General features: G+C 60.1%; 171 protein-coding genes and 1 tRNA gene. 93 read left to right on the forward strand and 79 right to left on the reverse strand.

Annotated features, from left to right (window positions below; translation table 11 throughout):
• Positions 1 to 373 precede the first annotated feature (373 nt).
• The 3 genes from HP556_RS09925 to HP556_RS09935 all read right to left on the reverse strand — a co-directional run bounded on the left by HP556_RS09925 (position 374) and on the right by HP556_RS09935 (position 3,936).
• Positions 374 to 1,960 carry an MFS transporter gene (locus HP556_RS09925; protein ID WP_089268035.1) on the reverse strand — a complete coding sequence of 529 codons (1,587 nt, stop codon included), beginning with the start codon at positions 1,958 to 1,960 and terminating at the stop codon, positions 374 to 376.
• Positions 1,947 to 3,128 carry an HlyD family secretion protein gene (locus HP556_RS09930; protein WP_089268096.1) on the reverse strand — a complete coding sequence of 394 codons (1,182 nt, stop codon included), beginning with the start codon at positions 3,126 to 3,128 and terminating at the stop codon, positions 1,947 to 1,949. Before HP556_RS09930 ends, HP556_RS09925 begins: the two co-directional genes overlap by 14 nt.
• A gap of 127 nt (positions 3,129 to 3,255) precedes the next feature.
• Positions 3,256 to 3,936, reverse strand: a complete 681-nt coding sequence (locus HP556_RS09935; protein WP_175366867.1) for a MarR family winged helix-turn-helix transcriptional regulator — start codon at positions 3,934 to 3,936, stop codon at positions 3,256 to 3,258.
• Positions 3,937 to 4,079: 143 nt separating this feature from the next.
• On the opposite strand from HP556_RS09935, the gene HP556_RS09940 reads away from it, so the two are divergent.
• Positions 4,080 to 4,661 carry an amino acid synthesis family protein gene (locus HP556_RS09940; protein WP_175366868.1) on the forward strand — a complete coding sequence of 194 codons (582 nt, stop codon included), beginning with the start codon at positions 4,080 to 4,082 and terminating at the stop codon, positions 4,659 to 4,661.
• A 49-nt stretch (positions 4,662 to 4,710) separates the two neighbouring features.
• Positions 4,711 to 5,910 carry an amidohydrolase family protein gene (locus HP556_RS09945; RefSeq protein ID WP_175366869.1) on the forward strand — a complete coding sequence of 400 codons (1,200 nt, stop codon included), beginning with the start codon at positions 4,711 to 4,713 and terminating at the stop codon, positions 5,908 to 5,910.
• 240 nt (positions 5,911 to 6,150) lie between these two features.
• Here HP556_RS09945 and HP556_RS09950 read toward each other — a convergent pair whose 3' ends face one another.
• Positions 6,151 to 7,659: a 4-hydroxyphenylacetate 3-hydroxylase family protein gene (locus HP556_RS09950; protein WP_175366870.1), complete on the reverse strand. Its 1,509-nt coding sequence runs from the start codon at positions 7,657 to 7,659 to the stop codon at positions 6,151 to 6,153.
• A 187-nt stretch (positions 7,660 to 7,846) separates the two neighbouring features.
• Here HP556_RS09950 and HP556_RS09955 point away from each other — a divergent pair, with 187 nt between their 5' ends.
• From HP556_RS09955 to HP556_RS09980, 6 genes are all read left to right on the forward strand, one after another.
• Positions 7,847 to 8,518: a MarR family transcriptional regulator gene (locus HP556_RS09955; protein WP_175366871.1), complete on the forward strand. Its 672-nt coding sequence runs from the start codon at positions 7,847 to 7,849 to the stop codon at positions 8,516 to 8,518.
• A 448-nt stretch (positions 8,519 to 8,966) separates the two neighbouring features.
• A complete protein-coding gene (locus tag HP556_RS09960; protein WP_175366872.1) occupies positions 8,967 to 10,193 on the forward strand; it encodes an ABC transporter substrate-binding protein in 1,227 nt (408 codons plus the stop codon).
• Positions 10,194 to 10,282: 89 nt separating this feature from the next.
• A complete protein-coding gene (locus tag HP556_RS09965) occupies positions 10,283 to 11,161 on the forward strand; it encodes a branched-chain amino acid ABC transporter permease (protein WP_175366873.1) in 879 nt (292 codons plus the stop codon).
• Entirely contained in the window at positions 11,161 to 11,997 is an 837-nt protein-coding gene (locus HP556_RS09970) for a branched-chain amino acid ABC transporter permease (protein ID WP_175366874.1), read from the forward strand. Before HP556_RS09965 ends, HP556_RS09970 begins: the two co-directional genes overlap by 1 nt.
• On the forward strand, positions 11,994 to 12,746 hold the full coding sequence (locus HP556_RS09975) for an ABC transporter ATP-binding protein (RefSeq protein ID WP_175366875.1): 753 nt from the start codon (positions 11,994 to 11,996) through the stop codon (positions 12,744 to 12,746). Before HP556_RS09970 ends, HP556_RS09975 begins: the two co-directional genes overlap by 4 nt.
• Entirely contained in the window at positions 12,746 to 13,453 is a 708-nt protein-coding gene (locus tag HP556_RS09980) for an ABC transporter ATP-binding protein (RefSeq protein ID WP_175366876.1), read from the forward strand. Before HP556_RS09975 ends, HP556_RS09980 begins: the two co-directional genes overlap by 1 nt.
• A 154-nt stretch (positions 13,454 to 13,607) precedes the next feature.
• On the opposite strand, the gene HP556_RS09985 is transcribed toward HP556_RS09980, so the two are convergent.
• On the reverse strand, positions 13,608 to 14,723 hold the full coding sequence (locus HP556_RS09985) for a DSD1 family PLP-dependent enzyme (RefSeq protein WP_210269143.1): 1,116 nt from the start codon (positions 14,721 to 14,723) through the stop codon (positions 13,608 to 13,610).
• Complete coding sequence (hydA, locus tag HP556_RS09990; protein ID WP_175366878.1) at positions 14,723 to 16,189, reverse strand: dihydropyrimidinase; 1,467 nt, start codon at positions 16,187 to 16,189, stop codon at positions 14,723 to 14,725. The genes HP556_RS09985 and hydA overlap by 1 nt, the downstream gene beginning before the upstream one ends.
• 99 nt (positions 16,190 to 16,288) lie before the next feature.
• Between hydA and HP556_RS09995 the strand changes: the two genes are divergently transcribed.
• Positions 16,289 to 16,948, forward strand: coding sequence for an aspartate/glutamate racemase family protein (locus HP556_RS09995; protein WP_170849729.1), 660 nt, complete (start codon positions 16,289 to 16,291; stop codon positions 16,946 to 16,948).
• A 247-nt stretch (positions 16,949 to 17,195) separates the two neighbouring features.
• Here HP556_RS09995 and HP556_RS10000 read toward each other — a convergent pair whose 3' ends face one another.
• Positions 17,196 to 18,125: an N-carbamoyl-D-amino-acid hydrolase gene (locus tag HP556_RS10000; protein WP_175366879.1), complete on the reverse strand. Its 930-nt coding sequence runs from the start codon at positions 18,123 to 18,125 to the stop codon at positions 17,196 to 17,198.
• Positions 18,126 to 18,335: 210 nt separating this feature from the next.
• Between HP556_RS10000 and HP556_RS10005 the strand changes: the two genes are divergently transcribed.
• From HP556_RS10005 to HP556_RS10030, 6 genes are all read left to right on the forward strand, one after another.
• Positions 18,336 to 18,878: a DUF4142 domain-containing protein gene (locus tag HP556_RS10005; protein WP_175366880.1), complete on the forward strand. Its 543-nt coding sequence runs from the start codon at positions 18,336 to 18,338 to the stop codon at positions 18,876 to 18,878.
• A gap of 80 nt (positions 18,879 to 18,958) precedes the next feature.
• Complete coding sequence (gene katE / locus HP556_RS10010) at positions 18,959 to 21,076, forward strand: catalase (protein ID WP_175366881.1); 2,118 nt, start codon at positions 18,959 to 18,961, stop codon at positions 21,074 to 21,076.
• Positions 21,077 to 21,302: 226 nt separating this feature from the next.
• Positions 21,303 to 22,916, forward strand: a complete 1,614-nt coding sequence (locus HP556_RS10015) for an ABC transporter substrate-binding protein (RefSeq protein ID WP_175366882.1) — start codon at positions 21,303 to 21,305, stop codon at positions 22,914 to 22,916.
• Positions 22,917 to 22,940: 24 nt separating this feature from the next.
• Positions 22,941 to 23,918 carry an ABC transporter permease gene (locus HP556_RS10020; protein WP_175366883.1) on the forward strand — a complete coding sequence of 326 codons (978 nt, stop codon included), beginning with the start codon at positions 22,941 to 22,943 and terminating at the stop codon, positions 23,916 to 23,918.
• A gap of 4 nt (positions 23,919 to 23,922) precedes the next feature.
• Positions 23,923 to 24,753 carry an ABC transporter permease gene (locus tag HP556_RS10025; RefSeq protein ID WP_175366988.1) on the forward strand — a complete coding sequence of 277 codons (831 nt, stop codon included), beginning with the start codon at positions 23,923 to 23,925 and terminating at the stop codon, positions 24,751 to 24,753.
• On the forward strand, positions 24,750 to 26,384 hold the full coding sequence (locus tag HP556_RS10030) for an ABC transporter ATP-binding protein (protein WP_175366884.1): 1,635 nt from the start codon (positions 24,750 to 24,752) through the stop codon (positions 26,382 to 26,384). The genes HP556_RS10025 and HP556_RS10030 overlap by 4 nt, the downstream gene beginning before the upstream one ends.
• A 135-nt stretch (positions 26,385 to 26,519) precedes the next feature.
• Here the strand turns inward: HP556_RS10030 and HP556_RS10035 are convergent, their stop codons facing one another.
• Positions 26,520 to 27,824 (reverse strand): NAD(P)/FAD-dependent oxidoreductase, encoded by a 1,305-nt coding sequence (locus HP556_RS10035; protein ID WP_175366885.1) that lies wholly within the window; start codon positions 27,822 to 27,824, stop codon positions 26,520 to 26,522.
• A 124-nt stretch (positions 27,825 to 27,948) separates the two neighbouring features.
• Here HP556_RS10035 and HP556_RS10040 point away from each other — a divergent pair, with 124 nt between their 5' ends.
• Positions 27,949 to 28,806, forward strand: a complete 858-nt coding sequence (locus HP556_RS10040; RefSeq protein ID WP_175366886.1) for a VOC family protein — start codon at positions 27,949 to 27,951, stop codon at positions 28,804 to 28,806.
• A 153-nt stretch (positions 28,807 to 28,959) separates the two neighbouring features.
• Here HP556_RS10040 and HP556_RS10045 read toward each other — a convergent pair whose 3' ends face one another.
• From HP556_RS10045 to HP556_RS10070, 6 genes are all read right to left on the reverse strand, one after another.
• Positions 28,960 to 30,342 (reverse strand): M20 family metallopeptidase, encoded by a 1,383-nt coding sequence (locus tag HP556_RS10045; RefSeq protein WP_175366887.1) that lies wholly within the window; start codon positions 30,340 to 30,342, stop codon positions 28,960 to 28,962.
• Position 30,343: 1 nt separating this feature from the next.
• Positions 30,344 to 31,687, reverse strand: coding sequence for an aspartate aminotransferase family protein (locus HP556_RS10050; RefSeq protein ID WP_420878659.1), 1,344 nt, complete (start codon positions 31,685 to 31,687; stop codon positions 30,344 to 30,346).
• Between the two features lie 41 nt (positions 31,688 to 31,728).
• Entirely contained in the window at positions 31,729 to 32,727 is a 999-nt protein-coding gene (locus tag HP556_RS10055; protein ID WP_210269145.1) for a phosphotransferase, read from the reverse strand.
• A gap of 345 nt (positions 32,728 to 33,072) precedes the next feature.
• On the reverse strand, positions 33,073 to 33,309 hold the full coding sequence (locus tag HP556_RS10060) for a DUF6719 family protein (RefSeq protein WP_175366888.1): 237 nt from the start codon (positions 33,307 to 33,309) through the stop codon (positions 33,073 to 33,075).
• Positions 33,310 to 33,314: 5 nt separating this feature from the next.
• Entirely contained in the window at positions 33,315 to 33,455 is a 141-nt protein-coding gene (locus HP556_RS10065; RefSeq protein WP_175366889.1) for a hypothetical protein, read from the reverse strand.
• 161 nt (positions 33,456 to 33,616) lie between these two features.
• The gene (locus HP556_RS10070; RefSeq protein ID WP_141137206.1) at positions 33,617 to 33,877 is read right to left on the reverse strand and encodes a hypothetical protein; all 261 of its coding nucleotides are present in this window, start codon (positions 33,875 to 33,877) and stop codon (positions 33,617 to 33,619) included.
• 463 nt (positions 33,878 to 34,340) lie between these two features.
• On the opposite strand from HP556_RS10070, the gene HP556_RS10075 reads away from it, so the two are divergent.
• On the forward strand, positions 34,341 to 34,595 hold the full coding sequence (locus tag HP556_RS10075; protein ID WP_139285856.1) for a hypothetical protein: 255 nt from the start codon (positions 34,341 to 34,343) through the stop codon (positions 34,593 to 34,595).
• A 39-nt stretch (positions 34,596 to 34,634) separates the two neighbouring features.
• Here the strand turns inward: HP556_RS10075 and HP556_RS10080 are convergent, their stop codons facing one another.
• The 3 genes from HP556_RS10080 to HP556_RS10090 all read right to left on the reverse strand — a co-directional run bounded on the left by HP556_RS10080 (position 34,635) and on the right by HP556_RS10090 (position 37,711).
• Positions 34,635 to 35,954, reverse strand: a complete 1,320-nt coding sequence (locus tag HP556_RS10080; RefSeq protein WP_093759182.1) for a UDP-glucose dehydrogenase family protein — start codon at positions 35,952 to 35,954, stop codon at positions 34,635 to 34,637.
• 71 nt (positions 35,955 to 36,025) lie between these two features.
• Entirely contained in the window at positions 36,026 to 36,817 is a 792-nt protein-coding gene (locus HP556_RS10085) for an FkbM family methyltransferase (RefSeq protein WP_175366890.1), read from the reverse strand.
• A gap of 126 nt (positions 36,818 to 36,943) precedes the next feature.
• Positions 36,944 to 37,711, reverse strand: coding sequence for a sugar transferase (locus HP556_RS10090; protein ID WP_120288785.1), 768 nt, complete (start codon positions 37,709 to 37,711; stop codon positions 36,944 to 36,946).
• 814 nt (positions 37,712 to 38,525) lie between these two features.
• On the opposite strand from HP556_RS10090, the gene HP556_RS10095 reads away from it, so the two are divergent.
• From HP556_RS10095 to HP556_RS10135, 9 genes are all read left to right on the forward strand, one after another.
• Positions 38,526 to 39,254 carry a metallophosphoesterase gene (locus HP556_RS10095; protein WP_175366991.1) on the forward strand — a complete coding sequence of 243 codons (729 nt, stop codon included), beginning with the start codon at positions 38,526 to 38,528 and terminating at the stop codon, positions 39,252 to 39,254.
• Between the two features lie 116 nt (positions 39,255 to 39,370).
• Positions 39,371 to 39,985, forward strand: coding sequence for a polysaccharide biosynthesis/export family protein (locus HP556_RS10100; protein WP_244528336.1), 615 nt, complete (start codon positions 39,371 to 39,373; stop codon positions 39,983 to 39,985).
• Between the two features lie 309 nt (positions 39,986 to 40,294).
• The gene (locus tag HP556_RS10105) at positions 40,295 to 41,719 is read left to right on the forward strand and encodes an outer membrane beta-barrel protein (RefSeq protein ID WP_175366891.1); all 1,425 of its coding nucleotides are present in this window, start codon (positions 40,295 to 40,297) and stop codon (positions 41,717 to 41,719) included.
• On the forward strand, positions 41,700 to 44,012 hold the full coding sequence (locus HP556_RS10110) for a GumC family protein (RefSeq protein WP_120288781.1): 2,313 nt from the start codon (positions 41,700 to 41,702) through the stop codon (positions 44,010 to 44,012). The genes HP556_RS10105 and HP556_RS10110 overlap by 20 nt, the downstream gene beginning before the upstream one ends.
• Positions 44,009 to 45,430, forward strand: a complete 1,422-nt coding sequence (locus HP556_RS10115) for a VpsF family polysaccharide biosynthesis protein (protein WP_175366892.1) — start codon at positions 44,009 to 44,011, stop codon at positions 45,428 to 45,430. Before HP556_RS10110 ends, HP556_RS10115 begins: the two co-directional genes overlap by 4 nt.
• The gene (locus HP556_RS10120) at positions 45,427 to 46,509 is read left to right on the forward strand and encodes a glycosyltransferase family 4 protein (protein ID WP_175366893.1); all 1,083 of its coding nucleotides are present in this window, start codon (positions 45,427 to 45,429) and stop codon (positions 46,507 to 46,509) included. The genes HP556_RS10115 and HP556_RS10120 overlap by 4 nt, the downstream gene beginning before the upstream one ends.
• A 67-nt stretch (positions 46,510 to 46,576) precedes the next feature.
• Positions 46,577 to 47,683, forward strand: coding sequence for an acyltransferase family protein (locus HP556_RS10125; protein ID WP_175366894.1), 1,107 nt, complete (start codon positions 46,577 to 46,579; stop codon positions 47,681 to 47,683).
• Between the two features lie 76 nt (positions 47,684 to 47,759).
• On the forward strand, positions 47,760 to 48,740 hold the full coding sequence (locus HP556_RS10130) for an acyltransferase family protein (protein WP_338117555.1): 981 nt from the start codon (positions 47,760 to 47,762) through the stop codon (positions 48,738 to 48,740).
• A 2-nt stretch (positions 48,741 to 48,742) separates the two neighbouring features.
• Complete coding sequence (locus tag HP556_RS10135; RefSeq protein WP_175366895.1) at positions 48,743 to 50,182, forward strand: oligosaccharide flippase family protein; 1,440 nt, start codon at positions 48,743 to 48,745, stop codon at positions 50,180 to 50,182.
• A 13-nt stretch (positions 50,183 to 50,195) separates the two neighbouring features.
• Here HP556_RS10135 and HP556_RS10140 read toward each other — a convergent pair whose 3' ends face one another.
• On the reverse strand, positions 50,196 to 51,392 hold the full coding sequence (locus tag HP556_RS10140; protein WP_246297606.1) for an endo-1,4-beta-xylanase: 1,197 nt from the start codon (positions 51,390 to 51,392) through the stop codon (positions 50,196 to 50,198).
• 108 nt (positions 51,393 to 51,500) lie between these two features.
• On the opposite strand from HP556_RS10140, the gene HP556_RS10145 reads away from it, so the two are divergent.
• The 13 genes from HP556_RS10145 (at position 51,501) to HP556_RS10205 (ending at position 64,421) form a co-directional block, all read left to right on the forward strand.
• A complete protein-coding gene (locus HP556_RS10145) occupies positions 51,501 to 52,295 on the forward strand; it encodes a WecB/TagA/CpsF family glycosyltransferase (RefSeq protein WP_175366896.1) in 795 nt (264 codons plus the stop codon).
• On the forward strand, positions 52,292 to 53,572 hold the full coding sequence (locus tag HP556_RS10150) for a glycosyltransferase (protein ID WP_175366897.1): 1,281 nt from the start codon (positions 52,292 to 52,294) through the stop codon (positions 53,570 to 53,572). The genes HP556_RS10145 and HP556_RS10150 overlap by 4 nt, the downstream gene beginning before the upstream one ends.
• Before the next feature lie 8 nt (positions 53,573 to 53,580).
• Entirely contained in the window at positions 53,581 to 54,771 is a 1,191-nt protein-coding gene (locus HP556_RS10155; protein WP_175366898.1) for a glycosyltransferase family 4 protein, read from the forward strand.
• On the forward strand, positions 54,768 to 55,175 hold the full coding sequence (locus HP556_RS10160) for a hypothetical protein (RefSeq protein ID WP_175366899.1): 408 nt from the start codon (positions 54,768 to 54,770) through the stop codon (positions 55,173 to 55,175). The genes HP556_RS10155 and HP556_RS10160 overlap by 4 nt, the downstream gene beginning before the upstream one ends.
• A gap of 19 nt (positions 55,176 to 55,194) precedes the next feature.
• Positions 55,195 to 55,590: a hypothetical protein gene (locus tag HP556_RS10165; RefSeq protein ID WP_175366900.1), complete on the forward strand. Its 396-nt coding sequence runs from the start codon at positions 55,195 to 55,197 to the stop codon at positions 55,588 to 55,590.
• Between the two features lie 251 nt (positions 55,591 to 55,841).
• The gene (locus tag HP556_RS10170; RefSeq protein ID WP_175366901.1) at positions 55,842 to 57,002 is read left to right on the forward strand and encodes an acyl-CoA dehydrogenase family protein; all 1,161 of its coding nucleotides are present in this window, start codon (positions 55,842 to 55,844) and stop codon (positions 57,000 to 57,002) included.
• Positions 57,003 to 57,365: 363 nt separating this feature from the next.
• The gene (locus HP556_RS10175) at positions 57,366 to 58,373 is read left to right on the forward strand and encodes an ABC transporter substrate-binding protein (RefSeq protein WP_246297590.1); all 1,008 of its coding nucleotides are present in this window, start codon (positions 57,366 to 57,368) and stop codon (positions 58,371 to 58,373) included.
• A gap of 1 nt (position 58,374) precedes the next feature.
• Complete coding sequence (locus HP556_RS10180) at positions 58,375 to 59,190, forward strand: ABC transporter ATP-binding protein (RefSeq protein ID WP_175366902.1); 816 nt, start codon at positions 58,375 to 58,377, stop codon at positions 59,188 to 59,190.
• Positions 59,183 to 60,007: an ABC transporter permease gene (locus HP556_RS10185; RefSeq protein WP_175366903.1), complete on the forward strand. Its 825-nt coding sequence runs from the start codon at positions 59,183 to 59,185 to the stop codon at positions 60,005 to 60,007. Before HP556_RS10180 ends, HP556_RS10185 begins: the two co-directional genes overlap by 8 nt.
• 174 nt (positions 60,008 to 60,181) lie before the next feature.
• Positions 60,182 to 61,153, forward strand: coding sequence for a sulfonate ABC transporter substrate-binding protein (locus HP556_RS10190; protein WP_175366904.1), 972 nt, complete (start codon positions 60,182 to 60,184; stop codon positions 61,151 to 61,153).
• A complete protein-coding gene (ssuD, locus tag HP556_RS10195) occupies positions 61,150 to 62,310 on the forward strand; it encodes an FMNH2-dependent alkanesulfonate monooxygenase (protein WP_175366905.1) in 1,161 nt (386 codons plus the stop codon). The genes HP556_RS10190 and ssuD overlap by 4 nt, the downstream gene beginning before the upstream one ends.
• 59 nt (positions 62,311 to 62,369) lie before the next feature.
• Complete coding sequence (locus tag HP556_RS10200; RefSeq protein WP_175366906.1) at positions 62,370 to 63,761, forward strand: LLM class flavin-dependent oxidoreductase; 1,392 nt, start codon at positions 62,370 to 62,372, stop codon at positions 63,759 to 63,761.
• A gap of 57 nt (positions 63,762 to 63,818) precedes the next feature.
• Entirely contained in the window at positions 63,819 to 64,421 is a 603-nt protein-coding gene (locus HP556_RS10205; protein ID WP_175366907.1) for an RBBP9/YdeN family alpha/beta hydrolase, read from the forward strand.
• A gap of 27 nt (positions 64,422 to 64,448) precedes the next feature.
• Here the strand turns inward: HP556_RS10205 and HP556_RS10210 are convergent, their stop codons facing one another.
• The 4 genes from HP556_RS10210 to HP556_RS10225 are packed head-to-tail and all read right to left on the reverse strand — an operon-like array spanning position 64,449 to position 69,671.
• Positions 64,449 to 66,218 (reverse strand): dipeptide ABC transporter ATP-binding protein, encoded by a 1,770-nt coding sequence (locus HP556_RS10210; RefSeq protein WP_175366908.1) that lies wholly within the window; start codon positions 66,216 to 66,218, stop codon positions 64,449 to 64,451.
• Positions 66,215 to 67,129, reverse strand: coding sequence for an ABC transporter permease (locus tag HP556_RS10215; RefSeq protein WP_175366909.1), 915 nt, complete (start codon positions 67,127 to 67,129; stop codon positions 66,215 to 66,217). The genes HP556_RS10210 and HP556_RS10215 overlap by 4 nt, the downstream gene beginning before the upstream one ends.
• A complete protein-coding gene (locus tag HP556_RS10220; RefSeq protein WP_175366910.1) occupies positions 67,126 to 68,043 on the reverse strand; it encodes an ABC transporter permease in 918 nt (305 codons plus the stop codon). The genes HP556_RS10215 and HP556_RS10220 overlap by 4 nt, the downstream gene beginning before the upstream one ends.
• A gap of 8 nt (positions 68,044 to 68,051) precedes the next feature.
• Complete coding sequence (locus tag HP556_RS10225) at positions 68,052 to 69,671, reverse strand: ABC transporter substrate-binding protein (protein WP_175366911.1); 1,620 nt, start codon at positions 69,669 to 69,671, stop codon at positions 68,052 to 68,054.
• Between the two features lie 296 nt (positions 69,672 to 69,967).
• On the opposite strand from HP556_RS10225, the gene HP556_RS10230 reads away from it, so the two are divergent.
• On the forward strand, positions 69,968 to 71,305 hold the full coding sequence (locus HP556_RS10230) for an LLM class flavin-dependent oxidoreductase (protein WP_175366912.1): 1,338 nt from the start codon (positions 69,968 to 69,970) through the stop codon (positions 71,303 to 71,305).
• 64 nt (positions 71,306 to 71,369) lie between these two features.
• On the opposite strand, the gene HP556_RS10235 is transcribed toward HP556_RS10230, so the two are convergent.
• A complete protein-coding gene (locus HP556_RS10235) occupies positions 71,370 to 72,212 on the reverse strand; it encodes a CmcJ/NvfI family oxidoreductase (RefSeq protein WP_175366913.1) in 843 nt (280 codons plus the stop codon).
• Between the two features lie 368 nt (positions 72,213 to 72,580).
• Between HP556_RS10235 and HP556_RS10240 the strand changes: the two genes are divergently transcribed.
• Positions 72,581 to 72,784, forward strand: a complete 204-nt coding sequence (locus HP556_RS10240; RefSeq protein WP_175366914.1) for a hypothetical protein — start codon at positions 72,581 to 72,583, stop codon at positions 72,782 to 72,784.
• Between the two features lie 141 nt (positions 72,785 to 72,925).
• On the opposite strand, the gene HP556_RS10245 is transcribed toward HP556_RS10240, so the two are convergent.
• Entirely contained in the window at positions 72,926 to 73,999 is a 1,074-nt protein-coding gene (locus HP556_RS10245; RefSeq protein WP_175366915.1) for an LLM class flavin-dependent oxidoreductase, read from the reverse strand.
• 450 nt (positions 74,000 to 74,449) lie between these two features.
• Between HP556_RS10245 and HP556_RS10250 the strand changes: the two genes are divergently transcribed.
• The 5 genes from HP556_RS10250 (at position 74,450) to HP556_RS10270 (ending at position 79,132) form a co-directional block, all read left to right on the forward strand.
• Positions 74,450 to 75,238, forward strand: coding sequence for an ABC transporter permease subunit (locus HP556_RS10250; RefSeq protein ID WP_338117559.1), 789 nt, complete (start codon positions 74,450 to 74,452; stop codon positions 75,236 to 75,238).
• On the forward strand, positions 75,235 to 75,948 hold the full coding sequence (locus HP556_RS10255) for an ABC transporter ATP-binding protein (protein ID WP_175366917.1): 714 nt from the start codon (positions 75,235 to 75,237) through the stop codon (positions 75,946 to 75,948). The genes HP556_RS10250 and HP556_RS10255 overlap by 4 nt, the downstream gene beginning before the upstream one ends.
• Before the next feature lie 24 nt (positions 75,949 to 75,972).
• On the forward strand, positions 75,973 to 76,983 hold the full coding sequence (locus HP556_RS10260; protein ID WP_175366918.1) for an NrtA/SsuA/CpmA family ABC transporter substrate-binding protein: 1,011 nt from the start codon (positions 75,973 to 75,975) through the stop codon (positions 76,981 to 76,983).
• Positions 76,984 to 77,033: 50 nt separating this feature from the next.
• A complete protein-coding gene (locus tag HP556_RS10265) occupies positions 77,034 to 78,254 on the forward strand; it encodes an acyl-CoA dehydrogenase family protein (protein ID WP_175366919.1) in 1,221 nt (406 codons plus the stop codon).
• Between the two features lie 68 nt (positions 78,255 to 78,322).
• A complete protein-coding gene (locus tag HP556_RS10270; protein WP_175366920.1) occupies positions 78,323 to 79,132 on the forward strand; it encodes a MetQ/NlpA family ABC transporter substrate-binding protein in 810 nt (269 codons plus the stop codon).
• Between the two features lie 105 nt (positions 79,133 to 79,237).
• Here HP556_RS10270 and epsC read toward each other — a convergent pair whose 3' ends face one another.
• Positions 79,238 to 80,182 (reverse strand): serine O-acetyltransferase EpsC, encoded by a 945-nt coding sequence (gene epsC / locus HP556_RS10275; RefSeq protein ID WP_175366921.1) that lies wholly within the window; start codon positions 80,180 to 80,182, stop codon positions 79,238 to 79,240.
• A 559-nt stretch (positions 80,183 to 80,741) separates the two neighbouring features.
• On the opposite strand from epsC, the gene HP556_RS10280 reads away from it, so the two are divergent.
• The 4 genes from HP556_RS10280 to HP556_RS10295 all read left to right on the forward strand — a co-directional run bounded on the left by HP556_RS10280 (position 80,742) and on the right by HP556_RS10295 (position 84,769).
• A complete protein-coding gene (locus tag HP556_RS10280) occupies positions 80,742 to 80,957 on the forward strand; it encodes a hypothetical protein (protein ID WP_093759209.1) in 216 nt (71 codons plus the stop codon).
• 107 nt (positions 80,958 to 81,064) lie between these two features.
• Positions 81,065 to 81,304 carry a hypothetical protein gene (locus HP556_RS10285; protein ID WP_175366866.1) on the forward strand — a complete coding sequence of 80 codons (240 nt, stop codon included), beginning with the start codon at positions 81,065 to 81,067 and terminating at the stop codon, positions 81,302 to 81,304.
• Positions 81,305 to 81,362: 58 nt separating this feature from the next.
• Positions 81,363 to 82,433, forward strand: coding sequence for an LLM class flavin-dependent oxidoreductase (locus HP556_RS10290; protein WP_175366922.1), 1,071 nt, complete (start codon positions 81,363 to 81,365; stop codon positions 82,431 to 82,433).
• Between the two features lie 746 nt (positions 82,434 to 83,179).
• Complete coding sequence (locus tag HP556_RS10295; protein WP_175366923.1) at positions 83,180 to 84,769, forward strand: CYTH and CHAD domain-containing protein; 1,590 nt, start codon at positions 83,180 to 83,182, stop codon at positions 84,767 to 84,769.
• A gap of 730 nt (positions 84,770 to 85,499) precedes the next feature.
• Here the strand turns inward: HP556_RS10295 and HP556_RS10300 are convergent.
• Positions 85,500 to 85,913, reverse strand: a complete 414-nt coding sequence (locus HP556_RS10300; protein WP_120288753.1) for a hypothetical protein — start codon at positions 85,911 to 85,913, stop codon at positions 85,500 to 85,502.
• A gap of 272 nt (positions 85,914 to 86,185) precedes the next feature.
• Between HP556_RS10300 and HP556_RS10305 the strand changes: the two genes are divergently transcribed.
• The gene (locus HP556_RS10305; protein WP_139285903.1) at positions 86,186 to 86,413 is read left to right on the forward strand and encodes a hypothetical protein; all 228 of its coding nucleotides are present in this window, start codon (positions 86,186 to 86,188) and stop codon (positions 86,411 to 86,413) included.
• Positions 86,414 to 86,580: 167 nt separating this feature from the next.
• On the opposite strand, the gene HP556_RS10310 is transcribed toward HP556_RS10305, so the two are convergent.
• Positions 86,581 to 87,882, reverse strand: coding sequence for an acyltransferase family protein (locus tag HP556_RS10310; RefSeq protein ID WP_175366924.1), 1,302 nt, complete (start codon positions 87,880 to 87,882; stop codon positions 86,581 to 86,583).
• Between the two features lie 340 nt (positions 87,883 to 88,222).
• On the opposite strand from HP556_RS10310, the gene HP556_RS10315 reads away from it, so the two are divergent.
• From HP556_RS10315 to HP556_RS10330, 4 genes are all read left to right on the forward strand, one after another.
• Positions 88,223 to 89,725 (forward strand): GumC domain-containing protein, encoded by a 1,503-nt coding sequence (locus HP556_RS10315; RefSeq protein ID WP_175366925.1) that lies wholly within the window; start codon positions 88,223 to 88,225, stop codon positions 89,723 to 89,725.
• A 62-nt stretch (positions 89,726 to 89,787) separates the two neighbouring features.
• Positions 89,788 to 90,858: a glycosyltransferase family 2 protein gene (locus HP556_RS10320; protein WP_246297593.1), complete on the forward strand. Its 1,071-nt coding sequence runs from the start codon at positions 89,788 to 89,790 to the stop codon at positions 90,856 to 90,858.
• Positions 90,859 to 91,316: 458 nt separating this feature from the next.
• Positions 91,317 to 91,955 (forward strand): hypothetical protein, encoded by a 639-nt coding sequence (locus HP556_RS10325; protein ID WP_175366926.1) that lies wholly within the window; start codon positions 91,317 to 91,319, stop codon positions 91,953 to 91,955.
• Between the two features lie 497 nt (positions 91,956 to 92,452).
• Positions 92,453 to 94,420, forward strand: coding sequence for an Ig-like domain-containing protein (locus HP556_RS10330; RefSeq protein WP_175366927.1), 1,968 nt, complete (start codon positions 92,453 to 92,455; stop codon positions 94,418 to 94,420).
• Positions 94,421 to 94,482: 62 nt separating this feature from the next.
• Here the strand turns inward: HP556_RS10330 and HP556_RS10335 are convergent, their stop codons facing one another.
• The 6 genes from HP556_RS10335 to HP556_RS10360 form a co-directional block, all read right to left on the reverse strand.
• The gene (locus tag HP556_RS10335) at positions 94,483 to 95,229 is read right to left on the reverse strand and encodes a hypothetical protein (RefSeq protein WP_175366928.1); all 747 of its coding nucleotides are present in this window, start codon (positions 95,227 to 95,229) and stop codon (positions 94,483 to 94,485) included.
• Positions 95,230 to 95,422: 193 nt separating this feature from the next.
• Positions 95,423 to 96,406: a UDP-glucose 4-epimerase GalE gene (galE, locus tag HP556_RS10340; RefSeq protein ID WP_175366929.1), complete on the reverse strand. Its 984-nt coding sequence runs from the start codon at positions 96,404 to 96,406 to the stop codon at positions 95,423 to 95,425.
• Between the two features lie 87 nt (positions 96,407 to 96,493).
• Positions 96,494 to 97,765 carry an O-antigen ligase family protein gene (locus HP556_RS10345; RefSeq protein ID WP_175366930.1) on the reverse strand — a complete coding sequence of 424 codons (1,272 nt, stop codon included), beginning with the start codon at positions 97,763 to 97,765 and terminating at the stop codon, positions 96,494 to 96,496.
• Positions 97,762 to 99,048, reverse strand: coding sequence for a glycosyltransferase family 4 protein (locus HP556_RS10350; protein WP_120288744.1), 1,287 nt, complete (start codon positions 99,046 to 99,048; stop codon positions 97,762 to 97,764). Before HP556_RS10350 ends, HP556_RS10345 begins: the two co-directional genes overlap by 4 nt.
• A 17-nt stretch (positions 99,049 to 99,065) precedes the next feature.
• On the reverse strand, positions 99,066 to 100,199 hold the full coding sequence (locus HP556_RS10355; protein WP_093760290.1) for a radical SAM protein: 1,134 nt from the start codon (positions 100,197 to 100,199) through the stop codon (positions 99,066 to 99,068).
• 1 nt (position 100,200) lies between these two features.
• Complete coding sequence (locus HP556_RS10360; protein ID WP_175366931.1) at positions 100,201 to 101,556, reverse strand: glycosyltransferase family 4 protein; 1,356 nt, start codon at positions 101,554 to 101,556, stop codon at positions 100,201 to 100,203.
• 256 nt (positions 101,557 to 101,812) lie between these two features.
• Here HP556_RS10360 and HP556_RS10365 point away from each other — a divergent pair, with 256 nt between their 5' ends.
• Together HP556_RS10365 and HP556_RS10370 are read left to right on the forward strand one after the other, a co-directional pair.
• Positions 101,813 to 103,957 (forward strand): type I secretion system permease/ATPase, encoded by a 2,145-nt coding sequence (locus tag HP556_RS10365; protein ID WP_175366996.1) that lies wholly within the window; start codon positions 101,813 to 101,815, stop codon positions 103,955 to 103,957.
• Between the two features lie 72 nt (positions 103,958 to 104,029).
• Positions 104,030 to 106,009 (forward strand): HlyD family type I secretion periplasmic adaptor subunit, encoded by a 1,980-nt coding sequence (locus HP556_RS10370; RefSeq protein ID WP_175366932.1) that lies wholly within the window; start codon positions 104,030 to 104,032, stop codon positions 106,007 to 106,009.
• Between the two features lie 94 nt (positions 106,010 to 106,103).
• On the opposite strand, the gene HP556_RS10375 is transcribed toward HP556_RS10370, so the two are convergent.
• The 3 genes from HP556_RS10375 to HP556_RS10385 form a co-directional block, all read right to left on the reverse strand.
• The gene (locus HP556_RS10375) at positions 106,104 to 107,441 is read right to left on the reverse strand and encodes a DUF4910 domain-containing protein (RefSeq protein ID WP_210269146.1); all 1,338 of its coding nucleotides are present in this window, start codon (positions 107,439 to 107,441) and stop codon (positions 106,104 to 106,106) included.
• A 41-nt stretch (positions 107,442 to 107,482) separates the two neighbouring features.
• Complete coding sequence (locus HP556_RS10380) at positions 107,483 to 108,781, reverse strand: class I SAM-dependent methyltransferase (RefSeq protein WP_175366933.1); 1,299 nt, start codon at positions 108,779 to 108,781, stop codon at positions 107,483 to 107,485.
• Between the two features lie 156 nt (positions 108,782 to 108,937).
• Positions 108,938 to 109,543, reverse strand: coding sequence for a dTDP-4-dehydrorhamnose 3,5-epimerase family protein (locus HP556_RS10385; protein ID WP_175366934.1), 606 nt, complete (start codon positions 109,541 to 109,543; stop codon positions 108,938 to 108,940).
• 614 nt (positions 109,544 to 110,157) lie between these two features.
• On the opposite strand from HP556_RS10385, the gene HP556_RS10390 reads away from it, so the two are divergent.
• Positions 110,158 to 111,642 carry a glutamate-1-semialdehyde 2,1-aminomutase gene (locus HP556_RS10390; protein ID WP_175366998.1) on the forward strand — a complete coding sequence of 495 codons (1,485 nt, stop codon included), beginning with the start codon at positions 110,158 to 110,160 and terminating at the stop codon, positions 111,640 to 111,642.
• Positions 111,643 to 112,359: 717 nt separating this feature from the next.
• On the opposite strand, the gene HP556_RS10395 is transcribed toward HP556_RS10390, so the two are convergent.
• Positions 112,360 to 113,826, reverse strand: coding sequence for an undecaprenyl-phosphate glucose phosphotransferase (locus tag HP556_RS10395; protein WP_175366935.1), 1,467 nt, complete (start codon positions 113,824 to 113,826; stop codon positions 112,360 to 112,362).
• 45 nt (positions 113,827 to 113,871) lie between these two features.
• A complete protein-coding gene (locus HP556_RS10400) occupies positions 113,872 to 114,468 on the reverse strand; it encodes a Crp/Fnr family transcriptional regulator (protein ID WP_158596788.1) in 597 nt (198 codons plus the stop codon).
• Between the two features lie 514 nt (positions 114,469 to 114,982).
• Here HP556_RS10400 and HP556_RS10405 point away from each other — a divergent pair.
• Entirely contained in the window at positions 114,983 to 116,248 is a 1,266-nt protein-coding gene (locus HP556_RS10405; protein WP_175366936.1) for a lipopolysaccharide biosynthesis protein, read from the forward strand.
• A 33-nt stretch (positions 116,249 to 116,281) separates the two neighbouring features.
• Here the strand turns inward: HP556_RS10405 and HP556_RS30475 are convergent, their stop codons facing one another.
• The 3 genes from HP556_RS30475 to rfbF form a co-directional block, all read right to left on the reverse strand.
• On the reverse strand, positions 116,282 to 117,004 hold the full coding sequence (locus HP556_RS30475) for a LuxR C-terminal-related transcriptional regulator (RefSeq protein ID WP_175366937.1): 723 nt from the start codon (positions 117,002 to 117,004) through the stop codon (positions 116,282 to 116,284).
• 303 nt (positions 117,005 to 117,307) lie between these two features.
• Complete coding sequence (locus tag HP556_RS10415; RefSeq protein ID WP_175366938.1) at positions 117,308 to 118,366, reverse strand: NAD-dependent epimerase/dehydratase family protein; 1,059 nt, start codon at positions 118,364 to 118,366, stop codon at positions 117,308 to 117,310.
• Between the two features lie 10 nt (positions 118,367 to 118,376).
• On the reverse strand, positions 118,377 to 119,225 hold the full coding sequence (gene rfbF / locus HP556_RS10420; RefSeq protein ID WP_175366939.1) for a glucose-1-phosphate cytidylyltransferase: 849 nt from the start codon (positions 119,223 to 119,225) through the stop codon (positions 118,377 to 118,379).
• A gap of 1,968 nt (positions 119,226 to 121,193) precedes the next feature.
• Between rfbF and HP556_RS10425 the strand changes: the two genes are divergently transcribed.
• The 9 genes from HP556_RS10425 (at position 121,194) to HP556_RS10465 (ending at position 128,312) form a co-directional block, all read left to right on the forward strand.
• Complete coding sequence (locus HP556_RS10425; RefSeq protein ID WP_175366940.1) at positions 121,194 to 121,814, forward strand: GntR family transcriptional regulator; 621 nt, start codon at positions 121,194 to 121,196, stop codon at positions 121,812 to 121,814.
• A gap of 199 nt (positions 121,815 to 122,013) precedes the next feature.
• Positions 122,014 to 122,523, forward strand: a complete 510-nt coding sequence (locus tag HP556_RS10430) for an ureidoglycolate lyase (protein WP_093757249.1) — start codon at positions 122,014 to 122,016, stop codon at positions 122,521 to 122,523.
• Positions 122,524 to 122,534: 11 nt separating this feature from the next.
• On the forward strand, positions 122,535 to 123,446 hold the full coding sequence (locus HP556_RS10435; RefSeq protein WP_175366941.1) for an allantoinase PuuE: 912 nt from the start codon (positions 122,535 to 122,537) through the stop codon (positions 123,444 to 123,446).
• Positions 123,447 to 123,480: 34 nt separating this feature from the next.
• Positions 123,481 to 124,344, forward strand: coding sequence for a substrate-binding periplasmic protein (locus HP556_RS10440; RefSeq protein WP_175366942.1), 864 nt, complete (start codon positions 123,481 to 123,483; stop codon positions 124,342 to 124,344).
• A 75-nt stretch (positions 124,345 to 124,419) separates the two neighbouring features.
• Positions 124,420 to 125,091: an amino acid ABC transporter permease gene (locus HP556_RS10445; protein ID WP_175366943.1), complete on the forward strand. Its 672-nt coding sequence runs from the start codon at positions 124,420 to 124,422 to the stop codon at positions 125,089 to 125,091.
• Between the two features lie 9 nt (positions 125,092 to 125,100).
• Complete coding sequence (locus tag HP556_RS10450; protein ID WP_175366944.1) at positions 125,101 to 125,772, forward strand: amino acid ABC transporter permease; 672 nt, start codon at positions 125,101 to 125,103, stop codon at positions 125,770 to 125,772.
• 1 nt (position 125,773) lies between these two features.
• Positions 125,774 to 126,757 (forward strand): NAD-dependent epimerase/dehydratase family protein, encoded by a 984-nt coding sequence (locus HP556_RS10455; protein WP_175366945.1) that lies wholly within the window; start codon positions 125,774 to 125,776, stop codon positions 126,755 to 126,757.
• Positions 126,754 to 127,530 (forward strand): SDR family NAD(P)-dependent oxidoreductase, encoded by a 777-nt coding sequence (locus HP556_RS10460; RefSeq protein WP_175366946.1) that lies wholly within the window; start codon positions 126,754 to 126,756, stop codon positions 127,528 to 127,530. Before HP556_RS10455 ends, HP556_RS10460 begins: the two co-directional genes overlap by 4 nt.
• The gene (locus HP556_RS10465; protein WP_276509733.1) at positions 127,527 to 128,312 is read left to right on the forward strand and encodes an amino acid ABC transporter ATP-binding protein; all 786 of its coding nucleotides are present in this window, start codon (positions 127,527 to 127,529) and stop codon (positions 128,310 to 128,312) included. The genes HP556_RS10460 and HP556_RS10465 overlap by 4 nt, the downstream gene beginning before the upstream one ends.
• A 100-nt stretch (positions 128,313 to 128,412) precedes the next feature.
• On the opposite strand, the gene HP556_RS10470 is transcribed toward HP556_RS10465, so the two are convergent.
• Both HP556_RS10470 and HP556_RS10475 read right to left on the reverse strand, forming a co-directional pair.
• On the reverse strand, positions 128,413 to 129,786 hold the full coding sequence (locus HP556_RS10470; protein WP_175366947.1) for an NAD(P)/FAD-dependent oxidoreductase: 1,374 nt from the start codon (positions 129,784 to 129,786) through the stop codon (positions 128,413 to 128,415).
• Between the two features lie 25 nt (positions 129,787 to 129,811).
• Positions 129,812 to 130,210 carry a nuclear transport factor 2 family protein gene (locus HP556_RS10475; protein WP_175366948.1) on the reverse strand — a complete coding sequence of 133 codons (399 nt, stop codon included), beginning with the start codon at positions 130,208 to 130,210 and terminating at the stop codon, positions 129,812 to 129,814.
• 230 nt (positions 130,211 to 130,440) lie between these two features.
• Here HP556_RS10475 and HP556_RS10480 point away from each other — a divergent pair, with 230 nt between their 5' ends.
• Positions 130,441 to 131,223, forward strand: coding sequence for a sulfite exporter TauE/SafE family protein (locus tag HP556_RS10480; RefSeq protein WP_175366949.1), 783 nt, complete (start codon positions 130,441 to 130,443; stop codon positions 131,221 to 131,223).
• A gap of 6 nt (positions 131,224 to 131,229) precedes the next feature.
• Here HP556_RS10480 and pdxR read toward each other — a convergent pair whose 3' ends face one another.
• Positions 131,230 to 132,774, reverse strand: a complete 1,545-nt coding sequence (pdxR, locus tag HP556_RS10485) for a MocR-like pyridoxine biosynthesis transcription factor PdxR (protein ID WP_120288722.1) — start codon at positions 132,772 to 132,774, stop codon at positions 131,230 to 131,232.
• 235 nt (positions 132,775 to 133,009) lie between these two features.
• Here pdxR and HP556_RS10490 point away from each other — a divergent pair, with 235 nt between their 5' ends.
• The 8 genes from HP556_RS10490 (at position 133,010) to HP556_RS10525 (ending at position 144,635) form a co-directional block, all read left to right on the forward strand.
• Complete coding sequence (locus HP556_RS10490; protein ID WP_420878660.1) at positions 133,010 to 134,611, forward strand: amidohydrolase; 1,602 nt, start codon at positions 133,010 to 133,012, stop codon at positions 134,609 to 134,611.
• Positions 134,608 to 135,609, forward strand: a complete 1,002-nt coding sequence (locus HP556_RS10495) for a CobW family GTP-binding protein (protein ID WP_175366951.1) — start codon at positions 134,608 to 134,610, stop codon at positions 135,607 to 135,609. Before HP556_RS10490 ends, HP556_RS10495 begins: the two co-directional genes overlap by 4 nt.
• Before the next feature lie 16 nt (positions 135,610 to 135,625).
• Positions 135,626 to 137,254, forward strand: coding sequence for an ABC transporter substrate-binding protein (locus HP556_RS10500; protein WP_175366952.1), 1,629 nt, complete (start codon positions 135,626 to 135,628; stop codon positions 137,252 to 137,254).
• Positions 137,255 to 137,286: 32 nt separating this feature from the next.
• Positions 137,287 to 138,267, forward strand: coding sequence for an ABC transporter permease (locus HP556_RS10505; protein WP_175366953.1), 981 nt, complete (start codon positions 137,287 to 137,289; stop codon positions 138,265 to 138,267).
• The gene (locus HP556_RS10510) at positions 138,264 to 139,166 is read left to right on the forward strand and encodes an ABC transporter permease (protein WP_175366954.1); all 903 of its coding nucleotides are present in this window, start codon (positions 138,264 to 138,266) and stop codon (positions 139,164 to 139,166) included. Before HP556_RS10505 ends, HP556_RS10510 begins: the two co-directional genes overlap by 4 nt.
• A 3-nt stretch (positions 139,167 to 139,169) precedes the next feature.
• Positions 139,170 to 140,165: an ABC transporter ATP-binding protein gene (locus HP556_RS10515; RefSeq protein ID WP_175366955.1), complete on the forward strand. Its 996-nt coding sequence runs from the start codon at positions 139,170 to 139,172 to the stop codon at positions 140,163 to 140,165.
• Complete coding sequence (locus tag HP556_RS10520; RefSeq protein ID WP_338117556.1) at positions 140,162 to 141,193, forward strand: ABC transporter ATP-binding protein; 1,032 nt, start codon at positions 140,162 to 140,164, stop codon at positions 141,191 to 141,193. The genes HP556_RS10515 and HP556_RS10520 overlap by 4 nt, the downstream gene beginning before the upstream one ends.
• 247 nt (positions 141,194 to 141,440) lie before the next feature.
• Positions 141,441 to 144,635, forward strand: coding sequence for an ATP-binding protein (locus HP556_RS10525; RefSeq protein ID WP_338117557.1), 3,195 nt, complete (start codon positions 141,441 to 141,443; stop codon positions 144,633 to 144,635).
• A 20-nt stretch (positions 144,636 to 144,655) separates the two neighbouring features.
• Here the strand turns inward: HP556_RS10525 and HP556_RS10530 are convergent, their stop codons facing one another.
• From HP556_RS10530 to HP556_RS10540, 3 genes are read right to left on the reverse strand one after another with little or no spacing between them, the layout of a single operon-like run.
• Positions 144,656 to 146,239 (reverse strand): Dyp-type peroxidase, encoded by a 1,584-nt coding sequence (locus HP556_RS10530; RefSeq protein ID WP_175366956.1) that lies wholly within the window; start codon positions 146,237 to 146,239, stop codon positions 144,656 to 144,658.
• A gap of 6 nt (positions 146,240 to 146,245) precedes the next feature.
• A complete protein-coding gene (locus HP556_RS10535) occupies positions 146,246 to 148,312 on the reverse strand; it encodes a hypothetical protein (protein ID WP_175366957.1) in 2,067 nt (688 codons plus the stop codon).
• Entirely contained in the window at positions 148,309 to 149,586 is a 1,278-nt protein-coding gene (locus tag HP556_RS10540; RefSeq protein WP_175366958.1) for a cytochrome P450, read from the reverse strand. Before HP556_RS10540 ends, HP556_RS10535 begins: the two co-directional genes overlap by 4 nt.
• Before the next feature lie 18 nt (positions 149,587 to 149,604).
• Here HP556_RS10540 and HP556_RS10545 point away from each other — a divergent pair, with 18 nt between their 5' ends.
• A complete protein-coding gene (locus tag HP556_RS10545; protein WP_175366959.1) occupies positions 149,605 to 149,781 on the forward strand; it encodes a hypothetical protein in 177 nt (58 codons plus the stop codon).
• Between the two features lie 320 nt (positions 149,782 to 150,101).
• Complete coding sequence (locus HP556_RS10550) at positions 150,102 to 150,374, forward strand: hypothetical protein (protein WP_147421613.1); 273 nt, start codon at positions 150,102 to 150,104, stop codon at positions 150,372 to 150,374.
• Positions 150,375 to 150,483: 109 nt separating this feature from the next.
• Here HP556_RS10550 and HP556_RS10555 read toward each other — a convergent pair whose 3' ends face one another.
• Both HP556_RS10555 and HP556_RS10560 read right to left on the reverse strand, forming a co-directional pair.
• Positions 150,484 to 150,675, reverse strand: a complete 192-nt coding sequence (locus HP556_RS10555) for a hypothetical protein (RefSeq protein WP_175366960.1) — start codon at positions 150,673 to 150,675, stop codon at positions 150,484 to 150,486.
• Positions 150,676 to 150,685: 10 nt separating this feature from the next.
• Entirely contained in the window at positions 150,686 to 151,426 is a 741-nt protein-coding gene (locus HP556_RS10560) for a Crp/Fnr family transcriptional regulator (protein ID WP_175366961.1), read from the reverse strand.
• Between the two features lie 2,199 nt (positions 151,427 to 153,625).
• Between HP556_RS10560 and HP556_RS10565 the strand changes: the two genes are divergently transcribed.
• From HP556_RS10565 to HP556_RS10575, 3 genes are all read left to right on the forward strand, one after another.
• Positions 153,626 to 153,862: a hypothetical protein gene (locus HP556_RS10565; RefSeq protein WP_175366962.1), complete on the forward strand. Its 237-nt coding sequence runs from the start codon at positions 153,626 to 153,628 to the stop codon at positions 153,860 to 153,862.
• Positions 153,863 to 153,912: 50 nt separating this feature from the next.
• Complete coding sequence (locus tag HP556_RS10570; protein ID WP_175366963.1) at positions 153,913 to 154,830, forward strand: hypothetical protein; 918 nt, start codon at positions 153,913 to 153,915, stop codon at positions 154,828 to 154,830.
• Positions 154,831 to 155,045: 215 nt separating this feature from the next.
• The gene (locus HP556_RS10575) at positions 155,046 to 156,806 is read left to right on the forward strand and encodes an AIPR family protein (protein ID WP_175366964.1); all 1,761 of its coding nucleotides are present in this window, start codon (positions 155,046 to 155,048) and stop codon (positions 156,804 to 156,806) included.
• Positions 156,807 to 157,236: 430 nt separating this feature from the next.
• Here HP556_RS10575 and HP556_RS10580 read toward each other — a convergent pair whose 3' ends face one another.
• The 4 genes from HP556_RS10580 to HP556_RS10595 all read right to left on the reverse strand — a co-directional run bounded on the left by HP556_RS10580 (position 157,237) and on the right by HP556_RS10595 (position 163,753).
• Complete coding sequence (locus tag HP556_RS10580) at positions 157,237 to 157,941, reverse strand: hypothetical protein (protein WP_175366965.1); 705 nt, start codon at positions 157,939 to 157,941, stop codon at positions 157,237 to 157,239.
• A complete protein-coding gene (locus HP556_RS10585) occupies positions 157,942 to 158,808 on the reverse strand; it encodes a hypothetical protein (RefSeq protein WP_175366966.1) in 867 nt (288 codons plus the stop codon).
• Positions 158,809 to 158,877: 69 nt separating this feature from the next.
• Entirely contained in the window at positions 158,878 to 161,868 is a 2,991-nt protein-coding gene (locus HP556_RS10590; protein WP_175366967.1) for a patatin-like phospholipase family protein, read from the reverse strand.
• Positions 161,869 to 161,932: 64 nt separating this feature from the next.
• Positions 161,933 to 163,753, reverse strand: a complete 1,821-nt coding sequence (locus HP556_RS10595; protein WP_175366968.1) for a hypothetical protein — start codon at positions 163,751 to 163,753, stop codon at positions 161,933 to 161,935.
• A gap of 145 nt (positions 163,754 to 163,898) precedes the next feature.
• Between HP556_RS10595 and HP556_RS10600 the strand changes: the two genes are divergently transcribed.
• Genes HP556_RS10600 through HP556_RS10610 form a run of 3 tightly spaced genes read left to right on the forward strand, consistent with a single transcriptional unit; the run spans position 163,899 to position 185,007 of the window.
• Complete coding sequence (locus tag HP556_RS10600; protein WP_175366969.1) at positions 163,899 to 176,180, forward strand: hypothetical protein; 12,282 nt, start codon at positions 163,899 to 163,901, stop codon at positions 176,178 to 176,180.
• A gap of 15 nt (positions 176,181 to 176,195) precedes the next feature.
• On the forward strand, positions 176,196 to 184,355 hold the full coding sequence (locus HP556_RS10605; protein WP_246297595.1) for a hypothetical protein: 8,160 nt from the start codon (positions 176,196 to 176,198) through the stop codon (positions 184,353 to 184,355).
• 40 nt (positions 184,356 to 184,395) lie between these two features.
• The gene (locus tag HP556_RS10610) at positions 184,396 to 185,007 is read left to right on the forward strand and encodes an amidase domain-containing protein (protein WP_175366971.1); all 612 of its coding nucleotides are present in this window, start codon (positions 184,396 to 184,398) and stop codon (positions 185,005 to 185,007) included.
• Between the two features lie 386 nt (positions 185,008 to 185,393).
• Here HP556_RS10610 and HP556_RS10615 read toward each other — a convergent pair whose 3' ends face one another.
• The 6 genes from HP556_RS10615 to HP556_RS10640 all read right to left on the reverse strand — a co-directional run bounded on the left by HP556_RS10615 (position 185,394) and on the right by HP556_RS10640 (position 196,960).
• Complete coding sequence (locus tag HP556_RS10615; protein WP_175366972.1) at positions 185,394 to 187,910, reverse strand: AAA family ATPase; 2,517 nt, start codon at positions 187,908 to 187,910, stop codon at positions 185,394 to 185,396.
• Positions 187,897 to 188,094: a hypothetical protein gene (locus HP556_RS10620; RefSeq protein WP_175366973.1), complete on the reverse strand. Its 198-nt coding sequence runs from the start codon at positions 188,092 to 188,094 to the stop codon at positions 187,897 to 187,899. The genes HP556_RS10615 and HP556_RS10620 overlap by 14 nt, the downstream gene beginning before the upstream one ends.
• A gap of 536 nt (positions 188,095 to 188,630) precedes the next feature.
• The gene (locus tag HP556_RS10625; RefSeq protein ID WP_175366974.1) at positions 188,631 to 191,579 is read right to left on the reverse strand and encodes a type III restriction-modification system endonuclease; all 2,949 of its coding nucleotides are present in this window, start codon (positions 191,577 to 191,579) and stop codon (positions 188,631 to 188,633) included.
• Entirely contained in the window at positions 191,576 to 192,193 is a 618-nt protein-coding gene (locus HP556_RS10630; RefSeq protein ID WP_175366975.1) for a hypothetical protein, read from the reverse strand. The genes HP556_RS10625 and HP556_RS10630 overlap by 4 nt, the downstream gene beginning before the upstream one ends.
• Positions 192,194 to 192,203: 10 nt before the next feature.
• Positions 192,204 to 194,099: a site-specific DNA-methyltransferase gene (locus HP556_RS10635; RefSeq protein WP_175366976.1), complete on the reverse strand. Its 1,896-nt coding sequence runs from the start codon at positions 194,097 to 194,099 to the stop codon at positions 192,204 to 192,206.
• A gap of 11 nt (positions 194,100 to 194,110) precedes the next feature.
• On the reverse strand, positions 194,111 to 196,960 hold the full coding sequence (locus HP556_RS10640; RefSeq protein WP_175366977.1) for an SNF2-related protein: 2,850 nt from the start codon (positions 196,958 to 196,960) through the stop codon (positions 194,111 to 194,113).
• Positions 196,961 to 197,619: 659 nt separating this feature from the next.
• Between HP556_RS10640 and HP556_RS10645 the strand changes: the two genes are divergently transcribed.
• Both HP556_RS10645 and HP556_RS10650 read left to right on the forward strand, forming a co-directional pair.
• Positions 197,620 to 198,354, forward strand: a complete 735-nt coding sequence (locus HP556_RS10645; protein ID WP_175366978.1) for a hypothetical protein — start codon at positions 197,620 to 197,622, stop codon at positions 198,352 to 198,354.
• 388 nt (positions 198,355 to 198,742) lie between these two features.
• Positions 198,743 to 199,789 carry a tyrosine-type recombinase/integrase gene (locus HP556_RS10650; protein ID WP_338117558.1) on the forward strand — a complete coding sequence of 349 codons (1,047 nt, stop codon included), beginning with the start codon at positions 198,743 to 198,745 and terminating at the stop codon, positions 199,787 to 199,789.
• A 27-nt stretch (positions 199,790 to 199,816) separates the two neighbouring features.
• On the opposite strand, the gene HP556_RS10655 is transcribed toward HP556_RS10650, so the two are convergent.
• Positions 199,817 to 199,891 (reverse strand) — tRNA-Glu (locus HP556_RS10655).
• Positions 199,892 to 200,003: 112 nt separating this feature from the next.
• On the reverse strand, positions 200,004 to 200,345 hold the full coding sequence (locus HP556_RS10660; RefSeq protein ID WP_093759212.1) for a hypothetical protein: 342 nt from the start codon (positions 200,343 to 200,345) through the stop codon (positions 200,004 to 200,006).
• 67 nt (positions 200,346 to 200,412) lie between these two features.
• On the opposite strand from HP556_RS10660, the gene HP556_RS10665 reads away from it, so the two are divergent.
• Both HP556_RS10665 and rpoH read left to right on the forward strand, forming a co-directional pair.
• Positions 200,413 to 201,423 (forward strand): RluA family pseudouridine synthase, encoded by a 1,011-nt coding sequence (locus tag HP556_RS10665; protein WP_175366979.1) that lies wholly within the window; start codon positions 200,413 to 200,415, stop codon positions 201,421 to 201,423.
• Between the two features lie 213 nt (positions 201,424 to 201,636).
• Complete coding sequence (rpoH, locus tag HP556_RS10670; RefSeq protein ID WP_089261507.1) at positions 201,637 to 202,536, forward strand: RNA polymerase sigma factor RpoH; 900 nt, start codon at positions 201,637 to 201,639, stop codon at positions 202,534 to 202,536.
• Between the two features lie 64 nt (positions 202,537 to 202,600).
• Here the strand turns inward: rpoH and HP556_RS10675 are convergent, their stop codons facing one another.
• From HP556_RS10675 to HP556_RS10705, 7 genes are all read right to left on the reverse strand, one after another.
• Positions 202,601 to 204,250 carry a CHASE domain-containing protein gene (locus HP556_RS10675; protein ID WP_089261509.1) on the reverse strand — a complete coding sequence of 550 codons (1,650 nt, stop codon included), beginning with the start codon at positions 204,248 to 204,250 and terminating at the stop codon, positions 202,601 to 202,603.
• 258 nt (positions 204,251 to 204,508) lie between these two features.
• Entirely contained in the window at positions 204,509 to 205,138 is a 630-nt protein-coding gene (ureG, locus tag HP556_RS10680; RefSeq protein ID WP_068733948.1) for an urease accessory protein UreG, read from the reverse strand.
• Positions 205,139 to 205,327: 189 nt separating this feature from the next.
• Positions 205,328 to 206,068, reverse strand: coding sequence for an urease accessory protein UreF (locus HP556_RS10685; protein ID WP_246297619.1), 741 nt, complete (start codon positions 206,066 to 206,068; stop codon positions 205,328 to 205,330).
• Positions 206,055 to 206,720 carry an urease accessory protein UreE gene (locus tag HP556_RS10690; protein WP_175366980.1) on the reverse strand — a complete coding sequence of 222 codons (666 nt, stop codon included), beginning with the start codon at positions 206,718 to 206,720 and terminating at the stop codon, positions 206,055 to 206,057. The genes HP556_RS10685 and HP556_RS10690 overlap by 14 nt, the downstream gene beginning before the upstream one ends.
• 17 nt (positions 206,721 to 206,737) lie before the next feature.
• A complete protein-coding gene (locus tag HP556_RS10695; RefSeq protein ID WP_068733944.1) occupies positions 206,738 to 207,037 on the reverse strand; it encodes a putative quinol monooxygenase in 300 nt (99 codons plus the stop codon).
• Positions 207,038 to 207,312: 275 nt separating this feature from the next.
• Positions 207,313 to 209,025 (reverse strand): urease subunit alpha, encoded by a 1,713-nt coding sequence (ureC, locus tag HP556_RS10700; RefSeq protein WP_068733942.1) that lies wholly within the window; start codon positions 209,023 to 209,025, stop codon positions 207,313 to 207,315.
• Positions 209,016 to 209,471 carry an endonuclease domain-containing protein gene (locus HP556_RS10705; protein WP_175366981.1) on the reverse strand — a complete coding sequence of 152 codons (456 nt, stop codon included), beginning with the start codon at positions 209,469 to 209,471 and terminating at the stop codon, positions 209,016 to 209,018. The genes ureC and HP556_RS10705 overlap by 10 nt, the downstream gene beginning before the upstream one ends.
• A 214-nt stretch (positions 209,472 to 209,685) precedes the next feature.
• Here HP556_RS10705 and HP556_RS10710 point away from each other — a divergent pair, with 214 nt between their 5' ends.
• Positions 209,686 to 210,015, forward strand: coding sequence for a hypothetical protein (locus HP556_RS10710; protein ID WP_175366982.1), 330 nt, complete (start codon positions 209,686 to 209,688; stop codon positions 210,013 to 210,015).
• Positions 210,016 to 210,019: 4 nt separating this feature from the next.
• Here HP556_RS10710 and HP556_RS10715 read toward each other — a convergent pair whose 3' ends face one another.
• The 8 genes from HP556_RS10715 to urtA all read right to left on the reverse strand — a co-directional run bounded on the left by HP556_RS10715 (position 210,020) and on the right by urtA (position 217,725).
• Positions 210,020 to 210,325 (reverse strand): urease subunit beta, encoded by a 306-nt coding sequence (locus tag HP556_RS10715; protein WP_175366983.1) that lies wholly within the window; start codon positions 210,323 to 210,325, stop codon positions 210,020 to 210,022.
• 109 nt (positions 210,326 to 210,434) lie between these two features.
• Positions 210,435 to 210,737: an urease subunit gamma gene (locus HP556_RS10720; RefSeq protein WP_068733936.1), complete on the reverse strand. Its 303-nt coding sequence runs from the start codon at positions 210,735 to 210,737 to the stop codon at positions 210,435 to 210,437.
• A 19-nt stretch (positions 210,738 to 210,756) separates the two neighbouring features.
• Positions 210,757 to 211,611, reverse strand: a complete 855-nt coding sequence (locus HP556_RS10725; RefSeq protein ID WP_175366984.1) for an urease accessory protein UreD — start codon at positions 211,609 to 211,611, stop codon at positions 210,757 to 210,759.
• A 24-nt stretch (positions 211,612 to 211,635) separates the two neighbouring features.
• On the reverse strand, positions 211,636 to 212,331 hold the full coding sequence (gene urtE / locus HP556_RS10730) for an urea ABC transporter ATP-binding subunit UrtE (protein ID WP_068733931.1): 696 nt from the start codon (positions 212,329 to 212,331) through the stop codon (positions 211,636 to 211,638).
• Positions 212,332 to 212,393: 62 nt separating this feature from the next.
• Positions 212,394 to 213,242 (reverse strand): urea ABC transporter ATP-binding protein UrtD, encoded by an 849-nt coding sequence (gene urtD, locus HP556_RS10735; RefSeq protein WP_246297597.1) that lies wholly within the window; start codon positions 213,240 to 213,242, stop codon positions 212,394 to 212,396.
• The gene (gene urtC / locus HP556_RS10740) at positions 213,242 to 214,414 is read right to left on the reverse strand and encodes an urea ABC transporter permease subunit UrtC (protein WP_175366985.1); all 1,173 of its coding nucleotides are present in this window, start codon (positions 214,412 to 214,414) and stop codon (positions 213,242 to 213,244) included. Before urtC ends, urtD begins: the two co-directional genes overlap by 1 nt.
• Before the next feature lie 226 nt (positions 214,415 to 214,640).
• Positions 214,641 to 216,251 (reverse strand): urea ABC transporter permease subunit UrtB, encoded by a 1,611-nt coding sequence (gene urtB / locus HP556_RS10745; RefSeq protein ID WP_175366986.1) that lies wholly within the window; start codon positions 216,249 to 216,251, stop codon positions 214,641 to 214,643.
• 151 nt (positions 216,252 to 216,402) lie between these two features.
• Positions 216,403 to 217,725, reverse strand: coding sequence for an urea ABC transporter substrate-binding protein (gene urtA, locus HP556_RS10750; RefSeq protein ID WP_068733926.1), 1,323 nt, complete (start codon positions 217,723 to 217,725; stop codon positions 216,403 to 216,405).
• A 490-nt stretch (positions 217,726 to 218,215) separates the two neighbouring features.
• On the opposite strand from urtA, the gene HP556_RS10755 reads away from it, so the two are divergent.
• From HP556_RS10755 to HP556_RS10765, 3 genes are all read left to right on the forward strand, one after another.
• On the forward strand, positions 218,216 to 219,733 hold the full coding sequence (locus HP556_RS10755; protein ID WP_089261529.1) for a DEAD/DEAH box helicase: 1,518 nt from the start codon (positions 218,216 to 218,218) through the stop codon (positions 219,731 to 219,733).
• A 24-nt stretch (positions 219,734 to 219,757) separates the two neighbouring features.
• A complete protein-coding gene (infA, locus tag HP556_RS10760) occupies positions 219,758 to 220,036 on the forward strand; it encodes a translation initiation factor IF-1 (RefSeq protein ID WP_068733922.1) in 279 nt (92 codons plus the stop codon).
• A gap of 306 nt (positions 220,037 to 220,342) precedes the next feature.
• Positions 220,343 to 220,555, forward strand: coding sequence for a cold-shock protein (locus HP556_RS10765; RefSeq protein WP_011474122.1), 213 nt, complete (start codon positions 220,343 to 220,345; stop codon positions 220,553 to 220,555).
• 152 nt (positions 220,556 to 220,707) lie between these two features.
• Here the strand turns inward: HP556_RS10765 and HP556_RS10770 are convergent, their stop codons facing one another.
• The 3 genes from HP556_RS10770 to HP556_RS10780 form a co-directional block, all read right to left on the reverse strand.
• Positions 220,708 to 221,301: a TadE/TadG family type IV pilus assembly protein gene (locus tag HP556_RS10770; RefSeq protein WP_175366987.1), complete on the reverse strand. Its 594-nt coding sequence runs from the start codon at positions 221,299 to 221,301 to the stop codon at positions 220,708 to 220,710.
• A gap of 17 nt (positions 221,302 to 221,318) precedes the next feature.
• On the reverse strand, positions 221,319 to 221,867 hold the full coding sequence (locus tag HP556_RS10775) for a TadE/TadG family type IV pilus assembly protein (protein ID WP_120288699.1): 549 nt from the start codon (positions 221,865 to 221,867) through the stop codon (positions 221,319 to 221,321).
• Positions 221,868 to 222,045: 178 nt separating this feature from the next.
• Positions 222,046 to 222,543, reverse strand: coding sequence for a pilus assembly protein N-terminal domain-containing protein (locus HP556_RS10780; protein WP_120289175.1), 498 nt, complete (start codon positions 222,541 to 222,543; stop codon positions 222,046 to 222,048).
• Positions 222,544 to 223,092: the final 549 nt, after the last annotated feature.

Consider the following 223,092-nt stretch of genomic DNA (forward strand, 5'->3'; position numbering starts at 1 on the left):
CAGTGGCAGTGCTGGCGCAGATCCGTCCTGCCCGAAGACAGACGTTCCCCCATGAACCGCGTGACGCCGCATCTCCGGCGTCCACCGCATCCCACCCCGCGAACGTGACGATCGCGATCGCCCCTCTCGGTGGGGCAGGACAGAGGGGAATATAAGCCTGATAGGGATGCTGTCAATGAGAGATAGGAAAAAATGTTTGGGTGCTGTCTTGCCGCCCCACACTGTCATTCCGGGGCGCGGGCGCACCTTTGCGCACGCGAACCCAGAATCCCAGCATGTTCAGCGCAAAACAGTCCGAGATTCCGGGTTCGTGCTCTGCCGGCTTCGCCGGCGACGCACGCCCCGGAATGACGAGTGAGGTCGCCTCGTCCTCTCACCCCCGCGGCTTCGGCGTGAACGGTCCCTTCGGCGCGTTGCCGATCAACGACACGACGATCAGCGCTGCCATCGCGAACCAGAAGGTGAGCCAGAAGCCGTCGATATAGGCCAGGGTATTGGCCTCGCGCTGCACGAGACTTGCCAGCGTGCCGATGCCGCGCGCTTGTGCGAGACCCTCACCATGGCTGGCGAAACGCCCGGTGAGTTTGGCAAGAATGCCGACGACATCGGCATCGCCGCTGGCGACATGCTGGCCGAGCAGATTCGAATGGATCTGCTCGCGCACGCGCAGCCAGGTGCCCATCAGCGCGATGCCGATCTCGGCACCGCCGAGTCGGAAGACCTGGATATAGGCCGCAAAGGCGGTGGCGCGCGACGGATCGGAATTCGACAGCGCGATGATCACGATGGGCAGCAGCGTGAAGCTCTGCCCAAGCGACTGCAACATCACCATCGGGATGAAATCGCCAAGCGCCCATTCATGGGTGAGCTGCGTGCCCAGGAGGGCGGCGGCGGCGAATGCCGCAAGGCCAATGATCAGCGTCAGCTTCACGTCGTAGTAGCGAATGAGCCAGATCGACAGCGGCACCAGCACGATCATCGGCACGACGGCATAGAGCAGAAACAACATGCCGGACTGCTCCGGCCGCAACAGCGCGATGTTGGTGAGAAAATTCGGCGCCAACGATGAATTGGACAGGCTGGTCATGGTGTAGAGAATGATCGTCAGCAGCGCGAGACCGATATTGCGCGACAGCAGCACCTCGGCATGCGCCCATGGCCGTTTGACCACCGACTCATTGATGAAGAAGCCGACGGTCAGGACCGTGCCGCCGCCAAGCAGCGCCACCACCGTACCCGAACCCAGCCAGTCCAGCCGGTTGCCCTGATCGAGCCCCGCATAGATCATCGCCATGCCGGTGCCGAGCAAGAGCATGCCGCCCCAATCCGCCTCGCACAGCACGAAGCGGTTGATCGGCTCGCGCGGTGTGCCGAGCCAGACGAACAGCGCCAGCAGCGGCGCGATGATGACATCCTGCCAGAACATCCATTGCCAGCCGATGTGGCTGACATAGAAGCCGACCAGTGCAGTGCCGGAATTGAGCGAGAAGCCGACGCGAATGGAATAGATCGCAATGGCCGGTAGCCACCACTTCATCGGCAGATTGCGAAAGATGATCAGCAGCGTTGCCGGCACGAAGGTGCCAAGCAGCATGCCGTGCACGATGTTCAGCACCAGCAGCAGATTGTAGTCGCGCACCAGCGGGATCACCAGCGAGATCGCCGCATAGACCAGGGCAGGAATGCCGAGCACGCGGCGCAGCCCGAACACGGTGGCCATCCAGGCCACCGCCGGCGCGATGAAGATCTGCGACGCGGTGCCGGCGGTGGAGAGCCACGCGCCTTCGTCGAAACTCAGCCCCAGCGCCCCGCGCAGATCGGCGAGACCGATGGAGAAGATTCGCGTATCGAAATTGGCCAGGAACGCGCCGAGCAGCACTGCCCCGACCGCAAAGATCGGATGGTGCGAAACGCCCCCGGTCGAGACCGGGCCGCTTTCGATGACCTTACTTTCCGCCATTGCCGGCCGCCGGCGCGTCGGTGTTGATGCTGGCGGTTACCGACATGCCCGGCAGCAACCGGTCGAGCAGCGGCTGCCCCTTGTCGAGCGTGATGCGGACCGGCACGCGCTGCACGACCTTGGTGAAATTGCCGGTGGCGTTATCCGGCGGCAGCAAGGCGAATTGCGATCCCGATGCCGGCGAGACGCGCTCGACACGGCCACGCAGGGTCTCCGCCGAGAACGTATCGACGACGATGTCGACGGGCTGGCCGGGCTTCACGCGGGTAAGCTGCGTTTCCTTGAAATTGGCGATCACATAGACGTCGGGCAGCGGCACGATGCTGATCAGGCTGGAGCCGATATTGACGTAGTCGCCCGGCTGCACCTGACGCTCGCTGACCACGCCATCGAATGGCGCGACGATCTTCGTATAACCGAGGCGTAGTCTGGCGGCATCGAGGGTCGCCTTGGCGCCGAGCAGATCGGCGGCGCGCTGCTTGCGCGTGCCGGCGAGCACTTCGAGCTGATGTTTCTGGGCGGCGATCACCGCGCCACTCGCCTTTACATCGGCCTGTGCCTTGGCATAGGCGGCGGTCGCCTGCTCGAAGCGCTGCCGCGTGCCGGCTTCGGTCTGCGTCAGCGAAGCCTGACGTTCCCGCTCCTGTTGCGCCTGCACTTCCATCGCCTGCGCCGACACGCGCTGCGCCTCGGCCTGCGCGATGGTGGCGTATTGCAGCTCGACCTGGTTGGCGAGATTGTCCAGCGCCGCCTGCGCACCGGCGACGCCGGCTTCGGCTTGCGCTACCTGCGCCTCGTAATCCGCGGGATCGATCTGGATCAGCAGATCGCCGGCTTTGACGTGCTGGAAGTCGTTCACCGGCACGGCTTTCACGGCACCGGCCACGCGGCTCGACAGCCGCGTTGTCTGCGCGCGGATATAGGCATCGTTGGTGGTTTGCACCGCGCGGTTGCCCATCCAGATGTCCCAGCGGGTGGTGGCCAGAACGATGAAGACAACCGCGGCAGCAACGGCCAGCAGCGGAATCGCAAGACGACGCCACGCCTGCTGTGCTGGCGTCAACGCCGCAGGCTGTGCGGGCGGTTGCGCAGCCGGTTGTGCCGGTGTCGGCGCAACAGGTTGTGACGGCGCCGGTTGCGGCGTTGGGGATGCATCAAGCTGGGACATGTCTTCCTCGCAGCGACCTGAGTGACATTATGTCTCATGTCGTCGCACCCGATTCAATCGCCCGATATCGGCAATCCATACCGGTGCCGCAGCATTCGGGTTCGATTCGTACCAAAGACCGCAGATTTTATATCTTTTTGCGGCGTGCCGGTTTGTCGCCGCCATCAGATGGCGCCGGAGTATCCGGACCGCGCGGCTGCAGATAGCGTTGCAGCGCAATGGCGCGCTCGCTGGATTCGACGAGTCGCTCGACGCTCCCTAGCAATTGATGAAATTCGTCCGCGTTGAGACAATCGAACTGTACGTCATTGACCTGACGCTGCGTGGGATTGAGGCTTGCCAGCAGCGCATCGCCGGCCTGCGTCACCATGAGACGCAGGCGCCTGCGATCGGCGGGATCGACGAGCTTGTCGAGCAATCCCATCTGCTGCAGCTTGTTGGACACCGTGGTGACGAAAGCGCCGCTGAGATGCAGATGCGCCGCGAGTTCGCGCACGCTGACATCGCCTTCAGCGGCCAGATATTTGACCGAGATCAGCACAGTGTATTCGATCCCGGCCAGGCGGATCGCGGCGGCATGCCCCTCACGCACGGTCTCGTGACGCGCGAGGAACGCCAGCAATGTGTGCACGAGTTGCCGGAATGCATGATCGGAACCATCGACCAGCAGCGCCTTGCGCGACGTGGTCAGCGCCGGAGCCGGAAGTTTGGCCTTGAGCGCGGTTTTGGCTCCCGTCTTCACCGCGGGCTTTTCGGATTTACGCAGTGCCGTCGTCTTGGAGAGCGGCGTAACCTTGGAACGAGACATACCGCTTCCCAGTGAACGATCCGCGACAGGATTGGCTGGCGCCCCCTGCTTCGTCAAGCGATTCTGCATACCTTCTTAACGAAGCTATTGATCAAATGCATTTACTGGGTCAGGATCGGCGTCAAATCTGACGGGAGAACATCATGAAACTCGATATCAGGCGCCTGCTCTGCTTCACCGACCACAAGGAGGTCGAGGCCGGCCACCGGCACGACCAACCGCTGCGCCGCGTCACCGCCGTGGCCATCGTCGCCAATCCCTATGCCGGACGCTATGTCGAGGACCTCTCCGAGGCAATTGCCGCCAGCGTCGAAGTCGGCGCCGTGCTGGCGAAGCTCGCCGTCGAGGCGATGGGATCGTACAAGGTGGAAAGCTACGGCAAGGGCGGCGTCGTTGGCCTCGGCGGCGAACTCGAACATGCCAATGCGATGCTGACCACGACTTTCGCCACGCCGCTGCGCGAGGCCGTCGGCGGCGCCGAAGCGTGGATCCCCTCTTTCACCAAGCTCGCTGCCCCCGGCTGCCTGATCGACGTTCCCCTGGCGCACAAGGACGCGCTCTATGTCCGCTCGCATTACGACGGCGTCTCGGTGACGCTGCCACCCGATGCGCCTGCCACTGATGAAGTTGCGCTGATCGTCTGCCTCGCCAATCGCGGGCGGCTCAATGCACGGGTCGGCGGGTTGAATGCGAGGGATATCGGCGGCAAGGACGGCTTGCGCTAGGCTGCGGCTTTGTGCGGCCTTGGACGGCCTTGAAATTGCGGAGACGGGTATGAAAACGGCCATCGTCAATATCGGCACCATCGTCACCGGTGATCTCAAGGCGCCGTTCACCGACGGCGACGGCATCCTGATGCAGGACGGCCGCATCAGCGCGATCGGCACGCTGTCATCGGACCAGGTGTCATCGGCCGATGTGGTGATCGACGCCGCCGGCACCACGGCGATCCCCGGCCTGATCGACAGCCACGTGCATATCACCTTCGGCGATTACACGCCGCGGCAGCGCGTGGTCGGTTATCTCGAAAGCTACGTGCATGGCGGCACGACGACGTCGATCACGGCATCGGAAGTGCACGTCCCCGGACGCCCCAAGGATCCCGCCGGCGTGAAGGCACTGGCGCTGGCCGCCCGCGCCTGTTTCCTCGACTATCGCCCCGGCGGCATGCGCGTCCATGCCGGCTCGATCATCCTCGAGCCGGGACTGACAGAGGCCGATCTGGAAGAACTGGTGAAGGCCGGCTTGTGGCTTGCCAAGGCCGGCTTCGGCGCATTCGAGACACCATTCGACTATGCGCCCTTGATGCTCGCCGCACGCAAGCTCGGCATGGTCACCACCATGCATACCGGCGGCTCATCGATCCCCGGCTCGTCCGGCATCTGGGCCGAACATGTGCTGAAATCGAATCCGAGCGTGTCGTTTCACGTCAATGGCGGACCGGTGGCGATGCCGGAAGCCGGCTTTGCGCGGCTGGTGAATGAAAGCGACATCGCGCTGCAGCTCTGCACCGCCGGCAATCTGCGCACCGCGCTGCTGACGGCGAAGCTGCTCGACGACGCCAAACAGCCGGAGCGGCTGCTGATCGCGACGGATACGCCGACCGGCAGCGGGATCATGCCGCTCGGCATGTTCTACACCATCAGCCATCTCGCCAGCCTAGGCCACATGCCGCCCGAACAGGCAATCGCGGCGGCGACGGGGAACAACGCAACGGTCTATCGGCTCAACAACGGATTTCTGAAGCCCGGCAAGGATGCCGACGTGGTGCTGATCGACGCCTGTGCCGGCGGCTCGCAGGACAATGCGCTGTCGGCGCTTGTGAATGGCGACGTGCCGGCGGTGAGCGCCGTGATCACCGACGGCGTGCCGCGCTTTGTCGGCCGCAGCCGCAACACGCCAGCGGGTATGCGTAATGTGCGCGTGGCGGAAACGAGATTGCCGCGGGATTTCTCGGGCGCGGCGGCGCATTGATCGGGATTGCAGAGAAGCAGCGGCACGCACGGTAGGCTCCCTCTCCCCGCATCTTGCACGGGGAGAGGGGTGGCGTGAGGGGCGAGGCACAAGACCCGCCGCATTTGATCCCTCACACATCGGCACGAACTGCACATACCGCGCTTGCGTTGAACTCCGAGAATGGCCCCTCACCCGCCGCGAAGACGCGGCGACCTCTCCCCGCGCAGTGCGGGGAGAGGTTAAGCAAACCGCGACGCCTTATTTCGCCCCACCGAACTCCGGCAGATCATACTTCGCCGTCATCTTCTCCGCCATGCCCGCCGCGCGCTCCCAGTCATAGGTGCGGTAGCTATGGCCGCGGGTGACAAACTGGGCGCCGGCATAGAACATCTCATATTGCAGATGGCGCGAGGCGAATTCGGAGCCGACCGCATCCCAGGTCAGCTTCAACAGCTTGACGCGGTCCTGGCCCGACATCGCCGGCGAGATCTGCGTCAGTCCGATAATGTCCGCGATTTCCGGATTGCTGAAATCATCCACCGAGGACGGCAGCATCAAGAGCGCACCACCGGCAAGTTCGCGGATGGCGCTGATGATCTGCGGATACATCTCCTGCGACTGCACCTGCGCTGCATAGAGCAGATGCTTGTTGGGCAGATAGTAATCGCCGCGCATCGCGCCGCCGGCTTCCATGCCGAGCACCATGCCCTCGATCAGCGCCGCCTGCGAGGCGAGCTTGCCGAGCACATCCACCACGGGCGGGAAATTGATCGTGCCGATGGTCTTGGCGATGCCGCGCGCGAGGCCGACCAGGAAGCGCAGCTTTACCGACAGGCGGATCTGCGCCTGATAGTTCTGATACACATGCGCCGGTGTGTCGTGGAGCTGGGCGCGGCACATGTCGGTGTTGCGGAGCAGGAACACGCGCTCCCACGGCACTTTCACGTCGTCGAAGAACACCAGCGCGTCGTTCTCGTCATAGCGATAGGCCAGCGGATTGTCATATTCGTTTGGCGCATGGGCCTCGAAGCTCTTGCGCGACAGCATCTTGAGGCCCCTGGTCCCCATCGGCAGCGCGCAGGAGAAGGCCAGATGCTCCTCGCCCGGCCGCAGCGGCTGGCCGGAGCCGACGAAGATCTCGTTGGCCATGATGGCTGACGTGGCGAACAGTTTGGCGCCGCGGATGGTGATGCCCGACGCATCCTCGTCGACGATGCGCGCCACCATGTCCTGCGCATTCTTGCCCTGATCGCCGAACGCCTTGGAGCGATCGCCCTGCACGTTGTTGATCACATAGGTCAGAAACAGGTCGCTCTTGCGGGCGTAGTCGTACCAGTCGCGGAACGCCTGCGCGCGTTTCGGATCGTAGTTATCGAACACCTCGATGCCCATCATCATGCCGGACATGGACGAGGCCACGTGATCGGGCGAGCGGCCGAGGAAGCCGCCGGACAGTTCGGCCCATTCCACCAGCGCCTTACGACGCTCGACCAGTTCCGCGTAGCTGGTCGGCAATTGCCAGGCGCGATTGACGCGGCGGCCACCACCGACATCGAAGGTCATGCGTTCGATATTGGCGGGGTCGGCCTGATAGTCATACAGCGCGCCAGCCGAGGCGACCGCATGGCGATAGGCCGGATGGGTCGAGACGTCATCGACCTTCTTGCCGTCGAGATAGACCGCACGACCGTCGCGCACAGCGGCGACATGCTGGGCGCCAGTCTTGACGCCGGCAACTGCCGCCCCGGATCCAAATGCCTTGTTCATCACTTTTCTCCGTCACCTGCTGCCGGCCGCGTGCCGGTCATCACTATTAATAGCTATCATCCGAAGCTATTTTGAAACCGTTGTCAAGCGGACCTGTGGCATTCGGGGTCGTGCGTCATTTGTCGTGATTGCAATTGCGCTGCGAAGCCGCCAAGCTCTGGCAAGTTTTGATACATGGGATCATCACGTGGCCAAATCCGCAGCGCGCTCCACTTCGATCGGCAAATCAGTTGGCAAGGAGATCAGCAAGAAGCCTGCCACAGGCCGGCCGGCGTCCCGCGCTGCATTGACGGTCTCCCGTCCGGAGCTGCTGGTGGACGGTTCGGACGCCCAGTTCCGCCGCCTCGTCCACAGCCTGTTCGGCTTTCTGGTCCGCCACCAGACCTTGCGCGAAGGCCACGCCGCCGTCATCGGCCTCGCCGGCATCGAATACACGACCCTGATTTCGATCCGGCATCTGTCGGCGCAAGGCGACGTCCATGTGCGCGCCGTCGCCGATCACCTGCATCTGAGCGGCGCCTTCGTCACCACCGTGACCAACAAGCTCGAAACCAAAGGGCTGATCACCAAGACCTCGCACACCGGCGACCGCCGCCGCATCAGCCTCGTGGTGACACCGCATGGCGCCGAATTGCTGGAGCGGCTCGCGCCGACTCAGGCCCAGGTGAACGACGTGCAGTTCGGTTGCCTCGGCACCCGGGAATTCCACCAGTTGCTGCACATGGTGCAGCGGCTCGTCGATTCCAGCGACCGCGCCATTGCGTTACAGCGTTATCTGGCCGACACCAATGTGAAGCAGCTCTCGCCCGAGGCCCAATCGATCGCCGTCGCCAAGCGCGGCAAGCCGCGCAAGAGCTGAATCTGGCCTGCAATCCGACCCGCGTCAGGACCGGCGGTTGCACCCGGCCAAGGCGCCGGGGATAGCCACTGCCCGCGCCGCCATTGCTGCGACAAAACGGCACCGGGGGAGCGCAGCCCCCGCCCGCCCAAGGGCGACGCGGGAATCAGCCGCGACGCGCCCGCAACACCAAACACCCGTGAAACAGGCAATTGCGCGCATTCCCGCCAGCTTCGAATTGCTGCATTTCCGGGCCGCACTGCCGCATAAATTAGCTTCTTAAGAGAACTATTTTATAAAGATACTCAGAATGACGATTGTCAAAGCCTGAAATTTATTGGACGATCCAACCAACGCTGTCATTCCGCTGTCACAGCTGGCGATGGCACATGGCGTGCATAGAAATCTTTATCTGGATTATGCTGCGGATCACTGCAGCAAAAGCATCAGCAGAAGAGGACGATCGTCGATGTCACGGATCAAATCGAATTTGCCGCGCGTATTGGGCACAGTTGCCGCCGTCACGCTCTCCGCCATGGTTGGCGGTCAGGCATGGGCGCAGGAAATCGCCATCGGCGCGGTGGTGCCGAGCTCCGGTCCATTCGCCGAGTGGGGCCGCAGCAACACCGTGACGCTGAAGATGCTGGAACAGCAGACCAACGATGCCGGCGGCATCAATGGCGCGAAGCTGAAGATCACCATTCTCGACGACGCCGCCAAGCCGGCGCAGGCCGCAAGCTCGCTGCGCAAACTGGCCGGCGACGAGAAGGTTCTTGCCGTGGCCGGCCCGCTGACCTCAAGCGCCGCCGAAGTGACCTTCCCCGTCGCCAATGAAATGAAGGTGGTCTCCACCTCGCAAGCCTCCTCGAAGCCGGGCGTGGCGAAGCTCAATCGTCCGTGGGCTTTCCGCAACACCATCGACGAAGGCGTGCTCGCCAAGACCACCGTGCCTTTCTACAAGAAGGCCTTCAACATCAAGACAGTCGCCGTGATCTTCGACGCCAAGGACGCCACGGCTTCCACCGTCGGCAAGGTGATCATGCCGGCCGTGCTGAAGGCCAATGACATCACCGTCGCCAACGAGAACGATCTGCTGTCGTTCAACACCGGCGACCTCGACGTCTCCGCACAGGTCACCAAGCTGAAGGCCCTGAATCCCGACGGCGTCGTTGTCAGCGCCGATTACAGCCAGGCCATCACCGTGCTGCGCGAAATGAAGCGCCAGGGTCTGATCAAGCCGGTCGTCGGCGCCACCCAGTTGATCTCTTCGGCGATTCTCAAGGCTGCGCCGGAAATCCCGGTGATCGCGCCCGCAACCTTCTACGCCACCATGACAGGCCCGGCACCCGAGAAATTCACGGCCACCCTGACGCCGCTGCTCCGCAAGGAATCGGGCCTGCCAAAGGACATCGAGCCCTCGATGTATGACGCCAACATCTACGAGATCGTCTCGATGTATATCGACGCGATCAAGAAGACTGGCGTCACCGGCAAGCCGGCCGATCTTGAAGCCGACCGCACCAAGATCCGCGATCACCTTGCCAAGCTCGAAGGCTTCGCCGGTCTCGGCGGCCCGATCGGCTTCAATGACGACGGCGACGCGATCAAGGCCTTCTACGTGCTGCAGGGCCAGAACGGCGCCTGGGACACCAAGGTCAAGGGCTGCAGCTCGGCGCCCGGCCACCCGGCCTGCTGATCTCTCACATGATCCACGCCGCTGCGGCCGGGAAGTCCTCCCGGCCGCAGTCATGATGACGACCACCTGATTTAACGATTGCGATTCCCATGCTGATACAGCAACTCGTCAACGGCCTGACGCTCGGAGCGGTCTATACGCTGCTGGCGCTGTCGTTCTCGCTCGTGATGGGCATTCTCGGCATTCTCAATCTCGCGATTGCCGAACTCTTCATGATCGGCGGCTATCTCGGCTTCACGCTGATCACCGCAGGCTTCCCGCTTCCGGTCGCCGTGCTGGGCGGCATGCTCGGCGCAGCCGTGATCGCCATCGCCATCGAGAAGATCGGCTACCAGCCGCTGCGCGACGCGCCCCTGGTGACGCCGATGCTGTCGACGCTGGGTTTCTCGATCATCCTGCAGAACGTCGCCACCAACATCTGGGGCTCGGATCCTGCCCAGCTCCCCGACGAGTATTTCGGCAAGCAATATGCGTTCGGCCCGGTCAATATCGGCGAGATGCAGCTCATCGTGCTCGTCGCCACCGTCGTGCTGGTCGCGCTGGTTGCCTATATCGTGCAGAAGACTCCGATGGGCCGCGCGCTGCGCGCCGTCGCCGAGAACCGCGAAGTCGCAAGAATCCTGGGCGTCTCCGCTGACCGCCTGACCATGCTGGCCTTCATCCTGTCGGGCTCGCTCGCCGGCGTCGCCGGCGTGTTGATCGCGCTGCATTACGGCACCATCACGCCCTATCTCGGCGTCGAGATCGGCCTCAAAGCCATCGCCGTGATGGTGATCGGCGGCACGCGCCAGATCTGGGGCGCGCTGGTCGCGGGTCCACTGATCGGCATCGCCGAAGTGCTGACCGTCGCTTACGGCGGCTCGCAGGTGCGCGACTTCGTCGTTTACGGCTTCATGATTTTGATTTTGTTGCTGCGTCCGCAGGGCCTGCTCGGCGGCGCGCGATCCGATCAGGGGCAGCGCGTCTGATGTCGACCTATTACGCAAGCCTGCTCGCCGAGTCCGGCATCCTTCTGCTGGGCGCACTCAGCGTCTATATCATCCTCGCCACCGGCCAACTCTCGCTCGGCAATGGCGCCTTCATGGGAATCGGCGCTTACCTGTCGTCCTACCTCACCGTCGCGCTGAACGTACCGCTGACGCTTGCACTTGTGATCTCGGCCATCGCCGCCGGCATCATCGGCGCCATCGTCGCCTTCCCCGCGCTGCGCCTCAAAGGCATCTATCTCGCCATGGCCACCGTCGGCTTCGGCGAAATGGTGCGCAGCTTCTTCCTCAATTTCGACGCCATGGGCGGCTCCGGCGGCTATCGCGGCATGCAGCACATCTCGGTCGGCTATGTCTGGCTGTGGGCCGGCGGCATCCTGATCGCCGTGATGCTGCTGGAGCGCTCGCGCGTCTGGCTGGAAATGCAGGCGGTGCATGACGACGAGACCGCCGCGGGCCTGATCGGCCTCAACACCACCGTGACCAAGATCGGCGCCTTCGGTGTCGGCGCCGCCGTCGCCGCCATCTCCGGCGGATTGTTCGCGCATCACAATGTCTATATCGAGCCGGCCAATTTCGGCTTCGATCGCTCGATCGAATTCGTGCTGGCCGTGATCCTCGGCGGCTCCACCGTCGGACCGGGCTCGCTGGTCGGCTCTCTCCTTTTGGTGTTCCTCCCCGAATTCCTGCGTCCGATCGCCGACTGGCGCCTCGCCGCCTTCGGCACGCTGCTGATCGTCGTGCTGCTGGTACGGCGTCAGGGCATTCTCGATCGTTCGCTGATCCGAACGCTCACCTTCCGGAGGGCTGCGGCATGAGCAATGCGCTGCTTCAACTCACCGGCGTCACCAAGACGTTCGGCGGCATCCATGCGCTGTCCGGCATGGTCTGCGAAGTGCCGGAAGGCAAGATCGTCGGCGTGATCGGCCCGAACGGCGCCGGCAAGACGACGCTGTTCAACACGATCACCGGCGCCTATCGCGCCGATGCCGGCGAAGTGAAACTCAAGGGCGTCGATGTCACGCAGTGGCCGTCCTATCGCATCGTGCGCGAGGGCATTGCGCGCACGTTCCAGAACATCCGTCTGTTCGGCAGCATGACGGTCTGGGAACATCTGCTGGTGGCGCAGCCGCATAGCGAAAGCGCGTGGCGGCGTCTGCTGCCGATCGCCTGGGCCAATCCGGCGGCGCAGGAACGCGCCGAGGAAGTGATGGCGTTCTTCGGCCTCACCGAACTGCGCGACCGCCCAGCGAAATCCCTGCCCTACGGCATCCAGCGCAAGGTGGAGATGGCGCGCGCCGTCACCGCCAGGCCGAAGCTGCTGCTGCTGGATGAACCCGTCGCCGGCATGAACCACGACGAGGCCGAGGAAATCCGCGCGCTGATGATCCGCTTGCGCGACACCGGCCTCACCATTCTCCTGATCGAACACGACATGAATTTCGTGATGCGGCTCTGCGACTATCTCTATGTGCTCGATTTCGGCGTGCTGATCGCCGAAGGCAGACCGGAAGAAGTGCGCGCCAATCCCGTCGTCCTCGACGCCTATCTCGGAAAGGACTCGTGATGCTCACCATCCGGGGCTTGCAGGTCCGCTACGGCGCCATCACCGCCGTGCGCGGCGTCGATCTCGACATCAAGCAGGGTGAGATCGTGGCTTTGCTCGGCGCAAACGGCGCCGGCAAGAGCACCATCGCGCGCGCCATCGCCGGGCTTCTCCCGTTCCAGGGCGATATCACCTATCAGGGCGAGAAACTCGCGCAGAATGCGGCCGAAAAGAATCTCCGCCGCGGCATCGCGCTGGTGCCGGAAGGCCGCGGCATTCTCGCGCGCATGACGGTCTATGAAAATCTGCTGATGGGCATCTACACCCGCCCGGACAAGGCCGAGGCGATGGCCGATGTCGGCCGGATGCTCGAGCGCTTCCCGATCCTCGGCAAGCGCCGCGACGGTCTCGCTAGTCTGTTGTCGGGCGGCGAACAGCAGATGCTGGCGATCGGGCGTGCACTGCTGTCGAAGCCGAAGCTGCTGCTGCTCGACGAGCCCTCGCTCGGCCTCGCGCCTCTGATGACCGCGAGCCTGTTCAGCATGATCGCGCAATTCCGCGATGAAGGCCTGACGGTGTTGCTGGTGGAGCAGAAGGCACGCCAGACGCTGAAGATCGTGGACCGGGCCTATCTGCTTGAGACCGGCCGCGTGGTGACATCAGGTTCGGCGGAAGCGCTGATCAACGATCCGACATTGTCGGAAGCGTTTCTGGGTGGGGCGCACTGAGCTGATCCCCACACTCGTCATTCCGGGGCGCGTGCGGCGACAGCCGCGCGCGAACCCGGAATCTTGAGATAGCTGAAACGCTGGAGAGCCAAGCCACTCCGGGATTCCGGGTTCGCGAACTTCGTTCGCGCCCCGGAATGACGAGCGTGGGGCGCTACGCCCCATACCGCGCCAGCACCGGCCAGGTCTCCACGCCATTATTATGCCCGACCACCTGATAGCTCGCATGCAAATTCACCGTGGGATCGCAATGCGTCGTCAGCAGCAACACGCGACTGCCGAGCTTCGGCGCCTCGGCCCCCGCCGGCATCGTGATCATGCCGTGCTCATCACCGCCGAAGCGATAGGTTGAACCTTCCGGGGCGCCGATCATCAGCGACGGCACCGGCCCATTGAAGGCCATCGCCTTGACGCCGGCATCCACGGTGAATTCGCCGGCACGATTCACCGAGGTGACCGTGGCGAGAATGAACAGACTTGGATCGTAAGGCAGCGCGCCACCCTCGTGCTCCAACTTGCCGTAGTCAGAATCCATGAACACGTAGGAACCGACCTGCAGCTCCGTATAGGTGCCCGTGACATCATAGGCGCAGGCGCCCGTGCCACTGCCGGTGACGATCTCCGCCTTGATGCCGGCTTCCGTCAGTACATGCAGATGCTCGTCGAGCATCGCGCGCACGCGCGCAGCACCTGCCCTGCGCTCCTGCGAGTCGATCATGTGCTGCACATGACCGGCGAAACCCTGGATGCCACTGAAATTCATGCCCGGCGTGGCTTCGATCAGTTGCGCGAGCGCGAGCGTCGATGCGGTATCGACCACACCGGTACGGCGCTGACCGACATCGATATCGATCAGCACCTGCAGCTGACGGCTGCCGGCATCGAGCAATTCATGCAGCACGTGAATCTGGTCGGCGTGATCGACGACGATGCTGATATCGGATTGGTCGGCGACAGCGGCCAGACGCGCGAGCTTCGGTCGGTCGGCGACAGGTGTCGTCAGCAGCAGCCCTGTGATGCCAGCCTGCGCAAAGGCCTCGATCTCGGCGACCGTCGCGCAGGAAATGCCGACAGCGCCAGCCTCGATCTGCATCTGCGCGATACGCGTCGATTTGTGAGTCTTGGCATGTGGGCGAAGCGCAACGCCGTTCGCTTTGGCGAACTCGGCCATGGCCGTGATGTTGCGCTGAAGAGCAGACGCATCCAGCACCAGCGCAGGCGTCTGGATATCCGCAAAAGCTGGCAGATTGGGATCGAGCATCTTTGGCATCACAGCAGCTTTGCGCCAAAGTTCTTCGCCAGGTCCATTTCCGCAGCGAGCTTGCCTGACGGCGTCGCGGCCCTGCCGCCCTCGCGCAGCATCAGGCGTCCCTCGCCCGGCTTGCTGGTGAACGTATCGCCATCGACCAGCACGCGGCCGCGCAACAACACCTTCTCGGGCCAGCCGATGACGGTGCGGCCGGAGAACGGCGAGAAGCCGGTGAGATCGTGCATCATCTCGTCCGTCAGCGTCACCTTGCGCGCGGGATCCCAGATCGCGATGTCGGCATCGTTGCCGATGGCGATCGAGCCCTTCTTCGGCAGATTGTAGATCTGCGCCGGTGCGGTCGATGTCAGCTCGACGAATTTCGAGAGACCAAGACGCCCCTTCGACACCATCGCGTCGAACAGCAGTGGCAGGCGCACTTCGAGGCCCGGCAGACCGTTGGCGACCTGCTTGAATGTCGGGTTCGGCCCGGCGCGCAGCTTGCCAGTCTCGTCATAGCGATAGGGCGCGTGATCCGACGAGATCAGTTGCAGATCGCCGAGCGACAATGCCTGCCACAGCGCTTCCTGATCGTCCGTGGTGCGCGCCGGCGGGCTGCACATCCACTTCGCGCCTTCAGTGCCCGGCTTGTCGAGATCCTCCGCGGTGAGGAACAGATATTGCGGGCAGGTCTCGGCGAAAATCTTGACGCCGCGGCCGCGCGCTTCGCGGATCACCGCGGCGCCTTCGCGCGTCGAGACGTGGAAGATCATCACCGGCTGGTCGAGCAATTCGCTGAACGCGATCAGCCGCGTGAAGGCTTCGGACTCCGAGACGCGCGCATGGCTGACGGCGTGATATTTCGGCGCGGTGTAGCCCTTGTCGATCAGGCGCTTCACCATCCAGGCGATGACGCCGTGGTTCTCCGCGTGAACGCAGACCAGCGCTTTGGCTTCGCGCGCTGCGGCGAGAATATCCAGCAACTTCTCGTCATCGACCTTGAGCCGGTCATAGGTCATGAAGATCTTGATCGAGGAATGGCCTTCCCTGACCAGCGCCGGAATATCCTCGGCGATGACCTTGTCGGTGACGTCGGAGACGATGATGTGGAAGGCGTAGTCGATCATTGCGCCCTTCTTCGCCAGCGCCGTGTAATCGGTGACGACCTCGCGCACATCCATGCCGACATGCTGGGCGGCGAAAGAAATCACGCTGGTGGTGCCGCCAAAGGCCGCGGACCGCGTCGCGCTCTCGAAGGTGTCGGCATTCATGATGCCGGCGGCGGAGAGTTGTTCGATATGGGCATGGGCATCGACGCCGCCTGGCAATACCAGCTTGCCTGTTGCATCGATCTCCGTCTTGCCGGCTGCAAGCCCGCTGCCCAGTGCCACGACGGTCTCGCCGGTAATACCGACATCGGCGGCAAATACATCGCTCGATGTGGCGACGGTGCCACCGCGGATTACGAGGTCGTAGACGGGATCGGACAAGGGCAGAACTCCAGGGATGAGATCAGATATGCGAACATTTTACAGGCTTTGACGGTCGGCACTTTCCGGTAATACTGCTGTCCTGACAAGGAGCCGAATATGCAGCCCCGCAAGAAGATTCTGGTGGTCAATCCGAACAGCAACCCGCAGGTGACGCGCAACCTCGCGGAGGCGTTGCAACCGGTGATGTTCGAGGCCGGGCCCGAGATCGAATGCGTCACGCTGGCGGAAGGACCATTGGGCGTGCAGACGCAGGCCGATCTCGAAAGCGTCACCATACCGCTGAGCCGGCTGGTGGCCGCCGACAATTCGGCCGATGCCTTCGTCATCGCCTGCTATTCCGATCCCGGCCTGCACGTTTGCCGCGAGGCGACGCAGCGTCCGGTATTCGGGATCGCCGAATCCGGCGTGCTGACGGCACTGTCGCGCGGCGACCGCTTCGGCGTCATCGCGGTGGCGCAGGGCTCGATCGGCCGGCACATGCGTTATCTGCGCCAGATGTGCCTGATGGATCGCTTCGCCGGCGAACGTCCGCTCAACATGAGTGTGGCGGAAGCGGCTTCAGGCGACGACACGCTGGCGCGCATGATCAAGGTCGGCCGCCAGTTGAAGGACGAGGACGGCGCCAACGCCGTGGTGATGGGCTGCGCCGGCATGTCGCGTCATCGCAGCGCGCTCGAGGATGCGCTCGGCATTCCGGTGATCGATCCGACCCAGGCTGCGGTGAGCATGGCCATCGGCACGGTGATGTTTCAGTAAGTTTGAGCTCCGGCAGTGAGCTCCCTCTCCCCGCTCTTGCGCGGGGAGAGGGGTGGGGTGAGGGGCGTGGCACGAACCTCGGCCGAAACTCGGCAGCAATGCACTGCTCAGTGAGCGACACGAGAATCCGACATTAACGCGACTGCGGTGAACCGCCCCTCACCCGCCGCGAAGACGCGGCGACCTCTCCCCGCGCAAAGCGGGGAGAGGTTAGGTCAGTGCTTCTCGTCGATTTAAGAGCGTCGCCTTACTCCGGCGGCAGAACCACGCCCGTCTGGCTGGTGATCCGGCCATAGTGCTCGATGCGGCGGTGACGCTTGAAGTCGAAGATCGTGTCCTTGCCGAACTTCGTGTCATCGAGATCGACGGTGCAGACCAGCAGCTCATCGCCTTCGGTCTTGGCTTCGGCGAGAATGACGCCGTTGGGATCGACGATCAGTGAGCCGCCGATCAGGGGATGACCGTCTTCATCTCCGGCCTTGGCGACGGCGACCACGAAGGTCGAGTTCTGATAGGCGCCGGCCTGCACCGACAGGCGGTTGTGGAACAGGCGCTGCTCCGGGCCCTCGACCGACTTCTGCGAATTCACCGACGGCGTGTTGTAGCCGAGCACGATCATCTCGACGCCCTGCAAGCCCATCACGCGATAGGATTCCGGCCAGCGGCGGTCGTTACACACCATCATGCCGAAGATGCCGCCCAGCGCGCGGAAGACGGGAAAGCCGAGGTCGCCCGGTTCGAAATAACGCTTTTCCAGATGCTGGAAGGCACGCTCGGTATCGAATTCGACATGGCCGGGCAGATGCACCTTGCGATATTTGCCGACGATCTTGCCGGTCTTGTCGGTGAGGATCTGGGTGTTGAAGTGATGGCCGTCGGGGGTCAGTTCGGCATAGCCGATCGAGAGTGCGATACCGGCCTTGGCGGCGGCGTCGAATAGCGGCTGGGTCGCGGCGTTCGGCATCTCCGACTCGAACCAGGTGTCGACCTCCTTCTGGTCGGTCATGTACCAGCGCGGGAAAAATGTCGTCAGCGCCAGTTCCGGATAGACGACGAGATCAGCGCCCTTCACCCTGGCGTCGTCCAGCAGCGCCAGCATGCGCTTGACCACGGCCTCGCGGCTTTCGGCTTTCTGAATTGGGCCCAGTTGGGCAGCGGCGACGGTAAGCTTACGCATAAAATTATCCGGGTTCGGGTTGCGTGCGGTTTGTACCAGAACCGAAAGCAATGATCGAGCCAACACGAGGCCCTTCCGGCCCGCTGGGACCGGGCGGCCCAGACAGGCCTGATCCGGGCCTTCGCCCCCTGCCTCATTTGGTCCGGAACACAACACGATTGATCCGGTTGTGCTGACACCTGATGCCCTCGTCCAAACATTGGAAAAATCATGAAACGCCGCACCCTTATTGCCGCGAGCCTGTTGCTCGTGTCCTCCGCCCTCGCCCCAGCCGTTTACGCGCAGTCCGTCGGCGAAAAGACGGGAGTCAATTCCGTTCTCGGTGTCAGCCCGAGCACCCCTGATTTCGTCAAGCAGGTCGCGATCAGCGACATGTTCGAGATCCAGTCCAACACGCTGGCGGAAAGCAAGGGAAATGCCGCCGAGAAATCCTTTGCAGCTATGATGGTGAAAGATCACACCAAGACCAGCACCGAGCTGAAGGCGATGGTCAGCAGCGGCAAGGTTAAGGCCGAACTTCCGCCAGCGCTCGACAGCGCGCATCAGAGTAAGCTCGACAAGTTGAAGGAACAAAGCGGAGCTGACTTCAGCAAGAACTTCAATTCGGTCCAGGTCGACGCCCACAAGGACGCGGTTGACTTGTTCGAGCGCTACGCCAAAAGCGGCGACAATGCCGAATTGAAGGAATGGGCCGGAAAGACGCTGCCGGCGCTGAAGCATCACCTCGAAATGGCGCAGAACCTCAGCAAGTAGCGCCTGCCCAACGCCGAACTCCCTGAGGCCCGCGAACGCAATCGCGGGCCCTTCTCCCGGTAACTTCTGCGAGACATCCCATGGCCAAATCATCGATGCCCAAAAGCGGCACCACCAATGCAACGATTCACGATCAGACGCTCATTCGCGGTGAAGGCGGCGAACTCCATCAGATAGCCGGACCAGAGGACGCGTTGCTGACGACCGCCCAGGGCGGCCCGGTTTTCGACGATCAAAACTCGCTCAAGGCCGGATCGCGCGGACCGACATTGCTCGAGGACTTTCACTTTCGTGAAAAGATCTTCCATTTCGATCACGAGCGGATTCCCGAGCGCGTGGTGCATGCACGCGGTTACGCGGCGCACGGCTTCTTCGAAAATTACGGTTCACTGGCCAAGCATACCCGCGCAGATCTGTTTCAGCGCGCAGGCGAGCGAACCCCCGCCTTCGTTCGATTCTCGACGGTCGCGGGCAGCAAGGGCTCGTTCGACCTCGCACGCGACGTGCGCGGCTTTGCCGTCAAAATCTATACCCAAGAGGGCAACTGGGACCTGGTCGGCAACAACATCCCGGTGTTCTTCATCCAGGATGCAATCAAGTTTCCCGATCTGGTCCATGCCGTGAAGGAAGAGCCCGACAGCGCCTTCCCTCAGGCGCAGTCGGCGCATGACAACTTCTGGGATTTCATTTCGCTGACGCCCGAAAGCATGCACATGGTCATGTGGCAGATGTCGGACCGAACGATTCCCCGCTCTTTCCGCTTTATGGAGGGGTTCGGCGTCCATACGTTCCGCTTCGTAAACGCCAAGGACGAATCGACCTTCGTCAAATTCCACTGGAAGCCGAAGCTCGGTCTGCAATCGGTGCTGTGGAACGAGGCCGTCAAGATCAACGGCGCCGATCCGGATTTTCATCGCCGCGACTTGTGGAGCGCTATCCAGTCCGGCGACTATCCCGAATGGGAGCTGCGGGTGCAGCTGTTCAACAACGAGTTTGCTGACAAATTCGATTTCGACGTGCTCGACCCCACCAAGATCATCCCCGAAGAACTCGTGCCCCCGATCGCTATCGGCCGTCTGGTGCTGGACCGCATGCCGGACAATTTCTTTGCTGAGACCGAGCAGGTTGCGTTCATGACGCAGAATGTTCCGCCCGGCATCGACTTCACCAATGACCCGCTGCTGCAAGGCCGCAACTTCTCCTATCTGGACACCCAACTGAAGCGGCTCGGCAGTCCGAACTTCACCCATATCCCGATCAATGCTCCGAAATGTCCGTTCGGACATTTCCAGCAGGACGGGCACATGGCCATGCGCAACCCGGTCGGTCGCGTCAACTACCAGCCAAATTCGTTCGGCGTAGGCCCGCGCGAGTCAACCGCCAAAGGCTTCAAGACATTTGCTGACATAGGGCAAGGCGCGAAGCGTCGGCTGCGCGCGGAGAGCTTTGCGGATCACTACAGCCAGGCACGGCAGTTCTTCATCAGCCAAACCAGGGGCGAGCAACACCATATTGCCGCTGCGCTGACTTTCGAATTGAGCAAAGTGAAGACACCGGTGATCCGCGAGCGCATGGTCGCGCATCTCCTGAACATCGATGAAGGACTGGCCAACAGGGTCGGCACCATGCTGGGTCTTCCGACGATGCCGAAGCCTGCTGACGCGGCGATGCCCACGCGGCAGGATCTGACGGAGTCGCCAGCGCTCAGCATTGTCGCAAATGGCCCGCAGCGTTTCGAGGGCCGCAAGCTCGGCATCCTCGTCACCGACGGGGTCGATGCCAAGCTGCTTGCCGCCCTGCAAGGCGCGGTGACGGAGGCCGGCGCAACATACGAGATCATTGCGCCAAAGGTGAACGGCGTTGAAGCCAGCGATGGCAGCCTGGTCGCCGCCGACCAGATGATCGATGGTGGCCCGTCCGTTCTCTATGACGCAGTGGCCTTGCTCCCGGCGGAAGCCGGAATCGACGACCTCTTGCAGGAATCAACCGCCCGCGACTTCGTCACCGACGCCTTTGCCCACTGCAAGTTTATCGGACATTCCGAGGCCGCCGAGCGGTTGTTCGCCAAGGTGGGAATCGCGGACGACCTCGATGAAGGCGTCGTTGCGCTGGGCAGCGCCGACGACGTGCCGGGCTTCATGGACAAGCTGGCCAAGCTGCGGCTCTGGAGCCGCGAACCGAGCGTCAAGATGCGCTGAAGCATGCGGTTGCCCGCCCTGTGTGCGGGCCGGCATAACTTTTGAGCAAAGCTTTCAGGTCGAAGCAATGGCGCGGCATTTTATGCTGCGCCATTGCTATGTCTTGCAAGAATTCTCTGAGCCGCCGCAGCATTAGGGAATGACTTGGCCGCCGGTTATGCCCTAGGTTGCGCGGGCTATGCGCTGGTTCCATCTGCGCAGGCACGACGCAGGAGACTTCGACACCATGACCCGCCTGGAAATGACCCGCCGCACGGCGCTGCTGACCTCCGCCGCCATCGCTGCCAATGTCGCGAACCCGCTACGCGCCTTCGCGCAGGAAACGCCCCGCAAGGGCGGCGTGTTCAACGTCCATTACGGTGCAGAACAGCGTCAGCTCAACCCCAGCATTCAGGCCTCCACCGGCGTTTACATCATCGGCGGCAAGATCCAGGAAGCACTGGTCGATCTCGACGCCAATGGCCAGCCGGTCGGCGTGCTCGCGGAGAGCTGGGAATCCACGCCGGACGGCAAGACCATCACCTTCAAGTTGCGCAAGGGCGTGACCTGGCACGACGGCAAGCCGTTCACCTCGGCCGACGTCCAATTCACCGCCATGAACATGTGGAAGAAGATCCTCAATTACGGATCAACCCTGCAGCTGTTCCTCACCGCGGTGGAAACGCCGGACGCACAGACCGCGATCTTCAAATATGAGCGGCCGATGCCGCTCGGCCTGCTCCTGCGCGCACTGCCGGACCTCGGCTATATCTCCGCCAAGCACCTCTATGAGGGCAGCAGCGACATCCGCCAGAACCCGACCAACCTTGCCCCGGTCGGCACCGGCCCGTTCAAATTCGTCAAATACGAGCGGGGCCAATACATCATCGCCGAGCGCAACGAGAATTACTGGCGCCCGAATGCGCCCTATCTCGACCGCATCGTCTGGAAGGTCGTCACCGATCGCGCCGCGGCCGCCGCCCAGATGGAAGCCGGCGACATCCAGTACAGCCCGTTCACGGGTCTCACGATTTCCGACACGGCACGGCTGAGCAAGGACAAGCGCTTCATCGTCTCCACCAAGGGCAATGAAGGCAACGCGCGCACCAACACCATCGAGTTCAATTTCCGCCGCAAGGAGCTGGCCGATATCCGCGTTCGCCGCGCCATTGCGCATGCGATCAATGTGCCGTTCTTCATCGAGAATTTCCTCGGCGACTTCGCCAAGCTCGGCACCGGCCCGATCCCCTCGGTCTCCACCGACTTCTATCCGGGTCCGGACACGCCGCAATATCCCTACGACAAGAAGAAGGCGGCCGCGCTGCTCGACGAGGCCGGCTTCAAACCGGGCGCCGGCGGCACCCGGTTCTCGCTGCGCCTGCTGCCCGCTCCCTGGGGCGAGGACATCTCGCTGTGGGCGACCTTCATCCAGCAGTCGCTGGGCGAAGTCGGCATTCCCGTCGAGATCGTCCGCAACGATGGCGGCGGCTTCCTGAAGCAGGTCTATGACGATCACGCCTTCGACCTCTCAACCGGCTGGCACCAGTATCGCAACGATCCCGCCGTCTCGACCACGGTCTGGTATCGCTCCGGCCAGCCGAAGGGCGCGCCCTGGACCAACCAGTGGGACTGGAAGAATGACGCGATCGACAAGGTGATCGACGACGCGGCCACCGAGATCGATCCGGTCAAGCGCAAGGCGCTCTATGCGACCTTCGTCAAGGAAGCCAACACCGAACTGCCGGTGTGGATGCCGATCGAACAGATCTTCGTCACGGTGATTACCGCGAAGGCGCGTAACCATTCCAACACGCCGCGCTGGGGATCGTCGAGCTGGCACGATCTTTGGCTTTCCGCCTGAGCCAAACTTCGCCACAATAGCCAGATGCGCATCCTGAGCCTTGCGGGGCGGCGGCTCGCCGCCTCGATACCCACACTATTCCTGATCCTGATCGGCGTGTTCCTGCTGCTGCAATTCGCACCGGGAGACACCGTCGATGCCATGATGGCACAGATGGGCGGCGGCGATGCCGCAACCGCCCGCGAGCTGCGCAAATTCTACGGGCTTGATCTCTCGATCCCGATGCAGCTCGGCAACTATCTGTGGCGGCTGATCCGGCTCGATCTCGGCTTCTCTTCGATCTACGGCAAGCCGGTCGCGACCGTGATCCTCGAGCGGCTCCCGCCGACGATCCTCTTGATGACCGCGTCGCTGTCCTTTGCGTTTTTCTTCGGCCTGCTGCTTGGTGTCATCGCTGCACGCGGCGTCAACAAGTGGCCGGACACGCTGATCTCCACCCTAGGCCTCGTCTTCTACGCTACGCCGTCGTTCTGGTTCGGTCTGATGGCCATCGTGGTGTTCTCGATCTATCTGCAATGGCTGCCGGCCGGTGGCTTCGAGGATATCGGCGCCGTACAGACCGGATTTGGCCGCACCATCGACATCGCGCTGCATCTGATCCTGCCGACGCTGACACTGGGCCTGATCTTCCTCGCGATTTATCTGCGCATCATGCGCGCCTCGATGCTGGAAGTGCTCAATCTCGATTTCGTCCGCACCGCACGCGCCAAGGGCCTCGACGAGACCCGGGTGGTGGTGAAGCATGTGCTACGCAACGCCCTGCTGCCGATGGTGACGCTGATCGGGCTGCAGGCCGGCACCATGCTCGGCGGTTCGGTCGTGGTGGAGAGCGTATTCTCCTTGCCCGGCCTCGGACGGCTGGCTTACGAGTCCGTCGTGCAGCGCGATCTCAACACGCTGCTCGGCATCGTCTTCGTCTCGGCGCTGCTGGTGATATTAGTCAATTTCCTCGTCGACCTTCTCTATGCGCGGCTCGATCCGCGCATCCAGGCGGAGGCATGAGATGATGGACGCGGTCAAACGCTATTTCCGCAGCCCGGCCGCCGTCGTCGGCCTGCTGCTCCTGCTGGTGGTCATCGTGATGGCCATCACCGCGAGCTGGATCTATCCGCGCGATCCGCTGGCGCTGGCCGGCCGGCCGCTGATCTGGCCGTTCTCCAATCCACGCTTCCTATTGGGCACCGACAATTCCGGCCGCGATATCGCCGCGCAGATTTTCTACGGCGCGCGCATCTCGCTGCTGATCGGAGGCGTGGCGACTGTCATCGCCGTGGTCATCGGCGTGCTGATCGGCGCCTTTGCCGGTTATTATGGCGGCTGGGTCGATACGGTCTTGATGCGCATCACCGAAGCATTCCAGACCCTGCCGAACTTCGTGCTGCTGCTGGTGCTGGTCGCCGTGTTCGGCTCGACCATCACCACCGTCACCGTCGCCGTCGGCATCGTGTCATGGCCGGCACCGGCGCGGCTGACGCGCGCGGAATTCATGTCGCTGCGCAGCCGCGAATTCGTGCAGGCCGGGCGCACGCTGGGCATGAAAGACATCCAGCTGATCCTCGGCGAGATCCTGCCTAATGCGCTGCCGCCCGTGATCGTCTATGCCAGCGTGGTGATGGCGTTGTCGATCCTGCTGGAAAGCGCACTCGCCTTCCTGCGTCTCTCTGATCCCAACGTGGCGTCATGGGGCAACCTCATTGGTCTCGGCCGCGACGTGCTGCGCGTGCAGTGGTATGTCTCCGCAATCCCCGGCATCGCCATCCTGCTCACGGTGCTCGCCGTATCGCTGGTCGGCCAGGGCCTCAACGATGCGCTTAATCCGAGACTGAAAAGCCGATGAGCGCCGTGGACAATCCGATCCTCACCATCGACGGCCTCAGCGTGAAGCTGCCCAAGGGCGCCGACCGCTCGCATGCGCTGAACGGCGTCTCGATGGCGATTTCCGCCGATGAGATCGTCTGCGTGGTCGGCGAGTCCGGCTCCGGCAAGTCTGTCATGGCCAACGCCATCATGCGGCTGCTGCCCGGCGAAGTTGCCATCGATGGCGGCCGCGTGCTGTTCGAGGGCAAGGACCTCGCCAGCGCGTCGAATACCGAGATGCGCAAAGTGCGCGGCGCCGGCATCGCAATGATCTTCCAGGAGCCGATGACGGCGCTCAATCCGCTGCGCACCATCGGCGACCAGATCGGCGAGATGTTCGAGATCCATACCGAACTCTCCAAGACCGAGATCAAGGCACGCGTGCTGGGGCTGCTGCAGGACGTGCACATTCCCGATCCCGTACAGGCCGCGCGTGCCTATCCGCACGAACTCTCCGGCGGCCAGCGTCAGCGCGCGATGATCGCCATGGCGCTGGCGCTCGATCCGCGCCTCCTGATCGCGGATGAGCCGACCACCGCGCTTGACGTCACCACACAGGCGCAGATCCTGAAGCTGATCAAGGAATTGCAGAGCCGCAGGAATACCGCGGTGCTGTTCATCACCCACGATTTTGGGGTGGTCGCCGAGATCGCCGACAGGGTCGTGGTGATGCAGCACGGCAATGTGGTCGAACAGGGAGCGGTCAAGGACGTGCTGACGAATCCGCAGCATCCCTATACGCAGCAGCTGATCGCTGCGGTGCCTCCGCTGACGGCGCCGCCGCCGCGCGCACTGTCCGACGACATCATCCTGACGCTCGACAACGTCTCGAAGACCTATCGCAATGGCGGCTTTCTCGGACGCGGCGTGCGTGTGACCCATGCGGTGAAGTCCGTCTCCCTGAAACTGCCACGTGGTGCGACGCTGGGCATTGTCGGCGAGTCAGGTTCGGGCAAATCGACGCTGGCCCGCTGCATCATCAGGCTGATCGATCCCGATGGCGGCGCGATCGTGCTGGAAGGCAAGGACTGGGCGAAGCTCACGCGCGACGAGGTGCGCCGCGAGACCAAGCACATCCAGATGGTGTTTCAGGACCCGTTCGCCTCGCTGAACCCGCGCCGCAAGGCCGGCGACCTCGTGGCGCAGGGTCCGATCGTACACGGTACGCCGCGTGCGCAGGCAGTGGCACAGGCGAAGGAGCTGTTCCGACTGGTCGGCCTCGATCCCTCGGCCATCGATCGCTTCCCGCACGAATTCTCCGGCGGCCAACGCCAGCGCATCGGCCTCGCACGTGCGCTCGCGCTGAAGCCCGACGTGCTGGTGGCCGACGAGGCTGTCTCGGCGCTCGACGTCTCGGTGCAGGCGCAGGTGCTGAAGATGCTGCACGAGTTGCGCGAGCGGCTTGGGCTCTCGATCGTCTTCATCACGCACGATCTGCGCGTTGCCGCGCAGATCTGCGATCTCGTCGCGGTCATGAAGGACGGCGAAGTCGTCGAACATGGATTGGCCGGCGAGGTGTTCGGCAATCCGCAGCATGCCTATACGCAGGCGCTGCTGGCCTCGATCCCCGGCGGCGATTTCGCGCGCAGCCGGAAGCCGGTGACGGTGTAGCTCCATCCCTCATGGTGAGGAGCGCGCACTTGCGCGCGTCTCGAACCATGAGATGGCTAGGTTCCGAGCTCGCGCCCATCCTTCGAGACGCCGCTGCGCGGCTCCTCAGAATGAGGGCTGAGTGTGTGGCGTACGCTAAGCCATCTCCTTCGCGTCCCTTCGCCGGTACACCAGCAGCATGAACGGCGCGAGCAGGCGCATCAGGCCGTGGGCTGCGATCGGGACTGGCTCGGAGAATGGCAGCGCCAGTTCGCTCTCCGGCACGCCGCGCACCACCTTCGAGAATTCATCGCCGAGCGCCACCGACAGCGCCACGCCGCGGCCATTGCAGCCGGTCCAGCCATAGGCATTCGGCCCGAGCTTGTGCATGCGCGGCAGGAAGTCCGTGGTCATGCCGACATAGCCGTTCCAGACATAGTCGAACTGGACATCGCCGATCTGTGGCCACAGCCGCTTCAGACGTTCCGCGACCATAACTTTCAGCCGCTCCGTCTTGTCGCCGAGGCCGACCACATTGCCGCCGGTAACCAGACGATTGCGCGCATCGTAACGCGCGAAATACAGTTCGCCATGCGTATCCGACATCGACTGCCGGCCGGGGATGATGGTCTTGCGTGCCTCGTCCGACAGCGGCTGCGTCGCCATCTGCCATGACAGCACCGGCATCACTTCGCTGGCGATGCCCGGGGAGAGCTGCTTGGAGAATTCACCGGTATAGGCATTGGTGGCGACGATCAGGCTGCGTGCGCGAACCTCGCCGTTCTTCGTCTTGACGATCCAGCGATCACCCTTGCGCTCATAGCTCTCCACCGGCGAGCGCGCATAGATGCGGCCGCCCTGCTCCAGCACCACACGCGCAAGGCCGCGCGCCAGCGCCAGCGGATTGATATGGCCGCCGGTCTTGTTCCAGAACCCGCCGAACCACGCATCGGAGCCGAGCAGCCCGCGCATCTGTTCGCGTGACAGCAACTCGACCGGCGCGCCATGTTTCGACCATTGCCGCACGCGGCGCTCGGCGATCTTGATGCGGCCCGGCGAATGCACCGGCTGGATCCAGCCATTTTGTTCGGCCTCGGCCTGGATCTGATAGCGGCGCGTGAGATCGAACAGGATCGAGGCGCTGTCGCGGATCAGACCGACGAGGCGCTCGCCGGCGGCGCCATAGCGCTTGATGATGTCTTCCGGATCGGGCCGCGACAGTGTCGGAATTACCTGGCCGTTGTTGCGCCCCGACGCACCCCAGCCGGGCTCCATCGCCTCGACCACGGCGACATCGACACCGGCTTCTCGCAGATGCAGCGCCGTCGAGAGCCCCGTGAAGCCGCCGCCGATGACGACCACATCGGCATCAACAGCGCCTTTCAGCTCGGGCAAGTCCGGACCCGGAGGCGTGACGCCGGCCCAGAGCGACTTCGGCCAGGGCACAGTTGCGGTATCCATCGTCACGCCTTTCTGCAGCATCAATCATGCATTGCGCCGCGCAAACCGAACATAACCGTTCTCTTGCGGCACCCCTGCATTCTGCATAGTTTACGGCCCTGATCCATTGCAAGGTAATGAGCACGTGACGCTGAAAAACATCGTTGGAATCGACCACGCCGTGGTCGTCGTCAAGGACCTCGACGCTGCTGCTGCGAACTGGAAGAGCCTCGGCTTTACGGTCTCGCCGCGCGGCACCCACAGCGCCAAGATGGGCTCCGGCAATTACACCATGATGCTCGGCCCGGATTACGTCGAACTGCTCGGCGTGCTGAACGAGACCGAGCACAATGCGCCGACGCGGGCGTTTCTCGCCAAGCGCGGCGACGGCATCGAGCGCATCGCCTTCACCACCACCGACGCCGCTGTCGGCGCCGAGGAAATCCGCGCACGCGGCTACACGCCGATCGGCCCGACCGATTTCGAACGTCCGGTGACGATGCCGGACGGCAGCCTGAGCGCGGCGAAATTCGCCACCTATCAGTGGCCTTATGAGGAAGCGCCCGGCGGCCTCCGCATCTTCGCCTGCCAGCACAAGACCCGCGAGACCGTGTGGATTCCCGAGCTGCAGGTGCATGCCAATACGGCGAAGCGCCTGAAGAAGGTGTTCATCGTCACGCCGGAGCCGGAGACAGACGCGCAGCATATGGCGAAGCTGATCGACGGATCGACGAAGACCGAAGCCGATGGCGCCGTGACTGTGCCGTCGGGCGGCGACCGCGCCGACTTTGTGTTCGTCACCAAGGACGTGCTTGCGAAACACTTCCCTGGCACGTCACTGGCGGGCATTCCGGAGCGCGGCGGCATTTCGCTGGTGTTCGGCGTGGCGGATGTGGCGGCGGCCGAAAAGGCTGTGGGTTCAGCCGGCAGCCGCAGCGATGTCGGCGTCGTCGTGCCGCCGAGCAAGGGCAACGGTGTGTTGCTGGCGTTTGTGAAGGATTGAGAGGGCGCACTGCCCCCTCCTCGTCATCCCCGGGCTTGACCCGGGGATCCATCTTTTTGAAGATGACGGGTGCGAAAGATGGATGGCCGGGTCAAGCCCGGCCATGACAGCGTAAAGCACGAGCACCATTGCTCATCGTTACTATAGCAACGATTACGTCCGCACCGGCGCCTCACCCAAATCCCAGAACAACCCCGCCATGATGTTCAGCGCCTGTTCCGTCACCGGAAGAAGAATGTGTTCATCGGGCGCGTGCTGCGAGCAGCCGGGATAGGAATGCGGCACCCACACGGTGGGCAGGCCGAGAATATCCGTGAACACGTCATTCGGTAGCGAGCCGCCGAAATTCGGCAGCAGCGCCGGCGCGCTACCCGTCGTCTTGCGAACGGATTCGACCGCCCAGCCCACCCATGGATTGTCGATATCGGTGCGCGAGGCCGAAAAATATTGCGACTGGCTCACCTTGATGTCGGCAAAACCGTTTGCGGCAAGGTGTTTCTCGATTGCCGGTACGACATTCTCGATGTCGGTGCCGACGACGAAGCGGAGCTGCAGCACCGCGCTGGCCTTGCCGGGAATGGCATTGGCGGGATTGTTGATATTGCCGGCATTGATCGCCAGCACTTCCAGCGTATTCCAGGCATAGAGCCGCTCCGCCGGCGATAGTCCGTCCTCACCCCAATTCTCGGAGAGCGCAGGTTCATCGGCGGTCGGCGCGACGATCACATCCGCCAGAGCCGCACGGACCTGGTTGGAAATGCGCGGCGGCTTCAATGCGTCGAGCAGGATGCGGCCGTTGCTGTCGACCAGCGTCGCTATCGCCGAAGCGAGGATCGTCGCCGGATTGGCAAGTAGCCCGCCCCAGTTGCCGGAATGATGCGCGCCGTCACGCAGCTCGATGTCGAGATGGATGCGGCGGCCACCACGGCAGCCGAGAAAGATCGTCGGACGCTCGGCAGAGAGACGCGGGCCATCGGAAGCCAGAAACAGGTCGGCCTTCAGCGCATCGCGATGGGCTTCGCAGACCTTCGGCAGATCGGGTGAGCCGATCTCCTCGCCCATCTCGATGATGAACTTGGCATTGAAGCCCAGTTTGCCGCCGCGCGCTTCATGCACGGCGCGGAGGGCCGCGATGTTGATGGCGTGCTGGCCTTTATTGTCGGCGGTGCCGCGGCCATAGACGCGCTCGCCGACGGTGGTGCAGCGCCACGGATCGAGCCCGTCGCGCCACTCGCCTTCCATGCCGGGGACCACATCGCCATGGCCATACATCAGCACGGTCGGCAGGTCGTCGCTCTCATGATAGGTCGCGAGCAGATGTGGCCCGCGCCCCGACGGCGACGGGATGATGTCAGTCGTAAAGCCGAGCGCCGTGAAGGTCGGCGTCAGTTCCTGCTCAAGATAGGCGCGCAGATCGTCGGCGCGCTTGTCGCTCTGGCTCTCGGTCTTGTAACCCACCATGCGATCGAGCGTGGCGAGGAAATCACCCGACGTGAACTGCGCGTTGACCCGCGCGATGGCATCGATCCGTGTCATCTCAGAGCGATGCCATCACGGCTTCGGCCTCGGTCAGCAGCCGGTCGGCATTTGCCTCGGTGAAGACCAGCGGCGGGCGAACCTTCAGCACATTGGCATGAGGGCCCGTCGCCGAGATCAGCACGCGACGTGCGCGCAGACCATTGACCACGGCAGATGCAGCGGCGGCATCCGGCTCTTTGGTGCTGCGATCCTTCACGAGTTCGACGCCGACATAGAGGCCGGAGCCACGGACGTCACCGATCTGCTCATATTTCTTCGCCAGTGCATGGAAGCCGTCACGCAGGATCTTGCCGACACGGAGTGAATTCTCGACCAACTTCTCGTCGCGAATGACATTCAGCACAGCCTGTGCGGCCGCCATCGCGACGGTGTTGCCGCCGAACGTGTTGAAGTAGCGGTTGTCGCGGCCGAATTTCTCCACGATCTCCGGCAGCATCACGGCGGCAGCAACAGGGTAGCCATTGCCCATCGGCTTGCCCATGGTGATGATATCAGGCGTGATGCCGTGGCGCTGATAGCCCCAGAGCTTTTCACCGCTGCGGCCGAAGCCGGACTGAACTTCATCGGCGATGAAGACGCCACCGGCCTTGTGCACGACATCGATCACCGGCTTCAGCACGTCGGTCGGGTGTGAGAAGATGCCATCGGACGAGAACATCGAATCCGCAATAAAGGCGGCAACGCCGGCGCCGCGGCGCTGCAGGTCAACGATCTGCTCCGACACTTTCTCGGCCATCCAGGCACCGATCTTCTCCGGCGCAATACGATAGGAATCCGGCGCAGGGACGCGGCGCACGAAAGTGCCGAGCGGCGAATACGGCCCGAGCGATGGCGAGAAGCCCGCGGTCAGCTCCGAATTGCCGTGATAGGCCTCCTCGGTGATGATGATGCCCTGATTGCCGGTATGATGCTTGGCCATGCGGACGGCGAGATCGTTGGCTTCCGAGCCGGTGCAGGTGAACATCGCATGGCGCTTCGGCCCCTCGAACGTGCCGAGCAGGTCTTCGGCGTAATCGAGAATGCCTTTCTGGATGTAGCGCGTGTGGGTGCAGATGGTCTGTGCCTGCTGGGTGATGGCATCGACCACGCGCGGATGGCAGTGGCCGACTGACACCACGTTATTATAGGCGTCGAGATATTCGTTGCCTTCCGAGTCATAGAGCAGCACGCCTTTGGCGCGCGCGACCTCGACGGGGTTGCTGTAGAACAGCCGGTAGGCCGGGCCGAGTAACTCAGTGCGGCGCGTGACGAGCTTGCGGCTCTCTTCGGTGAGGCCGGTTGCCGTGGCGGGGTCGAAGCCGTTGACCATCTTGCCGCGCGGGGCGCTGGTGACTGCGGTCATGTTATTGTTTCCTCTGGAAGCAGGGTCGGATGTGGCGGAGATTATCTGGCGAAGTCCATCAACTGATCGGAGATCTCGTCCATCGAGCGAGCGATGAACCAGTCCATCTGCACCCAGGTCTGTTCATTGTTGCGCAGGACATAGGCGGCGACGGAAGGCACCCGGTTGGCCATGGCGGTGGACAGCAGCAGGCGCGTCGCCAGACGCGAGAAGATCAGATGCGGAATGAGGCTCAGTTCTTCCGCGGTCAGATCGGCTATCGAGAGATAGCCCTTGAGCAGATCGCGGCCATCGGCAAAGACATCGCCCTTCATCGCGACGGGCAACTGGTTGAGCATCGCCGTCGACGCATCGATAGCGATCGCGGTCCGGACCGTATCGCCGAAATCGATGATGCCGCTGACAAAACCCGGCAGCGACGCATCGACGACGACATTGGAGCGCGTGAAATCGTTATGCAGCACCTGCATGCGGCACTGCTTGAGCCGGCCCTCGATCGCCGCGAAGCGCTCAAGCGCCGCCTCGACCTTGCGGCGCTGGCCGGCATCGGTGATTTCCGCCAGCAGATCGCGCAGCGTCAGCAGGTTCTTGACGTCCCATGCGACAACCCGGGAATCCGACGGATGGCTGAAATCCGCCAGTGCGAGGCGGAGCCGCGCCAGCAATTTGCCGATCTCGGCCCGACCCGACGCAGTGGACGGCACCTCACTCAAAGGCTGGCCTTCGAGATAGGACATCATCCGCACCTGCCGGTTCTGACCGGCGCGATCCAGATAATTGAAATGCCGCTCGCCCTTGTCGTTGGGGATGACGCGCGGCACCGGCAGATCGGGCGCACGCGCCGCGACGTGATCGAGGACCTGCACCTGCAGATCAATCTCGGGAATATCCTCGATGGGGTTCGCAACCTTCAGGATAAAGCGCGGCCCGCTTGCCGGCGCGATCCGGAAGGTGTCGTCCTTCTCGGTCGCAAAGCGCGTCGGACGGCCTTCGATGCCAAAACGCTCGCGGGCGAGATCGACGGCCTCATCATCCGTCATGTTTATATACGATGCCGCGAGTCCGCCCTGCATTGCACCCGGACGCGCGGAAGGCTCAAATGTCACCTGAACTGATCCATCTCGATTCGGAATCCGGCACGTCGCGGCCGGCACGCGCGACCATAGCAACGCTGTTCCCGCTTGTCAGGGTGTCCGCGCGGATGCGGGCATTTTCGACGAATTAAGCCCGTATTTTCTGCCTTTGCTGCCCATTTGGGCACGGATTTCGCAGAAGCCACGTCGCATACGCGCCGCATCCATCCATGCGACACCATCTACGCCTATGGCGCTGGCCGGCCGGCGATGCAGCAGGCAACGACGTAAGCGCCGTTGCGGTGGCCTTGGCTATTTGCCCTTGACGGCACCAAGCCGCACATCGCTGATCGGCACACAGCTCTTCTTGCGACGCTGGTTGTTCGGCGCACCTTGCACCTTCAGCACCTTGCCCGCCGAACACGAACCGTTGTCGACGAACACGGTCGCATACGGATCCATCATCAGAGGTTCGAAGGAGAGAAATTTTTGCGCGAAACACGGCTGGGCGACGGCCGTCAGGAACAGTCCAAGTAGAATAGTACGCACGACGATTATCTCACATAGATGACGAGACCGCCGATCATCACCAGGGCCGCGATAGCAAGAACATGGGCGCATGCGATCGAAACCGCCTCGACGGCGGAACCGACCTTCTGCCTGAGCTTCGACTCCTTGAATCGGAGCATAGGCATGCGAGACGCCACTTGCGCCTTGAAACGAGAGTCAGTCAATGAGCAGTCCCCAAATGCCGGCGCAAGATGTGTCCCACTCTGCCGACGAGCAAAGACTTGCGGTCAAATGAGGCGACAGTGAGTCAGGGTAACAGCCGACAATGATCACCGGGATTCGTCGGTCAGTTGGATTCCATGATCCATGCCCTGCCCGCTTGCGCGACGGACGGCGCAACATCGCGGCCGCAGAACTCCGCAGCGCGCTCGAATTGTTCCTGAATTTCCGATGTTACCACCCCATTTGCGGCATCGAGTTCCCGCAGCGAGATGGTCGATGTGAAGGTTCCGGCAAAACAGCTGCAGAACTTTTTGGAATCGCTCGAAGGTTTATTCGGCCGCTTGCGAAAGTGATTCGAACAGCTTGTTTCCAGATTGTTCGCCATCTGATCGATTTCGTTCGCATAGATCGGGGACGCGATCACGGCGGCAAGTGCCAGTATAAATGTAGTTTGTCTCATAGTGCGATCATAACCTCGGTACTCCAGCAACGCATCGTCACTCTGTCGTCATCCTCAGGTTCCATGGGAGAAAGCTCGTGCTCACGCGCCTGTGTTCGGTATTCCGACATTCGGGGTTGAATTGTTGCAATTGTGACGGTTGAACAAATGAGCCGCATTGGCGATGTTCGCGGATGGGGCGGATGCCGAAAGTGATTGTGATTCTGCGATCTGCGGTCTGAGCGCCGCATTATTCGCTTATTCAATGGGTTCTCTGCTACGCGACGATCTCGGCATTTCCAGCAGACATGTCAGGTCGATAACGCTACACTGTCCGGGATTGATTGCGCTGTTGCTTGCGCTCGAATTCCTGAGCACCAACTGGACCACGCCGTTGCAGGATAGCGGCATGCCCCATAGGGACGCCTTCATGGACAAGATCGCTCCGCATAAAGTCACGAAGGCCGATATCGTCTTCTCCGTCGGCCGCGGCCTCGTGATGGCCGCAGCCATCATCGGCGCCACATATTTCCTTGGAAGCTGGTATCTCGGCGGCAGCGACCTGGAATCGATCTACCAGACTGAAAGCTATAACGACGCCTCCACGACGCCGCGAAGCGAACATGCGACTGCGCCCGGCACAACGGAGGAAGCGACGCAGTAAAACACTGCGCGCCTCCTCGCATCTGCGCAGATGCGCTGGCTAGTAAGCCACTGCTTGCGGCCGCCCGACGCCGCTATAGAGAAATCCGTTCCGCGTCACTTCATCCGGCGAATAGATGTTGCGGAGATCGATGATCACCGGACAGGCCATGATCGCCGCCATCTCCTTCAGATCGAGCGCGCGGAACTGCTCCCATTCGGTGACGATGACCATGGCGTGACACCCGCGGGCGCATTCATAGGGCCCCTCGCAAAAGGTGACATTCTCGAACACCTTCTTCGCCTGCTCCATGCCCACGGGATCATAGACCCGCACCTCGGCGCCCATATCCTGCAGCGCCGTGATCAACGGGATCGACGGCGCGTCGCGCATGTCGTCGGTATTCGGCTTGAAGGTCACACCGAGAATGGCGATGGACTTGCCGCGCAGATTGCCGCCGAAGGCATGCGCCACCTTGCGTGCCATGGCGCGCTTGCGCTGGTCGTTGACGGCAACCACGGTCTCGACGATGCGCAGCGGCGCTTCGTAATCCTGGCCCGTCTTGATCAGTGCCAGCGTGTCCTTCGGAAAACACGAGCCGCCATAGCCCGGTCCGGCGTGCAGGAACTTCAGGCCGATCCGGTTGTCGAGGCCGATGCCCCGCGCGACTTCCTGCACATTGGCGCCCACCTTCTCGGCGAGATCGGCGATCTCGTTGATGAAGGCGACTTTCGTGGCCAGGAATGAATTGGCGGCGTATTTGGTCAGTTCGGCCGTGCGGCGATCCGTATACATGATCGGCGACGAGTTAAGATGCAGCGGCCGGTAGACTTCGGCCATCACGTCCTTGGCACGCTGGTCGCTGGAACCGATGACGATACGGTCGGGATGTTTGAAGTCTCTAATAGCCGCGCCTTCGCGCAGGAACTCCGGATTCGAGACCACGGCGAATTCCGCCTCCGGGTTCTCCTCGCGAATGATGCGCTCGACCTCGTCGCCGGAACCGACCGGCACCGTCGACTTGTTGACCACCACGGTGAACTTCTTGATGGCCTTCGCGATCTCGCGCGCCGCTGCATAGACATAGGACAGGTCCGCATGACCGTCACCACGCCGCGATGGCGTGCCGACGGCGATGAACACCACCTCGGCCGCACCGACAGCAGATGTGACATCGGTAACGAATTTGAGACGTCCCTGCTTGGCATTGCTCGCGACCAGCGCATCGAGACCAGGCTCATGGATCGGAATCTCACCGTTGTTCAGCGCATCGATCTTTCCCTGATCCGTATCGACGCAGGTGACGTGATGGCCGAAGTCCGAAAAGCACGCCCCCGACACGAGCCCCACATAGCCAGCGCCAATCATGGCAATTCGCATTGCATGTCCTGTCTTGTAAACAGTCCGCGGTCAGAACGACCCGGACATCCCCCGAGAATTCCGCATGCGCCTCAGCTGTTGAGGATCAACTCGCCGTCGAGATGCTGCGGAAAGAAAAAGAAGTTGTTGACGTAAGCTTGCCCGGGTTTACGGCCACCATTGGGCAACAGCGCATCGGCGTCCTGCATTTCCCCGGCGTTGAAATGATCGATGGAGATCACCTCGTCGTCCTGGAGGAAGAAGCCGCGATAGGATTTGTCGCGAAAGAAATCGAACACCGAGCGCGTCGCCTCGGCACGGTGGCGATCCTCAGCCTCGACAAGGAAGACCGGCTGGCACCGGTCGATCAGGCCGACGGCTCCATGCAAGACGCTCAACTCGTGCCCCTCGACGTCTACCTTCACGAAGGACACGTCCTCGCGCACGACACCATCGAGACGCGCCAATGGAACATGCGTGGTGATCAGTTGCTTCACCGACGGTTCGTATTGCTGTTCGAGCGATGCCCGCCCGTAAACAAGGCCATCCTCGCCTTGCGGTGTGTAGAGCTCGGCATCGCCTTCATGATCCGAGAGAGCCACTTCATGGATGCGCACATTGGACGCGGAGGTACGCCGGAGCAGATCGGCCATCTCACGCGACGGCTCGAACGCATGGACCTGACCGGACAGTCGCGCCAGTTGCTGGGTATAGAGACCGCAATTGGCGCCGACATCCACCGTGACGGCCCCCTGCGGCACGATCTTGTCGAGATAAGCCAGTTCACGCTCCGCCGATTTGGGACGCTTCATGAAGCGCCAGCGCAGATACATCGACGGGAAAGCGTCTTTCAGGAGCTGCTTGGTCCGTTGCGTCGCCGTCATGGCTGTCACCCTTCGTTCGAGGCTGGTTTCAAGGCAAAACAATTCCGGGCGCCGGACGGAGGTCCGCCAGCGCAATGTCTGCAATGTGTGGTGTGATCGATGCCGCCGCTCAATCGGTCGTGGGCATCAGAAGGCATTACCGGAGAGGAATTCGCGTCGGACGGTTTGCACGATGATCGTGATGTCCATACGCATCGACCATTTCTCGATATATTCGAGGTCGTAATCGATGCGCGAGATCGCCCGGGGCGCCTCCACGGTGCTGCCGCGACAGCCGCTCACCTGGGCCAGGCCGGTGATGCCGGGCCGCGCGCTGTGACGCGTAAAATAATACGGCACGAGATCTTCATAGAGCACGTTGGCGGCCAGCATGCCCGGAACATGGGGCCGCGGCCCAACCAGAGACATATCGCCCTTGAGCACGTTGATCAGCTGCGGAATTTCGTCGAGGCTGGTCTTGCGCAGCAGCTTGCCAATCCGCGTCACCCGGGCGTCGCCTTCGACCGTCTGCTGAATGCCGCGCTTGTCGCCGGCATCGGTGCGCATTGAGCGGAACTTGTAGATCTTAAAGAACCGGTTGCGGTAGCCATAGCGATACTGGGTAAAGAACACCGGTCCCGGCGAGGTCGCCTTGATGATGATTGCGATCGTGATCAGCAGCGGCGCGAGAAACAGCAAGGCCGAGCCTGCGGCCGCAATGTCGAACAATCGCTTGGCAATCGACTCCGACGGCTCGCACCGGGCAACCTGGTTCGTCCGGCGGCTGCGATAGGCGCTATTCCGATAGGACCCGTGGCCGGCAAACTCGACCGGCCGCACTGAAATGAGCTGCCGCTCCTTCCAGAGCGGCGTCACCTTGTTGCGATCAAAACCAACTGAAACTGTAGAGGCCATGCTCTCGCTCCCTGCTGGAACTTTGGTGCGCGATAATCGAACAGAAACATGCCTATGTGGCAGGCATGCGAATTCAGAACTCTTCCCTTCGACGAACATTCGCAATTGCGAAACCATCTTCGTCGATCAGAACCTTCATCCCTGAAGATTTCTTAACTGTGCGAACGAATTAGGGCGGCAAAACGGTATTGGCGTGTAACATTACGCAGTCGCAATATTGATATAATTGTGCGGCGCGCAAAATTCTTTGTGCACGGAAGCGCTTAGATCATTTTGTGGGTCTATTGCGCTGCATCACGCTCACAGCAGCCATGCAAAATAATTACACGACGCAGATCGATGAATTGCATCGCGTCGCTGCGAGATCGGGTGCATGATCTCCGCAATTAACAAATAGCCACCAAGCAGCAATCGATTCGAGCTTGATTTTTCACTCGATACTAAAGCGCGCCCATTATGTTGCGCACTGAGACTGCTCACTCCGCCAGATATTTCGGCATCGCCATGGTCGCTCGACGAACACCTCAGATGACTACAGGGGACATTTCATTTCCCCCGCGCGCGATCGCCGTGGATAAGGCGGCGATCTCGAGCCCTGTGGACAGTTCTACCAGCGATGTGCACAACGCATCTGGCCGCAAACTGCGAAATAGACTTCTTCTTATCAATGCGGCCGTCTGGGTCGCTGTGATCGTCGCCGTTCGCATCATTTTCTTCTGAGCTCATCGCTATCCCCAAAGCTTTATGAGTCCCAAGGCGTTGCGCGGCCGATTGAATTTGACCGCGACGGTTCCCTGATCGTAGCTTGCGCGAAATGCCGCGCTCCCTCTCCAGGTCAGATTCGAACAAGGCGGCACTGCCGCCCGATACGCGTATCTATGCTATCGGCGACATTCACGGGCGCGCCGACCTGCTGCAGGAGACCATCGCGCGCATCGATGAGGACATCCGACGTCGCCCGATCACCTATGCGGCAGAGGTCTATATCGGCGATTACATCGATCGTGGCGCGGATTCGAAAGGTGTGATCGATTTGCTGGCAGTCCGCATGGTGCACAACCATGCAATCTGCCTACGCGGCAATCACGAAGCCATCATGGAAGACTTCCTAGAGGATGCCAGCGTACTTGAGCACTGGCGCCAACTGGGCGGACTTCAGACTCTCGCGTCCTATGGCGTTTCTCCATCGCGCACGGCAACGGCGCGCGACGTGCAGAAATCCTTTCATGCCGCATTCCCTCCGGCGCATGACGCTTTCTTGCGTTGCCTGCGGAACAATATCAGATGTGGCGACTTCTTGTTCGTTCACGCGGGCATTCGTCCCAATGTTCCGCTGTCGTCTCAAGATCCGCATGATCTGATGTGGATCAGGGACGAGTTTCTGGATTCAAAGCGCGATCATGGCGTCTATGTGGTGCACGGACACACGCCGGTTCCCCATGCAGATATTAGAGATAACCGTGTGAATATTGACACAGGTGCGTGGCGCAGCGGCATCCTCACGTGCATTGCCATCGAAGGCACAGAGATTCTGGTTCTCTAAGAAGACATTAATACGCAATCTGCGCACTCTCTGAGTACGCCACATTCTTTCGCCGTTTTTTGCCGGACACTCTCGCGCAATTGTCGTCTGCATCAATTGTCATCGAATTGATGCAGATGATCACATTGATGTTGTGTTGGGGGTCTACCATGTTGCGAACGAACCGATGCGCCGGCATTTTGATAGTACCGGTGCTTTCATTTTTCCTTGCTGGCGTCGCTCCGTCGATCGCGCTCGCACAGGACCAGCGGGTTTCTGCGGCTTCGCCGTCAGGCACCTATCTTCTTGGACCAACTGACAGGATTCGTCTGAAGGTCTATGGCGAAGCTGATATCACCGGTGAATATGAGGTCGACAGCAACGGATTTGTATCGATTCCCCTTGCGGGCCACGTGAAGGCCGCTGGACTGACCACACGGCAATTAGAGAAGGGCATCTCCTCCGCGCTGGCCAAGGGAATCGTGCGAGACCCACGCGTGAATGTGGAAATCGCACTGTATCGCCCCTTCTATATCCTCGGCGAAGTGAAGAAGAGCGGCGAATACCCTTATCGCATGGGCCTGACCGTGATGGACGCCGTCGCAACTGCCGGTGGATTCACCTATCGCGCCAATGAGAACAAAGTGTATTTGCGGCGATCGGGCTCAACCGTCGAAGAGATCTATGCGCTCGATTCGCCAGTCCTGGTATTTCCCGGCGACAATGTGCGTGTCCCAGAACGATACTTCTGAACTCATCATTTTTGATTTTGTCTGATGTGTAGTGACCGATGCGCGCCTTCATGTCGCGCGTCGCCATAGTCTCGACTTTTTGCGATGCGTATTCTTGTGCAGTGCGACGAACTTTACTTCGCACTTCACATTGTGGGCAGCAAAGAGAAGGGCGTTTCATCAGACGAGTGTTGAGTGCGCTAGTGGGGGCGCGACATTCATCACGGGCTTGCTGAGTTTGTAAGCGCCAGGATGAATTTCTAAGCGGCAATCAAGTCTCGACGACAATTCGATAGCGGAGGAATGCATGTCCTTCGCAAGGGATGAGTGATGAAATGTACGTTTGTATCAGCAGGATCGGATGCGATCGGCGAAGGACCGGAGGGGCTGCGGCCGATTCCCGTCACGCGCCGCGCTCTCCGTATCGCGCCATGGCCGGTCACGGCGATTCTGCTTGGTATTGCATCACCCGCCAATGCTCAGGCGATCCCGGCAACCAGCGACGAGCTCGCGCCGCCCTGGAATGCGCAACGGATTTTCGAACCGTCCGCGCTGCCCGATCTGGTCGACCGGGATAACCGCGAAGCAGTAGCGCCAGAGGACATGCCAGTAAAAAAGCGACAGCAACCTGGCTATGAACCCGTCGGCATCCGCCAGGGATCCTGGATGTTCAACCCGTCGCTGATGACGGGCGCACTCTATGACAGCAATGTGTTTGCCTCGAACACCCAGAAGCGCGGCGACGTCGCGGCGGTGATCGAACCCAGCCTGCGTGCTCACACGCTGTGGGAACGACACGGCATCGACATCAAGCTCAATTCACGAACCACGGCCTATAACGAAAATTCAAGCCTCGACCAGACCGATGTGAGCCTGAAGGGCGCCGGCTGGATCGATATCGCCAACGATATGGTCGTGCTGGGCAGTTTCCAGATCGCGCATCTCAATGAGGGTGTGGGTTCGCTGAGCTCGCCTTCCAATGCCGTGACACCGACGCCTTATAATCTGATGTCCGGCGACCTGACCGTCCGCAAGGAATTCAACCGGCTGGCGACATCGATCGGTGCACGCGTCGACTCCTACGATTACGGTACGGCGCGCGCGCAGGATGGCAGTCTGATCGACCAGAGCAGCCGCGACGGCCAGATCTATGCACTTCACGGCCGCGTCGATTATGCGTTCTCGCCTGTGCTCGGCTGGTTCGGCGGCGTCGAAGGCAACCAGCGCAACATCCGCGGCGTGCCCGGCCAGACGCTGGACTCCACCGGCTATCGCGCTTTGTCCGGCTTGACCGTCGGTTTCGGCAATCTGCTCCGCGGCGAATTCGGCGGCGGCTATGTCGAGCAGCGCTTCGACAATCCTCTGATTGGCACCGTCGACGGGCCATCCTATCGCGCCAAGCTCACATGGAGCCCGACGCGATTGATGGACATCCACGTCAAGGCCGAACAACTGGTCACGCAGACATCCGATACCAGCTCGACCGGCGTGTTGGCCAATGCCGTGCAGGTCGGCGTCGACTACGAACTGCGTCGCAACGTCATCCTGTCGCTGGCGGGCGCCTATGAGATCGATCGCTTCTTCGGCCAGGCCCGCAAGGACCGCGTGACCACGACCAATGCCAGCGTGAAGTATTTGATGAACCGCTTCAGCGCGATCTCGGCCTATCACCGCTACACATCGCGCGACAGCGATATACCCACCTTCAGTTACGACAAACACCAGGTAGGGCTCAATGTTACAGCGCAATTTTGATCAGCCTTATCCGGCGGCACCGGAACCGGTTCCGACCGCCGTTGCCGGTTGGCAGGCGCCGACCGTCGATCTCCGGGAAATGGCGCGCATCCTGCGCCGGCGCTGGCGCGCGGTCGTGCTGCCCGCCGCCGTGCTCGGTGGTATCGCCCTCGCTTATGTGGCGACGGCGACCACACTCTATACTGCGAACTCCACCGTACTGGTCGATCCCCGGCGCGCCAATGTGGTCGAAACCAATCAATCGGTGCTGACCAATTTCGGCACGGACGATGCGACCATCGAAAGCCAGACGCTGCTGATCCAGTCGCTGACCATTCTGCAGCGTGTGGTCGACAAGCTGAAGCTGACGCAGGATCTCGAGTTCATGCCAAAGCCCGGCCTACTCGATCCGATCCGCAATCTGTTCCGCAGCAGCAGCCCAGTCGATGGCGTGAGCCCCGAAGACGCCGCGCGTGCATACTCTATATATCTGCTCCAGCGCCGCATGAAGGTGACACGACAAGGCACGACATTCCTGGTCGATATCGCCGTCAGCTCGGAATCGCCGCAGAAAGCCGCGACCATCGCCAATGCGGTGGCTGACGCCTATTTCGAGGAACAGGTCCGCGCCAAATTCGACGCGACGCGCATCGCAGCCAAATGGCTCGGCGGCCAGATCGATGCGCTGAAGAACCGCGTCGTCACCTCCGAACAGGCCGTCGCGGACTATCGTTCCGCCAATAACCTCGCGGTCTCGCAGGGCGTGACGGTCAACGACCAGCAGATCACCGATCTCAACAGCAAGCTGATTGCTGCCCGGGTGCAGACCGCCGAGGCGCGTGCCAAGTTCGATCAGGTGCAACAATTGGCGAAAACCGGCGGCGATGCCGGCGGGCTCAATGCCGCCGTCTCCTCGGAGATGGTGACCAAGCTGCGCGCGCAATATGCCGATATCGCCAAGAACGAAGCCGACCTGACCAGCAAATATGGTCCGCGGCATCCGCAGGTCGCCAATGTGCGGGCGCAGCTCAAGGACACGCAGCGGCTGATCAACGAGGAAATCGGGCGCATCGTGCAGGGCACGGCGCATGATTATGACGTTGCGAAATCGCGCGAGGCGTCGCTGCAGGACAGTTTCGACAAGCTGCAGGGCGTGTCCAGCACGTCCGGTCAGGCCGTGGTCCGGCTGCATGAGCTGCAGCGCGAGGCCGAGGCCAACCGCACGCTCTATGAGTCATATCTGGCGCGCTCGAAGGAGACGACGGCGCAGGAAAGCCTGGAGATGCCGGACTCCCGCATCGTCAGCTTTGCCAGCATCCCGCTCAAGCCCTCCGCGCCGAAGACCATGCTTATTCTAGGCTTTGCCATCCTGCTCGGCCTCGGCGGCGGCACGGTGCTGGCATTCCTGACCGACTATCTCGACGGGCGGATCAAGACACTGGAACAGGCCGAAGAGATATCGGGCGTTCCCGCGCTGGCCGCTCTACCCTCGATCAGCAGTCGCGAACTCGCCGGGCGTGCCAAACGCGGCCGCACCGAACTCGGCAATTACGATCCGCGCACCATGCGGCTGCTGCCGGCTGCATTGCAGCCACCACTGATGCGCTATGCCATCGAGGAGCCCGGCACATTCTTCGCCGAAGCGATTCGCGCGGTGCGTCTGGCGATTCAGCGTGCGCGCAAGATCGACACGGTCAAGGTCGTGCTGGTGACATCGGGCCTCGAAAGTGAAGGCAAGACAACCTTCGCCGGCAATCTCGCACTGTCCTTCGCCACGCTGGGCATCAAGACACTGCTGATCGACGGCGATCTGCGCAATCCCGGTCTGACCCGCGCCGTCAGCCCCAATGCCGATGCCGGCCTGCTGCAGGTGGCGACCGGCGAAGTGTCGCTGGAGCGCGCCATCCTGCTCGATCGCAGTACCGGCCTCTCGATCCTGCCCTCGCCTGCCATCAAGGACGTCGATGCCATCACCGAGCTGATGTTCTCGGAGCAGATCGTCGAAATCCTCGACCGCCTGAAGTCGCATTATGAACTGATCATTATCGACTCGCCGCCATTGATCCCGTTGGTCGACGGCCGCGCACTGGCCGAACTCGCCGACCGAATTTTGCTGGCCATGGCCTGGAATCAGACACCGCGCGAGGTCGTCGCCCACACGATGGAGCTGCTGGCGCCGGTGCATGATCGCATTCTCGGCACCGTGCTGACCCAGGTCGATCTCAGCAAGATCCGCTTCTATGACTACTACCGCAGCTCGGCCTATCTGAAACCCTATGGCGTCGCCGCCGCCAGTGCGGGAGCTGCGCGTTGACATTGGCCCGGACCGCGCCGCTCAGGCTGCATCGCAACGGCGCCCTCGCCGCGGCGGGCTCGCGTGCACGCGTTCCGCAACGACGGCAGATCGTTAACACCGCCCAACTCATTAATTTGATGATCGTCAGTGTGCTGCTGGGCGCCATCGTCGCGATTTTCACACTGTCCGGCGGCGTTCTGACTAATCTCAAGATTCACTATCTGACACCCGGCGGCAATTTTCTTGAGAAATTGCATCCCGGCACCTATGCGACATTCATCGCGACGCTTTTGCTGCTGATGCGCGACGGTGACCCGATCGGTGAGATCAACCGTGCCTTCACGGACGCCAAGCTTTTGCTGGTGCACCTGTTCTGCTGGTTCGTCCTGCTGATCCAGATGTTCGTGCTGGAACGCCCGTTCACGGTCATCATCGACACGTTCCTGCTGCCGGTGCTGCTGTGCCTGCTGATCTGGCGGCTGACGCCGGCGCAGCGGCGGCCGCTGGTCTGGGCCATCCATGCGACACTGCTGCTCAACATCCTGATTGGCTATTACGAATATTTTTCCGGCCATCGCATCATTCCGCTGACACTCGGCAGCGTGCTGGTGGTCGGTGAATGGCGCTCGGCTGCGCTGCTCGGCCATCCGCTGACAGCCTCGGGCATCGTCGGCGCCTATATCATGGCGCTGGTGCTGCGACCGGCCATCTGCCCCCCGATCATGATCCGCGTGCCACTGATCGCCTTCAGTCTGGGCTCACTGATGGCCTTCGGCGGCCGTACCGCGCTGATGACGGTATTGTTCGTGCTGGCTTGCCTCGGTCTGCTTGAGACGATCCGGCTGATCCGCGGCAAGCGCGTGCCGCTGCTGTTCGCTGTCGGCGCAATCTGCTTTCTTTTTGCGGCGGCAGGCGTCGTGTTTGCTGCGCTCTATCTCGGTATCTTCGACAAGATGCTGCTGCGCTTCTCGTCGGACAAAGGCAGCGCCCTGGCGCGCTTTGCGACCTTCGACATGCTCAATCATTTTCAGTGGAGCGAACTGATTCTCGGGCCCAATCCGGTTCGCGTGAACGCGCTGCAGTCGCAGCTCGGTTTGAATTATGGCATCGAGAACTTCTGGGTGTCCTGCATCGTGCAATTTGGCCTGATCCACACCATCCTGATCACGCTGGGCCTGACCTGCTTCTTCATCGAACTGCTGCGCCGGTCGGACCGCGCAGCCTTCGCCATCTTGCTGCTGATCCTGATGATTGCGGCAAGTTCGGTGAGCTTCTCGTCGAAGAACATCCAGCTGGCGCAACTCGTTCTGCTCATCGCGCTGCTGTTGCCGCGCGAACGCGCGCCGGCCGTGGCGCCACCCCGCCATGTCCATCAGCGACCGCCGATGGCGGCTCCGCATGTCCGCGCCGTCCCCCGGGATCAGGAGTTTGCATGACTATCTATGTCGATCACACCCATCTCGGACGCCATGTGACCGGGCTCGAACGGATCACACTGGAGCTGTTTTCGCAGCAGGCGCTGGCGCCGCTCGATGTCGTGCCCATCACCTCGCGCGGCACCGGCCAGATGGTGGCGACGCAGACTTTCGGTCTGCCGATGCGCCTGGCGTCTCCCTCGTCGTTCCTGCTGTGCCCCGGCTTCCCGCCAAGCCCGCTGCTGCGGATGTTTTCATCACGTGTGCTGCCCTATATGCACGACGACTTCCTGCTGACGCGACAGGCCGATCTCAATACCCGCGCGCGACTCTATATGGCGACACCCTTCAAGATCGCGCTCAAGAATTATCCGCGCTTCCTGACCAATTCGCGCGACACCCAGCGCAAGCTCGCCGAGCATTGTCGCCCGGACGCTAAGATTACGCTGTATCGCCCGCCGGTGCGCAACGTGTTCAAGCTGGAATCCGCCGAGCGCGCCGAGCGCGAGCCCGAGACGTCGCCGTTGCGCGTCGTGGCGCTCGGCACCGTGGAGCCACGCAAGAACTTCATCGCCGCGGCCAATATCGTACGTGAATTGCGCCAGCACGGTTTTCCCGGCGCCACCCTCGACATCGTCGGCCGCAAGGGCTGGGGCGATGACTGGAAGACGCTGGAGCGCATGTCGTGCGTGACCTTGCATGGCTACCAGTCTTCCGAGAACGTGGCGCGCATTCTCAATGAGGCCGATATTTTCCTGTGCACTTCGCATGATGAAGGTCTCGGCTTGCCACTGCTCGAAGCCCAATATGCCGGCCTGCCGATCGTGGCGCCGAATGCGCCCGTCTTCCATGAAGTACTGGGTACATCCGGCATCTTCATCGATCCGTCGGACCACGGCACCGCAGCGTCGCAGATCGGCGGGGCTATCGCGGCTTCTCAGTGGCGCAGGCAGTATGTTGCGGCAGCGACCGAGAACCTCGCGCGCTGGAACGCGCTGGCAGCGAGCGACCACGACATCGTCATCGACCTGATCGCCGAACTCGCCGGCGGGCAGCTGGGCGGCCGTCGTTCGGCGACGAAACCCAACGTCGCGCATTAGGACCGTGACGCCGGCGTCCATGCCGGATCGGGGCCACGCCTGGTCCATTCAACAGGGGACATGCTTCTTGCAGGATATCGACACCAGCACACGACATCTGGACGGGCTGCGCATCGTTGCGGCCAGCGCCGTCGTGATCCTGCATTATTCCGATTACATCAAGGAGCTGCCAATTGGTCGCTTCATGGTGGACCACACCTGGCACTTCAATCTGTTCGTCGACCTATTCTTCGTCATCTCCGGCTTCGTCATTGCCAGCCAGTATCTGGCGAAAGTCGGCTCACCCGCCGCGGTCGGCCGCTTCCTGTGGCGGCGCCTCGCGCGGATCTATCCCCTGCATCTGGCGACGCTGGCTTTCTATATCCTGATCGCACTGGCGCTTCATGCGGGCATCGCCAAGACCGACAACCCGGCGCGCTATCCGTTCTCAGACCTGCCGGCGCAGTTCCTGCTGCTGCACGCCATCGATGGCGACCGGCTGACCTTCAATTTTCCGAGCTGGTCGCTGTCGGCCGAGTTCTTCTGCTACGTGCTGTTTCCGCTGATGGTGCTAATGATCGCGCGGAGCAGGACGGTGATCGTGGCCCTCGTCGTGCTGCCGCTGCTGGCCAACAGCATCTATGCCGTTGCCATGGGCACCGAGCCCTGGCCGGACTGGATCAACAAGGGCGGCGCCTTCCGCGCTTTGCCGGCTTTCAATCTCGGCATCGCCTGCTGGCTGTTTCGCGACCGGATTGCGCGGCTTCCGGCGATGCCGGGCCTGCTGACCGTGGCCCTCGTCCTGTTCCTGATCTTCGGCGCGCAGCTTCCGATCATGGCAGCGCTCGCAATCATCTATCTCATCGCGGTGCTCGCCATCCATCACGACCTCTCCGGCCAGACCACCCTGTTCTCGCGCCTTGGCTTCGAGCGCTGGTCGTCGCTGACCTATTCCTCTTACATGCTGCATATTCCAGTCGCGACCGTCGTCCTCACGCTGGCGGCACGCTTCCTTGCCCCCGTCATTCCCGGCGGCAAGCTCGCCCTGGTGCCGCTGGCCATCGCCGTTCTTGCCGCCGCCAGCATTCTGTCCCTGCGCTATTTCGAGACGCCCATGCGGCGCGCTCTCAATGAGGCTTATGATCGCCATTTCAGCACGCGAATTGCCGCGGCGACGGTGCCAAGGCAGACGTGAACTGATGGTCAATGCAACGCAGACAATGTCCGGGACGGCGCGGCCGCTGGCTCAAACGAGGACGGCCAGCCGGGACGTGGCCATCGACAGCATGCGCGGCCTCGCCATGCTGATGGTGATCGGCATCCATTCGCTGCAGCAACCGCTCGATGCATCGTGGAAGACCATGCTCGATGCGGCACTGCGTCCCTGTGTGCCGATCTTCCTGTTCGCATCCGGCTATCTGACCGCTCTGTCGGGCCGCGTTCCACTCGGCAAGCGCGTCATGGCCGCATTGATCCCCTACGCCATCGCTTTCGCTGCGGCCTATCTCTACATGGCGCTACAGAATCCGGCGATGGATCACCGCCCGACGACAACGGCTGCCCGCTTCGTGCTCGCTTACGTGTTCGTGTATTATTATGTCTTCGTCTATCTCGGCTGCACGCTGATGCTCTGGCTGACCCTATGGTTTGCCCATCGTGTGCCGACCCAAGCCAATGAGCGACTGCGCGTCGTCCTGATGCTCGCCCTCGTCTTCGGCCTGATCGTCGGCAGCTACATCGATCCCCTGCTGATCCAGCGCGGATTGTCCGAAGGGCTGGTCGAGGAAGTCCGCATGCGCGACATCCCATTCTGGTTCAGTTTTGTGGCACTGGGGATGCTGGTCGCTGGGTCGACGGCGCGGCCAGCCCTTCCGCGGATGCGCCTGACGCTGACCGCTGCGGCACTGGTGGCCTATGTCATCTATGCAGCGGTCCGGCTGCTGAAGATCGGCGACGCCGCCGATTATGATTCGATGGCGTTCTTCGGCTATGCCGGGGCGCTCTGCGTTCTGCTATTCGCCCTCGGTGCCCGCACGCCGGTCCTGGCCACGCTCGGGTCCGGCAGCTACTTCATCTATCTCTGGCATATTTTCATTGTCATGGCCTTGCGCGATCATGGCGGACTGCGCCAGTTCGGCCCGGTTGCGGGAACATTTCTAATGTATGCCATCACCGTCGCCTTGAGCCTTGTCGCACTGCTCGCCGTGCAACGATGGGCACCGCCGCGCGCAGCCCGCTGGCTCGGAGCCTGACCATGCTGCTGAAGCGCACGATCCTTTATCTTCCGGCCCAAATCGTCGGGCCGATGTTCCAGCTGATCGCGATGATCGTGTGGACCCATGTGGTCAACGAGCATACGCTGGGTGTGATCACGCTGATCACCGCAACGCATGAACTGCTACAGATCGCGTTCCTCGCGTGGTGGTCGCAATATGCGCTGCGCTTCTTCGGCCGCTATCAGGACGGCGAACAGGCCGAACGATTCTATCGCACCGAGAATGTCGTCATTCTCATTTCGCTGGTGCTGCAGAGCGCGGCCGTGATCGGTGTGCTCTATACGGTCATCGCGACTGACACCAACCCTGCGCTGCTCGGAGCGACCGTCGCTTACGTCATCAGCCGCTCGCTCAATCTCTATATCGCCGAACGCGCCCGGGTCCGGCACCAGATCGGCGTCTACTCGATCCAGCAGATCGTCGGACCATCGATCGGCTTCATTCTCGGCCTGGTACTCATCAAGCTGATTGGTCCGTCGCCAGAATGGCCACTGCTGGGCTATGCCGCCGCGCAGCTCATTGCCGCTTTGGTCGTCCTGCCCCACATTGGCTACAGCCGCCGTTTATGGCCGATCGATCGCGAGATCATTCGCCATGCGGTGAGCTACGGCATTCCGCTGATTATCGGTGGTGCGCTGGGCTGGGTCGGCCTCAATGCCTCGCGCTTCATCGTCAATGACATGCTCGGCGTCGCCGCCGCCGGCCTTTTTGCCGTTGGTTATGGTCTGGGCCAGCGCGCCGCGGCAGTGGCCGCGATGCTGGTGACGGCCGCGGCGTTCCCGCTGGCGGTCAAGAGCATGGAGCAAGGCGGCAGCAAGGCTGCGATGCGCCAGCTTGCGGACAACAGTGCACTGCTCATCGGCATTCTGGCGCCAAGCATTGCGGGCATCTTCCTGCTACGGGCCGAGATCGTGCACCTGCTGATCGCCACGCCGTTTCAACAGGTGACGCTGGCAATTCTGCCTCTCTCGGCCCTGGCCGGTTCGATCCGCAACATCCGTGCCCATTTCGGCGATCAGGTGTTTCTCCTGCACAGCAAGACACAGCTGATGATCGTGGTCTCCAGCATCGACGCGCTGGTGACGATCGCGGCGAGCTTCATCTGTATCCACTATTGGGGACTCGTTGGCGCAGCCGGCGCAACAGTGCTGTCCGCCATTGCCGCAGCACTGGTCAGTTTCATCATCGGTTTTTCGAAATTCGGCCTGACGCTGCCCTGGGCGCATCTCGCCCGCATCATCCTCGCAACCGGGGCCATGGCGGCACTGCTCATGCAACTGCCGGAAGCGCCGAACCATGTCTTGCTGGCAGCACATGTCGCCGCGGGCGCGGCGATCTATGTGTTGGTGCTCGCTATCCTTTACGGACCGACGTTGCTTCGGATGCTGCGCCGTCAGCCGCAACTCTCCGAGCTCTGATGTCGCAAAATCGTCACGACCGTTTGGCGGTCTCCAGTGCACGGGCCATTGCGTACCACAGCGGCTTTTTCTGCATGTTCTCATCGAACGGCAGCGGCCGTGGCAGTCGTTCTGCGAGAGGATTCTTCTTTCTCGCAGCGTCCGTATAGAATGAATAGTGATCGGACAGCTGCCACGCGATCACGGCCTTGACCGCCGGGACCTGCAGCACCGTTTCGAGGAATTTCCCGCCGGTCTCCGCGATCATCTTGTCGCGGGTGGCCACGTCGTCCGGGAACGTGTCGTCACGGACATCGAATTCGGTGATGTAGATGTCGACCTTGCGTTCGGCGAGCGCCTGGACGAATTCCAGAAACCGCTGGGGATCATGCGGATAGCGCGGCTGCAAGTGGCCCTGCAGGCCGACCACATCGAGCCGGACGCCGGCATGCTGCAACTCGTCGACCAGACGCAACAGTCCGGTGCGCACCGCGAGACCGACATCGTCATCGCGTTCCGCCTGTGCCTCATTGAGCACAAACTTGGTTTTCTTATCCACCGCACCGGCGCGCGCGAAGGCACGCTTGATATAATCGGTTCCAAACGCATCGTACCACGGTCCGAGACGATAGCCGCCAGGGGCCTTATGCCCGGGCCAGAACGGCTCGTTGACGATGTCCCATGACTGCAACTGGCCCGCATAACGACCGACCACCTCATCAATATAACTATCGAAGAAGGCCTGCCGTTCGGGATTGCTCATCGACTTGATCCATTGCGGCACCCATTCGTTCCAGATCAGACAATGACCGCGCATGGGAATGCGATTGCTCGCACAAAATTGGTGCAATCGATCGGCGCTCTCGAATCGCTTCGGACCCGCCATCGGCGCAAGCGTGCCCATTTTCAGAGCGATATCCGTCGTTATAATTTTCGTCTGTGTTGTGTAAAGCTCACGATATCCGACATCCTTGTCGATCACCGGCCCTGCAGCCGCGCCAAACATCAAACCATTTTTTGCCGCAATTGTACCAAGGCTCTGCGTTTGCGTCGCGCTGACTGCATGTCGTTGCATAGCAAGCGTCGCTCCGGCGATGACTGCGAACGACTTTCTCCTTGAACATTCGAACATATCCACTCTCCATCGATTCAAAATCGTGACTGCTATCTTTTCGATGTTGCGCGACAGCATCGCCATCGTTGCGTCGCAATAGTTCGTTTTGATGTCCATCACGTCGAGGGGATGATTTTCGACTCACTTTTCTTCGCTGCATCGATAGCAAGCAAGTGTGCACTTCGTTCAAGCGTAACTCGGCCACATCGTCATCAGGGGAACGACATGTTGCAGACGCAGGCGCCACACGCCCGAAATCTCACCGTTGATGGTGTCACCGTCAATATTTCATCACTCAATGAAGCCGTTTCGTCGATCGTCGATGCCGTCGAACATGGCGAGAACTTCAGTGTATGTACGCTCAACCTCGATCATGTCGTCCAACTGCAACAAAAGCCTGATTTTCGCGCCGCCTATCGTCGCGCACGCTTTGTAACCGCTGATGGTTTTCCGATTGTGGTCCTGAGCCATCTTTTGGGCACACCAATTACGCGAACAACCGGCGCAGATCTCGTGGCTCCCTTGTGCGAAGCTGCCGGCAAGAGAGGCCTTCCGATCTTTCTGTTCGGCTCGGATACGCCGACGCTCGAAAAGACCGCGACCGAATTGCGCAGGAGATATGAGGGCTTGCAGATCGCTGGCACTTTCGCGCCTGGTCGTGGCTTCGATGCTTACTCGACCGAAGCCGATGCAGCAATTGCACAGATCCGTGCATCCGGTGCAAAGTTGTGCTTCCTCGCACTCGGCGCACCGCGACAGGAATTGTTCGCCTCGCGTTGTATTGATGAGCTCGACGGCACTGCCTGCCTGTGCATCGGCGCGGCGCTCGATTTTATCGCGGGCACACAGGTTCGCGCACCGATGTTCACCCAGCGCGCCGGCCTCGAATGGGCCTGGCGCATGTTGAAAGATCCACGCCGCCTTGCGCCTCGTTACGCTCGCTGCGCGGCCGCCGTGCCACGTTTGATCGCCGGCACGCTTCCACAAATCCTGAATGCCCGCATGAGGAAAGCCGTATGACCTCGACTCTGACTCTGGGGCTTCGTGCCCGAAATGCTGCCCCGGCCAAGCGCCGCTATCAGATCTGCCTCATCCACCCGTTCGATCCGCGCGGCCAGAAGGTTGGCGGGCTGGAGACCTATATCCGCGACTTCATCACGTTCCATCCCACAGACACGGACATCCTGTTCGTTGGCGTGGATTCGATCGGCGACCTCAAGCTCGGCGAAGTGCGACGCCTGACCTTCCGCGGACGCGACTTCGACTTCCTCCCCATTCTGCACTATTCCGACCAGCAGGCCCGCGAGGCCGCGCGCACCATCCGCTCGTCGCTGACCGGGCAGTTCTTCATGGCACTGCTCCGCCACTTCGGCCCAGTGTCGCGGCTGATCCGCGAGCGCGACTGCACCATCGATCTCCGCCGTGTCGAATTCTCCTGGCTGCCGACGCTACTGCGCCGTCCATTCATCCAGATGCTGCATGGCGAGGGCGCGCCGAAGTTGCAGATGGACTCGCTGCTGCGCAAATATTCGTTCGTGCACAATGCAGGCGAGCGTTTCGCGGTCACGACCAGCGCAAAATTTCTGTGCGTGAATCCGTTCATCACCGAACGGCTGCAAAAGACATATCCCGGCCAGAGCGGCAAGATCGACACGCTCTGGACCTGGGTGAATACCGACATCTTCAAACCACAGCCGTTTCCCGCGATCACCGAACCGTTCCGAATCATCTTCGCGGGGCGCCTTGATGAGTTCAAGGATCCGCCGTTGATGTTCAGCACCATCGCCCGCCTGCGCGAGCGGCTGCATGGTCATCTCGAATTCCATTATATCGGGACCAGCGATCCGCATCGCTTTGTCGAATTCGCCGCGATCGAAGACATCACCATCCGGCACGGCTTCAAGGACGCTGTCGGTATGGCCACAACACTGGCCAATGCCCATGCAGGCATCCTGACGTCGGAATTCGAGGGCATGCCGCGCTGCGTGCTCGAGATGCTTGCGGTCGGCCGCCCGGTCGTCGCCGTGCACCTGCCGCAACTGGAGTCAGTAATTCATGATGGCGAGAGCGGCTATCTCATTTCCCGCAGCTCATCCCGCGACGAGATGATCGAGAACTTGGCCCAACGTTTCCTCGATACCCGCGATGCGATCGGCACCGGCGAGATCAACCCGGCGCAGGTTGCCAGCGCGATCGATAACTTCACACCAGCAACACAGCTGGCGCGCGTCTTTACCTATCATCAGGATATCCAGAATGCGCGCAACATGATGATGACGCCCTCCGCGGCACACTGAGGTTATTTGTGAATATCCTGTTGCTATCGAGCGAATATGCTCCCGCACGCGGCGGGATAGGCACCTACGCCCACGAGATCGCATTGGCCGCAACGCAGCTCGGCGCGCGGGTGACGCTGGTCGCTCCCGATTACGCACAGGATATGTCAGCCGACGATCGCGCCATGCCCTTCGCAATCCACCGTTTCAGCGGCGGATTGCATTCGGCACGCGATTTGCCCGCCAAGATCATGCTGGCGCGCAGCCGCATCGGTACGGCTCCGTTCGATGTGGTGCATGCCGCTGACTGGCCCTTCTTCATTCCGGTCGCACTCGCGCGCGGCCGCACGCCGGCGCGGATGCTGATGACGGTGCACGGTACAGAGATCAATGAGACGCAGACGCCACTGAAGCGACTGGCGATCCGCTTCAGTGGCGTGTTCGGGCCACGCACCGAGGTCGCGGCCAATAGCAACTTCACACGCGAGCTGTTTCGCAAGAGATTCACGATCGACGAACGGCGCATCCATGCCATTCGCCTTGGCGTCTCCGATTTCTGGTCCGGACGGCGCAGCGATCGCGCTGCCACGCGCGCGATCTATGACATTGCGCCGGACCGGATCGTCATGGTCACCGTGGCGCGGCTGACGCGGCGCAAGGGACATCATCTCACGCTCGCCGCTCTGGCGCAGCTTCCTGACGAACTACGTCAGCGCGTCACTTGGCTGGTCATCGGTCCGCAGGGAGAGGCGGATTATGTCGATGAGCTTCGCGGCATGATCGCCGCGTCGGACTGCGACGTCAGGCTGCTCGGCGCGCTATCGAATGAGGAAATTCGCGACATCTACGGTGCGGCGGACTTTTTTTGTCTGACCGGTGTGCCGGATTCGTCCGGCCGCGTCGAAGGCTTCGGTCTCGTCTATCTTGAGGCCGGTGCCACGGGCCTGCCGAGCGTCGCAAGCAATATCGGAGGTGTGCCCGATGCGGTGCTCGCCGGCCAGTCTGGCCTTCTGGTCGCCCCCCGCGTCGACATGATCGCCCATGTGATCCGGCAATTGGCCGAGGACGATGAGCTGCGGGCGCGCCTCGGCGCTGGTGCCGCCGCACATGCGCGTGATCTGTCGTGGGAACGCTGCGCCGCAGAAACCTATGGTTTGAAGCGGCCATCACCGTCGGAGGATGCCTTGCAGACCGGATCGGAGCTGAGGGCATCGGCATGAAACAGCTCGCTGCCATCGTCACATTGCTCGTGCTCACCGCAAGCACCGCGCATGCCGACAATTGCAACAAGAGCCGGGAGTATCTGCTCGGCGGCCTTGCGGGCGATCTCACCATGCCGCCACAGGCCTATGAAGGCCTGTTCAAGGTCTGCACCGCGACGGCGACGATGCCGAACGTCAAAGATGCCTACATCCTGAAGGATGGGGCCATCGCGGTGATTCCGAAACAGGACACGGTGGCCGCCACCGCGGCGACGCTGTCGCGATTCTGCGACGCCAACCCCAGAGCCACGCTACGCTTCATCTCCGCCAAGGAGCTCGTGCTAACGAAATCGACATCGGGCATTGTGCAGATGTCGTCAGGCTCCGCAACATCGTGTAAGAAGATCAAGGGTCTCACCTGAGCCAGAGGGAAATGCCGCCATGCTGAAGCGCATCTTTCGCTCCTCGTCCGAGACATTCCGGACACGTTCGCCGGAACGTGATCGCATCACCGATGAACGGCTTGTTCTCGCCATTGCGGCGACCATCGACTCCGGCCTGCGCAGTGCAGAATACGAACATGACGGCCTGAAGCGTCGGCTGGAAGACGTCATCTCCATCGCCGCAATTGTCGGCGGTAACGAGATCGAGGACGTCAACAGCCAGTCGGACCCACGGGCGGAACTCCTGCAGAAATCGGACGACGAGATCCGCATCGGCGAAGCACGGCTGCGGACACTCGAGACCAATATCGAGCATTTCAGATCGCTGAAGCGGGACCTGAGACGGCGTTTCCCGGGCATCAATCTCGATGCCGCCGAGCCGGCGCCGAAATAGCGGTTTTCCACCGATCAAGACCAGCCGATCAAGATTCGACCGATCAGCACGCCATGCGCGGGTCAGTGATGCCACGACACGCTTCAGGGTGATCGATGCCTCGTAGCCGAGTTCGATGCGATCGGGCATACTGATCGTGTAAATGCTATCCCTCACCTCATCGCCGGCCACCACCCGTACCGTGATCGGCCCCGCCTGCCTCAATCCCGCCCCAGGGCTTCGCCCAAGGGGCGACCGGAGTATCTGCTTCCATGACTGATCGCGCCGACGCCATTGCCGCCAGGATCGAGACCTTCATCCGCGCCGAAGTCATCCCCTATGAGAAAGATTCGCGGACAGGTGCTCACGGCCCGAGCGACGAACTGGTGCAGGAACTGCGCGACAAGGCCCGCAAAGCCGGCGTTTTGACCCCGCACATTCTTGCGGATGGATCGCACCTCACGCAGCGCGAGACGGCGAAAGCCCTGATCAAATCGGGCCTTTCGCCTCTGGGGCCGCTGGCTTGCAACACGATGGCACCCGACGAGGGCAATATGTATCTCCTTGGCAAGGTCGGCACTGCCGAGCAGAAGACGCGCTTTCTGGAGCCGCTGGTGTCGGGGAAAGCGCGTTCGGCATTCTTCATGACCGAACCGGCAGATGAAGGCGGCGCAGGCTCCGATCCGTCGATGATGCAAACCACCTGCAGGCTCGATGGCAATCACTGGGTGATCAACGGACGGAAGAAGTTCATCACCGGCGCGGAAGGCGCCAAGGTCGGGATCGTCATGGCGAAGTCCGAGGATGGCGCCTGCATGTTTCTCGTCGACCTGCCCGATCCTGCGATCCGCACCCTGCGTGTGCTGGATACGATCGACAATTCGATGCCCGGCGGCCATGCGGAGATCGAGATCAATAACCTGCGTGTGCCTGCAGACCAGATGCTTGGCGCGTCAGGCGACGGTTTCAAATACGCGCAAATCCGCCTTAGCCCCGCGCGCCTGTCGCATTGCATGCGTTGGCTGGGTCTTGCAATCCGCGCCAACGAGATCGCGACCGACTATGCCTGTCGTCGCCATGCATTCGGAAAGGCCCTGATCGATCATGAAGGCGTCGGCTTCATGCTGGCGGAGAACCTGATCGATATCAAACAGTCGGAACTAATGATCGACTGGTGCGCGGACGTGCTCGACACCGGCTCGCTCGGAACGGCCGAAAGCTCGATGGCCAAGGTCGCCGTGTCGGAAGCGCTGATGCGGATCGCCGACCGTTGCGTGCAGGTGATGGGCGGCACCGGCGTTTCCGGCGAAACCATCGTCGAACAGGCCTTCCGCGAGATCCGCGCCTTCCGCATCTATGACGGCCCGACCGAAGTCCACAAATGGTCGCTCGCCAAGAAGATCAAGCGCGACTGGAAGACGGAACAGCAATGACGCGCACGGCGAAAGCCGTCGCTGTTTGATCGAGCGCTGCGACCATTCAGGGATGGCGTCAGGAGGTCGATGGCCATCCTGAGGCGGCGCGCGGGCGCCGAAATTGCCAGACGCCTCGCTTGAGACAGCCCCCCATCAGCAACCCTGCCCTGAAACTGCTGACCGACAGGTCAATGACGTTCTCTCGTACAAGCCATTCCGAGAAAAACTCTCCTGCGTTCACCGCGGTACCAGCAGGCTTCTTCCGAACATGACGCCATCGCATCTGCGCGCTGGACGCATTGCCTGATTTCCTGAAGTGTAGTTGCAACTTCTCCAAAGCGCACACTTATGCCGCATCAGCAGGCACCGAAGAGACATATCATGAAGACAGCAAGATTTCTGCACGTCGGCGCGCTCGCATTGGGCTTTGTCGCGGCGACTATGCAAGGCGTTCGCGCCGAGACGGCCCAACTCCGTATCGCGCAGCAATTCGGGATCGCCTATCTCCCGCTCATCGTCGCGAGCGAACGAGGCTTGATCGAGGAAGAAGCCAAGGCGCTTGGCATCACGCCGCCGAAGATCGAATGGCTGCGGCTCTCGGGCGCCGCATCGATGAATGAAGCGCTGATCTCCGGCAGGCTGGATTTCGCGACCGCCGGCATCACGCCGATGATCCTGACCTGGGACAAGACGCGGACCACCGCCAAGATCATCGGTGTCGCCGCGCTGGGATCGATGGCCAATATCCTCACCACCAACAATCCGAACGTCAAGACACTGGCCGACTTCACCGAGAAGGACCGCATCGCGCTGCCGTCGGTCAAGGTCGGCTTCCAGCCCATCGTGCTGCAGATGGCGGCCGACAAGGCGTTCGGCAAATACGACAAGCTCGACGAACTCACCGTCAGCATGCCGCATCCGGACGCAACGGCGCAGATCTTGTCGGGTCGCTCCGAGATCACGGCACACTTCACCTCACCGCCGTTCTCGCAACAGCAACTCGCCAGCGGTAAGGTGCATCAGGTATTGAACAGCTACGACGTGCTCGGCGGCCCGCACACTTTCAACGTGGTCTATGCCACCACCAAATTCGTCAATGACAATCCGAAGACGATCCAGGCCTTCGTGCGCGGCCTCGACCGCGCCAATGACTGGATCAAGGCCAATCCGAAGGAAGCCACTGCGCTTTACATCAAGGCGGAAAACTCGAAGCTTGCGCCGGATTTCGTCGAGAGCATCATCCGCGACAAGAACATCAACTTCACCACGATTCCCGAAGGTGCGCAGAAATTCGCCGACTTCGAAGCCAAGGTCGGCCTTATCAAGCAGGCACCGGCGTCGTGGCGGGATCTGTTCTGGTCCGGCCTGGGCGAAAAGCCGGGAAGCTGACGTGAACGTCGCGCCGCGATCGGCTGACTTCATCGGTGACGCCGTAACGGCGCCGCTGCTGGCACTGGATCATGTCAGTATCAGCTATCCCACCCGCGACGGCATCCTCACGGCTGTCGAGGATGTCAGCTTCACACTCTCGGCCAGCGAGCGGCTGGTGCTGCTCGGCCCGTCCGGCTGCGGCAAATCCACGCTGCTGCGTACTGTCGGCGGTTTTTTGAAGCCCAGCACCGGCGAGATCCGGCTACACGGGCGGCGCATCGATGCGCCTGGCCCCGATCGTATGACGGTGTTTCAGGAGTTCGACCAGTTGCTGCCGTGGCGCACGGTGCTGGGCAATGTCCGTTACGCGCTGGAGCGCGGCAAGTCGCTGCCGCGCCGGCAGGCGGAGGATGTCGCGCGTCATTGGCTCAGCCGCGTCGGGCTGAAGAATTTCGTCGATGCCTATCCGCATACGCTGTCCGGCGGCATGAAGCAGCGCGTCGCCATCGCCCGTGCCTTCGCGCTCGAGCCGGCGCTGCTGCTGATGGACGAACCGTTCGCTGCACTGGATGCGCTGACGCGTCGACAGATGCAGGACGAACTGCTTAAGCTGTGCGAGGAGACCGGGAGCACGGCGCTATTCGTCACCCATGGCATCGACGAGGCGATCCGCGTCGGCACCCGCATCCTCGCACTGACGCCGCATCCCGGCCGGCTGGCCGCGACATTCGACGTGCCGCCCGACACCCGCATCCGCGGCACCGCGCGCTTCGCCGAGCTGGAACGACAGATCCAGCAGAGCGTTTTCGCCGATCCGGAAACCGAACATGTCTGATATCGCTGCGCCGAAACTGGTGCGCGCGCCCGCTTTACGGCGCGTGTTCGATGGTACGCCGTGGCGCCGTGCCGTGATCCTCGCGGGCTTCGCGCTGATCTGGGAGCTCTATGCACGCTGGCTGGACAATGCGCTGCTGCTGCCGACCATGGGCGCGACTTTGTCGGCGCTGTGGGCGGCTATCGTCTCCGGTGAACTGCCGGACCGCACCCTGACGTCGCTGCGTGTCCTGATCACCGGCTATGCGCTGGGCATCGCCGTCGCCGCGGCGCTCACCACCCTCGCCGCGCTGTCACGCTGGGGCAACGAAGCGCTCGGGCTGCTGACATCCATGTTCAATCCGCTTCCCGCCATCGCGCTGCTGCCCGTTGCATTGCTGTGGTTCGGCATCGGCACGCCGAGCCTGATCTTCGTCATCGTCCATTCGGTGCTGTGGCCGGTGGCGCTGGCCTGCTATGGCGGCTTCCTCGCCGTGCCGCCGACGCTGCGGATGGCTGGCCGCAATCTCGGCCTGTCCGGCGGCCGGTTCGTGGTGGAGATCCTGGTGCCTGCGGCGTTCCCGCAGATCCTGTCGGGCCTGCGGATCGGCTGGGCCTTCGCGTGGCGGACCTTGATCGCTGCCGAACTCGTGTTCGGCGTCAGCGCCCGTTCCGGCGGCCTCGGCTGGTTCATCTACACCAGCCGTGCGCAGCTGGAAACGGCCAGCGTGTTCGCGGGACTGCTGACGGTGATCCTGATCGGCCTTGTGGTCGAAGGGGTTATCTTTCGCACATTGACGCGGATCACGGTGCAGCGCTGGGGCCAGGAGCAGGCTTGAGCGAGCAATCTGCGGCGGCAATGCCAGGGGCACAACGTTCTCCGGATGGCGGCATTGTGCAGAGCGATCAACCCATGATCGTCCTGGTTTTTGGAATTCCCCAGATCGCCTGCTTGGGACTCTAATGCGTCATCAGTGATGGCGCCTTTCACGCCCCAATGCAGGACAACGACAATGCATGCCAGACGAATAATCTTGAAAGCCGCCATCGCCATAGGTCTCGGCGTGGCGGTCGTCTCCGCTCCCATGCTGATCGGTTCCGGATCAGCACAAGCGCAGGAGAAGACCGTCCGGATTGGCTTCCAGAAATACGGCAAGCTGGTTCTGCTGAAGAGCAAGGGGAGTTTGGAGCCACGCCTGAAGGCACTTGGCTGGAACATCAAATGGACGGAGTTTTCGGCGGGCCCCGCGCTGCTGGAAGCCATCAATGTCGGCGCGCTCGATTTCGGCAACACCGGCGAGGCACCGCCGATCTTCGCGCAGGCCGCCGGCGCACCGATCCGCTATGTCGCCTATGAGCCGCCAGCGCCCAAGGGCGAAGCGATCCTGGTGCCGAAAGGCAGTCCGATCAAATCGGTCGCCGAGCTGAAGGGCAAGAAGGTCGCGCTCAACAAGGGCTCCAACGTTCACTATCTCCTCGTCAAGGCGCTGGAGAAAGCCAATGTCAAATATTCCGACATCACCCCGGTGTTCCTGGCGCCGGCTGACGCGCGCGCGGCGTTCGAGCGCGGTGCCGTGGATGCCTGGGTGATCTGGGACCCGTTCCAGGCGGCCGCTGAAGCCGCGATCGAGGCGACGGTTCTCGCCGACGGCACCGATACAGTTTCGAACTACCAGTTCTATCTGTCATCGCAGAAATTCCTGGAATCGGATCCCAAGGTGGTCGATGCGATTCTCGAAGGCCTGCGGGAGGTCGACGACTGGGCCAAGACGGACATCAAGGCCGTGGCCGAACAGTTGAGCCCCTCGGTCGGCCTGCCGGTTGCTGTACTGGAGGTCGCGCTCAAGCGGCAGGCCTACGGGATCAAGCCGATTGATCGCAAGGTCATCACCGAGCAGCAGCAACTGGCCGATACGTTTCTCGCGCTCGGACTGATCCCGAAAGCCATTGCCGTAGCCGACGCCGCCGGGACACCCGCACCATGACCGCAGTCGACGACGCTCTCAAGATCCTCTGGTTCCTGCCGACCAGCGGCGACGGCCACTATCTCGGAACCACGGCCGGTGCGCGCGAGGTCGACTTCGACTATCTGCGGCAGATTGCGCGTGCTGCGGACAAGCTTGGCTATTACGGGGCCCTGCTCCCGACCGGGCGCAATTGCGAAGACTCCTGGGTCATCGCATCGGCCATCGCGCCGTGGACGGAGCGATTGCGCTATCTCGTCGCCGTGCGACCCGGACTGCAGTCGCCCACAGTAGCAGCGCGCATGACTGCCACGCTGGATCGCCTGACCAACGGACGATTGCTCATCAACATCGTGACGGGCGGCGATGCCGTCGAGAACAAGGGCGATGGCGTCTTCCTCGATCACGACGAACGCTATGAGGTCACCCGTGAGTTTCTGAATGTTTACGCGCGGGAGCTCGCCGGCGAAGCCGTCACTGTCGCGGGCAAGCACATCACGGTCGAAGACGGCCGCATCCTCTATCCACCGATCCAGACGCCCCATCCTCCATTCTATTTTGGCGGCTCGTCGGATGCCGGCATCGATGTCGCCGTCGATACCGTCGACAAATACCTGACCTGGGGCGAGCCGCCGGCGCAGGTGGCGGAGAAGATTGCACGCGTGCGCGGGATCGCCGAGCAGCGCGGCCGCAAGATCACGTTCGGCATTCGGCTGCATGTCATCGTCCGCCATACCAACGAGGCGGCATGGAAGGCCGCCGACGAACTGATCGAACACCTCACCGACGACACGATCGCATCCGCGCAGCAAATTCTCGGGCGAATGGATTCCGTCGGCCAGCAGCGCATGTCGCAATTGCACGGCGGCCGGCGCGACCGGCTCGAGGTCAGCCCGAATCTGTGGGCCGGCGTTGGCCTGGTGCGCGGCGGCGCCGGCACGGCGCTGGTCGGCGATCCCGCCACCGTCGCCGCACGCATCCGCGAATATCAGGACCTGGGCATCGATACGTTCATCCTGTCCGGCTATCCGCATCTCGAAGAGGCCTATCGGTTTGCCGAACTGGTATTCCCGCTGCTGTCGCTGCAACAAACCAGCAATGTCCGGCAGTTCCGCGCCAATACCGGCCCGTTCGGAGAGCCACTCGCAGATCACCGCCGGGCGACCGCAAAAGTTTGATGCGCCGCCAGCCTTGATCCCAGCGGCGCAATGACGCCGCGGCATCTGGAGGACACCACATGACCAAGCAGATTCGCCTCAACGCGTTCGCCATGAACTGCGTGGCGCACCAGTCGCCCGGCCTGTGGACGCATCCCGACGATCGCTCCAGCGACTATAATCGTCTGCCCTACTGGCTCGATCTGGCCAAAACTCTGGAACGCGGTCGTTTCGACGGCCTCTTCCTTGCAGATGTGCTCGGCATCTACGACGTGTTCGGCGGCAATCCGGACGCGGCATTGCGCAATGCCGCGCAGGTGCCGGTCAACGACCCGCTGCTGCTGGTGTCGGCGATGGCTGCCGTCACCGATAATCTCGGATTCGGCGTGACCTGTACGCTGTCCTACGAGCCGCCCTATCCATTCGCCCGCCGGATGTCGACCCTCGATCACCTCACCGATGGCCGCATCGGCTGGAACATCGTTACCGGCTATCTCGACAGCGCCGCCAAGGGCATGGGCAAGGCCAGCCAGAATGCCCATGACGACCGATACAACGTCGCCGAAGAATATATGGAGGTCGTCTACAAGCTGTGGGAAGGCAGCTGGGAAGACGACGCCGTGCAGCGCGACAAGGCGCGCGGCATCTTCACCGAGCCGTCGCGTGTTCACCGCGTCCAGCATTGTGGCGAGAACTACACACTCGACGCCATCCATCTCTCCGAGCCGTCACCGCAGCGAACGCCGGTGCTCTATCAGGCCGGAACGTCGCTGCGCGGAAAACTGTTCGCCGCGCAACACGCCGAATGCGTGTTCATGTCCGGTCCATCCGCAAAGGTGATCGCGCCGCGCGTCGCTGCGATCCGCGCGCTTACGGCAGAGACCGGGCGCGATCCGTCGGAAATCCTGATGTTCAGCATGATGACGGTGATCCTCGGCCGCACCGAGGAGGAAGCCGCCGCGAAACATGCGGAGTATCGTCGCTACATCAACCATGAGGGCGCCCTGACGCTGATGTCCGGCTGGACCGGCGTCGATTTCTCGACCTATGACCTCGACCAGAAGGTGGAGCACGTCCACAACGAGGCCGGCCGCACGGCGATGGACAATATCACCCGCGCCGATCCCGATCGCACCTGGACGGTGCGCGAGGTGGCCGAGCATGTCGGCATCGGCGGCATCGGGCCAATCGTGGTCGGAACGCCCGAACAGGTAGCTGACGCCATCGAGGACTGGGTCGCGCAGACCGACGTCGATGGTTTGAACCTCGCCTTCGCGATCTCGCCCGGAAGCTTCGAGGACATCGTCGATCTGCTGGTTCCGGAACTGACCCGGCGCGGTATCTACAAGAGTGCCTATGCGCCCGGCACGCTTCGCGAAAAACTGTTCGGTGCCGGTCGCGCACGGCTGCAGTCGCCGCATCCAGCCTCCTCGTTCCGCCCCGTGCTGCCATCCGCTATCGCCGCGGAGTAACGACTCGAAGTCGGCCTACCGCTCGGGCTGGCACCAAAGCAGCAGAGGGATCGACGCATGCGAGGCGCTCTGATCATCCCGGGCCTTCACGGCTCGCCGGACGGCCACTGGCAGAGCCTGTTGCAGAGCCATACGCCGTTTGCGCGCCGCGTCGAGCAGGACGACTGGGACGCGCCTGTGCTCGATCGCTGGGTGGAGCGACTTCTGTCGAGCGCAGATGCCAATCCCGGCGCGATCGCAGTCGCCCACAGTCTCGGCTGTATCCTCATTGCTCATGCAGCGCTGCGGGTGCCGGACATCAAAATCGGCGGCGCACTTCTGGTCGCACCGGCCGATGTGGAAACGAACACCGACGCATTCCCGCAATTACGCAACTTTGCACCGATGCCGACGACATCCCTGCCGTTTCCGAGCATCGTCGTCGCCAGCAGCAACGATCCCTTCATGTCGCTACAGCGGGCGCGCATGCTGGCCAGGAGCTGGGGCTCGGACTTCGTCAATATGGGCGATGCCGGCCACATCAATATCGCGTCGGGCTATGGCGCGTGGCCGGCGGCGCACCATCTGGTCGATGCGCTGACAGCGAAAGCCGAGTCGGCACAGCACCCGCCACGGCCACTCCGAAACCGGACGACCGGCAAACGGGTGCCGGCATCGTAGAGTGTTTCAACCGTCTTATCGTCCCGTTCAAACCGATCGTGCCGTCGAAAGGCCAGCCGTCGCCGCATTGGCAGACGAACGCACGAAGGCACTCTCGATCGCGGGGATCGATGACAACAAGGCCCTGGTGTAGTCATCGGCCGGGTTGGAAAATACCTGATCGACCGGTCCGGATTCGACGATCCGCCCGCGGTGAAACACCAGCACGCGATCCGCGATATGCTGGACGACGCCCAGATCGTGAGAAATGAAAAGCAGCGCCGTGCCGAGGCGCGCCTGCAACTCGCTCAGCAGGTCCAGCACCTGCGCCTGGATCGAAACATCCAGCGCCGACACTGGCTCGTCGCACACGATGATGTCCGGCTCCGCCGCCAGTGCACGTGCAATGGAGACACGCTGCCGCTGGCCGCCCGACAGCGACCGCGGATAACGACCGAGATGACCGGCGTTCAGACCGACCTGATCGAGCAGCGCGACGATGCGGTCGCGCTTTGCGCGCGCATCACCGGTCAGGTTTTCGGCAATCACATCGGCGACCCGGTAGCGCGGATCGAAACTGCTGAGCGCATCCTGCGGGATATATTGCAGCCTTGCGCGCAGCGCGCGCCGCTCGGCCTCCGCCACCCCGGACCACGGCTGCCCGAGCAGGCGCACCTCGCCCTCGTCCGGCGCAAGCAGACCGAGCACGATCTTGGCGCATGTCGACTTGCCAGATCCGGACTCGCCGACAATGCCAACGACCTCGCCGGCCTTTACAGCAAAGCTGACCTGGTCCAATGCCGGAAGAGACGGTTCGCGGCCCGCGGTCCGCCGCTGGACATAACGTTTAGAAATGCCCTCAACCTGGAGCACCAAAGCTTCATCCGACGGCTTTCGGACCGGAAGGCGCTCGCGGACGATGACAGAGCCGACGGCGCCGTCCCCTTCGACGCTTGCAACATCAAATCGGGCAGACGCGAGCAGATGTCCTTTTGAATCAGCGGATGGGATCGCAGCAAGAAGCTGGCGCGTATAGGGATGGCGCGGACGGCGCAAGACATCCGCCGTGGCTCCGCTGTCCACGATGCGGCCGTCGCGCATCACGATCACTCGATCGGCGATTCCGGCCACGACAGCGAGATCATGGCTGATCAGCAGCAGTCCGGCGCCTTCCCGCACGCGCTCGGCCAATACGGCGAGCACCTGCGCCTGGACGGTGACGTCCAGCGATGTGGTTGGTTCGTCTGCGATAATGAGATCCGGGTCGGCCGCAATGGCCGACGCAATCAATGCGCGCTGGCGCAAACCGCCGGAGAGCTGATGCGCATATTGTGTAGCTCGATGTTCGGGATCGGGAATGCCGACCTTGCGGAGCACATCGGTGACGCGTGCGGCAACTGTGTGTCGCCCACGTAACGTCCGATGCGCGGAGAGCACCTCGCCGACTTCCTGGCCGATGGTGCGTAGCGGATCCAGCGACACCAACGCGTCCTGCATGACAAGGCCGGTGACCGTGCCACGCAGCTTGCGCCAGTCGGCTTCGCGAAACTGCAACGCATTGCGGCCCTTGATCAGGAAGCGATCAGCGTCGACCTCGGCCCCGTCACCAGACAGATTCAGCAGACTGCGTGCCGTAATGCTCTTGCCCGATCCGGATTCGCCGACCAGCGCCACGCATTCGCCGCGGCGGATCGTCAGGTCGAAGTTGCGGACGATCGGCGTGCCGCCATTGGCGCCGGCAAAACCGATCGAGAGTCCCTCAATGTCGATCAGCAGATCATCGGGTTGTGGAATGACCAGATATGGTTTGTCCGTCATGCCAGCCGTCCTTCGAACCGTTTCTGGATGGCATTGCCGACCAGCGTGAAGGCGATCACCGTCAGTGTGATGGCGAGGCCGGGAAACACGCCGGGCCACCACGCCACGCGCAGCACGTCGCGACTCTCCGCCAGCATCACGCCCCATTCCGGCGTCGGCGGCTGCGGGCCGAGCCCCAGAAAGCTGAGGCCCGACACCGCGAGGATCGTATTGCCGATATAGACCGTCGCGATCACCGGCACGGCGACCAAGACATTCGGCAGCACATGGCGGATGAAGATCTGCCAGCGGCCGAGGCCGTAGACGACCGCATGCGTCACGTAATCGGCATCGCGCACCAATTGCGTTTGGGCACGGATCACCCGGCCGAATTTCGGAATGCCGGCAATTCCCACGGCAATGGCGATGTTGAGCATACCCTGCCCCAGAAACGTGACCACCAGCATCGCCAGCAGCACGCCGGGGAATGACGACAGCACGTCGAACACGCGCGACGTCGCCTCGTCGAGGAAGCGGTTGCGCTGTCCGGCGAGAATGCCAAGCACGATGCCGAAGGCCAGACTGATCGCCATGCCGCCGAGCCCGATCAGGAGCGAATAGCGTGTGCCGTGGATGGTCCGCGCGAACACGTCGCGGCCGAGCCGGTCGGTGCCGAACAGATGCTTCCAGCTCGGCGGCTTCAGCCCCAGCGCATAGTCGCCGATCAGCGGATCGAACTGGGTGAAGGCGCGTGGGAATGCCGCGGCCAGAAGCAGCACGAACAGAAACGCCAGTGAGATCGCAAGGCCCGGCGACAGCAATCGCGGCGCGATCACGGCCGCCGTCGTCACCGGTTCCACCGCACCGGGCGGATTGACCTGCGGGTCGAGCGCGACGGACAAGTCCGCGAGCGGACGCGTTTGAATGTTCATTGCGCCCTCAGTCTCGGATCGATCAGCAAATACAGGATGTCGAGCAGGGTCGATGCGGCGACATGGATGAAAGCGGCCAGCAGCACCACGGCCAGCACCACCGGCACGTCATGGGTCAGCACGGCGCCGAGCGTCACGGTGCCGAGACCCGGACGCCCGAAGACTTTCTCCGTGATCACAGCGCCGCCGAGCAGTCCGCCGATCAGCCAGCCGCCGAGCGTCACCGCCGGCAGCAAGGCATGCCGCAGCACATGGCGCGCGCGGATCACGAGCTCGCCGACGCCGCGCGAACGCACCGTGGTGACGAAGGGCTGATCGAGCGTCTTCTCCATCGCCTCACGCAGCACCTGCGCGAGGAGGCCGGCCGTCGGCAATGCCAGTGTCAGCGACGGCAGCACGATCGACTGCCAGCCACTGGCACCGGACACCGGAAACCAGCGCAGCGTGAAGGAAAACGCCATCAGCAGCAGGATGCCGAGCCAGAACACCGGCGTGGATGCGAACACCAGTTCCAGAAAGGATGCGATCTGGCGCGAGATGCGCCCACGGCCGGCCGTCAACAGCGCCAGCGCGATCGCAATGATGACTGCCAGTATGCCCCCGAGCAGCGCAAGCTGTACCGTCGGCATCAGTTGTGATCCCACGACCTCGGTGACGGGCTGACGCAGCACGTAGGACGTGCCGAAATCGCCCTGCAGGATGCGCAGAAGAAAATCCAGGTACTGCGCGGGCAGACTGCGATCGAGCCCCCACTCCGCCGCAATCGCCTCGCGCAGCCCTGGATATTCCAGATCGCCCGCCAGGATATCCTGGATGCGCCCCGGCAAAGCGTGCAGCGCCAAGAATGCCGCCGTCACACTTGCCCAGGCCACCACGAGGCTGGTGAGCAATCTGGAAATGATACGAGACCACATGATCTCGTCTACTTCGCCAGCCAGAAGTCATAGGCGCTCGACGGCGAGTCTAGACCCGCCTCGAAGCTCAGCCCGTTGACGTTGTTCTTCGCCGCCAGAAACCAGCTCGGAGCGAACATCGGCACGATGAAGGCCTGATCGACGCCGAGCTTCTGGATTTCATCGGTGAGGGCGCGCTTCTTCGCCACGTCGGTCGAGCGCAGCGCTTCATCGATCAGACCCGTAATCTGCGGATCCGGATTGGCGATGTTGGAATACAGAAACCCTTTGGAGCCGAGCATGTCCCACAACTCCCGCGCCGGATCCGATGGATTGTCGGTGTTCGGATAGATCGTCCAGTTGCCGTTGGCGTTGTTCTTGGCATATTCGCCAGCGGTGATGATGCGCAGGTTGAGATCGAAGCCGATATTCTTGCGCAACGCGGCCTGGATGCCCTGGATCAGCACTTCGCGGTTGTCGCGAACGTAAGGCTGCGGATAGCCGACGTCGATCTTCAGGCGCACGCCGTTCTTGGTGCGGAAGCCCTCAGAATCGCGGCCGGTCCAGCCGGCTTCGTCGAGCAGCTTGTTGGCGCCCGCGATATTGTTGCCCCACGCACCGACCAGCGCCTTGTTATAGGCCGGGTTGGCCGGGCCAATGATGGACCATGCACGCGGCACCGTACCGAGATAGACCTGCTTGACCAGCGGCTCGAGATCGAAGCCGTCTCGCAGCGCGCGCCGGACCCGCACGTCATCAGCCGGCGGAATGGTGTAATTGATATTGAACGTAAACGACGTGCTGGCGCCGGATGGACCGGTCAGCAATTTGAATTCGGCCTGATCTGCGAACAGCGCCACGTCGGTCGGCTGCACGCCTTCGATCAGATCGACCTGTCCCGACGTCAGCGCACCGGCCCGCACCGCGGCCTCCGGCAGGAATCGCAGCGTCACGCGATCGAGATAGGCCGGGCCGGTATGCGCGGCATAACCCGGTCCCCACTTGTAATCCTTGTTGCGGACGAACACCGCCGACTGGCCGCGGCTGTAGCGCTCGAACACGAACGGTCCGCTGCCCGCCAGCAGCGGCCCGCCGCCGCACAGGTCACCCTTGGCGAGAGCCTTTGGCGAGATGATGCCCAGCTTGACGTTGGACGTGGACTCCAGGAACGTCGAATCCGGCTGCGTCAGGATCAATTTGACGACATAGGGCGACACGACTTCGGCGCGATCGAAATATTGCAGCAGCGCGACTGCATTGGTGGCGTTTTCCGGCTTCTTGACGAAATCGTAATTCGCCTTCACCGCCGCCGCGTCGAACTTCTCGCCGTCGTGGAAGACGACGTCCTCGCGCAGCTTGTACGTATATTCCTTGCCGTCCGGCGAGATCGACCACTCAGTCGCCAGCCATGGCGCGAAGCTGCCATCGGTCTTCTTGCCAACCAGCGAGTCGATATAGTTGCGCGCCACGAAAAATGCAGCCTGCTGCGAGGCGCGATGCGGATCGAAGCAGCTCGGTTCGGTCGCAACGCCCCATGTAATGGCGCCGCCGGAAACCGGCTTGCCTTCCTGCGCCTGCGCAAGCTGTCCGCCCAGCATGACCGACGCGATGACGATCGCAGTGCGTGGCGAAATACTAATCTTCCTCATTGGGGACCGTCCGTTGGTGTTTTTCACTACCAACCGCAGCAGCAACGTCTCGCATTTTCTGAAGTGATCAATGGCATAGAGTTGCCACTTCATCTGAGCGCTGCAACGCGGTAGCAATTTGTAGCGCGATCTAAATCTGCAATCCGCGCAAAGACAATGCACTTCACGCGATCTCACCGTCGCGACACCAAGTTTGAAAGATCATTCGCGATGCGATGCGATCAGTGGGCGAATGTCATACGTGCGAGCCCGAAGACAACTGGATCGCTCTCCGCCTCGCCCATCAGGAATGCTCCATGAGTGAACGCAAACTGCATCTCAACGTGAACCTGCTCCATTCCGGGGTCTATGCATCGGCATGGCGGCTGCCGGACAGCGATCCCGGCGCATTCTACGATGTGCAGCATTATGTGAATGTCGCGAAGATCGCCGAGCGCGGAAAATTCGACGCGATCTTTCTCGCCGACACGCCGGCCATCACCGACCGCATCGACTTGCGGCCATTTCAATCCATGGAGCCGACCATCGTTTTGGCAAGCGTGGCTGCGGCGACCACGCATATCGGCCTGATCGCCACCGCATCCACGACCTATAACGAGCCGTACAATATCGCGCGGCGCTTCGCGACGCTCGACCATGCGAGCGGTGGCCGCGTCGGCTGGAATGCGGTGACCACGGCGGACGCGTCTGCGAGCCGCAATTTCGGCCTCTCGCACGTGCTCGAACATGGCTTGCGCTATGAGCGCGCGAAGGAATTCGCCGAGGTCGTACACGCGCTATGGGACAGTTGGGAAGACGACGCCTTTGTCGGCGACAAGGCGACGGCGCGTTTCGTCGATACGTCGAAGGTCCACGCCATCGATCATCGCGGCACGCATTACACCGTGGCCGGTGCGTTGACCGTGCCGCGCTCGCCGCAGGGACGGCCGATCACCGTGCAGGCCGGCGGTTCAAGCGACGGCCGCGACCTCGCCGCGGCGCAGGCCGATGCGGTGTTCACGCTGTCCCAATCGATCGAGGATGGCGTCGCCTATGCGCGCGATCTGCGGGCGCGGGCCGTCGCCTATGGCCGCCCCTCGGATTCCATCGTGATCCTGCCGGGCCTTGCGACCATCATCGGCAGCACCGAGGCCGAAGCACAGCGCCGGCAGGATGAGTTGTGGGACCTGGTGCCGATCCAGTACAGCCTGTCGCGCCTGGCGGGAACACTGCATGTCTCGCCCGATATCCTCGAACTCGACAAGCCACTACCGGACATCCCACTGCCGGCCAATGCCAACCAGACGATGTTCAAGGGCACCGTTGCCATGGCCCGCAAGGATAATCTGACGGTGCGGCAACTGCTCAAGGCGCTGGGCGGCGGCGTCGGCCATCGCATCATCGTCGGAACGCCCGAGGCGATCGCCGACGATATCGAGGCTTGGTTCAGGGCCGGTGCCGCCGATGGCTTCAACCTGATGCCTGACGTCTTGCCGACCGGTCTGGCCGTGTTCGTCGACGAGGTCGTCCCGCTGCTGCAGAAGCGCAGCATCTTCCGCCGCGACTACGAGGGCACCACGCTGCGCGATCACTTCGGACTCGAACGTCCGCCCAGCCGCTATGCCAAGCATCCCGCAGCGGCCGTCACGGCGTGATATCACTATGGATGACTGCTCCCGTCGCGATCGACGGGAGCAGTCACGGTCGCGCTAACCTGCCCTATGGCGCGTGGAACACCAGCGCCCGCAGCTCGATGCTCTCGCGCGGCGGCGCATCCGCAGGCGCGGTCGGATCCGCAAAGGCCGTATGCGGAGCGAAACGTGCGACGCCGTCTTTGGTCGAATCATAGCACTTCAGCAGCAGTATCTCGTCAGGCGTCATATCCGGCACGTAGTACCAGCGATGCTGCGGATTGAATTTCACCGCGTAGGTTTCACCGACCCGGTGCTGATAGACCAGATCCGATCCGACCAGTTCGTCAAAGCGAACGGTCCGCGCATCGGCGACCGCCAGCGGCGAATCCTTCAACGGGCCGCGGATCGGACGCCACAGATTGATGATCTGCACGCGCCCCTTGAGCAATTCTTCCGCATCCTCCGGGAGCAGATCGCGGACACGTTGCGGACCCGATCTATCGGTGTGATCGACATGCACCCGGGCGACAGGCTGGCGCGGGCCTTCGCCGCGGTCATTGACGCCATCGACGCGCTTGCGCACGGTATGATCGAAGATGAAGACACGGCTCGCGCCGGTGATGTCTTTGAGCAGCTTCTCGGCTTCGGGATAGTAGACGTCCTTGACGTTCTCGTCGTCGTAGAAATCGGACACCGCGCTGTGCTGGTGCGCCACCGCAAAGCCGTGTTCATCGAGCGACCACTGATCGATGCTCGGTCGCGCATCATGGATCGCAACCGCATGCGGCTCCGGCTCCGCAGTGGAGCGCGGCTCGCCGGCCGGAGGATCGAATGTGTAGGTACGAGGGCGGCCATTGATCGGTGCCAGGTAGTTCAGATCCGCGGTGACGAATGCACCGGCCGTGATCTTCTCGTTGAGCAGTCCCATGATGGTTCTCCCGATTGATATGGGCTCATCACACATTTCATGCGGCCCATTTGGTTCAATCTGATCCCGGAGACCCACCGCGCCAATGGGGCGTCTCAAATAAGAACGTCATTTCCCGTCAGCGTGAAAACGGATGATGTGATTTCAGCATCGGTATCGATTGAAGATGTTTAATGTTGTGATCACGATCATCGTGAACAACGTTCGGCGTCGGTGCTTCTGCGCACCCGGAACATCGCTTGCATCTGCAAGCATTTGCGCCTCGTGACCGGCGCTCCGAAAGAAGGATTGGAAGCCGTTCGGCCCAACTTTGGAATTCCCAAGCGCGCTGTGTGGAGCGTTAATGGGCGCCTTCAGGAGTCGAATTGATGCCACATCCGCCACTTCTCGCCGTTGCCATCGCAGGCGCTCTCGCGCTTGCGACGGCCGTCGAGACCTATCACGCTGCCCATCAGCCCAAGCCTGACATGTCCCGGAATGCTGCAGCCACAGTGACGCCAGCCCAGCAACTCGATCGCGCCCTGCAGGCACTCCGTCTCGATACAGTCAGAGACAACGCATCGGCCATGTAGACGGAAGAAGGGACCAAGGCATGTATCTCGGAAAGATGATCGCTTTGGTACTGGGACACGCGACGTTCCTCAGCCTGTTCGTGTGGTGGTTTGGCTAAGCGGGGCTCTCGCCGTCCGGCAAGACCGCTTCGCGGTGTCAACTCAACCGCGCGAGGTCTTCAGCAAAGCTGCCTCCCTCTTCACCCGTGGAAAGATTTGCTCGGCAAAACGCTGCATCTCCTTCTCCAATGGCTGGAATTGCAGCATGAACAACTCGATGCCGGCGGCATGGAATTCGCGGATGCGGGCCGTGACCGTATCGTAGCTTCCCACTAGACCCGCAGCGGTGCCGCCATTGGTGCCGACCCGCGGCGACTTCTGCATCGTCTGCATCATCACGACCTTGGGATCGGTATTGGCACGCTGGATGGCCTTCATCGGCGCGTCCTGCGTGGCAAGCGCCAGCAGACGCTGATGTACCTGCTCGGCTTCTGCGTCAGTCTCACGCACGATCACGAAGGCCGACAGGCCGAAACGCAGCGGTGCGCCGGCCCGCGGTCGTGCCGCCACATTGGCGATCAGTGCCGCGACATCGGCCAGCGGCTGGCCATTGATGAACCAGACATCGCCGTGCGCTGCCACCAGATCGCGCGCTGGCTCCGACTCGCCGCCGACATAGATCGCGGGCCGCGCGCGGTACAGGTCCTTCGGCCGCAGCGCGTAGTCTCGGACATCGAAATTTTCACCCTTGTGCGTCAGCCGTTCCCCGCTCGTCAGCTGCGCAACGATCGAGATCCATTCCTTGCCATAGGCATAGCGATCGTCATGCTCGGCAAAGCCGATACCGGCTTTCTCCAGCTCGGGCTTGTTCCAGGCATTGACGAGATTGAGCGCAAAGCGGCCGCGGCTGATATTCTCGATCTGCAGTGCCATCTTGGCGAGTACGACCGGATGAAACAGATAGGGCTTGATCGCCGCAATGATCTCGATCCGGCTGGTCAGCGCAGCCAGTGCCGCTGCAGAGCTCCAGGTCTCGAGTTGATCGAGATCCTCCTGATGCGGATTGATGGTGTGCTGCGCGATCAGGGTCGAATCGTAACCCAGTGCCTCGGCCTGCAGGACCAGCGCCTTGTTGCGCTCCCACGACGCATCATACGGCTCTTCGGGATCCCGATGCGACGCCCGTGGCCCATGCACCGGTGCCCAGACGCCAAATCGAAGAGGATTCGCGCTCATTGTCTTCCTCATATTCATGTCGCTCTCGCTATAAGACGACCCGTACACAACAATGCAAGCACCGCCATGCACTCATGACATCGGCGGCAAAATAGCGCGGATCGAACGAGAAACTTCTTCTTCGCATGACGCATAGCACCACAAGAAAATTCCACTGCGCTTCGGGCCGATCAAATTTCAAGGCAACACGCAGCTTCATTTTCCAAAAACAAGCACTGCAAAAGATCGTTCACCTCTCAATCGCGTCGCTCGGATATCAAACTGATCTAATATCGCATGGAGAATAGTTTCGCCGAAGAAACTGAAGACGCTGCGCTTTTCGTTGCTCTATCATCGCCGCTGAATTTCAGAACTGCAGCAATGGATGGCAGGGTGAGCAACGTCGACTACGTCATTCAACAGGAGTATCGCGCGCCCGCAACGCCGACACCCGCGCGCAACGCTTCCGCCATTGCCAAACCCGGCCTGAAGCCAAATCTGATCGTTCTGTCCTGGATCGCGCCCATTATTCTCATTGTTGTATGGGAAGCGCTAGCGCAGGCCGGCTGGCTGTCGCCGCAAGTGCTTCCTGCCCCCTCAAAGGTGCTACGCACGGCGTGGAAATTGACCTTGTCCGGATCGCTGCTGAACGATCTCGGCGTCAGCCTGCTCCGCGCGGCCGCGGGCTTTGCAATCGGCGGCAGCATCGGCTTCATTCTCGGCACGCTGGTGGGCTTCTCGCGCATCGCCGAAGCATTGATCGATCGCAGCGTGCAGATGATCCGCGCGATCCCGTTCCTCGCCCTCGTACCCCTCGTCATCGTCTGGTTCGGCGTCGGTGAGGGACAGAAGATCTTTCTGGTCTCGCTCGGTGTCGCCTTCCCCATCTATATCAACACCACGCTCGGCATTCGTCAGATCGATCCGAAGCTGATCGAGCTCGGCCGCGTCCAGGGGCTGTCCACGCTGCAATTGATCCGGCGCATCATCCTGCCCGGTGCGCTGCCGTCGATCCTCACCGGTGTCCGCTATTCGCTGGCGACGGCATGGCTGGCGCTTGTGGTGGCCGAGACTGTCGGCGCGCAATCAGGCCTCGGGTTCCTCGCCATGGACGCCCGCGAATTCCTGCGCACCGACGTGATCGTGCTGACCATCGCGATCTACGCGCTGATCGGGGTTGCCGCCGACTCCATCGCCCGGCTGCTCGAACGCAAATTGCTCGCCTGGCATCCGAACTACGGCAAGGGCGCGCGATCATGAGCCCGACATCTGTGACATCTAGCGAAACCGCCGTAACCGTGAGCGGCCTGACGCGGGCCTATGGTCCGCGGGTGGTGATCGACAGGCTGGATCTCCGCATCGGGCGCGGCGAATTCGTCGCACTTCTCGGTGAGAGCGGCTGCGGCAAGACGACGTTGCTGCGCGCCCTCGCCGGCCTCGACCCGATCCAGGGCGGACATATCGATGCGCCGGGACGACCTGCCGTGGTGTTTCAGGAACATCGCCTGCTGCCCTGGGACACGCTCTGGCAGAATGTCTCGCTCGGCCTTCCTGGCGCGGATCCGCGCAAGCGTGCCGCCGCTGCCCTGGTCGAGGTCGGACTCGGCGATCGGCTGGACGACTGGCCGCGTAATCTGTCCGGCGGACAGGCACAGCGCGTCGCCCTCGCCCGCGCGCTGGTGCAGGAGCCCCGGTTGCTATTGCTCGACGAACCCTTCGCAGCACTGGACGCGCTGACGCGAATTCGCATGCATGTGCTGGTCAAGGAGCTGGTCGCCCGCCACCAGCCCGGCGTGCTTCTCGTCACTCACGATGTCGATGAAGCAATTGCCCTCGCCGACCGGATTCTAGTGATGCGCAACGGCCTGATCGCGTCCGAGCACCACGCCGACACTCACGGCGGGCCGGCTGCATCCCGCGATCAACTACTTCGCGAACTCGGCGTCGCCGCCCATCTCCAGGTCGCCTGATTCCACCTCACAGGAAGTTTTCTCATGTCAAAACCGTTCTTCACATCGTCACGCCGGGATTTTCTCAGTCTCGCGATGGCTGGTGTCAGCGCCTATGCCGGCATTCATCTCGCCAGCCATGACGACGCCATCGCGCAAAGCACCGGGCGAAAGACCGACAAGGTCCGTCTCACCTGGGGCTATCACGGCCTCACGCTGATCGCCAAGGAACGCGGCGAGTTCGAGAAGGCACTCGCCCAGCATGACATCAAGGTGGAATGGCTCGGCCCATTCCCGAACCACGCGCCGACCTTACAGGCAGTGACCGGTGACAGTGCTGATTTTGGCTTTGGCGGTAGCACCACGCCCGCGCTGGCGGCCATTATCGCCGGCTCTCCGCTCGTCTTCACCCAATTCGTGCTCTACGAGCCGCGCACGACGGCGATCATCGCCAAGGATGATTCCGGCATCAACAAGGTCGAGGATCTGGTCGGCAAGTCGGTCGCGGTCAACCGCTCCGGGCTTGGCGAGTTCCTGCTCATCGCCGCGCTCGAGAAGCACAAGGTCGACCGCTCCAAGGTGAAATTCGTCTATCTCAACCCGCCGGACGCAGCGCCGGCACTCGCATCCGGCAAGGTGGATGCCTGGTCGATGTGGTCGCCGGGCGTCGACATCGCGCGGCTGGACTACAAGGCTCACGACGTTTTCCTTGAGGGACGCGACCTGCCGTTCCAGATCGACTTCTCCTCTTACGTGACGTCCCGCAAGTTCGCGAAGGACAATCCGGCCATCGTGCGGGCGCTCAACGCGGCCTATGAGAAGGAAGCGCAGTGGGTCAACAAGAACACCACCGACGCCGAGCATCTCATCCAGAAAGTCGCGAAATATGACGACCGGATTCGCGACCAGTTCATCGAGCGCAAACGCAACTACACGCTCATCCCCGTGTCGGACAAGAAATTCGTCGGAGAACTGCAAACCGCAGCGAACTGGCTGACCGAGCGAAAGGTCCTGCCCGAGTCCGTCACCATCTCGGATCATCTGGCCAGTCTTTAAGTTTTTATCGCCGCTCGATCCCCCCACCGGAATCGCCGAGAAAGAATCCCATGAACAAGCCCACACCGCAGCACTCGTTCGACGTGTCGCAGCCGATCCGGATCGGTTCGTCCGATCTGCAACAGTTGTTTGATCACATCGCGCAGGGCGAGGCAGAGCGCGAGCACGACCGTGTTCTGCCTTACGACATCATCGAGCTGATCCGCCGATCGCGGATCGGCGCGCTCCGCATTCCCAAGGCCGACGGCGGCGGCGGCAGTACCGTACGAGAACTGCTCACTACGGTCATCAGGTTGGCGGAAGCCGATGCCAATGTCGCGCATATCCTGCGCAATCACTATAGCGTGGTCGAGCGCCTACTGGCCTCGCCGCCAAGCGCGCAGAATCGCAAGTGGCGCGACGACGTCGCGGCCGGCGCCATCATTGGCCTTGCCACCACCGAGCTGGGCAGCTCGCAGGTGGGAGACATCGCTCCCGCCACCACCGTCACGCCGGATGGCGACGGCTACCGCCTGAACGGCACCAAATATTACAGCACCGGCACGCTCTATGCGGACTACGTGCTGGTGCGCGTCGCGGACGGCAATGAAGCACTCGCGACCACGATCATTCCGGTCAAGCGCGAGGGCATCGAGCTGGTCGATGACTGGGATGGTTCGGGCCAGCGCCTGACCGGAAGCGGAACCACGCATTTCCGCAACGTCCGGGTGGAAGCGGCAGAACTGATCTTCGATCAGCCCAATATCGGTTATGGGGCCGCCTATCAGAACACGTTCGCGCAACTCTACCTGACGGCCATCAATGCCGGCATCGCCGCAGCCATCCTGCGTGACGCCAGCGACCTCGTCAGGCGGCGCGCGCGCAGTTTCTATTACGCGCCCACGCTTCGCCCACGCGAGGACCCTATCCTGCAGCAGACCGTTGGCCAGATCGCAAGCAACGCGTTCGCGGCAGAAGCAACCGTGCTGGCCGCCGCCGACGCGCTTGACGTATCGAGCAAGGCCCTTGATCGGGAAGATACCAAGCCGGCGCTGGATGCCGCCCTCGCATCGTCCAAGGCCAAGATCGTCGTCGACGAACTGGCCATCCGCAGTGGCAGCCTGCTGTTCGACGCCGGCGGCGCATCCGCGACCAAGAAGTCCGACAACCTCGACCGTCACTGGCGCAATGCGCGAACCCTGTCGTCGCACAACCCGGTGACCTACAAGGCGCAGGCGATCGGCGCCTATGAGATCAACGGCACGCCGCTGCCGGCCAAGGGCTTCTTCTAGGCCATCCGGAACGCTGCGGGATCGTAGCGAGCGCGATATATTCACTTCATTCCCAACCTGGACACATCATGAAAGCTGCATCTCGATTTCTCATTCTCTCCCTTTCAGCGCTTGTACTGTCGTTACCCGCCCTGCAGGCCAACGCCGCCGACAAGCCGCTCAAGGTCGGCGTTTCGGCAGGGCCCTATGGTGACATTCTTCGCGAGGCCGCGCGGCTTTCCGAGAAAGAGGGACTGAAGGCGGAGATCATCGAGTTCAGCGACTGGAACCAGCCAAATGCAGCGCTGCAGGCAGGCGACATCGACCTCAACAACTTCCAGCACCGCTTCTATCTCGCCAATCAATCGAAGGCGCGCGGTTACAAGCTCTCCGCCCTCGATGAATCGATCCTGGTGCCGGCCGGCGTCTTCTCCAAGAAATACACCAAGGCCTCCGACATTCCCGACGGGGCCAAGATCGCCATCCCCAACGATCCGACCAATGCAGCGCGCGCATTGTTGCTGTTTCAGACCGCTGGACTGCTCAAATTGAAGACCGATGCCGGCCTCTCGGCGAGCATTCTCGATGTGACTGAAAATCCGAAGAAGCTGCAGATCGTCGAGATCGACGCGGCCCAGTTACCGCGGTCTCTCGACGACGTGGCAGCCGCCTTTGTGTCATCCAACTACGCCTATCTCGCTGGCCTGGACCTCAACAAGGCGCTTGCGGCCGAGACCAGCGTCGTCGAAGCCAAGCCATATTATACCCTCGTCTTCGCCGCGCGTGACGATCGCAAAGACGATTCGCAGATCAAGAAATTCATCTCGATCTATCGTTCGCAACCGGTGAAGGATTTCATCCGCACCAAGTTCAACGGCTCGATCCTCGCCGCCTGGTAATCCCAGCGGGAGGGCAGCTCGCGTGTTCTCCCTGACGCGATGTGGCATGGCCCGACCACGGGCCGTGCCTGTCACGACAGCGGCAGCGGGCCGGCTATCCAACCATCATCGCGGGCTGATCTTGCTGCGCACCGATGCCTGCGTCACGAAACTGTTGGGCGGCACGTCTTCGGTCAACCAGACATTGCCGCCGATAGTGGAGCCGCTTCCGACCACGATGCGTCCTAGAATGGTTGCGCCCGCATAGATGATGACATCGTCCTCGATGATCGGATGGCGCGCATTGCCCTTGATGGCCTTGCCCTCGTGATCGGTGGGGAAGTGCCGGGCTCCAAGCGTTACCGCCTGATAGATTCGGACGCGATCGCCGACGATGGCAGTTTCGCCGATCACGACGCCGGTGCCATGGTCGATGAAGATGCTGGCGCCAAGACGCGCGCCCGGGTGAATGTCGATTCCCGTTGCGCTATGCGCCAGCTCGGCGATCAGCCGCGCCACCATCGTCGCCCCAAGATTGTAGAGCAGGTGCGCGACGCGGTGATGGATGATCGCCACCATGCCGGGATAGCCAATCAGGATTTCGGGGAAGCTCGTCGCAGCAGGATCCCCCACGAAGGCGGCCCTGAGATCGCTGACCAGCCTGCCTCGGATCTCCGGCAGCCGGGCGGCGAAGTCACGCGTCAGCGCAACGGCGTCCTCGAAATGTCGCTCGGTCGGCGCACCGTCGGAAACGAAAGTCTGCCCGCGGTAGACTTGCTCGAGCAAGCCATCCAGCGCGGCGCCCAGTTTGCCTTCGACAAACGCGTCGATGCTTTCGGTGCCGAAATCGGAACGCCCGTAATGCCGGGGAAACAATGCCTCGGTGAGGCTCTTGAGCACCTCCGCGAGGGCTTCGCGCGACGGCGCCCGTCTGTTCGGCCCACGCTGCCAGATATTGTGGGCAACATCGCGGGACTCGCGCAGCCCGGCAACGATCGTACCCAGGTCCCAGAGTGGCGCCGGACCGTCCCGATCTGTGTCTTGCTTGACGTCCTCGGCAACCCTCGACATCGCGGCTCCCCTGTTGCGATCTCACGCAGCTGCAACTGTGACTCATGAGCCAGGGACAAGGAATTCCAAAAGTGCAGCATTTTCGATACGTCCATGCTTCCTTCACAGGCGCCGACCTCACGTCACATGCCTTCGCTTCCGATACGATCGCGTTCGAGCACGCGAACCGGCATGCGCGCTGCTTCCAAGGCTGTGCAAGCTGCACGGCGGAACGATTTTACCGTGATCGGATGGCTGCTGCCGTCGCCAAACAGCCGTTCATTCGCCGCACATGCCTGCGCGCAGCATCGTCGTCGTTGCGGTGCCGATAAATTTGGATGGTCATTTCATTGACGAACGAACGCCGACGTCGGATATTCCTCACACAGATTATGCACTTCGGAATGACTGCAATGACCGCATATGAGACAACAGTAGTGAGCCAGTCGCGCAAGCGCGTGACCTGCCGCTGCGTGTCCGCGGCCACCGGCGCGTGTTGTTGATTCCGGCGTAACGACTCACACCGAACATCCCATCACTCATTGATAGGATCGCTGCCTCGGCGGCGAACAGAACGCGCATGTCGAATGCCTATGTCATCGAAGTCTTCAATCGCACTGCCGGAATCGTCGTCGCCGAAGAGCGCGGATTTCGTTTCTTTTCATCAGAACCTGCCTTCGACACGCTCGAAGGCGACCATTTCGGATCGGCCCGTGCAGCGGAACGCGCAGCGAAGGCACTCATAGACCAGCGAAGTCACAAGGCTAGCCAATCCCGTATCGCCACGGCTCGCTGAGTTCGAGACTGTCCTCGCCCGACCAGAACGACAATCAGCGTCGAACGAACAAAATTGCCCGGCGCAGACGGCATGGAGAATATTACTCCACGCCGGAACGCCCCGACGTGCTGATCATCATTATTTATGGCACGCGCTTGCGTAGACCGGATTTATCGCCTTGTTATCTGCAAATGTCGCGTTGGAGAACGATGATGCGTGAACTATCGGCGGAAGCCCGGTTGCATAGCCGTGCGCGCGCGTCGTCGAACCGCACAGCGGTGCGCCTGCACACGGCTGCCGTTTACGGCGCATTTGCGCTAATCGCAGCCATCGTGTTCGGCGCGACATCGGTGCGCCCATTTTGATAACGGCACGGGACGGTGAGTCGCACGCAAAAATGCGATCCCATCGTCAGAGGACATCATGAGCGATCGTTCGGAGTTTCTTTGGTACATCCCGAATGACGTGAAGGCAGGTCACCGCGGCGATGTCGTCGACCCAAACCACAACAGCGTCGAGACGCTTGCCGACCAGGCGCAAGCGCTGGAACGTCATGGGTGGCAAGGCGCGCTGATCGGAACCGGCTGGGGAAGGCCGGACACATTCACCGTCGCGTCAGTACTGGCGGCCCGAACGACGCGTTTCGAGCCGCTGATAGCCATCCGCCCGGGCTATTGGCAGCCGGCGCATTTTGCATCTGCCGCAGCCACACTGGATCAATTGAGCGGTGGCCGGGTTCGCATCAATATCGTCTCGGGCAAGGACAATCTGGCGGCTTACGGCGATGACGAAGCCGACTCGTCGCAGCGATATGCGCGGACCAAGGAGTTCATGCGCATCGTCCGGCGACTATGGACCGAAGAAAACGTCACCTATTCCGGCTCACATTTTCGCGTTTCCGACTCGACCGCGGCGCCGCGCATCGTCCAGCGCGGCAATCGCCGACATCCGAAGCTGTATTTCGGCGGGGCGTCGGACGCGGCCGAGCACGTCGCCGCAACTGAAGCCGATGTCCAGCTGTTCTGGGGCGAACCGCTTGGCGACGTCAAACAGCGCATCGAACGGCTCAAGAGCTTAAGTCAGCGCCTTGATCGGGATCTCCCGCCCCTTGAGTTTGGACTCAGGATCACGACGCTTGTCCGGGAGAGCTCCGCCGAAGCCTGGGCTGCGGCGGAAGCCAAGGTTGCCGACATGGCGCAGAAAGCAGGCGCGGGCTGGAACGACCACGGCCCTGCCATCGCAATCGGCCAACGACGACTGCTCGACCTGCAGGCCCGCGGCGACGTCCTTGACGACAATCTCTATACGGCACCAGGAAAATTCGGCGCAGCCGGCGCCGGCACCACCTGGCTGGTCGGTTCGGCATCCGAAGTGGCCAGCTCGCTGCAGAAATACCGCGATCTCGGCATCAAGTATTTCATCCTGTCCGACACGCCCTATCTGGCGGAGATCGAGCGGCAAGGCAAAATACTCCTGCCTTTGCTTCGAGATTGATTTGCACGGCACCATCCGTCCTGATCCGGATTGGCACCATCATTCTCTGTCCTGTTCGAACCAGCCTATTGCTACCTCGATCTTGCGCTCGATACGCCTGAAGAAGACGCGCATTATATAATTGATATCATTATATAATTTATGGGAGCGCCTTTAGGCTCAATCTTGCCGAGGTCCACTTTGCGGCCCGTTCGCGCTTCCAGAAGGACGATGTAGCCCGTCCGGAATGCAGCGCCAGCTTCCGCCGGATCGCTTTCGTACCGACGAGGTAACCAGGCGGATATCTCTGCCCAGTTCGCGATACTCTGGCGCGCGCGAATTTAATTGTGGCGGCCTGCCGTAAGTGATTGAATTTTCAGCAACTCGACTCAACTAATGATGGAGATACTTCGCCAGCGAGGTTACTGCCATGCTTGCCGAGAAGTTTTTTCTGGTGCTCGAGACAATCAGAAGCCACGCCTCCGATGATAAGCCATCCGGTGGTAGATCATCTCCAGTCGTGACCGGTCCCGTACCGCAGATCCCGATCAAACCGCCAGGCGAAAAGCAAATTAAGACCGCCAACTGAGGCAGCTTTTTGCTTTTCACGAATGTGGGCGTTCGCACCATTCGAACAGCCCTGAGTCCCGCTGGTCCCGATCGATCTGGAAATTGCCGTCGTAATTTGCCGCGTCATGCCAACGCCAACTTGGACATGTCTTGTCGTTGTCATAGAATATTCACACGGCCTTCCGATGGAGCTACCGTTGAACGCCCAGCAGCCAATCCTGCCCGATTTCGGCGCGCCAATTGCCGTGCGACCGGGCGAACAGGCGGAAATCGAACTTAAGCTGCTGGCGCCGCAAGGTATCCTCGAAAAACTGCGCGAGATGCCCGTCATCGTGCAGCATGCGCGCAATCGCGGCGTGGTCCGCCGGCTGGAGACAATTTATTACGACACACCGGAGAGAGCGCTGTTTCAACGCGGCATGTCACTGCGCGTGCGACGCAGCGGCAAGCATTTCATTCAGACATTGAAGCTTCTGCCCGACATCGGGCGGCCGTTAGCGCGACGGCAGTGGGAAACATCGGTTGACAGTATGACTCCCGATCTGGCGCGACTTCCTGGCGCCGAGATCGGCGATCCGCTGACGACGCTTACGCCCGATGCGCTCGTGCCAGCGTTTGCAACAAGAGTTCGCCGGCATGCACGGCAGCTCGATCTGCCTGATGCGTCAGTTGAAGTCGCCTTCGACGTGGGGACTATCGAGGCCGGTACGCGTCAAGAAGTCCTGTCCGAGATCGAGCTCGAATTGAAGAGCGGCAACGCCGGCGCGCTGTTTGATCTCGGAACGCAGTTGCTCGATGCCGCGCCGCTGCAGGTCGGCACACGGAGCAAGGCAGAACGCGGTTATGCGCTGGCGTTCAATGTCATGCAACCGGCAGTGAAAGCCGAACCTGTCAACATCACTGCCGAGCGCGCGGTTGACGACGTCATTGCGCTGCTGGGAGGCGCCTGCTGGCATCATCTCCTGCGCAATCATGCGGTGGCAAAGGCGGGATCCGACCCCGAAGGCGTGCACCAGATGCGCATCGCTTTGCGCCGTTTGCGCACGATCTGTGCGCTGTTCCGGCGCGAGATCCCATCGCCCTCGTTTGAGGCGATCAACAGCGAAGCGAGGTGGCTGATGCGACAGCTCGGCCGAACCCGCGATTGGGACGTTTTCGCCACCACGATCGTTTCTCGCGTGGCGACGACCACGCCGGAGGTCGACTTCGGCGGCTTGCGCGAGGCAATCGAGCGGCAGCGCAAGTCGAGCTATGGCAGCCTGCAGGCGGTTCTCGACGATCCGCGCTACAGCCGTTTTCTGCTTTCGCTCGGGCACTGGGTCGAGCGCCGCAGCTGGCGCAACGATATCGACAGCGATGCGCTGGCTGTCCTGTCGCAGCCAATACCGGCGCTCGCTGACAAAATTCTGGCGCGACAGCAGCGGAAGGTGCGCAAGCGTGGCACGCACTTCCGGCAGCTCGACACCGCTGCACGGCACAGTCTCAGGATCCAGCTCAAGAGGCTGCGCTATGCGGCAGAATTCTTCTTGCCACTTTACACCGGCCATGCGCCCGCCAAGCGCTACGTGGCTCGGCTCGCCAGACTCCAAAAAAGTCTGGGACGCGTGTGCGACATCGCAAGTATCCGCGGATTGCTCCGTTCGGTCAGGCAGGACGATCAGGCCGCGCTTCATCTCTCCATCGGCACCGTGACGGGCTGGCAGGTCCGCGACGAGATTGCAGCCGCGACAACGCTGCGCAAGAAATGGCGGCGCTTTAAGGCGACGCCGGCATTCTGGGACCGGTAAAGTTCGTCGCGCTCATCTACGGGCGTGACGGCGCGCACCTCAATGATCGAGAAGCACTACGCCCGTTGGATTTCTGATGCCTGGAAGAGTTAGTCGTGCGATCTGTAGTTCCACTCCTTCCTCGAGATGAGGCCTGATGCATCTTTTACGAGGGGCAGTGATTGCGGCCACAGCGTGCCACCTAAAGCAATGCCGCTCATGAAATATTGAATGAAGCAATATCGATGGCATAGGCAGTTCCGATCAACTCGGTGTAGTTGCCGCATCTCGCGCCGGTGCCGCACGGCCGTTGGTTATCCGCACTCGGTGCCATATCAGCAGTAAGGCTTGCAAAGCTGTGGTGATGCCAGCTGCATCCTGCATTGTTTGTTGATTTTATTAGATTTTACAATTTCTTCCGGATCAACCCCACCGTTCGCCCCAACCGCACTTTGCGCGCGCCCGATCAGGCCGCATACTTTCGCCTGTCCTGGGATTGTACCAAGCGCCTTGTCCGCCGGACCACGCCACTCGAATTCTGGAGCATCCAGCATAGGTGGGAATGAGCTTGGCCAATCCCAAAAATCCGATCGCGAGCACAACGACGATTACAACCAGCAGGATGATGCCTAGCACTTGCTCCAGATCGAAATCCTTCCGGCACAAGCGACCCAATCGGTTGTATAGGCCGCAGGCCAAGCGGGCTTGAGAGTGAACTACGCACGATCACTCAGGAACTCGGGGCCTCGTTTTAAAATGAGGGATGGGTTCTGCGGATAGTGACCAAGGCATCCGGAAGTGGCTGAGCGCCTTCATCGGCTGCAAGAGTAATACGATCGACCTTGCTGAGGAACACAAACGATATTTCAGCCGTGGGCCCCAAATCTTTCAAGGCGGCATAAAACGTTGCAGCCTCGCACGCGCTTGCGCCTCGCACACTGATAACCGATGTCTGCCTGAAAATTCGCTGACCGTCGCACGTCACCCTACCGAGATCCTCTCGAAACTCAGAAAGAAGACATATGCCTTTCGCGACCTCAACAGAACTCGCATCGAACGCTAACGTCGGATGTCCATCAATCTCTACGGCAAACAACAGTCGATCACTGAAAGGATCGGTCACGAGAATATTCCTTTCCCGATAATAGTTAGTGACAGCTTCCATAAATTGTATTCTGATACTGTTCGCAAAAACCCACTCTTAAAGGGGGATGTTTTCAAAAGCCGAGCGCACATATCCGTCGTGACGCTTAATCCAGACGATTATTTACGCCGCGAGGTACCGCGATGAAGGCTGTTAACAGCACAAGTCGATCGTGCATCTCGCGTCAATTGGCCTTTCCGTGAATCGAATCCAGCTTATCTTGTCAATCCCATCTCCTTAACAAGAACATGAAATCAATTTCTACAATCTAAACCGAGACCCGAGCCAGACGCATGGGCAAGACAGAGACGACACCAACCGAAATTATCCGCATGATCTCTGCTGAAGCTACCCGACTCATCGGCCCGTGGCCCAGCAACCTGGATATATTTGTATTTCGCGTGGATGACAGCTGGGAATGCCTGATAACACCGACCAATAATCCAACCGAAGCTAAATTCCGAGATGTGGCGTTGCAGATCGGCCTTTCACTCGAACGCAGTTTTAAGCTCAGGGTATGAAACCTATTTTTGCGGCCTCGTATTCTCCTTACCAACTCGAAATCCTCTTGCGAAATTGACACGACGTTGGGGCAACTAAGCCTCAGCACAGCGATTTCGATCTGCTGCCTTTCCCATACTTTTGCAGGCAAGCTGTTATCCCGAGAGCTATCAGTTCGGTGTCTAGATTACCGGGAATTATCGCGAGCCCCAACGGCCCGGGCGTCGGGCAAAAGTAGATCTTCTTTCCTCGTTGAGTTTGTAGTCGACGCATACTCTTCGATAACTCTCCGAGAAGCGAATGCCGTTTCTGTCTCGGTCGCTATCGTTCTCACAGCTTTCGCGACGAACGCCTTGACCGATGAAGTGTGTATTTCGAACAGGCGATAAAACGCAACAGATAGCGCACCACAGAGCAGCATGAAGGACACGAAGCGAACGAGAGAGAACAACGTAAACTCGCTTGGGCCACTACTGAAGATAACGTTCAGCACCACCAAAATTGGATAGTGTGTTGCATATAGCGAAAAACTATACTTCGCGCCGTTTGCGAGTGGGTGCAGCTGCCTTGGCATAGATGCACCCGAGAGGGTCAGCCCCACGATGCTGCCTGCGACAATCAGGCCGGTTGCCAGCTGGCTTGCCGCCCATTTCGGCGCCGCCCCCCCTACATAGAGCAGCCAGGCTCCAACGAGACCGACGCAGAATAAGAACAGCCAACTCACGGCAGGCGCCCTAATGGCGTAAACTGCGGCGCCGAGGCACCATATCAAAAAGTAGAAGATGAATTTGGCTCCGATATGCGCCCCCGCCGGGTCATGTCTTTCTGCATACCAAAACAAGGCAAGAATGCCGATGATCAAAAATGTAAAACTGGGACGAGACCAAACGACGACAAGAGCAAAGATCAGGACATAGTACCAGAATTCGTTGGAGAGGCTCCACAATACCAGATTTCCGGCAAACTCCGAGCATGCGATCGTCTGAAGAAATGCGACATTGCATACGGCCGTCGTCACCCCAGCGCTTGCAGAGAATAGTCTTCCTGCATCATATAGGTCGTGGCGCGTCGCAACAAATTCCTGCCAGTTCGGCAAATGTCTCGCCAAACTATATGCGCAGATGGACGTCACAAGTGCAGGCATTAACACCACATAGAGGCGAGCACCTCTCGCGGCGAAGTAATCAATCGCATTGAGCTGCCCCCACCTTGCTCTGACGATCGCTGGTCCGCCCACGAGATAGCCACTCAAAACGAAGAAGACGATGACAGCGGCCATGCCATGCGCGCTGAGTATCTGTACAAGAGAGTAGAGATAGCTGACGGGAGAGCCATCTCCCGGGTCCGGAGACCTTTCCAGAAACATCAATTGGTAGGAGTGGAACGCAACCACCTCGATTGCAGCCATCGTACGGGCGAGATCTAGCCATGAGGGCAGATTCGCCGGTGTCACGGCGTTGGTACGAAACCCAATCCAACCCTCATCCATGAGCTCGAGATCCTGCAAAGCGTCAGTCTGCAATTGGCACGTCATCGACCTGTGTGAACCAGCTAAACGCAGGCAGCACCCTTAGACTTGACAACTCTCAATACGCTGGCGTTCGAAGAGAGCGCTCCTAACCTGCCCCCACCCAATTCGATGTTAAAGCTCGGCCCAGCGCCGCTCCTGGCGGCATTTGGAGGTGCTGAGCGTTCCTGGGGAAATCGCCCCCCGAATTTGACACCCATCAACTTTGACCCATGCGCGTCTCGCATGATCACGGCGACAGAACCCGCGTCTTCTCCAATCAGGAGAGGCCGTCGCGTCGTCCTGAATTCGGAGAATGCACATGACACGATACGGTCAGCTCCTCGGAGTCCTCTTGCCAAGCATTTGGCGCCAAAAGGGCATTGTCGTCAGCTCCATCGTTGTCGTCTCACTCCTGACCCTCATGGCCTACGCAACGATCGGTGAAAGATATGAGTCCTACACTCTGCTGCGTGTCGGCCAGGGCATCAAAGACCGGTCGTCAGGCGCAAGCGTGAATCCGTTCGCCGAGGGCGCCGACCTGTCTATCCGAATCGATTCGCTCGCTCGACTTGTTACGACTGACCACGTTGTCCGGGAAGCAGCGTCCAGCACCGGCTTTGATCGCTTCAACAAAGGCCGAGACAACAGTCTAATGGCGTCCATGAGCAAGACGATCGGGTCTATCGATCTTTCGCGGCTGCTGCCGAAGAGCGTAGCCGAAGCATTAGCGAGTTGGTCGAAGCCGGCTGACACGAACGAGGCCAGCGATCAGGCGCCAAGTAAAGAGGCGACATTGGTCGCTTCGCTCCGTGATCTGATTACCGCGAAGCAGGAGGGGCGGTCAGACCTGCTGCGCATTTCCTTTCGCTATCCCGACGCTGCTGTTGCCACACGCTTTTTAACTGAACTGGCAAATGCCCTCGTCGCCGTTCAGGCCGATCTCGTCCAGACACCTGGCGCCGATATCTTCTTTGAAGATCAGACGAGACGGCTGCAGTTGGAAGCTGAAAAGTCGGCGACCGAACTCCAGAATTTCTCGGTCGGAGCGGCGATATACTCTGTCGCGGAGCAACGCGCACTGCTCCTCAAGCGGGCAAACGAGCTGAGTACGTTAATCTCAACGACCCGTGCGCAGATCCAGGATCGAAAGGGCCAAAAGCAGTCCATCGTTGATCAGCTCCTGATACTGAAGCCGGTTCAACAATCAAAAACGGTCACTGGTATCGTCAATAGCCTGGGTGCGCGTGATTACCCAGTTACGCCAAATGCTGCCGGGACACCTCAGAACTTTGAGGAAACCCCTCCATTGTTGTTGATCAAAGTGTATCAGGACGCCGTCGCCACTCTCTTCAAGGTCAACACCGATCTGAACGGATCCATGAAGCTTGAGAGCCTCCTTGCTGACGAGCTCGAACATGTGAATGCCGAGCTAGCGTCATTGTCGTCCAAGGAATCCCAGTATGACCAGCTCAAGCGCGCGCTGGTCCGTGCCTCCACGGCCGCCGATCACTACGGCGCACGAGTCATCGAGGAAAAGATCAATCTCGACATCGCCAAGAAAACTCAGTTGTCGAGCGTGCGTGTAATCCAAGCTGCCGATCGCCCTCTCCGGCCGATCTTTCCGCAGAGATTTCACTTTGTCCTGCTGGCACTGTTTGGAGGCATGATTGCGGGATCCGCAATCATCATCATGAAGGAATTGAGCCGCCTGCGCCAAGATCAGTACGAGCTTGAAGAGCGCGAGCTCGCAATGAACGAAATCGGCATCCGATCGGTTCGCGAGTACAAGGCAGCGTTGAAAGCCGCACAAGCGGCTGAATGAGCTGCGCTATTGCGTGACTAATTTGTCACTGTGTTTTGAAACTGAGTATACATGGACGGATTATGGATCAACTCTGTTTTGATAATGATGATGACGTTCATTCGGACCCGTCTCGTTTAGACGCAGGATCAGCGCGCCCTCAGTCGCCAATGGTCACAATCGCCATTCCGACATTTAATCGCGCAAGGCATCTGCGCCATTGCATCAAGTCGGCGCTCGCTCAGACTTACGACAATTTCGAAGTTCTGGTCTCCAACAATGCATCAACGGACACAACGCACGAGGTGCTGAACGAGTTTTCAGACGGGAGGCTTCGTATTGTCCAGCAGCAGAGCAATATTGGACTGCTTCCTAATTGGAATGCTTGTCTCGCCAATGCAAAGGGCGATTACGTCGTTTTTCTCTCCGACGACGATCGTGTGTCGCCATTTATGATTCAGAAAGCTATCGACGTTGTCCGTAAACGACCCCGCCTGCCGATAGTCGTTACGCTGAGCAATTTGCATTCTGAAGCTGTTGGCAAGACGTTCGCGGCTCGCGGGAGCCGAAAGTTGTCGACGGGAATCTGGCCAGGAACGGCAGTATTGGATGAGTTCCTGCAGAATAACATTACTGTCACGATGTGCAGCGTTCTGCTGCGTGTCGATTACGTTCGGGCAAATGGAGGATTTCCTCTGGAGTGTCCTCATATGGCTGATATCGCAGCCTGGGCACCACTTCTATTTCTAGGCGAAGCTGGGCTGGTGAACGAGCCATGCGCGACCTTCTCCTATCATGGCAACTCCGAGACGTCCCGATTGAGTCCGGAGGAGCTGCTATTGGACGGACGACATATGGAGGAAATGATTTCTGACCTTGCCGTGAAGTATGTCGGAGACCCCGAGCAACAGCGTCTTCTGCAGCTCAATGCCCGTCGGTGTTTTGCACAACGAGGCTTGACCGTTCTCTCCGATTATCGATCAAGCGGCGGGAAGATGGACCGATTTATCACCTTACTTTGGAAATTCCGCAGTTATCTGACATCCGCCGGACCAAAAGTCGGCTTACGTTTCTTCGCACTCGTCCTCTGCCCTCCTTTCATTGCAGACTATCTGCGCCAGCGGCGTCGGGGCGCGTCAGAGCAGTTGGTGTGAAAATGCCTGCTTGTCGGCACCCGTTTCACCCATGGACGGCATTTTTTCCAGGCCAGAATAACACTCAACATTCCTCTGGATATCAGCGAAAATCGGTGACTGCGGCTGCTGGAACGCTTCTGCTTGCATTCAATGTTAGCGCCAACGCTTTTGACGGCTCCTCCCCTCCAGCATCTGATTCAACGCAACTCCTCACGATCGCGACGCCGCGCTCCGCTCTGGCGCAGCCTTATCGGCTGGCAGCCTATTCAGCGGACCTGGCTCCACGGCGAATTGGAATACCGCGATTCAAACCGGAGCGAGAGGTCACAATTGATACACCACTAGTAGACGCTACGGTTCAAAACACTCCGGGTTACAGCGATCAGTATCCTGCAGGCGTCCCGAAGACGTTTGCCTGGTGTGGTGGATCTTACAGGCCGCCTAACAACCGCGCGCCTCCACCGGACTTCACCGCTGTGACCGGCTGGGGGCAAATCTATCCCGCAATAGGCGCAGCCGAATATTCCACACTCGATCCGGTCATTGAGGTCGCCAATTCACGCACCTATGTCCACCTCAAAGGACGGAATGGTTGGGTATTGGTCCAAAGTCAGGCGCGCATACAGCTCGTCGGTGCGCATTTCGTCTCCGACTTTTCCAAGAATGCGGCGATCCGGATGGAGATTCGTCAAAGCCCAGGCGGCGCCGCGATGATTGGCGCGCCACCGCCCGGCTACAACAGCCATTTCTGGCTCGTCACGCGCGGCACCTATCCAGCCTCTAGCGTTGACGGGGTCTACGTACAAATGGATATGCGATCGGCTGATCCCGCACTGAACGTCGTCGCTAACGTCGGGGCCGATTGGTGGCGCAACGCAACAGCCGCATTCGAAGACGGCTTCGGAAACAATCCCGGAGCCGGAATGAGCAACTGGCTCACCCTTTCGACGCAGTGGTCGACGCTACGCTTCTACTCGACCAGCAACGACGACCTGTGGGCCGACCCACCGCCTCCCTTACTATCCACGCGGCCACCCTACATGCCTACGAAAACGAAGCGGCGCGACATTGCGAGGATACCTTGTTCCCTCAGTCGCGAAATCCAACCGCAATAGCTATCTTGAAAGGCGTCTTGGAAACTGCACGCCGCGACACAGTGCCGCGATTACATTGACGTTCGCATTCAATAGCAGATGCGTTCTCTAAATGTATTATGTAGTTAGCTACTACTCGATCAGTGTATCGCTGCTGCTGCCCATTACGCGGTGCAACACGAACACATTGAAAACAAAATGTGTTGCCACGGTTCGCTACACTATTGTTGATTCGTCAATGCACGATTTATTTGCGACTGCACAACTACTACGCATAAGCTACGAATCGTTTCAAACGACAAGAGCCTTCGTCACATCAACCCTCATCGGCCGACATCCGGGACAGATGCAAGTTCGGTGGGCACTCGGCAAAACTCCAGTTTCGCGTCGCCCGCATGTTTCGTACGGGCATAATCTCGAAACAGTCAAAATCCCATCTTCTTGGCCGAGATGGATGCTCTTCACAGGTATTTCTTTTGAAATCGGGCGCACCAAGCAGCGACAACCGGGGACATAGGATGGCAATTTCTGTTTCGGATATCATAGCTCAGAACACGATCGGTTATAGTGAGGGTAAACCAGTTGGCGTGCCGGCGAGCTACGCATGGTACAACGGTTTGTATAGGCCAGTTGGCTATAGCGGTCCGCCATCCGACTTCACGTCGGTAACTGGATGGGGGCAAGTCTATCAGAAGGCTGGTGCCCCGGCGTATTCGAATCCAAATGCCACCATCGATGTCGCCAACGCCAAGACTTATGTGCACCTGAAGGCCACAGGTGAGTGGGTTCTGGTTCAGAATCAGGCCAATAACCAGATTGCGGGCGCGCATTTCGTCGCCGATTTCAGCGGTAACTCGGCGATCGCCATGAAGATCGGATCCCAGGCCGCGGGGAGCGCGACAATGGCGACGCCGCCAGCCGGATATAACGACCATTTCTGGCCCAGCGCGCGCGGTATCTATGCAGCGGGGGCGGTTGATGCCGTCTATGTGCAGATGGATATGAAGGTCAGCGATCCCAATCTGCAACTGATCGCCAATGTTGGCGCCGATTGGTGGCGCACCCCTTCGGTCGGCTACGCCAACGGAATGACCAATAATCCCGGGGCAGGCATGAGCAACTGGGTCGAGCTGTCGACTCAGTGGACCACGCTCGGGTTCTATTCCTCAACGACAGCTCAATTTCAGGCAGACCTGCCACCACCGCTTGAAGGAGTGGTTACGGAAGTTCCAAAGCCTACCATCACGCTCTTCAGCGCCGATAGCGGCGTCGTCGGCGACGGCATTACGAACGCATCTGTCTTGAAGTTGACGGGGACCGCTCAGGCGGGACTCGCTGTCAACGTCTTTGACGGATCCCAGCTTCTCGGGACCACCAAGGCTGATGCGTCCGGTGCATGGACGTTTACGACGGCGCAGCTTACCAGCACGTCGCACAGCTTCACTGCAAAGGCCATCAGTGCCTCAGGAAGTACGAGCACCGCATCGACAACCCTCACTGTTCAGGTCGATACGATTGCCCCCACTGCACCGAAGCTTCTCTCGTTCTCTCCCGACACGGGCGTCGTCGGAGACGGCAAGACCGACGCGACTGTCATTAAGCTGACCGGCACAGCGGAGGCTGGCAGCGCCGTCAAGGTGTTCGATGGGGCGACCCAGATCGGGACCGTGAGGACCGATTCGCAGGGATCATGGAGTTTGGTAACGGGGCCACTGTCGACGGCCACTCACACTTTTTCAGCTACGGCCACCGATGTCGCCGGCAACTCAAGTACAGCGTCATCGCCGCTCAACGTCAGGGTCGATGGAGGCGGGACTTCTACGCCCCCGGTTACGGGTGAGAATCTTTTGGTCAACGGATCGTTCGAGGCATCAGCCGTGAAATCCAGCTGGTTTGCTGGATTCAGTACGATTCCGGGATGGTCGGCCGTCAGCGGTGGCACGATCGAACTTTGGAACAATTTGAACGGCGTAAAAGCGACCAATGGCGTGAACTTTGGAGAGCTCGATTATCTTGGCGCCGATGACGGGCTCTACCAGAACGTGTTGACTATCCAGGGCCAGAGTTACGACCTCTCACTCGACGCGCGCAGTCGGCCTGGCTTTACGGGGGCAACCTGCTCCATGGAAATTCTCTGGAACGACACCGTGGTCGCGCGCGTACCACCAGGAAATAGCTGGCAGACCTATAATTTTACGGTGACCGGCACAGGTGGGTCTGACCGTCTGACCATTCGTGAGGTCGCAGGCCAAGGCGGCGACGGCTTGGGCGCACTTTATGACAATGTGAGTTTGGTGGCCAAGCAGCCGATAACATCCGCGTCACAGGCCAGTCTGGCTCAGGCATCACGTGCCGTCGACCTTATCAATCAATATTCCGCAACAAGTGCTGTCAATTCAGATTACGGGACCAGCCCCTTGGCGAACGCGGCCGACTCCCTCACCACTCTCTCACAGACGTTAGCGCAATCGCAGCAGCACACCTGACAACATCAATCTTAGGGGCGCCGCTCCAGATGCGCGCCCCTCGAGGAGCCTTTTCTCACTCCTCACGGAGCGTGATTTTGCGACTGGAAATTTCTAACGATCGTGTTGTGTCGACCAACTAATTCAAGAACAGCCGGTCCATGGGCGAGAACAATACTCGTGGATCTCGCTCGCATCTCCTCGCAGCAGCGCTGGATTTCACGAGTCAGCGCCTTATCGGCTTCAGCATAGAATTCCGCGAAAGACGGCCACTCATCTGGCCAGCGACTTGCGATCCGTGGCGTATTGAGAAACGGAAACTCGGCCGATTTCGGTGAAGCCGTATACCACGGCCCCACATTTGGCAACGTCTCACCATGCGCCGCCTGCAAATTGGAGCGGATACCCGGCGTCAACGACCCAACATCGACCGGCTCTTCATCGGCAGATAGCAATTCGAGCCCAACGTTATAACAGACCCCAAAACGCATAACCGCTTCGTCGAACGAGGTGCACAGATACTCCAAATGGGAATGCACGAATCTCAGACGCTGATACGGACGGCTGGCCTCCTCTGCCTGCGTCAGACCGCTCGCGATTCTCTGAAATTCCCATGCATCTTCGCAGACCGTCTCAAATTGCAATAACGCTTCTACAATTTCCCTGAGCTTATCATGTGCCACGGCGATCGGATTTCTCGCGAATTCCGGCAACGAGCTGAGGTAGGGTGCATCGGCGACGCTCAGGCTAACCTTGGCATCATCTATGATCCGATCGAGCAAGCCTGCTGCGATCTGCGAGGCGGCAGCTTCTGCTTCAACAATGGTCATTGGCGCCGGCCTAAACAGATTGCCAGTCGGTGTGCGCACGAACCGGCGTCCAGGGTCTACGTACCGCTTCCCTTTAGCATGTTCGCACGCCGGCGCCACCAGTGTTCAATCCGGTGCGATTTGGATAGCCGAATAATAACGGCAAACCGACAGTCTATGACTGCGTGAGAGCGCATCGCATACCGCGTCTCTCTCAGGTCGCTCGCTGATGCCACTTCCATGCAGAGCCGACGATGGTCGAAAGGTCGGAATACCTGGGCTGGAAGCCCAGAACTGCCTTGGCGCGCCCCGGATTTGCAACCAGAACCGGCGGATCGCCATTCCGCCGAGGCTTGATGACGAACGGCGTCTCCCTATTCGTCTCACGCCGAATTTGACCGATAATCTCCTTGACGGAGTATCCCCTTCCCGTTCCCAGATTGAAGCATCCACCGGCCCCACCCGCGCGAAGATGCTTCAAGGCAAGGACATGAGCCTGCGCCAGATCCGTAACGTGAATATAGTCACGTATGGCTGTGCCATCGGGAGTCGCATAGTCGTCTCCGAAAATCGCAAAATCATCCAGCTTGCCCTGCGTCGCCAGAATAGCGCGCGGGATTAGATGCGTCTCGGGGGAATGGTCTTCGCCAATCTCTCCGCCAATATCCGCACCACTCGCGTTAAAGTATCGCAGGCAGATTGTCGCCAGGCCATAGGCTTCACCGAAATCCGCCAACATGTCCTCGACGATCCGCTTGGTTCTCCCATATGGATTGATCGGCTGCAGGACTTCACTCTCTTCAATCAAATCCTTATCGACGCATCCATAGACAGCGCCGCTGCTCGAGAACACCAATGTCTTGCACGACGCATCGCGCATGGCACGCAACAGACTCACCGTGCCTTCAACATTATTTCTGTAGTATTTTTCCGGATCACTGACGGATTCGCCGACGAGGCTCGAGGCGGCGAAGTGAAACACCGCCACGGCGCGATATTTCTCAATCGTCTCCGCCAAGCGTCGCTGATCGTGAATATCGCCTTCGATCAATGGGCCCCACTTGACCGATGATCGATGTCCCGTCGACAGATTGTCATAGCAAATTGCACGATAGCTGGCTTCTGCAAGACCCTTGCAGCAATGCGACCCTATATACCCAGCGCCGCCCACGACCACGACATTCGGCGTCTCACTCATCATCCACCCCACACGCAGCGCTCGGCCTCACATACGGACCACCACGTTCAGCCGTTACAATCTTCACGGTTCGACATCTCGGGCCAGCTAGAGAAATTCTTTTTCGTCGGTCTCCCGACTGATGTATCCCGCCCTTTTCCTTACGCTCGCCTGCGCGTCGGAACGGCTTCCATGCATCACCGACGCCCGGCCCGCATAGGCAAAGTACAGGGCCATCGATGTAAAATTATCGAGAAGGTTCTCCGAGAAGAAATAGATACAGAGAACGACAAACAGAACTCGCGTCGCTCCAACCGGAAGTGATCGGTAAACGTGGATCAGAAATGGAACGAAGATAGCGAGATTGATCAAACCGTACTCTACCAGAATGCGCAGATAGTCGTTATGCGCAACGAGCGCGGCATAAGTGACAAGCGCCGTTTGCCCCGATCCGTAACCGAAGAGAAAAACACCGGTCCCCTGGCTCGAATACACATTCCAGATATCCGTCCAATGTATCAGACGAAAGAATGCCGAAAGATCTGTGGAACCCGTCATGGTGACAAGCTGCTTGTAGGACATTGACGCAATCGCGCTCGGATCCATGCTGAATACCAGCATCAAGTTGTCGAACGTCGCAATTCCGCGATCTAGGGCGCCAACCGACAGCGCGACAGCACCGCCTATGCCAACGGCAATAAGAGCAACGATAGAACTGCTCCGGATCGGCATGACGATCCACAAGCAGGATGCCACTGCTGTCGCGACGGCTGCCCCCAGCTTGTTCATGACGATAGCATTGATGAACTGGAACAGAATAACCCGGTTGCCGTAGAGCTGCGTTACCGCAAACAGAAGCGCAGAAAAATACAGAACACCGGTATTCGCGTTCGGAAAATACGAGAAGACTTCACTCGCAAAGCTCTCATTCTCGTAAACCTTGCTGCTCCCTTTGGTCAGCAAGAAAAGTATCGGCACAATGCCGAGCGCAACAATGCAGCGCAACTCGATCGGTTTCATCTTGCCACCGGTTGCGCGTCCCGCAGCATAGAACACATAGATTGACAGATACTTGAGAGCATCCGTCATCGACGCAACCTGCAGATTGTAGATGACACTTAACGTCGTCGTCACCAGCGCGACGAGCAGATATCCCTTCGCCGCGCCGTCTTCCCGCTTCGACTGCATAATGATCTGAATTGAATATGCGATGATCGCGAGGCTGACGGCGTTTCCCACGGCATTGAAGACTTGCGCTCCCAGAAAGTGATAAAGAAATGCGCAAAGATTGACGATCAACAAGCCGATGCAGAACATCGAGAAGTAAGACGATTTCGGTACCGCAACAGTGGGTCGGCCTTCGATCGCAAATTCGCTCATCGACGGCCACTCATATCGGTGATCGCTTCCTCAGCCTTTGCCCTCATCACCGCAACCTCCGACACCACCATCGATGGTCGTCGCTTCTGCCGGCGCCCAATTGGAGGTCTGACGATGAGGTCATCCTTGTCCTTCTGCGGACGCGTTGTCGATCTGTCCGGGTGGGACGCCCCCATCACGGCATCATAAATTTCGAGCGTCTTCGAAGCGATATCATTCCAGTCATAACGGCGCGTACTCTCGTGTCGAATCGTCTCGCGCTCGGCCGCTCCCATCCGAACCGCAGTGAGAGCAGCCATCTTCGATCTGAGTTCTTCGCAATCGCCAACCGGAAAGATATTGGCTGGGTCCGTCACAACTTCGCAGTTTGACGGAATGTCACTAACCAACACCGGAAGCCCATAACTCAAGGCTTCGAGTAGGACGATTGGTAATCCTTCATGCGACGACGGCAATACGAAAAGTCCCGCATGCGCATAGAGCTGACGCAACGTCTCGCCGCTTTGGTATCCGGCCATCACAACGTTGTCCTGGCCTTGCGCCTCGATCACAAGCCGATCTGCGTATTCGTTCTTGTGATCGATCCGCCCAACGATAACGAGCTTCCATCCATCCGATTTCAGTCCCTCGAACGCCCGCAAGAGATCGATCTGCCGCTTCTCGGGGACCAGCCGCCCAACCGTCAAGACATACCGCCCCGCTTCGAGACCCAGCGCGTTGATCTTGTCTGTGTTCAGCGGAAGCTCAGAAAATACGACCCCATTTGGTATGACATCGCACGTCTTTTCATACTTCTCCTCGATGAGCTGACCGATGCTGCGACTGACAGCTATCCGCTTATGCGCGTATCGCATTCCGAATGCCTCGCCGGTCCGCAGAATCGTCCGCGCAGCCCAACCCCATTTCTCTCGATTGTAGTCCTCGCCATGATGCGTCACGACCACGCGCAAGCCAAATAATCGCAGCAACGGCGTCACAATCGCCGGGCCGATTCCGTGAATATGCACGACGCTCGGTCGCTTAATCCCGGCGACGAGCGCACAGATCAGCGAGTGCAGCAACGTTTCGAGATACACACTGCGAACAGTCCAGAGGCGAAGGATCCTCACTCCGCGCCAAGCATCGCCTTCCTGCGCGTCCACATATGGTGATCGCACGCAGGCCGTTACACCCTGTCCGAGCTTCGCAAGCCTCGGTGCGAGATTCTCGACATGGTTCTCGATCCCGCCCTGAACGTCCGGGAAGCCACGAAACCCGAACGTGTAGACCTCTCCCTTACCCATGACGCCACTCCCCGCTCTTAGTTGTTGATGAATGACTTCAGTGGGTAATGTTGGTCAGTTGTTATGCGCCCCTTGACCAGCTTGGCCTTGACGGTCTTGTCCAGGAATGACGGTCGCTCGACATGCGGCGACGGCCGCGCATCCGAATAGTCGATATAGCTGTCGAAGCAGATCTTCTTGCCCATCGACACCTTGGCTTTGTTTTTCAGAACCCACATCAATGGCTCCTGCTTTGGCAGTTGCGGCACGATCCGGGATCGCATCGCTGTCCGTGCGGTGGTCACCATCCAGCAGTTCTGTGCGCATCCAGCGACCTTGCCGAGCGTTTTCCGGGCGGTGTCGCTGTTGGCGATCTCATCCCACGACTGCTTTGCAAGATTTCCCATCGGAAGATCGGACCGGACGTTGCAAGCCCAGACATCCGACCACGGATCGATGAACGCAAAATCCTTTCCGGCGCTGCAGGGAATGAGCCTGTCGTGACCGAGAATCTTCTCGATCAAACCGAGATTCAGATAGGCGCGGAACCAGTTCTTCGGCTTGTTGCTTTTCAACAGCGCCTCGACGAGCCCCTCGACCTTGCGCGCGACACTGCGCCGATCATAGAAATAGTTGTCGTTCTTGTAGAATTGCCAGGCGTTATGCAGCGTCGAGGTTGCGAGTTCGTAGCCTTCCTTGCGGGCGAATTCGTAGACATCGACCAGCTGATCGACATTCTCGTCCTGGATCACCATCGCAAAGCCAAGATCCGTGCCGCCCGCCTCCTTCAGCATCCGGAGCCCGGCGACCTTCGTGGCATAGCCGCCCTTCTCGCCCCGGATCGTATCGCTGGTTACTTGGTCACCTTCGACGGAGAACCGAACCTTGATGTTCGGATACTTCTTGATGATTGGAACCAGGCGTTCGGGATGCAGGCCATTCGACGAAATCTCGAGGACCCGCGCTTTCGGATAAAGCAGGTCCGCGATCTCGGCGAGATCTTTGCGAAGTGTTGGCTCGCCACCCGACACATTGAGGTTGTCGAAGCCAGGTGGCAGTTTCGACAGTGTCTCGAGTGATATCTCTTCCCGCGGATCGGTCGGGTTCTGCCAAATATAGCACATCTGGCACTTGGAATTGCAGCGGAACGTCGAAATGATAGTGAGATCCATTTTATACTCCGACTCTGTTCTGTTCCTTCAGGGGATTCACGACGCTTTGGTAGAGCGCGAGCAGCGCCGCCCCATGGGTTTGAAGCGAGTATTCGGCTTCGACGACCTTCCTGGCCTCAGCACCAAGCCGCCCACGGAGGTCACGGTCCGCGAGCAGCAGTCGAATTTTGCTCGATAGGTCGTGAACGTCCTTCGAGGCAAACAGCAGCCCGGTCAATCCGTCTCTGACCAACTCGGGAATTCCACCAATTCGCGATGCAAGAACGGTTTTTCCGTGCGCCATCGCCTCCAGGATCGAGAGCGGGCTGTTTTCGTGCCACTCCGAAGGCACCACAACGACGGCGGCTCCGCGAATGACACTCGTCAGATCTGCACCAGCCAGATGTCCCTTGAACTCGGCGTCTGGAAATTGCGTCTGGAGCTCAGATAACAGAGGCCCGGTCCCGGCCACCACAAGCCGCCAAATGGCACTGTCTGCAGCATGTGCTTTCAGCAGGGTGGCCACACCTTTTTCCGACGAAAGTCGCCCGAGATACAGGATATAGCCGCTATCTTCACGAGATACCTGGATCGCAGAGGCGTCGATACCATTGGGAATATGCGTGACTTTCGCGTCTCCAAACCGGCGTGCGACGGCGTCACGCATGAATCGACTGGGCGCGATGAATTGACTGACACGTTGATAACTTTGCGCCACCGCGTGATAGCGCGCTTCCGCCCAAAGTAACGCACTTCGCCCCAGCGACCCGTCCGCACATCGTTTACGCAAAATCGATTCGAAACGTCCGCTGGTGCAGTCTGTGCAGACTGCGCCATTCGACAGTTGCGTGTAGACCGGGCAAACCGGCTTGTAGTCGTGCAGCGTCAGGACGACTGGCGTATGAAGCCGCGCAGCGGCATTGATGATCGACGGCGTCAGCTGATGGTAGATGTTGTGGCAATGTAAAAGGTTGGGATTCTCGTCGCGTATGAGCGCGGAAATATTACTTACGGCTTCCTGAGACCGAACGAAGGAGATCGCGGCTTTTATTTTGCTGCTTCTCGACCCCGCCTTGTAGCTCTTCTCGGAAACGAAGTAAGATTCGTATTTCGACGGGCGATTGCGACTGTCGCGCATGGAGAACTCCATGACGTCGATGCCGCGCCCCTTCATCCAGCCCATTTCGTCGAACATAACGGCCTCTGAGCCGCCATTCCGGAAGAAGAATTTATTCGCGACAAGGATCTTTTCGACCTGATCCGCAGCGCAACTCAGTGTCGCCCGTTGAATATCGGTGCCCCCGTCCGCGCTACGTTCGGCCTGCGACGGCCTTAGCATCACGATGTTCTCGTTGCGGAACGCGCTACTGGCGGGCATGCGTAATGACCTCGTCTTTATGGGTTGAAGCCATCTCTCAGACGTCTCTCAAACGACCCATGAACGAAGCGTATGCGTAGGTACGACAGTGATATTGACGGGCGTCAACTCCGCTTAGCGCAGCGCAATAGAGTCTCTCTCAACGATATCTGCCTGAACTTCTCCTCTATTTCGGCGCCAGAATTGGATCGGATCATTACTGCGGCTCGAGCGCGACATGGTAGCAGCACAGGTGCCGCGCGGCGCGAGGGGACCAATGGAAGAGCACCTCGAGCCAACAGCAGCAAAGCCTGACGGCGGTCTTATAGCTCTCGTCATGATGCTCAGATTTCAGGGGCTGAGCATTGACCCGGAGCGCATTCGACATCAGTTCGGTCACAAGCTCATCGGCGTGGCTGAGATGCTCCGTTGCGCCAAGGATCTCGGCCTAAAGGCGCGCATTGTGCGCAGCAGTTGGGTGCGGCTGTCCAAGGTGCCAATGCCGGCCCTGGCGCTTCTCAAGGACGGTCAGTTCCTCCTGCTCGGCAAGGTCGAGCCCGAGAGGGTCATTGTCCTGCAGCCGGGTCGATCGCAGCCGACAATGATGACGCCATCCGAGCTGACAACCGTATGGGACGGCCCGCTTCTCTTGATGACGAAACGGGCAACCCTTTCAGATCTGGCTCGGCGGTTCGACCTCACCTGGTTCATCGCGGCAATCTACAAGTACCGCTGGCTGTTGAGCGAAGTTCTCCTTGCTTCGTTCTTTCTCCAGCTATTTGCGCTGGTCTCTCCGCTCTTTTTCCAGGTTGTGGTCGATAAGGTTCTTGTTCATCGCAGTATGAGCACCCTCGACGTGCTCGCGATTGGCCTGATTGCCATCGCTTTGTTCGAGACCGTCCTTTCGATTCTTCGGACCTATCTCCTGTCTCACACCACCAACCGCATCGACGTAGAGCTTGGCGCCCGGTTGTTCCGACATCTACTGGCGCTTCCGATCGGCTATTTCCAGACCCGGCGCGTCGGCGACTCCGTGGCGCGCGTCCGTGAGCTGGAGAACATCCGGAATTTTCTCACCAGTTCGTCTTTGACCGTTGCCATCGACCTGTTCTTCACGATCATCTTCATTGGCGTTCTGTTTGTCTATTCGCCCCTACTCACCTGGATCGTCGTCGCCGCGTTTCCCATTTATGTCGTCATCTCTGCGGTTGCGACGCCGCTATTCCAGTACCGGCTCGATGAAAAATTCAGGCGCGGTGCCGAGAACCAGGCATTTCTGGTCGAAAGTGTCACTGCCATCGAAACGTTGAAAGCAATGGCGGTCGAGCCCCAGATGCAGCGGCGCTGGGAGGAGCAGCTGGCAGCCTATGTGTCTGCCAGCTTTCGCGTCCTCAGTCTGGGCAATTTCACCAGCCAGTTCATTCAGTTCATTAGCAAAATCGTGAGTGCGCTGATTCTATACTTTGGCGCCAAACTGGTCATCAGTGGTGACCTGACCGTTGGCGAACTGGTGGCCTTCAATCTACTCGCGGGCCGTGTCAACGCACCAATTCTCAGACTGGCCCAACTCTGGCAGGACTTTCAGCAAACACGCCTCTCGGTTGCCCGGCTTGGTGACATCCTGAATACCGCTCCGGAGCCAGCCTATATGCCCAGTCGGATGTCGCTTGCGGCCATCAGAGGGGACGTCCGCTTTGAACATGTAACGTTCCGTTATCGCATCGATGGACCGGAAATCCTCCACAACATCAACATCTATTGTCCTGCTGGACAGGTCATTGGAGTGGTTGGCCCATCCGGGTCGGGCAAGAGCACGCTCGCAAAACTGGTTCAGCGCCTCTATGTCCCCGAAACGGGCCGGGTGCTGGTCGACGGCGTCGACATCGCACAGGTCGATCCAAGTTGGCTTCGTCGGCAGATTGGCGTTGTCCTGCAGGATAGCGTTCTGCTTAACGCTTCCATTCGCGAAAACATCGCTTTGGTTGATCCAGCGACACCTGCCGGAAAAGTTGTCGAAGCTGCCGCTCTCGCGGGCGCCCATGACTTTATCATCGAGCTTCCGGAAGGCTACGATACTGTCGTCGGCGAGCGGGGCAACACATTGTCGGGCGGCCAGCGCCAACGCGTCGCCATCGCGCGCGCGCTCATAACTGATCCCCGTATTCTAATCTTCGATGAGGCTACAAGCGCGCTCGACTACGAAAGCGAACGGATTGTCCAAAAGAATATGGCGCAGATCGCCAAGGGGCGTACAGTATTCATTATTGCTCATCGCCTTTCCGCCCTCCGCATGGCCGATCGCATCATTACGATCGAGAATGGACGGCTGGTCGAGGACGGCACCCATCAGGAGCTCATAAAAGCCGGCGGGCGCTATGCCAAGCTTTATCGTTTGCAGGCGGGGTTTCATGACCCGGCTTGATCCCTGTCTCGACGCATTGCCAGATTATTCTGTATTCGGGATTCGAATTATCCCAAGAGCGAGAGACGCAGTTTGACCGTACTTGAGACCACATCTCTGCACAGTGGCGACGATCCTGGCTTCTTTGCCCTGGAGATACTGTTACGCTTGGCCGGATTGGAGGTCGACGTTGCCCTGCTGCGCAGCATCAGCAACAACGGTCCCATCGATGTTGCAAGTATCCTAGCTTACGCACGGAAGGCCGAACTGTCCGCACGATGTATCGAGACAAGGTGGATTGACCTTCCCAAATATGCACTGCCGGGCATCATTCCTCTTCGCAATGGCAGTTTCTCGATTGTCGGCAGCGTCGCCGGCGAGAAGGTCATCGTTCTTCAGGCTGGTGCATCTCGTCCAAACGTTTTGAGTGAGGCGCAATTCACCTCACTCTGGGACGGACGCCTCCTTCTGATCCAAAGGTTATCTCCAGTATCAGCATCGACCCTGAGGATTCGCAAGCTGCTGACACGAATCTTCCAGAAGCCACGCCGGCTCGACCAGGCCACGTCGCATAGCCCCCCGGGCCAGGTCGCGGTTCTGGTCACTGCACGACGGGGCGCCGCCGCAGTGTCCAGTCAAGCTCGGAAATTCGGCAGCGCTGTGGCCAGCCTGAAGCCACGAGATCAGGCGTCTCAAATTCATGAACTGGCATTTTTGCCCGCTGCCCTCGAAATCGTGGAAACTCCTCCGTCTCCAATCGGGCGCGCAGTCGCGTATACTATTGCTTCCATCTTCACATTTGCGCTCATCTGGGCAACATTCGGCACCGTCGATATTGTAGCCACCGCACCGGGAAAATTCGTCCCGAGCGGGCGCACGAAATCAATCCAGCCTCTCGAAGCCGGCGTCATTCGAGCGATCAGCGTCACGGACGGCCAGGCCGTGCGGAGCGGCGATCCATTGATCGCGTTCGATGCCACGATGAGCACCGCAGAACTTGGCCACCTCAAAAGTGACCTCCTTGGGTCGGAGCTTGACGTGGCACGGCTGAAGGCGGCTTTGAATAAAGCGCTGAATCCCCTGACTGCCTTTGCCCCGCCGGACCATGCGCCCTTGGCCCTCGTTGAGATGCACCGGCGCTTTCTTATCAGCCAGACCGCCGAGCAAGCTGCCAAACTCGCAACTATCAATGGCCAGATTGCACAAAAGGAGGCCGAACGAGCAACTTCCAAGGCATTGAGCGAGAAATTACGCGCCGTCTTGAATCCCTTGCAGCAAAGGGTCGAAATCCGGGAGCAGCTGTTTCAGAAGGGCCTGGGCTCGAAGATCAATTATCTCACCGAATTGCAGGACTTGGTTACCCAACGCCAGGAGCTGACCGTACAGGACAGCCGCCATAGCGAAGCGGAGGCTGCAATTGCGGTGTTAGTCGAAATGCGAACAAAGGCCGTCGCAGAATATGAAAGGTCGCTCTTCGAGGAATTGGCCAAGGCGGAACAGAAGGTCGCGGGGCTCACGCAGGACGTCATCAAGGCGGAGCGCCGCACCGCGCTACAGACCTTGACGGCTCCTATCGACGGTACCGTCCAGCAACTGGCCGTTCACACTGTTGGCGGGGTCGCCACTCCTGCCCAAACGCTCATGCTGATTGTCCCGGAGGACAGCCGCCTGGAAATCGAAGCCAATATTTCCAACAGGGACATCGGGTTTGTTGAACCAGGCCAAGACGTGGCTATCAAGGTCGATACGTTCAATTTCACGCGCTACGGCCTTCTGAGCGGCAAGATTCTGAGCATCTCGAAGGATGCCATCACCCGCAACAAGCCGCCTGCCCGAGGCGTCGATTCTTCACCTGCTACAGACACTGCCAGCAGCGAACCGGCCGGTCAGGAACTCGTATATTCCGCACGCATATCGGTGGATCGCAAACAGATGGATGTAGAAAATAGAGCCGTCGATCTTTCGGCCGGCATGGCTGTCACTGCTGAGATCAACATCGGATCACGTCGGATTATCAGCTACATCATGTCCCCGCTGCTGCGCTACAAACAAGAAAGTCTGCGCGAGCGGTAGCACGATGATTTAATTACGACCGCCGTACTCTCCACCGCTCGGAACCAGCATATGCAGCGCTAACTCGCTTGTGCGCGGCAGACGCTGCCCCCCTTCAGCGCACCAGGCCGGCGGACTGCAATGCAGAAGCCGCCTCCTTGAGGGTCCCCCAGGGCAGGCTTGAGCGTTCGGCGATATCGAGCAGAGAGGTTGCACCGTCCGACATATTCAGAATCCATAGCAACGCCAACTGGTACTCACCAGCAGAACGCCCGCCAATGGTGCTGTAAAGACCATAGTCACCGAGCTTCGGCTCACACATCGGCTTCTGATTGGTATATTTTCGATTATTCTCAATCACATCGATCGCCGCGATTGCCCTGTCCAATGAATCGCGCAGAGCCGCTGGTTTCACGAATGACAGATTGTCGGCCGATGTGTGGTACTCAGGGAATTTCCCGTGCGGCGTCCTCATGAACGAGCCGACCGGGAGATTGATGCCAGGCGAGCAGTATTGTCGCTCGTCATAGCCAAATGGTGAGAAAGGCTGAATTGTGTGGGGCTCGCCACCTTGCTTCAATACATAGGTCCACGCACGATCGATTTCGGCATTGCCTTGGCGGCTTAATTTGTATGTCGGGCTCCCAGCGTCGCCCACACACGTCAAAACGAAGCCATGCTTGATCCGGCTGAGATGCGCCTGATTCAACGCCAACCAGGTGATTGATCCGATCGTGCCGGGGATAAACACAAATCGATAAGAGTAGCGTAGATCCATGTTGCGCAAATGCTGGGCGAGTGCTGTCGCCACGGCAACTCCGGACAGATTGTCATTACAAAGAGACGGATGACACAGGTGGCAGGATATGAGGACTTCTTCTGATGAACTTCCCAGCAGCCGCAAGTCGCCATAAGTGAGATGCCCGCGTTCAAGCATCGAGTCGATGCAAACCTCGTACTCGTCTTCTTTGAGTGCCAACAACTGCGTATGTGTGACGCAAAATCCCCAGGCGGCGTGATAATACGACGTGCGATAGGGAATGACGTCCGGATGGTCTGGATCTGAAAAGAGGTGCTTCTTCAGTTCTTCGAGATTAAGGCGCACATGAACAGGCACGCTGTAACTAACCACATGAAGATTGCACGCTCGGAAATCTACGATGCGCTCTCCAGCACTGTTCTTGATGTAAGCATCGCGGATATTCCACTCAGATGGCACCGTCCAGTCGAACACTTTCAAACCGGACGGCACCTCACAAGTGGTAAGCGGAACATACTTCTGAATATGACGAAGGGTTTCGCGAACTCCCTCGCCGGTAATGCTCCTGCATATCGGATAGAGATCTGCAATGAAGTCATGCATGGCCTGGCCACTGCGATCGGCCGACAACTCCGTCGTCGCAGCGCCCCTCTCGAGTCGACCCGACACCACCTTCCGAACAATATCATGCATCGCCAGGTCTCATTCCACTCTCTATTCTGATGCTTTGATCGTCACGCGATGACAACGGGCTCCGGAATAGGAACAATAAATTTTGCTCCCCAACTGCGGGCAAATGACAGCTGGCTGATGATTTCCTGTTGCAGATTCCACGGCAGGATCAGGATATAGTCCGGCTTTGTCACCCCTATCCTTTCCGGCTCATAGATTGGGATGTGCGTTCCGGGCAATAAATGCCCCTGCTTATGTGGGTTCTTGTCGACCGTGTACTCGATGAGGTCGGGGCTGACACCGCAGTAATTCAGCAGAGTGTTTCCCTTGGCCGGCGCTCCATATCCGACGACCCGTTTACCTTCACGTTTTACTGTTTCCAGAAAGTCGATCAGCTTCCGCTTCGTCTCCAGGGCGCGCTCCTCGAAGGCCTGATAATGCTCCAGATTGGCGAACCCCGCTGCGATCTCTTTTTCTCGCAACGCTGACACCCGGCTCGACACCGCGTGACGTCCGCGACCCGTGTGCTGTGCATAGATCCGAAGCGAACCGCCGTGGGTCGACAGCTCTTCAACATCGAACAACGTCATACTGTGGGATGCGAAGATCTTCTCAACGGTCAGAAACGAGAAGTAGGAAAAGTGCTCATGATAAATCGTATCAATCTGGCACTCGTCAAAAAGCCGCATGAGGTGCGGGAATTCCATTGTTGCCACGCCACGATCATCGAGGAGAATGCTGATCCCGCCGACAAAATCATTCAGGTTTGGCACATGCGCCAGCACGTTGTTTCCAATCAGAAGATTGGCACGCAACCCTTCGCGGCGAAGCGTCTTGGCTGACCGCTCACCGAAAAAATCGACGCGCGTGGGAATACCGCGCGCTCTGGCGACCGCGGCAACATTCTGCGCCGGCTCGATTCCGAGGACCGGGATCTCATGCTCGACAAAGTACTGGAGGAGATATCCATCATTGCTTGCGATCTCGACGACGCTCGTATCTGGACCGAGGCCAAAGCGAGTGATTACGTTGTCGACATACTTCTTGGCATGCTGAAGCCATGATTCGCTGTATGACGAGAAATACGCGTAATCGCCGAAGATGTTCTCCGGGCTTTCCCACTCTTCCAGCTGAACAAGAAAGCACTCGCTGCATACATAGGCCTTCAGCGGGAAGAATTTCTCCTTTTCTCCATTGTCATCCTTCTTCAGATAGGAATTTGCGAGAGGAGACATCCCAAGATCGAGAAACACGTTCTCCAGAGGAGCGCTACAGAATCTGCAGCTACATGTTTCATCCGAATGCGACGACGGTGTCGCCGCCGAATTGAAGGACTGCACAGCGACTTCTTGATTCAACATGGGTACGCTCCTGATGCGCGTTCGCGTTATCTCGCACCGGAACCGTATTTGTCTGCGCACCCGTTCACTTGACCTCTGTCAAGTTATCACAACTACTTTATTTGACGGATGGGATTGCGGATTGGCGCGCGCGTTGCGGCAATCGTTTTCTCGATGTTAGTCCGCCATCGGAATGAGACTGTACGCCAATTCGCTGCTCGCAGGCGTAGACATACGCGCCCGCATTTCCGCTTCGCGGCCTTTGAGAGGCGCCCAGGCCTCATCCCGCTCGGAGATTACCGAAACAGCCGGCCAGCTGATGCCGAGGACCGGATCCTGATATCCGATGCCTCCCTCGCCGCCGGCCATGTGAGACGTGCTCATGAAGTAAAGAAGTTCGGTATCATCAGCCAGGGTGATGAAACCGTGCGCGAACCGCTTCGGAATATAAAGCCCGCTACCGTTTTCGGCGGAAAGTTCGACGCAAACATGCCTCAAGTAGGTATTGGATTCAGGACGAAGATCCACGATGACATCCAAAACGGCGCCCCTGACACAGCGAACATATTTCTCTTCTGCGTACGGCGGATATTGGAAATGCAGTCCTCTTAGCGTTCCTGCCTTGCAGTTATAACTCAGGTTCGCTTGCCGGATTGAGGTTTCCAGCCCGGGAGCGGAGAGCTCTTCAACACAGAACACACGCGAGAAGTATCCACGTCTATCCTCGTGTCGCTCGACGTCAATGACGAAAGCGCCTGCCAGATCTGTCTCAGTAAGGATCATTTAGGCCTGCGAATAAGATAGTTTCATACCCACTTGGAACGGCACACGACAGCTATGCGCGTCGAGAGCTCCGCTTGGTGGTGCAAACACGCGGATGACTAACCGTCCTATAAGATAGCAAATTGGATAGCCGTAACGCATGCCCTGCCCAGCACATAGATCCAGGCGATGGTTGCCCCGGTTGCCAGCAAGACAACGGCCGTTGGCCAATCGAGCCTCCGGCGCTCGCCCTTCGAGATCACGGTGTCAGCCAAGATATTTTGTGAGTTCAGCTTATCCATATGCGTCATCCACATCTGATCGTCGTGAGCAGTATAGATGCTAACTCTCTCAACTCGCCTGAACATGACAATGCTCAATAGTCGAAGACCATCATGGTCGCGCGCCCAACGCCGCAACGTGAACATCGGCCGGTCTCCGCAGCGGCCCCCCTTCCAGACCAGCTTAAGCGGGTCTTATACAGCGTCGTGCTCGCTATGACCCATCAGCGATCGCTCGTTAATTTCGTCGAAAACGTGTTCGGACTTGACGACGCGCAAGTTTCCTCCTCGATCTGGCTGCGACAAATTATCATTGGATACTTTTGTATTGTCGCGTCGATAGAGGTTACCGTCATGCCCGACAGCATTTTTGAGAATGGAGTTTCATCCACTGACGCGTCCGTTCGCGAGCAATTGCGGATCCGAGCACACGCAGCAATCCCCGGCGGAGCCCACACTTATGCGAAGGGCGACGACCAGTTCCCAGTTTCCGCGCCAGCCTTCATTGCCAAAGGACTAGGCTGCCACGTGTGGGACACCGAGGGGACGGAATTCATCGAATATGGCATGGGGCTTCGCTCCGTCGGGTTGGGGCATGCCTTCCCCCCCGTTATTGAAGCTGCGGCGGCTGAGTTACAACATGGGTCGAATTTTACCCGACCGTCGCCACTCGAAGTCGAATGCGCGGAAAGCCTGCTGGAGGTCATTCCAGGCGCCGAGATGGTAAAATTCACCAAGGACGGATCTACGGCGACCACGGCTGCAATCCGCCTCGCGCGAGCTTACACAGGACGGGACATTGTTGCGCTCTGCTCCGACCATCCGTTCTACTCCTATGATGACTGGGCGATCGGCACGTCGCAGATGCCCGCCGGCATTCCTGAAGAGACAAAAGACCTCACATTGACGTTCCGCTACAATGATCTGACATCGGTGGCAGTGCTGTTTGCGCTCTATCCGGGCAGGATTGCCGCCATCATTCTAGAGGCCGAAAAGGATGTTGCGCCAACCGAAGGCTTCTTGGAGGGAATTCGCCAGCTCTGCACGAGCAACGGAACGCTTCTGATCCTCGATGAGATGATCACGGGATTTCGATGGCCGACGCGTACGGCGCAGAACTTCTACAAGGTAACGCCGGATTTGAGCACTTTCGGCAAGGCCCTTGGAAATGGCTTTGCCATTTCGGCGCTGGCGGGCAAGCGCGAGATTATGATGCAGGGTGGCCGCGATCACGACAAAGAACGCGTCTTTTTGCTGTCTACGACACATGGCGCTGAAACGCATGCACTTGCTGCCGCGCTGGCGGTGATGAAAGTCTATCGTGAAGAAGCCGTGATTGAGACATTGGAACGTCAAGGCGATCGATTGAAAGCCGGCGTAGATGCCGCAGCGGCACGCCATGGCTTGAGCCAGCTATTCAAGCTGGCCGGGCGACCGTCCAATCTCGTATACAGTTGCTGCGATGGAGACGGGATACCGTCGCAGCCATACCGCACCTTGTTCTTGCAAGAACTTTGCCGTCACGGAATTATCGCGCCTTCGCTGGTGACGAGCTATTCCCATTCCGACGACGATATCGATCAAACGATCGATGCGGTTGATCAAGCGCTCCACGTGTATCGCAAAGCACTAGAAGACGGAATTGACACATATCTGATCGGTCGCCCCGTCCGCCCCGTTTTCAATCGATATGGCGATAGAACAAGCAGCGGGACAACCGCGCCAGCCAGCGCTCAGATCACGAAGACGCTGCTTAGACCCCGACGCAAACCACGAGCCTCCAATACTGCAGCCGGAAATCGGCGCAACTCGCGTTATGCTGAATCCACGATAGGATAAAATCGAAGCTTACAGATTGCCCCGTGAGGCGTTCGAGACATTGTCGCCCGGCCGACTACCGATCCCACAGAAGGTCGTCCGCGACCTCTGCAACTCCCTTTGCAACACAAGTGCCGCCCACGCCAAATGCGCGATAAGCCAAAGTGCGAAGATGTGCTGTATCAAAGACATATTTTGCAGATCCGCTTAAGGGGAGCAAAGACATCGTGGATGGACAACCACGGCCGCGCTGGCGGCGTATCACATACATCGACAGTCCACATCACGTAGATACCTTAAAACATGAAAATGGCAGATTTCTGCGTGATTCGACAGATTTAGATGGTAATTGGTGGTAGGAGATCGAGACTCTCTCCTTCATCGCGGCCCTTCAGCAGCGCGACGTCTCGATTTGGATCATCCTAGCCACGGTTGTTCGGAGGCCATGCCGATACAGGTGCCTTCGATGACCTTGTGCACAGAAGCGCATTGACGCCCTATAGCTGAACGAGACTTTGCCCTGATAGCGCAATGACAATCGCGCTTACGCTCAATGCGGCTCGCACAGCAGCGCTCATCAAATGACGGGTGTGCCCGCAATCTCGCTTCAGTGCTAAGGCGCCCGACATCCCAGCGACGCGGTGGGGAAGTAAACTTACGGCTTCTCCGAACTGGCCGTCACTAGGCGTGGTGTTCTGAGGTTTCACTGCCGCCCGTGCAACAAGCTTCAACAACACATCAATAAACGTTGTCAGTCTTCAACACCCGAAAGACCGTCAAAACCAGGATGCGAAGATCCAGCCAGATCGACCACGATTCGATATACCACAGGTCGCTTTCGACCCTCTTCTTCATCATGCCGATCTCTGGGGTTTCGCCTCGGAATCCATTGACCTGAGCCCAGCCTGTAATTCCTGGCTTGATCTTGTGCCGCATGGCATAGGTTGCAATGAGCTGATCGTATTCAGAATCGTGTGCCAATGCATGCGGCCGAGGCCCCACGAGCGACATTTCCCCGCGAAGTACGTTGATTAGCTGCGGTATCTCATCAATGCTGAGCTTTCGCAACAGCGCTCCCAGCCGCGTAATACGATGATCATTCCTCTTGGCCTGAACAATGACCGGTCCGTCGTCTCGCGTGTTCATCGTCCTGAACTTATAGATCTTGAACGGCTTTCCGTTGAAGCCTGCCCGCTGCTGGAGAAATAACGACCGGCCCGGCGACTCCAGGCGTATTGCGATGCTGATAATCGCAAACATTGGCAGTAGGACAATGAGTCCCGATGCGGCCAACAGCTGGTCCATGGATCGTTTCATTGTCCGCTGCATGGCACTCAGGGGCGCACGCTGCAGCTGCAGGGCCTTTGTCGGGCCAAAATCGAATAGCGGTCGATCCAGCAGGCGAGCTGTCCTTTGATCAGAAACGAGTTTGATTGGAATCGGGAGAACACGCAGCTCGCTTTCGACTTGCCCGACCGCATCGAGAAATGCCCAAGGCATTGCGATCACGACCTCGTCCACCCCGGTTTGGCGGACATAGCGAACGAGCTCGCGCATGCGTTCCTTGAGGATGGCGGGATCGAGCAATTGGCCGGGCCCCATTGGAAGCGATACGATTTTGCAAACAGAGTAGCCATATAACTCAAGCTTACTCAGCGTTGCGTTACCGATGAGCTCTTCCTCCAGACCGACCAAAACGATCCGGTTCGGCCGAATAAGCTTCGAGCGGATGACATAGGAACAGAGTTCCGCGACGATGACTCTCAACACGGAAGAAGCAACGAGGCCGCTTACAAAGAAAAGCAAAACCCAGCCACGAGAGAAGGTCGATCCGCTCTTGAGCAAGAAAACGAGAGCCGCGAGAGACGCAAATACGGCCAACCATGTCAGTGCGGATCTGCCAACCTGCCACCGGCCTCGCAGCAGATTGGACGGTTGATACAGCTTCGAAACATGAGCAATAGCGGAATACAGAATGCCGACAGCCATTCCCGAGCCCAGGTTGTTTTCCGCGCTGCTATAGCCAGCGACAGCGGTAGCATCATAAATGATGCCCGTTGCGACCGACAGAATTACAATCCATACTAGGTCAAGCGCCGCTACGAGCGGGGAAATCACTGACAAGGAGGACGGTACGCCGAGCTCGTGCTGACCGTGCGGTCGCTCCAGTCTCGCCGCCGCCTTTCGATCGCCCACCGGATCCATTGAATCTGCTCCTACCAAATATTGAGAGCTTCACCACGCTATCCGTTATCTCTGCGCCCTTGCGCTTGCGACCTTCATCAACCCATTTTGATTGATGAAGCGAATGGTCTTCCGGCTTGGCAGATCAATTAGCTCTTTCGCTTTGAAATCAGCGAGTGCCCGACAGACAGTCTCAATTGATGTTCCGACATGATCGGCGATATCGGCCCGAGATAGTTGCAGCCGAAGCGCTTTGGGACGCTTCGGGTCCTCGCGCAAATGAGGTTGAATGCGAAGCAGAAGCCACGCAATCCGGGCAACGCAGGTTCGCTGGCTCATCGTCAGTACAAGAGAGAGTGTTTCCGACAGAACTTGATGAGTCCCGCATGGCTCGCCCTGATGACAAACGCGAGCAACGGTGGTGCGAATGACTCGGCAGTCCGTAACTGCTTCAGCTGTGAATTCTTGGCACGCCTGCTGGGTGGGCATGACAACATCGCCTGGCCAATAAAAGGCAAGGATTTGCCGGTTGCCGTCGGGGAGCAGACGCACTGCCCGCACGACGCCTTCGATGATTTCGATCTTCTGGTTTTGTTGCTCTCCCTCCCAGAACAGGGCTCTGCCCCGCGGAACAATCGTCGGAGTGGGAGTACGATCCAGCATTATCTTGCTGGGCAGCACAGTAAGGCCAATCGGCGCGCGTCTGCAGGACGGCTTTAGGGAAACCATGTCTAGCGGCATTGGTCCAACCCTCAACGTTAAAGCGTGCGTTGAAGGTGGCATGCAGACAACTTTAAGAAAATTCAGGCTCGTGCGCTAAGTTTTCTATGGTTCCAACTCGGCCTGATGGTCTAGACCGAATGTCAGGAAAACTATTCTGCGCTTAGCTGGCGCACATTTTTGGTTATGATAGCGCCTATAATATTGGCGTATTGCCGCCGAGCGCAGCATTCTACGTATTTACTATCACGCACGGAATATGCGCGATTCACGTATCGATGTCATCTTCGAATTCTGTGACGACCGTCAATTATGCACTGACCTTTTTTGATTGAATGCGGACTTCACAGATGGCCCCATCGAGTGGCTCACGCTGCTTCATGGTCATCCAGAGACGTGATCGGGTGAAGCGACATATCGCTTGAGAGTGAAGCCCTTTCACCAATCGAAAGAGCGCATGCCATTGGTCAGAACGGGGCTTCTTGCCACCTCAGTCGCTATCCTCGGGATGCGGGTAACCATCTTGGCATGCAAGTTCGGGCTCGCCATCTTTGTTGGCCGCTATCTCGATCTTTCATCGCTAGGGGTCTTTGGACTCTGCGCCGGCGTTGTCGCCGTGGGACCGAGCCTGGTCGGGATGGGCATGGTCCATCTCATCGTGCGGGATGCAGTTGCGCTGCCGCTCGCTGAATTGATCGACCTGCTGCGGCACTACTGGTCCTTTGTCACCATCGTTTACGCCCTGGCGCTGGCGGTTTCCTTTCCGGTCACGCACTTTCTGAACGGATCAAGCATATGGTCGCTGGTCATCGCGATTACGCTGCTAGAGCACTTCGGCAACGACGTTTTCCAGTTACTATCAAATTTGCAAAGGCCCCTTCTGGCCAACATGAGCGCCTTCATTCGCGGGGCCCTCTGGGTCTTGGTCTATACCCCACTGGCCATCTGGTATCCGGAACTCAGATCCATGACCGCGTTGCTGTGCTTCTGGCTCGCCGGCAGTATCGTGGCCTTGGCTCTGTTCCTTTGGACAACCAGACTGTGGCCGTGGACAGCAACCTCGCTGGCGGCGATCGACCCACAACGAATTTTCTCCACGATCAGGAAAGGTTTCGTCATTTACCTGAGCGATCTCGGTTTTGTTGCAAGCCAATATATCGATCGCTACCTGGTTTCGTTTTTCCTCGGGCTGGAGCTAACCGGCATTTACTTTCTCTATTGGTCGGCCGCAAACGCCGTGAGCACCTTCGTGAGCATTGCCGTCCTGCAGGTACAGCGTCCCATACTGATCAAGGCACACCATCATGGCGGCGATTCAGAACACCAGAAGCTGCTGATGCCGTTTCTAGGCACGACATTGCTCTCGACAATCGCATTGGGTGCAGCGACCGGATTGGCGTTCTATCTCGTCTTGCCGTACTTGAAGCAACCAGCCATCGGAAACTTCCTGTTGGCATTCTGGCTTATCATGGCGGGAATGGCGGTGCGCAACGTCGCGGATTTTGGAGCCATGGCGTTGTTTACGGCTCGCCGAGATGGCGTTATGACGCTCACCAATCTCGCATCGGTTACTGGGCTGATCGTCGCCCAGTCACTCTGTCTTCCGCTCATGGGGCTTTATGGCGCAGGGATCGCTATGATCATCACGTTCGGGGCGATCACAATCTGGCGCGGCGCGTTGCTGTATGACCCTACGCCGAGCAAGTCGCCAGCGCTGGGATAGCTCCAGGTTACCCAGGATCAACGACAGCTAGCTCTATGCCGGAAATCTCATGCGTGATCGGCCGCCATTCATACCCATCCCCTCGATCATGAAACGGGTGCTGGAAGCGCGGCTAGCAGTACGTTCTTTCGGTCCAACAATCCTTGCGGCCATGAACGCCGCCTCGGTTCTATTGCGAGCGCCAAGCGCCCGAAGAAGTGCAGCTGTATGAATTTTGCTCGTGCCCTCGGCGATGCTCAGCTCACGTGCGATCTCTTTGTTCGACATTCCCTGCGCCAGCAACGGCAGCACGTCATGCTGGCGACGCGTCAAACGAAGTTTGTCGACATCGACCGTCATCGTACGCTGACTGCCAACGCTGCCATGATCGCCATCTGCGAGCCATCGTGGAACATAGATACGTCCAGTGAGCAGATCGCTGATAGCCGTCAGCAACTCTTCGTCGGATTGTAGCTTGTAAACAAATCCGTGAAACCCAGCTGAGAGGCAACCAAATACGTCAGCACGGGTATTTGACGTCGACATGATAGCAACGCGCGTCGCCGGGCGCCGCTCATAAACCTGCGCGAGCACCTCAAGCGAAAGGTCGTTGAGACTTGCTCGATCCATCAGGATCAAGTCGAAACAATCATCCGTTTCGAAAACCTCGAGGCGAGACGCCTCGATTACTCTGGAGTGTGGAAGTCTTGCCTCAACAACGTCCTTGAGGCCGGCTCGATAGACGCTGTGCTGGTCGACCACTAAGATTACTGACACGACACCAACCCCTGGTATGCGTAATCCAAATTTATGCGGTGATAATTCTGCTTCGGGCGCCCTCTACCGCCGCTCACTTTAATATTCTGCAATGCAACAAGAATACCTACGAACGCCCCCTTGTCAACTCATTGAATTAAATGGAACTTTTCGATGACCCGTATAAATCTGGGTACACGCGCATAAATTATGCGCTCGCAATATCGACAATCGCGCACTCGGCTGGATTGCAATACCTTTATTCTACTCGGCACGAGGGTGCACATATGCAGACTGCGCGGAAACGTCGCGGTTAGTTGGCAGTCATTCCGCCGCGACTGCAGGGAACATGTCCTTCATTGGCGTCCAACGAAGCCGCGGATCCAATTGCTCTGTATCCCGCAGATGCCGGAGTTCAGCCAATCGCGTAAAGGGCGCCGCATTGAAAACTTTCTCGTCAAGCTGAATGCGCTCAAAGACGCTCTTTAGCTGCAGCGCTCCCAATCGCGCATCCCATTTGCAACAAAAGCTTGGCAGATGCTCTTTTATCTTTGCGAATGAAACGCGATAACTACGATCGTCTGCTCCAGCAGGCCCAAAGGTCAATACGGAGCCGGCGAATGTCTCATTGACGATATTCGCAATGTCGCGGACCGCATAGTTCTGCGTCTCGTCGCCGACATTGAAGGCCTCGCCCCACACCGCTTCGCGGGGCGCTTCCAATGCGCACACAATCGCTTGGCAAATATCATCGATATGCACCAACGGTCGTAAAGGCGACCCATCACTCATCACACGCACTGTTCCAGAGGTGTACGCGAAGCCGGACAAGTTGTTCAAGACCAGGTCAAAACGTTGCCGCGGCGAAGCGCCGAATGCCGTGGCGTTGCGAAGAAACACCGGCGTGAAGCGCGAGTCGGCCATTGCCCTTACGTCGCGCTCAACCAGAACTTTGCATTTGGCATAAGCAGTGCGCGGATCGACCAATGACGTCTCGGTCTTCAGCTCATCGCCGGAGGCGCCATAGATGCTGCATGACGACGCGTAGACAAATCGTTGAACGCCGGCATCCTTACATTTCTTTGCGAAGGCGACCGAGCCTTCGTGATTGATCTCCATGGTCATGCCAGGGTCATTCTCGCCGAGAGGATCGTTCGACAGCTCGGCAAGGTGCACGACCGCATCAATTCCGGTAAGATCAGTCGTCGTTAGTTGGCGCGTGTCCTTCGAAATGACCATTGGCCGTGTGCAGCCATCATCAAACAACCAGCCCCGGCGGTAAAGGCCTGTGTCGATGCCAACTGCGTCATGACCGCTGCTGAGAAGCTTTGGCCCAAGTACTGCGCCAATATAGCCATCAGCTCCTGTATATAACACACGCATAATTTCGCCCTCACTTAACAGTCTGACCGGCAAATGCCGGATCAGACATACGCGAAATATTGGACCTCGGACCCGTGGACTTCTGATCCCAGACACACCACGGTGGGTTTCCTGTATCCCACAACTCCTGCAGGACGGCCTTGTCGCGCAGAGTGTCCATATTTTGCCAGTAGCCGTGATGCCGATAGACCGCGAGCTGATCTCGATCGATGAGCTGAGCCAACGGCTCGTTCTCCCAGCTCGTGCTGTCGCCCTCGATCACGTCGAGTGCTTCAGGCTCGACGACAAAAAAACCTCCGTTGATCACCTGCCCGTCTCGCGCATCCTTTTCCCGGAAGCGGGCCGCACGCGGACGCTCTGACGACAAATTAATCGCACCGAAGCGACCGGGCTGCTGAACGGCTGTTACCGTCGCGAGCGCTCCTTGCTCGTGGTGGAACTTGACAAGCTCCTGCACATTCACGTCGCTCACGCCATCGCCGTAGGTGAGACAGAAGGTCGAGTTTCCGATATAATCCTTCACGCGCTTCAATCGCCCGCCTGTCATGGTCTTCTCGCCGGTATCGACGAGAGTGACCTTCCATGGCTCGCTTGCATTGCGATGGATCTCGACGTCGTTACGCTGCAGGTCGACGGTGAGATCACCCTGGTGCGGCAGATAGTTCAGAAAGTAGTCCTTGATCACCGAGCCTTTGTAGCCGCAGCAGATCACAAATTCGTTCAGACCATGATGCGAGTAGAGCTTCATGATGTGCCAGAGTATTGGACGTCCGCCGATTTCGACCAAAGGCTTGGGAACGACCGACGTATGCTCGCTGAGGCGCGTGCCATAACCGCCTGCAAGGATCACCACCTTCATTATTCTCTCCTGTCCTTTGGTCGATATCGTCTGGTTTCACACATCGGATACCGTCCGGTGTGCAGATGACCTTATTGGCAGGATAGGCAACATCACCCGTTGCGAGTTGACAGCCGTCAAATCTGAATTTTTGTTGAGCAATAACTTTTTCGCCAACGTTCTACTTATAAATTGCCTGCGAGATTTTGATTGAGGGCCACCGATATGGTCGCCCATGCGCGACCATTGCGATTACATTGAGATCTCTGCGAGCGTCGATTGGCCAAATACGCACTGATGAGTCAGAAACGATGAGTCCGGAGTTTCTACTTCTTCTCATGGCCTTTACCGCACTATGTCTGATGGTGCTGACAGCCTATTGCGGTGACGAAGATGTGAAGATGTATTGTCCGGCCGCTTCACTTCACCTTCACCTGGATACTCCCCATGTCGCCACGATTCATCACCCGCCTCATGTGACACCAGATACAGCAGATTTCTTCAGTTGAGACTGCGTTGAACTTAGCGTCGGGATTGGAACTTTGAGCAGCTCGCACTTTCTGACACCAGGTCAACTTCAGCTCCTGGCGACGGAAGTAGTCGGCCCGGCTCCAGGCTGGAATGCGAAGATCGAAATTCCCGTAGGCGGCGGCATTTTCGTCGGCGGGGAGGAAGCTTCCGATCTGTTCGCCCGCGCTCTGTTGCAGGCGACTCCCTTGCCACCGCCACATGAACAGGAATTTGATGAGGACGCGGGCTCACTCGTACTCGACCATTTATGGACCGCGACATCCGCCGGTCGCCAGGCACGCGATAACGCAATTGCATTTGATAGCGATGGGACGAGTCCGGTCCGCTGATCTTAGGTCTGACGATACGCTCACCGCCTCAAGCGCATCTGCCGAGAGGCTTCGTTACAGCTTGAAATCCAGCTCTACGACGCCATCGATCGGTTTCGTGCAAGCAGCACTGAGCCAGAGCTTTGGCCAAGCGATCTTGAATAACCTCACAGCAATATCTGGAGGTAGCTGCGACTCGACCTTTACGATAGCCGACTGCCTCTTCCCACAATTCCAGAACTCAAAACTGATGCAATTTCTGCGATAATCGTATTCTGGCTCGAACAACAAGCCTCGCGGTATTGTCTCGCCACCCATAATCTGCCTCGCCCCTGCGCAACGCGTTACGTAGCCACGCGTCGTCCGATGCAGGCATTTCATATCGATAAATTGTCGATAGGTTGACGTGCGCAGGAAGATTCGGGCTGGGTCTGTAAAATTATTTAAACCACCGGCGTCCCGGATTCATAAGCGACCGTCGATGATTGCGCCTGTGATTGATGGCAGAATGCAGCGTTTACTCTTGTGCAAATCATATCGGCCTAATCGACACAATTCTCACACCAAGGCACAGCGGGATCGCAATTGTCTATGCCGGAGGGATCCAAATTATCTTACGGCGCACCTGTTTCGCGGGATACTGTAGCGTAGGGGTGCCACATGAATTGTATCGAGCGATACTCTCTGGTTCAGCTCGTGGGGATGCATTCAATAAACGACCTTATGTCGTCGATGGACACAGGGATGAGGTCTTGTCGCGGCGCGGGAGCAACGTCAACTCCATCGGAGGTGATATATCCGCAAGTGGCGGCGGCAAACCCGCAAGAAACTGAGAGCTGGTTCCGGAATAAAAATGGATGGTCGACCATGTCGTGGAGAGTGCGGCTTTGCGCCAGAAGCGGTCATGTGGAGATCCAAAGACAGCGGAATTTCGCGAAGTCTTGCATAAAAGGTGACACCAATTGAGAATGGATGGCTCATCCAGAGCTTCGGCTCGGCCAGCGGCGAGAACGTACCGTACGTCTACCGATATGGCGGCATTTCTATCCAATCGTCGAAAGCAACGTCCGTGCCCTCTGTCAACAAAGCAAAGAAATCAACCAGCAAACGCCCGTCACGGACCAATGGCAGCATAACAGACGCAACCTATTTGAAGCTGCACAACCTGATCGAGTCGCGACAGCTGCAGCCCGGCGAGGTGATCGAAGAGCGCCGCCTTGCACTGCGGCTGAAAGTCTCGCGGACACCGCTGCGGGCAGGCATCAGCCGGTTGCTGGGCGAAGGCCGGCTCGAGCAATTGTCCAACGGCACTGTGGTGGTTCGCACAATCGAGATGGCGGAATTGCTCGAATTGGTCCATCTCCGCATGGTGCTGGAGAGCGAAGCGACGTTCATTGCGGCGACCCGCATCGCGCTGGATATCCTTGCACCGATCAGGGCTGCGCTGGAGAAGATCATTGCTGCGTCGACGGTGTCCGGGACAGCTCACTGGACTCTCGACGATGAAATTCATGATCAGATCGCGCGGCATTGCGGCAATCGCTCGCTTGAGAAACTGATTGGAGAAATCCGGCAGAAGATCCGGATGTGCAATGTGGAGCGCAACCCTGGCCGGCTGCTGCCCGCCACCCGCGAGCATCTTGCGATTATCGATGCCATCATCGATCGTGATGCCGCCGCAGCCCGTCAGGCGATGATCCTGCATCTCACTAATGTGCGGCAAGGATTGCTCGAACGGTTCGGGATCTTCCTGCCCGAGCCTCACGGCTAGGCCACGATTAGGCAAATCCCTGCAGGTTGCATGTCCGAAAATTCTGCAGCTGCCCGCAATTTTGTCGGACTCCGTCCAAATTTAACGCAGCTTCCCGAACTTCGCAGCTTGACTGAAATCAGCATGGGCGGTTCACTGGTATACCATTGGAATATCGAGCCGCTTCGCAGCAGGCCGACTAACCAGATGTCCCGCCTGAATGACGCCGAACCACACTGCTTCCCATACCGTCGCGGCCGAATCGCTGTCCCCGGCCGCCTTTGCCGCCTTCGGCGATGTAGCCGAGCGACCGATCGACGCGCGCCGGCGTTATCTTCCGACATCGGACGGTCGCGCCGAGGACGCCGCCATCTTTTCTTTCTGGATCAGCAGCGCCGCCAGGCTTGGTAGTCTGCCCCTGCCAATCACGACGCTGGAGCGTCATCCGTTCTCCGCCCAGACCTTCGTACCGCTCGGCAGCAGCCAATACCTGGCGATCGTGTGCCATGCCGACCCGGATGGCCTGCCTGATGTGGCCACCCTGCGTTGCTTCATCGCCGGAGCGCATCAAAGCGTCACCTTCGCCCGCAATGTCTGGCATCATCCCATGACCGTTCTCGGCGCGGCCATGGAATTCGCTGTCGCCATGGGCATGACCGGCCGGCAGGACGACGACGTGTTCGTCGATATCGCTGGCGACGTTCGCGCCGTGATGCCGCAGAGCGCATAGGGATCACAACGATGCCGCATGATGATCACCTCGCCCGCGACTTCGTCGGCTACGGCCGCACCCCGCCGCATCCGCAGTGGCCGGGCGCAGCAAGAATCGCGCTCAACTTCTGCATCAACTACGAAGAAGGCTCCGAGCCGTCGTTCGCCGATGGCGACGGCGTCACCGAAACGGCCCTGACCGAAGGCGGCGGCGGCGGCTTCGAGGGCCGCGACCTCGCTGCCGAGTCGATGTTCGAATATGGCAGCCGCATAGGCTTCTGGCGCGTGCTGCGCCTTCTGTCCGAGCGCGGCATGATCGCCACCGTCATGGGCTGCGCGCTGGCGTTGGAACGCAACAACGAGGCCTGCGCCGCCATTCGCGAATACGGCTACGACGTCTGCGCTCATGGCTGGCGCTGGGAGCGGCATCCGTTGCTGTCCGAGGCCGACGAGCGCGAGCGCATTCGCAAGACCGTCGAGAGCCTCAGGCGCACCACCGGCGAGCGTCCGCTCGGCTGGTATTGCCGCTATGGGCCGAGCGTGAACACGCGGCGCCTCGTGGTCGAGGAAGGCGGTTTCCTCTACGACTCCGACGCCTATAACGACGAATTGCCGTACTGGACACGTGTGCTCGGCAAGCCGCATCTCGTGGTGCCTTACGGCCTTGCCAACAACGACGCAAAGTTCAGCCGCGGCGCGATGGCAACGGCGGATGATTTCTTCGTCTATCTGCGCGATGCCTTCGACATGCTCTACGCGGAAGGCGCCACCGCGCCGAAGATGATGTCGGTCGGACTGCACACCCGCCTGATCGGCCATCCCGGCCGCGCCGCCGGCCTGCAGCGCTTCCTCGATCACGTCGCCAAGCACGACAACACCTGGGTCTGCCGGCGCGGCGACATCGCCCGTCACTGGCAGGCCACTCATCCCCCCACGCCCTGATCTCCACCACATCCGCACCCGAAAGGACGTCCCCATGAGACTGAAACCCACGGATTGGCTGTTCGCGCTGATGCTGTCGACTGCGGTATTCGCCGGCGGCGCCAGCGCGCAGCAAGCCGATCATCCCTCCGACAAACCAATGGTGGTCGCGTCCGACTTCGGCGTCGCGCCATGGATGGTGCGCGGCCCCAACGGCCCCGAGGGTTTCGGTGCGGACCTGATCAACGAGATCGGTAAAGATCTCGGCCGCCCGAAGGTCGAGATCGTCGACATCAATTTCTCCGGCCTATTCGCGGCGCTGTTCGCCAAGCGCGCCGAATTCCTCGTCAACCCGCTCAACCTCACTGCCGAACGCTCCGAGCGCATGCTCTATACCGAGCCGCTATTCTCCACCGGCAACGGCTTCATCGTCCGCGCCGCCGACGAGATGAAGGGCTTCGAGGATCTCAAGGGCAAGGCCGTCGCCGTCAACCGCGGCACCATCTCGGATACCTGGGCCACCACCAATGCCGAGAAATACGGCTTCGAAGTGCAGCGCTACGATGTATTCCCCGACACGGTACAGGCCGTGCTGACGCGCCGCGCCTTCACAGCGCTAAATGAGATCCCGACGACCGTCTATGCCGCCAGCCAGAACAAGGCGATCAAGGTCGGTTTCAAGGACTTCAACGGGCGAAACTTCGCCTATGCATTCCGCCTGGAAGATACTGAGTATCGCAACAAGGTCGAGGCAGTCATCGAATGCATGAAGTTGGACGGCCGCCTGCGCAAGCTGCACGAGAAATGGTATGGCGCAACGCCCGATGCCGGCTCGGCCATCGACACTGTGTATTTCGGCTATGGTCCTCCCGGCTTCAAGGGTTTCGAGCCCACCTCGCACGTTCCGGCGTGCAAGTAGCACGCTTGCTCTGACAAGATAGCTGCGAACACCGGACCGGCCCGAGCCGGTCCGACCGCGGTTGATGGACACCCGATGGAGCGGATAGTCGAATACTACTTCAATGCAGAAGTCATCGCGGGCGCCTTCCCCCAGGTGCTCGCGGGCTTTCGGACGACGGTCATCGTATCGCTTTTGATTATTTTCTGCGGCACGCTGTTCGGCCTGTTGCTGGCACTGCTGCGCTGCGCCAACCTGCGTCCCGTCAATTTCATCATCACCGCTTATGTCGACGTGCTGCGCACGCTGCCGCAGCTGGTCGTGATCGTCTTCATCTATTTTGGCCTGCCTTATCTGGGCCCGACGCTGTCCCCCTTCGCAACCACTGTGCTGGCGCTCGGCATGGTGCTGTCGGCCTTTTCCACCGAGATCTTCTGGTCCGCGATCATGGCACTGCCGCGCGGGCAATGGGATGCCGCGAGCGCGCTCGGCTTCAGCCGGCTGCGGACACTGGTCACCATCATCCTGCCGCAGGCCATTCGCCTCGCGATCCCGCTTCTGACCAACCGCGCCATCTCCATCAGCAAGGGCACGGCGCTCGGCACCGCCGTATCGCTCCCGGAAACGCTCGGACAGGCGCAAAGCGTGATGGCGCTGGTCGCCAATCCCTCGCCGCTGACGCTGGCCGCGGCGTTCTACCTCACCTTCTTCCTACCGCTGGTGATCGCCAGCCGGTGGATCGAATATCGCTACAGCACGGGGCGTTGAGCGGATCGCATGCAGGATTTCCTGGACAATTTCGCCAACTGGGAGTCGCTGTTGCGGGTCTATCCGCTGCTGCTGCAGGGGCTGATCTATACAGTCTGGCTCGCGGTGGTGGCGCTGCCGCTCGGCATTCTCGCCGGCCTCGCCATCGCGGTGCTCTACAGCTTCAAGAACCGCTGGGTGAATATCGCACTGCTGATCTATATCGACCTGTTCAGGTCGTTTCCCGTCGTGGTGCTGCTGATCCTGATCTTCTACGGCATGCCGTTTCTGGGCCTGACGCTCGGCAGCTTCACCGCAGCCGTGCTGGCCATCGTGCTCAACAATTCCGGCTACTATGGCGAGATCTTCCGTGCCGGCATCCTGTCCGTGCCCCACGGCCAGACCGAGGCTGCCCGGGCGCTCGGTTTCAAGCCGCTGCATGTGGTGTTCTCCATCGTGCTGCCGCAGGCGATCCGCAACGTGCTGGCGCCGCTCGCCAGCAATTCGCTGGAACTCGTCAAGGCGACACCAATTGCCGCCTTGGTCGCGCTGCCTGAACTGCTGCGCTCAGCCCGCGTCGCCCAGGAGCAGACCTACAACCCGACGCCGCTAATGGCGGCCGCGGTGATCTTCTTCGTCATCCTTTATCCGTTCGCGCGCTGGGTGGCGCGGCTGGAACGGCAAGCACTGAAAGCCCGCTGACATGGCCACACTGATCACCGGCGGCAGCGGTTTCATCGGGCTCGCGCTCGCCGAACGCCTGATCGCCGACGGCGAGACCGTTATCTTGTTCGACCTCTCAGCCCCCGGCCACGACATGCTGATGCGCGCCGAGCTTGCCCGCGCTACGCTGGTCACCGGCGATGTCACAAGCGCCGACGACGTCGACCGCGCGTTGAACACGGCCGACATCGACCGCGTGGTCCACACCGCCGCGATGACGCCGAATGCCCAGCGCGAGCACGACGCTGCGCGCCAGATCGTCGACGTCAATATCGGTGGCACCGTCAATCTGCTCGAACGCGTAACATTGCGACCCGCCATCAAGCGCGTCACCGTGCTCAGTTCGGTCGCAGTGTACGGCTTCTCGCAACCGGCCGCGTCGGGCCTGTTCGAGGAGGATTTGTCGCCGCCGGCGCCAGCCGCGCTCTACGGCATCACAAAGCTTGCATCGGAACAGGCGGCGCTGCGGATCGCCGACCTTCACAAGCTCGATGTGCGCGTGATTCGGCTCGGGCCGGTCTTTGGCCCATGGGAATTGCAGACCGGTGTCCGCGATGCGCTGAGTCCGCATTATCAGGTGCTCCGTATGGCCTTCGACGGCCGTGAAGTGATTCTCCCGCGCAGCATGGCCGGCGATTGGATCTATTCTCGTGACGCTGCCCTCGCCGTCGCGAGGGTGAGCGCCTCCGACGCGCTGAAGTACCGCACCTATCACGTCAGCGGCGGTGTGTTGTCCGATCTGCCACGATGGTGCGAGATCATCGCGACGCACATGCCCGGCTTCCGCTGGCGGATGGCGGAGATCGAGGCGGAGGGCAACGTGATCTATGGCCTGCCGAAGGACCGTGCGCCGCTGAACATTGCGCGACTGGCCGCGGATGCCGGCTTCACGCCTCAATTTGGTCTGGAAGATGCGGCGCGCGACTATCTCGGCTGGTTGCCGCAGACACGAGAACCCGCATGAGCAAACGTCTGGCTGGAAAGTCGGTTCTGATCACCGGCGCCTCCTCGGGCATCGGCCGCGCCATCGCCCGCCGGTTTGCTACCGAGGGCGCGAAGCTCATGCTCGCGGATCTCACCATGGACGTGCGCGAGGGCGGCACTCCGACATTGGAGCTGCTGCGTGCAGACGGTTATGAGGTCGATTTCATCCAGATCGACGTCGCCTCGGAGAACGACACCGTCCGCGCCGTCCAACAGACCGTTGCGCGCTATGGCCGCCTCGACGTGCTCGTCAACGACGCCGCCATCGGCACCGGCAAGCGTCTGACCGACACCAGCCTCGCCGAATGGGACAGGACGCTGGCGGTCAACCTCACCGGCGTATTCCTGATGTCCCGCGCCGCCGTCAACCAGATGCTGACGCAGGATATCCGCAACGAGGCCCGCGGCCGCCTCGTCAACATTTCCTCGCAACACGGCATGATCGCCTGCCTGGAAGACATCGCCTATGGCACCTCCAAATCCGGAGTCGTCTACATGACGCGGCAGATCGCGGCGGACTACGCGAAGGATCACATCATCTGCAACGCAGTCGCGCCCGGCAAGATCGTCACCGGCAAACCAGGCCGCGCCGCGGAGCCGCGCTGGATGGACTACTCCACCAGCCGCACGCCGATGCCGCGGCTGGGCCGTCCCGACGACGTCGCCAATGCAGCGCTGTTTCTGGCCTCAGACGAGGCAACTTTCATGACGGGCGAAAACATTCTCGTCGATGGCGGCTGGATGGCGTCATGAGCAACGTTTCGGAGAGCACCATGGAGCAAGCGCCTGCGGATACATCCGCGCCGATCATCCAGATGTCCGGCGTCACCAAATGGTATGGCGACGTCCAGGTGCTTAAGGGCATCGACTTCACGGTGGCGCGCGGCGAGCGCGTCGTGATCTGCGGGCCTTCGGGGTCCGGCAAGTCGACCATGATCCGTTGCATTAACCGGTTGGAAGAACATCGCGACGGCCGCATCATGGTCAATGGCGTCGAGCTGGATCACTCGACGCGCAATGTCGACGTGGTCCGCCGCGATGTCGGCATGGTATTCCAGCAGTTCAACCTGTTTCCACATCTGACCGTGCTACAGAACCTCACCATCGCGCCACGCAAGATCCGCGGCGCAACGAGGCAGGAGGCCGACGAGGTCGCGCGCTATTTTCTTGAGCGCGTACGGATCTCCGAACAGGCCGATAAATATCCGAGCCAGCTCTCCGGCGGCCAGCAGCAGCGCGTCGCCATTGCGCGTGCGCTGTGCATGAAGCCGCAGATCATGCTATTCGACGAGCCCACCTCGGCGCTTGATCCGGAAATGATCCAGGAGGTGCTCGACGTCATGGTCGGCCTCGCCCGCGAAGGGATGACCATGGTCTGCGTCACCCACGAGATGGGCTTCGCGCGTACGGTCGCCGACCGCGTGGTGTTCATGGACGCCGGCCGGATCATCGAGGAAGGCGCGCCGACCGATTTTTTCTCAGATCCGAAACAGGATCGAACCCGTGCATTCCTCAAGCAAATTATGCATCGATGATCGAAGCGTCCGCTTAGCGGCATAAGCGGACATCGATTGCTCCTGCGTGCCCCGTGATCTATGAGCTCACAATCAACGTCTGGGCGACCGCTAGAAAGACCTACGCGGCTTCGTCGCGCGATTGGTAGAGCTTGTAAAGCATGCGTTGCCCGATACGCCGGAACGGCGAGAACGGATGCGTCGGCAGCGGCGACGTGAAGATCGGTAGGTCCTGCCCCTTGAAGTTCTTGCCCGCGATCATCTCGGCCATGCGACGGCCGGCCTGCGCCGAATAAGACACGCCATTGCCACCGTAGCCCAGCGCATAGAACAGAGTTTGCGAAGGATCGGGCCGGAAGATACGCGGCATCATGTCGTGGCTGACATCGACCCAGCCCCACCAGGAATAGTCGATCTCGATTCCCTTGAGCGCCGGGAACTTGCGGTGCAGCCCGTCGATCAGGAGCTGCAGATGCCGCGGATTTGCAGCGTCCGCGCCGGTGATGGCGCTGCGGCTACCGATTTGCACACGGTTGTCGGGCAGCCGGCGATAATAGAAGCGCAGCGTGCGGGTGTCGGTGATGACTTCGGTGGTCTTGAAGCCGGTCGCCTCCAGCTCTGCTCCGGTAAGCGGCCGCGTCACAATCGAGTTGGACATGATCGGCATGCAGCGGCCACGCAGCAAGGGCGTCAGACCGAGTGACGTGTAAGCGCCGGTCGCGATACCGACTGCGCGTGCACGCACGGTGCCGCCGGGTGTGCGCAGATGGTGAATGCCGTTGCGCGTTGTGATCTCCTGCACCGGACTGCCGGGATGCACCTTGGCGCCGAGTTCGCGCGCCATGCGCAGATAGCCGAAAGCGAGTTTGGCGGGATGGACGCCAGTGCCCAGCGGCTCATGCACAGCACCAACACATTCGGCCTCGTTCACATAGTCGCGTCGCACGTCCTCGGCGGACAGCACGCGCGTCTTGTAGCCGAACACCTCGTTCTGGACTTTCGACTCGGCTGCGATCTTCTCGAACGTCCGCTGGCGATGCGCGAGATAGAGGTGGCCGCCGCGCTGCGGTTCACAATCGATATTTCCGGTCTTGATCAGATCCTCGAAGGTCTCGAAGCCGTCCTGGATTTCCGCGTGCAGCCGCAGCGCCACATCGCGGCCCCAGCGCGCGATCCACTGCGAACGCGACAGCCGGCCCGACGCGTTCTGGCCCTGCCCGCCATTGCGTGTGCTGCAGCCCCAGGCGACGCGATTTGCTTCCAGCACCAAGGCCTTGATGCCGAATTCGCGCGCCAGAAAAATCGCGCAAGCCAGCCCGGTATAGCCCGAACCGACAATCGCGACGTCGGCATCGATGTCGCCATTGATCGAGCCGTCGTCGTCTGGCGGTGTTCCTGCCGTGGCGGCCCAATAAGTCGGGGCGTAGTCGCGGTGGGTACCGGGACCGGGGGACACCAGCGGATCGTAATGCTGGTCGTAAGGCGCAATCGACATCGGCGCGACCTCCTTCACGACGCGATCACGACTTCGCCGGCAGCGCCGGTCGATCCTTGCGGAACGCACTCTTGCGCGAGAGCTTGTGGCCCTTGAACGTGAAGAGATCGCAGCCCTCGGCCTCGATCCGCGTACCGTTGGCTGCTGTACCGCGGAAAATCCATTCAGATAGGCCGCGGTCGCCGAACACGCTGTGCGATGTACAGGTCCAGCTCGCATCCGGCGTACCGCCCCAGACCTTCTCGAACGCCGCCTTCACGTCGGAGGTGCCGATAATGCGGTTGCCATACATCTCCGACCCGACGGCGGTATCGAACACGATATCGTCGGTCATGCAGGCCATCACGCCATCGGCGTCGTGACGGTTGAACGCCTCGAACAGCGTGACGAGAAGCTGGTGGCGCTGGGTCTGCTGCTCGGACATTGCAAAGCTCTCTCGATCATTTCAACAATGGTCGGCACTGCGTGCCAGCCATGGGGATGAAACTGCCAGCGGCCATGCGGCGCGATTAGGGCCAGTTGCGGCGAAGCACCTGTCCAGAGCGGAACGGTTCGCGCCGGCGATCTGGCCCAAAGATTGAGACACGCTGGCCCTCCCCAGGCTAACGGATGTCGCCATGGTGGCAGCATGACGGAGCGACGGACCCACGTGACATGCATGACCTGACGATCGCGATCGGCGATCTCGGTGCGGCGCTGACGCCAAAACTGGTTTTGCTGTCGATTGCCTCGATTTTCGTCGCCGCGGTGCTGCGCGGCTTTACCGGCTTTGGTTTTGCCCTTGCCGCTGTGCCGCTGCTCGGCTTGTTCATGATACCGACCGAGGCCGTGCCAGTGGCGATCGGATTGCAACTCGCTGGCAGCCTGCTTGATTTCCGCAAGGCATCGCAGAGCTGCGACTGGCCCTCGCTGCGCTGGCTGATGATCGGCGCGCTGATCGGATCGCCGCTGGGAACCCTGATCCTGACCGAAATCCCGGCGCCAATCTCGCGGCTGGTTATCAGTTCGATCACGCTCCTGGCGGTGTTCGCGCTGGGCCGCGGCTTCGCGTTGCCCGCCATCCCGCCACGCCCGGTGACGTCAATCACCGGTTTCTTCTCCGGTCTGTTCAACGGGCTAGCCGCGATGCCCGGACCGCCGGTGGTCGCTTACTATATGTCGGTTCCGCTGCCACGCTTGACAACGCGTGCGTCGCTGATGGTGTTCTTCCTGATGACCTCGATCACGGCAACGATCACTTTCGTCAGCGTGGGCCTGCTGAACGTCCACACCATCGGCCTGTCGTTGCTCGGCCTGCCGGTGATGTGGCTCGGCACCATATTCGGCGAAATCGCATTCCGGCGCGGCAACGAAGCAATGCATCGCCAGGTCTCGATCATCAGCCTCGGCGTGATTGCCCTCGTCAGCGCCGTCAAGGGCGTGAGCGAGCTGACCTGAGCCGCGTCAGCTCATGCGTGCGATGATGCGACCGAGACGTTCAATGCCCGGTTCGATCCGGTCATTGCGGATCGACGAGAAGCCAAGCCGGAAGCAATTGGCATGGGTACCTTTCGTCATCGAGAATACGTCGCCCGGCTCGATCACCACGCCTTCTGCCAACGCGGCCGTGGCAAGTTCGGTGGCATCGCAGGCCGCCGGACATGTCACCCAATAGCTGGTGCTGCCGACGCCGCGCACGAAATCGCAACCGGCGAGATGCTTGGGCAGCAACTGATCGAGAATGCGTGCGCGCTCCAGTAGCACGCGTGAGACGCGCTGCAGATGCGAGCGGTAATGGCCAAGGCCGATGAACAGCGCCGCAACGCGCTGGTTGTTGAGCGGTGGATGCCGCAGCATTAGGCGCCGCAGCGCGCGCAATTCACGGATCACCGGCGCTGGTGCGGCGACATAGCCGAGCCGTAGGCCGGGCGCGAGCGCCTTCGACAGGCTGCCGACATAAAGCACGCGGTCGTTGCGATCGAGGCTCATTAGCGGCGGCAGTGCCGGCCCCTCCGAGATCAGCTCGCTCTCATAATCGTCCTCGATCAGGATGATGTCGCTCTCCTCTGCCTTGCGCAGCACTTCGAGACGGCGCTGCTCGGGCATCGCCACCGTGGTCGGGCATTGATGACCTGCGGTGACGTAAGCGAGATCGCAGCTCTCGAAGTTCGCATCGGGCACCATGCCCTCGCCGTCGACTGCGAGCGGCACGATATTGTCGGTCTGCATACCGAAAATGTTGCGGGCGTCGGGATAGCCGGGATCTTCCATGCCGACCCGGGTGCCCTGCTTCACGAACAATCGGGCGATCAGATACAGCGCATGCTGGGCGCCGATGGTCATCATGATCTCGTCCGGCCGCGCGCGAACGCCGCGGCGCGGCAACACCTGCAGCCGGAGCTGCTCGATCAGCGCCGGATCGTCCTCGTCGATCAGATCGCGGGCCCAGTTGTTGATCTCGGGCACGCTAAGTGCGGCGCGCGCACTTTCGCGCCAGTCATTGGTCGGAAACAGGCTTGGATCGAACTGCCCGAAGATGAAGGGATACGGATAGTCCTGCCAGTTGAGCGGCTTGACGATGTTCCGGTTGGCCGACGGCCGCACTGCGAAGCGCCCGGCCCAGCGCGCGGCGCCGGCCTCGTCGGGCGCCGCGCGGTCGTCGCGCTGGGTGCCGAGATGCTTGGGGAGGCCGGCCACGAAGAAGCCGCTGCGTTCGCGCGAAATGAGGAAATTCTGGTCGACCAGCTGCTCATAGGCGATCACGACGGTATTACGCGACACTTCGAGCAGTGTGGCCAGTTCGCGGCTCGACGGCATGCGCACACCAAGCGCCAGACGGCCTTCTTCGATGGCGGTACAGATCAACTGGCGGATCTGGAGCTGCAGGAAGGGACCGCGCCGGTCCAGCCCCTGGAACAGCGATCCCCAGAACAGCGCATCCCCAATGCCAGACGCTGCAGGACGCCCGTCTGCACGGGCGGCTTTCACTGAACCTCCGGGATTACCCATCGCGCCCTCCACACTCATCCCGAAACCAAAGCCGCACCCGTCTTCGGGCCTAACAGGATACTAAGCAAAAGCCGCGCCAAGGTGGACCGTCGGCACCGCGGGACTGGCCCCATTCGTGCATCCGATCTGGCGCTGGCTCGGAGCGATGCGAGGCCTCACGCTTCGATGACGGAATTTTGAGGGTGGTCCATTGAGCCAGGATACGATTGTTTTTTCGGCCCGCAAGATCGTGACCATGAACCCGTCACGCCCATCCGCCACGCATGTCGCAGTGCAGAACGGCCGGATCGTCGCAGTCGGCAGCTTCGCCGAGATCGTCGCTACCAGCGGCGCCAAGGTCGACGACCGTTTCAAGGACAAGGTGCTGCTGCCCGGCTTCGTTGAAGGCCACAGCCACATCATGGAAGGCATGATGTGGTCGCTGCCTTATGTCGGCGCCTTCGACCGCCGCTCGCCCGAAGGCAAACTCGTCCAGGGCCTGCCGGATATCGATGCCATCGTCGCGCGGCTGCAGGAAGCCGAGGCAGCGATGACCGATGCCGAGGCACCGCTCTTCGCCTGGGGCTTCGATCCCCTGCATATCGGCAGCGTGTCCCTGACGCGGCAGGATCTCGACCGCGTATCGACCACGCGGCCGATCATGGTCGTGCATGCATCGTTCCACATCAGCAACGTCAACACTATCGTGCTGCAGCGCGCCGAGCTCGATCGCACCACCAATATTTCCGGCGTGGTGATGGGCAAGGACGGCGAACCATCCGGCGAAGTCCAGGGCATTGCCGCTCGGTTTCGCGTGTTCCGCGTGCTCGGCACCAATCCACTGTCTGGCAATCTCACAGCCGATGACGTCAACCGCTACGCGGCATCGTCGTGCATTCAGGGCGTGACTACCATCACCGACCTGCACAACGATCTTGCTGACCTGACCATCGAGGTCTATCGCGCCGCAAGTCGGCGCGATGATTTCTCGGTGCGCCTGGTCCCGGCCATGGCCTCGGTGTCGCACAGCCCGGAACAGGGCGTCGAGAAGATCAAGACACTGAAGGCGTCGAACAATGACAAGCTTCACTATGGCATCGTCAAGCTGGTGGTCGACGGCTCGATTCAGGGCTTTACCGCGCGGCTGCGCTGGCCGGGCTATCACAACGGAGCGCCCAACGGGTTGTGGTACATCGCGCCGGAAGAACTGCCGTCCATCGTTGCAGCTTACCACAATGCGGGCATCCAGCTGCACATCCACACCAATGGCGACGAAGCCACCGAAGTGGCGCTCGATGCCGTCGAGGCCGCGCAGATCGCAAAGCCGCGGCCCGATCACCGCCATACGCTGCAGCATTGCCAGATGGCGGATGCTGCGCAGTTCAAGCGCATGAAATCGCTCGGCATGTGTGTCAACTTGTTTTCCAATCACATCTATTACTGGGGTGACTCGCATTACGAGCTGACCATGGGTCCGGAACGCGCCAACAGACTCGACGCCACCGGTACCGCGCTGCGCGTCGGCGTTCCCTTCGCAATCCATTCCGACGCCCCGGTGACGCCCCTGAGCCCGCTGTTCACCGCCTGGTGTGCCGTCAACCGCGTGTCGTCGAGCGGACGTGTGCTCGGCAAGGAGACCGAAGCGCTGACCGTCGAACAGGCGCTTGCCGCGATCACGATCAACGCCGCCTATACGCTGAAGCTCGATCACATCGTCGGCAGCATCGAGGCCGGCAAATATGCGGACTTCGCGGTACTTGATGAAGATCCGCTTGAAGTCGCGCCGGAGAAGCTCAAGGATATTGCCATCTGGGGTACCGTGGTCGGTGGCCACGTGCGGGAGGCGCCACGGGCATGACGGCAGCGTCATCAGCGAAAATTCCCGTGACGGTGGTCGGCGGCTTTCTCGGCGCCGGCAAGACGACCTATCTGAATCACCTCCTTCGCACCGGCTCCGCCCGCTATGCCGTGCTGGTCAACGACTTCGGCGCGGTGAACATCGACGCCGGCCTGATTGCCCAGCACGACGGCACCACCATGACGCTGACCAATGGCTGCGTCTGCTGCAGCATCGGCGGCGGCTTTCTGGATACGCTGGGCCGGATCCTCGACGACGCCATCCCGTTCGATCACATCATCATCGAAGCGTCGGGCGTCGGTGATCCCTGGCGCATCGCCGAGATCGCACTGGTGGAGCCGAGCCTGCGCCTGAATGCTGTGATCGTGGTCGCGGATGCATCCCGCATTTCAAAACTGCTGATCGACAGTCACGTCGGCGACACCGTGCGCGGCCAGTTCGATCGCTGCAGTCTCGTGCTGCTCAACAAGGTAGACCTGCTAAACCGCACCGCCGCCGATGCGGCCCGCGCCACGGTCGCGGCGCTGCGTCCCGACATCCAGATCATCGAGACGACGGAAGATACGCTGCCGGTCCTGCCGGACGGCGAGGTCAAAGCGACATCGCGCTTTGCCGCGACCGCCGTGAACGACAGCGTCGATCATGAAAGCGCGTTCCACCGCTGGTCGTATCGGCGCAGCGGCACGTTCGATCGTGGCCAGCTTACAGCAGCACTAGCCGCATTGCCGCCGCAGCTTTTGCGCCTCAAAGGACAATGCCGGATCGCCGGTGATGCGTCGCCAGCGCTGCTGCAGATGGTCGGGCAAGACTGGGCGCTGACACCCGCTCCCGCCGATATGACGGCTCAAAACGACATCATGCTGGTCGGCGTCGGCACCGACGCTCTGCCCGATGCCGCCGCGCTTGATGCCATTCTCGATGGCGCGCTGATCCAGGTTTCACAAACACACCCGACAACGGCGGACCTCAACCGTCGGCACGCTGCATTCACCCTCTGAGAGAAGGACCGACAAGATGTCTTCGATCTGGTCACGACGACCCCGTTCGCTGAAAGCGTCTCTTCTGGCCTGCGCTCTGGGCCTTGCCCTCGTCGCAACCGCCATCGCGCCAAGCGTCAAGCCGGCACTTGCCGCCGACGGCGGCACGCTGGTGATCGCCTCGACGCAGGTGCCACGCCACTTCAACGGCGCCGTGCAGTCCGGCCTCGCCACCGCGATGCCGTCCACGCAAATCTTCGCCAGTCCGCTGCGCTATGACGACAACTGGAATCCGCAGCCTTATCTCGCAAAGTCGTGGGCGGTCGCGCCGGACGGCCTCTCGGTGACGCTGAAGCTGGTCGACAATGCCCTGTTCCACGACGGCAAGCCGGTCACGTCCGAAGACGTCGCCTTTTCAATCATGACCATCAAGGCGAACCATCCCTTTCAGAGCATGCTGGCCGCTGTCGATAAGGTCAATACGCCCGACCCGCTCACCGCTATCATCCGCCTGAAGCATCCGCACCCGGCGCTGCTTTTGGCGATGTCGCCTGCACTGATGCCGATCCTGCCGAAACACGTCTATGGCGACGGCCAGGATATCAAGGCGCATCCCGCCAATCTGAAGCCGGTCGGCTCAGGCCCCTATCGCCTCACCGAATACAAGCAGGGCGAATATTACACGCTGGAGAAGTTCGACAAGTTCTTCATCACCGGCAAGCCCAAGCTCGACAAGATCGTCGTCAAGCTGGTATCGGATTCCAATGCCGCTGTGGTCTCGCTTGAGCGCGGCGACGTCAACGTGCTGCCGTTCGTCTCAAACACTCGCGACATCGAGCGCATCGAGAAGATGCCGAACGTCACCATCACCGACAAGGGCTTTGCCGGCGTCGGCCCGATCAACTGGCTCGCCTTCAACACCAAGAAGAAGCCGCTCGATGACGTGCGCGTGCGCCAAGCGATCGCCTTTGCCGCCAACCGCGAATTCATCACCGGCAAGCTGATGGGCGGCAAGGCGAAGACCGCCACCAGCCCGATCGCCCCGGGATCGCTGCTGCTGGAGCCCGGCGTCGAGATGTACAAGCTCGATCTCGCGAAGTCGGCAAAGCTACTCGACGACGCCGGCTATCCGAAGGCTGCCGACGGCACGCGCATGAGCCTCACCATCGACTACATCCCCGGTGACGAGGAACAGCAGCGCAATGTCGCCGAATATCTGCGCTCGCAGCTCAAGCGCGTCGGCATCAATCTGGAAGTCCGTGCCGCGCCGGACTTCCCGACCTGGGCGCAGCGGGTCTCGAATTGGGATTTTGACCTGACGATGGACAACGTGTTCAACTGGGGCGATCCGGTGATCGGCGTCAACCGCACGTACCTTTCGAGCAACATCCGCAAGGGCATCATCTGGTCGAACACCCAGCAATACAGCAACCCGAAGGTCGACGAGCTGCTCGCCGCAGGCGCGCAGGAGACGTCGCCCGAGAAGCGCAAGGCATTGTATTCGGAATTCCAGAAGATCGTCGTTAACGACGTGCCGATCTATTTCATCAACGGAGCGCCCTATCGCAACGCCTTCAGCAAGGGCCTCGGCGGTCTGCCGACGTCGATCTGGGGCATGATGTCGCCGCTCGACGAGCTTTATTGGGAAGTGCCGCCGAAGACCTGATGGTCTTCGGCTCACTCTGACGGTCCAGCACCATGAACCTCGCTCTTCACATTCTGCGTCAGGTGGCCAATGCAGTTGGCCTCCTTATCGCCGTGCTGGTCCTCAATTTCTGCCTGATCCATGCTGCGCCCGGCGATCCCGCTCTAGTGATCGCGGGCGAGATGGGCGGTGCGTCGGCCGACGTCATCGCTGCACTGCGGGTCAAATACGGCCTCGACAAGAGCCTGCTCGAACAGCTCTTCACCTATCTCGGCAGCGTCGCCACCGGCGACTTCGGCTATTCCTATTATTTCAATGCTCCCGTGACCGGTCTGATCGCCCAGCGCATTCCGGCGACGCTGTATCTGGTGTTGTCGGCGCTCGCGATTTCGGTGGTGATCGGCACGCTGCTCGGCGTCGTCAGCGCCCGCAAGCCGAACGGGCTGTTCAGCCAGGGCGTCACCATCATCTCGCTTGCGGGCTATGCCGCGCCGGTGTTCTGGACCGGGCTGATGTTGCTGCTGCTGTTCGGATCGGTGTGGCCAATCCTGCCGGTGACGGGCATGACCGACGTCGCGCGGCCCAAGGTCGGCTTCGCGCATGTCGTGGATATATTGCAGCATCTCGTGCTGCCCGCGACCACGCTTGCACTCGTCTTCATCGCGCAATATAGCCGGCTCGCCCGTGTCAACATGATCGATGCGCTGACGGCTGACTACGTGCGCACCGCACGCGCCAAGGGCCTGCCGGAATTTATCGTGATCGGCAAACATGCGCTTCGCAACACGCTGATCCCGATCGTCACTGTCGCCGGGCTGCAATTCGGCCATCTGTTCGCGGGCGCCGTGCTGGTCGAGACGGTGTTCAGCTGGCCCGGCATGGGACGGCTGGTGTTCGAATCCATTCTGCGCCGAGATTATCCGACCCTGCTCGCCGTGCTGTTCTTCTCGGCAGTCTTGGTCATGGCCGCCAATATCATCACCGATCTGGTCTATCGCCTGGTCGATCCGCGCATCCGTTCGGGGGCCCGATGACCACGATCGAATCCACTGCCATCAAGCCCGACAAGACTGCGCTGCCCGTGAGCGCCGCAGCATCGCCCACGATGGCCGCGCTGCGCCAGTTTGCCCGCAGCCCGGCGGGCGTCGTCGGCGCGGTTGTGCTGCTGTTTCTGATGCTCGCCACCCTGTTCGGGCCGTCGATCTACGGCGTCGATCCGCTCGACATTGCCGGCGCGCCCTTCACGCCGCCGGATGCGGACACCTGGCTCGGCACCGACTATCTCGGCCGCGATATCCTGGCAGGGCTGCTGCAAGGCGGCCGTGCCACTCTGACTGTCGGAGGCGTGGCCGCGATCATCACCATCGTGATCGGCGTCACCATCGGTTCGCTGGCCGGCTTCTTCGGCGGCCCCATCGACACGGCACTGACCAAGATCACCGAGTTCTTCCAGATCCTGCCGCCGCTGCTGTTCGCCATGGTGCTGGTCACTCTGTTCGGGCAGACGCTGACCACCGTGACCATCGCGATTGGCGTGGTGAGCTGGCCGTCTGCCGCGCGCCTGACCCGCGCGGAGTTCCTGCGCTTGCGCAATCTCGATTTCGTCAAGGCATCGCGCGCCGCCGGCGCTGGCAATGGTCACCTCATCCTGCTCGTCGTGCTGCCGAATGCACTGCCGCCGATCATCGTCTCGGCGACGCTCGCGATCGGCGTGGCCATCTTGTTCGAGGGCGGATTGAGCTTCCTCGGCCTCGGCGATCCCAACACCATGAGCTGGGGCCTGATGCTTGGGCAGAACCGCAATTATGTGCTCAATGCCTGGTGGACCGTGGCGTTTCCGGGTGCGGCGATCTTCATCGCGGTGCTCGCCATCAGCCTAATCGGCGACGGCGTCAATGATGCCATCAATCCGCGCCTGCGGAAGCGAGGCTGAGCGATGCCCCCCGTTCTCTCCGTCAAGGATCTCAGCGTCTCGATGAACGGCACCAAGGGCATGGTGCCGGTGCTTGAGCATCTGTCATTCGACGTCGCGCAAGGCAAGACCATGGCGCTAGTCGGCGAGTCCGGCTGCGGCAAAAGCATGACCGCGCTCGCGATCATGCAGCTATTGCCCGAAGACTTTCGCGTCACCTCCGGCAGCATTCTGCTGGATGGCGTCGAGGTTTTATCGGCATCACCCAAGGAGTTGCGCAGCCTGCGCGGCGACAAGATGTCGATGATCTTCCAGGAGCCGATGACGGCGCTCAACCCGCTCTACACGGTCGGTGACCAGATCGGCGAGGTGCTGCGTCAGCACCGCGGACTGAGCCGCCGCGATGCCCATGCGCAAGCGATACAGTTTCTCAAGGCGGTGCAGATCCCCGCGGCTGACAAACGCGTCGATGCCTATCCGCATCAATTGTCCGGCGGCATGCGGCAACGTGTGATGATCGCCATGGCGCTGGCCTGCAAGCCGAAGCTTCTGATCGCAGACGAGCCGACCACCGCGCTCGACGTCACCGTGCAGGCGCAGATCTTCGACCTGCTCAGCGAATTGCAGGACGACACCGACACGGCCATCGTGCTGATCACCCATGATCTCGGCGCCGTCGCCGAACTCGCCGACGATGTCGCCGTGCTCTATGCCGGCCGCTGCATCGAACAGGGCACCGCACACGAGGTCATCGCCCGTGCGCGGCATCCCTATACGCGCGGGCTGATGGCCTGCGTGCCACATCTGCAGCTCGGCCGCATGAGCAACCATGCCTCGGCCGAGCTCGACGAAATCCCAGGTATGGTGCCGCCGCTCGGCGCACGCGGGCCGGACTGCGCTTTCCTGCCGCGCTGTGCCTTTGCCGGCGCGATCTGTCGCGCACAGCCGCAGCCGCCGCTCGATCGCATCGATGCCGGTGCCGCCGTATCGTGCTGGCGTCATCAGGAGATCACACCGTGAGCGATGGCTTGAATATATCTGCGCCCGCAGACGTCCTGCTCGACGTCAACGATCTCGTGGTGCACTTCCCGGCCGGACGCCGCGGCATGTTCGGTCCACCCTCGAAGGTCCACGCGGTCGACGGCGTGAGTTTTCGCGTCCGCCGCGGCACCACCTTCGGCATCGTCGGCGAAAGCGGCTCCGGCAAATCAACCACCGCGCAGGCGGTGATGCGGCTGATCCCGATGACCTCCGGCCAGATCGTGTTCGGCGGCGAGAACATCGCAGACTTCCGCGGCGAGAGACTGCGGCTGGCGCGCAGCAAATTCCAGATCGTGTTCCAGGATCCGTTCTCGGCACTGGATCCGCGGCGCCGCGCGGGCGATCTGATCCGCGAACCGCTCGACCTGCTCGGCATCGGCTCGCCACGCGAGCGCGAGGTCCGGGTCAAACAGCTTCTGGAGGAAGTCGGCCTGCCGCCGCAAGCGGCTGATCTGTTTCCGCATCAGTTTTCCGGCGGCCAGCGCCAGCGTCTGTGCATTGCACGTGCGATGGCGCCAGAACCCGACCTGATCGTCTGCGACGAAGCGGTGTCAGCACTCGACGTCGCTATCCAGGCGCAGATCCTGAACCTGCTGAAGAAGCTACAGCGCGAGCGCGGCCTGACCTATATCTTCATCTCGCACGATCTCGGCGTGATCCAGCATTTCTGCGACGAGATTGCGGTGATGTATCTCGGACGCATCGTCGAACAGGCGCCGGCGCAGGTGTTCTTCTCGGCACCCTTGCATCCCTATAGCTGGTCGCTGATATCAGCCGCCGCACCGCCCGGCCCGCTGCGCGACCGGCTGAAGAAGGACTATCTGGTCAAGGGCGATCCACCGAGTCCGGTGGATCCACCGCCCGGCTGCCGCTTCGCGCAGCGCTGCCCGTTCGTGGTGGAGCGGTGCCGTGACGAATTGCCGATCCTTCAGGTCGAGGCCGAGGAACACTTCATCGCCTGCCATCGGACCGGCGAGATCGCCCCTCCGGATTTTGCATCCCTGTGAGCCGTCGCTGTGGGGCGTCCGCTTTGCGCCAATTGCTGTCACTCATATGTTCGTCGACGCTTTCAGCATGACGCGCCCATTGCGCTGTCCCCATCCGGATCGCGCGAACCGTCCGATTTGGTATTAGGCGCAACTGGCCGATGCTTTCCAGATCACACCACGCTCACCCTGGCCTGAGACATAGCTCCCGACATTGCCATGATCGCGCAATTGGATAGATTGCTTGCTCCGCCGCAAAGGGTGAAAGGTGGCATCCAAAGAAGGGCACAACCTATTGGACGATTCCGAGAACCAATGCGCGTATTGCGGGTTCACGATGCAATTGGATGCACGCTTTTGCGGTGGCTGCGGGCGGCCAAGGGCTGCTCCAACTGCGCTTGGCGTTCATGCACTCTCATTCCTGCAATCGCAAATCCCGCCAGAACTCGCTGAGCGTATCATGCGGTCCGGCACATCCATGCTGGGCGAGCGCAAACGTGTCACCGTCCTGTTTGCCGACATCCAGCGGTCGACCGAACTCATCGACCAGTTGGACCCAGAAGAAGCGCTGGAAGTTATTGGCCCAGTGCTCAAGCGGCTGATGGACGCCGTGCATGAGCACGATGGGTTGGTCAATCAGACGCGCGGTGACGGCATTATGGCGCTCTTCGGCGCCCCCATTGCGAGCGAAGACCACGCCGTCCAGGCCTGCCGTGCAGCACTGGCTGCGAGAAATGCGATCATCGAATTCAATCGTCTGCATCAACGCTCGATCAGTATCAGAATTGGCCTGAATTCCGGACAGGTCATCATTCATTCGATCGGCAACAATCTGGCGATGAACTATGACGCCGTTGGAAAAACGGTTCACCTCGCCGCCCGAATGGAAGCGCTTGCCTCCCCTGGCTCGATCAAATTGTCGTCCGACACCTTCCAACTCGCGAAGGGCTTCATCAGCGCATTGCAGCTCGGGCCCGAACAAGCCAAAGGGGTCGCCGAGCCGGTGGAGACCTATGAACTGGTGTCGATGCGGCCGCGCACCCGCTGGCAGGCTCGCTCATCCGGCGGCCTCAGTCCGCTGATCGGACGTCGGACAGAATTAGATTTCCTCAAGAAACTGCTGGATAACGCCGCTGCGGGACACGGACGCGCGGTGACCATTGTCGGCCCTGCCGGGATCGGCAAATCGCGTCTGGTCCATGAGTTCATCGCCAGCGTTCCAGAAGAATGGCTCGTCCTGCAGACGACCTGCGCTTCTCAACGCGCGAACTCCAGCTACTATCCCGTCAGCACGTTGATACGTGAGCTCTTCGGCGTACGCGCCGAGGATAGCCCCGCCTCAGCTGCCAGCCGGACCAGCACCCGTGTTGCCCGCCTCGATCCAAATCTGCCCCCACATCTTCCGGCCATCCTCTCGCTCCTGGATCTCAACAGCGAGGACGAAGACTGGAAAAAGCTTGAGCCATCCGAAAGACGCAACAAGGTCATCGACGCCATGAAGACGCTCGTCTTCTCGCAGGAACGGTTGACGCCCTTGCTCATCCTGATCGAGGACATCCACTGGGTCGATGCCGAAACCCAGCTCATTCTGAACAGCATCATGGGGATGCTCGATAGCGCCCGGGTCCTCGTGGTCGTCACGCAACGCCCGGAACGCATCTGGTCCGGTCGCGCGGTTGAACGCCTGGACATCGCGCCGCTCAGCGAACCGGACGGTGATCAACTGCTTGTATCGCTGTTGGGCGATGACGGAAGTCTGGGCTACATCAGACGACGTGTCCTCGCGAAAGCGCAAGGCAATCCACTCTTCGTAGAGGAACTGGCCCAGGCACTCAAAGATACGAAGGTGCTAGTCGGCGATCCGGGCCGCTACAAAGTCAGCGATGGATCGTCTAATATCAAAATCCCCGAGACCATTCATTCCGTTCTGGCATCGCGTATCGACCTACTCGATCAAGCGACGAAATCGCTTTTGCAAATGTCCGCCGTGATCGGCAAAGACATCTCATTGATCCTGCTGTCCGGCATGATTGGAACTGATCCCGACGAACTGACTCCTCGTCTTCTGGCGCTGGAGTCGGGGGATTTTCTCAGAAAGGCCACTACCTCCGGCACCGTCGAATATTCGTTCAAACATGAGCTCACGAGAGAAGTGGCCTACGGCATGATGCTACTCAGCGTCCGTCGCTATCTCCACGCCAAGGCGATCGAAATTATCGAGCTTCGATTCGCCGACCGTCTCGACGAACATATCGACCGACTTGCCGACCACGCGTTTCTCGCTGAGCTATGGCAAAAGGCAGTTCCGTATCAGTTGCGGAGCTGCCGTCGAGCAATCAAGCGTGGCGCCAATCAGGATGCGATCGCCATTTACGAGCGTGGTCGCGAAACGCTGGCGCATTGGCCGCCGTCATCGAAGAAAACCATCTCTGAAATAGATCTGCATCTGACGGTGATTACGGCGCTCGAACCAATCGGCATGCATCAACGTATTGCCGACGTCTTGCGTGAGGCGCGCCGGCTGGCCGAAGAATCCCGGGAACCATGGCGGATTGCGGCGGTGAATTGTCAGTTGACAGTCGCACTCTGGAGACTTGGCTATCACGTCGAAGCCATGACCGCTGCCCAAACGGCACAGTCGATCGCAGAGAAGATCGGCCAACCCGTCCTAACCTTTGCCGCTTTCCACAATGTGGGCATCATCCACCATGAAACCGGCGACTTCACGCAATCGCTTGCGTATCACGAAAAATGTCTCGCGATCGAAACGCCAGAGATCGACGAGAAGCGCGCTGGATGGGCCGCGCTTCCCAGCGTGATGCTTCGGACTTTCATGGCCGATTCACTGATCGATCTCGGTGACTTCTCTCGCGCAGAGGCTCTTGCAAAAGAGGCAAGGCTGTTGGCGGTGGCGGCGAACCACTCGTATTCACGCGCCAACATTAATCATGTTTTTGGTCGGCTCCGGATCGCGCAAGGGCGCCCTGTCGAAGCGCTCGCGCTGCTGAATGAGAGCTGGCAGACATGCCTCGATCTTGAGATGAAACAGATGTACCCGGTCTTCGCGTCCCGGATGGGCGAAGCCTATCTCGCATTGGGCGATGTCGAATCTGCGCTCAACATCCTCGCAGTGCCTGAAAAGCTGGATATTCCGCTCGCTGAACACGCATTCGGCTGGCGCTTTCTGTTCATCGCTCAAGGTCGTGCTTTCCTTGCCGCCGGCCGCAGCAAGGAAGCCAAAGCCGTAGCTGAAAGAGCGCTAGCACTGGCGGAAGAGCGCGGAGAATTGCCGCAGCAAGTCTACGCCAAGAAGCTTCTGGGCGACATTGCCCATATTCGCGATACGAGCAACACGACCACCGCAGAACGATACTATCGCGAAGCGCTCGGTCTCGCCGAACAGTGCTCCATGCAGCCTTACACGACGCTCTGCAACGATGCGCTTGCCACCTTGGTTGCCTGAATCAGACCCTGGCTGCGAGCTCAATCGGCCAAGGCGCGGATGGCATTGATACCCGGCAGGAAAAAGTACGCCCCACCGCGCACCGTGACAAAGGGGCGAGATTTTTCGATATGGAGATTGAACGGTCTCTGCTGAATGACGAGTTCATCTCCGTCATGGGCAACATGGCTAATCGGATCGGTCCCGACGGGTAGTCCTCCGAACTGAGGATTGTTCAGCCACGAATGCTGGATCATCTCGAACTGGCCAGCGATATCGGCGTTCAACGCGATGAACGCCGTCCCGCGCCGAGAACCCTTGCCGGTTGTCTCGTCCTGCTCGCCGCGCCTGGCTCCATACGGCCGGCCGCGCCTGATAATGCGATGCATCTTCGACAGCTTCAGTGCGACATCCGGGTCGGAGCCAATGGCATCGCGCGGATTGGCACGGCGAATATGCGCGCCAATCGGACAGGCCATCCCTGACTCGTCTTCGTAGGCGTAAAGAAAATCATTGCGTTCGGGTGCCGACGGTGAATCGGTGCCGGCACGCACCAGCGGCGCACCGTTGCGGTACCGACCGATCAGCCGTGCCGCAACCTCCTCTGTCGCCTCGACATCGGCTTTGCCATGCATTCGGGTAGCGATGCTGGCAACAAATTTCTCGAAGGCGTCCACGTCCTGCTCCAGTTGCCGGAACACCAGGTAGGTTCCGTTACGCAGCAGATCGCGCAAATTGGAGCCGGGCTTCACGGATTGGCTGCTGATGCGCTCCCGACGTTCATTGCGATAGCCGAGCACAAATTCGCCTGGCTTGACCAGGGAGATGCGGCGGTCTTTTGCGCTCAGGACCTTGTCTCTTTCGCCACTGCCCGCGGGGGTGTGACAAGACTTGGCTTTTTTCTCGTTCTTGGCGTTTTCCTCGCTTCGGATAGCCAGGGGCGACCCCTCGATGATCGGCTGCGAGATGCCGTCGACGAAGCCGAAATGCTCCTTGGCATCGTCATAGAGGCGGCCATGGACGATGACGGGCCGGCCGTTGCCTTGGTCACCAGTCACAACAACGTCAGCAACGCCGTTCATCGCGCGCTGCTCCGCCTGGACTAGGGCCTGCAACACATGTTCTTCGGATGCATAAAGCAACAGCATGCCGTGCACCTCGGCGGACGGCCCCCATCCACCCCACTCCCATCGGCACGGTGAGCTTTCTCCCGCGTCGCCGAGAAGGCCGGAGCGTCGGGGCATCCGTCTGCCAGACGTCGGCTTCGGCGCCATGCCTTCGAGAAATTCCACGGAGAAGTCCGACAGCTGATGCTCGTCGAGATCCAGCTCCTTGAGGCCGCTGGCAGTGATGGCCAGATTGATCGCCGTCCGGTCGCCATCACGCATGGTCTTAAGTGCCCGAAGATTCGTCGGCGGTAACCGCAGATCCGGCGCACCATCACCTTCGGCCTCGATCCTGTCCGCGCGCATTAATCGCTCGGCCAGATCGCGCAGCCAGCGCTTGGCAGCATCCCGCTGGCCTGGAAGAAAGTGCCAGGCCACATAGGCGGAGTACGGCAATTGCGGATAGCCGCTTAACAGCAGCCCCTGCACATCATGCCATTCGATTTTTTCCGTGTTCATGGTTTTTCAAAGACGTTGGAGGAATCGATCGATAGCCGGCGAACTCAACGGAGCGAACAGATCTTGTCTGGTATCGGTGTTCGCATTGATGCCGACAACACCGAGCATAGGATAGGCGCCGTACCAGACGATGGTTTCCACCTGGCTCTGCCGCACATAGGCCTTGAACGGCCTCGCATCCTGCGCGCCTTGCCAGAACAGAAAACGCGTGGGCGGAAAACCGTAGCGTTTCCCTGCCGCGTTCACGAACGTATTGGTCCAGATCGCATTCAGCCCCTTCACGGCGGCCAGATCGATGAACTCGTTGAGGTAGCTCTCCCAGGCACCGCCGAAATTGTCGAGAAATAGCAGACGCCGGCCACCATCGATCAGCACCCAGCGCGCCGAGAGGATGGTTGGGATGCCGCCAAGCTCACCCTTGTTGAACCAGAATTTCGCGAGAACATTGACGGCGAACAGGACCAGTCGAAGGATCCAGTATCGAAGGACACCCGGCTTTACACAGGTGATGCTGGCCAGATGATTCTGGTACCGGTTAATTCCGGCTTCCTCGCGCGCATATTTGCGCGCGTTGTCGCGAGCCCGGATCAAAAGACCTGCGGGATGTTCAAACGTCGTCCTGTCGCGATACTCGAGTGCCCCAACCACGCACAGAGCCAGCAGTCCGACGAGATAGCCGGCCATCACGCCGCTCCATCCCAACAGAACCATCAGAAGCCAGCCGTAAGTGAGCGATCTGGCCATTCCAGCCACGTTGCTGATGACCGTTTCCGGCAGCAGCGCTGCAACGAGCAGGACGCCGACCGAGACCAGAAGGAACATGGCGAACTGGATGACGTCCAATGCCATACGCCGCAGATTCTCGCGCGTCTTGCTGAGAGGCTGAAGCTCGACCATCAACTGCAGCGATGTCGTGCAATACCAGCCGAGGAGCAACAGCACCCCAATGCAGACAAGCTGGAACATGACCACCAGCACCGCACCCAGCGACATCAGGATCCCACTCGGACCATCCACCAATATCCCGGCCCATGTCGGTGATCTGTCAACGCCGGAGATGACCGCGAGCGTGACAACACCGATGAGCACACCGAGCAGCGCGTATCGTGTAACGACCGCCAATTGCAGCGGAAAGCGCCAGAACAGATGCTGGTCGCGGGTATTTTTGCTCGCACTTCGGAGAAGAAGTTCTGCCGCCCGGACCACCAGCCACATCACGCTCAATAACATCAAGCCGGTCAGCGTTGCCGGCTGTATGACTTCGGTGAGCTGTGAGACCCACGGCAATGCCGATACCTTTGTATCGAGATGCTGCGTTGCGTGACCGACCGTCTCAAGCCATAGCGGCAACACCGCGTAGAGCGCTGACGGTCGATAGCCCAAAGCCCAGCACACGAGTGCGCCCAGAGCGCATGCCAGCAGCGCAACGACGATACCAGCCGCAACAGCGATCTGGGTTCGAAGCGTCATCTGCCATGGCAATTGCGCCGGCTGCTCTGCCCAGCGATTGTCGGCACTGCCGCGAATGCACTCTCGTGTCACGAGATCGAGCAACCCCGCCGGGCGACCGGGCAAGATCGCATCGACGAGAAATCGCGCCGAAAGAAACGACACGATTCCCTTCCGAACGCTGTTCTCGCCTTTGACCTGCACCACCGTGCGGCCAGGACTGCCACTAAAGAACGTATTCGCACCGACGTCATGGCGCTCCCAATACTCCCGGACCAGATTTGGGGTCGTTGTTCCTGACAAGGGATAGCCGACACACCGGCGGTAGACCTCGTCGAAACCAATTGGTGCATACTTTAACAGCTCATCCAGAAAACCCGCTCTCGGGCCATCGAACGTTGCCTCGAATACGAGACAAGGCCCGCCCCCGTCGGCAGCGTCCAGGATGACAAAACTACAAAAATGCAGACCTGCAATCTTGTCGAATGGAAACAATGGGCGGCACTCAAGAAACGCTGCCTCACCGCCAAACTGCGGGTCGGCATTGTCGCGAAGATAGCCCCTGCACCATTCAACTTTGGACGGTTCGATCGGCGTGATGATCGTTGTGAAATTCGGATTCAATGGACGGGCTCCGATCCATTCGCATTGAACGTCACGCGCAGCGAGCAAGGTGCTGGCCCGTCATAGCCGACCTGACCGCCCTGTCCGGGCGCGCGCGCCAGACCCGGCAGGCGCATCAGCGCGCGGACGATCTCCAGCATGACCACGTCAGCAATGTATTTGCCGAAACAGTGGCGCGGCCCGAAACCGAAATGAAAGTAACTCTCGATGGGACGATCGCGAAATGTGAGCGGGTCTGGAAATGCTTCGGAATCGAACATGGCCGCCAGCGGCGGTGCCAAGACAAGCGTCCCGGCAGGCACCCGCCGGGCCCGCGGGGTGCCGTTGGCGATGATCGTATCACGCGGGCATGTTCGCACCAGCAAAGGCAGCATCGGACGAAACCGCATGGCTTCATAGATGCAGCCACGTAACGCCTCCCGCGCCGCTGCGAGCTGGCCATTCGGCGCATCAGCGGCGACCGATCCTTGATCGGTGTGGATCGCACGCTCGAGTGCAGCGGACAGTGCCTGAGCATGCGCCAAAGCCCCGGCCTGCTCCAGCAACTGATCCACGGCATGGGTGACACCGCGGATAATGGTGGCTCCGCCCGTCGCAACCAGCCCGGTCAGATAGCAGCGAATCCATTCCTCATCAAACCAGGGCGGGTTGCCCGGCTGACCATGGCGGCGCTGCAACCGTGCCAGCAGGCTGTGAGCTGGAATGGATGGGTGCGATGCAGCGGCAGTAGTGGGGCCGCCGGATCCAAGCTGCTGCGTCAGTTGACAGGTCAGATCTGCGATATCGGCGCGAGACCGGCTCCACGGAAGCGAACCAACTGGCGGGTTGACCATAATGATGCCGGCCAGATTCCGCATGACGCCTGCCATTCGCTGCCGGTCTCCATTCAGTGGAGGGACGCCAAAGTATTCGGCCAGGACGGCAACCATCACCGGCTCCGCCAGATCGGCGACAACGTCGATCTGGCCCGAGTCCTTCAATGCCTCGATGCAGGACTGGCAATTCTCGGAAGCGATCGTCCGGATGAGCCGGGCATCAGTCTTCTCGACCACGCTCTGCAGCATTTCCCTCTCGCGGGCATGCTGCTCTCGCCCATCGACCGTCATCAGAAACGGTCCCCAGGGCATTCCGGGCTCGATGGTGTCGCCCAGTTCAAAGTCGTCGAAGCGTTCGAGCACCTCGCGTACATCGCTGGCTTTTGTCGCCACAAGGACGTTGCCGACGATCGTGATGGGCCGCACGACGCGCAGCACCGCGAAGACCGCCTTGAACAACCGAAGATGGGAGAGCACGTGGCAGGACAGCCGATATTTGACGAGCTCGCCCCACATACGCAGGCGGCGTCCGAAGCGATCCACAGCGCTGGCGCCACCTGGATCGAGTCCATTGGGATCAGCCAGCTTCGAGCCGGATATGCCGGTTGCCGACTGATCCGGCGTATCGTCGCCGACCACCTGATCCCGGAATAGTTTCAATGAATGTTGATCCTGGCCGTCTGCCGGCAGCACCAGATCCTTGGTCTCGCGAATCCCATGCATCGGTGCGCCTATTCGGCTTGGGTTGGAGTGCTCAGCAATAGAACAAGAGCGTTTGTAGTTGTAGAACTATCTATATTCCATCGAAGATAGCTCGCCAAAACTAGGATTGTTATCATACTTGCAAGCCGCAACAACCAGCCGCTGGCCAGCGCCATCATGGCCGACACGTTAGCTGCCGCATTTCCCCGCGTCAGTGAACTAGATCACAGACAGCCGTCCATTCATTCGCATAGTAGCCTTATGGAGGCCAAATGCGACCAACGACAACACAACAACTTGCCATCGAAGCCATGCTCAACAGTCTGCTGGGGCCGCGTGTTTACGACCGCTTGTGCCTGGGTATGAAAGTCGGAGGAATGGATGAGGACGTCCTCTACGTCTTTGTCTCCAATGAAGCCTGCGCAGCGGAGATCGAAGCGGTTCACACGGATGATTTTGCCCTGGCCGCCGAACACGTGCTGAATCAGCCCGTCCGCTGCGTGAACGTCATCCCATACGATTTCTCGGATCTATCGAGCCCATAGCGGGCGCGCCTCACCTTTAGGGGGAACCAACCCTTCGCGTTAGCGAGCTCACTGTCGCCACACGCAGACGAGCCGCCCTTCGGGATGGGGGCTCCCACCTGTCCGGCGTCTAGAAGCTTTTTATCGGGTTGCCGAGCAGCACCGTGACAGCCAACACTACAACGATGCCGTAGAGGATAAACACCCCGAGCGTGAGGCGTCGGTAAATGCGGCGATAGGTTTGCTCCAATTCGTCGACGGATGCCATGCCGAATACCTCCTGATACCCGGCCACTAATGGACCAAGCACCAGCGAAGTCATGTGAACCACATCACACCTTGAGCGGGCTCCCCGGCTCATCGAGGGTCGCGGGCTCGGCTTCGGCAACAGCCGCTAGCGCCTTCGGCTTAAGGACGGCGATACTGCCCGGCTCAAGACGGATCCACCCTTTCAAGGACCAGGCACGAAGTTGCTTGTTGATGCTTTCTCTGGTCACTCCGACCATCTCACCGATCTCTTGTTGAGTCACGAGAAACGGACGACCGACGTCAGCAGGCTCGTGTTTCGCGGCCAAGCCGATCAGCAGGTTCGCCAGCCGCGCAGGTAGATCCTGTAAAATGACATGCTCGACTTGCTCACTTGTCCAACGCAGACGGGCGCAAAGCAAGTGAATGAACTTCACGGCCAGCGCCGGTTGGGATTCGATAAATGGAAAGAAGTCGCGCCGATCGATCACAATAAGCTCGCAATTGGTGTGAGCGATCGCATCGGCCGTTCGCGAAAGCCCATCGAGCAAGGCGATCTCCCCGAATATCTCACCTTTCGTCACAAGATTAAGGATAGCACTGCGTCCCTCAGATGAGGCGACGCTCATCTTGACAGCGCCGCTCACCACGACGAAGAGACTATTGCCGGGATCTCCTCTCACAAAGACGGTCGCCCCGCGTTTGAACTTTCGGAAGCTCGCATACTGGCATAGTTGATCTAATGCCTTGGCGTCGAGATCAATGAAAAATGGATGACTGCGTAGTATCGACAATCGGGGATTGATCTGAGAAACGCCTCGCGCCATCACAAGTGCTGCTCCATGCCAGAAATATTCAAAACAAGGCTAGACACATTGGTAGTGTGACGAAGCCCCTCTCAAGAGTCATAGCCTGCCATGAAGACTTTAAGAAGTGACGCAGGATTTATCGCGAATAATGGCAGAAAACGACGAGGAGTTTTGCACTGACACCAATGATTTCTTTGCGCCCAGAAGCTGCCATTCGAAGTCAGCCGGCGAACTGTATAAGAAATGCGTATTTCTTATACAGTTCGCGCTTCGGATATCTTCTTGTTTCTTTCTTATACAGCCGGCTGCACGCCCAAGGATTGGATAGAAAAATGCAGTTTCTTATGCAGTTGACCAACGGAAAGCAGCTCTCACGCCAGATATCTAGAACTTAGGCCGGGCGTAGCTGGCTGTTGTAAAGCCTCAGTGTAAATGTATGCTCGACTTGCTTCTCGGAATCTCCGCCGACCACCATGTTGTCCGGCACCTTGCCGTATCCCCACTCCCACAGAAGCTTGCCCCACTTGTCGTCGCCCTGGAGGGCTTGGAGCAGGCCGACGATGATGGTCGTCTGTAAGGGCTTCTTATCGTTATCGACTGCTTTCTTGATGGTGCCCGCAATGGCGGGCGGCAGTAGTTCTTCGCCTTCGAGTATCCGGCGAATCTGGGGCTGGAAAACTAAAGATGCAGCCGTTTAAGAAGCCGCCTTCCGTTGCCAAGCCGGCGCTATACACGCGCAAAATATGAATAGCTGAAGCACTCCGATTTCTTTGAACTTGGCGCTCGCTGTCAAGGGCTGTAGCGCCTAACATAATGCGACGCTGGAAACGGGATGCCGACCCGATCACGATGTCGCTGAAACACCGCATGTTGAAAAGTGGGGCGTTGTCGAGGAGCACCGGCGGAGAGCCAGCGGTGGCGCTCTGGCGCGAGGATGCCGAGCGATGCACGACTCCTGAATGAAGTTATCCGGAAGGCCTGACCCACAACGTGTGAATTCGGCACGCAGACTCTATGCGTTCGCGGCTACCAACGCGACAGGAGCATAGATCCGATCGCCGACGTCCGCCCAAGCGTCACACGCTTATTTGGCGAATATTCGACAGATTTTATGATAGGCACGTAAGCGATTGAAATCATTGGCGCTCCGTAAGGAATTGCGTGATCTTAATTAGATCAAGCACTTAGCTGAATTGTTGGGACATTGCGGCACCATTGATCTGCAATGTGTTTTGGGCCTCTGTCCCAAATGCATTTGGCCAATAGACTAGCCTAGCATCGCTTGAAACAACTTCTGCCGTACAGCAGGCCGATCGTTTTACCCCGCACCCCATCTGGAAGGGCCGTCGAGCGTCGAAGGTTGAAAAATCAGTTCGCACAGCAGCATAACATCAATCGACCGATACGAAGCAGCACCCCCTGCGACTGAATATTTTGCACCAGATTTTGGCGAGGCTTGTTGCAAGCACAGCGCCAAGAACATAGTTACTCACGGGCTAGGAATGAATCGACCGAGAATCGATCGCAACCATGTAGGCATGTATGCCCCGAGAACGTGCCCGCGCAGCCGGATGGCAAGCCCGCGAGCGTGGTAGGCGACAGTGATCTTTTCGCGGCGTTTCAGGCATAGGGCGAGCTTAACGCGGTCAAGACTTGGCAGGAAAGGGCGTTTGCCGGCGCGATGACGACGAAGGGTTTCGAGAAGGTGCGGCATTTGAGCGGGCAACGATACTTGCATCTGAAATTGAAGCACGTGCCGCAGATGCCGAATCGCGATCGGCCGGCAGGCGATGCGCCGGTCGATGACGACGTGCCTTTCGAACAGCTGTCACACCCCCCTCGACGCCCGCATTAATCCGCTTCTTGCTTGTTTTGCGGCCGGTTGAGGCGATTTGCGGCGCGCGGGGCATGTAGGCATGTAGGGTCCATGTAGGGATTTTCGTTCGCCTACATGCCGAAATTCACTAGGCAGCACAGAAGCTTATCGAGGATCATGTAGGGCATGTAGGGTTTTTCCCGCGCACACGTATGCAAATTTGAAAACAGGAGCTTTTCACCCTCTTTCTAATTTTTCCATACGTAATACGACCCTTAACCCTACATACCCTACATAAATTCATGTAAGTAATTGAATAGATTTAACAAAAACGGCATGTAGGCGAACGAAAATCCCTACATGGACCCTACATGCCTACATGCTCGGAACAGTTCAGGGGTTTGAAGCGATCAAAAAAATATCGCCTTGAAAAGCTGGTTTGCTGGGCGCTGCGCGACGAGTTGCCGAAAGGCCGCCCGGCGTCTGACGATCGCGGCCGCGTGATCGTCAAACGGTTTGATCGTCGCCCGATGTCGATCGCGACCGGCGCGCGGCCTGAGATTGATACGCTCGGATATGTGCCCGGCGCGCCGCACGAGGGTGCCGAGCGCGTTGCTGATACCGTCGCGCGCCTCTGACGGTCGCGCGCTTTGAAGGCATCCACGACGCGCGCAAGCTTATACGCGATATGTTGCCGGTTATCGAGGTCGCGACGCTGCGCGAGATCGCAGCCGTTACGCCTAACCCGCAGGCGCTCGTCATGTCGTGCGACATCGGCAACCGCCGGCCGGGCTGGGATTTCGCGCCGCGCTGCTCGTCAGCGCAAGCGCCGCATCGTGACGGCCGGGGCGCGCTGCGCTCTCGGCCTGTCGTCGAGGGCGTCGACGATGCCGGCGCGCTCGTCGAGTTGAAGCCGAACTGCGGCAAGGCCGCAATGAAGCGCGGGCCGTATGACTTGCACCGCGAACCGCGTCAGCCGCTCAACTGGCGCGCCGGGTCACCGCTCTCGATCAGCGCGGCGCGCGCTGAATACTTCGCATGGCAAGACGCACTCGTGCGGCTCGTCGCTATGCTGCGCGGCGCGCTCGTCGAATATGAGCCGGTTGCGCCGACGGCGGTCGCGTTCCCGTGGATCGACGGGCAACCGACTTCGCGCGTGCTATCTGACGGTTTTCCCGATGGTCTGTTGACGGTGTCGCTCGGCCTCGGCCGACTCGCCCGGCGACTCCGCGGTCGTATGAAACCAATCTTGAGGTTGAAGCTCGGCGCGCAAATGAATTATCAGCGCGCTCGAATTCGTAACATCAAATCAGTGAGAGGGTACGTTTACGGTGAACGGGTCATGCGGCTAGAGATCGATCCGTCGGATACGCTGAGGCGGGGCAAGGGGCTTGATAGATCGGTGCGCGATGATTGCGCGCGGTCTTGCCGCCCGCGCCGCTTTGCCTGCGCCCCTCCTAGCCTCGCCGATCGCCGCTCCCCGCATGGGACAAAGGGTCCTTCCCAAGGGTGGGGGGCGCGCGCAGCCGCCGCAGCCCGAACTTTTTCCAGTTTTGCAGTTCGAAAACCACGGTTGACCGAGTTGACGCAATCGCAGATCGGTTGACGCTTCCAATGCCCCCTTGCGACACGTCTGAGCGGAGCGGCGTGATTTGTCCCACGCAATCGAGTATCCGCGTCCCGCGCACCCGAATCTTACATGGGCCGGGGACACGTTCTGTCGAGCGGCCATCGATCGGTCGGCCCAACCCACGGGCACTCGCCCCCTTTGCCGTCAGGCGCACATCTGCCATACTTCGCTCGTCAGGTGGGGGATAGTTGATGTATGAACTTATTAAAAAACAAATTGCGTCCGATTATTTTCAAGCACGATTTGCCAACGACGGACAACGCTTTGTAGCTTGGTATCTGCGTAATATCCTTTTCCGGGACATGAACGAAACGCGCGACGATATCACGGACGGTAGCAACGATAAGCAGATCGACGCGATCGTCATCGATAATGAGAAAGCCCTTGTTCACATCGTACAAGGCAAGTTTATTCAAGGTCAGACCGTCGATGCGGAGCCTTTGCGCGAGGTACTTTCCTCATGGCTTCAGCTTAAAGATTTAGCTCGCCTCCAAAATGTAGCAAACCCGAAACTTCAGCGTAAGCTCTCGGAATTAGCGGCCGCACTTGATGAGGATTACGAAGTTTCGTTCGAACTGATTGTGACAGGTTCGCTGACGGACGCCGCGATGCACGACCTAGATACATTTCAGAAAGAGCTTGCTCGATTAAATGAAACTGAAGACTTTGATGCAGCTATTCACGTCATCGACAACGACGAACTTCGGCGGCGGTACGAATACGCCATTGAGACCGACAACCCGAGTATCAATTACACCCTTCAGTTGGAAGGCAGTAAGTACATGTATCACGAGGTGGCGGGAACGCCGGTCGTGATCGCTGCCGTTCCGCTTAAGGAGTGTGTGAAGCTCCCCGGTATCAAGGATGGAAGTCTATTTCAAAAAAATGTGCGACAAAGCTTGGGGTCGAGCAATGCTGTGAATAAGGGCATTCGCAGCACCATACTCGGCGACAAACGATCAGACTTCTTTTTCTTTCACAATGGCGTAACGGCGTTGTGCAATAAGATGACACTCGAGGGCCACACTTTGTCGTTACGCGGTCTTAGCGTTGTGAATGGATGCCAGTCTCTTAACACGATACTTTCTTGCAGTGAGACTGTGAAAAAGCATGACGACGCCTTTATTCTTTTCCGCTTCTATGAAATTCCGCAGCGAGACCGTGCGGACAAGATTTCAATTTCGACAAATTCTCAGAGTGCGGTGAAGGCGCGAGATTTACGAAGCAACGACAAACGCGTGCTCGCGATCAAAAAAGCTTACGAGCTTCGATATCCCAATGGTGCTTTCATTTGTAAGCGGGGGGAAACGGCAACGCCCGAGAAGGACGAGACCTTAGTTGTCGATCTTTCCGGCTTCGCAAAGAACCTGATTGCTTGGCATTCGCAGCGGCCCAATCTCTCTTACGGAGAGACGAAGATCTTCGACAAATACTTTGAGACGCTTTTCAAGAACAAGGACTACGCACCTGAGAACGTCCTAGCGCTCACCACGTGGATGAACGCCGTAATGGTGACCTGGGTCAATTCAAACCCGCTCGGTTTGAACGAAACCTTGCTCGCCATGAAGGCATACGCTCCGTACCATCACCTCTATGCCATAGGTATGTGTTTTTCGATCATGAATAACCATGCCGAACGTGTTCCCATCCCTAGTAAGGCGTATGATGTAGCTGCCTCCCAAGGCATGGTGAGTGAAATCGTGAAGATCGCGGGCGTCAGTCTCAATATGGCTCTCGAAGCCGCCGCCAACGAACCGCAGCCCGCTAATCGTGTATTCAGTCCACAAAACTGGGTAAAAACGAAAACCTGCCTTGCCGGCATCAATGGAGCGATTCGTAACTACTCCAATATGCTTCAACTGATGCCAGGAGGGGCCGATATCAAGAAGAAGTTAGCCGAGGCCACGCAACTTAAGCCTGAGGATTTCGAGTATCGTTGGTCTGCAGACTAGGCGCGAGGCGTTTTACAAGGCGTCCTCAAGCATTTGACTCTGTACCTTTCGGCTAGACTTTGGCTTCTTCAATTGCTGTTGCAAACGAGACAAGCTCGCTGGCCTTCGCGTACGTCATGGGGGAGCCGCACCGATCGTGCGCCCTTCGTGTCATGGTATCCGACATCCCGTCGATAGATGCCAGTACGCAAGTGGCACTTCCGCTACGTGACCGGCGGCTTGCGAGCAAGCAAGTCATACTCGTCCAGTCGCTGCGCGCGTTGCGTCACCCTCAACACGACCGGTTGCCGAAGGGGTGATTGCACGGATGAGCCAGCTCAAACCTAAACTGCCTGAAGAATCAAAGAGCGTGCGCCAACGTCCGTTTCGCGTGAGGGGCGGCCATTCCGTTATCACTGCCCTGCACCCCGCTGGCCTCATTACGCTGCAATTATGTGGCGAGTTCTTGCGTCGCCAGCGGGCAGCCAAACTTGCATTCAGCAGATCTCGCATGCGGTTTCGTCGCAACAACCATGATCAACATCATGACCCCTGCGACCACAACACCCGGCCAGACTAGGTCCGGCTCCGGCAGCGGAGGCGACTCCCGATCGCTGGGAGAAAACCGGCGATGTAGGATTCGCGCGAGGAAGCAAATGGCGACGGCCAGGTACGCGAATGTCACATAGGACAGGAAAGTTGGCCAATTTGGACCAGGCAACGGTCCAAGGCTCCATGGGATCTTCAGGCGGTGGCCCATCCAATCACGAAGGAACTCGCCGACAATATCTCCGTCCCACTCCAACCGTTCGCCGTAAAATATTGAGATGGCATAGAGGACATTGGCGCCCGCCCAGCATATTAAAAGCGTGACCATCCACATTCGAGCGACTTGCTGATAGTTGCCCCTGGCGCGCTTGATAATCACAATCACGATGCCGGCGGTCGCAGAGCCGGCGATCAACAGTAGAACGATGGAACTCAACGATAGCAAGGCGGCTACCATATAGTCATCCGAATTCAAGCCGCCGGCAATTCGCGTCAGCAATACGTATTGCAGCGGGACAATCAGCCAAATCAGCTTCGCAAAAAAATCCTCAACCTTCGCGTTTTCCACCACCCAGTAAGCCGGAAAATTCAGCGGCCATTTGCGCATCTATTGTCTCCACGTGACGCGGCGCGCCATATCGACCGTCACCTCCCGCCCTCGCAGTCGCTTGATCCAGATCGTCGTCGCTTGCGGGCGCCAGCTGATATCCGATTGCGCCAGATCAGACCGCGTCAGCGTCGGCCCGCTGAAGCCAAAACAGGCCACCTCCTGGGGATTGTGATAAGCAAATTCTGACGAAAGACCGGCATAGCGGGTTGTCGATGCCTCCGCCTTCGACATAATCGAATAACGGGAAAGCTTACGATCCCTTCTGGCCACTCCTTCGAAGCCATAAATACTGTTGAGATCGCCCATAGTCCTGCTGGCGGTACTGATGCAGTTCTGCTGAGCACCGGGAGGATTCTGTATCTTGAAGTGGAAATAGCGGCCAAACTCCCAAGCGCCGCGCCTGCCGTTGTGATAATCGATATAGTCGTCCACGCTGACCCGTGGACCATCTGGCGAGATCTCGAGCAGGGCGTTCGGCGAGCATTGGGTTCTGATGGCTGGCCGCCTGATCAAGGCGAGATCGGCTCCATCGATATCAAGCGCCTGGGTTTGGGTACGAACATGCCAGACTCCCTCTTCGTTCGCCGGCACCGGGTCGGGAACGTAGTAGAATTTCGCGCCAGGATCGAAAACGTTGATGCCATTGACACGACTGATACAGAGATTTGAATCGGGCCCGCAGCCACCCGTTCCCTTCACTTTGGTCTCGCCCGGCGAAAACATGGGGTAAGCGAGATAGAGTCCCCTGCGCCCATCGCGTGTAAGGCTGCCGCACACCGCCGCATCCTCTAAAGATTGGCCATACGCCGGAACGGCAGCGCCGAGCACGATCAACAGGCACCCAAATTTAGCCGCGTATTTCATTGCCGCACCCCATTCATTAGTCCAGTGGGAAGGATTTCGAACCCGATGCCGTAAACTCTGCCGTCCAGTTCATTCGTTGCGCCTTGGCGACCTGCGGAAAGAATTGCGTGACTGGACGGCCGCCGAAGACTTCTTGTCGGTTGCAGAGCTCTTCTTGCTGTAAGCCAGTACGGCATCCATGAACCGCTCTACATCCGTGTAGCTGCGCTGGCTGCCGCCATCGAGAGTCTGAATGATGTGCTCGCCAAGCGCCCGATATGCTTCGAACTGCGACTCGCCGAAGAACTGGTCACCCGTAGGCTCGTGCGGAAAAGCAGGGTTGGCTTCAGCATAGCTCCGCACGGACGGCGGCTCAGTTCCTTGATAGCTCGGCTTGATGTAAAGCAACCTGCCGACCGGCGCGTCGGCCTCCGGATAGATGATCCGGGCTGTCGCGAAGTACGCTCCGGTTACGGGTGGATTCCTTCGTGCCGGAATGCGTAACCCGTCAAACTCGACTCTCACATTGAGGTCGATCGAAATCTTGCGCACCGCGTTGCCGAGATCTTCGAAGGTGATGTCGGGGTCGCATCCGGCGTCGCTGAGCACAATGAAACGACATCGTCGCTGAATCATCTCGTAGAGGCCAAGATTTTCGAAATGACCGCCATCGGACAGATAGACGTAACTTCTTTTTTCCGTCGTCAATCCGAGCGCCTCGATTAGGATGGGCCAGGCCGAGAAGCGCGGCCCCGACTTCTGGTAGATATTAGCGCCGGCCGGCCCCGGATTGCCGAGCCAGGCCCCAAGGCGAACGTTGAAAAAGGTAAGCAGCACGCTCAATGCGGACGACGAATGGTACCCCATGTTTGAACTGACGGCGGCCCCCGATATGGTCATCGCCGTCCCGAGCGTGATGCGGTCGCTGTACTCGCTCGCCAGACGATAATGACCCTTCCACTCGTTGAGCGCCCGCGCGCCCACCGTGCGCGACGTGATTGTCAGCGACAGTGCCTTTCGCTCCTGCCATGCTAGCTCCGAGGAGCGCAGAACGTTCAGCGAGCAATTGACGACAAGAAAATGCGGAGGGATGCCGGCCTTATGCTTATTTGGCCAGAGATCACAAATATATTCATTATCCTTCTCATCAAAACCTGTGAGCGGGTTTGGCATTCTTTCGGCCGACGCTCGGGAGGCGCCCAGAAACGCGCGTATCAGCCGGTTTCGATACAGGCCGTGTAGAGAGAAACGGTTCGTATTGATCCTGTAGGAGGCCCCCAACAGGACGGTCAGGCAGATCGCCAGAACAATCGAAAGCCGCAAGAGAAGGCTCATGTCCGGTGCGGCAGCCGTCAAGCGGTCAATGCCCCACTCACTAACTTTCATTTCATAGAACAGCGCATTTCCGGCGATAAGCCAGTCAACTCCAGCCGAGAGGAAGCTGATCGTGATGATCAAGAACACGGGCATGGCTACGGCCAAAATGGCCGCCGACGACCAGTTCTTCCAGGTGTCATATCGCTCGCGAATTGTCGCTGCTGTCGCCGACGCCTTGCCCAGCCATGCGACGATCACGGCGGTGAGACCACCAGTGCCGCCAAGAGTCGGCAGCAACAAGCTGTACCATTTCGGCTCCTTGGCCATATGGAAGATGGCGTACGACCCACCGAACACCAGCAGCATCAGCAGCATCCAGGCGACCGACGTACGCCCGTGATATCCTTCCGCCGTCGCTAACCACTCACGTTCCCCGTCGCTCCATTTGGAATCGCTGCTAAGACCAATATAGATCATTTCGCCCAAAAAGCAGGCGGCAATCATGATCGGCGGACCAAAGAAGAGAATGACCGATGCTCGCAGCGCCGCATTGCAAACTCCGGCAGTCCAGTAGAATGCCAGTCCGAGGACCATGCCGATTACAGCACCGGACAAAGTGAAAAAAATCACTGACCAGATTGCGTCACTTGTTCCCGCTCGTACTGTCGACCGAGTCGAAATTTCTGATTCGTTCGGTGGCCTAGACATAAAGAATGCGATCATCCAGGCGATGAAGCTGACTGCGGCAACAATCCCTGCCGGAAACAGTATTGCATCGCCAAGCAGCACGGCTTTCCGAGCTGCTTCGGTCTGCACTCCCGGATAGTAAGCCTCATCACCGAGCGATAGTGCCGCACAGTTCGAGACACCTCCGTCCAGGAATTTCAGAGCGGCAACGCTCGTGGCCAAGCCTGCAATCAGCATCGGCCATTTCTGCCAAGTCTGGAAGGCCTTGGGACCGCGCCTAATCTGGCTTTCCCAGCCGGGCCGTTGCCGAAGCGATTCCAGTGCCGCCAGTCCCATTACGGTGATCGCCAACATCAGCGAAGAAGAAATGATGAACTCTGTCTTGGGCAGCGCTCCAACGACCGCGACATACATCTTGGGAGCGACGATCGCGCAGAGCACGAGCGGGACGATGATCAGCCAGTTCAGAAACAGGTTGCGCACGTACAGCGCGAGCACCGTCAACGAATCGGCGGTGACAAGGCCGCGGTCCGGCGTCAGATAGCTGGTGTAGCGCCGCAGATATTGCAATGGTGACGTCTCGCCCGGCTTGAAATTCCCGACGAGGTCGCCGCAAACCGGTTCAAAGCCCTTGCGCTGCACCCAGGCGGTGAGAAAACTTCCGAGATAGCCACCACCGGAAACCGTTGAGAGATAGTCGAACCGATCCAGGATCTTTCGTCGGGCAAGGCCCTGCACCACGCCCAAGGCGAAGGCCGCACTGCGGATACCGCCACCGGAGAGACAAAGCGCAGACAAGTCCTGTAGGCCATGCGCCTTTTGGTAATAATCCCGAATTTTTTCTTCGGCATCCTTCGGATCGAGGGTCAGTGGTCCGGATGTGGCACATACACCGCCTTCCAGTATTATTCGCCGAAGCCCAATAGCCTTGAACTCATCCTGAAGGATGTCACCGGCGTCAGCCAGGAACGATTTGTCTTCTCCAATGACGGTTTCCGCGACGAAGGCAGTCGCCTTTCGCGCCGCTTCCTTTGAGGCGGTAAGCTTGTCTGAGAGTTGACGCTTCAGCTCATCCATCGTGGCTCTTCACCTATCTGCACCATGCGCACCCACCTTGAAGCAGCGATCCACATCAATGGTCTCATTGTCCATGTGTAGCTGGCTTGTCCGCCGCCTTCGACAGGAGATAGGTGGCGTGGCTGACCGCAAGCATGATCGCCATGGACGCCCCGACGGGCGGCAAGGTGGAAATCAGAATCTGGACATTCTGAATCGCCAGAATGATTTCTTGCGGCGCGAGATCGCGGACCGCGGCAAAGATCGCGTTTCCGTACGTCACTAGAAGTCCCGCCGTAATGAGCACCATCTGCACGCGCGAGATGTCGATCTTGTCCTTGTTGGCCTCCTCCTCGCCGAGGAACCAGTCGGCAATCGAACCACGATGCGCAGGATCGGCGCCGGCGATGGGAGATTTTAAAAAACCAACTCCGCCAATCTGCTGCGATCTACCCTCCGCTATCGCTGATGGCGATGAATCCGAGACATCGCCCTTGATCGACTTGAATAGGACTGAGACCGCTGTGGTGCCGAACGAGATGCCCAGCACGGCCCAAATTCCCTCGGGGATGTAGGGGAAGAATCCCTTTACCGCCGCATCGGGAAAGGAGGTGGCCTTGGCAAAGTACCTCACCAGTTCGGAAACCAGCCCGCCGTTGAAAATGGCAATGGCCATGACGCTAGTCAGAATTAAAATGGTCCAGAACGTGACCTGGGCGAGCGCCAGCGAATAGCGTCCGTTCGGGCTGATCAACGCGCCAAGCGGAGAACCGGTGACGCCTCTGCCCAGTCCGACCAGTACGAGCACGACCCCGAGCATCATTAGGCTCGATGGCATGCCGAGCGAAACGGCCTGCAGTCCGTCCGCCGGCACGTGCCATCCGAAAAGCCCGTTGCCGATGAACTGCGCCACCCGTCCGACGAAGGTGTCGGCCTTGATCACCAGCGATTTAGCCGAATAGGTCACCGCGTATCCGAGTAACTTCAGGCAAGGTACGTCGAGCTCTGGATTGTTGCGTTGCGGCTGCGCGAGCTTTCCGGTCTTGGCCAGCGCTTCTCGTGCGGCTTCTTCGCTGATGGCCCAGTCAGTCAGGTGCTTTACACAAGTCGATGCGTCCGCAGCAAAGTCAGCCAACTTTTTTTCGTAGATAGGTTTTCTTTCGGCCGCTGTTTTCTTGCTGTCTTCTTCCGTCAGACAATATTTCGATTGGTCTGCATCGGCACCGGCCGGGCACGACGAAGCGATGAAGGCACCAGCCAATCCGACCTGCCGGTTGCTCATCAGATCGTAGGCCTGACTGAAGCTGCTGGCAGTCCAGAGCAGGCTGAAGGAGGCGAGAAAAAACAACGCGCCGCCGAGCAACCCGATTCCCCAGTTCGGACTCCGATACCAGGGCCGCGGGCCTTCGGACACAACAACGCCGGAGCCGCTGTAGCCTGACACAAAGGGGAGTTCGTCGTCGGCGGGAGCCTTGGCAAATTCGAACAGCCGATAGGTTCGCGTATCGACGCCGGAACCGGCAACAAAATCACCTCCGGAAGTAACATTCGCGTCGAAAATCCAGCTGACGGATTTCGGCGGCACTTTGTCGCGCCGCGGTACGCCGTTCTCGTTGACTTCCCAGAGCACAGCGCGCGCCGGTAGCTCGATCTCGGGATGATAGGCATCCGCATTGATTGACTTCACCGCCGACGACACCGCGTTGTAGGCGGCCATCTTTACATCGTCGTTGGCCCGTGGCGCCAGGAGTTGCTTCAGTTTGCTGCCTAGACCGCGGCGTTGTGCTGTAGCAGCCAGCTTGGCGACCACGGAATGCAATCGTCGCAGCGTCTCATCGTTGCGATCCTTCGCTGCCAGCCCCGACGTCTCTCCCCATACGATCGCGAGCAATTCCTGATCGGCCATACCGTGTCCCCGGCGGGTTGAAATCGCATCTGAAAAAACTTGACGATGAAGCTTGGCAATGCGTCATCATTTATGATTGAATAAAAAATACAACTAAAAATTGTTGGCCTATTTCGCCAACTCAATGCCGGCACGGAGGACGTGGATGGCAGAGAGCATCGTTTTTTTCTCCGGCCCAACTAATGCACTAACCATCGTAGGGTTGACGCCGAACGATCCGTTCAAGGTGGAGGAGTTTCTTGTCACTGCGCAGCAAGCCAGCGCAAAGATCAAAATCACCCCGTTTGATATTCCGCACCATGCGTCGCAGACGCCGAACCATCCGCAGGAATCAATCCTGATCGCCGATGCGGATGTCACGCTCAGTGCATGGAAGCTGAAATCTTGGAGCAAGATCCAGGGAGACATCAAGAAACTGAGAGACGAAGCCAAATTCGCGCTGGCCGCGGCAGCCGAGGCCGAACGCGACAAGCTGCGGGAAGCGCTTCAGAACATATCGATCGACCTTGCAGCCGCAGGATTTTTCGGCATCAGCGGGCTACCGGTCGCGGGCGCTGGAGCATTCGAGGCCCATCTTGGGATCGACCTCGCAGCTTTCGAGGCGGGTCAGGATGATACGCCGTTGCTGACGGCGACGCTGAACGGAACCGGCCAGATATTGGTAACAAACGGAACCGCCGGAATTGTCTTCGGCTTCGAGGTTTCGCTGACCCGCAATGAAGTGGTCGAACTGTTACCCTCGATATCGTTTCCTCCCCTGCCCCAATTCCCTGCGCTGCACTTGCGCTGGCCGAAAATCCCGTGGTCCAGCTTGAGCTGGCCATCGCTCGATTTGAGCGGTTTGCTCAACCTGTTCAAGTTCGACCTGCCGATTCCCAAACTTAACCTCGGCAAATCGCCGATAACCATTCGATGGGCTACCAGGCCCAAAATCATACTAGCGATTAACGCCCAGAAGCAGTTGGAGATCACAACCAGTCAGACGCAGCTTGGTGATGGTACACTGATCTACGAAAATGGAGGACACGCTGCCGATATTGCCAAGATCGAGGACTTCGGCATCACCCTCGATGCTGCTGGCAGGTTGTCGCTGAACGGAACTGTCGCCCCCGCGGCGGCGCCAATCGATATTCCAGCGACGATCATCGAGAAGCCCGATGCTCTGCCGTTCAAGATCGAACTGGCCGCCTCGACGCTCAATATTCAGATTCCAGCGGTCGACCTTGCGCATCCGACGGCCGTGGGCCTCACCGCCACACTCGACATGCCGCGCATCCTCATCCGCGCCAAGAACGATCCTGCGCTGCTGATTGCCGTTTACGCCGCCTATTCGCAGACGTACGACGCGGCCACTGGGACGTCGTCAGGACAATTGACAAAGCTGGAGATCGTCGAGCCCTATCCGGTCAAACTAGTCGCCCTAACCGCCCAGGCCCATCTTGCCCAGGCGCTGATCCCGTTCGTGTCGGCGCTCCATATTCAGGGGCCCAACGTCCCCGACCTGTCAAACGTCATCAAGGTGCTCGAACGTTTCGCGGACATGATGGCTGCGGCGGTGCGCTGGCTGGCGCAGCAGGCCGGCTCCGCCGCCAGTGCTTTGCTCGGTGTCTCCGAAGCCGTAGGCGAGATCCTGGCGAAACTGACGCGGATGCTGTGGGATGCGATCAAGGGCCTCGGAAGCAGCGGCCTAGGCATCGCGCTCATGGTAGAGGTGCGGCTCGACGCGCGCAGCTATGCGTTGCGCCAGATCGTCGTCACGCCGGCATGGGTCAACCCGCCCGGCGGGAGTTTTTTGGGCCAGGAACTCGGCCTCAGCCTCGACATACCGCTGGACTGGCATCCGATGCTCGTCGTCGATCTGGATGGATCGCCAAGCGTCGCGCTGCTAGCCGTGGCGCCGGCAAATGGTTCGCTTGCAACCTTGGGGACGGACCTCTGGCTGTCGCGTGACGCCGGCGTGGAAGCCCTGCGGGATACTGACAAGGACGGCAAGCGGCACGATAAGCGGCTGATCCAGGCCACAGCCAAGTTCACGGCGACCACCGCGATTGCGTTGATCCGCCTAAGCAGCGGCAAAGCCCATTTCATGCAGGCCTGCAAGGCAACCGTTCAGGTGACACCGCTCACTCTGCCGGCCGGGACCAGCCTGCCGACGGGCTTGAAGGTTTCGCGCATGACGGGTGCAATCACCTATGCGCCGATCGACTGGTCGACCGTCGATGTAAATATCGAGGCCCAGACCGACCGACTGCTGCCGTTCCTGCAATCATCCAAGCAGAGTACGCCCGAATTTCTCAACACACTCGGCCAGTATATCGAGGTCACCGCGAAGAAAACGGCCGTTCCCGTCGCGAATGGCGTGTACGACCTGCCGATCAGCGTGACGCTGAAAATCAAGGATGCCAGCGTTAATTTCGATCTTAACGTTCATATCGACCTCACCGACTTCAGCATAAGGCTGTCCGGCGGCGACAAGGTCCGCATCTTCGGCAAGGCCGACGAGTCGGATTTCAGTTTGCTGGGGCTCAACGGCAACATCGTACTGAATGCGACCAGAGACCCCGCCTGGCCTGCCGACAAATTTCCATTCTTCGCGCTGGATTTCTCTAGCGGGGACGTCCGGCTCTCTCTGGCTCCGGAAGCCCGGCTGAGCCTTGCCTATGGCCAGGTAGCAAGCGGCGGTCGAGGCATCGTGTTTCATGTCGATGAACTCGGCATGTCGCGCAGCGGGCTCGACCTGGCAGCTAAGGTCGACCGTGACACGCCGGTGCAGCTTGCCGGCGTCGACATGCCATTCCGCTTCGATGGCGGCGGGCTCTCGATCAAGAACAGCGAAATCCAGGCATTCTCGATCAAAGGCTCCGGGCAACTGCCTCCGGAACTGGTCGGCGAGGCCAACGCCACGATTTCGATCTCGATGGGAAGGGGCAGCGATGGCTCACTGATCGTGCAGAGCGCCGAAGCCAAACTGGACAAGGCCAACGATCCGATCGTCTGCCACGCCACCCGCTTCGTGCTGACGATCTCGGCCCTTGGCCTCGAGTTTCAGAATTTTGCCAACGAAGGCGCCGGTTACCATTTCTACTTCACCCTAACGGGAACGGCGGTGTTTCAGCCTCGGGAGGGCGAATTCACCGACGGGCTGCTGAAATATCTCGGCAGTATCACCATTACCCTGGACAAGGCGCCGCTCGCCCGTGACGCGTCAATGCTGATGCGCGCGATCCGCTTCCAGGTCGCCGTGGTTCCCGCTAAGCGCTTCAACTTTTTCAATCTCTTCAACTTCGAACTGCGCGGCATCGGATTCCACCCGGCTTCGCCGGCCTTCGGTGGCAAACCGGCATTGTCCATCTCCGGACAGGTCAATTTCGTCGAGGCCGGCGACGTCCTCAGCCCCCGTTTCGATTTCCACGAACTGTGGATTGCACCGCCGAAGCCTGGACAGTCGCTTCCGCAAATCCGCTTCGACGGATTGACGCTCGGAATACGCTTCGGCGGTGCGGCCTCGATCGAAGGCACGGCGATGACCGTGGACGACACCCTACCAAGTCTTTATTCGCCGGGCGCCCTTCCAAAGGACGTCACCGTTCATGGCTTCCTTGCTTCCGGCAAGCTCACCATCAAGGGCTGGGGCGCGATGTCCGCCGCGATGGGCTTCCTCGAGCTTCGCAAGCCGGGCGGCGATTTGCGCCAGGCGTTCTTCCTCTATGGCGAGGCCGACGACCTTTCGATCGAGATCCCAACGCCGGTCGGCCCGATCTATCTGCGCGAGGTCGGCTTTGGCTTCGGCTACCGCTTCACGCTCGCCGCCTTCAACCGCGCCGATCAGGTGACGAACGTTAAGGAACTCATCAAGGTTCTGGACGACATTTCGAAATACCAGGGCAATCTGGCCTCGGTAAAGTCGTGGGAACCGGAGGCGGACGGCAACCGCGTCACGTTGGCACTGCGCGGCCTGATAACGATCACGACGGCTTCGGGCGAAACCGAATACAATGCCGACGGCGAGAAGGAGCTTGCCAACCCGATCCTGTTCGACATCGTCGCAGCCCTGCGCAGCGACTTCACGTTCTTCCTGAACGCGCGCGTCTGGATCGCACGCAATTATGCCGACTGGCACAATTCCAGCGCCAATGACGGTTGGCGCAACAACCCTACCCTGCGCGGCTACGTTTATCTCTCGGTCCCGCGCAAGGAATTCCTCGCCCGAATGATCGCCGATGGAACGGGCGACGTCGAAGGCACGCATCCAAAGCTGCCCGCGCCGATCATGAAGGCCATGAAGAACATCCGGTGGTCGGCGACGACGTACATCCGTCCTGGACTATTTCATCAGGAATACGGCTGGCCCTACGAACTCGGATTCACTTTCGAGGAAAAACAAGGGGGCGGCAGCTTCCAGATCGTCTGCCAGGGAGGGATGGTCAACCGCATCGAGGACGGCGCGTTTCTGTATGGCATCGCCTTCCGCGCCCGAGGTTACGCCCAGTTCGGCGGCAAGGTCGGTGGCCGCTCGTTCGGCGCTTCGGTGGTGGCGCGCGCGGACTTCTCCATTGCGGCAAAATACATCGCCTATATCTCGATCAAGCGCTTCAGCGAGACACTGTTCTACGGCTCGATCGCTTTCGACATCTCGCTCTCATTGCAGGTGCGCGTCTGGCTCGAATTTAGTGTCGGCCTCACCGACATCCATCTTGAGGTCGGCTTCTCGGTTTCACTGACGATATCGATCGCGCTTGAGGCCGCGGCGACGCCCGACAGCATCGCCGCGCGTGGTTCGGCGTCGGTAGCCGTTGGGGCGTTCGGCCGTCACATCCGGCTCGGCATCGGGTTTGCGATCAATCCCGGCCGCCTCGACGAGGCACGGGCGCGCGTCGAGCGCTTCATGCAGCTCGGGCTCACGGTCGCAATGCCTGACGCGGAACAGGGCATCGCCCCGCCGGCGCCGGAGCTTCCCCGCGGACCTCGCGCTGCAAACGCGGATCAGGCTGCCGACAACGCGCTCGACAAGCATGACGCAGTGGCTGACACGGATCTCAGCACAGTGCCGACCCCGCAGGGACGATCGCTGCAGCCGACCGCGTATTGGGCGATGCTGTTCCCGGTCGCCGGCGATCAAGGCGCCGGCGACAACGAGCGTTTCGTGATGGTCTTCGTGCCACGAGATCACACCGAAACCGGATTGGATGCCGTCAAGTTCCCGACCAGCCAAAACGGCCAGTCCTTCAGCAGTTTCTATGGGCCGCCGACGATCTTTGAATCCAGCGATGGCGTCTTCCCGGCGGCCTTGCGCATAGTGACGCGAACGAAGCCAGACGGCTCGCCGATGATGACGCCCGTCGACGTGCTGCGACTTGACGCCGAGTCGGGGCAACAGCCCGCGCAAATCGGAACCCCTCCGGCCAATCCAGTAGAGGTGACCTACAATCTGAACTGGAAGGTCGCAGTGTATGGCAGTGAATCGCTGCGAATGGGACACTTTCTGTCACAATGCTTCATTCGGCAACCGAACGCGGCCAGCGCGGCGGATCTGAAGGAGCCGTTGGACACCCATATCAAGGCTGCCCCCGAGCGACTGCCGGACACCCGCGAGGCTGCCGCTCAGGTGCTGACCGAGGCGGGCAGAGATCAAATCGACCTCGGAGTCGAGTTTCGCGCAGCCAATGACATCGAGGAGCGGCGCTCGGCTTCAATCGCCTCGCTGTGCGATTCCGCAGCCAGACTTGCTGCCGGCGCCGATGCTTCCTGGCAGGCGCGTGCCCCCGAGGTCGGCCTGGACATCCGGACGTTGGGAATGGCCTTTGTCGTGAAACGCAGCGACATCGACAAGATGTTCGATCCGGCTGCGGCAGATCTACCTCGCGCCGCTCATTTCAAAGTGGAATCCGCGGTCGGCTCAATCACTACGCTCGACGTCAACGTCCATCTGTTCAACTCTCCGGATCGGATGTTCCGGGAGCGCGCGCCAAGGCTGGCCGATCCGATGGTCGAAGCGACCGCGACCGGCATCCGACTCGACTGGGACCTTGAGCCCGCATTCGGCGCGTCGACCGGTGTGTGGAACGATCCCGAATTCAACCTGAAGCACTACCGGATCGAGCGTATTGTCACGACACCGAACCGCCTCGAGAGCCAATTCAAGCCGATGCACATCACGACCAAGGCGGCAGGGCCGATGCGTCTGGTCCGCGACCCCGTCACCGCCAATTTCGTCTGGCGTTTCGTGCGGCCCAATGCGCAATTCGTCGACGATTTGTCCGACCTTCCTGACGAGTTGCGCCGCGCGCTGCTGCCGCCATCAAACATACCTGCAACCGCACCGGTCGGACCGCCGGCGAACTTCCCGAATCCGCTCCCTAGTGTGCTGCGCTATATCGTAGTGCCGGTCGACACCGCCGGCACGGACGGACCTCCGACGCCGCTGGCATTGCAGACCGAAGCGGCGAAACCGGCGCGCAAGGGTGTCAGTCGTGCCGTGCTACATTTCGAATATCGCAAGAGCAAGGACCAGATTATCGTCGATGTCACCTCGACGGTTTCTCGCGTGCCGGCCTTTACGCTCGGTATCGACGACGCTGCCGATCAGACCTGCTCCGACCCGAAGAAGCGCAACGATCTGAAGTCGCCGCGCGCCTACGTCGTGCGCGTTCGCAAGGAGCTTGCAATTCCGATCGGCCTCTACGGTTCGGATGCGGTGAGCGACGCGCGCGCGCGGCCTTCCGCAGCGGACTTCGCGATCAAGCGCCCGACCGACCGGGATTTCATCATCACCCTGACGGATGGCGCGCTACCAGGAGTGGGAAAGGTCAAGGAGCCGAGTTTCGACGATCCGACCGCGGTCGCCATTGCGGGAGCGCCGCTGAAGCCGGGCTACACGATCGATGACATGGATGGCTTCACGAAGGCCATAGGAGCAAAACGGACGGCGCAAGATCGGCTCGACAACGGACCGATCGGCGTTCGCTTTGCGATCCAGCCCAGACTGGATATCACGGCCAAAGACGAGGCGCCGCCTTGGTGCCCAGCGGACGCGACGATCCTGATTGATCTAGACGATCTCGGTACCGAGGAAAAATTGCCGACGGTCGCCGCACCGGTCGAAGTATTCGAGCACCCGGTCAAAATCGAATCGGCGCCACTGCTGTCGGAAGATATCGATGGAGACGCCGGCCGCATCGCGATCCTTCATCCCGACAAGAGTGCCACGCTTGCCCAGTTAGTCGGCTGGAATGATGGCTCGACAGGCACCGCCCCGGTGCGGCGCATCCGCGATGCTACGCGCCGCGTCGCCACTAAGGTGCGGTGGAATGCCCGCCCCGCCGCATCGGATACTCTGGCCGCGGATCATGGCGCCAAGCGGAACGCTTTGTACTTTGGCGGATACGACATATTCGAACTCGATGTCGCCGGGGAAGCCGAAGGCGCGACGTCCGCGCCGACTGCATTGACGCTATGTTACCCGTTCAGCAATTCCACCGTCGATTCTGATCCCGGAAGTTCGCTGCGGATCCATTCCTTCGACGACATGATGGATGCGATCTATCTCGGCGGCGACCTAGCAGCACTCGACCGGCTTGACGATTCCGGCGACGCCGCCAAAGGCCAGATCCGCCTCGTCCAAATCGACAATCCGACGAAAACCCTGACCTTTGATCTCAAAATATGCGTTCGCGCGCGTGGCTATCGCAAACTCATTGTCGAGCCCGTCCGCGGCAAGGTCCCCTTCGGCAACGGCAAGCCGTTGATGATGATCTTCACCCGTGATCCGCCCGCCCGCCATCTAGCGCGCGTCCAGGCATTGCCACCGTCGCTGGCGCAGCTCGATCCGGCCGAAATCACTGATTTCGCCAAGATGGAAGCGCACTATCCAAGCGAGACCAGCCGGCTGCTAGCATCGGCCTCCACCAGGCAGGGTGCGTGGTATTCACCGGCGGAATCCTTCCTCGTCTGGCCAGAGCAGATCCTTCGCCGCTCGCTGGCGATCAATGTCGACGAACCGGTACTGACCGAACTTCTTTTCAACGGCCGGCCCGAACGCATCGCCGTTTCACTCAGAATCACCGACACACTCAGCGGCGAAGTACGGCGCAAACTTGCCGGCGGAGCCGAAGAAACCCTGCCTCGGGGAGGGCTGCAGGCAAAATGGACCATCGCAGCTTTGCGCGAGCTCCTTCAGAGCCTGGTATGGAATACGAACGCGCCGGAAATTCGCAACGCTTTCGAGACGACCCCCGCGCTTTTCCGCAAGGCGCACATCATTGTCCAGGCCCTTAGATCCGGGACGACCGGCGCACCGGATATCGTAATCGGCAGCGCCGAATGGCAGATCGATCTCGATCCACCGATGCACCCCGTGCTCGCCGACGTCATTGACTGGGCACGGTACTACGCCGGCCCGAGCCTCAAGCGATACCCGCAGTTGGTTTTCGCCGAGACGGCCGCAACGGCAATCAAGGACTGGCTATCGGACCCGGCAACCATCATCGGGTCCTCGGTCCAATTCTCCATCACTGAATGGACCGGCCAGGTGCCGGCGCTCGGGTTCCAACTCGGCGAGAATTTTTATTTTCCGTCGGCGAACCCAATCGCCGAATACCGACTCGAAGCACCAAAAAAAGATGTGGCGCGAAATTCTGCGGACGACGTCCAGCAGATCATGGGAGCGATCAGCCGGCTGGCCTTGCAGCTCGACGATGCACACGCTGTCGCCGCTGGCGCGCAGCCGACGGCGAAGCTCGTTATCAATCTCGGCGAAACAGCGGGCGCGCCCGGCCCTGGTCCGCAGCTGTTCAAGGTAGCGGCGCAGAACAGGCCGGGACCCCGGTATCGCCGTTACGAACCGGTGCTGGAGCAGCCACCCAAGATCGGAGCCAATGAGGTCGGAGGCTGGTTCGACGAAACGCCGGTACAGCGCGATCCCTACGGCTGGAGCATCATGCGCAGCCTCGGACTCGCGGCTGGCCTTAAGCTCTACGACACCGAAGCCCGCGAATATCTCCCGCCCGCCGAGACGCTGAAGGTTCTACAGAACGCCTTTACGGAGATCCTGAGCCGATATCCAATGGCTGAAATCGGCTCACCGTTCGTCGACATCATCACCCACGCCGGCGGAACCATGTCGCTAGCTTCGTTCGACGGTGGACTGAGCGGTCTCGTCGCCGACGAAGCGGCTGCGCTTCTCAAAAACAGGGCGCTGTCGCTAGTCCAGATTTCGCTGCGGCCAACCATCGATCGATTCGCTAAAGCCTGGATCGACAGCGGCGATCAAGGGGGCGCAAGCCGCCAACCAATCGATAAGGTTGAGGCTTACTTCGCCATCAAGTCAACGTTCCCGGACCGTACATCCGACTCGAAGATCAAGATTGATTTGAACGGCCTCAATCCTGCCGAAGGTCTAGTAGCCATTGCAGAGGTGGTCGACCTTACTTCTGGACTGGCGAAGTGCCCGATCGTGACCCTTTCGAAGGCCGGGACGGGCAATGCAGTGAAGGACCTGCGCGAGGCGATGCTCGACGGAGCCGGCGAGCAGCAAACGCTCGAGATCGACACCAGCAAACTTAAGGAAGGCGGGATTGCCGCCCTCGCGCGCGTCACCGTCAACCTGGGCGATGCCGCGGTCGCGTTCAGCAAAACGACGTGGATCACCGGCGCCGACATTGAACAGATCGATTCACCCGATGACAGCATGGTGCAGCCGTTCGGCCGCTTCCCGGAGATGACAGCACGCCGTCATCGCGCGTTGGCTGGGCGCGGCGGGCATAAATCCTTGCGTGACGCTATCAAACGTTTCCGCAGTTATGCGGAGCGACGCCTGCCAGGCGGATGGCCGAACGAAAAGGACGAACCGGCGCTGGTAGCCCGTATACCAGAATGGACACGGCGCTTCTTCGCGCACGGGCCGGCGCTACCGCCGGAGCGGGAAAAGATGCCGCTATTCTCGATCGCGGAAGTTACGCGTCCGGACCCTTGGCGGGTCGGCGTGGCGGACGACGGCACGATGGAGGTGTTACTCACACATGATGACCGCAAGCGGCGCCTGAAACGGTATGCCGTGCGTCCGTTCGGAAGATACGAGGCGTTCACCGATGCCTTGACGCATGCAACCGATCCCGACGTTCCGCCGAAGCCACCACGGCTCGGCGGACCCTGGGCCGACGTACTGGCTGACAGCCCCGACGCGCAGCAGAAGTTCGAGGAGAACTGGAGCCGGCGATTCTTCGACGTGGTGATCCCGCGAACCGAACCGCTGGCGCCTCCAGTCCTGATCGACGCCCGGCGCATCGAGATTTTGCCGCCGGCCACAGCTACCGACCCTGATCCGCCGCCACGCAAGACGCTCGAGTTCCTTTACTCGCGGCATCCGGAAGAAGTGCTTTCCGAAGCCAACGTTACCGTCGAGGGCGCGTTGTCGTTCGAGACCGTCTCGTTCGGGTTCTGGCGTGAATTCCCGATGCAGAGCTGGGCCAACGACCTTCAACCGGGTATCGACACCACGGCGGCGTTTGGCGGCTGGGATCATCGCCCAATCCCGTTCCAGCTCATCGACAGCAGCGACGAATTCGGCGGCCTTGCGCAATTGCCCGCGCCGCAAGGCAAGACCGACTTCGTCCCCGGCCGCTACACCGACGGCTGGCGTGGTGCTCTGGCGCTGCGCACAGAATCGCTTCCGTTCTTCTTCCGCACTCATGTCGCGGCGTTTGCCTCGGCCGGCGTGGTGGTGTCGGAGCCGGTTGTCGCCACGATCGAGGAAGGGCATTACGAACTCGCGCTACCGTGGAAGCCCAACGCCCCGGCCAAGCCCGGCGACATCAACGTCCCGACGCCTCCACCTGACTGGTCCGTGGAAAGGGTGGACACGTCCAATCCTGGCGTCTGGGTAACGTTCGGAATTCCGGCGACCCGCTTATTCGATTCAATGCCCCAGGAATCGCGAAAAATCTGGTTGCAAGCGAACAGCATTCCCGACGTCTTCATGTTGCCTGATCCGGTGGCACGCTACGAGATCGGCGTGGTTGCGACCGATGAGGCCGGCCTGTCAGCCGCATCGGCCGAACTCGACATTATCGGTCAGCAGCGACCGGTGATACCCGTGACCGGGCAGCTGGCCACGGAATCAGGCTTTCGGATGAACCTGATCGGCCCGTTGTTCGATCCGGCGTCGCCGCTATCTGTCCACATCGAGGCGCCCTCTGACAACGGGGCATGCTGGAAACTTTATCCGTCGGTGCTGGTGAAACGTAATGCCACCCTGCCGTCGGAGAAGTACACACCATCGATTGCTGAAACGGACCCTGCAAGCGGTGGCGACCCGTTGCGCGGATTCGTGCTTGCGCCGGAAGATTTCGGCGCGGCCGGAATCTGGCCTGTCGTTGCGCCGACTGCAACATTGACGTTCGAAGTGCATGTGACCCCCACCATCACGACTTGGCCGGCCTTTACCGCCGCTGTCTCGGTATGGCGAGATGTCTATCAAGACTACCGGGCCGTTGTGGGGGCCCAGGGCATTTGGGAATTCCTTGATCTTTGGGCCCGCACCAATTGGCCACCACCGGCAGACCAGGCAAGAAAATTCACCAGCGACGAATTCGCCGCGGGTCTTCCGTGGCCTCCGTCAACCTTGCCACCCGACGTCAGCATCAGCCAGACCGGCGGATGGACGTGGCCGACGCTCGCGGCCGGCGCAGGTGGCGTCACGCAACGCCAAAGCGTCCGTGCGCTGATCCCAAGGACCGGTTACAGCGCGGCAGATTTCAAGACCATGATCGCCGGACCCATTTGCGCCGAAATGCGTCGGGTCATCGCGGGACGCGACGAGATCAAGAGCCGCTTTGCGAGATATTCGCCGCTCAACACCGTGTTATCTGTCGACCCGCCCGTTCTGCCGGCGTCCGGCTCGATCGCGAAAGCCGCTTACCGCCTGGCTACCACCAAGACGCTGCCGGACTCCGTCGACGTGGTTGTCGCGATCCCGATCAAAATCGATGCAAGTAACGCAAATACGGTCGCCAGGATCACCGCACTGATCACGGCGGTTGAAGCTCGGAAATTTACGGCGACTGCTATCCTCGATCTTGGCGCCCTTGAGGATGGCGTTGCCACCACGATAGAAATGCACCTGCCCTGCCAGGCGCTGTTCCACGCCGACATAGTCGCCGCGCTGAGGGATCTCGATCCCGACGCCATGGGAAGCCTCCGCGTCTGGTCGCTGTTGCTGCGTCAGCCGCCTATCAACAGGGAACGCAAGGCAATCATGGATGCAATCGATCAACTCGCGCCTGCCCCACAGGAGGACAAGGCCGGACTGGTGAAATTTATGGACCGCTGCCTGGCCGACCAGATCTTCGGCATCGGGCGATCACCGCGCGTGAAGGTCTATCGTGGCACATCCGCGCCGCAATCTGATCCAATCGCAAGAGCGGGGGCATAGCGGATGGCTGGCCGGATGACTGCATTTCGCCGGGTGGGCATCGACGGGCCCGATTATGGCAGCAACGATCCGCTATGGCAGGCTTGGCTCGACCTCGGCCCGCAGCCCGACGCGACCGGCCAGCCGCCGCGAAATAGTTCGATCCGCGTGATCCTGCAGTCCGTGCGCGCCAATCCGATTCATGTTGAAGGCCAGGCCGACGTCTTCTTCCAGGAACCGATGTTGCTGGCCATGGCGGCAACAACTGTCGACCTTCGCAGGAGTCCGCCCTCGGCGCCGTTTGTCAAAATCGGAAGAGCTCAATTCACACCGCTTGCCATCACTGATTTGGCGCCGTTGCCGGCTGTGCCCGGCGCAGCTGCGACGCCGGCCAGCCCTTCCCGCTATTCCGATTTGCGGGTCGCGCCGAAAACGGCATGGCCGCCACGGCCGCAGGGTTTCGTTCAGATCAACCACGTGTTCGAGCTTGCGGCGCCTCGCCTTCGTGCCACGCGTGGCCGAATTGCGGTCGTCTGCGCGCTGGACATCGAACCGAAACCCGGTACCGGCGACAGCCGCTATGCACTGACCAAACTATTGTCAGTCGAATGGGCGACACCCGGCGACTACATTCGGATCTTCGGCGGACTGTTCATTCGGCGACGGAAAACCGCAAAGCCATTGCCCGGCCATACTAAGGCCTCGGATGCCATCACCTTCGATCTGACGCCCGACGGAATAGAATTCGAGGTCCTCGCGCCCAACCCATTCGGGACTAGCAACAGTGATCGATTGCCATTGCGCCTTCGTCTGGTTCCGATCGCGATCCGCAATGGACTAACCGGTTTGCAACTGGACCTGATCGACGGCAGCCAAACAGCTGCGGAGCCGGCGCCACTAACGAAATTGAAGGCTGGCCTCAACTGGATGTCGCGCGATCTTGCCGAGCGAGGTGGCTGCATCTCGCTTCAGGTCGATACATCAGTCATACCACCGCTGGCTTGGCCGCTGCAGATCAAGGGCGAAGCGCCTGCTCCGATCTGGGTGTGCGACAACCCCGCCGCCGTGCCCGGCGCGGAATTGATTCCGTCCATCCGCCTGCTTGAGGACGCGGTAGCTGCGCGGCTGCTGACGCGTGCGGACTATGATGGCGGCGAAGCCGGCGTCGCCGAGCTGACCGGTCACAGGACCACACTTGCCGCGCGACGCGGCGCCGATCCGGTCGTCCTGACCATCGCATCGCAAGCCGAGCAGCCGCCCCCGCTAGACGATGTTGCCGCAACTTCGCCCACCGTCCTGCTGACATGGAGCGAGGCCGCGCAACCGCCGCTCAATCCGGACAAGATGGAGGTCGGGCCGTTTTCGGGAATTGTCGACGCCGCCCCACTCGCGGTGCGCTTCGGTAGAGTCTGGGCGGCATCCGGCGCCATCGCCAGCGGTACGCGGCCGCCCTATGCGTTCATTGCGCTCGAACGCGGCTGGGTTCAGATGCCGATTCCACCCGCGCCGAAGCCGGACGATCCACCGCCGGTCCGTCTGCTCGCTGCGGGATCGGCATTTCGCGGTTTCCTCCGGCTTGCGATCGCTGCCGACCGCCTCACCGAACGTGCCGACAATCCGGCACTGCCGGGTCTGGAGATCGTCGCCGCGCAACGCGTTAACGTCACCGTGACCTGGAAAAAGCCGCTCGACACCGCGCTGCCGCGCAGCATCGTCGCCAGAGTGGATGCCGCGGCTGGGACGCTTGAAGGCGTATTGTGGGCCGGCGAAGCCAGTCCCTCGCCAACCGAAATCCTGCCGCCGCTCGACAGCGGTCCGGCAGCCTTGACCACCGTTCCAATTTCGTTCGGTGTCAGCGGTCCAACGAACTGGCAAGTCCAGGTGGCGGGCTTCCGTGAAACGGGCGTCGGTTCGATCAGCTTCAAGCTGCCGCTGTTTGCATCGGTTTCGGATCCCCTGCTGGTATGGCGGCCGCATGAAACCCTTGCGCTCGTTTCATCGGTCTCGATGACCCGAACCGCCGAATGCGCGCAGCGGCCGTCGACGACACGCGAGCTGGTTCCGGCCGAAGTGATCGGCGGCCTGACCACACCATTGGTACTGACGTTTGCTGCCGACACCGATGGCAAGACGTCGCGGCTGCCGCGCATTGATGCGCTGCCGTTGAGCACGACCGCCTTTGGCGACGGCCGCTGGCGCTGGCCTTGGCCCGCGCTGCAGGCTGCGGGCGCCGGGCCATATCCGTCATCTCCCGAGGAAAGCGCCGGCGTCGCGCTGGCGTCGCTGACATTGCCCGGCATTGAGTTCGCGCCTGCGGCAGATGCGACCACACCGGTGTCGAGCGACCAAATGCGGGTTTCGCTCCGTTACGACTTGCCGCTGCTCGACGAACTCTTCGCAAATTCTAAGGCGCCGGAGCCGAAAGCGCCGACTTCCGCGGCCACGAAATCACAGTACAGATCGCTAGACGCCGCGCCCGGGAATTCGCAAAGGACCGATACACCGCCAACGGCGCTCGATCTCGCGCGGCTATCCGGTGTGTGGTTCGAAAACGCACGTCGATTGGCGCGCGCACGGACCGAAGCCGATCGCGTCGTGCTTCGAGAACTGGAAGATCAAAACCACAAGCCGGTCGTCGAACTGTGGCATCGATTGAGCGGCGTAACAGACGGTGTCGTTCGTGGCATCGCGGAGCCTTACGTCTGGAAGCCGTCGACGTTCAGCTTCAGCGCCCTCCCCCCGGCACCGAACGTCGGCGTCAATCTGGGCGCGTATCGCCTCGACAAATTCTGGCAGTACGGACCCGCGGCGCTGGCCGGTCTGCCCGACACCAATTTCACGATTCCCACCACGGGCAACGAACTCAAGACAGCGGCAGCGCCGGGTCCCGGCCAGATCAAGGTAAAGGGCTTCGCGGCGTCTTCTTTCCCCGTGACCTTCACGCCACCCGATGCCGCGACGGCCGTGACACAGCCCAATCATCTGCAAGACGCGCGTGGCATGTCACTCGCGCTAATGCCGAATTTGGCCTCGTCTGCATACACCAGCCGGACCGTGGCGCTGCGCGCGGCGCCCGATGACCACGTCCTGATGCTGGCAACGCTGCGCAAGCCGACCAAGGTCATGATCGGTGACATCGGTTGCGATTTCTGGTTCCGCGACCTGCCGCTCAAGCCGGATGCCGACCGGCTGACCTTCGACACCTCCGGTGGTGTTGAAACCGGGCTCGGGCCAGATCCAAGCGCCATCAATCGCAACAGAGTCGCGCGCACGCTGTACGAATGGAGTTTCTTCGGGCCACAGGAAGAAAGATCGCCGGCAGCGCAATCGTCGAAAAAACAACCGAAGCGCGGCCGGTTTGAGTTCGATCTGGCGGGCCCGCTGTCCGCCCGGCCGTTGCGGTTGCTCAGTGTCGACGTCGCTCCCACCGGCGGCGTGCTCCAGTTCGAAATGCTGGTTTCAGTACAGTACAAGTCGCCCCCTTCCGATGACAATGATACCGCGCCATTTGCCGCCGAAACGATCTATGCCACCGGCAACCTCCTGCGGCTGACGTTCGGTCCCGGCTCGATGCCGGATGGAAGTCTTGCCCTGACCAAGATGGTTCGGATCGAGATCAAGGATCCTTCCGATCCGACTATGGCCTCCGACCCGTTCAATCCTCCGTCCAAGGCCGATCCCAAACCCGCAGACAGACCGAAGCCGATTTCCCTGGGGCGGGACGTAGAGGTCTATCATGGGCCAAGCCAAATCCCGTCGCAGCCCTCGAAAACGCGACTGAGCTTCGATTTCCACTTCAGCCGAAACGTCCAGAACAGCAAGCCTGACATCGCGTTGGCCAATCTTCGTGTGCGTTTGTTCGGACAGGACTGCAATCTCGACACCACCGATGCGGGTTTCAACCCGCCGGGACTGACCGCCTCGTTCAACGCACAGCCGGAGAGCGGCACCCTTAACCTCAAAAAGATTCAACTGATTTGGCCGGCGCGCAGCGGTCCGACGCTTTACCTTGCCGACGGCGATCTCACCGTTCCGCTGCGTGACGTGGATAGCCCAGCAGCTTTCAAGCGCAACTTTGCCGACGGCACGTTGCAATGGCTTGGCCTCGGATCTCGCCCCGCCAACGGCGCTGAATCGATCGATCATGAAAACGGGGTAGTCACGATCGACGTCCACGACAGGATCACCGGGCCAGCCGACGGCCAGCAACCGCCGGCGCTTTTCCGCGGCTTCCATCTGCCCGCCGGGACGCTTCACGGCATGGTCGCCGTCGTGTTTCCGAAACGACACGCCGTCGAAGGTCAGAAATGGCCGACATGGCCAACCCCGCCGCTCGGCTCGGCGCTAGTCGAACTCGCGTTTGATGCCGACGTGCCGACCTCGCCGCAGCGGATCACCGCGATCAGGCATCGTCACACCGGCGCCGCGGCTGTCGACGGCAATCCGGTCAGCTGGCGCTCGCGGTTGTTGTTCGATGCCGCGTTTGCAGCACCAGGCCTCGACACCAGTTCGGTTTTGTGGCCAGTCGGCTACGCGACGCCAAGCCGTGTCACCTTTGATCCCGATTCATCCGTCCCGGCGGACTGGCCGACAACACTGACCATGCGCGGTAGCGGCGACCCGCTTACAAAGCTCATGCTCGCGCACAAGGTACAACCCCGGCTTTGCGCCCATGAGTTGCCGACGGACATCCTTGTTGCCGACGGGGACGCAGTCGTGCTTGGCAGTTCATGGTCGTTCCGGGCTGTCGTCGATCACACATTGACACCGATCAAGGGGGGATGGCCGGATGCGCCGGCGGCCCGGGCGCAAGATCCGCTAACATGGACTTCGATCGATGAAGTCATCATGTTCGACATGCACCGGCTCATCGCGTCGGCCAATCTGCCTCCAGATCCGGCGCGCGACCGCTATGCATTCCTCGCGCGGTTCAAGGACGCCGCGCCGGATGCCGACGTTCGCATCGCCGGCGTCGTTCGCCGCGCACTGGCCGATGCAGGCTTTCCCATTGAATATGTGATGCAGGCGCTAAGAGGGACCGTCGCACCGGACTCGCTCATCCTGACCGGCGCCGCGCTTACCGAAGTCGTGACTTCGCTAGAAACGCCGAATCAAGGCGTCATTCTGGTCCCGCAATGGATTTTGCCATGGGCGCCCCTGTCCGGCTCTCCGAGCGGAGACGCGAACGGCGCAGCCGCCCTCGGCATTCTGAAATCCTGTCCGCAAACCCACAATGACAACGGCGACAGTGTCTACAATATTGCGCTTTATGACGCGACGGCCGGCACGCCACGGTCGCTGGAGGGCGCACCGCCCTGCTCGCTTGCCGTACAAGACGGAACGCAAAGTCTGCTTGAAGCACAGATGTCTTCGATCGTTGGTGGCGGCAAGGCTCGTACGAACGTCGCCGTCGATCAGTCTATGCTGGTGCCCAAGACCGCGGCCGTTCCGCCGCTTTCCCGGCCGCTGTTTGCGCGCACGCTGCTGGCGCTGAATGCCGTGGCGAGGGCCTATGGCAAGGCGCTGAGCAGCAATCCGATGTCTTCATTTGCCCGGCGCATCAGCTGCGTGACAGCACGCGAGATCCCGCTCGAAGGCGACCACACTGCCGGAGAAGTCAGGTTTATCGTAACGGCGTGGCCGCCGAATGCGCCGCCCCTTGATTTCCCCGCGCCAGCGGTCACACTCACCGTGACCGACGCAGTATCGGTCTACAACGAGATCCTTCCCGCCGCACTTGCCGCGACGCTGGTTGATTCCACCAGCAATCAGGTGGTTCTTGATGGCAAACAACGCGCCGATGCGTCGATGCGTGCATTCGGGCTGAGCGCAAATCCGCGGGTATCGGTCCTCGCCAGCGTCGACAGCAGCTATCTGACGATTCACGATCCGCAATCGTCGCGCGGCCCGGATTCGCGATCGCAAATCCCGCCGCCACATATTTCCTGGCTAATTACAACGCCTGCAAAGCCGCTCATGACGGAACAGCGACCGCAAGTCCTGCGCAGACTGGCCGACACGATCTATGCGTCGCCGGCATTGGGATGGCCACTGGTCTCGCGCGCCGATGATACCGCGAAAGCGCATGTGAGCCTCGGCGAAGAAGAAGTTCGCCGCAACGAACAACAGGCCTGGGCGGGGCGCGTGCGGAGCATGGCATGGCCAGCCATCGCATGGAGCCGCAGCGCGCTTGCGGATGATGAGATCCAGCACGACATCACCGGCCCGGACTATACTGTCGAGGGCGGCTACCTCCCCGCCGATGCCGCGGAAATGCGCGAGAGCGCCTTCATCTCGAATGGGCAACGGGCTGCATTCCGGCGCCGTGCCGCCAAAAATCTTTGTGCGCCGCCCGACCGGCTATCCATGCTGGCGCCTCCGCGTGCTCGCGCGCCGACCATCGATGCGATCGCCGCGGCATTCGGTCAGGCTCGCAATCCGGTGCCCGAAGGTGGCAAATCGCCCGACCGCGCCGGCCTGGCACCGATGCTCCCGGGCCCGGTCGAAACGACCGTCAGCGGCCAACGGCCCGGGGTCATGCTTACTCAGTTCGAGGGCCTGCTGCTGACATCCTTCATGGTGCCGTTCGACAGGGACTTCAGCCGGTTCGGCCGCCCGGCATGGCGCGGACCCCTCACCCTCCGTCAGGTTCGAGCGCCGCGGTCGTCGGCGCTCCCCGAGATCACCGACCTCGCGATCCGGCGCAAGACCTACGTCTCGATGGATGAAATCCACGCACCGGAGATTTTGAAGACCTTCAAGATTGTCGAAGGGCCGGCACAACTCGTGCGCTTCGAGCGCCTTCCCACAATCGACACGCGGAGCCCGCATGCAGTGACGATCCGCGTGGAGCATCCGGATCATGGCCGCCTTTCGGCGGATTGGGACGGACGAATCCGCCTGATCGTAACCGTGCCAGCGGGTTTGAACGGGCCCGATCCCGCCGCCCACATAGCTCTGGCACGGATCGGCCTGCTTCCTTCACCGGCTGAGATGCGGCGTCCGCGCGTCGAACTCAGGGTTGGGGATGCGGTCGTCGTATTCACCAGAATGATCTGGGGTGAAACGATCAATTACGGCCAAGCGCCGCCGTTCTTTTCAAACGATCCCAAGCCAACACGCTTGATGATTGATTTCAGCATCGAGGGGGCGGCTCGCGACACGGCCCAGCTCGCCGTAGCGCAGGCGCTACGCGATTCCTCGGCGGACACACCGGTGCGGATAACGATCCGCGGTACACGGGCTAGTCATGCGCACAGCGTCGATCCGCTGATGGATGCAGCCGGCTCTGCAATGCTCGAAACCGGGTGTGTCAATCAGCTCTTGCCCGGTCCGCCCAACGTCCTGGTGTTCGACCTGCCGCATATTCCGAGCCGGCAGCGATGGCTGTCCGTCAAGACTTTCACCCTGGTCTTCGGCGACCCGGCGTATGATCGCGAACTCGGCAGTCCCACGGGCAGCGCGCAGGCAGGTATCGGCGACGTGCCGCACGTCCTTGCGGTCGATCGAGCCGAATATGATCCTGCTGCAACCATCCATCTGGCGTTCTGGAAACGGCAGAAAGGCGTTGGCACGCAGATTGAAAAACCTGCGGGTTCCTGGGTGCTGATCGTTCAGGTCGAGCCCACCGACGGAGGACCGTCGCGATCACTGCAAATTGCGGCGACTAAAGCCCAGCCCGCAAATCCCAAATTTCCCGGCTCGCGCTACGTCGTGGACGGATGCGAAACCTATGCGATTCCCCTCCCGGCACTACGAGAGCCCGCTGGTCCGAAAAACCCGTCGGCTGATGTGCCCGCGCAACTGCGAGCCGGGGACCGCGTGCGGATAACGGTGAACAATGAAGCGGGCGACAGTGAACAACTGACGCTGAGCGTCGGCATCATCGCCCTGCCGGTTTTGCCACCGCCGGCAGCCACCTACGGCCTCGCGACGCTGCAACGCCTCGACGCTGCGGTCGGCACGGCGCTGTTTGCGACCGCGCCGCTTCCGCAAAAAATAGAGTTTCCCGATCTGCTCAACGACCTGGTCGCGGGTCACGTTCGACGGCGTGGATTGTTTCTCTGGCCTTTTGCCGGCAATGGCCCGGCCGGCGCGGATTCAGACCACGCGTTCGGATTCCTGATCAAGGTCGATCGAACCGGCGGCGGCCAGTTGCCTGCAGCCAAGGCAGACTTTCAGAAGTCCGAAAGCTGAACCGCGAAGCCCACGCATTCTTAGCCCCTGGAGAAGCAACATGACATACAATCGCGCTAAAGCTCTCGCCTACGCCCGCAAATACTGGACGAAGTCATGCTCCGATCTATACATCGGCGTGCGCGAAGCGACTCCTTACATCAAAGTGCCGAACGGGACGGATTTTGTCCGCACTGACACAAACGAGACAGCGAAGTTGCCCGACGGGAAGGAAATCGACAACGTTGACGATTGCGCCCATTTCCTCTCATGCTGCCTTGGAAAAGAAGCCAATGAAGCCGGTGGCGGATTGCCAATACAGCGCGACTTTCCGACTGCGATTTATGGGGTCATCAGCGCCCGTCGAATGTTCAGTACGCTGTCCGAGGACGGTTTTATTGAGACGATCGTTGAGAAGGCCAGCCACGATCAGGCAGCGAACAAGCTTTCTCAGCTGGCCGCTGGAGATCTGGTCTTCTATTGGGATCCATCGGTGAATGCCTATGGTCATTGCGCAATGTATCTCGCGGATGCCAAAAAGCGAATCGCATGTCACACACGATGCCGATGCGATCAAAGCAACGAAACCGGGCAGGAGTGGAACAGCGTCCTCATCACCAATGTGAAGTACACGCTTGCGCGCATACGGGACGCTGCGCCTCTGGTTGCATAGCTCCAACATCGATCTCTCGGCGTCCAACATTGGAAGCCTTTGGGGAGGTAACTTTGCAAACGATTACGTCATTGCGGTCGGCGCTCGTAGCACGACAGCCCCGGACAGCTCCTAAAGTGCCGCCAATCCACGTCGGCATGCATTTAGCGACAGATCAGCAGCTCATAAGTCAGTTTTACGTTTGGTCCGCCTCGGTGAGGCTCACACTGCGCGCCAGGCTCGCTGCCGGCACAACATTCAAAGCCCGCTTAGGTTGGTTGTCGCGAGATTTTCTTTGATCGCCGGTGCACCATCTTCAGGGCCGCCTTCCGCCGACATGGGACTGTCATCCCATCGCCGGATAGCTCGCCAGCTAGGAGGAGGCTATAGTAAATACAACCTTGGGCTCAAAGATAAGTTTTCTTCAGGAAGCGCAGATCGCCTAGCGCGACCTTTAAAACGCCAGCCGCCGGAATAGCGTCGTCGTGCTTGGCGGGGTTCACCGCTCCGCCAATTGCCCTCAGTTTTCCCGCGTGCGATGGGTCCCGGATCAGGAACGGTTCAACTTGCGGCGCAAGATGGCCGAGATTCTTAAGGCCATAGTCGTTGAGCGATGCTGCAACGTCGCCGGTCGCGCGCCGTGCTTTGAGAAGCATCTCCTTGCAGAACCGCTCGGCGGCATCGCGTATCACTTCGCCGCCCTGCTTGTGCAGGCTGGGATGACCGCCCCGCACGAGGATCTCAGCCTTCATGAATTTCGTCTCAAGGTCGTCGGCGGTGTTTGCGACCGCCGAGCCGTCGGCAGGACTTCGCAGGTCGATCTGAAACAGGCCGATACCCTGATGAAGATACCGCTCGCCCAAATCCTTCCAGGTCTTTTGATCTTGCGTCAGCACGATCACCTGCATCCCGAGATTGATGAGCTCCTCGACCACCATGGCGTTGAAGAAGGCGCGATAATCCTCGTCGCTCGACAGGATGGGATCGTCCAGCACGACAAATCCCGCCTTCTCGTTGACCGCGCGGGCAAGAAAGAGCGCAAGGCCAAGGCAGTGAAGCTGCGACATGCTGAAGACCGCGACAACATCGCGGAACTGCGGGCTGCTCCGGTCGGACGCGGTCGATAGCCCCGCCTTGAAATCAATGGTACGCCGCGCGCCGGGCCGCTGCTTCACGCCGTCGAAGAAGCTATGCTCTTCCGGCCTCAGAATATCCCACCATTTCTGAACGCCGTCGCTGAGGTCGCCGAATTTCTCGTCGAGAACAGTCTCATTCCCCTTATCGATCTGCTTGAGGGCCTGCGCGAGCTCTTTCGCAGCCTCTGCATAAGCGGAGCGTTCGATCATGGCTGACCGCAGCGCTGCGGGATCGCCCGCAAGCTCGATAAGCTCCTGCCATCCGGCTGTCTCACTCTGCGCGTCAACGACGGATTGCAGTCCCGCGCGAAGCTTATCCTCGCAACTGCCGTATGCTGCGAGCGCCAATGCAAAATCGGCGTGGGCTTCCGCGATTGCGCCAAAGCCGTTCTCAAGGGACGCGCACTCGTCAAACCCGTCCATGTCCGCGGCGCACTTCTTCACGAGCCCGCTCGTCCTGCGAAGCGCGGCCACAACGGAGCCCCTCGCGCGAGCAAGAGCCCGGAGCGACGAGAGCCAGGCGGCTATATCGGCTTTTGCACTCTCTCCAAGCAGCCCGCGGATGCGCGCTACCCGGAACCCGCGCGCCCGCCGGAACTTCGAGGGATTGGTGATGAATATCGGCAATGCTTCGCCAAGCGCGCCCTTAAGGCTGGACAGTCCTGTGGCCATCAGGCCGAAAGTTTCGCGGGCTTCCTTCAAAGCCTGCTGGAAGGATTCCGTATCGGCCACACGCTCACGGAGCAGCGCAATCCTCTCGGGGGTCAGCGTGTTGTCGGCCCCGCACAGCGGGCAGTCGATGGGATGCTCCGCCTCGTGCACGGCAGGCAGGGCGAGCGCCTCGCGAAACAAGTTCGCAAGACGGCGCACTTCCGCATCGACTTTCCCGCGCTCCTCCACGAAGCGACGCAGGCTCTCAAACCTTCCGGGCGCGGACGCGGCCCCAGCAGGCAGCGCCTTACGATCAAATCCTTTGAGCGGGAACGTCTTTGCCTGTTTCTCGGCAAGGAGCGCGATGACGCGCGCCTTCCGTTCCTCGTCGCCGGGCGGCGCGGTTTCGCCGCTCGCCCCTATTAGACCCTTGAAGGCGGCGGACAGCGATGCCGTAAGCTCGGCCTCACTCGGCACTTTCAAAAGATACGGCTTCAGCTGTTGCGCCGCCGCCGCGATAGAAGCCGCGAGCATAAACTTGCCGAGAAGCGGATTTGCAGGAGGCGCGATCTCCTTTTCGAGCGCCGCCACCTGGCCACGAAACTCGTCAAGGTCGGTGACCTCGAGCAGCGCCTTGAAATAGCTCGACCTGTCCTGGGGCTTAGCCGAGAACACATAGCCGAGCGTATGCTGTGCCAGAACCGGCGCGCGCAGCGGCGGCTGCGATAGCCGGATGCCGAGCGCCGCGAGGCCACTCTCTGCGCACGCCTTGCCGTCGATGGTCAGCGCCGTGGCGCATTCCTGCTTTTTGCCGTAGTCGGTCGTGAGCGTACGCTTGACGACATATTCCTTGCCGTCGATACCCAGCACCCTCGCCTGAACGAACACCTCCGCGCCTGCGGGCAGATGCGCGTTTCGCAAGGAATCGGCAAACTCGTCCTGGCCGCTCGCCATCAGGGCCCGGCGGACGATCTCGCCGGTCAGCAGGAACTCGACCGCCTCGGCAAGGCTCGTCTTGCCCTGGCTGTTCGGCCCCCAGATCGCTGCGAGGAGCGACGGGAATTCAAGCGTCTGCGGATTCCGTCCGAACGCCCTGAATCCCTGGATCTCAAGCTTGTTGATTTTACACAGGGTCATGCTTGGCCTTCAGCGCGTCAATTCGGTCAAACATCGCTTTGCGCAAGAGCGGGCGCGGGTCACCATCGCCAGCTGCGATGCGGGCGGCAACCAATCCTGCCGCAAGGCTCCCTTCCTTCAAATGCCCCTGTAACCGCGCGAGATTGCTCTGCGGCTCTTCTTCTGACTGTTCTTCCTCGCTCACGCTATTCCCCCAGGCCCGTTTGCAATCTCAGAGCCCCGTACTGAGTTGCCGAAGTATATCACCAGTCGCGCAAACCGCGATCTGCAACTCGGCTTGTTATGAAATTCACCCCATTTTTTTCTCCTTCGTGCGCGCATCCCGCACGTCCTTCTTCTCTCGGCTCTTTCGCACCCTCGTCAGCTCGGGGCCGCAATTGCGTTGCACTCCTCCTCTCCGTTCCAGCCGCAAACGGTGCAGCCCGCGGCCGGGGCGCGTGAACCGGCCCGTACGAAGGCCGCGGCGATCGCGGCCCGAAATGACGGAGGAAAAATGAGAGTGATTTCACAAGCCGAACTTTCGCAGGTAACGCGTCCGGAGCTGATGATGCTCCTTCGGAGGATCGCAGCCGAGCTTCCGTTCGGCGGGATCGGAGGAACTGCGTAACGCTCACGCGAACCTTCAGAATATCCGCAGGGTTCTTGCCGCTCCGAGCTTCAGGCTCGGTTGATCGGGGCACGCGGCAGCCCGGTTTACGGGCTGCCGCGCAATGTCGCCTGCTACATCGCGACTTCCGACAGCGACGTGATCACAGCAAAATCAACGCCGATGGAATCGAAGTGCTTGCGCCCGCAGGCAATCTTCTGGTTCTCCTTCGTCCGCCGCTCCTCGCTGTCCAGCGTGCCTTTTGTCTCCCGGACAAAATAAAGTTTCTCGTCGCGCTCTGTGACGAAGGCCCAGTCGGGATTGTAAGTGCCGATGGGCGTGTCGATCTTGAACCAGGACGGCAGCTTGACGAACAGCTTGACGTTTTCGTTGTGGTCGAGATCGCGAGCGAACTGCCGTTCGACCTCTGAATCATAAACAATCGCGTCGAACAGCGCCTTTTCCCGGTTCTGCACTTCGTAAAGATTGCCGAGATACCGGACGATCCCTTCCTCTGCCTCCTGCTCGATACGGCTCATCTCCCAATGCTGCCCCGCGACCTTCTCGTACCTAATGCCTTCCAGCATGAGGTCGTGCAGGGCGCGGGAGATTTCCTTCGCGACCCCCGCCATGAACGCCTGCGGGTTAATCTTGAATTCGGCGAGCCGCCCGGAGCGTTTCAGGATTTCAGCAAGGGTATGGCGTGTGAGCTCCGTTTCTTTCTGAAGGAAGGCAAGAATATCGGGGAGCACTTTCACTTGCTGCGTCTCCCGCACCCTCGATGAAATCTGCTTATCGGCGGCAACGCCCGCGTCGGTGATCTCGACCTCAACCACGGTAGTCGCAACGCGCGCGGCCTTGATCGGCTCGATCTGCTTGATACGGGCAAGAGCCCTCTCAACGAGGTCCGCGGTCGCGAAGGTCACGCGATAACGCGTACGGTGCTTGATCTTCTCCCACAGCGCCTGGAATTCGAGACTGAGCTGCACTTCCTTGCGGAATTTCAGCGTATGCTCCTCCCGCACGTTGACGATGCGGTTCTTGAACAGCTTGCGGTTCACCTCGTCGATGATTTCCGGCGCGAGCGCCGCAAACTCACCCGATACCTCAAGCTTGAAGTGAGGGTTCTTGGGGTCGAACTTCGCGAGAATATCGCCTGTTGCATTGAGGTAGCCTTTCGCGACGAGCTCGCCCCAGAGCTTCACCGAAGCATCCTGCCCAAGCGCCTTCTCGCTGCCGTCCGGCGCGCGCTGAATGAGCTTTGCGAAGGCGATTTTCTCAACCCTGCCGAACTTGATGCCGAAATCCTCCTCGAATTCGGTTTGCAGCGTGCGAGCGAAATCCTCATAGGATTCGTTCGCAATCACCGTAAGGCGGTTTACGGTCTCGTCGTGGACGCGCTCCCCATCCGCATTGACCGGCAGGCGCAACCCGCGACCAATCTCCTGCCGTTTGCGCTCGACCGACTGTGATTCATTCAACGTGCAAATCTGGAAGACGTTGGGGTTATCCCATCCCTCGCGCAGTGCGGAATGCGAGAAGATGAAGCGCAGTGCGACGTTGGGGTCGAGGAGCCGCTCCTTGTCGCGCATGATGAGGCTGTAGGTGTCATCATCGTCCACAGTGTTGCCGCGCGTATCCTTCGCGCGACCCTGCTTGTCCTGCGAGAAATAGCCGTTGTGCACCTCTGCAACATCGAATGGAATGAGGCCCTTGTAGATCGGCTTCGCCGTCAACTCCTTGTAAGCCTCCTCGAACCATCGGCCGATCTTGCCAAGGCTGGTGGAACCATCCTCGTTGTAAACGCGGTAGTTCGCGACCCTGTCGATGAAAAACAGCGACAAGACTTTAATACCCTTTCCATTAAGGGCGCGTTCTTTCCTGAGATGCTGCTCGACGGTCTCCCAGACTTGGGCCTTCATGACGTCTTCGCCGAGCCCGCCGACTTCCTGACCAAGCTCAAGGAAGCGACCCTGATTGAACTCGATATATTCCGCGCCCGGCGTGCAGTCGATATTCTGCACGATATATCCGTCATGGTAGGCATCGCGCTCGTCTGACTTCACGAAAAGATCGTCACCCTGCTTCACCCAAAGCTTCGTAGCTTTGGGTCCGGAAGTACCTTCCTTGTGAATCTCGATCTGCGCCTTGATGCCATTCTTGTTGTCCGTTTTCAGAAGCTTGACATAAGCATCATTGAAATTGTCGTCGGACCGGATGGACGCAACCTCGATACGCTTCACAAGGCGAAGGTCGTACGCCTTGACCGGGTCAAGCTTGTAGACAAGATTGTAAGGATTGCGGTGCGTCGCACTGTAGCGCAGCGTCACCATGGGGTTGAGGTTCGCGATGGCACGCCGGGATTTGTCGGTTGTGTCGACGCTCTGCGGCTCGTCGAGAAGAACGATGGGGCAAGCAGCCTGAATGAACTCAATCGGCCTTCTCCCAGACATGCGATCATTCTCGCGGTTGATGACGTTGAGCTTCTTGAGCTCGTCCTCTGTCATCTCCGACAAATCCTTGTCGGCAACATCCTTCTGGAAGGACTGGATGTTTATGACCATGATCTGAATTTGATTGCTGGTCGCGAACTGACGCACTTTGCCGAGCCGCTTCGAGTCGTAGACGAAATGATCGAACGGCACGTTATCGAAGAGCGTATGAAAATGCTCCTTCGTGACATCGATGCTCTTCAGCACGCCTTCGCGGATGGCAACGCTCGGCACCACGATGATGAACTTCTTGAAGCCGTAGGTTTTGTTCAGCTCGAAGATCGTCCGCAGATAGACGTAGGTCTTGCCGGTTCCCGTCTCCATCTCAACTGAGAATTCACGACCGGCCAATTCAGCGATCTTCTCGATCTCATTTGCTTCCTGGATGGTCTGAATGTTGGCGAGAATCTGGTCATCGCCGATGGTGAGCTGATTGCCGAGGCCAAGCTCCGTCTGGAACAACCCGCCTATCTGAAGCGCTTGCATTGCCATAGCGCCGGTCTGCACAAAGGGCTGCCCCTCAAACGCGCCAACGACGGCATTCACTGCGTCCTGCTGATATTGCAGGGATGGGTCAAACTTAAGTTTCATTCTGCGACCTCCGCGAACAAGATGCGCTCAGGCGGAAATGTCTGAAGCCACGTAATCCATGCCTTTAAGAAGGCGAGAAAGGTCTCTTCGTCGAAGATCGCGATCCGGTAGCCGTCGCCATTCTCGTGCTTGCTCAGAAATCCGAGATAGACCAATCGCTCCCCCGCGGTCTCGTGACCGTTCCTGTTGAGATAGACGACGTTACCGTGCGCGAGTGCGTTGCGAATGGTTCGAAGGACCGTGTTTGCGTCCTTCGATTCGGTCGAGGTAAGAGGATGCTGTCCGGCAGCGTCTCGCCAGTGGACGGAATCTTCTGCGCTGTTCACGATCTTTGCGTAGCGAAAGAAAGCGGGCTTTGCGCTAGTCCAAAACGCGGCCTCGGCAAAAGCCTGCTTCTTAAGGGCCTCAACTGCTTCATACAGCTTTTCCTCGGGCGCACCGAGCGGATGCGCCTTCTCCACCATTCGGGCGAACGGGATATTGAATGCAGCGCTGGCGACAAGGAGCGCGAAAGACCCGAGCAAGTCTGCACTACGCGCCGGCCCCTCCAGCATATCAAGGAGCTGGCGGCAGCGCGCGGGATAGTCGGTTACAAAGCGATCAGGAACACCCATGACCAGTCTCCTAAACCGTCTTGAAGACGATTTCGGATTCCGCAGCCTGCGCCCGCGCCTTGAAGGTCTGCACAGCATTGGTCTTCAGTTGGTCATTGCCCTTGAACCCTTCGTCAAGACAGATGACTTGCAATGGGTTCGCCTCGGCGAGCCCGTCGATCAGTTCTGGGGTGATTTCCCTATCAAGACAGATCAGCATCGCGCCGCCTTCAACAGAGAATACCGCCTTGCCCGCCATCTCGCGTTCTTCGATTTTGGTAGTAAGTTGAAATCCTGCCTTCAATAATAGCTCACTGAGAATGTCCTCGGGTGAACTTTCATCTGAGAGATGGTCAATGTGCATTTCGATCTGGTCGTCCAATTCGTCGGCATTTTGACCGTCCCAGACGGCAAAATTAGATCGGTCAAGTCTAAATGATCGGAATCCAAGATCAGGCTCTTTTCCATCTTGAAATTTCAAAGTGCCTTGCTTGTCGGTTGCAATCTGTTTGGCAGCGCGACGAATGCGCTCTTTGGCAATGTCGGAGATGGTTGGAAAATCTTTGCGTTCGGTGGGTTCCGGCAACTGAACCATTAAGAAACGACGCTGGCCTCCGTCCTCAGCATTTGCCGCCATAACGGCGTGCGCCGTTGATGCAGAACCGGCAAAAAAGTCCATTACGATTGCGTCACGCGCGTTGCCGCCCAACTGAATCATTCGCTTGATGAGTGATGTTGGCTTCGGGAAGCTGAAGAGCTTGTCATCACCATCGAAGAGACTTTTAATTTCGCGGTTTGCTGTATCATTGCTTCCAACTTCTTTATGGAACCAAATTGTCTTCGACTTAACTCCTTCGTCCAGCTCGGACAGAAACCGCTTCAGGTTAGGCTGACCCGTTCCATCTCTCCCGAATGAAACCCGGTTGTCCTTGATCAATGCAAGCACATCGGCCTCGACATATCGCCAATGCGACTCGACGGGAGGTTCAAACCTCCGACCTGTGGGCCCTACGATGGTGAACCGGCCATTCTTCCTCTCACCATCCGCATACAGCGGTATCGGCTTCCACGGCCCGCGCGGGTCCGAGTCAGGATTCGTATATCTAGCGTCCATCTCCTTTGTGCGGGGCAGCGAACCGAGCTCGCAAACGTTCGCATCTTTGGCGTAGACAAGAATATAGTCGTGGCAGCCTGAGATGAGAGCAGAGTCATTCTTGGTAGTGTAAATTTTCTCCCAAATGATCGTGCTTACAAAATTCTCCTCTCCGAAAATTCCATCCATTAGACTCCGAAGGTTGGAAACCTCTTGGTCCCCAATTGTTACGAATATCACACCGTCGTCTCGCAAAAGATTTCTTGCGAGGTACAGCCGCGGATACATCATCGAGAGCCAACGAGAATGATATCGCCCTGCGGAATCCGTGTTGGTAGAAAATTTCTTGCCTTCGCCATCGATTTGGCCGGTGTAAGATAGGTACGTATCTAGAGTCTCGGCATACTTGTCTGGATAAATGAATTCGCCTCCAGTGTTATACGGAGGGTCGATAAAAATCATTTTCACACGGCTAAAGTAGGCGCGCTGCAACAGCTTGATCACCTCAAGATTATCGCCTTCGATGAATACGTTGTTTGTTTCGTCGTAATTGACAGACTCCGAGTGCATCGGTTTGAGAGTCGCGATGCTCGGCTGCTGGATAATCTTCATGCACTCCGCCTTGCCCGGCCAATTCAGTCCAAACCGTTCCTTGCCAGGATCGACCAATTCACCGAGCACTCGTTTGAGCTCGTCAAACTCGATGGCGTCTTCTCCGAATACGTCTGGGAATACGCGCCTCAAAGAGCGCATCAGCTCAATCCGCTTTTCGACGGCAATATCCATGGACTGCAAATCCATCTTCTCCGGCTTAACCTGCTCCGGTTTGTTCATTTTTTGCCCCTTCACTTAACTTCAAATCTGATTGCAAAGAGCTCTTCATCGGACACTGACTGCCCGAGTCGCTCCTCCACCTGGTCCAGAAGACCATCCTTCTGGACCTCAATATCCTTGGCTGCTGTATCATACGCCCGCCAAGCTTCATCTCGCTTCGCCTCAAGCACCCGCGCTTTGCGTTGCATGGCGAGCTTGTCCGGGAGATTGCCGGTCTGGCGGACCTCCTTCTTGAGCGCTTTGATTTCCTCGTCGATGTCCTTGAGATCGGCCTTCAGGCCCGCACGTTTGTCCTCGGCCCAGTTGTCCAGCTTGTCAATTTCATCGTCGAACCATCCGGCCTGCCGCGCAACCATGTCATCGAGAATGACCTTGCGCTGCGTCTCTGCAGCGGCCCTGACTGCATCGGGCAGTTGGGCATCGTTCGCCGCCCTTTTTTCAACAGGCAGCTCGAACAGACGCATCGCCGCAACTGAATCGATCGCAACGCCGTCGTCGGTCATCGCGGCAATAATAATGTGGTCCTGGTCGTCGGCTCCCCGAACGGACAACTTGTGCACGACGAGCGTGCCCTGTTTTCCTACGAGGGGCGAGATTGCGACGGCAGTCTGCGGCCACGCGGTATAATCAAAGACAAGCGTCGCCCCGCTCAATTTCCGTGCGCCTGCCGTGCCGATGATGTGCTGCGCGAGTGGATGGCCGAGCCGGTAGCGATGGCCGTCAATGCCAAGTTTCGAAAGGAAGTAGCTGCCCGTCTGCACGTCCACCCCGCAAGGGCATGCAGACAGCATGAAGGTCAAATAGTTATCGTCGAATTTTGCCTGCCTGCCGAGCTCATGCTTAGTGAGCGCCCACAGCATGCGGGTGTAACGGTCGAGATATTCGCGGCTCTGGTTCATGTTGATGCGAAGCCGGTCATGGACTTCGGCATCGAAGTGCTCAAGCAGCTTGCGGCGCGTATCCTCCATCGTCGCTGTAATGTTCGTATCCATCTCGGTACGTAGCTGCTCGAACGCAGTCTCGATTTCTGAGGTCGAGCGACAGTTCTGGTAGATAGAGACGATGCGTCTTTCGAACTCAACGCCGGACTCGATAGCGCCAAGCACCTCGTCGCTAGCGCCGAACACTCCCGAAAAGAGTTTAAACTTTTCGGAGAGCAGCTCATGCACGCGCTGGTCGGCGGCGTTGTTCTTGTTCAGGAAGTTCACAACCACAACGTCGTAACGCTGGCCGTAGCGATGGCACCGGCCAATCCGCTGCTCGATGCGCTGCGGGTTCCACGGAAGGTCATAATTGACCACCATCGAACAGAACTGGAGATTGATTCCTTCCGCGGCTGCTTCCGTAGCGATCATGATGGAGGCGTTCTCACGGAAATAATCCACAAGCGCCGCTCGGATGTCCGCCGTGCGCGAGCCTGTGACTTTGTCCGTGACCTTATGACGCTCAATCCAGGCACTGTAGATTTGCTTGGATTGCTCGTCGGAATTCGAGCCGTTGAAGAGAACGAGCTTGCCGTCGAAACCATTCGCGGACAGAAGCCGGACGAGGTATTCCTGCGTTCGGCGTGACTCGGTGAAGATAATGGCTTTCTCGGCGCCGCCGAGCTCTTTGGATTTCGCAAACCCTGCGCGCAGGGCGCTCAGAAGCGCCTGGCCTTTGGCATTCTCCGAGATCGTCACGGCCAAGTCGCGGAAGCCACGCAACTCGATGATCTCGGCTCCGATGTTGGCAATGTCCTCTTCGCTCAGGAGCTCTGGCTCGGGTTCGTCTTCTCCCCATTCGTCCGCTGCTTCATCGAACTCCTCGTAATCTTCAGCGATCTCCTGTTCGAGCTTCTCGCGCAAGTTCTTGTCTCGCCCGAGCTGGCGTTCCAGTTTGCGCGCAAGCGAGTCGAGCGCTCCCGCAATCGCGAACGTAGACGAAGCCAGCAGCTTCCGCATGATAAGGGTCATCAGCGAGCGCTGGCTTGACGGCAAAGCCTGCAAGGATGGTCGCCGCAGGTACTCCGAGACCATGTCATAGAGTTTCTGCTCGTCGTCGGTCGGCACGAACTCCTGCGTGATAGGTATGCGATTGGTGTAGCGGATATATTCCAGCACCTGCCTTCGCAGTGTGCGATGGCAAACCGGCTTTAGACGGTCTTTAAGTTCGTCGAACTGCGTGTCGTCGGACAGGCGCGCATATTGCGCCCTGAAGCTCTTTGCGTCGCCGAACGCATAGTCGTCAACAAGGCTGACGAGCCCGTACAGTTCCATGAGCGAGTTCTGAAGAGGCGTTGCCGTAAGCAGCACCTTGGGCGAGTTGGCGAGCGCTCCCTTTAGCGCCTTTCCGATGCGGTTATCCGGCCTGTAGACATTTCGCAGCCGGTGGGCTTCGTCAATGACGACGAGATCCCACGGAATGACCATAAGTTCGTTCGCGTTTCTCGCCGCGAATTGGAATGAGGAGATGACAAGCGTCTTTTGCTCGAACGGACGACGCGCGCCGTCCTTCTTTAGCTTGTTGTAATTTCTGGCCTCAAGGATCGTCGATGGCAGGAAGAACTTCTCTGCGAGCTCCTGCGACCATTGCTTGCGAAGGTTAGCAGGTGTGATGACGAGGATTCGGCGTTTGCCCTCGGTCCACTTCTGGGCCAGCACGAGGCCCGCCTCGATGGTCTTTCCCAATCCCACTTCGTCCGCCAGAATCGCCCCCTTTGAAAGAGGCGATTTGAACGCGAAAAGGGCGGCCTCGACCTGATGGGGATTTAGGTCAACCTGAGCATCCAGCAATGCGCTAGCGAGCTTCTCCTCGTCGGCGACTGAACGCTGGCGGGTAAGCTCATGAGCGAAGAGCTTTGCGTGATACTCGGTGGCCAACAGATTTCCCCTTCAGCCCACTTGTCATTCTTGGCGATTCTACGACAATCTTTTCCGCGCTCGACCAGATTCTGCGCGAGCCACGCTCTAGCGGTATGCCATGTCCCGTTGTAACCCGCCATAAACAGCACATGACGGACTATCCACCCGCCGAAACATCGTTGCTGGCCGCAATTTGGTTGAGGCGTTGATACAGATCGGCCGACATGATCTCAGAGATCCTGACCGTTCTCTCTGTTTAACTGTCTTTTCTTTCGCTTACGCGTCGAGGCATCTCGCAATCGAGCAAAAGTATCGAATAGTGGTGGACCTTGCCTATCTGGACGTCGCGAGGTTAGAGCGGGTTGTTTTTCGGTCCGACAAAAGACCTTCAAAGTCAGGAGCGCGTTGATCAGAAGTGCCACAAACGCTTTCACGCGTTGCAGCAGGCTTAGACTGATTTTTGCTGGCAGTGGCGTCTCGGTGGCGGTTACACAAAATGAAAGCAGCCGAAAGCTCGCTCTTTCGTTTTACATCGCGATATCAACAAGATGTTCGGTTGCGCGCAGGATTTGAACCTAGACCTTCAGGTTATTACTCCCACGATATTCCATTTGCGCTAAGCTCGAATGGTTGACATCTCTCCATTCGAGTTATACGGGAATGGGGCAGGAGTTTTCATGCCTTTTCCCGGTCATTTGGTAGAATGCGTTGCATCGGTGCTGAACGTTCCCGCGAAAACGGTGACGCAGCACGATCGGATCTTGGCGAGTGTTGGCCTTCGAAAAGTGAGCGGGCGAGGTCGAAGCGCTGCGCGCGTTACCCCAAACGACGCGGCGAGCCTTCTGATCACTGTTGTGGGATCGCCGATCGCTGGACCGACTGTCAAAGACACGGTTCAAACATTCGAACGCTATGCAAACTTAGTAGCGACCAATCCAATCGGTCTCGAAGTTGCGACTTGGCCACCAAGCCTGAAAGTTCTTCAAAATCTTGCGCCCGGACACACCTTCCGTGACGCGGTAGCTTCGCTCGTTCACGTTTGGTCTCGAGGCAAACCGAGGTCGCCCGACGTGTTCGTTGAAATCGAACAAGATCCATTTCAGACAATTGGCGACGTCTACTTAACGATTAAGCTACACGCACCGCGACCAACAGCATCGATCTTGATTGAGGCCGAAATTACAAGATTGTCGATCGGTCATGATGGCAAAGATCCCCGAAATTACTACACAGACAAGGCCGCTGCCGAGCTTATATATCACCCCCGCAAGGTCGGTACGACCTTCGAAGAAATCGTGGATGAAATGAAAAAGCTGGACGAGAGCTATCGTGGCGACTTGCACCAGATTCGGATGATCACTGAGGTCACGATAGGCAGATTAGCAGCCCTATTTACACATCCCCCGCCATAAAATTGGAATGGCCTCTTTCAAACGTTGTTTGATAGCGAGGCGAAATTGCCGCTCGTAAAATGCGATGCGGTAGGTTGGCCGTCACCATGACAAAACAAATAGCGCTGCCTCCTACTCTTCCACCGCGCCTCATTGGCCGAGATGCGTCTGCCGCCTACGTTTGCGTCTCGCCAACGCTGTTCGACCGACTAATTGAAGAAGGCCGTATGCCGAGAGCTCGTATTATGACCATGCACAGGAAGGTCTGGGATGTTCGAGAACTTGATATCTACGTGGATCTTCTTCCACGCGATGGCGACAATCAGATGAGTACCTCACAAGGAACGAGCGAAGCGAACATTGGATGGGAATAACGCGTCGGAAGCTGCCACCGCATGTTGAGCGGAACGTGATCAATGGTCGCGTTTACTATTCGTTTCGCGTCCGCCGAGGCGACGGCAAGCGGATAAAGCTTCCAGACGATCCCTCGTCAAATGAGTTCATGGCCGCCTACGCCGCAGCTCTCGCTGGCAATGCGATAAAGCCAGTAGTGATCAAACCAGTCGAGCGGTCGATCAACGCATTGATCACATCTTACCTGCAGAGCACGGAATTTCGGGACGGCCTGCGGGAAACCAGCAAAGCAGGTTATCGCAGCCGTCTTGAGATTATCCGGCGTGAACACGGTCATCGCGCTGTCGTTGGCATGACCAAAGATCGCATCAAGGAGAAAATTCTAGACCCGCTGGGTGGAAAGCCCGGAGCGGCGCTCGACACGCTCAAAAAGATGAGGATTCTCATACGTCATGCGATCGAGAAGAAATGGCTACAACTCGACCCATCTTTGGGCATCAAGCGTCCGAAAACGCGTGAGGTCCGAGCTTGGACTGATGCTGAACTGGCTGCCTATGAGTGCCGATGGCCGCTCGGTACCAAGCAGCGTACTGCCTACGAACTCATGCTGAACGTCGGTACCGCCAGAGCCGACGTTCATCGCGCAACTTGGACACAAATCGACGGAGACGGTTTTGAGTATGCTCGGCAAAAAACAGGCATCCCTGTTGCTGTGTCAATGGCAAAGGGCCTACGCGCCGCGCTGGATGCAGCTCCTCGGAAGCATGTGACAATCATCAATACCGAATTTGGCAAGCCTTTTACTGTCGACGGCTTCAGTGGCTTTATGCGTGATGCGATTACGGAAGCGGGACTGCCGATCGACTGCCGGCCACACGGTCTGCGGAAAACTTTTGGGCGGTTGCTCGCTGACGCCGGTGCTAGCGCTCACGACATCATGGCCGCATTGGGCCACTTGTCGTTGAAAGAAGCTGAACGTTACACGCGGGAAGCAGACCGACGGCGAGGCGGCAGGCGCGCTATTGCCAGCCTTGATGACCATAAGGCGAACAGATTGTCCCAAACCTCATTTGATCGTTTGGGACAACAGGCAAAAAAGTAAGTTGTTTCAATGCCCGTTAAGCCACCCTGGCGCTCCGTAAGGGAATCGAACCCTTATTTTAGCCTTGAGAGGGCCATGTCCTAACCGTTAGACGAACGGAGCGTGCGCGGGAGGGGATAGCCGGGAATGGCGGTGGCTGCAAGATGCTGTCGCCCCCTCGCCCACTAATATGGTTATGGTTCGCAGGCGAACCCTTGGGGTTCGCAAGCGAACCTCAGGGCTCGCTGGCGAATTTCAGCGTTCCGGCGGGTTTCAGGCTCTTGGCGTCGAACGTGCGGATTTCGGTGCTGCCGCCGACGTCCAGCGTCAGCACGATCCGGTCGCCGGCTACCCCCGTGGAGAGGATTTTGGCGCCTTTCGGCAGGGTCGCAGTCGTCGTGGACGTGACAGTGCTTCCATCCGTGCGGAAAAGGCGGTAGCCGATCACGACGAGCAGCGCGCCGACGCCCAAGGCGGTGGTCAGGCCCGCGATCAGCATCATGCGGCGGACGCGCGCGATCATGGCGGCCTGTTCAAGGGTCGGTTCGGGCGCGCTATCGGCGGCGGGCTGGGTCATGCAAACACTCGTCTCTTAATTCACGGCTCTCGAAGCAACACGCTTCTGTCAGGTAAGGCTTTACGGAATGAACGATCAACGGCTGGATGTCACGGTGCAGGGCGATGAAGGCTCGACCCGGCTCGATCGCGTGCTCGCCGTGCGCAGCCCGGCTTTGTCGCGGTCGCGGCTGAAGGCGCTGATCCTCGCCGGCCAGGTGACGATCACCCGGTCTTCGCAAGACCCCACCCCCGTGCGCGACCCCGCTTATCATGTCGCTGCCGGCGATACGATCACAATCGACGTGCCGCCGGCCATCGCGCCGGAGCCCGAAGGCGAGGATATCGCCCTCGATATCGTGTTCGAGGACGAGGACATCATCGTCATCAACAAGCCCAAGGGGCTCGTTGTGCATCCCGCCGCCGGCCACGAGACGGGCACGCTGGTGAACGCGCTGATCGCCCATTGCGGGGCATCCTTGTCGGGGATCGGCGGCGTCAAGCGGCCGGGCATCGTGCACCGGCTGGACAAGGACACCACCGGCCTGATGGTGGTCGCCAAGAACGACGCCGCCCATGCGTCGCTGACGGCGCAATTCGCCGATCACGGCCGCACCAACGAGATGCGGCGCGGCTATATGGCCTTTGCCTGGGGTATCCCAAACCGGCCGCGCGGCACGGTGGAAGCGCCGATCGACCGGCATCCCCATGCCCGCGAGAAAATGGCCGTCCGCGAAGGCGGCCGCGATGCCGTCACCCACTGGGAAGTGCTGCAGGAATTCCCCGACCGCCACGGCAAGCCGATCGCCACCCTGCTCGCTTGCCAATTGGAGACCGGGCGGACGCACCAGATCCGCGTGCATCTGGCGCATATCCAGCATCCGCTGATGGGGGATTCGGTCTATGGCTCGCATTTCAAGACCAAGGCGTCGTCGCTGGGCGTAAAGAGCCGCGCGGCGCTGGAAGCGCTCGACCGGCAGGCGCTTCACGCCTATTTGCTGGCTCTGGAGCACCCTCGCACGGGCGAGATTCTGGAGTGGACCAGCGAGCTTCCTCACGATTTGGCGGTTCTGAGAGCCCATATGGCCGTGCCAGAATGACGCAGATGCATATAAAAAAGTAAGCCTTTCCAAACGCTTATATTGGCCCCACGGGAACGTGACAGGGAATTCACTTTCAATACGCTTGTAGTAGGGTGTATGTTGCACCTGCGTCAAATGAGACGCGGAACATCGCAGCCAGGGCGGCTTTAACAAAGCGCTCGCTGCCTGGCCCGCCGCTATCGGGGGTCTGAACCACTGGAGGGCATCATAATGGCCCGTACAGCTACCCTTCCGGTTCTCAATGGAGAATCCGGCCTCTCGCATTACCTCGCCGAGATCCGCAAGTTTCCGATGTTGGAACCTCAGCAGGAATATATGTTTGCCAAGCGTTGGCGCGAGCACGACGATCGCGACGCGGCACATCACCTTGTGACCAGCCATCTGCGACTCGTCGCCAAGATTGCCATGGGCTATCGCGGCTATGGTCTGCCGATCTCCGAAGTTGTCTCGGAAGGCAACGTCGGTCTGATGCAGGCTGTGAAACGCTTCGAGCCGGAGAAAGGCTTCCGCTTGGCCACCTACGCCATGTGGTGGATCAAGGCGTCGATTCAAGAGTACATCCTGCGTTCGTGGTCGCTCGTGAAGATGGGCACCACCGCGAACCAGAAGAAGCTGTTCTTCAACCTGCGTAAGGCGAAGAGCAAGATTTCCGCCCTGGACGAAGGCGATCTTCGCCCCGACCAGGTCAAGCTGATCGCCACGCGTCTCGGCGTGACGGAACAGGACGTGATCGACATGAACCGCCGCCTCGGTGGCGACGCGTCGCTCAACGCACCGATCCGTGACGACGGCGAAGCCGGCGAATGGCAGGACTGGCTGGTCGATAACTCGCCCAATCAGGAAACCATCATGGCGGAGCACGAGGAGTTCGATCATCGCCGTCAGGCGCTGAACGGCGCCATCGGTGTCCTCAACCCGCGCGAACGGCGCATCTTCGAGGCACGTCGCCTCGCCGATGAACCGATGACGCTGGAAGATCTCGCCTCGGAGTTCGGCGTCTCGCGCGAGCGTGTCCGTCAGATCGAAGTCCGTGCCTTTGAAAAGGTGCAGACTGCGGTCAAGGGCACCATCGCCAAGGCGGAAGCTGCCGCTCTGGAAGCTGCGCACTAACAGGCGCAGCGGATACAACGAATACGAAAGCCGGCGGAAACGCCGGCTTTTTTGTTGGGGTCGATTATCTGATCGGCTTCGCCAGCGCTTCTGTCCGGTCGCGCTCGGTCATGTCGATCACCGTTTCGACGGGTGCCGTCAGTTCATAGACGTAGGACACATCGGTGAAGTAGCGCTTCGCCGTACCACCCAGCGCTTCCGGTGCCACGCGATCGAGCAGCACCAGACCGAAATCGCTGTCCGGCCGCCGCGTTGCTTCGCTGGTGTTGAACTCTTCCCAGCGGAAATTGAACAGCCCATCCGGCTCGCTGCCCGTAATCTCCCAATGCGCAACAATATGCGGATGCTTGCCGACCAAAGACAGGCCCTCGTCGGAATGCGAGGCCAGTTCAAAGAACAGCAGCGACAGGCTCTGCGCGGCGCGCGCGCTGACAATGATATCCGGACCTTCCAGTGCGATACGGTCGGCATGCGGGATCGCTCGCGCCTCGAACAGGCCCTTGAGCTGCACGCCCTGCCACTGGCTCTCGCTCAGCAGCGACACAACATTCGACATCGCGTGAATACGACCGATCAGGAGATCGCGCGCGTTGTCCACATCGGAGCCGTGGCGCAGCGTGCGTGTCACGATGGACTGGATCACCGCCAGGATGTTCTTCACGCGATGATTGAGCTCGTCGATGACGGCGGTCAGGCGACGTTCGAAGCCGATGCGGATCTCCACCTCGCGCCGCAGCCGCAGATTGGCGTAGGAGACATAGCCAAACAGCCCGCAAACAATGGCCGTCAGCGCGAGGCCGAACCCGCCGACAATGATGGCGGTGCGCTGCGCGCGCAGCTCGGTATTGACCTTCGGATAATAGCCCAGCGACCAGTCACGCCCGCCGAACGAAACCGTGCGCAGGACTGCCAGCGCAGGACCATTCGCCACCAGCGGGCGCGCCGTTACCCTGCCATCGTCATCGGCGACGATTTCGCCATCAGCGACGCGCGGATCTTTCAGTGCCACCGAGAACAATGACATCTCGTCATTGGCCAGCATCAACGGCCCAAGTTCATAGGAGAACGACACGAAGCCGGCCGGCGCGGGATCACCTTCGGGCACAACTGGCGTCACCAGTACCAATCCCAGCGGTCCATCGGGCTGCTGCAGCGGCGTGGGGCTGGAGGCGACCGGCTTGCCCTCGTTCACGGCGCGCACCAGCGTTGGACCTGTGACGGGAGAGAAATTCAGGGCGCGACCGGCGAAGCCTTCGGTGACGGAATTGCGCGGCTCCACATCCATCAGCACGTCGAGCGGCTGCCCCAGCGCCCTGGCATCGAGGCGATCGTCGTTATAGCTGCGGATCGTAGGATTGCGGTAGCCGGCACTGGCCAGCTCCGCGCTGGCGGCCGCGAATTCGTTCGGCTGCAGGCGAGCGATCCAGGCGGCAATCGCGAAATCGGTCTTGAAGGCGTAGATCGAGGCCCGCAACGGCTGCAGCATATTGGCCTTCATGACCGTCGGCGCACGAAACAGCCCGGCTGCGACGCGCGCCAGCAGTTCGCGCTCGGTCAAACGCTCCTGCACCAGGCTGGCATGGATATCCACGGCCCGGCCCAGCGCGATATTCTCGATCGCCAGCTCCTGGTCATGCACGCGATAGGCCGCAAGGCCGGAGAGCAGAGCTCCGACCAGTGCCAGTAATGCGATGATGAAACCAAGCCGGACCACACGGATACTCGGGAAATTAGGACGTTGCTGCCGGGTCAGCGGCTCAGGTGTATGCCAATCATGCCGGAACAATTTGGTTCCAGCCCGATGGAAATTATTTCCGGACCGGACAAATCTTGAAAAACAGGCTTAACGCAATATCACACGACACATTAGCCGACGGGCATCGACCAGCCCGTCGTTATAGCCAACCCAATATGAACGCCTCAAGTCGAAGCCCGCTCGTGAGAACTACGGCAGAGGCCTTATTCACAAGTCTCAGGCGACCGCCTTGGCCTTAAGGCCGCCCTTGCTCTCAATGAATGAGATAATCCGGTCGAGACCTTCCTGCGTCTTCATGTTGGTCATCACGAAGGGCCTGACCCCGCGCATCCGTTTGGCGTCGACGTCCATCTTCTCGAGCGAAGCCCCGACATAGGGCGCCAGATCGATCTTGTTGATCACCAGCAGGTCGGAGCGCGTGATACCCGGCCCCCCCTTGGAGGGGATCTTGTCGCCGGCCGCAACGTCGATGACATAGATGGTGATATCGGCCAGTTCCGGCGAGAAGGTCGCCGCGAGGTTGTCGCCGCCGGACTCGATCAGCACCATGTCGAGATCGGGAAACTTGACGCGCATGTCGGCAACGGCGGCGAGGTTCATCGAGGCGTCCTCGCGGATCGCCGTATGCGGACAGCCGCCAGTTTCGACGCCAGCAATGCGATCCGCCGTCAACGAGCCCGAGCGCACCAGATATTCGGCATCCCACTTCGTGTAGATGTCATTGGTGATCGCCGCGATGTCGTAGCGCTCGCGCATGGTCTTGCACAGCAGATCCATCAGCGCGGTCTTGCCGGAGCCGACGGGACCGCCAATGCCGACGCGGAGCGGACCGTGAAAACTGGACATGTCAGGGGTGCTTTCGGTTGAGGATGAAGCGACGGCCCTCATCCTGAGGAGCGGCTTCGCCGCGTCTCGAAGGATGTGCCAAGCAACTCATGGTTCGAGACGCGCGCCAAGCGGCGCGCTCCTCCAGCCGGAACGCGATTGCGTTCAGGCGACCATGAGGGGTCTGGTGTGTGATTTGAGCTGGAGCCATCATGACCTGAACAGCCGCGTATATTGCGTCTCGTGACGCATGTTGGCGATGTCAGAGCGGAATGTCGCGCCGCCAAGATCGTCGAGGGATGCCGCCATGGCGCGATGGCCTGTGGTCACGACCACGGGCTCCAGCGCTGCAAGTACGCGCTGGCTGTCGGTCTGACCGAGCGGCACCAGCCGCGCGCCAGCGGAAATCCAGTTCGAGACCACCGCGTGGAAAAAGCCATGCATCGTTGCGGAGAGCGGCACACCATGGGCCGCGCTCACAAGCCCGACGGCAACGGGATAGACGATCGGGCTGTCGCATATCCCGATCAGCCGCTCCATAGCCTCATGCGACCAGGCATTACGCGCGATCTCGATGAAGGCCTTGCCTTGCGTGGTGGTCTCCAGCTGACGTTCTCTTGATGGCGCGAAGGCGCTGGCGAGCTCGGCAACCTCGCGCAATGCCTTGTCGTCGCCGTCAGATGCTGCGCGGTGCACATGAGCGAGAAACACGCCATCGCAAAACCCTGCGCCATCGGACAACATCGCCGACAACCAGTCCTGCAGGCTGGCAGCATCGGTGATGTCGCCTGCTTCCACCGCCCATTCGATACCGCTGGAATAGGAAAACGCGCCGACCGGAAAAGCCGGCGACAGCCAAGTCATCAGCCGGTACAGCGCAGCGCCTTCGTCGGCAGACAAGGCGGGAGAGTCGTTCGGCGGGCTGTCGTCCGCCGCTTTATTTGTGGTCATGAGCATGAGAATGACCGTGGTGGTCGTGCTTGCTGTCGTGATCATGATGATGATCGTGATCGTGACCGCAATGCTCGTCATGGACATGCTGGTCATGGCCATGACCGGCATGACCGTGCGCGTCATGCCTGTGGCCATGGTGGTCGTGCCCATGATCGTCGTGACTGTGTCCATGATCGTGATGAGCATGATCATGATGTCCATGACCTGCCGGCTCATGCGCAGCGGCATAGGCGCCGCCTTCGGGATCGAACGGTGCTTCGATCTCGATGACCTTGGCGCCAAGACCCTTCACCATCTCCTCGATGACATGATCGCTGCGGATGCGCAGGCCCTTGGCCATGATCTGCGTCGGCAGATGGCGATTGCCGAGATGCCATGCGAGCCGCACCAGATGGCCGGGATCGGTACCACGGATCTCGATCAGTGGCTCCGGCGCTGCGACCACCTCGATCAGGCGGCCGTCTTCCAGCACCAAAGCGTCGCCGCCCCGCAGGGCGACGGCGTTTTCGAGATCGAGCAGGAATTCCAGTCCGCGCGTCCCCGTCATCGCCATGCGGCGACGATGACGATCGTCGAAGTCGAGAACGACGGTGTCTACCGCCGCCTCTGTCCAGTTGTATTGGCCTTTGACCTCAGTCGCGCGGATCATGAACTCTCTCGTTTGGTTTAACGCACCACGACGTCAGCCGGGGTGATGATTTCGATCTTCGGAGGCGCGCTGAAGCATTTCACCGCGACGCGGCCGAAAGTCTTCATATGTTCCTGCGTTCGGTGCGGCACCAGTGCCTCGGCATTCTCCCACTGCTCGACGAACACCATGCGGGTCGGATCAGTGACGCTCTCGTGCAGATCATAGGCGATATTACCCGCTTCCTTGCGGGTCTCGGCGATACAAGCCTTGGCAGCTTCGATCAATTCGGCGCGGGCTTCGGGTTTCACGGACAAAGTGGCAACGACGTAGATCAAGGGGAGTCCTCCCGGTTTATTGTTGTGGCTAAGAATGCCGGGACGGACATTAAGGGGTTATGGGAACAGATAGAAGCGCTCTTTCTTCTCCCTCCCCCAAGCAGCGCAGCTGCGCAGTGGGGAGGGTGGCGCGTTGCGAGCGAAGCGAACAACGTGACGGGTGGGGAGCAACACGGAACATCGCGCTTGTTGAAGCACCCCACCCCGGCCTAACGGCCGACCCTCCCCACTGCGCGCAGCTTCGCTGCGCTGGAGGGAGGGAGCCACCGAGCACCTCAATACATAAAGTACCTCTGCGCCATCGGCAGCACTTCCGCCGGCTCACAAGTCAAAAGCTCGCCATCCGCCCTCACCTCATAGGTCTCCGAATCGACCTCGATCTTCGGCGTCGCGCCGTTATGGATCATGCTCTTCTTCGAGATCCCGTCGCGGACATTTTCCACCGCATAGAGCGACTTCTGGATGCCAAGCTTCTTGGCGAGACCGCCGGCCACCGCCGCACCCGATGTGAACACCACCGACGACTGGGTCAGCGCACGGCCGAAGGCGCCGAACATCGGCTGGTAGTGCACCGGCTGCGGCGTGGGAATGGACGCGTTCGGATCGCCCATTGGCGCCGCGACGATCGAGCCGCCCTTGATGACGAGATCCGGCTTGACGCCAAAGAACGCCGGCGACCACAGCACCAGATCCGCCATCTTGCCCTTCTCCACGGAGCCGATCAGCTTCGACACGCCATGCGCGATCGCCGGATTGATCGTGTACTTCGCGATGTAGCGCTTGACGCGGAAATTGTCGTTGTTGCCCTTGTCTTCCTTCAGCGAGCCGCGCTGCTTCTTCATCTTGTCGGCGGTCTGCCAGGTCCGGATGATGACTTCGCCGAGCCGACCCATGGCCTGACTGTCCGACGACATCATCGAGAGGGCGCCGAGATCGTGCAGGATGTCTTCGGCGGCGATCGTCTCCTTGCGGATGCGGCTTTCCGCAAATGCCAGATCTTCCGCAATCGACGGATCGAGATGGTGACACACCATCAGCATGTCCAGATGCTCATCGATGGTGTTGCGGGTAAATGGCCGCGTCGGATTGGTCGACGACGGCAACACGTTCTTGAGGCCCGCGACCTTGATGATATCGGGTGCGTGACCGCCACCGGCACCTTCGGTGTGGAAGGCATGGATGGTGCGACCCTTGAAGGCCTTGATCGTGTCCTCGACAAAACCCGACTCGTTCAGCGTGTCGGAATGCAGCATCACCTGCACGTCGTAGTCGTCGGCGACGCTGAGGCAGTTGTCGATCGCGGCAGGCGTGGTGCCCCAGTCCTCGTGCAGCTTCAGCGCACAGGCACCGGCATTGATCATTTCCACCAGCGGCGCGGGCTTCGAGGCATTGCCCTTGCCGGAAATGCCGAGATTGACCGGGAACGCATCGAAGGACTGGATCATCCGCGCAATGTGCCATGGGCCGGGCGTGCAGGTCGTCGCGAAGGTGCCGTGCGACGGGCCGGTGCCGCCGCCTAACATCGACGTGACACCCGACATCAGCGCGTGTTCGATCTGCTGCGGGCAGATGAAATGGATATGGCTGTCGAAACCGCCGGCGGTGAGGATCTTGCCCTCGCCCGCGATGACATCGGTGCCGGGACCGACATTGATGGTCACGCCCGGCTGGATATCGGGATTACCGGCCTTGCCGATGGCGTGGACCATGCCGCCCTTGAGGGCCACGTCGGCCTTCACGATGCCCCAGTGATCGACGATCAGCACGTTGGTGATGACGGTATCGACCGCGCCCTGCGCGCGCGTCGCCTGCGACTGCCCCATGCCGTCGCGGATCACCTTGCCGCCGCCGAACTTCACCTCCTCGCCATAGATGGTGAAGTCCTTCTCCACCTCGATGATCAGATCGGTGTCGGCGAGCCGCACGCGATCGCCGGTGGTCGGGCCGAACATGTCGGCATAGACGGAGCGTTTGATTTTCACGGGCATGTTTTCGCTCCATTGGCCGGAGTATTCCCTCCCCCCCGCGCGAAGCGAAGCTTCGCTGGGCGGGGGAGGGTCAGGGAGGGGGGTGTGCCACAGGTCGCGGCCTCGCCGATCGCGAGGACAACACCTTCGAGATTCTTCATGACATCGTCATTGCTGAAACGAAGGACGCGATAGCCACGCGCGGCAAACCAAGCGTCGCGCCGCGCGTCGTGCGCGATGCGCTCTACAAAATCATGGCTTTCACCATCGACTTCGACAATGAGCTTGCTCGCATGGGAAACTAAACCAGCAATGTAAACACCCATCGGGGCTTGTCGACGAAAACCCAAATTTGCCAGACGATGTGCCTTTAGCTGTCGCCACAGCAAGGTCTCGGCGCGAGTCATTACGCGCCGCAGTTCCTTGGCGTGACCGCGCTGAAACTCGCCGACCTCGTTATGTGGCATACCCCACTCCCCGCCCCTCCCCCGCAAGGGGGGAGGGAGCACTACGGCCGTCACATTCCCAACAATCACAACTTCACCATTACGTCGCTGCGGAATCCATAGACGGTACGCTTGCCTGCGCCTTCGTTCATTGACGGCGTGACCCGCGACTTCCATAGCTTCGCGCACCCCAACAAGGCGCGCGGCGTCGGGATCTGAAGCGGAGACCGATATCGTGAGATGGAAGAACGTCTATCCATTTGCTGCGGCATGCCTGCTGTTCGCGCTGACGTTCTGGCTATACATGACCCGCGTCATGTGGCTCGGATTTCCGGACGGCTTCATTGCCGAACTGGACGCTGCCGAGGCGATCCTCGTCACCTGGTTCAACTGGTTCAGCATCGCTCTCGGCATCTGGTTCGTGATCCTCGGCATCCGATCGTTCCGTGACGATGTCGGACGTTGGTCATTGTACAGCTGTGTTCTGTTCGTCTCGGTCGTCCTGATATCGCTGGCCATCGATCGATACTTCCGCTCGTTCATGATGGACAGCGCCGGCGGCTAGGCGCTCAGAGCTTCCCCATCACAGCGCCGCGGAAGCCGTAAACCGTGCGTTTGCCGGCGAGTTCGACCAGTTGCACATCGCGGGTCTGGCCGGGCTCGAAGCGCACGGCCGTGCCGGCGGCGATGTCGAGACGCATGCCGCGGGCTTTTTTGCGGTCGAATTTCAGCGCCGGATTGGTTTCGAAGAAATGATAGTGCGAGCCGACCTGGATCGGCCGGTCGCCGGAATTTGCCACCGTCAGCGTGACGGTCTTGCGGCCGGCATTGAGCTCGATCTCGCCGTCCTGGATGAAGAGTTCGCCGGGGATCATGTGACCTCTCGATTTTCTCGGTGTCATGGCCGGGCTTGACCCGGCCATCCACGCCTTAGAGCGCTGAAGATGGATGCCCGGGTCAAGCCCGGGCATGACGGAGTTTGAACTAGCGGATCGGCTCATGCACCGTGACGAGCTTCGTCCCGTCGGGGAATGTCGCTTCCACCTGAATGTCGTGGATCATCTCGGCGATCCCATCCATGCATTGCGCGCGGGTGATGACCTCGGCGCCGGATTTCATCAGCTCGGCAACGGTGCGGCCGTCGCGCGCGCCCTCGACGATGAAATCGGAGATGATGGCGATGGCCTCGGGATGGTTGAGCTTGACGCCGCGCTCGAGCCGGCGGCGCGCCACGATGGCGGCCATCGAGATCAGCAGCTTGTCTTTTTCGCGGGGAGACAGGTTCATTGCAGGTCTCTGAATAAGTTTAGTTGAGCCACATGCGCGGCAGCATCGCGCCTGATCGTCCAAGCACCGCCATCATGTCGGCGCGCAGCTTGGCCGCATCTTGTGCACAGAAGCGGGCCATTGCAAAGCCGTTCCAGCAGGAGATACCAACTTCACCGCCAGCGCCATCCGTGGCTTCGCGTAGCCGCTCGATGAGTGCTTCATCGCCGGGCACGATCAGCGCCGTGCCGATGGCCACCGCGCCATTGCCGATGGCCGGTCTGGCCAGTTTCGCGGCGATATCGCCATCCAGCCGCACGTTTTCCGCGAACACCAGCCTGCCACCGCGACGCAGGCGCCAGCGGTCGACGAAAGAGCCCGTCTGCATCACCTCGCCCATGGCGGCACGACCGAACACGACGATCTCGCAAAGCAAAAGCGTCGCGCGATCGGCCAGATCGATATCGATGCGCCTGATGGTGCGGGCCTGATCGAACAGGATGGTTTCCTGCGGCAGCCAGGACAGATGCGCGCCGGCCCCGGCCTTCAGCGCGATGTTGATTTCGGCGGCGGGGCCATGGGAGCGATAGACCTTCTCGGCGGCGGCGGTCGTCACCGTCAGGCTGGTGCCTTCGCCGGCCGCGATATCGATATCGAAACGGTCGCCGCCTGCCGCACCGCCGGCGGTGTTGACGAACATCGCGGAGAGGCCGTCGTCTTCGGGGGATGGAAAGCGCACGCGCAACGAGCCGGATTCATGCAACTGCCGCCGCCGCGTCTTGCCTTCAGCGAAATGCACGTCAAATTTGACCGCGCCGCGGGCACGGTTGGCCGCAAAAATCGCCGAGGACGATGAGATCGCCGATGACGACAGCGTGGTGTTGTCAGCCTGCATGCATTCTCCGGCTTTGAGCCCGCGTTACAGCGCCATCTGGCGGCTGATCTCGGCGGGATCGAGCGTCGAGCGGTCGCAGGTGTATTTCACCGCGCCGCGATCCATCACGGCGAAGTTGTCGCCGAGTTCGCAGGCAAAGTCGAGATACTGCTCCACCAGGACGATGGCGATATTGCCGAGGGAGCGCAGATAGGAAATCGCGCGGCCGATATCCTTGATGATCGAAGGCTGGATGCCTTCGGTTGGCTCATCCAGCAGCAGAAGTTTCGGTCGCATCACCAGCGCACGGCCGATGGCGAGCTGCTGCTGCTGGCCGCCGGAGAGATCGCCGCCGCGCCGCCCGAGCATCGAGTTCAGCACCGGAAACAGTGAGAACACGTCGTCGGGAATGTTGCGGTCGGCGCGCTTCAGCGGCGCATAGCCGGTCTTGAGGTTTTCTTCCACCGTGAGCAGCGGAAAGATCTCGCGCCCCTGCGGTACGAAAGAAATGCCGCGCCGCGCCCGCTCGAACGGCTTCAGCGTCGAGATGTCCTGGCCATCGAAAGTGATCGAACCTGACGAGATCGCCTGCTGGCCGACCATGGCGCGCAGCAGCGACGTCTTGCCGACGCCGTTGCGGCCGAGCACGCAGGTGACCTTGCCGGGCTCCGCCGAAACGGTGACGCCGCGCAGGGCCTGCGCTGCACCGTAATAGAGGCTGATATTATCGACTTTGAGCATATGACCTAATCCTTGCGCATGATCTGGTCCGAAAACCGGTTTCCACTTTTCGGGATCATGCGTCAGCGCCCCAAATACACTTCGACCACGCGGTCATTGGTCGACACATCGTCGATGGTGCCTTCGGCCAGCACAGTGCCTTCATGCAGACAGGTCACCTTGACGCCGAGTTCGCGTACGAAGGTCATGTCGTGCTCGACCACCATGACGGTCTTGTTGTCGCGATTGATCGCTTTCAGCAATTCGGCTGTCTGATGCGTTTCCACATCGGTCATGCCGGCCACCGGCTCATCCACCAGCAGCAGCTTCGGATCCTGCGCCAGCAGCATGCCGATTTCGAGCCACTGCTTCTGGCCATGCGAGAGATTGCCGGCGAGCCGATCGCGCGAGTCCGTGAGGCGAATGGTCTCCAGCACCTTGTCGATGCGCTCGGCCTCGCCGCGACTGCCGCGCCAGAACAGCGTGCCGCGCACGGAGTGATCGACATTCAGCGCCAGTAAAAGATTGTCATAGATGGTCTGGCTCTCGAACACCGTCGGCTTCTGGAATTTACGACCGATGCCGAGCTCGGCGATCTTGGTTTCGTCCAGCAGCGTCAGGTCGTGAATGCCGTCGAAATAGACGTCGCCCTCGTCGGGCTTGGTCTTGCCGGTGATGATGTCCATCATCGTGGTCTTGCCGGCACCGTTGGGGCCGATGATGGCGCGCATCTCGCCGGGCGCCAGCACCATCGACAGGTTGTTGATGGCATGGAAGCCGTCGAACGAGACGTGGACGCCGTCGAGATAGAGCTGCGCCGAGGTGATGCGCTTCTGCCGGGCCTCGGCTTCGCGCGCCGCGACCGCTGGGTCAATGATCGCGGGCGCGTGAGACACCGGCGTTGTCGGGGCTGGCGTTTCGATCATAGTCATCACGCCTTCTCCGCCAGATGAGGTTTGGTGACGCCATCTTCCGCTGCGGCGCTATCGGCATTCGCGCTATTGCTGGCTTTGCGGCTTTCCGACCACGCATTGAAGGTGCCGATGATGCCCTTGGGCAGCAACAGCGTCACGAGAATGAACAGCGCACCGAGCATGAACAGCCAGTAGGGAGCAAGGGCGCCCGATGTGAACACTGTCTTGGCGTAGTTGACCACAACCGCGCCGAGCGCCGCACCGACCAGCGTGCCACGACCGCCGACCGCGACCCAGATGACTGCTTCAATCGAGTTCGCCGGGGCGAATTCACCGGGATTGATGATACCCACCTGCGGCACATAGAGCGCACCCGCAACGCCGGCCATGCAGGCCGACAGCGTGAACACGAACAGCTTGTAGGATTCGACACGGTAGCCCAAGAATCTTGTGCGGGATTCCGCGTCGCGTATGGCGATCAGCACCTTGCCGAGCTTCGAGGTGACGATGGCACGGCAGACGAGGAAGCCGACGATCAGCGCCAGACAGCTCAGCGCGAACAGCGCCGCACGTGTGCCGTCGGCCTGCACGTTGAATCCGAGGATGTCCTTGAAATCGGTCAGGCCGTTATTGCCGCCGAAGCCGAAGTCGTTGCGGAAGAAGGCCAGCAGCAGCGCATAGGTCATCGCCTGGGTGATGATCGATAGATACACGCCTGACACGCGGGAGCGGAAAGTGAGCCAGCCGAACACGAACGCCAGGATGCCGGGCGCGATCAGCACCATGGCGGCGGCGAACCAGAACATGTCGAAGCCGTACCAGTACCACGGCAGCGCCTTGTAGTTCAGGAACACCATGAAGTCCGGCAGGATCGGGTTGCCATAGACGCCGCGCGAGCCGATCTGGCGCATCAGATACATGCCCATGGCGTAGCCGCCGAGCGCGAAGAAGGCGCCGTGGCCGAGCGAGAGAATGCCGCAATAGCCCCAGATCAGATCGATCGAGAGCGCGAGAATGGCGTAGCAGACATATTTGCCGAACAGCGCCATCAGATAGGTCGGCACCTGCAGCGGCGAGTCCGCCGGCAGCAGCAGGTTCGACAGCGGAATGAGGATGCCGACAGCGGCGACGATCAGCAGGAAAATCGTCGCGCTGCGGTCGAGCGTGCGGGTGAGGAAATGCGGCGTCATGAGGTGGCTCCGCAGTATGCCCGATTGTAGCTAGCACCGGCGCCAATGGTCCCCTCCCCCCTTGCGGGGGAGGGTGGCGCGTTAGCGCCGGGAGGGGGGTAGCCGCAAGCGCCGGAGCTTGGGGTTACCCCCCTCCCCGACCCTCCCCCGCCTAGCGAAGCTTCGCTTCGCACGGGGGGGAGGGAGCAGAACGATAGCGCGTCGAAGCGAAATGTAGTTGCCATCCTCATGCTTCGATCGCCCTGCCCTTGAGCGCGAACAGACCGCGCGGCCGTTTCTGGATGAACAGGATGATCAGCACCAGGATGGCGATCTTGCCAAGCACGGCGCCTGCGACCGGCTCCAGGAACTTGTTGGCGATGCCGAGCGAGAATGCACCGACCAGCGTGCCCCACAGATTGCCGACGCCGCCGAACACCACGACCATGAAACTGTCGATAATGTAGCTCTGGCCGAGATTGGGCGAGACGTTGTCGATCTGCGACAGCGCCACCCCGGCAATGCCCGCAATGCCGGAGCCGAGACCGAAGGTCAGCGCATCCACGCGCGAGGTCGCGATGCCCATGGACGCGGCCATGCGGCGGTTCTGGGTGACGGCGCGCATCTCGAGTCCGATGCTGGTGTAGCGCAGCATCGCCAGCAGGATCGCGAACACGGCGAGCGTGAAGCACAGGATCCAGAGCCGGTTGTAGGTGATGGTGAGCTGACCCAGCTCGAATGCGCCGGACATCCAGGAGGGATTGCCGACCTCGCGATTGGTCGGGCCGAACATGGTGCGCACCGCCTGTTGCAGCACCAGCGACAGACCCCAGGTCGCCAGCAGGGTTTCCAGCGGGCGGCCATAGAGGAAGCGGATAATGGTGCGCTCGATGACGATGCCGAGGAGACCAGCGACAATGAAGGCCAGCGGCACGGCCATTAGCAGCGAGTAGTCGAACAGGCCGGGATAGCTGGTGCGGATCACGTCCTGCACCACGAAGGTGACATAGGCGCCGATCATCACCATCTCGCCATGCGCCATGTTGATGACGCCCATCACGCCAAAGGTGATGGCGAGACCGATGGCGGCGAGCAAGAGAACCGAGCCGAGCGACAATCCATACCAAGCGTTCTGGCCGATCGACCACAGCGTCTGCCGGCTGTTGATCGCCGTGACGGCGCTGGCCGCGCTGCGCGCGACACCAACGGTCTGATCAGCCGGCAGGCTGGTGAGCAACGCCAGCGCGTCCTGATCGCCGCGCCCCTTGATGATCGCAATGGATTCGATCTTCTCGGCCTCGGTCGCATCTTCCTTGTAGAGCAGGATCGCAGCGCGGGCCTCGGTGAAGGCCTGCTTGGCCGCCTTGTTGGTTTCCTTTTCCAGCGCGGTCTCGATCACCGGCAGCATCGCGGTCTCGTGGCTTTTGAACACCGACTGCGCCGAGGCGATGCGCTTGGCGGGATCGGGCGACATCAGCGTGAGTCCGCCCAGTGCGGATTCGATGTTGCGGCGAAGACGATTGTTGAGGCGCACCGCTGCGGCACTGGCTGGCACTTCGGCAACGGCCTCGCCGGTCGCGGCGTCGGTGACCTTGCCGTCGGTGCCGGTGAGATAAACCTTCTTGCTGTCGGGATCGGCGGAGAGCCGGCCTTCCTGCAGCGCGGTGATCACGGCGAAAGCCTGCGGATTGCCCGAGGTCGCGATGATGCCCACGGCCTCGTCGCTGTCGGAGAAATCGTCATTGGCGAATTTGGCGACGGCATCCTCGAAAGGACCCGCAAAGGCCGGAATAGCGGTCGCGCCTACCAGCAGAAATGCAACAGCGATCGCGCGGAAACGATAAAGGAGATCAGTCACTGGAAAACCCCGGCCGAAGAAAAAAGAGAAGGCGACGGATTCACCGCCTTCTCCAGTTTTGGGAGTCTCGTGTCAGAAGAGTCTCGGGAGGATCATCATTGCGGGCGGAAAATGCCCGCAATGATGGAGAACACAGAACCTCAGAGCGAGATCAGGAACCCTGACCGCCGCACTTGTTGGTCTTGGTGTTGAAGTTGCCGCACTTCTTGCCGACCCAGTCGCCAATCAGGTCCTTGGAGCCGTCGAGCTCCTTCGACCATGCATCGCCAGCCACCAGCGCCGGGGTCTTCCAGACCACGTCGAACTGGCCATTGGCCTTGATCTCGCCAATGAACACCGGCTTGGTGATGTGGTGGTTCGGCAGCATCTTCGAGGTACCGCCGGTCAGGTTCTTGGCTTCGATGCCGGGCAGTGCGTCGATGACCTTGTCGGCTTCGATCGACTTGGCCTTCTCGACCGCCTTCACCCACATGTTGAAGCCGATCACGGTGGCTTCCATCGGGTCGTTGGTCACGCGCTTCGGATTCTTGGTGAAGGCCTGCCATTCCTTGATGAACTTCTCGTTCTCAGGATTCTTGATCGACTGGAAGTAGTTCCAGGCCGCGAGATGGCCGAGCAGCGGCTTGGTGTCGATGCCGGCGAGTTCTTCTTCGCCCACCGAGAACGCAACAACCGGGATGTCGGTCGCCTTGATGCCCTGGTTGCCGAGTTCCTTGTAGAACGGAACGTTGGCGTCGCCGTTGATGGTCGAGACCACGGCGGTCTTCTTGCCGGCCGAGCCGAACTTCTTGATGTCGGCGACGATCGTCTGCCAGTCACTATGACCAAACGGCGTGTAGTTGATCATGATGTCTTCCTGCTTGACGCCCTTCGACTTCAAGTAGGCCTCGAGAATCTTGTTCGTGGTACGCGGATAGACGTAGTCGGTGCCGGCCAGCACCCAGCGCTTCACCTTCTCGTCCTTCATCAGGTAGTCGACAGCCGGGATCGCCTGCTGGTTCGGAGCAGCACCCGTGTAGAACACGTTACGCTCGGACTCTTCGCCCTCGTACTGCACGGGATAGAACAGGATGTTGTTCAGTTCTTTGAACACCGGGAGAACCGACTTGCGCGACACCGAGGTCCAGCAGCCGAACACGACGGCAACCTTGTCCTTGGTGATCAGCTCGCGCGCCTTTTCGGCGAACAGCGGCCAGTTTGAAGCGGGATCGACCACCACGGCTTCGAGCTTCTTGCCGTTCACGCCGCCCTTCTTGTTCTGCTGATCGATCATGAACAGCACGGTGTCTTTCAACGTGGTCTCGGAAATCGCCATGGTGCCCGACAGCGAGTGCAGGACGCCGACCTTGATGGTGTCGTCTGCGGCTTTGGCCGGCGAAAATGCCGACAGGCCCAGAGCCAGACCCGTTGCCGCGGCCATCAGGCTGCGACGCGAGATCGGCTTGGCTATTGCGTGAGTCAAATTGGTAATCATGTGCGGTCTCTCCCTGACGCAGACGAAATCAATGCGGAACGGCCCCACGGCCGGCGCGTTAAGGAGATCGCAAGAAGTGTGCCAGCCCTCGAACACACGTTAAGCTATTGGGATTACTCGCATGTTTCCGATTTTCGGAAAGCGCTGAGGTTTTCTTGTTTATTTATTGTGCAGAAAAATTGATCATGCACACGGCAAACAGCTTAAATAATCGCCAAAAATTGCCTCATGTCTAAATTTCATGCAGCGGTATTTTGTCGCTGGTTTTAACCCTCGCACCGATTGACCTTGAATCCGCCGCCTTGCTGTTCCATATCAATCGAACGACCTAGAGAATCATCAGGTCCTTGCGAGCCGCGTGTTCTGATCCCGTCTTTACTCTGATCTCCTCAGGGCAGTTCGACGGTTTCTGGCTTGCCCCTTCAGCTAACCAGAACTGACGCCCCAAACACGCGGGTGTCCCAGACACACTCGCGCGCTCCCTGGCCCCATGGTCTTTGAATCATGGCCGGGCGCCTGCTTTCACTTTGGAAAGATTAATCTTTTGACCACCTTTCAGGAATTCGGCCTCGCCGATCCCATCACCCGTGCGCTTAAAGAAGAAAACTACACCACCCCGACCCCGATCCAGGCCCAGACCATCCCGATTGCCATTACCGGGAAGGACGTGATCGGTATCGCCCAGACCGGCACCGGCAAGACCGCTTCCTTCGCGCTTCCCATCCTTCACCGCCTGCTCGAGAACCGCATCAAGCCGCAGCCCAAGACCTGCCGCGTGCTGGTGCTGAGCCCGACCCGCGAACTCTCCGGCCAGATCCTCGACTCGTTCAACGCCTATGGGCGCCATATGCACCTCGCATCGGCGCTGGCCATCGGCGGCGTGCCGATGGGCCGTCAGGTCCGTTCGCTGATGCAGGGCGTAGACGTCCTCGTCGCCACCCCGGGCCGCCTGCTCGACCTCGTACAGAGCAACGGCCTGAAGCTCAACATGGTTGAGTTCCTGGTGCTCGACGAAGCCGACCGCATGCTCGACATGGGCTTCATCAACGACATCCGCAAAGTCGTCGCCAAACTCCCGATCAAGCGCCAGACGCTGTTCTTCTCGGCCACCATGCCGAAGGACATCGCCGATCTTGCCGAAGCAATGCTCAAGGATCCGGCCCGCGTCGCGGTGACCCCGGTCGCCTCCACCGTGGAGCGCATCAGCCAGCGGATCATGCTGGTCGATCACTCCGCCAAGCCGACGATCCTCGCCCAGATCCTCAAGACCGAGACGGTTGACCGCGCACTGGTGTTCACCCGCACCAAGCACGGCGCCGACAAGGTCGTGAAGGGGCTCGAGCGCGCCGGCATCGCCGCCGCCGCGATCCACGGCAACAAGTCGCAGAACCACCGCGAGCGCACGCTGGCCCAGTTCCGCACCGGCGAAATCCGCACCCTGGTGGCCACCGACATCGCCGCCCGCGGCATCGACGTCGACGGCATCACCCATGTGGTGAACTTCGACCTGCCGAATATCCCGGAAACCTATGTCCACCGAATCGGCCGTACGGCCCGTGCCGGACGCGAAGGCATCGCAATCTCGCTTTGCGCGGGCGAGGAAATGGCGTATCTGCGCGATATTGAAAAGCTGATCCGCATTTCGCTTCCGAAGGAAGACCGCCGCACCCCAGGCCGCAACGACGTGGGGCCGTCGCCTTCCCAGAACCGTGGCGGTCAGCGCAACGGTCGCTCCGCCCCGCACGCACCACGCAGCAATGACGGAGCGCCCGGCAAGAACGCGCGCAATCGTCGTCGTCCGCATGGCGGCAACGGGGGCGCATCGCAACCGAACCGCGATCATGGTCGGAACGAGAATGCGAGACACGAGAATGCACGGCATGAGCCGATCTCACGTCCGGCCAACCAGGCTGGAACTGCGACTAAAGAAGGGATGCAGGGCGTTGCCTTCCTGCACCGCGAAAGCCGACCGAATACAACCCCGAACCGCACCCAGCGGCCACGCTAACAGCCGATCGATCTGGAGCTAACAATGGCCAAAGAAGAGCTGATCCAGTTCGAAGGACTGGTGACCGAAATCCTCCCCGATGCACGCTATCGCGTGCAATTGGACGCAGGACACGAAATCGTCGCCTACACCGCCGGCAAGATGAAGAAGAACCGCATCAAGACGCTGGCCGGCGACCGCGTGACCATCGAGATGTCGCCTTACGATCTCGAAAAAGGTCGTCTGATTTTCCGCCACAAGGACGAGCGTCCCGGCGGCCCTCCGCGTGGCGCACCGCCGCGCGGTCAGTTCCGTCGCCGCTAAGCGCATCCAGCGTTTAAACTGTCGACAGTTTAAATCGCAACGACAACCCGTCTGTGCATCGGATCACTCCTGATGCACGGATGGGTAAGCGTTCCTGACCGTTCGTGCGCAATCAAAAAATCGTGCGCGTCAGGATTGTTTTGAGGGGGCGCTTCCCCTAATATGAGTTAATCGATTTTCGGCCGGACGACATTATCTATCCCCCGGTGCAGCCGGTCTAGACTGACGACCCTTCCAAAAATTCGATGTCACCAGCCCACATCTGTTGCGTGGGCTACACTATATCTTTGAGAAGGGACTACCCCCATGAGCATGGGAACAGTGAAGTGGTTTAACGCGACCAAGGGCTTCGGCTTCATTCAGCCGGACGATGGTGGCAACGACGTGTTCGTTCACATCTCCGCCGTTGAGCGTGCCGGTCTCGGCACCCTGCGTGAAGGCCAGAAGATCAGCTACGAAATCGTTGCTGACCGTCGTTCCGGCAAGTCGTCGGCCGACAATCTCCGCGCCGCAGGCTAAACGATCATTCGCAAGCTTGATGCTTGCGAATTGACCGACTGAATACGAAAAGGCCGCGCTCTTGAGCGCGGCCTTTTTGCTGAAGCATGATCCGAGAAAGTGGACCGACGATCGTTCGCTGCAACTACAAATACGCAGCGCATGATCGCAAGTTACGGCGTGCAGCTCGTCACCATCACGACGCAGGACGTTTGCCGCGGCCGCGTGTACATCGCATCGGACAGCGTGAGCCCGCCCTTCGGCACGACCCAGCCGATTGTCGGCACGTAGGTATAGTTAGCCTCGCCAAGGATCAGATACTGGTTTGCCACATAGTTTCCGTTGGCGTCCTTGACGATCAGATTGGTGGGAACCGATACGACCGTGCCCACGTCCTTCTTTTGGTCGCCGCGACTCCACACAACTTTGGCGGTCTTGCTCGATGGATCGATATAGACTTGGCTGATGGTCGCCTTGAGCTGCGTCTTGTCATAAGGCGTCAGCATCGCATCGGCGATGATGAAGAAGTTCGAGACATCGGTTTCCGCCAGCGTCGTGTAGCGTGACGCCAGGTCGGCCATCCCCTGTGAGATCTGACTGACCTTGCGATCGACGGCAAAACCGTTGGAAACATCCAACATGCCGAAGAACATCAGGAACATCAGCGGCATGATCATCGCGAACTCGACCGCGGATACGCCTCTCGTATCGTCTCGCAACAGCAAGGCCCGTCGCCAGGCTGCCAGTGCTGCCATCCGCACGTGCATTGTCCCGATCCCTGCCATCACTGCGGCCCGGTCGCCGCTGTCGCGGCCAGCAGGCGCTTGCTGCTCGTCGTTCCACGACTGATATTGGCGATGTTGTAGCCGAGGCCAGTCACATAAAGCGGCCACTGATAGAAGCCGCGCACGACCACCGTCTTGCTGGTCGGACAGGCCGGCGGCTGGTAGACAAGATTCGTCGACACATAGTTGCCGCTGGCGTCGATCGGATCCGAAATCGTGATCGCTGTGCCGGGATCGTACGAGCGCACATCGATGTCGATCTTGGTGCAATCCATCAGTGTCGATGCGCGCGCGCAGATCGACGTCTTGAAATCGACGGCTGTAGCTGCAGCGGAACACGTATAGACCGACCGCGCGGCATCCTGGACGCCGGTTTCAAGGACCTGCCCCGCCAGAAACACCATGCCGGTTTCCATGATGGCAAAAATCAGCGCGAAGAAGATCGGCGCGATCATCGCGAATTCGACCGCGGCCGAACCGCTGCTGTTATGGCCGAAGCGGCGCAGGCGCCCGGCGAGCGTCGCCATCGAAATCAGCGGTAGCAGCATCTGCAAGTGCCTCGGTGATAGGAAATAACTACCGCCAAGATGTATCGGAAACAGATTGTTGAAGTGTTTCGCCGGATCGAGACAAGATGGCTCGCTGCGTTAACCCGCCATTAACCATGTGGCAGGACGCTTGCGATGGTGTCCGGCGGGATTGGTCTGACCGACGAAAAGTGGTGGCTTAGTTGCTCCTCGCCCCTATCGTCGCGGCCTGACTGCCGATGGCGCCGGCCTGATCCATCGTCGACTTGAAGAAGGTTTCCCCGTCACCCAGCGTCAAACGCCGCTCGCAATTCGCCGCGCAGCTATAGGTCTCCCGGCTCATACCGCGATAGACCGTCACGACCTTGTCGGTCGGCCCTTCCACCTGAATAACGCGGTCCATCAGCACGGAGCCCTGGCGATCAATGGCAATCACATTGGTGGCGCCATAGCTCTTGCCGGTGATGACAACCATGCCGCCGGCCTGCAGCGTCACATCGGCGATCAAGGGGTTGCCGACCACGATGGTCGCGATCTTCTCGGGAAATTTGACGAGCCTGGCCTGATCGACGCTGACTGCGATCAGATCATTCGCAGGAGCCGCAAAACCGCCCACCGGCAACAGCATGGTCCCTGCCGCCAGAGCACGGGCCACAAACACCGCGCGCATCCGCGCGCGCTTCGACTGAAACGACATCCTGTACTCCGGGACGATACAAGCCGACAAAAGCAGATACGCAGCGGTGCCGGCGCCCGACATGGCAAATGTGCCGTTAATTGATGAAGGAACTGGAAACGGCGGTGGCAGGGTGCATGATGGACGCGGGGCGACGCTCACTGCCAGCCCAGGCGATCGTCTTGGCTCGTCATTCCGGCGCGCGCGTCGCCGGCGAAGCCGGCATAGCGCGAACCTCAGCCACTCCATTGGAGTGGCGGGGAATCTCGACATGTTTGGCGTGGTCGGAGACTCCCATGTTGAGATTCCGGGTTCGCGTCCGGCAAGTGCCGCCCGCGCCCCGGAATGACTGCGTGGGCGCAAGACAGCAATCAGATATTTTTCCTATCTCCCGTTGACAATATCCTCATCAGGTTTATATTCCCTTCCGTCCTGCCCCACCGAGAGGGGCGATCGCGATCGTCACGTTCGCGGGGTGGGATGCGGTGGACGCCGGAGATGCGGCGTCACGCGGTTCATGGGGGAACGTCTGTCTTCGGGCAGGACGGATCTGCGCCAGCACTGCCACTG

Source organism: Tardiphaga robiniae (genome assembly GCF_013359755.1).
GTDB classification, from domain to species: Bacteria; Pseudomonadota; Alphaproteobacteria; order Rhizobiales; family Xanthobacteraceae; genus Tardiphaga; species Tardiphaga robiniae.

Bases quoted from the DNA above. Each gene is read 5' to 3' on its own strand.
- HP556_RS09925 (WP_089268035.1), bottom strand. From the start codon at position 1,960: ATGGCGGAAAGTAAGGTCATCGAAAGCGGCCCGGTCTCGACCGGGGGC.
- HP556_RS09930 (WP_089268096.1), bottom strand. From the start codon at position 3,128: ATGTCCCAGCTTGATGCATCCCCAACGCCGCAACCGGCGCCGTCACAA.
- HP556_RS09935 (WP_175366867.1), bottom strand. From the start codon at position 3,936: ATGTCTCGTTCCAAGGTTACGCCGCTCTCCAAGACGACGGCACTGCGT.
- HP556_RS09940 (WP_175366868.1), top strand. From the start codon at position 4,080: ATGAAACTCGATATCAGGCGCCTGCTCTGCTTCACCGACCACAAGGAG.
- HP556_RS09945 (WP_175366869.1), top strand. From the start codon at position 4,711: ATGAAAACGGCCATCGTCAATATCGGCACCATCGTCACCGGTGATCTC.
- HP556_RS09950 (WP_175366870.1), bottom strand. From the start codon at position 7,659: ATGAACAAGGCATTTGGATCCGGGGCGGCAGTTGCCGGCGTCAAGACT.
- HP556_RS09960 (WP_175366872.1), top strand. From the start codon at position 8,967: ATGTCACGGATCAAATCGAATTTGCCGCGCGTATTGGGCACAGTTGCC.
- HP556_RS09965 (WP_175366873.1), top strand. From the start codon at position 10,283: ATGCTGATACAGCAACTCGTCAACGGCCTGACGCTCGGAGCGGTCTAT.
- HP556_RS09970 (WP_175366874.1), top strand. From the start codon at position 11,161: ATGTCGACCTATTACGCAAGCCTGCTCGCCGAGTCCGGCATCCTTCTG.
- HP556_RS09975 (WP_175366875.1), top strand. From the start codon at position 11,994: ATGAGCAATGCGCTGCTTCAACTCACCGGCGTCACCAAGACGTTCGGC.
- HP556_RS09980 (WP_175366876.1), top strand. From the start codon at position 12,746: ATGCTCACCATCCGGGGCTTGCAGGTCCGCTACGGCGCCATCACCGCC.
- HP556_RS09985 (WP_210269143.1), bottom strand. From the start codon at position 14,723: ATGCCAAAGATGCTCGATCCCAATCTGCCAGCTTTTGCGGATATCCAG.
- HP556_RS09995 (WP_170849729.1), top strand. From the start codon at position 16,289: ATGCAGCCCCGCAAGAAGATTCTGGTGGTCAATCCGAACAGCAACCCG.
- HP556_RS10000 (WP_175366879.1), bottom strand. From the start codon at position 18,125: ATGCGTAAGCTTACCGTCGCCGCTGCCCAACTGGGCCCAATTCAGAAA.
- HP556_RS10005 (WP_175366880.1), top strand. From the start codon at position 18,336: ATGAAACGCCGCACCCTTATTGCCGCGAGCCTGTTGCTCGTGTCCTCC.
- katE (WP_175366881.1), top strand. From the start codon at position 18,959: ATGGCCAAATCATCGATGCCCAAAAGCGGCACCACCAATGCAACGATT.
- HP556_RS10015 (WP_175366882.1), top strand. From the start codon at position 21,303: ATGACCCGCCTGGAAATGACCCGCCGCACGGCGCTGCTGACCTCCGCC.
- HP556_RS10020 (WP_175366883.1), top strand. From the start codon at position 22,941: ATGCGCATCCTGAGCCTTGCGGGGCGGCGGCTCGCCGCCTCGATACCC.
- HP556_RS10025 (WP_175366988.1), top strand. From the start codon at position 23,923: ATGGACGCGGTCAAACGCTATTTCCGCAGCCCGGCCGCCGTCGTCGGC.
- HP556_RS10030 (WP_175366884.1), top strand. From the start codon at position 24,750: ATGAGCGCCGTGGACAATCCGATCCTCACCATCGACGGCCTCAGCGTG.
- HP556_RS10035 (WP_175366885.1), bottom strand. From the start codon at position 27,824: ATGGATACCGCAACTGTGCCCTGGCCGAAGTCGCTCTGGGCCGGCGTC.
- HP556_RS10045 (WP_175366887.1), bottom strand. From the start codon at position 30,342: ATGACACGGATCGATGCCATCGCGCGGGTCAACGCGCAGTTCACGTCG.
- HP556_RS10050 (WP_420878659.1), bottom strand. From the start codon at position 31,687: ATGACCGCAGTCACCAGCGCCCCGCGCGGCAAGATGGTCAACGGCTTC.
- HP556_RS10055 (WP_210269145.1), bottom strand. From the start codon at position 32,727: ATGACGGATGATGAGGCCGTCGATCTCGCCCGCGAGCGTTTTGGCATC.
- HP556_RS10065 (WP_175366889.1), bottom strand. From the start codon at position 33,455: ATGCCTATGCTCCGATTCAAGGAGTCGAAGCTCAGGCAGAAGGTCGGT.
- HP556_RS10070 (WP_141137206.1), bottom strand. From the start codon at position 33,877: ATGGCGAACAATCTGGAAACAAGCTGTTCGAATCACTTTCGCAAGCGG.
- HP556_RS10075 (WP_139285856.1), top strand. From the start codon at position 34,341: ATGCCCCATAGGGACGCCTTCATGGACAAGATCGCTCCGCATAAAGTC.
- HP556_RS10080 (WP_093759182.1), bottom strand. From the start codon at position 35,954: ATGCGAATTGCCATGATTGGCGCTGGCTATGTGGGGCTCGTGTCGGGG.
- HP556_RS10085 (WP_175366890.1), bottom strand. From the start codon at position 36,817: ATGACGGCGACGCAACGGACCAAGCAGCTCCTGAAAGACGCTTTCCCG.
- HP556_RS10090 (WP_120288785.1), bottom strand. From the start codon at position 37,711: ATGGCCTCTACAGTTTCAGTTGGTTTTGATCGCAACAAGGTGACGCCG.
- HP556_RS10095 (WP_175366991.1), top strand. From the start codon at position 38,526: ATGCCGCGCTCCCTCTCCAGGTCAGATTCGAACAAGGCGGCACTGCCG.
- HP556_RS10100 (WP_244528336.1), top strand. From the start codon at position 39,371: ATGATCACATTGATGTTGTGTTGGGGGTCTACCATGTTGCGAACGAAC.
- HP556_RS10105 (WP_175366891.1), top strand. From the start codon at position 40,295: ATGAAATGTACGTTTGTATCAGCAGGATCGGATGCGATCGGCGAAGGA.
- HP556_RS10110 (WP_120288781.1), top strand. From the start codon at position 41,700: ATGTTACAGCGCAATTTTGATCAGCCTTATCCGGCGGCACCGGAACCG.
- HP556_RS10120 (WP_175366893.1), top strand. From the start codon at position 45,427: ATGACTATCTATGTCGATCACACCCATCTCGGACGCCATGTGACCGGG.
- HP556_RS10135 (WP_175366895.1), top strand. From the start codon at position 48,743: ATGCTGCTGAAGCGCACGATCCTTTATCTTCCGGCCCAAATCGTCGGG.
- HP556_RS10140 (WP_246297606.1), bottom strand. From the start codon at position 51,392: ATGGACATCAAAACGAACTATTGCGACGCAACGATGGCGATGCTGTCG.
- HP556_RS10145 (WP_175366896.1), top strand. From the start codon at position 51,501: ATGTTGCAGACGCAGGCGCCACACGCCCGAAATCTCACCGTTGATGGT.
- HP556_RS10150 (WP_175366897.1), top strand. From the start codon at position 52,292: ATGACCTCGACTCTGACTCTGGGGCTTCGTGCCCGAAATGCTGCCCCG.
- HP556_RS10160 (WP_175366899.1), top strand. From the start codon at position 54,768: ATGAAACAGCTCGCTGCCATCGTCACATTGCTCGTGCTCACCGCAAGC.
- HP556_RS10165 (WP_175366900.1), top strand. From the start codon at position 55,195: ATGCTGAAGCGCATCTTTCGCTCCTCGTCCGAGACATTCCGGACACGT.
- HP556_RS10170 (WP_175366901.1), top strand. From the start codon at position 55,842: ATGACTGATCGCGCCGACGCCATTGCCGCCAGGATCGAGACCTTCATC.
- HP556_RS10175 (WP_246297590.1), top strand. From the start codon at position 57,366: ATGAAGACAGCAAGATTTCTGCACGTCGGCGCGCTCGCATTGGGCTTT.
- HP556_RS10185 (WP_175366903.1), top strand. From the start codon at position 59,183: ATGTCTGATATCGCTGCGCCGAAACTGGTGCGCGCGCCCGCTTTACGG.
- HP556_RS10190 (WP_175366904.1), top strand. From the start codon at position 60,182: ATGCATGCCAGACGAATAATCTTGAAAGCCGCCATCGCCATAGGTCTC.
- ssuD (WP_175366905.1), top strand. From the start codon at position 61,150: ATGACCGCAGTCGACGACGCTCTCAAGATCCTCTGGTTCCTGCCGACC.
- HP556_RS10200 (WP_175366906.1), top strand. From the start codon at position 62,370: ATGACCAAGCAGATTCGCCTCAACGCGTTCGCCATGAACTGCGTGGCG.
- HP556_RS10205 (WP_175366907.1), top strand. From the start codon at position 63,819: ATGCGAGGCGCTCTGATCATCCCGGGCCTTCACGGCTCGCCGGACGGC.
- HP556_RS10210 (WP_175366908.1), bottom strand. From the start codon at position 66,218: ATGACGGACAAACCATATCTGGTCATTCCACAACCCGATGATCTGCTG.
- HP556_RS10215 (WP_175366909.1), bottom strand. From the start codon at position 67,129: ATGAACATTCAAACGCGTCCGCTCGCGGACTTGTCCGTCGCGCTCGAC.
- HP556_RS10220 (WP_175366910.1), bottom strand. From the start codon at position 68,043: ATGTGGTCTCGTATCATTTCCAGATTGCTCACCAGCCTCGTGGTGGCC.
- HP556_RS10225 (WP_175366911.1), bottom strand. From the start codon at position 69,671: ATGAGGAAGATTAGTATTTCGCCACGCACTGCGATCGTCATCGCGTCG.
- HP556_RS10230 (WP_175366912.1), top strand. From the start codon at position 69,968: ATGAGTGAACGCAAACTGCATCTCAACGTGAACCTGCTCCATTCCGGG.
- HP556_RS10235 (WP_175366913.1), bottom strand. From the start codon at position 72,212: ATGGGACTGCTCAACGAGAAGATCACGGCCGGTGCATTCGTCACCGCG.
- HP556_RS10240 (WP_175366914.1), top strand. From the start codon at position 72,581: ATGCCACATCCGCCACTTCTCGCCGTTGCCATCGCAGGCGCTCTCGCG.
- HP556_RS10245 (WP_175366915.1), bottom strand. From the start codon at position 73,999: ATGAGCGCGAATCCTCTTCGATTTGGCGTCTGGGCACCGGTGCATGGG.
- HP556_RS10255 (WP_175366917.1), top strand. From the start codon at position 75,235: ATGAGCCCGACATCTGTGACATCTAGCGAAACCGCCGTAACCGTGAGC.
- HP556_RS10260 (WP_175366918.1), top strand. From the start codon at position 75,973: ATGTCAAAACCGTTCTTCACATCGTCACGCCGGGATTTTCTCAGTCTC.
- HP556_RS10265 (WP_175366919.1), top strand. From the start codon at position 77,034: ATGAACAAGCCCACACCGCAGCACTCGTTCGACGTGTCGCAGCCGATC.
- HP556_RS10270 (WP_175366920.1), top strand. From the start codon at position 78,323: ATGAAAGCTGCATCTCGATTTCTCATTCTCTCCCTTTCAGCGCTTGTA.
- epsC (WP_175366921.1), bottom strand. From the start codon at position 80,182: ATGTCGAGGGTTGCCGAGGACGTCAAGCAAGACACAGATCGGGACGGT.
- HP556_RS10280 (WP_093759209.1), top strand. From the start codon at position 80,742: ATGTCGAATGCCTATGTCATCGAAGTCTTCAATCGCACTGCCGGAATC.
- HP556_RS10290 (WP_175366922.1), top strand. From the start codon at position 81,363: ATGAGCGATCGTTCGGAGTTTCTTTGGTACATCCCGAATGACGTGAAG.
- HP556_RS10300 (WP_120288753.1), bottom strand. From the start codon at position 85,913: ATGGAAGCTGTCACTAACTATTATCGGGAAAGGAATATTCTCGTGACC.
- HP556_RS10305 (WP_139285903.1), top strand. From the start codon at position 86,186: ATGGGCAAGACAGAGACGACACCAACCGAAATTATCCGCATGATCTCT.
- HP556_RS10310 (WP_175366924.1), bottom strand. From the start codon at position 87,882: ATGGATGAGGGTTGGATTGGGTTTCGTACCAACGCCGTGACACCGGCG.
- HP556_RS10315 (WP_175366925.1), top strand. From the start codon at position 88,223: ATGACACGATACGGTCAGCTCCTCGGAGTCCTCTTGCCAAGCATTTGG.
- HP556_RS10320 (WP_246297593.1), top strand. From the start codon at position 89,788: ATGGATCAACTCTGTTTTGATAATGATGATGACGTTCATTCGGACCCG.
- HP556_RS10330 (WP_175366927.1), top strand. From the start codon at position 92,453: ATGGCAATTTCTGTTTCGGATATCATAGCTCAGAACACGATCGGTTAT.
- HP556_RS10335 (WP_175366928.1), bottom strand. From the start codon at position 95,229: ATGACCATTGTTGAAGCAGAAGCTGCCGCCTCGCAGATCGCAGCAGGC.
- galE (WP_175366929.1), bottom strand. From the start codon at position 96,406: ATGAGTGAGACGCCGAATGTCGTGGTCGTGGGCGGCGCTGGGTATATA.
- HP556_RS10345 (WP_175366930.1), bottom strand. From the start codon at position 97,765: ATGAGCGAATTTGCGATCGAAGGCCGACCCACTGTTGCGGTACCGAAA.
- HP556_RS10350 (WP_120288744.1), bottom strand. From the start codon at position 99,048: ATGGGTAAGGGAGAGGTCTACACGTTCGGGTTTCGTGGCTTCCCGGAC.
- HP556_RS10355 (WP_093760290.1), bottom strand. From the start codon at position 100,199: ATGGATCTCACTATCATTTCGACGTTCCGCTGCAATTCCAAGTGCCAG.
- HP556_RS10360 (WP_175366931.1), bottom strand. From the start codon at position 101,556: ATGCCCGCCAGTAGCGCGTTCCGCAACGAGAACATCGTGATGCTAAGG.
- HP556_RS10365 (WP_175366996.1), top strand. From the start codon at position 101,813: ATGGAAGAGCACCTCGAGCCAACAGCAGCAAAGCCTGACGGCGGTCTT.
- HP556_RS10375 (WP_210269146.1), bottom strand. From the start codon at position 107,441: ATGCATGATATTGTTCGGAAGGTGGTGTCGGGTCGACTCGAGAGGGGC.
- HP556_RS10380 (WP_175366933.1), bottom strand. From the start codon at position 108,781: ATGTTGAATCAAGAAGTCGCTGTGCAGTCCTTCAATTCGGCGGCGACA.
- HP556_RS10385 (WP_175366934.1), bottom strand. From the start codon at position 109,543: ATGATCCTTACTGAGACAGATCTGGCAGGCGCTTTCGTCATTGACGTC.
- HP556_RS10390 (WP_175366998.1), top strand. From the start codon at position 110,158: ATGCCCGACAGCATTTTTGAGAATGGAGTTTCATCCACTGACGCGTCC.
- HP556_RS10395 (WP_175366935.1), bottom strand. From the start codon at position 113,826: ATGGATCCGGTGGGCGATCGAAAGGCGGCGGCGAGACTGGAGCGACCG.
- HP556_RS10400 (WP_158596788.1), bottom strand. From the start codon at position 114,468: ATGCTGGATCGTACTCCCACTCCGACGATTGTTCCGCGGGGCAGAGCC.
- HP556_RS10405 (WP_175366936.1), top strand. From the start codon at position 114,983: ATGCCATTGGTCAGAACGGGGCTTCTTGCCACCTCAGTCGCTATCCTC.
- HP556_RS10415 (WP_175366938.1), bottom strand. From the start codon at position 118,366: ATGCGTGTGTTATATACAGGAGCTGATGGCTATATTGGCGCAGTACTT.
- rfbF (WP_175366939.1), bottom strand. From the start codon at position 119,225: ATGAAGGTGGTGATCCTTGCAGGCGGTTATGGCACGCGCCTCAGCGAG.
- HP556_RS10430 (WP_093757249.1), top strand. From the start codon at position 122,014: ATGACGCCGAACCACACTGCTTCCCATACCGTCGCGGCCGAATCGCTG.
- HP556_RS10435 (WP_175366941.1), top strand. From the start codon at position 122,535: ATGCCGCATGATGATCACCTCGCCCGCGACTTCGTCGGCTACGGCCGC.
- HP556_RS10440 (WP_175366942.1), top strand. From the start codon at position 123,481: ATGAGACTGAAACCCACGGATTGGCTGTTCGCGCTGATGCTGTCGACT.
- HP556_RS10445 (WP_175366943.1), top strand. From the start codon at position 124,420: ATGGAGCGGATAGTCGAATACTACTTCAATGCAGAAGTCATCGCGGGC.
- HP556_RS10450 (WP_175366944.1), top strand. From the start codon at position 125,101: ATGCAGGATTTCCTGGACAATTTCGCCAACTGGGAGTCGCTGTTGCGG.
- HP556_RS10455 (WP_175366945.1), top strand. From the start codon at position 125,774: ATGGCCACACTGATCACCGGCGGCAGCGGTTTCATCGGGCTCGCGCTC.
- HP556_RS10460 (WP_175366946.1), top strand. From the start codon at position 126,754: ATGAGCAAACGTCTGGCTGGAAAGTCGGTTCTGATCACCGGCGCCTCC.
- HP556_RS10465 (WP_276509733.1), top strand. From the start codon at position 127,527: ATGAGCAACGTTTCGGAGAGCACCATGGAGCAAGCGCCTGCGGATACA.
- HP556_RS10470 (WP_175366947.1), bottom strand. From the start codon at position 129,786: ATGTCGATTGCGCCTTACGACCAGCATTACGATCCGCTGGTGTCCCCC.
- HP556_RS10475 (WP_175366948.1), bottom strand. From the start codon at position 130,210: ATGTCCGAGCAGCAGACCCAGCGCCACCAGCTTCTCGTCACGCTGTTC.
- HP556_RS10480 (WP_175366949.1), top strand. From the start codon at position 130,441: ATGCATGACCTGACGATCGCGATCGGCGATCTCGGTGCGGCGCTGACG.
- pdxR (WP_120288722.1), bottom strand. From the start codon at position 132,774: ATGGGTAATCCCGGAGGTTCAGTGAAAGCCGCCCGTGCAGACGGGCGT.
- HP556_RS10490 (WP_420878660.1), top strand. From the start codon at position 133,010: ATGAACCCGTCACGCCCATCCGCCACGCATGTCGCAGTGCAGAACGGC.
- HP556_RS10495 (WP_175366951.1), top strand. From the start codon at position 134,608: ATGACGGCAGCGTCATCAGCGAAAATTCCCGTGACGGTGGTCGGCGGC.
- HP556_RS10500 (WP_175366952.1), top strand. From the start codon at position 135,626: ATGTCTTCGATCTGGTCACGACGACCCCGTTCGCTGAAAGCGTCTCTT.
- HP556_RS10505 (WP_175366953.1), top strand. From the start codon at position 137,287: ATGAACCTCGCTCTTCACATTCTGCGTCAGGTGGCCAATGCAGTTGGC.
- HP556_RS10510 (WP_175366954.1), top strand. From the start codon at position 138,264: ATGACCACGATCGAATCCACTGCCATCAAGCCCGACAAGACTGCGCTG.
- HP556_RS10515 (WP_175366955.1), top strand. From the start codon at position 139,170: ATGCCCCCCGTTCTCTCCGTCAAGGATCTCAGCGTCTCGATGAACGGC.
- HP556_RS10530 (WP_175366956.1), bottom strand. From the start codon at position 146,239: ATGAACACGGAAAAAATCGAATGGCATGATGTGCAGGGGCTGCTGTTA.
- HP556_RS10550 (WP_147421613.1), top strand. From the start codon at position 150,102: ATGCGACCAACGACAACACAACAACTTGCCATCGAAGCCATGCTCAAC.
- HP556_RS10555 (WP_175366960.1), bottom strand. From the start codon at position 150,675: ATGACTTCGCTGGTGCTTGGTCCATTAGTGGCCGGGTATCAGGAGGTA.
- HP556_RS10560 (WP_175366961.1), bottom strand. From the start codon at position 151,426: ATGGCGCGAGGCGTTTCTCAGATCAATCCCCGATTGTCGATACTACGC.
- HP556_RS10570 (WP_175366963.1), top strand. From the start codon at position 153,913: ATGTTGCCGGTTATCGAGGTCGCGACGCTGCGCGAGATCGCAGCCGTT.
- HP556_RS10575 (WP_175366964.1), top strand. From the start codon at position 155,046: ATGTATGAACTTATTAAAAAACAAATTGCGTCCGATTATTTTCAAGCA.
- HP556_RS10580 (WP_175366965.1), bottom strand. From the start codon at position 157,941: ATGCGCAAATGGCCGCTGAATTTTCCGGCTTACTGGGTGGTGGAAAAC.
- HP556_RS10585 (WP_175366966.1), bottom strand. From the start codon at position 158,808: ATGAAATACGCGGCTAAATTTGGGTGCCTGTTGATCGTGCTCGGCGCT.
- HP556_RS10590 (WP_175366967.1), bottom strand. From the start codon at position 161,868: ATGGATGAGCTGAAGCGTCAACTCTCAGACAAGCTTACCGCCTCAAAG.
- HP556_RS10595 (WP_175366968.1), bottom strand. From the start codon at position 163,753: ATGGCCGATCAGGAATTGCTCGCGATCGTATGGGGAGAGACGTCGGGG.
- HP556_RS10600 (WP_175366969.1), top strand. From the start codon at position 163,899: ATGGCAGAGAGCATCGTTTTTTTCTCCGGCCCAACTAATGCACTAACC.
- HP556_RS10605 (WP_246297595.1), top strand. From the start codon at position 176,196: ATGACTGCATTTCGCCGGGTGGGCATCGACGGGCCCGATTATGGCAGC.
- HP556_RS10610 (WP_175366971.1), top strand. From the start codon at position 184,396: ATGACATACAATCGCGCTAAAGCTCTCGCCTACGCCCGCAAATACTGG.
- HP556_RS10615 (WP_175366972.1), bottom strand. From the start codon at position 187,910: ATGACCCTGTGTAAAATCAACAAGCTTGAGATCCAGGGATTCAGGGCG.
- HP556_RS10625 (WP_175366974.1), bottom strand. From the start codon at position 191,579: ATGAAACTTAAGTTTGACCCATCCCTGCAATATCAGCAGGACGCAGTG.
- HP556_RS10630 (WP_175366975.1), bottom strand. From the start codon at position 192,193: ATGGGTGTTCCTGATCGCTTTGTAACCGACTATCCCGCGCGCTGCCGC.
- HP556_RS10635 (WP_175366976.1), bottom strand. From the start codon at position 194,099: ATGAACAAACCGGAGCAGGTTAAGCCGGAGAAGATGGATTTGCAGTCC.
- HP556_RS10645 (WP_175366978.1), top strand. From the start codon at position 197,620: ATGCCTTTTCCCGGTCATTTGGTAGAATGCGTTGCATCGGTGCTGAAC.
- HP556_RS10660 (WP_093759212.1), bottom strand. From the start codon at position 200,345: ATGACCCAGCCCGCCGCCGATAGCGCGCCCGAACCGACCCTTGAACAG.
- HP556_RS10665 (WP_175366979.1), top strand. From the start codon at position 200,413: ATGAACGATCAACGGCTGGATGTCACGGTGCAGGGCGATGAAGGCTCG.
- rpoH (WP_089261507.1), top strand. From the start codon at position 201,637: ATGGCCCGTACAGCTACCCTTCCGGTTCTCAATGGAGAATCCGGCCTC.
- ureG (WP_068733948.1), bottom strand. From the start codon at position 205,138: ATGTCCAGTTTTCACGGTCCGCTCCGCGTCGGCATTGGCGGTCCCGTC.
- HP556_RS10685 (WP_246297619.1), bottom strand. From the start codon at position 206,068: ATGACCACAAATAAAGCGGCGGACGACAGCCCGCCGAACGACTCTCCC.
- HP556_RS10690 (WP_175366980.1), bottom strand. From the start codon at position 206,720: ATGATCCGCGCGACTGAGGTCAAAGGCCAATACAACTGGACAGAGGCG.
- ureC (WP_068733942.1), bottom strand. From the start codon at position 209,025: ATGCCCGTGAAAATCAAACGCTCCGTCTATGCCGACATGTTCGGCCCG.
- HP556_RS10705 (WP_175366981.1), bottom strand. From the start codon at position 209,471: ATGCCACATAACGAGGTCGGCGAGTTTCAGCGCGGTCACGCCAAGGAA.
- HP556_RS10715 (WP_175366983.1), bottom strand. From the start codon at position 210,325: ATGATCCCCGGCGAACTCTTCATCCAGGACGGCGAGATCGAGCTCAAT.
- HP556_RS10720 (WP_068733936.1), bottom strand. From the start codon at position 210,737: ATGAACCTGTCTCCCCGCGAAAAAGACAAGCTGCTGATCTCGATGGCC.
- HP556_RS10725 (WP_175366984.1), bottom strand. From the start codon at position 211,611: ATGCAGGCTGACAACACCACGCTGTCGTCATCGGCGATCTCATCGTCC.
- urtE (WP_068733931.1), bottom strand. From the start codon at position 212,331: ATGCTCAAAGTCGATAATATCAGCCTCTATTACGGTGCAGCGCAGGCC.
- urtD (WP_246297597.1), bottom strand. From the start codon at position 213,242: ATGACTATGATCGAAACGCCAGCCCCGACAACGCCGGTGTCTCACGCG.
- urtC (WP_175366985.1), bottom strand. From the start codon at position 214,414: ATGACGCCGCATTTCCTCACCCGCACGCTCGACCGCAGCGCGACGATT.
- urtA (WP_068733926.1), bottom strand. From the start codon at position 217,725: ATGATTACCAATTTGACTCACGCAATAGCCAAGCCGATCTCGCGTCGC.
- HP556_RS10755 (WP_089261529.1), top strand. From the start codon at position 218,216: ATGGTCTTTGAATCATGGCCGGGCGCCTGCTTTCACTTTGGAAAGATT.
- infA (WP_068733922.1), top strand. From the start codon at position 219,758: ATGGCCAAAGAAGAGCTGATCCAGTTCGAAGGACTGGTGACCGAAATC.
- HP556_RS10765 (WP_011474122.1), top strand. From the start codon at position 220,343: ATGAGCATGGGAACAGTGAAGTGGTTTAACGCGACCAAGGGCTTCGGC.
- HP556_RS10770 (WP_175366987.1), bottom strand. From the start codon at position 221,301: ATGCACGTGCGGATGGCAGCACTGGCAGCCTGGCGACGGGCCTTGCTG.
- HP556_RS10775 (WP_120288699.1), bottom strand. From the start codon at position 221,867: ATGCTGCTACCGCTGATTTCGATGGCGACGCTCGCCGGGCGCCTGCGC.
- HP556_RS10780 (WP_120289175.1), bottom strand. From the start codon at position 222,543: ATGTCGTTTCAGTCGAAGCGCGCGCGGATGCGCGCGGTGTTTGTGGCC.